The organism is Paenibacillus sp. FSL P2-0136, assembly GCF_037975325.1.
Lineage (GTDB): Bacteria > Bacillota > Bacilli > Paenibacillales > Paenibacillaceae > Paenibacillus_AQ > Paenibacillus_AQ silagei.
On the sequence record NZ_CP150244.1, the window covers coordinates 288,358 to 519,043 of the forward strand.

At 52.4% G+C, this 230,686-nt stretch carries 184 protein-coding genes, 3 rRNA genes, 1 pseudogene and 4 riboswitches (2 of these 192 running past the window's edge); of the genes and pseudogenes, 149 read left to right on the top strand and 39 right to left on the bottom strand.

Annotated elements, in window-relative coordinates:
- Both NYE26_RS01240 and NYE26_RS01245 read left to right on the top strand, forming a co-directional pair.
- Nucleotides 1-727, top strand: the final stretch of a protein-coding gene (locus NYE26_RS01240; RefSeq protein WP_339253318.1) for a glycosyltransferase family 39 protein. It extends 1,493 nt beyond the left edge of the window; the window shows 727 of its 2,220 coding nt (coding positions 1,494-2,220); the start codon falls outside the window, past its left edge; it ends in the stop codon at nt 725-727.
- Nucleotides 728-811: 84 nt separating this feature from the next.
- Complete coding sequence (locus NYE26_RS01245; protein WP_209877896.1) at nt 812-1,795, top strand: glycosyltransferase family 2 protein; 984 nt, start codon at nt 812-814, stop codon at nt 1,793-1,795.
- A 75-nt stretch (nt 1,796-1,870) separates the two neighbouring features.
- Here the strand turns inward: NYE26_RS01245 and NYE26_RS01250 are convergent, their stop codons facing one another.
- From NYE26_RS01250 to NYE26_RS01260, 3 genes are all read right to left on the bottom strand, one after another.
- Nucleotides 1,871-2,437, bottom strand: coding sequence for an FAD-dependent oxidoreductase (locus NYE26_RS01250; RefSeq protein ID WP_339253321.1), 567 nt, complete (start codon nt 2,435-2,437; stop codon nt 1,871-1,873).
- A gap of 119 nt (nt 2,438-2,556) precedes the next feature.
- Nucleotides 2,557-4,032 carry a HAMP domain-containing sensor histidine kinase gene (locus NYE26_RS01255; protein WP_339253323.1) on the bottom strand — a complete coding sequence of 492 codons (1,476 nt, stop codon included), beginning with the start codon at nt 4,030-4,032 and terminating at the stop codon, nt 2,557-2,559.
- Nucleotides 4,029-4,715 carry a response regulator transcription factor gene (locus NYE26_RS01260; RefSeq protein WP_339253325.1) on the bottom strand — a complete coding sequence of 229 codons (687 nt, stop codon included), beginning with the start codon at nt 4,713-4,715 and terminating at the stop codon, nt 4,029-4,031. The genes NYE26_RS01255 and NYE26_RS01260 overlap by 4 nt, the downstream gene beginning before the upstream one ends.
- A 481-nt stretch (nt 4,716-5,196) precedes the next feature.
- Between NYE26_RS01260 and NYE26_RS01265 the strand changes: the two genes are divergently transcribed.
- The 3 genes from NYE26_RS01265 to NYE26_RS01275 all read left to right on the top strand — a co-directional run bounded on the left by NYE26_RS01265 (nt 5,197) and on the right by NYE26_RS01275 (nt 10,027).
- Nucleotides 5,197-6,360 (top strand): glucose-1-phosphate adenylyltransferase, encoded by a 1,164-nt coding sequence (locus NYE26_RS01265; protein ID WP_036722262.1) that lies wholly within the window; start codon nt 5,197-5,199, stop codon nt 6,358-6,360.
- Nucleotides 6,361-6,383: 23 nt separating this feature from the next.
- Nucleotides 6,384-7,487, top strand: a complete 1,104-nt coding sequence (glgD, locus tag NYE26_RS01270) for a glucose-1-phosphate adenylyltransferase subunit GlgD (protein WP_036722265.1) — start codon at nt 6,384-6,386, stop codon at nt 7,485-7,487.
- 107 nt (nt 7,488-7,594) lie between these two features.
- Entirely contained in the window at nt 7,595-10,027 is a 2,433-nt protein-coding gene (locus NYE26_RS01275; RefSeq protein WP_339253327.1) for a glycogen/starch/alpha-glucan phosphorylase, read from the top strand.
- Between the two features lie 240 nt (nt 10,028-10,267).
- Here NYE26_RS01275 and NYE26_RS01280 read toward each other — a convergent pair whose 3' ends face one another.
- Nucleotides 10,268-10,747, bottom strand: coding sequence for a GAF domain-containing protein (locus tag NYE26_RS01280; protein WP_036722270.1), 480 nt, complete (start codon nt 10,745-10,747; stop codon nt 10,268-10,270).
- A gap of 231 nt (nt 10,748-10,978) precedes the next feature.
- Here NYE26_RS01280 and NYE26_RS01285 point away from each other — a divergent pair, with 231 nt between their 5' ends.
- From NYE26_RS01285 to NYE26_RS01295, 3 genes are all read left to right on the top strand, one after another.
- Entirely contained in the window at nt 10,979-11,278 is a 300-nt protein-coding gene (locus NYE26_RS01285) for a hypothetical protein (RefSeq protein ID WP_036700151.1), read from the top strand.
- Between the two features lie 179 nt (nt 11,279-11,457).
- On the top strand, nt 11,458-12,027 hold the full coding sequence (locus tag NYE26_RS01290; RefSeq protein WP_036722272.1) for a GNAT family protein: 570 nt from the start codon (nt 11,458-11,460) through the stop codon (nt 12,025-12,027).
- A gap of 9 nt (nt 12,028-12,036) precedes the next feature.
- Entirely contained in the window at nt 12,037-13,551 is a 1,515-nt protein-coding gene (locus NYE26_RS01295) for an MDR family MFS transporter (RefSeq protein WP_036722274.1), read from the top strand.
- Between the two features lie 648 nt (nt 13,552-14,199).
- Here the strand turns inward: NYE26_RS01295 and NYE26_RS01300 are convergent.
- Nucleotides 14,200-14,667: a MarR family transcriptional regulator gene (locus tag NYE26_RS01300; RefSeq protein WP_036722277.1), complete on the bottom strand. Its 468-nt coding sequence runs from the start codon at nt 14,665-14,667 to the stop codon at nt 14,200-14,202.
- A gap of 258 nt (nt 14,668-14,925) precedes the next feature.
- Here NYE26_RS01300 and NYE26_RS01305 point away from each other — a divergent pair, with 258 nt between their 5' ends.
- Complete coding sequence (locus NYE26_RS01305) at nt 14,926-15,723, top strand: ABC transporter ATP-binding protein (protein WP_209877884.1); 798 nt, start codon at nt 14,926-14,928, stop codon at nt 15,721-15,723.
- Nucleotides 15,720-16,970, top strand: a complete 1,251-nt coding sequence (locus NYE26_RS01310; protein WP_339253331.1) for an ABC transporter permease — start codon at nt 15,720-15,722, stop codon at nt 16,968-16,970. Before NYE26_RS01305 ends, NYE26_RS01310 begins: the two co-directional genes overlap by 4 nt.
- A 141-nt stretch (nt 16,971-17,111) precedes the next feature.
- Here the strand turns inward: NYE26_RS01310 and NYE26_RS01315 are convergent, their stop codons facing one another.
- Nucleotides 17,112-18,371: an NAD(P)/FAD-dependent oxidoreductase gene (locus tag NYE26_RS01315; protein ID WP_339253333.1), complete on the bottom strand. Its 1,260-nt coding sequence runs from the start codon at nt 18,369-18,371 to the stop codon at nt 17,112-17,114.
- Nucleotides 18,372-18,634: 263 nt separating this feature from the next.
- Here NYE26_RS01315 and NYE26_RS01320 point away from each other — a divergent pair, with 263 nt between their 5' ends.
- The 3 genes from NYE26_RS01320 (at nt 18,635) to nadE (ending at nt 21,812) form a co-directional block, all read left to right on the top strand.
- Nucleotides 18,635-20,254, top strand: coding sequence for an ATP-binding protein (locus NYE26_RS01320; protein WP_339253335.1), 1,620 nt, complete (start codon nt 18,635-18,637; stop codon nt 20,252-20,254).
- Between the two features lie 170 nt (nt 20,255-20,424).
- Nucleotides 20,425-20,859, top strand: coding sequence for a BrxA/BrxB family bacilliredoxin (locus NYE26_RS01325; RefSeq protein ID WP_036722287.1), 435 nt, complete (start codon nt 20,425-20,427; stop codon nt 20,857-20,859).
- Between the two features lie 143 nt (nt 20,860-21,002).
- The gene (nadE, locus tag NYE26_RS01330; protein ID WP_036722289.1) at nt 21,003-21,812 is read left to right on the top strand and encodes an ammonia-dependent NAD(+) synthetase; all 810 of its coding nucleotides are present in this window, start codon (nt 21,003-21,005) and stop codon (nt 21,810-21,812) included.
- A 417-nt stretch (nt 21,813-22,229) separates the two neighbouring features.
- On the opposite strand, the gene NYE26_RS01335 is transcribed toward nadE, so the two are convergent.
- A complete protein-coding gene (locus tag NYE26_RS01335) occupies nt 22,230-23,048 on the bottom strand; it encodes an alpha/beta fold hydrolase (RefSeq protein ID WP_339253338.1) in 819 nt (272 codons plus the stop codon).
- Between the two features lie 281 nt (nt 23,049-23,329).
- Between NYE26_RS01335 and acpS the strand changes: the two genes are divergently transcribed.
- Both acpS and mutY read left to right on the top strand, forming a co-directional pair.
- On the top strand, nt 23,330-23,734 hold the full coding sequence (acpS, locus tag NYE26_RS01340) for a holo-ACP synthase (protein WP_339253340.1): 405 nt from the start codon (nt 23,330-23,332) through the stop codon (nt 23,732-23,734).
- 32 nt (nt 23,735-23,766) lie between these two features.
- Nucleotides 23,767-25,209 carry an A/G-specific adenine glycosylase gene (mutY, locus tag NYE26_RS01345; protein ID WP_339253342.1) on the top strand — a complete coding sequence of 481 codons (1,443 nt, stop codon included), beginning with the start codon at nt 23,767-23,769 and terminating at the stop codon, nt 25,207-25,209.
- Between the two features lie 250 nt (nt 25,210-25,459).
- On the opposite strand, the gene NYE26_RS01350 is transcribed toward mutY, so the two are convergent.
- Nucleotides 25,460-26,203 carry a hypothetical protein gene (locus tag NYE26_RS01350; protein WP_339253344.1) on the bottom strand — a complete coding sequence of 248 codons (744 nt, stop codon included), beginning with the start codon at nt 26,201-26,203 and terminating at the stop codon, nt 25,460-25,462.
- Between the two features lie 222 nt (nt 26,204-26,425).
- Here NYE26_RS01350 and NYE26_RS01355 point away from each other — a divergent pair, with 222 nt between their 5' ends.
- The 11 genes from NYE26_RS01355 to NYE26_RS01405 all read left to right on the top strand — a co-directional run bounded on the left by NYE26_RS01355 (nt 26,426) and on the right by NYE26_RS01405 (nt 44,054).
- Complete coding sequence (locus NYE26_RS01355; protein ID WP_339253346.1) at nt 26,426-27,463, top strand: LacI family DNA-binding transcriptional regulator; 1,038 nt, start codon at nt 26,426-26,428, stop codon at nt 27,461-27,463.
- 920 nt (nt 27,464-28,383) lie between these two features.
- On the top strand, nt 28,384-29,799 hold the full coding sequence (locus tag NYE26_RS01360) for an extracellular solute-binding protein (RefSeq protein ID WP_339253348.1): 1,416 nt from the start codon (nt 28,384-28,386) through the stop codon (nt 29,797-29,799).
- A gap of 214 nt (nt 29,800-30,013) precedes the next feature.
- Nucleotides 30,014-32,923, top strand: coding sequence for an extracellular solute-binding protein (locus NYE26_RS01365; protein WP_339253350.1), 2,910 nt, complete (start codon nt 30,014-30,016; stop codon nt 32,921-32,923).
- 57 nt (nt 32,924-32,980) lie between these two features.
- Nucleotides 32,981-33,901, top strand: a complete 921-nt coding sequence (locus NYE26_RS01370) for a sugar ABC transporter permease (RefSeq protein ID WP_235191816.1) — start codon at nt 32,981-32,983, stop codon at nt 33,899-33,901.
- 5 nt (nt 33,902-33,906) lie between these two features.
- A complete protein-coding gene (locus NYE26_RS01375) occupies nt 33,907-34,770 on the top strand; it encodes a carbohydrate ABC transporter permease (protein WP_209877862.1) in 864 nt (287 codons plus the stop codon).
- Nucleotides 34,771-34,789: 19 nt separating this feature from the next.
- A complete protein-coding gene (locus tag NYE26_RS01380; RefSeq protein WP_339253353.1) occupies nt 34,790-36,232 on the top strand; it encodes a tetratricopeptide repeat protein in 1,443 nt (480 codons plus the stop codon).
- Nucleotides 36,219-36,842, top strand: coding sequence for a Yip1 family protein (locus NYE26_RS01385; RefSeq protein WP_339253354.1), 624 nt, complete (start codon nt 36,219-36,221; stop codon nt 36,840-36,842). The genes NYE26_RS01380 and NYE26_RS01385 overlap by 14 nt, the downstream gene beginning before the upstream one ends.
- Before the next feature lie 18 nt (nt 36,843-36,860).
- Nucleotides 36,861-39,437, top strand: a complete 2,577-nt coding sequence (locus NYE26_RS01390) for a DUF5696 domain-containing protein (RefSeq protein ID WP_339253356.1) — start codon at nt 36,861-36,863, stop codon at nt 39,435-39,437.
- On the top strand, nt 39,437-40,336 hold the full coding sequence (locus NYE26_RS01395) for a sugar ABC transporter permease (protein WP_209877854.1): 900 nt from the start codon (nt 39,437-39,439) through the stop codon (nt 40,334-40,336). The genes NYE26_RS01390 and NYE26_RS01395 overlap by 1 nt, the downstream gene beginning before the upstream one ends.
- 22 nt (nt 40,337-40,358) lie before the next feature.
- Nucleotides 40,359-41,372 carry a carbohydrate ABC transporter permease gene (locus tag NYE26_RS01400; protein ID WP_081751074.1) on the top strand — a complete coding sequence of 338 codons (1,014 nt, stop codon included), beginning with the start codon at nt 40,359-40,361 and terminating at the stop codon, nt 41,370-41,372.
- A 15-nt stretch (nt 41,373-41,387) separates the two neighbouring features.
- The gene (locus NYE26_RS01405) at nt 41,388-44,054 is read left to right on the top strand and encodes a glycoside hydrolase (protein WP_339253359.1); all 2,667 of its coding nucleotides are present in this window, start codon (nt 41,388-41,390) and stop codon (nt 44,052-44,054) included.
- Between the two features lie 199 nt (nt 44,055-44,253).
- Here NYE26_RS01405 and NYE26_RS01410 read toward each other — a convergent pair whose 3' ends face one another.
- Nucleotides 44,254-44,862 carry a superoxide dismutase gene (locus NYE26_RS01410; RefSeq protein WP_339253361.1) on the bottom strand — a complete coding sequence of 203 codons (609 nt, stop codon included), beginning with the start codon at nt 44,860-44,862 and terminating at the stop codon, nt 44,254-44,256.
- A 417-nt stretch (nt 44,863-45,279) separates the two neighbouring features.
- Between NYE26_RS01410 and NYE26_RS01415 the strand changes: the two genes are divergently transcribed.
- The 5 genes from NYE26_RS01415 to folE all read left to right on the top strand — a co-directional run bounded on the left by NYE26_RS01415 (nt 45,280) and on the right by folE (nt 48,766).
- On the top strand, nt 45,280-45,699 hold the full coding sequence (locus NYE26_RS01415; RefSeq protein ID WP_036723776.1) for a GNAT family N-acetyltransferase: 420 nt from the start codon (nt 45,280-45,282) through the stop codon (nt 45,697-45,699).
- A 204-nt stretch (nt 45,700-45,903) separates the two neighbouring features.
- Complete coding sequence (gene lepB / locus NYE26_RS01420) at nt 45,904-46,521, top strand: signal peptidase I (RefSeq protein ID WP_081751075.1); 618 nt, start codon at nt 45,904-45,906, stop codon at nt 46,519-46,521.
- A 35-nt stretch (nt 46,522-46,556) separates the two neighbouring features.
- The gene (queG, locus tag NYE26_RS01425; RefSeq protein ID WP_339253363.1) at nt 46,557-47,753 is read left to right on the top strand and encodes a tRNA epoxyqueuosine(34) reductase QueG; all 1,197 of its coding nucleotides are present in this window, start codon (nt 46,557-46,559) and stop codon (nt 47,751-47,753) included.
- A gap of 113 nt (nt 47,754-47,866) precedes the next feature.
- Nucleotides 47,867-48,112 (top strand): YneF family protein, encoded by a 246-nt coding sequence (locus NYE26_RS01430; RefSeq protein ID WP_036723780.1) that lies wholly within the window; start codon nt 47,867-47,869, stop codon nt 48,110-48,112.
- A gap of 60 nt (nt 48,113-48,172) precedes the next feature.
- On the top strand, nt 48,173-48,766 hold the full coding sequence (folE, locus tag NYE26_RS01435; RefSeq protein WP_036723782.1) for a GTP cyclohydrolase I FolE: 594 nt from the start codon (nt 48,173-48,175) through the stop codon (nt 48,764-48,766).
- 605 nt (nt 48,767-49,371) lie between these two features.
- On the opposite strand, the gene NYE26_RS01440 is transcribed toward folE, so the two are convergent.
- Both NYE26_RS01440 and NYE26_RS01445 read right to left on the bottom strand, forming a co-directional pair.
- Entirely contained in the window at nt 49,372-50,559 is a 1,188-nt protein-coding gene (locus tag NYE26_RS01440) for a Fe-Mn family superoxide dismutase (protein ID WP_339253365.1), read from the bottom strand.
- Between the two features lie 184 nt (nt 50,560-50,743).
- The gene (locus NYE26_RS01445; protein ID WP_245368518.1) at nt 50,744-51,742 is read right to left on the bottom strand and encodes an alpha/beta fold hydrolase; all 999 of its coding nucleotides are present in this window, start codon (nt 51,740-51,742) and stop codon (nt 50,744-50,746) included.
- Between the two features lie 285 nt (nt 51,743-52,027).
- Between NYE26_RS01445 and NYE26_RS01450 the strand changes: the two genes are divergently transcribed.
- Together NYE26_RS01450 and NYE26_RS01455 are read left to right on the top strand one after the other, a co-directional pair.
- A complete protein-coding gene (locus tag NYE26_RS01450) occupies nt 52,028-52,780 on the top strand; it encodes an IclR family transcriptional regulator (RefSeq protein WP_036723784.1) in 753 nt (250 codons plus the stop codon).
- Nucleotides 52,781-54,958: 2,178 nt separating this feature from the next.
- Nucleotides 54,959-55,165, top strand: a pseudogene (locus tag NYE26_RS01455) (helix-turn-helix transcriptional regulator); the annotation flags it as partial.
- 612 nt (nt 55,166-55,777) lie between these two features.
- Here the strand turns inward: NYE26_RS01455 and NYE26_RS01460 are convergent.
- Nucleotides 55,778-56,971, bottom strand: coding sequence for an IS256 family transposase (locus NYE26_RS01460; protein WP_339249823.1), 1,194 nt, complete (start codon nt 56,969-56,971; stop codon nt 55,778-55,780).
- Nucleotides 56,972-57,365: 394 nt separating this feature from the next.
- Between NYE26_RS01460 and NYE26_RS01465 the strand changes: the two genes are divergently transcribed.
- Nucleotides 57,366-58,385, top strand: a complete 1,020-nt coding sequence (locus tag NYE26_RS01465) for an ABC transporter substrate-binding protein (RefSeq protein ID WP_339253368.1) — start codon at nt 57,366-57,368, stop codon at nt 58,383-58,385.
- 94 nt (nt 58,386-58,479) lie between these two features.
- On the opposite strand, the gene acnA is transcribed toward NYE26_RS01465, so the two are convergent.
- Nucleotides 58,480-61,224: an aconitate hydratase AcnA gene (acnA, locus tag NYE26_RS01470; protein ID WP_036723790.1), complete on the bottom strand. Its 2,745-nt coding sequence runs from the start codon at nt 61,222-61,224 to the stop codon at nt 58,480-58,482.
- 309 nt (nt 61,225-61,533) lie between these two features.
- Here acnA and NYE26_RS01475 point away from each other — a divergent pair, with 309 nt between their 5' ends.
- From NYE26_RS01475 to NYE26_RS01520, 10 genes are all read left to right on the top strand, one after another.
- Nucleotides 61,534-62,562 (top strand): amidase domain-containing protein, encoded by a 1,029-nt coding sequence (locus NYE26_RS01475; protein ID WP_339253371.1) that lies wholly within the window; start codon nt 61,534-61,536, stop codon nt 62,560-62,562.
- Between the two features lie 19 nt (nt 62,563-62,581).
- Nucleotides 62,582-63,673: a D-alanine--D-alanine ligase gene (locus NYE26_RS01480; protein ID WP_036723792.1), complete on the top strand. Its 1,092-nt coding sequence runs from the start codon at nt 62,582-62,584 to the stop codon at nt 63,671-63,673.
- Between the two features lie 47 nt (nt 63,674-63,720).
- Nucleotides 63,721-64,038: a hypothetical protein gene (locus NYE26_RS01485; protein WP_036723794.1), complete on the top strand. Its 318-nt coding sequence runs from the start codon at nt 63,721-63,723 to the stop codon at nt 64,036-64,038.
- Nucleotides 64,035-65,042, top strand: a complete 1,008-nt coding sequence (uvsE, locus tag NYE26_RS01490) for a UV DNA damage repair endonuclease UvsE (RefSeq protein WP_036723795.1) — start codon at nt 64,035-64,037, stop codon at nt 65,040-65,042. The genes NYE26_RS01485 and uvsE overlap by 4 nt, the downstream gene beginning before the upstream one ends.
- A 180-nt stretch (nt 65,043-65,222) precedes the next feature.
- On the top strand, nt 65,223-66,110 hold the full coding sequence (locus NYE26_RS01495; protein WP_339253375.1) for an inositol monophosphatase family protein: 888 nt from the start codon (nt 65,223-65,225) through the stop codon (nt 66,108-66,110).
- Nucleotides 66,111-66,126: 16 nt separating this feature from the next.
- Nucleotides 66,127-66,417 carry a hypothetical protein gene (locus tag NYE26_RS01500; protein ID WP_076084769.1) on the top strand — a complete coding sequence of 97 codons (291 nt, stop codon included), beginning with the start codon at nt 66,127-66,129 and terminating at the stop codon, nt 66,415-66,417.
- 165 nt (nt 66,418-66,582) lie between these two features.
- The gene (locus tag NYE26_RS01505; RefSeq protein ID WP_339253378.1) at nt 66,583-67,875 is read left to right on the top strand and encodes a stalk domain-containing protein; all 1,293 of its coding nucleotides are present in this window, start codon (nt 66,583-66,585) and stop codon (nt 67,873-67,875) included.
- Between the two features lie 104 nt (nt 67,876-67,979).
- A complete protein-coding gene (gene def / locus NYE26_RS01510; protein ID WP_339257284.1) occupies nt 67,980-68,543 on the top strand; it encodes a peptide deformylase in 564 nt (187 codons plus the stop codon).
- The gene (locus NYE26_RS01515) at nt 68,524-68,706 is read left to right on the top strand and encodes a hypothetical protein (protein WP_339253380.1); all 183 of its coding nucleotides are present in this window, start codon (nt 68,524-68,526) and stop codon (nt 68,704-68,706) included. The genes def and NYE26_RS01515 overlap by 20 nt, the downstream gene beginning before the upstream one ends.
- 387 nt (nt 68,707-69,093) lie before the next feature.
- Nucleotides 69,094-69,795, top strand: coding sequence for a PBECR4 domain-containing protein (locus NYE26_RS01520; protein ID WP_339253382.1), 702 nt, complete (start codon nt 69,094-69,096; stop codon nt 69,793-69,795).
- A gap of 79 nt (nt 69,796-69,874) precedes the next feature.
- Here NYE26_RS01520 and NYE26_RS01525 read toward each other — a convergent pair whose 3' ends face one another.
- On the bottom strand, nt 69,875-71,191 hold the full coding sequence (locus tag NYE26_RS01525; RefSeq protein ID WP_339253384.1) for a glutamate-1-semialdehyde 2,1-aminomutase: 1,317 nt from the start codon (nt 71,189-71,191) through the stop codon (nt 69,875-69,877).
- 105 nt (nt 71,192-71,296) lie between these two features.
- Nucleotides 71,297-72,355, bottom strand: coding sequence for an LCP family protein (locus NYE26_RS01530; RefSeq protein ID WP_339253386.1), 1,059 nt, complete (start codon nt 72,353-72,355; stop codon nt 71,297-71,299).
- 102 nt (nt 72,356-72,457) lie between these two features.
- On the opposite strand from NYE26_RS01530, the gene bcp reads away from it, so the two are divergent.
- Nucleotides 72,458-72,922, top strand: a complete 465-nt coding sequence (gene bcp / locus NYE26_RS01535) for a thioredoxin-dependent thiol peroxidase (protein WP_339253388.1) — start codon at nt 72,458-72,460, stop codon at nt 72,920-72,922.
- 120 nt (nt 72,923-73,042) lie between these two features.
- A complete protein-coding gene (locus NYE26_RS01540) occupies nt 73,043-77,329 on the top strand; it encodes an acyl-CoA dehydratase activase-related protein (RefSeq protein ID WP_339253390.1) in 4,287 nt (1,428 codons plus the stop codon).
- 676 nt (nt 77,330-78,005) lie between these two features.
- Here the strand turns inward: NYE26_RS01540 and NYE26_RS01545 are convergent.
- Complete coding sequence (locus NYE26_RS01545) at nt 78,006-78,692, bottom strand: DinB family protein (RefSeq protein WP_339253392.1); 687 nt, start codon at nt 78,690-78,692, stop codon at nt 78,006-78,008.
- Between the two features lie 137 nt (nt 78,693-78,829).
- Between NYE26_RS01545 and NYE26_RS01550 the strand changes: the two genes are divergently transcribed.
- Together NYE26_RS01550 and NYE26_RS01555 are read left to right on the top strand one after the other, a co-directional pair.
- Nucleotides 78,830-79,282 carry a MarR family transcriptional regulator gene (locus tag NYE26_RS01550; RefSeq protein ID WP_036723807.1) on the top strand — a complete coding sequence of 151 codons (453 nt, stop codon included), beginning with the start codon at nt 78,830-78,832 and terminating at the stop codon, nt 79,280-79,282.
- Nucleotides 79,279-80,811 carry a DHA2 family efflux MFS transporter permease subunit gene (locus tag NYE26_RS01555; RefSeq protein ID WP_036723809.1) on the top strand — a complete coding sequence of 511 codons (1,533 nt, stop codon included), beginning with the start codon at nt 79,279-79,281 and terminating at the stop codon, nt 80,809-80,811. The genes NYE26_RS01550 and NYE26_RS01555 overlap by 4 nt, the downstream gene beginning before the upstream one ends.
- Nucleotides 80,812-81,082: 271 nt before the next feature.
- Here NYE26_RS01555 and NYE26_RS01560 read toward each other — a convergent pair whose 3' ends face one another.
- A complete protein-coding gene (locus NYE26_RS01560; RefSeq protein WP_339253395.1) occupies nt 81,083-82,036 on the bottom strand; it encodes a YafY family protein in 954 nt (317 codons plus the stop codon).
- A gap of 37 nt (nt 82,037-82,073) precedes the next feature.
- A complete protein-coding gene (locus tag NYE26_RS01565) occupies nt 82,074-82,754 on the bottom strand; it encodes a DedA family protein (protein WP_339253397.1) in 681 nt (226 codons plus the stop codon).
- Between the two features lie 108 nt (nt 82,755-82,862).
- Between NYE26_RS01565 and NYE26_RS01570 the strand changes: the two genes are divergently transcribed.
- The 4 genes from NYE26_RS01570 to guaA all read left to right on the top strand — a co-directional run bounded on the left by NYE26_RS01570 (nt 82,863) and on the right by guaA (nt 90,832).
- Nucleotides 82,863-84,290: a polysaccharide deacetylase gene (locus NYE26_RS01570; protein WP_339253399.1), complete on the top strand. Its 1,428-nt coding sequence runs from the start codon at nt 82,863-82,865 to the stop codon at nt 84,288-84,290.
- Nucleotides 84,291-84,535: 245 nt separating this feature from the next.
- Entirely contained in the window at nt 84,536-86,011 is a 1,476-nt protein-coding gene (locus tag NYE26_RS01575) for a DUF58 domain-containing protein (RefSeq protein ID WP_339253401.1), read from the top strand.
- Nucleotides 85,980-88,532 (top strand): transglutaminase-like domain-containing protein, encoded by a 2,553-nt coding sequence (locus tag NYE26_RS01580; RefSeq protein ID WP_339253403.1) that lies wholly within the window; start codon nt 85,980-85,982, stop codon nt 88,530-88,532. The genes NYE26_RS01575 and NYE26_RS01580 overlap by 32 nt, the downstream gene beginning before the upstream one ends.
- Before the next feature lie 761 nt (nt 88,533-89,293).
- A complete protein-coding gene (guaA, locus tag NYE26_RS01585; RefSeq protein ID WP_036723816.1) occupies nt 89,294-90,832 on the top strand; it encodes a glutamine-hydrolyzing GMP synthase in 1,539 nt (512 codons plus the stop codon).
- 26 nt (nt 90,833-90,858) lie between these two features.
- On the opposite strand, the gene NYE26_RS01590 is transcribed toward guaA, so the two are convergent.
- A complete protein-coding gene (locus NYE26_RS01590) occupies nt 90,859-91,953 on the bottom strand; it encodes a Gfo/Idh/MocA family oxidoreductase (protein ID WP_051477899.1) in 1,095 nt (364 codons plus the stop codon).
- Between the two features lie 116 nt (nt 91,954-92,069).
- Between NYE26_RS01590 and NYE26_RS01595 the strand changes: the two genes are divergently transcribed.
- Entirely contained in the window at nt 92,070-92,933 is an 864-nt protein-coding gene (locus NYE26_RS01595; RefSeq protein WP_339253406.1) for a LysR family transcriptional regulator, read from the top strand.
- A gap of 75 nt (nt 92,934-93,008) precedes the next feature.
- Here the strand turns inward: NYE26_RS01595 and NYE26_RS01600 are convergent, their stop codons facing one another.
- Both NYE26_RS01600 and rsgA read right to left on the bottom strand, forming a co-directional pair.
- On the bottom strand, nt 93,009-94,025 hold the full coding sequence (locus NYE26_RS01600; protein WP_339253408.1) for a phosphotransferase: 1,017 nt from the start codon (nt 94,023-94,025) through the stop codon (nt 93,009-93,011).
- On the bottom strand, nt 94,022-95,095 hold the full coding sequence (gene rsgA / locus NYE26_RS01605; protein ID WP_339253410.1) for a ribosome small subunit-dependent GTPase A: 1,074 nt from the start codon (nt 95,093-95,095) through the stop codon (nt 94,022-94,024). The genes NYE26_RS01600 and rsgA overlap by 4 nt, the downstream gene beginning before the upstream one ends.
- A gap of 537 nt (nt 95,096-95,632) precedes the next feature.
- Nucleotides 95,633-95,732: riboswitch (purine riboswitch) on the top strand.
- Between the two features lie 126 nt (nt 95,733-95,858).
- Between rsgA and NYE26_RS01610 the strand changes: the two genes are divergently transcribed.
- From NYE26_RS01610 to NYE26_RS01670, 13 genes are all read left to right on the top strand, one after another.
- The gene (locus NYE26_RS01610; protein ID WP_339253412.1) at nt 95,859-97,259 is read left to right on the top strand and encodes an NCS2 family permease; all 1,401 of its coding nucleotides are present in this window, start codon (nt 95,859-95,861) and stop codon (nt 97,257-97,259) included.
- Between the two features lie 157 nt (nt 97,260-97,416).
- A complete protein-coding gene (locus NYE26_RS01615) occupies nt 97,417-99,417 on the top strand; it encodes a hypothetical protein (RefSeq protein WP_339253414.1) in 2,001 nt (666 codons plus the stop codon).
- The gene (locus NYE26_RS01620; protein ID WP_339253416.1) at nt 99,414-103,253 is read left to right on the top strand and encodes a glycosyltransferase family 39 protein; all 3,840 of its coding nucleotides are present in this window, start codon (nt 99,414-99,416) and stop codon (nt 103,251-103,253) included. The genes NYE26_RS01615 and NYE26_RS01620 overlap by 4 nt, the downstream gene beginning before the upstream one ends.
- Nucleotides 103,254-103,349: 96 nt before the next feature.
- Entirely contained in the window at nt 103,350-104,327 is a 978-nt protein-coding gene (locus NYE26_RS01625) for a glycosyltransferase family 2 protein (RefSeq protein ID WP_036723823.1), read from the top strand.
- A complete protein-coding gene (locus tag NYE26_RS01630; protein ID WP_339253418.1) occupies nt 104,317-104,721 on the top strand; it encodes a GtrA family protein in 405 nt (134 codons plus the stop codon). The genes NYE26_RS01625 and NYE26_RS01630 overlap by 11 nt, the downstream gene beginning before the upstream one ends.
- A gap of 68 nt (nt 104,722-104,789) precedes the next feature.
- Nucleotides 104,790-105,443 carry a class D sortase gene (locus NYE26_RS01635; protein ID WP_036723825.1) on the top strand — a complete coding sequence of 218 codons (654 nt, stop codon included), beginning with the start codon at nt 104,790-104,792 and terminating at the stop codon, nt 105,441-105,443.
- A 125-nt stretch (nt 105,444-105,568) separates the two neighbouring features.
- Nucleotides 105,569-105,650, top strand: a riboswitch (cyclic di-GMP riboswitch).
- A gap of 73 nt (nt 105,651-105,723) precedes the next feature.
- A riboswitch (cyclic di-GMP riboswitch) is annotated at nt 105,724-105,804 on the top strand.
- Nucleotides 105,805-105,817: 13 nt separating this feature from the next.
- Nucleotides 105,818-106,627, top strand: coding sequence for a transglutaminase-like domain-containing protein (locus NYE26_RS01640; protein WP_209877807.1), 810 nt, complete (start codon nt 105,818-105,820; stop codon nt 106,625-106,627).
- 366 nt (nt 106,628-106,993) lie between these two features.
- Nucleotides 106,994-108,554: ribosomal RNA gene (locus tag NYE26_RS01645) — 16S ribosomal RNA — on the top strand.
- Nucleotides 108,555-108,895: 341 nt separating this feature from the next.
- Nucleotides 108,896-111,823 (top strand): 23S ribosomal RNA (locus tag NYE26_RS01650).
- A gap of 148 nt (nt 111,824-111,971) precedes the next feature.
- Nucleotides 111,972-112,088: ribosomal RNA gene (gene rrf, locus NYE26_RS01655) — 5S ribosomal RNA — on the top strand.
- Together the 16S, 23S and 5S rRNA genes form the textbook arrangement of a ribosomal RNA operon.
- Nucleotides 112,089-112,317: 229 nt before the next feature.
- Nucleotides 112,318-113,076 carry an acyl-ACP thioesterase domain-containing protein gene (locus tag NYE26_RS01660; RefSeq protein WP_339253421.1) on the top strand — a complete coding sequence of 253 codons (759 nt, stop codon included), beginning with the start codon at nt 112,318-112,320 and terminating at the stop codon, nt 113,074-113,076.
- A 172-nt stretch (nt 113,077-113,248) separates the two neighbouring features.
- Nucleotides 113,249-113,809, top strand: a complete 561-nt coding sequence (locus NYE26_RS01665) for an RNA polymerase sigma factor (protein WP_036731006.1) — start codon at nt 113,249-113,251, stop codon at nt 113,807-113,809.
- A complete protein-coding gene (locus NYE26_RS01670) occupies nt 113,784-114,917 on the top strand; it encodes a DUF4179 domain-containing protein (protein WP_339253424.1) in 1,134 nt (377 codons plus the stop codon). Before NYE26_RS01665 ends, NYE26_RS01670 begins: the two co-directional genes overlap by 26 nt.
- A gap of 139 nt (nt 114,918-115,056) precedes the next feature.
- Here NYE26_RS01670 and NYE26_RS01675 read toward each other — a convergent pair whose 3' ends face one another.
- Complete coding sequence (locus NYE26_RS01675; RefSeq protein WP_339253425.1) at nt 115,057-115,962, bottom strand: AraC family transcriptional regulator; 906 nt, start codon at nt 115,960-115,962, stop codon at nt 115,057-115,059.
- Nucleotides 115,963-115,982: 20 nt separating this feature from the next.
- Nucleotides 115,983-116,426, bottom strand: a complete 444-nt coding sequence (gene tsaA / locus NYE26_RS01680; protein ID WP_339253427.1) for a tRNA (N6-threonylcarbamoyladenosine(37)-N6)-methyltransferase TrmO — start codon at nt 116,424-116,426, stop codon at nt 115,983-115,985.
- A 130-nt stretch (nt 116,427-116,556) separates the two neighbouring features.
- Between tsaA and NYE26_RS01685 the strand changes: the two genes are divergently transcribed.
- The 23 genes from NYE26_RS01685 to NYE26_RS01795 all read left to right on the top strand — a co-directional run bounded on the left by NYE26_RS01685 (nt 116,557) and on the right by NYE26_RS01795 (nt 144,729).
- Complete coding sequence (locus NYE26_RS01685) at nt 116,557-118,695, top strand: DNA topoisomerase 3 (protein WP_339253429.1); 2,139 nt, start codon at nt 116,557-116,559, stop codon at nt 118,693-118,695.
- A gap of 140 nt (nt 118,696-118,835) precedes the next feature.
- Nucleotides 118,836-120,056 carry an MFS transporter gene (locus NYE26_RS01690; RefSeq protein ID WP_339253431.1) on the top strand — a complete coding sequence of 407 codons (1,221 nt, stop codon included), beginning with the start codon at nt 118,836-118,838 and terminating at the stop codon, nt 120,054-120,056.
- Between the two features lie 78 nt (nt 120,057-120,134).
- The gene (locus NYE26_RS01695) at nt 120,135-120,398 is read left to right on the top strand and encodes a DUF1294 domain-containing protein (RefSeq protein WP_036693313.1); all 264 of its coding nucleotides are present in this window, start codon (nt 120,135-120,137) and stop codon (nt 120,396-120,398) included.
- A gap of 50 nt (nt 120,399-120,448) precedes the next feature.
- Nucleotides 120,449-120,883, top strand: a complete 435-nt coding sequence (locus NYE26_RS01700) for a universal stress protein (protein ID WP_036730952.1) — start codon at nt 120,449-120,451, stop codon at nt 120,881-120,883.
- A 163-nt stretch (nt 120,884-121,046) separates the two neighbouring features.
- Nucleotides 121,047-121,148, top strand: a riboswitch (purine riboswitch).
- Nucleotides 121,149-121,391: 243 nt separating this feature from the next.
- Nucleotides 121,392-121,877, top strand: coding sequence for a 5-(carboxyamino)imidazole ribonucleotide mutase (purE, locus tag NYE26_RS01705; RefSeq protein WP_339253433.1), 486 nt, complete (start codon nt 121,392-121,394; stop codon nt 121,875-121,877).
- Nucleotides 121,874-123,238 carry a 5-(carboxyamino)imidazole ribonucleotide synthase gene (gene purK / locus NYE26_RS01710; protein WP_339253435.1) on the top strand — a complete coding sequence of 455 codons (1,365 nt, stop codon included), beginning with the start codon at nt 121,874-121,876 and terminating at the stop codon, nt 123,236-123,238. Before purE ends, purK begins: the two co-directional genes overlap by 4 nt.
- A gap of 6 nt (nt 123,239-123,244) precedes the next feature.
- Complete coding sequence (purB, locus tag NYE26_RS01715; protein ID WP_339253437.1) at nt 123,245-124,540, top strand: adenylosuccinate lyase; 1,296 nt, start codon at nt 123,245-123,247, stop codon at nt 124,538-124,540.
- Between the two features lie 259 nt (nt 124,541-124,799).
- On the top strand, nt 124,800-125,690 hold the full coding sequence (locus NYE26_RS01720; RefSeq protein ID WP_339253439.1) for a phosphoribosylaminoimidazolesuccinocarboxamide synthase: 891 nt from the start codon (nt 124,800-124,802) through the stop codon (nt 125,688-125,690).
- A 283-nt stretch (nt 125,691-125,973) separates the two neighbouring features.
- On the top strand, nt 125,974-126,219 hold the full coding sequence (purS, locus tag NYE26_RS01725) for a phosphoribosylformylglycinamidine synthase subunit PurS (protein WP_019913657.1): 246 nt from the start codon (nt 125,974-125,976) through the stop codon (nt 126,217-126,219).
- A gap of 5 nt (nt 126,220-126,224) precedes the next feature.
- Nucleotides 126,225-126,914 (top strand): phosphoribosylformylglycinamidine synthase subunit PurQ, encoded by a 690-nt coding sequence (purQ, locus tag NYE26_RS01730; protein ID WP_036730944.1) that lies wholly within the window; start codon nt 126,225-126,227, stop codon nt 126,912-126,914.
- On the top strand, nt 126,892-129,138 hold the full coding sequence (gene purL, locus NYE26_RS01735) for a phosphoribosylformylglycinamidine synthase subunit PurL (protein ID WP_076080176.1): 2,247 nt from the start codon (nt 126,892-126,894) through the stop codon (nt 129,136-129,138). The genes purQ and purL overlap by 23 nt, the downstream gene beginning before the upstream one ends.
- Entirely contained in the window at nt 129,123-130,619 is a 1,497-nt protein-coding gene (purF, locus tag NYE26_RS01740; protein WP_209875520.1) for an amidophosphoribosyltransferase, read from the top strand. Before purL ends, purF begins: the two co-directional genes overlap by 16 nt.
- A 928-nt stretch (nt 130,620-131,547) precedes the next feature.
- A complete protein-coding gene (purM, locus tag NYE26_RS01745) occupies nt 131,548-132,588 on the top strand; it encodes a phosphoribosylformylglycinamidine cyclo-ligase (protein ID WP_339253443.1) in 1,041 nt (346 codons plus the stop codon).
- Nucleotides 132,588-133,202, top strand: a complete 615-nt coding sequence (gene purN, locus NYE26_RS01750; protein WP_036730933.1) for a phosphoribosylglycinamide formyltransferase — start codon at nt 132,588-132,590, stop codon at nt 133,200-133,202. The genes purM and purN overlap by 1 nt, the downstream gene beginning before the upstream one ends.
- Before the next feature lie 601 nt (nt 133,203-133,803).
- On the top strand, nt 133,804-135,351 hold the full coding sequence (purH, locus tag NYE26_RS01755) for a bifunctional phosphoribosylaminoimidazolecarboxamide formyltransferase/IMP cyclohydrolase (protein ID WP_076080180.1): 1,548 nt from the start codon (nt 133,804-133,806) through the stop codon (nt 135,349-135,351).
- A gap of 23 nt (nt 135,352-135,374) precedes the next feature.
- Nucleotides 135,375-136,640: a phosphoribosylamine--glycine ligase gene (purD, locus tag NYE26_RS01760; RefSeq protein WP_339253446.1), complete on the top strand. Its 1,266-nt coding sequence runs from the start codon at nt 135,375-135,377 to the stop codon at nt 136,638-136,640.
- 228 nt (nt 136,641-136,868) lie between these two features.
- The gene (locus tag NYE26_RS01765) at nt 136,869-138,191 is read left to right on the top strand and encodes an SEC-C metal-binding domain-containing protein (RefSeq protein WP_339253448.1); all 1,323 of its coding nucleotides are present in this window, start codon (nt 136,869-136,871) and stop codon (nt 138,189-138,191) included.
- A gap of 9 nt (nt 138,192-138,200) precedes the next feature.
- Entirely contained in the window at nt 138,201-138,692 is a 492-nt protein-coding gene (locus NYE26_RS01770; RefSeq protein ID WP_339253450.1) for a hypothetical protein, read from the top strand.
- Between the two features lie 56 nt (nt 138,693-138,748).
- Nucleotides 138,749-139,591, top strand: a complete 843-nt coding sequence (locus NYE26_RS01775) for an NmrA family NAD(P)-binding protein (protein ID WP_339253452.1) — start codon at nt 138,749-138,751, stop codon at nt 139,589-139,591.
- A 45-nt stretch (nt 139,592-139,636) separates the two neighbouring features.
- Nucleotides 139,637-140,128 carry a PadR family transcriptional regulator gene (locus NYE26_RS01780; protein WP_339257286.1) on the top strand — a complete coding sequence of 164 codons (492 nt, stop codon included), beginning with the start codon at nt 139,637-139,639 and terminating at the stop codon, nt 140,126-140,128.
- Between the two features lie 311 nt (nt 140,129-140,439).
- Nucleotides 140,440-142,524, top strand: a complete 2,085-nt coding sequence (locus tag NYE26_RS01785; protein WP_339253454.1) for a methyl-accepting chemotaxis protein — start codon at nt 140,440-140,442, stop codon at nt 142,522-142,524.
- A 446-nt stretch (nt 142,525-142,970) separates the two neighbouring features.
- Nucleotides 142,971-144,233, top strand: coding sequence for a threonine ammonia-lyase IlvA (gene ilvA / locus NYE26_RS01790; RefSeq protein ID WP_036693275.1), 1,263 nt, complete (start codon nt 142,971-142,973; stop codon nt 144,231-144,233).
- Between the two features lie 73 nt (nt 144,234-144,306).
- Complete coding sequence (locus NYE26_RS01795; RefSeq protein ID WP_339253456.1) at nt 144,307-144,729, top strand: hypothetical protein; 423 nt, start codon at nt 144,307-144,309, stop codon at nt 144,727-144,729.
- A 9-nt stretch (nt 144,730-144,738) separates the two neighbouring features.
- On the opposite strand, the gene NYE26_RS01800 is transcribed toward NYE26_RS01795, so the two are convergent.
- Both NYE26_RS01800 and NYE26_RS01805 read right to left on the bottom strand, forming a co-directional pair.
- Nucleotides 144,739-145,677: a hypothetical protein gene (locus tag NYE26_RS01800; RefSeq protein ID WP_339253458.1), complete on the bottom strand. Its 939-nt coding sequence runs from the start codon at nt 145,675-145,677 to the stop codon at nt 144,739-144,741.
- A 41-nt stretch (nt 145,678-145,718) separates the two neighbouring features.
- Nucleotides 145,719-146,381 (bottom strand): DUF1129 family protein, encoded by a 663-nt coding sequence (locus NYE26_RS01805; RefSeq protein ID WP_339253459.1) that lies wholly within the window; start codon nt 146,379-146,381, stop codon nt 145,719-145,721.
- Between the two features lie 185 nt (nt 146,382-146,566).
- Here NYE26_RS01805 and NYE26_RS01810 point away from each other — a divergent pair, with 185 nt between their 5' ends.
- The 13 genes from NYE26_RS01810 to corA all read left to right on the top strand — a co-directional run bounded on the left by NYE26_RS01810 (nt 146,567) and on the right by corA (nt 158,690).
- Nucleotides 146,567-146,767 (top strand): hypothetical protein, encoded by a 201-nt coding sequence (locus tag NYE26_RS01810; protein WP_036730918.1) that lies wholly within the window; start codon nt 146,567-146,569, stop codon nt 146,765-146,767.
- Between the two features lie 204 nt (nt 146,768-146,971).
- Nucleotides 146,972-147,802, top strand: coding sequence for an alpha/beta fold hydrolase (locus NYE26_RS01815; protein WP_036730916.1), 831 nt, complete (start codon nt 146,972-146,974; stop codon nt 147,800-147,802).
- A gap of 83 nt (nt 147,803-147,885) precedes the next feature.
- On the top strand, nt 147,886-148,662 hold the full coding sequence (locus NYE26_RS01820; RefSeq protein ID WP_036730914.1) for a class III extradiol ring-cleavage dioxygenase: 777 nt from the start codon (nt 147,886-147,888) through the stop codon (nt 148,660-148,662).
- A 169-nt stretch (nt 148,663-148,831) separates the two neighbouring features.
- Nucleotides 148,832-149,941: a DUF3048 domain-containing protein gene (locus tag NYE26_RS01825; RefSeq protein WP_339253462.1), complete on the top strand. Its 1,110-nt coding sequence runs from the start codon at nt 148,832-148,834 to the stop codon at nt 149,939-149,941.
- A 204-nt stretch (nt 149,942-150,145) separates the two neighbouring features.
- Nucleotides 150,146-150,763 (top strand): DUF47 family protein, encoded by a 618-nt coding sequence (locus tag NYE26_RS01830; RefSeq protein WP_036730910.1) that lies wholly within the window; start codon nt 150,146-150,148, stop codon nt 150,761-150,763.
- 12 nt (nt 150,764-150,775) lie between these two features.
- A complete protein-coding gene (locus NYE26_RS01835) occupies nt 150,776-151,765 on the top strand; it encodes an inorganic phosphate transporter (RefSeq protein ID WP_036730908.1) in 990 nt (329 codons plus the stop codon).
- Between the two features lie 333 nt (nt 151,766-152,098).
- Nucleotides 152,099-152,827, top strand: coding sequence for an amino acid ABC transporter ATP-binding protein (locus tag NYE26_RS01840; protein WP_036693252.1), 729 nt, complete (start codon nt 152,099-152,101; stop codon nt 152,825-152,827).
- A gap of 33 nt (nt 152,828-152,860) precedes the next feature.
- Nucleotides 152,861-153,715 carry a glutamate ABC transporter substrate-binding protein gene (locus NYE26_RS01845; protein WP_036730906.1) on the top strand — a complete coding sequence of 285 codons (855 nt, stop codon included), beginning with the start codon at nt 152,861-152,863 and terminating at the stop codon, nt 153,713-153,715.
- Between the two features lie 185 nt (nt 153,716-153,900).
- Nucleotides 153,901-154,551 (top strand): amino acid ABC transporter permease, encoded by a 651-nt coding sequence (locus tag NYE26_RS01850; RefSeq protein WP_143803770.1) that lies wholly within the window; start codon nt 153,901-153,903, stop codon nt 154,549-154,551.
- Between the two features lie 42 nt (nt 154,552-154,593).
- Nucleotides 154,594-155,244, top strand: a complete 651-nt coding sequence (locus NYE26_RS01855) for an amino acid ABC transporter permease (RefSeq protein ID WP_339253465.1) — start codon at nt 154,594-154,596, stop codon at nt 155,242-155,244.
- An 87-nt stretch (nt 155,245-155,331) separates the two neighbouring features.
- Nucleotides 155,332-156,621 carry an ATP-binding protein gene (locus NYE26_RS01860; RefSeq protein ID WP_339253466.1) on the top strand — a complete coding sequence of 430 codons (1,290 nt, stop codon included), beginning with the start codon at nt 155,332-155,334 and terminating at the stop codon, nt 156,619-156,621.
- Between the two features lie 3 nt (nt 156,622-156,624).
- Complete coding sequence (locus NYE26_RS01865) at nt 156,625-157,527, top strand: response regulator (RefSeq protein ID WP_036730902.1); 903 nt, start codon at nt 156,625-156,627, stop codon at nt 157,525-157,527.
- Nucleotides 157,528-157,730: 203 nt separating this feature from the next.
- Nucleotides 157,731-158,690: a magnesium/cobalt transporter CorA gene (corA, locus tag NYE26_RS01870; RefSeq protein WP_036730901.1), complete on the top strand. Its 960-nt coding sequence runs from the start codon at nt 157,731-157,733 to the stop codon at nt 158,688-158,690.
- 26 nt (nt 158,691-158,716) lie between these two features.
- On the opposite strand, the gene NYE26_RS01875 is transcribed toward corA, so the two are convergent.
- On the bottom strand, nt 158,717-159,265 hold the full coding sequence (locus NYE26_RS01875; RefSeq protein ID WP_076080210.1) for a hypothetical protein: 549 nt from the start codon (nt 159,263-159,265) through the stop codon (nt 158,717-158,719).
- A gap of 374 nt (nt 159,266-159,639) precedes the next feature.
- Here NYE26_RS01875 and NYE26_RS01880 point away from each other — a divergent pair, with 374 nt between their 5' ends.
- The 20 genes from NYE26_RS01880 to NYE26_RS01975 all read left to right on the top strand — a co-directional run bounded on the left by NYE26_RS01880 (nt 159,640) and on the right by NYE26_RS01975 (nt 183,564).
- Nucleotides 159,640-159,930 (top strand): YerC/YecD family TrpR-related protein, encoded by a 291-nt coding sequence (locus tag NYE26_RS01880; RefSeq protein WP_019913624.1) that lies wholly within the window; start codon nt 159,640-159,642, stop codon nt 159,928-159,930.
- A 3-nt stretch (nt 159,931-159,933) separates the two neighbouring features.
- Nucleotides 159,934-160,704 (top strand): CbiX/SirB N-terminal domain-containing protein, encoded by a 771-nt coding sequence (locus NYE26_RS01885; protein WP_339253469.1) that lies wholly within the window; start codon nt 159,934-159,936, stop codon nt 160,702-160,704.
- 104 nt (nt 160,705-160,808) lie between these two features.
- Nucleotides 160,809-161,699: a diacylglycerol kinase gene (locus NYE26_RS01890; RefSeq protein WP_076080215.1), complete on the top strand. Its 891-nt coding sequence runs from the start codon at nt 160,809-160,811 to the stop codon at nt 161,697-161,699.
- A 34-nt stretch (nt 161,700-161,733) separates the two neighbouring features.
- Entirely contained in the window at nt 161,734-163,281 is a 1,548-nt protein-coding gene (gene rlmD / locus NYE26_RS01895; RefSeq protein ID WP_339253471.1) for a 23S rRNA (uracil(1939)-C(5))-methyltransferase RlmD, read from the top strand.
- A gap of 311 nt (nt 163,282-163,592) precedes the next feature.
- Nucleotides 163,593-165,509 carry a carbohydrate-binding protein gene (locus NYE26_RS01900; RefSeq protein WP_339253473.1) on the top strand — a complete coding sequence of 639 codons (1,917 nt, stop codon included), beginning with the start codon at nt 163,593-163,595 and terminating at the stop codon, nt 165,507-165,509.
- Between the two features lie 441 nt (nt 165,510-165,950).
- Nucleotides 165,951-166,190, top strand: a complete 240-nt coding sequence (locus tag NYE26_RS01905) for a phosphopantetheine-binding protein (RefSeq protein ID WP_339253475.1) — start codon at nt 165,951-165,953, stop codon at nt 166,188-166,190.
- A complete protein-coding gene (locus NYE26_RS01910) occupies nt 166,187-167,674 on the top strand; it encodes a class I adenylate-forming enzyme family protein (RefSeq protein WP_339253476.1) in 1,488 nt (495 codons plus the stop codon). Before NYE26_RS01905 ends, NYE26_RS01910 begins: the two co-directional genes overlap by 4 nt.
- A gap of 11 nt (nt 167,675-167,685) precedes the next feature.
- The gene (locus NYE26_RS01915; protein ID WP_339253478.1) at nt 167,686-168,744 is read left to right on the top strand and encodes a hypothetical protein; all 1,059 of its coding nucleotides are present in this window, start codon (nt 167,686-167,688) and stop codon (nt 168,742-168,744) included.
- Nucleotides 168,745-168,906: 162 nt separating this feature from the next.
- Nucleotides 168,907-169,836 carry an NAD-dependent epimerase/dehydratase family protein gene (locus NYE26_RS01920; protein ID WP_339257288.1) on the top strand — a complete coding sequence of 310 codons (930 nt, stop codon included), beginning with the start codon at nt 168,907-168,909 and terminating at the stop codon, nt 169,834-169,836.
- Nucleotides 169,837-169,849: 13 nt separating this feature from the next.
- Nucleotides 169,850-170,101 (top strand): acyl carrier protein, encoded by a 252-nt coding sequence (locus tag NYE26_RS01925; protein ID WP_036730883.1) that lies wholly within the window; start codon nt 169,850-169,852, stop codon nt 170,099-170,101.
- The gene (locus tag NYE26_RS01930) at nt 170,098-171,246 is read left to right on the top strand and encodes a UDP-glucuronosyltransferase (protein ID WP_339253479.1); all 1,149 of its coding nucleotides are present in this window, start codon (nt 170,098-170,100) and stop codon (nt 171,244-171,246) included. Before NYE26_RS01925 ends, NYE26_RS01930 begins: the two co-directional genes overlap by 4 nt.
- Before the next feature lie 27 nt (nt 171,247-171,273).
- Complete coding sequence (locus tag NYE26_RS01935; protein ID WP_339253481.1) at nt 171,274-172,362, top strand: radical SAM protein; 1,089 nt, start codon at nt 171,274-171,276, stop codon at nt 172,360-172,362.
- A 42-nt stretch (nt 172,363-172,404) separates the two neighbouring features.
- A complete protein-coding gene (locus NYE26_RS01940) occupies nt 172,405-173,583 on the top strand; it encodes a radical SAM protein (protein WP_339253482.1) in 1,179 nt (392 codons plus the stop codon).
- A gap of 31 nt (nt 173,584-173,614) precedes the next feature.
- The gene (locus NYE26_RS01945) at nt 173,615-174,619 is read left to right on the top strand and encodes an ATP-binding cassette domain-containing protein (RefSeq protein ID WP_339253484.1); all 1,005 of its coding nucleotides are present in this window, start codon (nt 173,615-173,617) and stop codon (nt 174,617-174,619) included.
- Nucleotides 174,606-175,406, top strand: coding sequence for an ABC-2 family transporter protein (locus NYE26_RS01950; protein ID WP_339253485.1), 801 nt, complete (start codon nt 174,606-174,608; stop codon nt 175,404-175,406). The genes NYE26_RS01945 and NYE26_RS01950 overlap by 14 nt, the downstream gene beginning before the upstream one ends.
- A gap of 4 nt (nt 175,407-175,410) precedes the next feature.
- Nucleotides 175,411-176,223, top strand: coding sequence for an ABC-2 family transporter protein (locus NYE26_RS01955; protein ID WP_339253487.1), 813 nt, complete (start codon nt 175,411-175,413; stop codon nt 176,221-176,223).
- A 38-nt stretch (nt 176,224-176,261) separates the two neighbouring features.
- Nucleotides 176,262-177,110 (top strand): FkbM family methyltransferase, encoded by an 849-nt coding sequence (locus NYE26_RS01960; RefSeq protein WP_339253488.1) that lies wholly within the window; start codon nt 176,262-176,264, stop codon nt 177,108-177,110.
- 5 nt (nt 177,111-177,115) lie between these two features.
- Nucleotides 177,116-178,069, top strand: coding sequence for a class I SAM-dependent methyltransferase (locus NYE26_RS01965; protein ID WP_339253490.1), 954 nt, complete (start codon nt 177,116-177,118; stop codon nt 178,067-178,069).
- A 44-nt stretch (nt 178,070-178,113) separates the two neighbouring features.
- Complete coding sequence (locus NYE26_RS01970) at nt 178,114-179,157, top strand: hypothetical protein (RefSeq protein ID WP_339253491.1); 1,044 nt, start codon at nt 178,114-178,116, stop codon at nt 179,155-179,157.
- A gap of 369 nt (nt 179,158-179,526) precedes the next feature.
- Nucleotides 179,527-183,564, top strand: coding sequence for an S-layer homology domain-containing protein (locus NYE26_RS01975; protein ID WP_339253492.1), 4,038 nt, complete (start codon nt 179,527-179,529; stop codon nt 183,562-183,564).
- Between the two features lie 96 nt (nt 183,565-183,660).
- On the opposite strand, the gene NYE26_RS01980 is transcribed toward NYE26_RS01975, so the two are convergent.
- On the bottom strand, nt 183,661-184,416 hold the full coding sequence (locus tag NYE26_RS01980; RefSeq protein WP_209875447.1) for an SDR family oxidoreductase: 756 nt from the start codon (nt 184,414-184,416) through the stop codon (nt 183,661-183,663).
- A 121-nt stretch (nt 184,417-184,537) separates the two neighbouring features.
- Here NYE26_RS01980 and NYE26_RS01985 point away from each other — a divergent pair, with 121 nt between their 5' ends.
- A complete protein-coding gene (locus NYE26_RS01985; protein WP_036730866.1) occupies nt 184,538-185,425 on the top strand; it encodes an AraC family transcriptional regulator in 888 nt (295 codons plus the stop codon).
- Nucleotides 185,426-185,996: 571 nt separating this feature from the next.
- On the opposite strand, the gene NYE26_RS01990 is transcribed toward NYE26_RS01985, so the two are convergent.
- The 4 genes from NYE26_RS01990 to NYE26_RS02005 all read right to left on the bottom strand — a co-directional run bounded on the left by NYE26_RS01990 (nt 185,997) and on the right by NYE26_RS02005 (nt 191,886).
- Nucleotides 185,997-187,055, bottom strand: a complete 1,059-nt coding sequence (locus tag NYE26_RS01990; RefSeq protein WP_339253494.1) for a hypothetical protein — start codon at nt 187,053-187,055, stop codon at nt 185,997-185,999.
- Nucleotides 187,056-188,894, bottom strand: a complete 1,839-nt coding sequence (locus NYE26_RS01995) for an HSP90 family protein (protein ID WP_339253496.1) — start codon at nt 188,892-188,894, stop codon at nt 187,056-187,058.
- A gap of 171 nt (nt 188,895-189,065) precedes the next feature.
- Nucleotides 189,066-189,842, bottom strand: a complete 777-nt coding sequence (locus NYE26_RS02000) for a methyltransferase domain-containing protein (RefSeq protein WP_339253497.1) — start codon at nt 189,840-189,842, stop codon at nt 189,066-189,068.
- Between the two features lie 166 nt (nt 189,843-190,008).
- The gene (locus NYE26_RS02005; protein ID WP_339253498.1) at nt 190,009-191,886 is read right to left on the bottom strand and encodes a leucine-rich repeat domain-containing protein; all 1,878 of its coding nucleotides are present in this window, start codon (nt 191,884-191,886) and stop codon (nt 190,009-190,011) included.
- Between the two features lie 191 nt (nt 191,887-192,077).
- Between NYE26_RS02005 and NYE26_RS02010 the strand changes: the two genes are divergently transcribed.
- Nucleotides 192,078-192,617, top strand: coding sequence for a TetR/AcrR family transcriptional regulator (locus tag NYE26_RS02010; protein ID WP_339253499.1), 540 nt, complete (start codon nt 192,078-192,080; stop codon nt 192,615-192,617).
- A 19-nt stretch (nt 192,618-192,636) separates the two neighbouring features.
- Nucleotides 192,637-193,464 carry a CPBP family intramembrane glutamic endopeptidase gene (locus NYE26_RS02015; protein ID WP_339253501.1) on the top strand — a complete coding sequence of 276 codons (828 nt, stop codon included), beginning with the start codon at nt 192,637-192,639 and terminating at the stop codon, nt 193,462-193,464.
- 94 nt (nt 193,465-193,558) lie between these two features.
- On the opposite strand, the gene NYE26_RS02020 is transcribed toward NYE26_RS02015, so the two are convergent.
- Complete coding sequence (locus NYE26_RS02020) at nt 193,559-194,779, bottom strand: MFS transporter (RefSeq protein ID WP_339253502.1); 1,221 nt, start codon at nt 194,777-194,779, stop codon at nt 193,559-193,561.
- A gap of 375 nt (nt 194,780-195,154) precedes the next feature.
- Here NYE26_RS02020 and NYE26_RS02025 point away from each other — a divergent pair, with 375 nt between their 5' ends.
- The 8 genes from NYE26_RS02025 to NYE26_RS02060 all read left to right on the top strand — a co-directional run bounded on the left by NYE26_RS02025 (nt 195,155) and on the right by NYE26_RS02060 (nt 203,456).
- A complete protein-coding gene (locus tag NYE26_RS02025; protein WP_339253504.1) occupies nt 195,155-197,101 on the top strand; it encodes an AarF/ABC1/UbiB kinase family protein in 1,947 nt (648 codons plus the stop codon).
- Between the two features lie 206 nt (nt 197,102-197,307).
- Complete coding sequence (locus NYE26_RS02030) at nt 197,308-198,312, top strand: tRNA-dihydrouridine synthase (RefSeq protein ID WP_339253505.1); 1,005 nt, start codon at nt 197,308-197,310, stop codon at nt 198,310-198,312.
- Entirely contained in the window at nt 198,309-199,028 is a 720-nt protein-coding gene (locus tag NYE26_RS02035; RefSeq protein WP_339253507.1) for an SDR family NAD(P)-dependent oxidoreductase, read from the top strand. The genes NYE26_RS02030 and NYE26_RS02035 overlap by 4 nt, the downstream gene beginning before the upstream one ends.
- Nucleotides 199,029-199,110: 82 nt before the next feature.
- Nucleotides 199,111-199,779 carry a hypothetical protein gene (locus NYE26_RS02040; protein ID WP_339253508.1) on the top strand — a complete coding sequence of 223 codons (669 nt, stop codon included), beginning with the start codon at nt 199,111-199,113 and terminating at the stop codon, nt 199,777-199,779.
- 154 nt (nt 199,780-199,933) lie between these two features.
- Nucleotides 199,934-200,650, top strand: coding sequence for a M24 family metallopeptidase (locus NYE26_RS02045; protein ID WP_339253509.1), 717 nt, complete (start codon nt 199,934-199,936; stop codon nt 200,648-200,650).
- Between the two features lie 128 nt (nt 200,651-200,778).
- Nucleotides 200,779-201,225, top strand: coding sequence for a copper amine oxidase N-terminal domain-containing protein (locus NYE26_RS02050; protein WP_339253510.1), 447 nt, complete (start codon nt 200,779-200,781; stop codon nt 201,223-201,225).
- A 221-nt stretch (nt 201,226-201,446) separates the two neighbouring features.
- Nucleotides 201,447-202,673 carry an RtcB family protein gene (locus NYE26_RS02055; protein WP_339253512.1) on the top strand — a complete coding sequence of 409 codons (1,227 nt, stop codon included), beginning with the start codon at nt 201,447-201,449 and terminating at the stop codon, nt 202,671-202,673.
- A 213-nt stretch (nt 202,674-202,886) separates the two neighbouring features.
- Nucleotides 202,887-203,456 carry a hypothetical protein gene (locus tag NYE26_RS02060; RefSeq protein ID WP_076080296.1) on the top strand — a complete coding sequence of 190 codons (570 nt, stop codon included), beginning with the start codon at nt 202,887-202,889 and terminating at the stop codon, nt 203,454-203,456.
- A gap of 37 nt (nt 203,457-203,493) precedes the next feature.
- On the opposite strand, the gene NYE26_RS02065 is transcribed toward NYE26_RS02060, so the two are convergent.
- From NYE26_RS02065 to NYE26_RS02075, 3 genes are all read right to left on the bottom strand, one after another.
- Nucleotides 203,494-204,183 carry a response regulator transcription factor gene (locus NYE26_RS02065; RefSeq protein WP_076080298.1) on the bottom strand — a complete coding sequence of 230 codons (690 nt, stop codon included), beginning with the start codon at nt 204,181-204,183 and terminating at the stop codon, nt 203,494-203,496.
- Nucleotides 204,184-204,190: 7 nt separating this feature from the next.
- Complete coding sequence (locus tag NYE26_RS02070; protein ID WP_339253514.1) at nt 204,191-206,347, bottom strand: ATP-binding protein; 2,157 nt, start codon at nt 206,345-206,347, stop codon at nt 204,191-204,193.
- A 287-nt stretch (nt 206,348-206,634) separates the two neighbouring features.
- A complete protein-coding gene (locus tag NYE26_RS02075; protein ID WP_339253516.1) occupies nt 206,635-207,201 on the bottom strand; it encodes a hypothetical protein in 567 nt (188 codons plus the stop codon).
- Between the two features lie 233 nt (nt 207,202-207,434).
- Between NYE26_RS02075 and NYE26_RS02080 the strand changes: the two genes are divergently transcribed.
- Nucleotides 207,435-208,460, top strand: a complete 1,026-nt coding sequence (locus NYE26_RS02080; RefSeq protein ID WP_339253518.1) for a carbohydrate-binding protein — start codon at nt 207,435-207,437, stop codon at nt 208,458-208,460.
- A 68-nt stretch (nt 208,461-208,528) separates the two neighbouring features.
- Here the strand turns inward: NYE26_RS02080 and NYE26_RS02085 are convergent, their stop codons facing one another.
- A complete protein-coding gene (locus NYE26_RS02085; protein ID WP_339253520.1) occupies nt 208,529-209,362 on the bottom strand; it encodes a hypothetical protein in 834 nt (277 codons plus the stop codon).
- 146 nt (nt 209,363-209,508) lie between these two features.
- Here NYE26_RS02085 and NYE26_RS02090 point away from each other — a divergent pair, with 146 nt between their 5' ends.
- On the top strand, nt 209,509-209,865 hold the full coding sequence (locus NYE26_RS02090; protein ID WP_339253522.1) for a hypothetical protein: 357 nt from the start codon (nt 209,509-209,511) through the stop codon (nt 209,863-209,865).
- A gap of 96 nt (nt 209,866-209,961) precedes the next feature.
- On the opposite strand, the gene NYE26_RS02095 is transcribed toward NYE26_RS02090, so the two are convergent.
- Together NYE26_RS02095 and NYE26_RS02100 are read right to left on the bottom strand one after the other, a co-directional pair.
- The gene (locus tag NYE26_RS02095; RefSeq protein ID WP_339253523.1) at nt 209,962-210,939 is read right to left on the bottom strand and encodes a phosphotransferase; all 978 of its coding nucleotides are present in this window, start codon (nt 210,937-210,939) and stop codon (nt 209,962-209,964) included.
- A 115-nt stretch (nt 210,940-211,054) separates the two neighbouring features.
- A complete protein-coding gene (locus NYE26_RS02100; protein ID WP_339253525.1) occupies nt 211,055-212,260 on the bottom strand; it encodes an MFS transporter in 1,206 nt (401 codons plus the stop codon).
- 308 nt (nt 212,261-212,568) lie between these two features.
- On the opposite strand from NYE26_RS02100, the gene NYE26_RS02105 reads away from it, so the two are divergent.
- Complete coding sequence (locus tag NYE26_RS02105; protein ID WP_339253526.1) at nt 212,569-212,715, top strand: hypothetical protein; 147 nt, start codon at nt 212,569-212,571, stop codon at nt 212,713-212,715.
- Between the two features lie 3 nt (nt 212,716-212,718).
- On the opposite strand, the gene NYE26_RS02110 is transcribed toward NYE26_RS02105, so the two are convergent.
- Complete coding sequence (locus tag NYE26_RS02110) at nt 212,719-213,459, bottom strand: methyltransferase domain-containing protein (RefSeq protein ID WP_339253528.1); 741 nt, start codon at nt 213,457-213,459, stop codon at nt 212,719-212,721.
- A 205-nt stretch (nt 213,460-213,664) separates the two neighbouring features.
- Between NYE26_RS02110 and NYE26_RS02115 the strand changes: the two genes are divergently transcribed.
- The 13 genes from NYE26_RS02115 to NYE26_RS02175 all read left to right on the top strand — a co-directional run.
- Nucleotides 213,665-214,282, top strand: coding sequence for a type 1 glutamine amidotransferase family protein (locus tag NYE26_RS02115; RefSeq protein ID WP_339253529.1), 618 nt, complete (start codon nt 213,665-213,667; stop codon nt 214,280-214,282).
- A gap of 582 nt (nt 214,283-214,864) precedes the next feature.
- Nucleotides 214,865-215,803: a trypsin-like serine protease gene (locus NYE26_RS02120; RefSeq protein ID WP_339253531.1), complete on the top strand. Its 939-nt coding sequence runs from the start codon at nt 214,865-214,867 to the stop codon at nt 215,801-215,803.
- Nucleotides 215,804-215,833: 30 nt separating this feature from the next.
- Nucleotides 215,834-216,610: a hypothetical protein gene (locus tag NYE26_RS02125; RefSeq protein ID WP_339253532.1), complete on the top strand. Its 777-nt coding sequence runs from the start codon at nt 215,834-215,836 to the stop codon at nt 216,608-216,610.
- Between the two features lie 210 nt (nt 216,611-216,820).
- Nucleotides 216,821-217,339, top strand: a complete 519-nt coding sequence (locus NYE26_RS02130) for a sigma-70 family RNA polymerase sigma factor (protein ID WP_339253534.1) — start codon at nt 216,821-216,823, stop codon at nt 217,337-217,339.
- Between the two features lie 84 nt (nt 217,340-217,423).
- Entirely contained in the window at nt 217,424-218,005 is a 582-nt protein-coding gene (locus NYE26_RS02135; RefSeq protein WP_339253535.1) for a DinB family protein, read from the top strand.
- Between the two features lie 986 nt (nt 218,006-218,991).
- Nucleotides 218,992-219,852, top strand: a complete 861-nt coding sequence (locus tag NYE26_RS02140; protein ID WP_339253537.1) for a hypothetical protein — start codon at nt 218,992-218,994, stop codon at nt 219,850-219,852.
- 186 nt (nt 219,853-220,038) lie between these two features.
- The gene (locus NYE26_RS02145) at nt 220,039-221,016 is read left to right on the top strand and encodes a DNA cytosine methyltransferase (RefSeq protein ID WP_339253538.1); all 978 of its coding nucleotides are present in this window, start codon (nt 220,039-220,041) and stop codon (nt 221,014-221,016) included.
- Nucleotides 221,016-221,900 carry an NgoMIV family type II restriction endonuclease gene (locus tag NYE26_RS02150; protein ID WP_339253540.1) on the top strand — a complete coding sequence of 295 codons (885 nt, stop codon included), beginning with the start codon at nt 221,016-221,018 and terminating at the stop codon, nt 221,898-221,900. Before NYE26_RS02145 ends, NYE26_RS02150 begins: the two co-directional genes overlap by 1 nt.
- A gap of 121 nt (nt 221,901-222,021) precedes the next feature.
- Nucleotides 222,022-222,903, top strand: a complete 882-nt coding sequence (locus tag NYE26_RS02155) for a DNA-processing protein DprA (protein ID WP_339253541.1) — start codon at nt 222,022-222,024, stop codon at nt 222,901-222,903.
- A 31-nt stretch (nt 222,904-222,934) separates the two neighbouring features.
- Nucleotides 222,935-224,134: a hypothetical protein gene (locus tag NYE26_RS02160; protein ID WP_339253543.1), complete on the top strand. Its 1,200-nt coding sequence runs from the start codon at nt 222,935-222,937 to the stop codon at nt 224,132-224,134.
- 172 nt (nt 224,135-224,306) lie between these two features.
- Nucleotides 224,307-225,182, top strand: coding sequence for a hypothetical protein (locus tag NYE26_RS02165; protein ID WP_339253544.1), 876 nt, complete (start codon nt 224,307-224,309; stop codon nt 225,180-225,182).
- Between the two features lie 890 nt (nt 225,183-226,072).
- Nucleotides 226,073-229,336, top strand: a complete 3,264-nt coding sequence (gene hsdR, locus NYE26_RS02170) for a type I restriction-modification system endonuclease (protein ID WP_339253546.1) — start codon at nt 226,073-226,075, stop codon at nt 229,334-229,336.
- Nucleotides 229,333-230,686, top strand: partial view of an N-6 DNA methylase gene (locus tag NYE26_RS02175; protein ID WP_339253547.1) — the 5' portion only. Its footprint extends 71 nt past the window's final position; only the first 1,354 of its 1,425 coding nucleotides appear in the window; the start codon lies at nt 229,333-229,335; the stop codon falls past the right edge of the window. Before hsdR ends, NYE26_RS02175 begins: the two co-directional genes overlap by 4 nt.

Genomic DNA, 230,686 nt, shown 5'->3' on the forward strand with positions numbered 1-230,686 from the left:
TGAGGTGTATATTATCCGTCCGTATAACGATACCATCGGCAGCGGCTGGTCCGTGGGCATACTGGCAGCAGGTATTGCAATGACAGTAGTGCTAATAATTCTGCGGCTGCTGAAGGCGGTACGGACTAAGCATTCCTGGTTACATGCCGCTGCGGTAACAGGGTTCCTGGTGCTGCTGATTGGCCCGCTCTACTGGGCATTTACACCGATTGTCTATGGAAATAATAGCATGACTCCAGCAGCAGGGCCGGATAGCGGCAGCCCCTTCGGGATGGGGGCAATGGGCAACATGCCCAACATAGCCAACATGCCCGACATAGCCAACATGGGCGGCATGGGGGGAAGGAATAACGCTGCCGGTATCAATGAGTCTCTGCTGACCTATCTCAAGGAGCATAATACCGGCGAGAAATATCTGTTCGCAGCGATGGATTATGGAACGGCAGGCCCGTATATCATCGACGAAGGGGAGCAGGTCGTCATCCTGAACGGCTTCAATGCGTCAGATACGCCCTACACCCCAGCCACTCTGAAGGAGCTTGTAGAGAGCGGGCAAGTGAAGTACTTCCTGGTCACCAGCGGCGGCATGGGCGGGATGCGGGGCGGCGGCAGCTCGGAGATTACGGAATGGATTACCGCGAACGGGACGGAGGTTCCGGCCGCAGACTGGCAGGGAACGCAGAACAGCGGCAATGCCGGAACCTTGTACGAGATCACCCTGAACTAACCTGCATGAGCAGGAGATCAGGAAGCGCGTATATCCGGTCGTGTGCCGGCGCGCTTCCTTACTACTTTTAAGGAGGAGCTGCCCATGAGTGTTCAAGTGCGCTATTCCATTATAATACCGATGTTCAATGAAGAGGCTGTTATTCAGGAGACCTACCGGCGCATCAAAAAAGTAATGGGCATAACAGGCGAGCCCTACGAGCTGATCTTCGTCAATGACGGCAGTACGGACAACTGCGCGCAGATGATCGAGGAATACAGCTATTGGGATGAAAGTGTGAAGCTGATCGATCTGTCCCGCAATTTCGGGCATCAGGTCGCTATTACCGCAGGTATGGATTATGCGCTGGGCGATGCGGTCGTGATCATTGACGCGGATCTCCAGGACCCGCCCGAGCTGATTCCGGAGATGATTGCGGAGTGGAAGCAAGGCTACCAGGTCGTGTATGCCAAACGGATCAAGCGAAATGGAGAGTCCCTATTCAAAAAGTGGACGGCCAGCTTATTTTACCGGGTGCTGCGTTATTCGACAGATATCTCCATTCCGGTGGACACCGGTGATTTCCGCCTGATGGACCGCAGAGTCTGCGATGAGCTGAAGCGTCTGCCGGAGAAGAACCGCTTCGTGCGCGGTCTGGTCAGCTGGGTCGGATTCCGCCAGAAGGCGATAGAATATGAGCGGGAGGAGCGGCTGGCCGGAGAGACCAAATATCCGTTAGGGCGGATGCTGAAGCTGTCGCTGGACGGCATTACCTCCTTCTCTTATAAGCCGCTGAAGCTGGCGGGTGTTCTTGGGGCACTGCTGTCCGTATCCGGGTTTCTGTACCTGATGTATGTGCTGTATCTGGCGCTCTTTACGGATGCGGCCGTGAAGGGCTGGGCATCGATGATCGGGATCACCTTGACCTTCAACGGGTTCGTGCTGCTCATGCTGGGTATTCTGGGGGAGTATGTCGGACGGATCTATGATGAATCGAAGGGCCGTCCCCTCTATATCGTTCAGGAATTCTACAGCGGCAGGCCGCAGCAGAGCGCGCAGGAGCAGAGAGTCGCCAGTCTCAACAAATAACCATATTCCTTCCACATCAAAAAACCGCCTCTCCTCCAAAAAGGAAAGGCGGTTCTTATGTAACAGCTGTATCTGCTAAGCCTTCAGCAAATCGTGATCGACATAACGTGCGCCGTTCAGCTCACTGATAATGTTAACGGCAACCTTGGCGCCGTCCCCGGCAGTGATTATTGCATGAACACTCATCCCGGCCACAGTTCCTGCGGCCCAGATTCCGTCGATGTTGGTTCTGCCTTCCGGTGTGGCGGCGATCACCGTCTTGATTCTTGGCTCCGTACCTTCTTTAGTCGTTACCCCGGCTGCGGCAGCCAGATCCGTCAGAACACCTGTCGCCAGCACGACATGCTTAGCTTCATAAGCAGCTCCGCTCTCTGTCCCGATGACGAAGCCCTCACCGCTGGCTTCCAGTGAGGTCGCCTGTCCGGCAACCAGCTCGGCCCCGAACTTCACGGCCTGCTTATGTCCGGTTTCTACCAGATCAGGTCCGCCGATCTCACTAATTCCGTAATAATTCTCATACCAGCCTCTGCGGGTCATACCTTTGTCGTTGTCAATCAGCAGTGTTTTTTTGCCGGCCTTGGCAGCAAACAGGGCTGCGCTTGCACCGGCAGGACCGGCTCCGATAATGGCGATTTCGTACATGAGATACCCTCCTAAAAGTTTTGATAGCATAAACCTCATGGAACCACTTCGCAAAACTCACTTCGGAAGCATACGCTTAAGTTTTGATAGCATAAACCTATTATATCGCTATTTACAGCTCATTGGCTAATCCCCAGGCATGGAAGGGAGACCTTGAAGGCAGCGCCCTCACCCGGAGCGCTGGATACCGTCACCTCTCCGTGATGCGCTTCGGCAATGGACCTCGTAATCGATAACCCAAGCCCGGAGCCGCCGTATTTGCGTGTGCGGGAGGAATCGCTGCGATAGAAGCGGTCGAAGACATGCGGGAGATGCTCCGCAGAGATGCCGGAACCGTTATCCTTCACGGTCAGCTCTGCCAGTTCTCCCGCGGCGTGCAGAGATATATGGATGATGCCCTTGACCGCATCGGTATGCTGAACCGCATTGTGGAATAGATTAAGAAGGACCTGTCTGATCTGGTCAGGATCAACCAGGCACCGGATGCCGCAGGCCAGGTCGAAGACAACCTGCCGCTCTCCGGCCAGTACCCGGAGCTGCGCCTGCATGTCGTCGATCAGCTCGCCCAGCAGTACCTGCTTGACCCGCAGCCGGGGTGCGCCGTCCATCCGGGCGAGCAGAAGCAGGTCCTCCACAAGCTTGTTGATCCGCTTGGCTTCACCGTGCATGCTGCTGAGCGCGCTGTAGAGCTGTTCCCGGTTATCGGCAGCTCCGCGCAGCAGCACCTCCAGGAAGCCGTAGATGGACGTCAGCGGCGTCCGCAGCTCATGGGAAGCATCGGCGGCGAACCGGCGCATCTGCTCTTTCGCCTCCCGCTCATTCTTGAACGAAATCTCCAGCCGCTCCAGCATGCCGTTGAAGGACTGGGAGAGCTGGTCGATCTCAAGCTGGCCCTGCTCCTCGGGGAACCGCACATTCAGATTACCGGCATCGATAATCTGGGCCGAACGCCCCATGTTGGATAAGGGGACCAGCGTCTTGCGCAGCGTAGGCAAATACAGCAGCAGCCCGGCCAGCAGAGCCGCTACCGACAATGCGCCGAAGATAAGCAGCTGCTGCAGGATGACATCCCTCAGCGGTCCGGTCTCCACCGTCATCTGCAGGAGCATCCGGGCAGCACCGGGCCTGCCCAAATTCATGAAGACAGCCAGATGTCCGCTGCCATCCCCGGCGGTAATCAACTGGTAATTCCCGCCCCTCTTGTCCTGGGGGAGCTTCAACAGCTGGTCATAAGCCTCATTACTCATTCTCGGTGCAGGCGAAGCGGACAGAGTCTCTTCCTTCAAATCCATGAAGCCGCCATCCTGATTGTAGATAGCGAGGGTAGTATGGGCGTCCAGCAGCAGGGGACGACGGTCTCCTCCGGGTCGTCTGTTACCTGCATTATTGAAGATTTCAAATGGCACAGAGCGTATCTGGGTCTCCATCGCCTCTGCCCGGTTGCTGTATATGAAATTTCGCATGAGTACATACTGGAGTGTGCCGATCAGTATAAGCAATCCTGAGAGAATGAGCAGCGAGGTGACGAGCAACTGCTTGCGCAGGGAACGCGGAGCATGGAATCTGCCCGTGAATCTACGGGTCCGGGCAGTCATACCAGATCCACCCGGTACCCCGCCCCGCGCAGGGTGCGGATGATCCGGTGCTCCTTGTCGCCGAGCTTCTCCCGGAGGGAGCGGATATAGACCTCCACGATATTCTCCTCTCCGCCGAAGTCATAGCCCCACACCTTGTCCAGAATCATCGGCTTGCTCAGGACCAGTCCGTGGTTGATCACCAGATACTGCAGCAGCTCATATTCGGTCGGAGACAGCTCCAGCACCTCCTCCTTATGGCGGATCTCCTTGCGGCGGCCGTCAATCCGGAAGGGGCCGCAGCGGACCTCGCCGAGCAGGCCGGGGAACTGGTTGCGCAGCCGGGCCTGAATCCGGGCCAGCAGCTCCTCGAAGCTGAACGGCTTCACCATGTAATCATCTGCGCCCAGGGACAGGCCCGTGACGCGGTCGTCCACCTCATCCCTCGCGGTCAGCATAATGATCGCCACCTCTGCTTCCTCAGCGCGGAGACACCGGCAGACCTCGAATCCGTCCATGCCGGGCATCATCACATCAAGGATGACGACATGCGGCTTGAAGTCGGCCGCTGCTGCCAGGGCCTCAGCGCCATCGGCGGCGGTCTGTACCTCAAAGCCTTCGTTAATTAGGCCCAGCTCCAGAAACTGAAGGATATGAGGCTCATCATCCACCAGGAGTAGCCGGACACCTTGGGCTGCTTTCATTAGCAATTCCTCCATATCCAGTAATTAAGTAAGTATAGTATGTCCATAGTTTGAAGCCACAGGTTGAAGGTTTGCTGAAAATAGGTCTTTGGAGCCAAACCTTCGATTCATTCGCGCTGATTGCGGTTAATCATATTAATCTAATTATAGTGATTTATCGCGCCATGAATATGAAATATAGTTAGAAATTACTCAGTTTAAGGCGGGCAATAAAGGGTTTTGACGGCGGGTATAGAACACTATTAGAATAAAGGATACAACCTGGTTTTTGCTTTTGATTCGGCTTAACCGGTAATATGTCCCGATCAGCTGTTTTCCTCCCCGTATCACCCGTATTCATCCTGTCTCTGCATTTCTTTTGGGCTACATCTTTTCACAACACTTCTTTTTAGGGTATTTACTTAGGTCTAACTTCACAGCATCACTCATTCAACCTAATTTATTACATGTTCCATTACCCATAAGTCAAGGAGGCTCTTCCATGAAGAAAAAAGAGATGGTAGCCATGCTATTGGCGGGAGGCCAAGGGAAAAGATTAAAAAGTTTGACCAAATCGATTGCCAAACCGGCTGTTTATTTCGGAGGAACCTACCGGATCATCGACTTCCCCCTAAGTAACTGCTCGAATTCGGGCATCGATACCGTGGGTGTGCTGACACAATATGAACCGCTGGTGCTGCATTCGTATATCGGAGTCGGCAGCGACTGGGATTTGAACCGTAAGGATGGCGGCGTATTCGTATTGCCTCCGCATGAACGGGAGAATGGAAGCAGCTGGTACCGGGGAACGGCGGATGCCATTTACCGCAATCTTAAGTTCGTGGATCAATTCGATCCGGAGCATGTGTTAATTCTGTCGGGAGACCATATATACAAGATGGATTATCATGCCATGCTGCAATATCACAAATCCAAGAACGCCGACTGCACCATCTCGGTCATTGACGTTCCATTGGAGGAAGCGAGCCGCTTCGGCATACTGAATACGGAAGATGATCTGAAGATTTACGAGTTCGAAGAGAAGCCGGCCCAGCCTAAGAGCACACTTGCTTCTATGGGGGTATATATTTTCAAATGGGATGTTCTGCGCAAGCATCTGCTTGAGGACGGGGAGAACGCCGGATCATCCCATGACTTCGGTAAGGACATTATTCCGATGATGCTGGGTGAAGGCCAATCCCTGTACGCTTATCCTTTTGAAGGCTACTGGAGAGATGTAGGTACGGTAGACAGTCTGTGGGAAGCGAATATGGATCTTCTGAGCGATACGCCTCCCCTGAATCTGAACGATACCGGCTGGAGAATCTTCACCCGTAATCCGAATCAGCCCGCACAATATGTGGCACCGGGAGCCAAGGTATCGAGCTGCATCATTAATGAGGGCTGCATCGTGCATGGCGAGGTGAAGCACTCTGTCCTCTTTTACGGGGTTGAAGTGGGCGAAGGCAGTGTCATCACCGACTCTGTCATTATGCCCAAGGTGAAGATCGGCAAGAACGTGAGAATTCATAAAGCCATCATCAGTCAGAACACGGTCATTGAGGATAATATGGAAATCGGCGTCGACCGGGAGAATGAGAATGAAATTCTGCTGATCGACAAACGAAGCAAGAAGCTCAAATCTGTAGCAGCCAAAACCATATAACCACAAGAGGGCGGGGGATTCCGATGAAAGAGCTTATGGGTGTAATTAATCTTGATCATGAATTGGATAATTTAAATGAACTGACCTATTTCCGCTGCGGGGCAGCGGTCCCCTTCGCCAGCCGGTACCGGCTGATTGATTTCGTTTTGTCCAACATGATGCGTGCAGAGCTGGAGAGCGTGGGACTGTTCGTCCGCCGCAAATACCGGTCGCTGATGGATCATCTCGGTGACGGCAAATCGTGGGATATGAACCGTAAGCACGGCGGACTGTTCATCCTGCCGCCAGACTGGAATGACCCTACGGACACCTCCCTGGGAGACCTGCAGCATTATCATAACAATCTGGATTTCTTCAAAAGGGCTTCGGCCAAATACATCGTCTTCTCCGGCAGCCAGCACATTAACACGGTGGATCTGCAGGACCTCTATCAGTATCACCTGGAGCAGGGCGCGGATGTAACGATGGTCTACAAGCAGATTGACGAGCTTCAGCCGGAGCATGATCCGTGTCTGCGGGTCGAGCTTAATGACGACAACCTCGTTACGAATATTCACCATGAGAAGCATCATCCGAATGTGTATCTGGACATCTTCATTATGGAGAAGAAGCTGTTCCTGGAGCAGGTGGAGCATTGCATTGCCCATGGCGAGAGCTATTTCTTCCGCGATGCCATTCAGAAGAACCGCCACAAATTCAAAATCTCCGCCTATGAATATAAGGGTTACCATGCCGTTATCAATTCGCTGGAGAGTTACTATAAGAACAGTCTGGAGCTGCTGAAGCAGGAGAATTACTTTGGCCTGTTCAAAGAGAATCCGGTGCAGACCAAGATTAAATACGAGGCGCCTACCCGTTATCTGGATAGTGCGTCGGTCAGCAACTCGCTGGTGGCCAACGGCTGTGTAATCGCCGGGACGGTGGAGAACAGCGTTATTTTCCGGGGCGTACAGATTCGTAAGGGTGCGAGAATTATTAATTCTGTGATTATGCAGAAATGCGTGATTGAAGAGAATGCCGTGATTGAGAATGTGATCATGGACAAAGATGTGCATCTCAGCAAAGACCGGATACTCGTTGGAGACAGCAGGCGTCCATTTGTCATTGCCAAGAGCAGCAAGATATAATATCTGGATCAGGGGGAATGTGCCACTTCGGGGCATTTCTTCTGATCCAGTGTTGTAATAGGCACTAATTTCAACCAATACATGCATCTGTAAGGAGGAACCTGCTGTTGTTCAACGATAAAGAGACTTTCAAACAAGTGTTCCGTGAGAAACTCATCGGGAAATTAGGCAAGCCGCTTGAAGAAGCTTCGAACGCCGACATCTATAATATTCTCGGCAACATGATCCGGGAGAGTGCCGGTAAGGACTGGGCGGACACCAATCAGAAGTTCAAGATCGATAAGGATAAGCAGGTATATTATTTCTCCATGGAATTCCTGATCGGCAGGCTGCTGGGCAATAACCTGCTGAATATGGGCGTGCTGGAGGTTGTCCGTGAGGGCCTCGCGGATCTGGGCTTCTGTCTGCATGATATCGAAGAGGTGGAAGCCGATGCCGGTCTGGGCAACGGTGGGCTGGGGCGCCTGGCCGCCTGCTTCCTGGACTCGCTCGCTTCCCTGCAATATGCGGGACACGGCTGCGGTATCCGTTATAAATACGGCTTGTTCGAGCAGAAGATTGTAGATGGCTATCAGGTGGAGCTGCCGGATTACTGGCTGCAGAATGACAACGTGTGGGAAGTACGCCGCGAGGACAAACAGGTCGAGGTGCATTTCTGGGGACATGTGGACACCCGATGGGAGAACGAAGAGCTTGTATTCGAGCATAGAGATTATGAAGCCGTACGGGCGGTTCCGTATGATATTCCGGTTATCGGTGCAGACCGCAGACATGTGAACACGCTGCGGAACTGGAGTGCCGAGTCCATCACCCAGCCATCGAGAGTCTTTGGCGCTCAGGGCGGTACGGATTATCACAAGTTCCTGGAATACAAGCGTTCGGTGGAATCTATCTCTGAATTCCTGTATCCCGATGATTCCCAGTACGAAGGCAAGCTGCTTCGTCTGAAGCAGCAGTACTTCATGTGCAGTGCCGGCCTGCAGAGTATTATCCGGACCTTCGCCAAGACGGGTCTGCCGATTGACAGCCTGCCTGACAAGGTAGCCCTGCATATCAATGACACTCATCCTACGCTGGTGATCCCTGAGCTGATGCGCATCCTGATGGATGTCTATCATCTGGGCTGGGATCAGGCCTGGAGCATGACTACCCGGATGGTGTCGTATACCAACCATACCATTCTGAGCGAAGCGCTGGAGAAGTGGCCGATCGGCATGGTCAGAGAGCTGCTTCCGCGCATCTTCCTGATTATTGAGGAGATTAACGCCCGCTTCTGCGGCGAGCTGATGAGTAAATATCCCGGAGACCAGGACCGGATCAATCAGATGGCGATCATCCATGACGATCAAGTACGGATGGCACATCTGGCGATTGTCGCCAGCCACAGTGTGAACGGTGTAGCGGCGCTGCATACGGAGATTCTGCAAAAGCGTGAGATGCGGCTGTTCAATGAGATGTATCCGCACCGCTTCAATAACAAGACCAACGGCATTACGCACCGCCGCTGGCTGCAGCATGCCAATCCCGAGCTTGCCGGACTGATCAGCGAGTCCATTGGCACCCGCTGGATGCATCAGCCCCAGGAGATGATCGGACTGATCAAATACAGTGAGGATGCCTCCTTCCAGGAGCAGGTGGCCGCCATCAAACGCCGCAACAAGCTGCATTTGGCTGAATATATCACGAAAAAGCATGGTATTGCGGTAGATCCCGACTCGATCTTCGATGTACAGGTCAAGCGCCTGCATGCCTATAAGCGCCAGCTGCTGAACGTGCTGCATATTATGCATTTGTATAATCAAATCAAGGATAATCCATCCATTAATATCGTGCCGCGGACCTTCATCTTCGGTGCCAAGGCTGCTCCAAGCTATCATCTGGCCAAGCGGATCATTAAGCTGATCAATACGGTGGCTGATGTTGTGAACCGAGATCCTGACATTAACGGGAAGATCCGTATCTTCTTCCTGGAGAATTATTCGGTATCGCTGGCGGAGAAGATTATTCCGGCCGCCGATGTTAGCGAGCAGATCTCCACGGCAAGTAAGGAAGCCTCTGGTACCGGCAATATGAAGTTCATGATGAACGGTGCGCTGACGATTGGAACCATGGACGGGGCTAACGTGGAGATGCATGAGATGGTAGGGGACAATAATATGTTCCTGTTCGGCCTCCGGGCAGAGCAGGTACTTGATTATTACCAGTACGGCGGATACCACGCCCGCGATATCTATAATGGCGACGGCCGGGTAAAAGAAGTCTTGGATCAGCTAATCGTCCCTGGCCCCTTCAGCTCCCATGCCCAGGAGTTCGATACACTCTTTCAGTCGCTGATTGATAACAATGACGAATTCTTCGTGCTTAAGGATTTCGCCAGCTATGTGGAGACCCATGTCAAGATTGACCTGGCTTACCGGAACCAGAAGGAATGGCTGAAGAAGTCCATCATCAATATCGGCCATTCCGGCAAATTCTCCAGCGACAATACGATTAGCCGCTACGCCGCCGAGATCTGGCATATCGATCCGGTCCGGCTGTAACGCCATCGGTACAGGCTGCAGCTTCATAGCCGCAGCTCCAGGCGGTATAATCAGAACAGCAAAGCAAAAGCCGCCCTATCCAGGAAAAAATCCTGCGTTGGGGCGGCTTCTTTGGTACATAAGAATTGATATGTTTTGGGGTCCCCGCAAAGTACCTGAGTCATCATCAAAGCTAAGCTCCACTTTGTGGGGGTATTTTGCGGTTCAGAACTTACTTGCTGCTGATGATGAAGGCTAGCCTTACAGCACCTCGGATACCATGGCTGCGAACCGTTCGAGGAAGCGGCGCTCCTCGTCGTCGAAGCGGTGCTTGAGCGGGCTGTCGATATCCAGTACGCCATAGAGGGTGTCCCCTTTGACCAGAGGAACAACTATTTCGCTGTTAGAGGCAGCATCGCAGGCAATATGCCCCGGGAAGGCATGAACATCGCCGACCACTAGCGTGCGGCGCTCGGCGGCTGCGGTTCCGCAGACACCGCGGCCCAGCGGAATCCGGATGCAGGCCGGAAGTCCCTGGAAGGGGCCGAGCACCAGCTCTGTGCCGTCGTACAAGTAGAAACCGGTCCAGTTGGTGTCCGGCAGAGAGAGCTTTAACAGCGCCGAGGCGTTGGCCAAGTTGGCAATGGCGTTCGGTTCACCCTCCATCAGTGCCCCGAGCTGGCTGAGAACGGCTTCGAACCGTTCGCTGCGAGTGCCATCATAAGGCATGGCTTGAAACATGAAGCATCACCTTCCTGTACCTTGAGTCAGTATGAATCCCATAACTGTTAACTATCAAGATAGTACAGTGAAGCGCTATACGTCAAGCATTAACGGGGGATTAACAGGTTTTACCGCTTAGTGGAAGAAGAGGAAGAAGCAAGGATTACTTAAGCGGGGATGTTTCCGGGAACTCAGGGCAGGGTAATGCTTTTATAAATACAGCAGGCTAGTAGCCAGAAGGAGTGAAACATGCGCGCCGACGTACAGAACTTGTTTATTGGAATCCATATGCTATATTGTGCACATGAGAAGGATCTGACACTAACGGAAATGCTGCCGGAGCTGGAGAACCTGGGGTATCGGGTGGCGGAGCGCGAAGTGAAACAGGAGCTGGAACGGCTGACCCAGGAGAATTTCCTCACCGCCCATGGCGACGCTTATAGTGTCACGGGAACAGGAATCGAAGAGTTCAAAGCCATTCAGGCCAAGCTTGGTGTACTGTGCACCGAAGTGCTTAAGCCGGTTAAGGCAGCGGGTGCTTCGGGTTAAGTCTGAACGTAGCTGCACCGAATGGAATATAACATTAGGGATAAGGTACAGCGTCTGACCGTGTGGCGGCAAGCCATGGGGGCAGACGCTATTTGTGATGGATAAGCGGGAGTGACAGGTAAATACGCCGTCCGGGCAGAATAAGATGTATACTGATAGGGTTGAAAGGGGACGGGAACATGTATGTGTGCGGAGGGGTTATTCCGGAATTAAGCGGACGGAGGGTACGTCTGCGGGCGATGCTGCCGGCGGACGCACAGGCGCTGTTCGCGATTTGGAGCCATCCGGAAGTAGCGCCCTGGCTGGATGGCCCGCCTCTGTCCTCTGTGGAGGATACGGAAGCACTGATTGCCCTGCTGGCGGAGTGGGCGGTGGAGGAAGAGAGCCTGCGCTGGAGCATCCTGGGGCCGGAAGGCCGTGTCATCGGCAGCTGCGGCTATAACCACTGGCAGCTTCAAGGCGCTTACCGGGGAGAGATCGGCTTCGAGCTGTCACCGGCAGCCATGCGCCAGGGGTACATGCAGGAAGCGCTTACGCTTGCGCTTGCGTTCGGCTTCCAGAGCATGGGGCTGAACCGGTTGGAAGCCTTGTGCCATCCGGGCAACCTTCGGGCAGAGCGTCTGCTCACGGGACTTGGCTTCCGGCAGGAAGGCCTGCTGCGGCAATACCGGCATACAGCATCGGGCTATCAGGATGTAGTGATGTATTCCCTGCTGCAAGGAGATACGGGCGCAGGAGAGAGAACATAGAGAGAAGGTATGGATTCATTGAGTTCACTGGGGGACAAGCAGCGGAAGTTAATATTGACAGGCGTACTGCTGGCTACATTTCTGGCAGCGATTGAAGGGACGGTAACGGGTCCGGCGGGGCCGGCCATCGTAGGGGATTTCCAGGGGATGCAGTGGCTGAGCTGGATCTTTACAGCTTATCTGCTGGCGATGGCAGTGACCACGCCGATTTTTGGCAAATTGAGCGATCTGATCGGAAGGAAGCCCGTGTTCATTGGCGGCGCCGTAGTCTTCCTCGCAGGCTCGCTGTTATGCGGAGTCTCGCAGAGTATGCAGCAGCTGATTATTTACCGGGGGATTCAGGGGATTGGTGCGGGGGCGCTGATTCCGATGACTTTTACCATTATTGGAGATATCTACAGTCTGAAGGAACGGGCGAAGACGCAGGGGCTGCTTAGCTCAGTGTGGGGGATTTCTTCGCTGGTCGGGCCGCTGCTTGGCGGTTATGTAGTGGATTACTTAAGCTGGCGCTGGGTATTCGTGTTCAATCTGCCGTTCGGCCTGCTGTCGATTATCTTCATCTCGCGTTATCTTAAGGAAGAGAAGGTCCGCCGCAAGACGAAGATCGATGTAGCCGGAGTGCTGCTGTTCGCTGCGGGAATGGGGGCGCTGCTGTTTGGCCTGACGACTGGGGGGCAGAGTCTGCCCTGGAATTCTCCGCTGCTGCTGGCTATTCTCCTGGCGGCTGTCTTGCTGCTCGTGGTGTTCCTGTTCGTGGAGCGCCGGGCCGCCGAGCCGATGCTGCCGCTGGAGCTGTTCTCCATCCGTAATATTGCAGTCTCTACAGGTGCGAATCTGCTGGTCAGCACGCTCATTATCGGGCTGTCTACGTATGTTCCGCTGTGGGTGCAGGGCGTTTTCGGCAAAAGCGCCGCTCTCTCGGGCCTGCTACTGGCACCGATGTCGGTCGGCTGGATGCTGGGCTCCATCGCGGGCGGGCGGATGATTCTGCGTGCAGGCACGCGCCGTACGGGAATGCTCGGCCTCTCGCTGATTGTTATCGCAGCCGTGGGGCTTACGCTGATGAATGCAGACTCCTCGCAGCTGCTGCTTCTGGTGCTGATGCTATTCTGCGGGGTGGGCTTCGGCTATGCCTCGACCGTCTTCACCATTATCGCCCAGTCCTCGGTGCAGCATGAGCAGCGCGGTGCGTCTACGGCACTGAACACCTTCACCCGCTCACTCGGGCAGACGGTGGGGGTGGCAATCTTCGGCTCTTGGCTGAACTTCAGTATTGACCGGAGCCTGGCGGAACAGCCGGGGGCAGCCGCCTCCGGCGCAGATATTAACCAGCTGCTTAACCCGCATAGCGGAAGCGTGCTGCCTAAGGAAGCCTGGAGCAGTCTGCAAGGTGCGCTGGAGGGCGGTCTGCACTCCCTGTTCATCGTGATGGCAGTGTTCGCTGTGATCTCCCTGGTAATCTCAGTGCGTCTTGACCAAGGGGTGCCTTCCATACAGGAAGTAAATACACCATCGAAGCGTTAAGCTTCAAGTCTTAGCACGGAAAAGAAATCGCTCGATTGGGGATGGACGGGGACCTTCCTTGTCTGTTGTGAATCATATATGTGCATAGCGCTGGGGAAAAGTCATCGGGCTGAACCTATGCGAAATTCCACTTACAATGTGTGGGCGTGAAGGCATATGTGCCAAATGTATGTGGAAAACCACATACATTGTGCGTGAACGAGGTAGATGTGCCAGAATGTATGTGGAAAACCACATACAATATGCGTGTACGAGGTAGATGTGCCAGAATGTATGCGAAAAACCACATACAATATGCGTGAACGAGGCATACGGTGCGTGTACGCAGCCGTTTCCGCTTGTATATTTTGAAATTAGGTATTCGCATCCCGCTTAAACAGCGGGGAGGACGGAACGAATGTGGAAAAGCGATAGCGTTCGCCTTGGTCTCGGGATTTTTACCGCAAAAGGGAATGAAAAAAATTCTCACGAGCACAGCGACCCAAACCTCGGTCCGTTCACGCAGCGTCCACTCGAGTGCTTATGTTGATTCTGCTCAAAATAAAGGGCTGTTCCAAGCAGCAGGTTCATGCTTTTTGGAACAACCCCTATTCTGATAATTGGCTCAATTAGTGAATAGATTCACAACCGCCGATTCCTCAACTACCCTTATTTGCGCGGGAGCGGGGAGAGCTTTTCGGCCTGCAGGCCCATCTTCTTCAGCAGCACAATCATCTGTTCCTTCTCTTCGTCGCTGAGTCCGCTGAAGGCCAGATGCAGGCGCTCCGAGTACTTCGGATACATCTCGTTCATCAGGCGTTCGCCCTCGGTAGTCAGCTCGGCAAAAATAACACGGCGGTCACTGGGACAAGGCTTGCGCTGCAGGTAGCCGCGTTCTTCCAGCTTGTCGATCACATAAGTAACGTTGCCGCTCTGCAGCAGCAGCTTGGCACCGATCTGCTGGATGGGCTGCGGACCTTTGTAATAGAGAACCTCCATGACTGCGAAGGCGGTCGGGTTGAAGCCTTCGATCTTGCTGCCGGTTACAGCATGCTCGTTAATGCTCTTGAAGGACTTGGCAAAAACTCTGTACAAATGCAGGGTCAACTGAGTATCGCGTTCATAGGATTGTATCATGCTTCTCCACCTCTATTGTTAATCGTACGGGCTTATCCGCACGGTTTGGAATACTTCCTTCCGGATATCTAGCCTTTACAATACGTCAAACAAAGATTGAAAAACATGTCATTTGTCACAATAAGCACACTTTTAATTATAAAAAATTGAACAATCTTTTGAAGGAGGGGTAAAGGGTGAAAATTATTGCAGCAAAGGTCCGTCTATGGTGCTATGATCGCATTATATTGAATGATGATACAGGAGATGGAGATAGATATGGAAGAGACAGAAGGCTCAGAGGAACAGAAGGCTCCGAAGCAGACGGAGGACCGGATCAACAAGTATTACGACGACGATGATGACTACGATGAAGAGGATACCGTGCTTGATGTGGTAATTGAGGAAGCAGGCTATGAGGCAGGGGATATCCGCATCTCAGGAATCTCCTTCCAGGTGAGAAAGGGCGAGCTGCTGGGACTGATCGGACCGAACGGGGCCGGCAAAAGCACTACGATCAAGACGCTGCTTGGTCTGCTGAAGCATGCCAAGGCCCGGGTGAAGCTGGGCGGCGAGAACCAGTCCTACGCCTACGTGCCGGAGCAGCCGGTATTCTACGAGGACCTTACCCTGTGGGAGCATCTTGATCTGGCTGCCGCTGCCTACGGCTTAAGCTATGAAGCCTTCGAGTCCACGGCGGAACAGCTGCTGGTACAGTTCAGCATGACCCATGTGCGGGATGATCTGCCGGCGGGCTTCTCCAAGGGGATGAAGCAGAAGATGATGCTCATGCTCGGCTTCCTGGTACAGCCGGATGTCTATATTGTGGACGAGCCGTTCATCGGCCTTGATCCCAGGGCCACCAAGGATTTCCTGCGCCTGCTGGAGGCGGAACGGGAACGCGGCGCCGGGGTGCTGATGTCCACGCATGTTCTGGATACAGCGGAGAAAATCTGCGACAGCTTCATTCTGATCTCCGGAGGCAAAATTGCCGCCGAGGGGACACTTGCGGCGATACGCGGGGAAGCGGGGCTGCCGGAGGGATCGCTGTTTGATTGCTTCGACGAATTAACATGAGCCGGAATTCATTTGCGTTCCCGGCTGCAAGGAATCTCTTAAGACGAAGACTGTTCTCCCATTTCCGGGAGCAGAGTGCTATTATCCGTACGGCTGTAGACTGGACGGTCCTGCTGTATATCCTCATCCCGGGGGGCCTCCTCGGTGGCCGCTTCTATTATGGCTACTGGAACGGCAATCTCCCGGGTTGGTTCAGCCATGTACCCTTTGTGGTCGTGCCTTCGCTGCTGGCCATTCTGCTGGCTACCGGAGGTATCGTACTGCTGCTCCAGGAAGGCGATCTGCTGTTCCTGCGGCAGCGGCAGAACTGGATCAGCACGATCCTCAAGGGGGGGATGGTCTATAGCCTAGCGGTAACTGCGCTGAAGATGGCGGCGGTGTACGTCATTCTGCTGCCGTTTCTGATCCGCGGCTACGATCTGAGCACGGCAAGCGCTTATGGCCTGCTGGCGCTGACCATAACCTGTAGCTGGGCCGTTAAGCTGCTGGGCCATATCGTCAAGGTGCAGCGGCAGGGCTTCCGCCGCCGGCTGTGGCTGATCCTGGCGGTGGCCGTACCCTGCGGGATCTACCTGCGTCTCGCGCTTTTCTGGAAGGACAGCCCGGCCCTTCTGTTCCTGGCGGCAGCCGCCTACGCGGTAGTGACCGTTCTGGCCTTCAGAGCCCGCCTGCGTCTGCGCGGCACGTTCATGAATGATGTGCGCGAAGATTACAAGCAGCGGATGAGAATTGCAGCGATTCTGCTGCGCCGTGTGCTGGATAAGCCGCGGCCGACACGCTATAAGCCCTGGATCTTCCGCAAGTCGCAGCCGCTGCTGGCCTCGAAGCTGCCCGAGAGCCGCTTCGCCGCCGCAGGGATGAAGGCACTGCTGCGCAATCCGGCCCATCTCAAGCTGTATTTGCAGTTCACCGGGGTGTCGCTGGTGGCCATCCTTATTGTGCCGGTAGTACTGAAATGGCTGCTGTACGCCATCTTGACTTGCCTGATGGCCTACTGGCTGACCTCCTTCTGGAATCTGTTCTCCGGGGATGATTATATCGGCATTCTGCCGTTCACGAAGGAGCAGAAGGCGGACGCCGGTTCCAAGGCGATGCCCATTCTGCTGACGCCCTTTGCCGTCCTGTGCTCCGCTATGCTCTGCATTCCGGCCTACGGCTGGTTGGGCTTGCTGATCTTTATCCCTGTCGGGGCTGCCGCCGGAATCTGGATCGGCCGTATCTTCAGTGTCATAAGGTTTGCAAGATAATAGCAAAGAGCCTTCCTCCACAAGCCGGGGGGAAGGCTCTTTGCTGTTACGGCTGTTCTGGCTGTCACTGGCAGCATCCGGGATGTTTCTCAGATCGCAGGCCAGACAGAAGAAGCTAACTATAGGCGCTGCTTATCCACCTTACTGCTCCGCCGCATGCTTACCGGCAGTATAGCCGGTGGAGAAGGCAGCGGTAATATTATAACCGCCGGTATACCCGTGAATATCGAGAATTTCACCGCAGAAATAGAGGCCTGCGGTCAGCTTGGACTGCATGGTCTTGGGGTCGATCTCCTTGAGCGCAACTCCCCCGCCGGTCACAAAGGCTTCCGCCAGCGAACGTGTCCCATGAACCTGAACGGGCATCCGCTTCACCAGGGCAGCCAGCGCCCCCAGGCCAAGCTTGGGCAGATGATAGCCTGTAATCTCCCCGTCCAGCCCGCTCTTCGCCAGCAGCAGCGGGATCAGGCGCTCGGGCAGCAGACCCTTCAGCGAGTTGCGGATCGCCTTCTTCGGCTCCAGATCGAGCTTATTCTGGAGCATAGACTCCGCCTCCTGAAGGGACAGGTCCGGGAACAGGTCGATGGACATCTCCACGGTATCGGTTCCCGACTTCTGCTGAACCTGGCGCAGGAACTGGCTGCAGCGCAGCGCAATCGGGCCGGATAAACCGAAATGGGTGAAGATCATATCCCCCCTGTGGGAGATCATCTTCTTGCCCTTCTGATTCCAGACGCTCAGCGTGACATCGCGGAGGGACAAGCCCTGCAGTTCCCCGGATTTAATCCACGCCTCCCGGGAGAGAATGGGGACCTCGGTCGGGAACAGCTCCGTGATCGTATGTCCGGCGGCGGCAGCCCAAGGGTACCCGTCACCGGTAGAGCCGGTCTGCGGCACGGACTTGCCTCCGGTGGCGATGATTACAGCCTTCGCGCCGAACGCTTGGCCTGACTCCAGGCGGATACCCCGGACGGCTCCTTCCTCGTAGAGAACCTCCCGGACCGGGCTGTCTGTCATGATCTGCACGCCAAGGCTCCGCACTTTGCCTATCAGAGCGGATACTACGCTTGCGGCCTTGTCCGATACAGGGAACATCCGCCCGTTATCCTCCTCCTTCAAGGCAATGCCCAGCCCCTCAAAGAAATCTATAATATCCCGGTTGTTGAAATGATCAAACGAGCTGTATAAAAAACGGCCGTTGCCCGGAATATGGGCGATCAGCTCCGAGGTCTCCTTTATATTGGTAACATTGCAGCGCCCGCCGCCCGAGATTCCCAGCTTGCGGCCCAGCTTCGCCCCTTTGTCGATCAGAAGTACGGACGCTCCGTGTCCGGCTGCGGCTACGCTGGCCATCAGCCCGGACGGGCCGCCTCCAATGACGATTACATCGTAGTTACTCATTCATTTGCTCCTTTTGCTTATTGCGACACTCTATTAACGGCATCATACCATTCCAGGCGGAGTGTAGCCAGGTCCAAGCGACCGAAACCTGATTATCGTTGTCAGGAATGCGCGGTTATGCTTTAATCTAAGTGGAAAAGGAATTTTAACCAATTTGAGGAGTGATTGCAATTATTTATGCGGTAAAGGATATTTTATTGCAAATATCGGCTGCCTGCATTTTTCTGTTTCTCTTTCAGTGGAGGCTGGACCGGGGCCATCCCTTGCGCAGGAACATCAGGTTTCCGGATGACCAGACCTTTCTGATGATCTGCTGCGCGCTGGGGATTACGCTGTGCATGGCACTGTCGGCCACGATGTTCGGGTTGGTCTATTTGAATCTGGCTATTCTCCCGGCGTATATTGGGATCTTATATGGTAATCTGCGCTCCAGCGTCTACCTCGCGCTATATTTCTTCTTCTGTACTGCATTGTTCTCGGTGCCCTCAGGTCTGGAGCATCTCTTCCTGAATACAGGGGTGCTGCTGTATCCGCTGCTCTTCGGTATGTCCGGGATGTTCAAGAAATCTGCGATACCCGGCAAAATCTTCATCCTGTGGGGCGCACTTTTCCCGAGCATGTTATTCATAGTCATTGTACCGAATATACAGGGCAGGAACGTCATGGATATACCTACCAGCGAAGCGGCCCTCGCCGGACTATACGGATTAACGGCCCTAATTCTGGGCGCCTTGTTCATCACCTATATCGATAAGGCGTGGGACAAGCTGCAGGTTAGGGTCCAAATGCAGGGAATCTCGGAGAAATTCCAGTGGGAATCGGAGAAGCTGCAGCAGATTACAAATGTAGTTCCGCTGAATATTATGGAGTTCGATGACAACGGGTATGTGACAGAGGTGAATGAATATATGCTGAGCCTGATGCAGCGTCATTGTCCCTTGTTGACCAGAGAGTTTATTTTGTCCAGGCCGGCTAGTGATATCTTCGGCAAAAGCATGGATCAGGCTACCCTGGACCGGTTACAGGCGGTTCTGAGGAGCAGACAGCGCTCCAATACCAAGATCAGGGTCGATTCGATGACCTATCATATTTTTACCGCGCCGCTCCAGCATGAATCGGGACTGCCGGGCGGCATCGTCATGATTATTCAGGATTTGACGGAAGAGGAGAAAATGCGCAGTGAGCTTGACAATGTCGAGCGCCTGTCGCTGGTCGGGCAGATGGCTGCGGGCATTACGCATGAGATCCGTAACCCGATGGCGGTAGTTCGCGGCTTCCTGCAACTGATGCGGGAGAAAAGCCCGGAGGAGCTCCACTCCTATTATCATATTGTCATGGAAGAGCTGGACCGGGCCAACAGCATCATCAATGACTTTCTGTCGCTGGCACAGACCCGTGTATCGGACAAGGAGCCGGCCGGGCTCCAGCATATTCTGGAGGAGCTTACGCCGCTGATCTGGGCGGATGCCAATCTCCGCGGCCAGAGTGTGGAGCTGAAAATCAGCCCGACGATGCCGCTGCTGCAGCTGAATATCCGGGAGATCAAGCAGCTGATTCTGAATCTGGCCCGCAACGCCATGGAGGCGATGGAGGCCAAGGGCGTACTGACGCTGGCTGCCTATGAGCATGAGGATAACGTGCTGCTGATTATTACGGATACCGGAGAAGGCATGCCCCAGAGCCAGCTGAATCAATTGTTCACTCCGTTCTTCACCACCAAGAGCCAGGGGACAGGTCTTGGCCTGCCTCTCTGTCTCAGTATTGCGGAGCGGCATAACGGAACGATCCGGGTAGAATCGGAGGTAGGGTCCGGGACCTCGGTCATCGTTACTTTTCCGGTGGAGTCCAGAGAGGGAGCGGTCCAGAGCCCTGTATATATGTAGCAGATTTCACGGGGACGGCACCGTTTCGGGGCTGTGCAGCGGCAGGCTGCGTCTCTTGCTTTCGCAGAGTATGTATGTATAATAAAGTTAGCAAGTAGTGCTGGAACGCGGTAACGTTATCCGGGTTCTGACCTTATCTCAATTCAAGTGATGAAGGAGAGTGCAGAGAAATGTCCATGTCTTTTAATCAATATATGAGAGATTCTATCCAACCTATGCGCGACGATCTGACAAGCATCGGATTTCAGGAGCTATTGACCCCGGAGGATGTGGAAGCAGCCCTTCCGGCAGCCAAGGGAACTTCGCTGGTTGTTGTGAACTCCGTATGCGGCTGTGCCGCCGGACAGTGCCGTCCAGGGGTAGCCCAGGCGCTGCAGAACGAGATTCTGCCGGATCACCTGTTCACCGTATTTGCCGGTCAGGAGAAGGAAGCTACCGCCAAGGCGCGTGAATTTTTCGCACCGTATCCGCCATCATCCCCTTCCATCGCGCTGATGAAGGACGGCGAGCTGGTTCACTTCATCGAACGTCACGGTGTGGAAGACCGTTCGGCCGCCGAGATTGCTGCGGAGCTGAAGGAAGTTTTTGACCGAGTGTGCCAGTAATAATGTCCTGCAGCCTGAGGACAGCAGCATGAATAAGTAATGATCCCGCATCAGCCAGCCGTCAGCCGGGGGCTTGGCTCATGCGGGATTTTTTTTCTAATGTTAAGGGTAGGGATTACAATTCTAAGAAACGGGGTGGTCCTGTGAGTCTGCAGGAAGAGATTATTGCTACGCTGGGAGTTAAGCCGGTGATTGATACGGATGCGGAGATCCGTAAGCGTGTAGATTTCCTGAAAGCGTATGCGCTCCAGGCGGGGGCCAGAGGTCTGTTGATTGCGATTAGCGGGGGTGTGGACAGCGCGGTGGCTGCGGGTCTGTGCAAGCTGGCTACGGACGAGCTGACGGCGGAGGAAGGCAAGGAGTATATGACACTCGGGGTGTTCCAGCCTTACGGGGAGCAGGAGGATATTGAGCACAGCTATGCGGTGGCCCGGGCTTTTGAGCTGACCCATACGGTGGAGACCAATATCGAAGAAGCGGTGAACGAGATCGCCCTGGAGGTCGAGCATAGCCTGAAGTCCCTGGGCCAGCACAAGCATATTACCCATCAGGGCAAGGGGAATGTAAAAGCGAGAACGCGGATGGTGATGCAGTATGCGCTTGCTTTTGAGAACAATCTGCTGGTGGTGGGTACCGATCATGCCTCTGAGGCCATTACCGGATTCTATACGAAGTGGGGCGATGGCGCCGTCGATATAACACCGCTGTCCTCCCTGAACAAACGGCAGGTACGGCAGCTGGCTGCTGCGCTTGGCGTGCCGGCGGATATCGTAACCAAAGCGCCGACGGCTGGACTCTGGCCGGGCCAGACGGATGAGACTGAGCTTGGAATCACCTATGAGGAGAACAGCGATTATCTGGAGGGGAAGACCGTCAGCCCTGAAGCGGCTGAGAAGCTGGAGCGCTTCTTCCGGAGAACGGCGCATAAGCGCGATAGTATTCCGGGGATCTAGACAGGTTATGCCGGAGCCGCCGGGGCGCTGCGCTTGATGCAGACGCTCCGGCGGTTTTTGTGTAAGAGTATGCTGGTGCGAAGGCGAACGAGCCAAATGTATGCGGAAAACCGAATACAATATGTGGCGCGAAGGTGCATCGGCCGAATGTGTGCGGAAAACCGAATACAATGTGTGGCGCGAAGGCGAACGAGCCGAATGTATGCGGAAAACCGAATACATTGTGCTGGTGCGAAGGCGAATCGGACAAATGTATGCGGAAAACCGAATACAATGTGTGGCGCGAAGGTGCATCGGCCGAATGTATGCGGAAAACCGAATACATTGTGCTGGTGCGAAGGCGAAAGGCCGAATGTATGTGAAAAACCGAATACAATTAGACAGCCAGGTATGTGAGGCTCATTATAAATGGATGGTCTACTCCGCCAGTACCCGGTTGATGAACCCTCTGGTAGCGGATATCGCCTGTTCTAACTGGGGGGTAGTTCCGGCAAAAGGATGAACGGTGCCAAAGGTATGATTGCCGCCGGGAATCTGCACCCATTCGATATCCGGCCGCAGCCGGATCAATTGCTCGGAGCCGCGCTGCAGATGCTCGCCGTCCTCACTGCCTTGAATCAGGACAACGGGGAAGTTGGCCTGCTTCATCCGCTCTAGAATCTGGTAACGCTCCGCCTGCTGCTCCAGATCCTCTATAATGATGGCGTCCAGCGGCATTTGCTGGCCGGTCCGTCCGTTGAGCACATGGGTCCGGCCCTTTTCCCGCATTTCACTCTTCTGCTGCTCTGTGAACAGATCCAGGTTAGTGATCCCGTTCCAGGAGATGACCCCGGCAATTTCTGCCGGATGATCCAGTGCGTAGAGGAGTGAGTCGCCCCCGCCGCGGCTATGGCCCAGCAGGAAAAGCGGGAGGCTGCCGAACCTGTGGTGCTGGCTCAGATAAGAGAGCAGGATCTCCATATCCTTGATCTCACGCTGGTAGGTGTTGCGGGCGAACTTGTCCAGCTCGGTGAAATTCTGCAGATCCTCGCCGATGCCGGCATGGGAGAAGTTGAAGCTGATCACTTCATGCTCGTCGCTGAGCGCCTGTGCCGTATACGGGAACATCCCCCAATCCTTGAAGCCTTTGTAGCCGTGAGCGATAACCACCACACTCCGGGCCTCTCCCTGAGCGGGAAAATGGGAGCAGCGAAGCACCGTATCCTCTCCTGCAGGTAATTCAAAATTACGGGACATAAGGTATTCTTCCTTTCCTTCATCTCTTGGAACTGGCGGTTGTACTTCTTTACCAGATATACCTGATTTGCGGGTGATAGACTTTCAGTTTTTTTTCTTTTAAGATAGCAGAAAGCTGACGCTAAGACTATTATTAATAATACTTGGTCAAGAAGCTGACAGGCTTCACTGTTACATGAGATCTGTGGAGTCCTAGCAAGATCATATCATTAGACGCAGGGTAAGGATAGAAGGTAATATAAGAGGGTTAAGGAATGCAGAGCCAGGAGAGGTGTGGGAGTGTGATTTACGGAATCGGGCATGATGTGCTGGAAATCGACAGGATTGCCGGGATTACGGAGGGCAGCCTGGGCAACCGGTTCTCCCGGAGAATTCTGACCGGGCCGGAGCGGGTGCTGGCCGCAGGCAAAGGCGCGAAGACAGCGGAATTCACCGCCGGGAGATTCTCGGCCAAGGAAGCGGTTGTGAAGGCGCTGGGCTGCGGAATCGGTCAGATGGTGGGTTTTCAGGACATTGAGATTCTGCCGGATGCGCTGGGCAAGCCAGTAGCCATACTGTCGGCGGAGGCCTGGGCCCGGCTGGGGCTGCCGGAGCAGGAGTATGTCATTCATCTCACCATTACGCACAGCCGCGGACTGGCCTCGGCCTTCGCGGTGGTGGAGCGGACGACCGGCCACAGCCTGTAACTATATAACTATGAACGGCAAGGAGAATAACGATGACCACAGATGAGAAGCACATAGACGCGCAGCAGGAAGCCAAGTTATTCTTCAGCCGGTTCCTGCTGGAATGGTACCACCTCCAGAAGCGGGACCTGCCGTGGCGGCGCCACCGTAACCCGTATTACATCTGGATCTCTGAGATTATGCTGCAGCAGACCCGGGTAGATACAGTAATTCCTTATTTCAACCGTTTCATTGAGCAGTTTCCAACCGTGGAGGCGCTCGCAGATGCCCCGGAGGAAGAGGTGCTGAAATGCTGGGAGGGCCTTGGCTACTACTCGCGTGCCCGGAATCTCCAGCATGCCGCGAAGCAGGTCAAGGAGCTGTACGGGGGGCAGGTGCCGGATGACCGTGATGCCGTATTCGGCCTCAAGGGCGTAGGCCCGTATACAGCCGGTGCTATTCTGAGCATCGCGTTCAACCGGCCGGAGCCGGCGGTGGATGGCAATGTGATGCGCGTCTTATCCCGGTATTTCCTGATTGAGGATGACATTGCCAAAGGCCCGACCCGTGTGAAAATGGAAAAGCTCGCCGCCGAACTCATCCCCGAAGGGGAGGCAGGCAGCTTCAATCAGGCGCTGATGGAGCTTGGCGCGCTCATCTGCACGCCGAAATCACCGCGCTGCCTTCCGTGCCCGGTGATGGAGCACTGCGCCGCACGGCTGGCGGGCTGCGAGGCTTCGCTGCCCGTCAAGACCAAGGCGAAGCCGCCGCGTCCGGAGGAGCGGCTGGCTGCCCTGGTGGAGGGCCGCGGCGAGCACGCGGGCCGGGTACTGATCCGGCAGCGGCCGGCTAGCGGGCTTTTGGCCCGCATGTGGGAGCTGCCGCACTGGCCTGCGCCGCCTGCTGAGGCTGGCGGCGCGCGCGGTGCGCTGCTGCCGGAAGCGGCAGCGCTGGACCGGCTGCGCCGGTCCATGAGCCAGGCCGGGATTCACGCCCGGCCTGAGGGGCACTGGATGGCTGCGGAGCATACATTCAGCCATATTGTGTGGACCCTGCAGGTGTACCGCTGCAGGGAAGAGGCGGCGCTGCCGCTGGCAGCGGAGAGCCGCGCCGTGTACGGGGCGGCGCAAGCGGAGCGCGCGGATGGCGCGGATGGCGCGGATGGCGCGCTGGGGGCGGATGCTGGGGCAGCGCATGCGGGACGCGCGGATGGCGCGCTGGGAGTGGATGCACATGCGGGGCGCGAGAATAGTCCGCTGGGAGTGGATGCGGGAGCGGCTCATGCGGAGCGTGAGAACAGCCTGCTGGCTGCGGCGCTGGGGGCACAGCCGGCGGAAGACGCACCGCTGGCGCTGTTCGACAGCGGGGATGCCGCAGCTGATGCAGCAGACAGCGGAGCGCAGCGCTGGATCAACCGTGAGGACATGAAAAATTACGCCTTTCCGAATGTGTTCCTCAAGCTGCTGAACAGCTATTTCGATGAGCAAGGGACGTAGGCTCTAAGCTGCTACCGCTATGCTAATCCCTGTTGAGCCATACAGATCACCAACGGACAAGCATCACTGCTGCCGATTGCAGTGTAAAGATTAGTATGTTTGGTGCTAGACGGGGGTGCTTCTCTCATCTTGTTGCCAACGCTGCAACGGCTGCCGTCCTTCTCAATAGAGTGCCACCGCTTCCGTATGCTGTTGAGCAAATGTAGGGGGCTTCGGTTGTGGACAAACTGGAATTAAGTACTACCTGACCTCAACGCCGAAAGTACAGTATATGTGCGCCATTGACCGCGCCGGAATCAGACTGCAAAAACCCATTAAAAGTGCCGGAAGTGAGCCGCACGGTGAAATCAGAGGGATAAATCCCATTAAAAGTGCCGGAAGTGAGCCGCACGGTGAAATCAGAGGGATAAATCCCATTAAAAGTGCCGGAAGTGAGCCGCACGGCCGAACCAAAGGGATATATCCCATTAAATGTGCTGGAAGTGGGCCGCACGGTGAAATCAAAGGGATAAATCCCATTAAATGTGCCGAAAATGAGCCGCACGGTGAAATCAGAGGGATAAATCCCATTAAATTTGCCGAAAGTGGGCCGCACGGTGAAATCAGAGGGATAAATCCCATTAAAAGTGCCGGAAGTGAGCCGCACGGCCGAACCAAAGGGATATATCCCATTAAATGTGCTGGAAGTGGGCCGCGCGGTGAAATCAAAGGGATAAATCCCATTAAATGTGCCGAAAGTGGGCGGGCCGAGCAAAATGAGGAGCACAAGTACCCCTGAATTGGCCGAAAGTGGGCGGGTCGAACGAAATGAGGAGCACAAATACCCCTGAATTGACCGAAAGTGGGCGGGGCGCACGAAATGAGGAGCACAAGTACCCCTGAATTGGCCGAAAGTGGGCGGGTCGAGCAAAATGAGGAGCACAAATACCCCTGAATTGCCAAAAGTGGGCGGGTCGAACGAAATGAGGAGCAGAAATGCCCCTGAATTGGCCAAAAGTGGGTGGTTGAGTGAAGTGAGGAGCAGTTGGCGGCTGGCACGAATAAAGGGCCACTAAGCACCCGCCCCATCTCCCGCGTCTGCCAACTCTAACTCGCCCTGCCCCCCTGCGACAACTCCCGCTCCACCCCAATCCCCACCCCACCCCAACCCCCCGCACCCATCCGCCCCGGATGTAAGTTGCTATAAGCCAGGAACGCGAGACCAAGGAGGTAAAGGATGAAGACGATTACCATATATGATATCGCCAAGGAGGCCCAGGTGTCCGTAGCCACAGTCTCCCGTGTCCTCAACAATACAGCTCCGGTCAAGGAGAGCACCCGGGAGATCATCATGGCTGTGATTGAGAAGCATCAGTTTCAGCCGAACGCGCTGGCCCGCAGTCTGCTCAAGAAGGAGACTGGCACCATCGCCATGATTCTGCCTGACATCACCAACCCCTTTTTCCCGGAGGTCTTCTGGGGAGCCGAGAATGTAGCCAGAGAGAAGCATTATACCTTCTTCCTCTGCGATACGGCGGGGGAGCATAGCCGCGAGTCGGAGTACCTTAGCATCCTTCGGGAGAAAAGAGTGGACGGGATTATTTTCCTGGGCGGCAGAATTAACCTGAACCAGTGCCCGCCAGCGTTGTCGCAGGAGGTCGTGGAGCTGTCGAAGCATGTGCCGATCGTGCTGGTCAACGGCAATCTGCCCCGGAGCGGCCTGCACCGCATTTACACCGATGAAGAAGAAGGGGCGGCGCTGGCTACCCAGCATCTGCTGGACCTGGGGCACCGGAGAATCGGATTCCTTGGGGGAATGGAGGAGACCTCCACGACCCAGGTGAAGCTGAAGTCCGTGAGGATGAAGCTGAAGGAGCGGGGGCTTACGCTGCGCAAGGATTGGGTCATGTTCCATGACTTCTCGATCGAGGGCGGGCGGACGCTGATGGACCGGATGCTGGAGCAAGAGGAACGGCCGACAGCGGTGCTGTGTGTGAATGATTTTACGGCCATCGGGGCGTTGAAGTCGGCTACCCAGCATGGGCTGAAGATACCGGAGGATCTGTCGATCGTCGGATTCGACGATTCGCCCTTATCCAGAGCGGTTATTCCGGAGCTGACCACCGTGTCGCAGAACACCAACCAGCTGGGGGAACTGTCTGTAGAGATGCTTCATGAGCTGATTAGCGGCGGAAATCCCAGGAAACGTACGGTGCTCCAGCCAAAGCTGGTGGTACGGGACAGCACGGCACGCCCGAAGAATTCCGCAGAATAATCTTAGAGTAGCCAGTAATATCACCCGCCGGAAGCTGCTTACCAGACAAGTCTGCTGTGCACGCATTCAAGTATGTTCATCCAGGGCCGGTCAAGAACTTTCCAGGCGTATGTGGAGTGCGTCAGCACGAGGGGGCCTGTATTCTGGAAAGTTTTTGGATTGAAGCATGAAATTTGTGTAAAGTAGGATTGACCAGGGGATAACCAGAAGTTATAATGAAATGGATTTCATGAAACCCATTTCATTATTTTTTAGAGTTTGAGTAAGCGGTTACTCTGGCTGTACATATGGGACAAGGGGATTTTTCGAATTTACTGATAATTTGAAAAGTATAAGAATTCGCAGCCATAACCCACCAGTCATCCTGATATTTCCCACGAGAGAGGTGCCGCCTCAGAGAGACGTTAGGGGCCGTACAACAATCCTGATCCTTCCCTCTGAAGCAGTATCGCTCTTAATGGGGCGGCAGGGGCCGTACAACAATCCTGATCCTTCCCTCTGAAGCAGTATCGTTCTTAATGGGACGGCATGGGCCGTACAACAATCCTGATCCTTCCCTCTGAAGCAGTATCGCTCTTAATGGGACGGCAGGGGCCGTACAATAATCCTAATCCTTCCCTCTGGAGCAGCACCGCCCTTAAAGGGACGATTCGGCCATGCAATGCTCCTTATCTTTCTCGCTTATACGGCACCGCCCGTATCCAGGTTCATTTATTTCCAAGTTTTCTTTTCATCATCTCAAGGGTAGTCTTAAGGGCTTATATGCTGGCATACGCCACTATATAAATATGACATCGGAAGGGAGCGGGGGACGGACGCAGACATGCTTGAATCAGTTTAATCTTGGATCAGTTTAATCTTGAATCAGTTCAATCTTGGATTAGCTTAACATCACTGAAATTAGGGGAGCGTGGCGAACAGTGAAACAGTTGAAGAAGAAAAGCTCGGCGTGGTTCATGCTGCTGACAGCCGTAGTTACACTTGTAACCGGTTGCAGCGGAGGGAATAACGCGTCTGCACCGGCAACAACACCGGCGGCGGAGGCGACTCAGGCTCCGGCAGCCAGTGAAACGCCAGCAGCGGCAACGGAAGCGCCGAAGGAGCCGGTTGCTAATCTGAACGGGCGGGAGATCCGCATATCCCACTGGTGGGATGCCACTCCTGTCGGGGATTCAGAGGCAGATGAGCTTGCCCGCGAACGGATCAAAGCGGTGGAAGAGAAATACAACGTCAAGATTAAATACCTGAATACAGAGTATTGGTCCACCGCCGAGAAGCTGTCCTCTTCCGTTATGGCGAGCGATCCGTTTGCCGAGATTGTCCGGCTGCCTGACGGCTTCATCTGGGGCCTGATGCATGGCGGCTTCCTGACACCGCTGGATGATTATCTGAAGGATTCACTCATCGATCAGAGTGTGATTGATTCCATGCGCTTCGGCGGCGACAAGGTCTATGGCCTGGAGAGCTGGTATAGCCCGAACGACAGCGGCGTGTTCTACAACAAGCGTATTTTCAAGGAAGCGGGCCTGAAGGACCCGCAGCAGCTGATGGATGAGGATAACTGGAACTGGAATAAGATGCTTGATGCGGCGAAGAAGCTGACGATTGACAAGAACGGGGACGGGAAGATGGACCAGTACGGTCTGGCCGGAGCCCATTATGTGATCTCGGAGCTGCTGATCGCCAGCAACGGCGGCAAAATCTACGATGAAGCTACTCAGAAGGCGGTCTTTGATTCACCGGCATCTATGGAAGCGCTTAACTTCCTTCATAAGCTGTACACGCAGGATAAGGTATTCAAGCCTAACGAGGGCAATGACTGGGAAGACCCGGCTAAGTATTTTGGAGAAGGCACCGTGGCTATGTATCCGGGCGGTCTCTGGGAAATCGAGGGGCGTATTCTTGGCAAGATGAAGGATGAATGGGGATATGTCTATATTCCAAAAGGCCCGCAGGCCGATAAGTACTACGATCCGCTGGGCCAGACAGCAGCCTATGCCATTCCCAAAGGGGTTAAGGATGCGGATACCATCGTAAAGATCTGGGAGGATCTGCAGCCGTTCGACAGCTGGCAGGAGAACCGCAGATTGTCGATGGAGAATATTTTGCCGGATGAAGCCTCTATCGCCAATGCGATGAATGATGAAGGGAAGGTGGAGCGGGTCTTCGGCGGACGTTACGGCGGTCTTGGCGTCAAGGATCAGCTGGATAAGGTGACTGAGAAATTCCTGAAGGGCGAGATTACACCGTCCACCGGGGTGGCCCAAGTCATTGGAACGGCGCAGGCCGCAGCCAAGAAAGTACTGAGCGGTGAGCAGGATAAAGAGAAGAAATAGGTAGCTGGACAGCTCATAACAAGGGTAATACCTGCTTGTCTTGCGCAATACCTGCTGTGTTTGTCTGCAAAATCGGCAGCCGCCCTTATAGGGCGGCGTAGCCGTGTGCGCTTGAATTATAAGGATTTATATGTTTCACACAATTATTTATCCTTCTATTCTGCACCACCTGTATCACTCTTAATATGCAAGTCTGCTAGAGGAGGGAACCCGAGTGAGAATATCATTATCCCGGCGGATGATGAACCGGACACTTGTAACCGTCATGCTGATCTCCATGATGGCGCTGCCTGCGGCAAGCGCAGAGCTGCCTGCTGCCCAGGCGCAAGGTGTGACGGGGAACGGGCAGGAGGTGCGGCAGCTGCCTGAGGGCAGCTATGAGCATTATCTGCAGCAATATGAGGGCGAGGAGCAGCCCCGCGAAGAAATTATGCTGAAGGGAGCTGATTATACCGGGGCCGAGGGGATGAGTCCGGAGGTGCTGACGGAGCTTGGCGGGGAGACGGGAAGATACGTCAGAACGGAGGAGAGCGGTTCGGTAGAGTGGCAGCTGGATGTGCCGAAGTCCGGACTGTATCACATCTCTGTCCGGTATTATCCGGTGAAGGGCAAAAGCTCGGCGATTGAACGTGAGCTGCTGATCGACGGAAAGCTGCCGTTCACCAGCGCCCGCAATCTGTCCTTCGGGCGGATCTGGGTCAATGAGAACCCGGAGATCCAGCAGGATAACCGGGACAATGATCTCCGGCCGCGCCAGATTGAGGCCCCGGCCTGGCAGGAGACGCTGCTGAGAGATACGGAAGGCTACTATGAGGAGCCGTATCAATTCTATCTGTCGGCCGGACGGCACACCTTGACGATGGTGTCCAGCAGAGAGCCGATGGTCATCGACTATATTAAGCTGCACAGCTACGATGCACCCGCTGCCTACGCAGAGGTGAAGCAGAGCTACGAAGCTAAGGGGTATAAGGCTACCAGCGGCCACGCGGTCAAGGTGCAGGGGGAAGCGGCGGCCTACAAATCCTCCCCGACCTTGTATCCGATCACAGACCGCTCAAGCCCTTCAACAGAGCCGTACGATGTGTCCAAGATCAGAATGAACACGATTGGCGGCAACAACTGGCGGGTACCGGGACAATGGATCGCCTGGGAGGTGGAAGCGCCGGAGGACGGTCTGTACAACATCACCATCAAAGGCCGGCAGGAGCTGCTAAGAGGGATCTATTCCACACGCTCTATGCGGATTGACGGAGAGATTCCGTTCCGGGAAATGCTGCAGATTCCGTTCTACTACGATTCGGATTGGCAGATGAACCGGCTGGGGAACGATGATGAGCCGTATTTGTTCTATTTAAGCAAAGGAAAACACGAATTACAGCTGGAGGTCAGCCTCGGGGCAATTGCACCGCTCTTGCGCCAGGTGGAGGCCAGTGTGCTGGACATTAATGCGATGTACCGGAAAATCCTGATGATTACAGGGAATGTGCCAGATCCGTACCGCGATTACAGGCTGGAGGAGCAAATCCCGGATATGACGGCGGTCTTCCGTGAGCAGAGCCAGATTCTATATGGCGTATCGGAAGAGCTGGTCCGGCTTACAGGGGAAAAGAGTGATAAAACCGCAACCTTGAATAAAACTGCCTATCAGCTGGCGGACATGGCCGACAAGCCGGAAACGGTGCAGAAGCGGCTGTCGCAGTTCAAAATCAATGTCGGCAGCGTAGGCTCCTGGATTCTGGAGGTACGGGAGCAGCCGCTGGAGATTGATTATCTGCTGCTGTCTTCGCCGGATGTGAAGCTGCCGAAGGCGAATGCTTCCGGATTCAGGAAGCTTGTGCATGAGGTGTCGTCCTTCACCCATTCGTTCTTCGAGGATTACAACACAATTGGCAATACCACGGAGAACGGCGAGACCATTGATGTATGGATCGGAACCGGCCGCGACCAGGCGCAGGTGCTGAAGGCAATGATCGATGATACATTTACCCCGCTTACCGGCATCGGTGTCAATCTGAAGCTGGTGAGTCCGAATGTGCTGCTGCGCGCCTCGCTGGCCGGGGAAGGCCCGGATGTGGCGATGCAGGTCGGCAATGATATGCCAGTGAACTTCGGGATGCGCAAAGCGGCGGAGGATCTGTCGAAGTATCCCGGCTATGAGGATGTGGTGAAGCAGTTCAGAGACAGCGCGCTCGTGCCGTACCGGTTCGAGAATCAGGTCTTTGCCCTGCCGGAGCAGCAGATCTTCAACATGCTGTTCTACCGGAAGGATATTCTGCAGGAGCTGAACCTTGCGCCGCCGCAGACCTGGGATGAGGTATACGCGATGATTCCCGTGCTGCAGAAGCACCGGATGGATATGGCGCTGCCGCTCGCGCAGACCACAGGCGTGCCGGTGCTGGAGGTCAACCGCGCCTATGCCATGCTGCTCTATCAGATGGGCGGATCATTTTATCTGAATAACGGAGCGAAGAGCGGACTCGATACAGAGACCGGGCTGGCTGCCTTCAAGAACTGGACCAATTTCTATACCAGCTACAAGCTGCCGCTGATCTTCGACTTCCCGATGCGGTTCCGCACCGGCGAGATGCCGGTCGGCATTCAGGATTATACCTTCTATAACTATCTGAGCGTATCTGCGCCGGAGATTAAGGGGCTATGGGAATTCATTCCGGTTCCGGGGACGAAGCAGCCGGACGGAAGTATCCGCAGGGACGTTGCCAGCGGGGGCACTGCCGCCCTGATGCTGAGGCAGGCGGGGAACAAGGATGCCGCCTGGGAATTCATGAAGTGGTGGGTCGACAAGGATTCGCAGGTCCGCTTCGGCCGGGAGATGGAGGGCCTCATGGGCGCGGCTGCGCGGTATCCGACCGCCAACGTTGAAGCGCTTAAGGAGCTGCCGTGGCCGACTAGCGATTACCGCCATCTGGAGGAGCAGTGGCAATGGGTGCAGGGTGTACCTGAGGTGCCTGGCGGTTACTTCACAGGCCGCCATCTGGACAATGCCCTGCGCGAGGTCATCAACAATGGAACGAACACCGCTGATGCCCTGTACGATTATGTGCAGGAGATCGACTATGAGATTGATCAGAAGAGAGCAGAGTTCGATTTGAAACGAAGGGAATAGGGAGGGACTCTTGTGCAGAAAGTGAAAAATACGGCCGAACCCTTGATTCAGCCCCGGCTGTCCCCTTCCGGGCTGCGTAATTACTGGGCTTTGTTCGGCAAGGATGTGCGGCGGGATAAGCACCTGTACGTCCTGCTGGCTCCATATATGGTGCTGTTTCTGTTGTTTACCGTACTGCCGGTGGCGATTTCGATCATCTTCAGCTTCACGCACTTCAATATGCTGGAGATGCCGCGCTGGATCGGCTGGGAGAATTATTCCAAGCTGCTCTGGAACGATGATGTGTTCCTGATCGGGGTCAAGAATACACTGATTTTCTCGGTCGTTACCGGACCGGTCAGCTATATCGCCTGTTTTCTGTTTGCCTGGTTGATCAATGAGCTGAATCCCAAGCTGCGGGCGTTTATGACCCTGATCTTTTTTGCGCCGTCGATCTCGGGGAATGTATTCTTCATCTGGCAGATCATCTTCTCCAGTGACTCCTACGGGATCATCAACGGACTTCTCATGCAGCTTGGCGTAATTTATGAGCCGATCCAATGGCTGCAGGACCCCAAGTATATGCTGGGGATCATCATGCTGGTACAGCTCTGGCTAAGCCTCGGGACCAGCTTCCTGGCCTTCATCGCCGGACTGCAGACCGTTGACAAGACGCTGTATGAAGCAGGGGCTGTGGACGGTGTCAAAAACCGCTGGCAGGAGCTGTGGTTCATTACGCTCCCTTCCATGCGCCCGCAGCTGATGTTCGGCGCGGTTATTCAGATCACTGCGTCGCTGGCAGTTGCCGATGTGGCTATGGCGCTGGCAGGCTTCCCGAGTGTGCAGTACGGGGCGCATACGATTGTAACCCATCTGGTGGACTACGGTACGATCCGCTTCGAGATGGGCTATGCCTCGGCGATTGCCACCGTGCTGTTCGTGATGATGCTGGGCAGCAATCTGATTGTTCAAAAGCTGCTGAAGAGGGTGGGTGAATAAGCGGGATGAAGCTGGCGATACGTCTGAACAAAAAAGTAAACCGTTCCTGGCAGGTCGACGCTCTGCTGTTCCTGGCCCTGGCCGGATTCGGATCATTCATGGCGGTTCCGTTAATTTATGTCATTAACAATGCATTCAAGCCGCTGGATGAGCTGTTTATTTTCCCGCCTACGCTGTTTGTACGCAATGCCACGCTTGAGAACTTCGCCAATCTGTTTCAGGTGATGAAGAATTCCTGGGTGCCGTTCTCCAGATATATATTCAACACGGTATTCATTACCGCTGCCGGTACAGCCGGGCATATTCTGCTGGCCTCGGCGGCGGCTTACCCGCTGGCGAAGCATAAATTCCGCGGCTCCAAAGTGCTGTTCACCGTGGTTGTCCTGTCGCTGATGTTCTCGCCGCATGTCACCGCGATACCGAACTATATGATTATGTCCGCTCTGGGCTGGATGGACTCCTACCAGGCGGTTATCGTTCCTGCCTTTGCCTATCCGCTGGGACTCTATCTCATGAAGCAGTTTATGGAGCAGATCCCGGATGCGCTGCTGGAGGCGGCGAAGATAGACGGGGCAAGTGAATACCGCATCTTCTGGCAGGTTGTCATGCCGCTGGTGAAGCCGGCCTGGCTGACGCTGCTCATTCTGATGATGCAGATGCTATGGGGCACGGACGGGGGCAGCTTCATCTACAGCGAGCAGCTCAAGACGCTGCATTACGCGATGGGCCAGATTATTCAGGGCGGGATCGCCCGTGCAGGAGTCGGAGCCGCGGTAGCGGTGATTATGATGACCGTGCCGATTGTGACGTTCATTCTGTCACAGAGCAATGTGATTCAGACGATGGCTTCGTCCGGCATGAAGGACTGAAGCGATGGAGGCGTTAGGGTTGAGAATAAAGTCATTGATACTGGTGCTTGTATCCGTGCTGCTGCTTGTGAGCCTGTGTCCAAGGCCGGCCGGGGCTGCGCCGTATGAAGGATATACCTACTCCTACTGGGGAGATGCGGTTCAGTCGCCGATTGCTTATCTTCCTTCGAGGGCCATCAGCGGGCTAGAGGCAGGGACGGGAGCCTGGAATGCTCCGGGGGACCTGTTCGTCTCGGCGGAGGGGCTGCTCTACGTGCTCGATTCCGGGAACGGGCGGATTGTGGTGCTGGATAAAGAGTGGAACACACTCCGTGTCATTGAAGGCTTCCAGAACGGGGAGAAGAAGGACAGCTTCAATAACCCGGAAGGTCTCTTCGTTACGGACGCCGGCCGGATCTACGTGGCGGATACGGAGAACAGACGGCTGGTCGAGCTGGACGGCACAGGGACCTTCGTGCGGGAGATCGGGGCGCCGAAGGCGGATGTGATAGGAGCGGGTTTTGAGTATTTTCCGCGGAAAGTGATTGTTGACAAGGCAGGCCGCATTTATGTGGTCGGCAGAGGGGTCTACGAAGGGCTGATCGAGTTCGACAGCGACGGGCAGTTCACAGGCTTCATGGGCACGAACAAGGTGCAGTTTGATCCTGTGGATCTGTTCTGGAAGTCGGTATCGACCAAGGAGCAGCGCGAGAAGATGGTGCAGTTCATTCCGCTGGAATTCAATAATGTCGATGTCGATGAGGATGGCTTCATCTATACCACTACGGTGGATAAGAAGACCTTCTCTCCGGTAAAAAGATTGAATCCCTCCGGCATCGATGTCCTGCGGGTTGGCGGGGAGATTCCACCGATCGGAGATCTGAGTAAGGACCGCTCCGCCTTCATTGACATTGATGTGACGGGAAACGGGGTCTACCGGGCACTGGACGCCACGCGCGGGCGGATCTTCACCTACAATGAGGACGGCAAGCTGCTATATGTAATCGGCCAATTGGGCAGCCAGCTCGGCACATTCAAGAACCCGGCGGCGGTGGAGAGCTATGAGAATGCGATTTATGTGCTGGACCGTGATCTGGGGAGAATTACCGAGTTCACGGTGACCCGGTTCGGCAGCATGGTGAATGAAGCCAACACCCTGTACAGCTCCGGCAAGCATGATGAAGCCGCGAAGCTGTGGCGGGAGGTGCTGAAGCTGGATGCCAACTATGAGATGGCGTATGTTGGCATCGGCAAATCTCTGCTCCGCCAAGGCGAATACAAGGAGGCTATGACCTATCTGAAGCTGGGCAATGACCGCGAATATTACTCTAAGGCACTGGGGAAATACCGCAGGGAGTATATGCGCGATCACTTCAGCATCTATATGACGGGAATGATAGCCGTGCTGCTGGGCGGCTACGTGATTGCCCGCCTGGTGAAGCGGCCGAGAAAGGGAGGGAGGGTCCAGGATGCTATTTCTTAAGGACATTAAATATTCACTGCATGTAGCTCTGCACCCCTTCGACGGATTCTGGGATCTGAAATACGAGAATAAGGGTAAGCTGCGAATGGCACTGGGCATTCTTATATTCCTTACCCTGACCATGATCGTGAAGCGCCAATATGTGGGCTATGTGGTCAATTATAATCACCCGCTTGAACTGAACAGCATCAATGAGCTCAAGTATATTATTTTCCCGTTCCTGCTCTGGTGCCTGGCGAACTGGTCGCTGACGACGCTGATGGACGGGGAAGGGAAGTTCGCGGAGATCGTCATTACGACAGGCTACGCCCTGCTTCCGCTGATTCTGATCAACATTCCTAATATCCTGCTCAGCAACGTGATTACGCTGCGGGAGGCTTCCTTCTATCATTTGCTGGATGCTCTGGCTACGCTGTGGTTCGTGTGGCTCCTGTTCATCGGGACCATGACGGTTCATCAGTACACGGTGCTCAAAACGATTACAACCATGCTGCTGACGCTGGCTGTGGTAGGCATTATCATCTTCCTGGGCCTGCTGTTCTTCAATCTGATCCAGCAAATTGTCAGTTTTGTCTACACCGTCTACCAGGAGCTTTCACTTCGCGGATAAGAAAGGAGGAGCCAGGCTTTGAAGAAGAAGCTAACCATCATTGCAATTGTGCTTATGCTCAGCGGCGCAGCTGTCCTGCCGTACGCGGACTTGGCCGAATCCGCACCTGAAGCTGAATCGGCGGTACAGTCTGAAGCAGCGAAACCATCCGAAGCAGCGATACAATCCTCAGCGCAGAGCGTGCAGGACACCCCGACCCCGAAATCGCCGGAGCTATCCGCAGACATGAAGGAGGCACTGGACAACGAATATCTGACCCTGTATCTGAATCAGATGACCACGGAGATCGCCGTTAAGGATAAGAAGAGCGGAGCGCTCTGGTATTCTAACCCGCAGGACCGCGAACAGGATGCTGTCGCCACCGGATATAACAAATCCAAGCTGAATGTGCAGGTGGAGCTGACCTATTATGACAGCAAGGGCAATCTGATGAACTACGACAACTACACCCACAGTGTGCAGAGCAGCCAGTTCACCATCGAGGAATCGGGCGACAGCCTGAATATCGTGTATACGCTGGGGGAGGTCAAGAGCAATATCGACGGCATTCCCAAATACATCAGTGAAGAACGCTTCCGTACCCTGATCATCGGGCGCCTTGAGAAGGACAGTGACAAGAAGGAGATTGAGAAGCGGTTCAGGTACGATGAGCCGAACAAGCGGTATGAAAGAAGGGATACCTCCTTCAAGGGAGTGGGGCTGAAGAAGGTAACCTCCCTGTTCGGGCAGATCGGCTATGATGAGGCGCAAATCGCCATCGATAAGGCGGCCTACGGTGAAGAGGAGGACGGAGCCGCTCTGGTGACGCTTCCCCTGGAATACCGGCTGGACGGGAAGCTGCTGCGGGTAAGCATCCCGGGCGATAAGGTCCGTTATCCGGATAATATGCATATTCAGAGTTTGTCGCTGCTTCCGTTTTTTGGGGCGAGCGGGACGAAGGATGAAGGCTACAGCCTGGTGCCTGACGGCTCCGGGTCGCTGATACACTTCAATAATAACAAGCTCTATGCAACCCCTTACCGTACCGCGATGTACGGGCCGGATGCTGCGCTGACCCAGCTGGGGCAAGTGCAAAAGGAGGAGACCGCACGGCTGCCTGTATTTGGTATGAAGGTTCAGGACCGCGGCTTCCTGGCGGTGATCGAGAGCGGAGATGCGGTTGCAGCCGTGGAGGCAGACGTCAGCGGGCGGCTGAATCAGTATAACTATGTCTTCTCCAGCTATACGCTGGGCAGTCTGGAGGAAGTGACGCTGACCAACGGCTGGCGCTCCAGTACGGTGAAGCAATTTCAGGCAGGTATCTTCCCCGGAGATATCACTGTAGCGTACAGCTTCCTTGATCAGGAGGAAGCCAGCTATTCAGGCATGGCTGCGAAATACCGGGAGTACTTAATCGAACATACCGGGATGGCAAGGCTGGAAGGGGCAGAGGACGTTCCCTTCTACCTGGAATTGATCGGCGGCATTCCGAAGAAGAAATTCTTCCTGGGCATTCCTTACAGCGCTTATGAGCCGCTTACTTCCTTCAAGGAGGCCGAGGTCATTCTGGAGCAGATGCAGGAGAAGGGGATCGGGGACATTCAACTGCGGTATACCGGATGGTTCAACGGCGGCATCAACCATAATTACCCGAAGGGCGTATCGGTGGACAGCAAGCTTGGCGGGGCAAAAGGGCTTCAGGAGCTGCAGTCTTACGCACAGGATAAGGGAATTACACTGTATCCCGATGCTTCGTTCCTGCAGACCTTCCCGGAAGCCAAGGGCTTACGTAAATCACAGGCCTCCCGGCTGATTACGGGCAAGCTGGCGCATACGTATCCCTTCGACTTCTCCATGCTGAAGCTGGATGTGAAGCAGCCCTCCGGTTATGTCGTCAGCCCCCGGGTACTGCCGGGTGTGGTAGACGGCTTCCTCGGGGATTATGCAGCGCTTGGAGTGGACGGCTTGTCCCTGCGGGATCTCGGCAGCGGGTTGAATTCCGATTTCAATGCGGAGGATCTGGTGGACCGCCAGCGGGCCGAGGGAATCGTCAAGGAGCAGCTGGAGCGCATGAGCAGCTCGGTGCCCCGCTTGATGGTGGAAGGCGGCAATGCGTACGCGGCGCCCTTCGCCCGTCATATAGTGGCTGCGCCCATGCAGAGCAGCGGGTTCAATATTACGGATGAGAGCATCCCCTTCTTCCAGATGGTGTACCACGGCTATCTGCAATATGCCGGAACCGCCTGGAATATGGCTGACGATCAGGATGCATCACTCAGCCTGCTGAAGGCGCTGGAGACCGGGAGCGCACCTTATTATACCTGGTTCTATGCAGATCCCTCTAATATCAAGATGACAGGCTTCGACCGGCTGTATTCAGCCGATTACCGCAGCTGGATTGACCAGGCAGCCGGGCAGTATCAGGCCTTGAGCCGTGTACTGAAGAGTGTCCAGTCCCAGACGATCAAGGAGCATAAGAAGCTTGCGGCCGGTGTCTATCAGACGACCTATGAAGCGGGTACCGCAATTATAGTGAATTATAACCGTGCACCGGTGACTGTGGGCGGAGTAACCATAGACGGACGGAATTACCGGGTAGGAGGTGAGCAGCCATAATGAAGCTTAAGAAGCTGTCCCTGGAGCAAAAAAACAGATATTACGGCCTGTACTTTATTCTTCCCTGGTTCGCGGGCTTCTGCTTCCTGTTCCTGACGCCGCTGCTGTCTTCCCTGCGGTTCAGCCTCAGTAACCTGCAGGTCAATGATGAGGGCTTCACGCTGAAGTATATCGGACTCGCGAACTTCCGGGAGGCGCTGTTCTCCCATGAATCCTATGTCCGGACATTAACGGAATCCGTGATGAATATCGTGCTGAACACCCCGCTTATTCTGATTTTCAGCCTGTTTTTCGCCGTGCTGCTCAATCAGAAGTTCCATGGCAGGGTGCTGGCCCGGGCCATCTTCTTCCTGCCGGTCATTCTGGCCTCGGGCATTATTGCCAGCATTGAGAACGGGGATCTGATGCAGTCCGTTGTGCGCAGCGCCAGTGATTCCACGGGCGGAGGCCTGTCGGTGATCAAGAATCTGGAGCTGACCACGCTGCTGATCGAATCCGGTCTGAGCCCCACCGTGGTGCAGTATCTGACTGGAGCGGTGAGCCGGATCTATGAGATTGTCAGCCAATCGGGCGTGCAGATTCTGATCTTTTTGGCGGGGCTGCAATCGATCTCCCCTTCCCTGTATGAGGCGGCGAAGATTGAAGGCTCCACAGGCTACGAGGCCTTCTGGAAAATTACGTTTCCGATGATCGGCCCGCTGATCCTGACGAATCTGGTCTATACCATCATCGACAGCTTCATCAGCGACCAGACCAGCCGGATGGTGGTGGATACAGCGTTCAAGAGCTTCAATTTCGGGCTGAGCGCAGCCATGTCCTGGATGTATTTTGCTATCATCGCGCTGCTGTTGTGGGTAACGACGGCGCTGATCTCACGTAAAGTCTTTTATCAAGACTAGCGGCTTGGAAGGAGGAGCATTCATGAAGACAGAGACCGCAGCAATGCCGCACCGCTCTAAGAAAGAGCAGCTGCACCGGCTGGCTTCGGCCGCCTATTGGGTGGAATTTTCAAAAAAATGGTTGTGGGTGATCGCCCGTTTTGTGCTGGTCTTCGGCATATCGTTCGTCATTCTGTACCCAATCCTGCTGAAGCTGTCGATTGCGTTCAAAAGTATGGACGATTTGTATGATTCCACCGTGATCTGGGTACCGCAGGCGTTCACCCTGGAGAACTTCAGGCTCGTATTCAAGGCGATGAACTATCCGGCAGTACTGCGGAATACCATGCTGTTGTCCTCAGCGGTCATGGTGCTTCAGACGATCATCTGTGTGCTGGCCGGTTACGGCTTTGCCCGGATTAAGTTTAAGGGGAGCGGGCTGCTGTTCGCGGCAGTGATCTTTACGATTCTTGTCCCCTCCCAGACAATCATGATCCCGCTGTACCTGCACTTCAAGAACTTTGACCTGTTCGGCCTGATTGAGCTGTTCACGGGGAAGCCGGCGAATCTCATTAACACGTATTGGCCGTTTATTATTTCTTCAATGCTCGGGATGGGCGTTAAGACAGGGCTGTATGTCTATATTTTCCGCCAGTTCTTCAAGGGCATTCCACGGGAGATTGAGGAAGCGGCCTATGTGGACGGAGCGGGCTATTTCACGACCTTCGCCCGGGTGATTCTGCCCAATGCCATTCCGTCTATGGTAACGGTGATGCTGTTCTCCTTCGTGTGGCAGTGGAATGACTCATTCTTCACCAACATGTATCTGAATGAACCGAAGGTCATGTCATCGATGATGTCATCGGCCGGCTACGGCATTGCTACCTACATGACAGGCGGCGGCCAGGCGGCGAATTCGCTCGTTCAGGACCCGTTCTTCATGTCCATGATGATGAATACCAGTGTGCTGATGGCGATTCTGCCGCTAATTATTCTCTATGTATTCGTTCAGCGGCATTTCGTAGAGAGTGTGGAGCGGTCCGGTCTGGTCGGTTAGGAGGAGGATAGGAGCATGAAGCGGCTGGCAGCTATGGCGGTTACCGGCGTTGTTCTAGCGTGTGTTGTTATGATTCTGTTCAGTAATAGGAAAGAGGAGGAAATCCCTGTGCAGCACCAGAAACCGCCGGATGCGGCAGTGACGATAGACGGCAATGTCCGCTATCAGACTATCGATAACTTTGGCGCGTCCGACGCCTGGTCCATGGACCCCCTGGGGAAGGAGTGGACCGAAGAGAATAAGAACAAGGTGGCAGATTTGCTGTTCTCACGCAGCAGAGGGATCGGGCTGTCGGCCTGGCGCTTCAATATAGGCGCAGGCTCGGCGGAGACCGATCAGGCAATCATTCCAGATCCGTGGCGTAGAACGGAAGCCTTCAAAATAACGGAGGAAGCGCCGTACGACTGGAGCAGGCAGGACGGCCAGCAGTGGTTCCTGCGGGCGGCTAAGGAGCGCGGAGTCGAATCCCTGATTGCCTTCGTCAACAGCCCGCCGGTCTGGATGACCGGCAACGGCCATGCCCAGCCTGATCCGGAGGTAGGGTCCAGTAATTTGAAGGAAGGCTATGAAGCGGCCTTCGCCTCCTTCCTGATTGAGGTGCTGGAGCATTTCAAGCAGGAAGGGCTGGAGTTCGATTATATCAGCCCCGTTAACGAGCCGACCTGGGACTGGAATCATGCGCAGCAGGAAGCCAGCCGGTACAACAATGACGATCTGAAGCGGGTGATTCTGGAGCTGCATGCCCAGCTCCGTGCCAGCGGGCTGGAAGCGCAGATCAGTGCCCCGGACGGGGTGGAGATTACCTCTCTGCTGGATGATGAACACTACCGGGAATTCACGGGCAGCGGCGTCTACTCCAGCGGGGCTAACAGCCTGGGGCTGGGAAAATACCGGGAATACATTAAGGACCTGCTGGGTGACCCTGTGCTGAAGGAAGCGGTAGGCAACAAGATCGCCTCGCATTCCTACTGGTCCGACTACAGTCATTCTGGCGACGACCGGCTGGTGAAGCTAAGAAGGCTGCTGGAGCGCAATCTGAAGCAATATGATCCGCAGGCCAAATATTGGGTCACCGAATACTGCATTATGGGCGACTATGGCCCTGGACGGGATCTGGGGATGGAGCCCGCGCTGCAGGTGGCGCGCACCATTCACTTCGATCTGACCGAGGCGGATGCAGCCGCATGGCAGTGGTGGACCGCAGTGTCCAAGGTAGATTACAAGGACGGCTTGCTGTACACCGACTACAATCAGCCTGGAGACGGGCAGAACATCCTGACCTCGAAGATCCTGTGGTCGCTAGGCAATTACAGCAAGTTCATCCGCCCCGGAGCGGTGCGGATTGCGCTCTCCGGTCTGAGCCAGGACGCCGGAAGCGAGCTGCTCGGCTCTGCTTATGTACACGAGGAGGAGCAGAGCATGACGGCGGTGCTGGTGAATGACAGCCTGGAGGAGAAGCGGGTGCAGCTCACCTTGAGCGGACTGGGACTGAAGGCATCTGCCTTGCGTTCCTATGTAACCAATATGCAGCTGGATCTGGCCCGCAGTGAGGATCTGGCCGTTGATGTAGCTGCTGATGGGACAGCAGATGGGGAGCAGGTATTCCAGGCCGTTATCCCGGCCAAGTCGGTGGTGACCCTGGTGGCAGGCGGGCCGGAGCTAGAGGAGCAGGCAGGCCAGCCGGGTGAGGTTGCCGGAACTCAGGTTACCGGAAATCAAGCTGCACAGGACATTCCGGCGGCGGCGGACTATGCGGGCTATCTGTTCACCTATTTCACAGGCGAAGGGACCGGGGACGGCGAGCAGGTATACTTCGCCCTCAGCGAAGGCAATGACCCGCTGCATTGGAAGGAGCTGAATAGCGGGAAGCCCGTGCTTAGGTCCAGCTTAGGCAACAAGGGGGTCAGAGATCCCTTCATCATCCGTTCACCTGAAGGTGGACAGTTCTATCTGATCGCCACCGATCTGAAGATCAACGGCAACTGGGATTGGGGCGCAGCCCAGACACAGGGCAGCCGGGCGATTATCGTGTGGGAATCGGATAATCTCGTGGACTGGTCGGAGCCTTGGGAAGCCAAGGTCTCACCTGAGGAAGCGGGGAATACCTGGGCACCTGAGGTGATCTATGACCAGGAGAGCGGAGAATATATCGTATTCTGGGCCTCGCGGATGTACACCGATTCTACTCACACCGGGGACGCCTACCAGACAATCCTGTACAGCAAGACACGCGATTTCCGCGCGTTCACAGAGCCGCAGGTCTATATGGACTACGGGTATTCGATCATTGATACCACTATGGCGGCATATAACGGGAAGATTTACCGATTCACCAAGGATGAGCGCGAGCAAGGCCCGGAATCGCCTTTTGGCAAAATGGTGTTCCAGGAGTCCCTGGATTCAATATTTGCGCCTGAGGTGAAGCTGCTAAGCGGGAGTGTCGGCGGACTAAAGGGCATTGAAGGGCCAACCCTGTTCAAATCCAATACAGAGAAGAAGTGGTATCTGTTTGTGGATGAATTCGGAGGGAGAGGGTACATCCCGCTGGAGACGGAAGATCTTGATTCGGGTAAGTGGACGGTATCCACTGATTATGAGCTGCCGGCCAGCCCCCGCCATGGAACGGTAATTCCGGTCACCCGGCGTGAGTACGACGCTCTGAACGCCAAGTTCAGGCAGTGAATTCAGCCTGGCTTAGCGTGGCAAGTGGAAACGGCATTGCCGTCCTTTTAAAGGACGGTACCGTTTCAGCGAGAAATAGAAGGATAAGTTATCGTGTGGAACATATAAATTCTTATATTTTAAATAAAAACAGGTTCACCCCCGCCATTACGGCAGAGGTGAACCTGTTTGCTTAGAGCATCATGCTGAAGGCAGATGCTTATTTCGCGCTTTCGTAACGCTTGCCGACTTCTTCCCAGTTCACTACGTTCCAGAACGCCTTGATGTAGTCAGGACGTTTGTTCTGGTAGTTCAGGTAGTAGGCATGCTCCCATACATCGAGGCCGAGGATTGGAGTTGCGCCTTCGCTGATCGGGTTGTCCTGGTTCGGTGTGCTGGTTACGGCAAGCTTGCCGTCCTTCACCACGAGCCAAGCCCAGCCGCTGCCGAAGCGTGTAGTAGCTGCAGCCGCGAAGTCTTCCTTGAATTTATCGAAGCCGCCCAGCTCGCTGTCAATGGCAGCAGCCAGTGCGCCGGCTGGTGCGCCGCCGCCATTCGGTCCAATCACTTCCCAGAACAGGGTGTGGTTGGCATGTCCACCGCCGTTGTTGCGGACCGCTGTGCGGATCGCTTCCGGTACAGCGTTCAGGTCGGTCAGAAGCTCATCGATGCTTTTGTTTTGCAGTTCGGGTGCCTTTTCCAGTGCGGCGTTCAGGTTCGTCACATAAGTGTTATGGTGCCTGTCATGATGAATCTCCATCGTCAATGCGTCGATGTGTGGTTCAAGTGCGTTGTTCGGATACGGAAGTGCCGGTAATTGAAAAGCCATGGAAAAATCCCTCCTGATTATATGTTGGTTTGGGTATATATCCGTTGAGATACTATTATTAAAACGCATCTGGAACAATAATGCAACATTAAATAAACAAAAATGTTTAAAAAGTATTTTCCCGCCCGCAGCTCACTGAAAGTGTTAAGGCTGTGTTAAACTAGTGAGGCTTCGTAACCGGGACGTTTTGACTACTGTAATCTCCTAATAGATGTTAAATATGAAACTATATTGAATGTAAACGCTTCATATCAAGCGCTTTCAAAAGAAAAATGATGATAACGCGAGAAAAGTGTGCTTTAATAGAGACAAAAGCAGGTATTCCTCGGTTTTTGATGCTTTTTTCCACTTTATGCTGTTATGGAAACTCCTTCTTTTTGTAAAATCATAAGCCATAGAAAAGGGAGACTTGAAAGTATGCACGTTCGTTCCTTTCAATTAAGCGATGTAACTCCAGTGACTGAATTGCTGCAGACCGCATTATCGGAAGAATGTTTCGAGAGCACGATCGAGCCTTTCTCCAGGCAATTGTCATGGGATTCTGATCTCATTGTAGTTGCTGAGGATGAAGGAGAAATCATCGGTGCGCTGATTGGTACGATTGAGAAGAATCACGGCTGTTATTTCCGCATTGCCGTCCATCCGGATTACCGCCGCAGAGGAGTCGGTAAGAGTCTTGTAACGGCTATGGAGAGCAGATTTCAGGCGCGGAAGGTCAGCGGCATTTATGTTGCCGTCGATGAACACAATTCTTTTGCAATGCCTCTATATGAAGCCATGGGTTATGACGAGAACCACATTTTCAAATCCGTGCGCAAGCTGAGCATTGTCGGGTAACTGTTGTTGAACCGCTGCTGTAAGCGGAATCAAAGGTCAGAGTAGAGAACTGTTGCAGGGCGGATACTTTGAATATGGGTATTCCTGCATAGTCTGTTTCATTATACTAAAGCATATCTTCCCTATGTCCATTGCAAATGGGCGGGAGATATGCTTTTCTATTGTTAAGGAACGGATAACCCAATCGAAGCAAGTAGGTGGCCTATGAACCGGGAGCTTGAAGAAGATTTCATGCGGAGCCGCAGACAAAGATACAGATCAGTGACGCATAACAAGTCCAGACAGAAGTCCCGAAGAACATGGATCAAGGATATGCGGGAGTGGATCATTACGGCGGGGATTGTGTTCGCTGTGATGTCGCTGCTTAATATCTATGTGTTCAACGTGTCAACTGTAATCGGCCAATCCATGGAGCCTACCCTCTATCAGGGGGAGAAGCTGATTATTAATAAAATCGCCCTCAGCTTCGGGAATCCGGGCCGCGGGGAGGTTGTCGTCCTTCATGATCCCAGTACGGGACCCAGCCGCAAGGAATATCTGGTCAAGCGGGTGATCGGCATTCCCGGCGACATTATTGAAGTACGGAACCAGCAGCTCTATCTCAACGGCAAGCTGCTGGATGAGCCATATATCGATACATCTATAGAAGATCCCGATTTCAGCAGTCTGACCGTGCAAGCGGGGACCTACTTCGTCATGGGGGACAACCGGCATGCCGGAGCCAGCAAGGACAGCCGTTATTTCGGCGCTGTCGCAGGGGAGAGTATTGTGGGTAAGGTCTCCCTGATCTGGTGGCCTCTCTCTAAGATGAAGGCCCTGTAGAGCAACCTTATTCAATCTATAAAGGAGAGGCGGATATGCATCTCAACATCCAGAAAGGCTACGCTCCGCCTCCTTCCAAATGGGAGGAACTTAAGGCTGAGATTAAGGCGGCTGCAGCTGCGCTCGGTATCGATGATATCGGGTTCACCACTGCGGAGCCGTTTTTATATTTGAAGAACATTCTTCAGGAGCATCGGGACAAGGGGTACGAATCCGGCTTCGAGGAGCCTGACCTGGACAAGCGGACGATTCCCGCCCTCCAGTCCGGGGAGCAGCCGCTCTCCATCATTGCGATTGCCGTGGCCTATCCCTCCAAGATGGAGAATCCGCCCAAATCCGAGCCGGGTGCACGCAGAGGCATTCTGGCCCGCGCCTCCTGGGGCCAGGATTACCATCATGTCCTTCGTGAAGCGCTGGCGAAGCTGGAGAGCTTCATCCGTGAGCGTGTCCCGGATGCTGTGCTGGAGAGCATGGTGGATACGGGAGCGCTGGTAGACCGGGCAGTAGCGGAGCGGGCAGGGATCGGCTTCAGTGCCAAGAACTGTGCGATTATCTCTCCCAAGTGGGGATCATGGATCTATCTGGGGGAGATGGTGACGAATCTCCCGCTCCCTCCGGACCAGCCGGTGCAGGAGGGCTGCGGTGACTGCACGAAATGCATCGATGCCTGCCCTACCGGCGCGCTGGTCGGACCGGGACAGCTCAATGCCCAGGCCTGCATCTCCTTCCTGACCCAGACCAAGGGCTTCCTGAGCGAGAACTATATGACCAAGATCGGGAACCGGCTCTACGGCTGCGATACCTGCCAGATTGTCTGTCCGCAGAACCGTGGCAAGAACTGGAATCACCGCCCGCAGCTCCAGCCTGACCCGGAGGTGGTCAAGCCGCTGCTGCTGCCGATTCTGGACCTCAGCAACCGGGGGTTCAAGGAGAAATTCGGCAGCAGCTCCGCCGCCTGGCGCGGCAAGAATCCGATCCAGCGCAATGCGGTCATCGCGCTGGGTAACTTCAAGGAGGCATCGGCCGTGCCGAAGCTGACTGAGATTGTGCTGAAGGAGACGCGGCCGGTGATGCGCGGGACGGCTGCCTGGGCGCTCAGCCGCATCGGCGGCGAAGAAGCGCTTGCGGCAGTCCAGCAGGCGCTGGAGAGCGAAGCGGACGCTACGGTGCGCGACATGCTGGAGCGGGCCGCAGGCAAGCTGCGCGAGCAGAGAGCAGCGGACGGGAAATGAACCGGCTGCCAGCGGGATTTGCCAATTGCTGTCCAGTTGTTGAAATGCTATGATAGATTCGCGTGCCTGAACAGGGTTATCGCCAGACAATAGAGTACAAAGGTGGATTACAGATGAATATTGCATTGCCTATTATTACGCTTGTGGTAGGTCTGATCGGCGGATTCTTCATCGGCGTATATTATCTGCGCAGACAGATGACAACGATGCAGAATGATCCTGAAATGCTGCAGAAGGTTGCCAAGCAAATGGGGTACAACCTGAACGGGAAGCAAATGCAGCGAGCCCAGCAGATGATGAAGAACGGCAATCCGCCGGGGCGTCCCGCTGCGGGCAAAGGACAGTCCCGCAAGAAGTAATAATGATGATCGTATGAAATAGATAAGAGTCAGCTGCAGGTGCGGAAGGGGGGAGTTTTCATGGGGGGCATCAAGGAGTACAAGAACGGGAAGGTTTCTGTAAACCGTGAGCAGATTGAGTATCATGTAGAGAAGATTCTGGAATTAATCGGTGAGGATACGAGCCGTGAAGGCCTGCTGGAAACACCGGCCAGAGTGACCCGGATGTATGAAGAGATCTTCGGCGGTTATTCCGTTGATCCGCGTGAAGCGCTGGGCGTCACCTTCGACGAGTCTCATGAAGAGCTGGTCATTGTGAAGGATATTGTCTACTATAGCCAATGCGAGCATCACATGGCTCCATTCTTCGGCAAGGTGCATATCGGTTATGTGCCCAGCGGCCGCATTGCTGGACTCAGCAAGCTGGCCCGGCTCGTGGAAGCGGTCAGCCGCCGGTTACAGGTGCAGGAGCGCATCACAGCCCAGATCGCCGACATCATGACCGAGGTGCTGAATCCGCACGGTGTCATGGTTGTAGTCGAAGGGGAGCATCTGTGCATGTGTGCCCGGGGTGTGAAGAAGCCGGGCAGCAAGACGGTTACGATGGCCACCCGCGGCACCTTCCGTGAGGACGCTGCGGCAAGGGCCGAATTCCTGGCCTTGATCAAGGAATAAAGCCGGAGCCGTGAAGGATAAGCTTGCCGGACCGGCCCTGCAAGCGCAAAAGCCCGCCTGCCACTTCAACAGTGGCGGCGGGCTTTTGCGCGCGAAGGTGCGTGGCTCAAATGTATGCGGAAAATAGCATACATTTGCTAGCGCGCAGGCATATGGCCCGAATGTATGCGGAAAACAGCATACATTGTGCTCGCAAGCAGGCACACGGACCGAATGTATGTGAAAAACAGTATACATTTGCTAGCGCGCAGGCATGTGGCCCGAATGTATGCGGAAAACAGCATACATTGTCTCGCAAGCAGGCACACGGCCTAAATGTGTGTGAAGAACAGCATACATTGTGCTCGCGCGAAGGTGTGTGACCCAATACTCCACAGCTTCTAATAAATTTAGAGAAATCCTGCAAGAAGTGCAACAATGCTACTCCATACAAGCAGCCGGTGAGAGTGAACAACCTCAGAATTGGCCAGAGATACGCAGAGATATGCAGAACGCCGCCATGAGAGGGAGAAGTTCATCAGAACGTATGCGAAAGACGAATACAATGTGCAGCGCTGAAGGTGCGCGGGCTTGTTGTATGCGGAAAACGAATACACCACAGAGCCTCAGAAAGGCTGCCAGACCAGCTTGCGGGCAGCCCCGTAGCGCTCGGCGACATAAGGCCAGTTCACGACTCTCCACCAGTCCTGGATGTAATCTGCACGGTTGTTCTGATGCTTGAGGTAATAGGCATGCTCCCACACATCGAGCGCCAGCAGCGGAACGACATCCCATTGGGACAGATTCTGATGCTTCTCAGCCGTCAGAATCTCCAGTCTGCGGCTGCGCGGGCTCCAGACCAGAATAGCCCATCCGCCGCCCTCGACTTTACCCGCGGCCTCAGTGAACTGGGTCTTGAAGGCATCATAGCTTCCGAAGCTGCGTTCTATAGCGTCCAGCAGGGCGCCGGAGGGGCGGCCGCCTCCTTGCGGGGACATGACATTCCAGAAGATCGTATGCAGATAGTGTCCGGCCCCATTGAAGGCAAGCTCCCGCTCCCAATGCTTAACCAGATCATAGTCGCCACTCAGGCGCGCTTCCGCCAGCTTGTTCTCGGCCTTGTTCAGCCCGTCTACATAGCTCTGGTGATGCTTGTCGTGATGAATGATCATCGTCTTCTCGTCAATATACGGCTCCAGAGCATTATAGGCATAAGGCAGAGGGGGAAGCGTATGCCCGCCGATGGGAACCGAGCCTGCCTCGTGGGATTCCCATAACGGAACTGCGAAGCTTCCTGTTCCCTGGAGACTGTCTCCGCCTGCAGCAGGAGCGGGTGAAGGAGCGGGTTCAGCCTGTTCCGGCGGATTCATCCGCAGCATCCCGGGTCCGTAGTCCGCAGGGGTCAGAGCGGCCAGTACAGCGAGGAAGTATTCGGACTCCCGGATGAAGTGCAGCAGCGTGGTTCCCGCCAGGGGGAAGGCATTGACGGCGGCGCTGGCCTCCTTCATGGTCTTCAGGTGCCGGATGAATTCGGAGGACTGGTCGCAGGCGGTGTGCAGCAGCCGCCCGGCTTCGGCAGATGGACTCCCCGGACCGCCTGCGTCCGGTGCCTGGGGACTAGCGAGCAGCTGCTGCGCCGTCTGTTCTGTAGCCAGGAAGACAATGGCCCAGTCCTCCAGCAGCTTTACATAAGGCTCCTCCAGGCGTGGGATGATCTGGATCAGGACCTCGGCATGCTCCTTCTCCTGGTTTTTCCAGAAGGCAATCTCCCCTAGAATCTGTACTGGCGGCGGTGCAACGAATACATATGGCATGACATGCAGTCCTCCCGTCCTAAAGTTTCATCGGTCCATTATATGCCGGAGAGGGACAGCTTATGAGACTGGCCTGCGAGGGGAATTGCGGCGGATTGGAGGTCCTGTACCCCGCACAGTAAAAAGGCATGCACAAAATGTATCACAGGATACATCTGCACATGCCGTAGGTAACGATAAGATGCTATTTGCTTGCGGTGGGGTTGCCTTGGCTCCCGCTGATCTGGGCCAGCTGCACATTCCCGAGAAAAGCGGATACCCGCCGCAGATACTCACGCGGGTGCTCGCGGAACAGCAGCTCATGATGGCTGTCCTCCACGATCCATGAATCCGAATACGGATTACTCTGGTTCGCCGCCAGCTCCTCGGCAATCGGATAAGGTGCCTTATCATCCTTGGTGCCGTGCATGAACAGTACGGGGAACGGATAATCCTCCGATTTGACCTTGGAGTAAGGAATCTGATTCAGTCCTGTGCCGTTCAGCACCGGGAAGAGCATCTCCATAATCTCCAGCGAAGGCTGGCGGGGAAGATTGATGTTCTGCTTGATGTTATGGTACAGGGTGTCCGGCTCCAGCAGGAAGGTGCTGTCCAGAATCATCGCGTCCACATCTTTGGTTACAAGTCCAGCCTGCAGGGCGGTGCCTGCGCCCATCGAGAAGCCCCAGACCACAATCTGGTCTGCCCCCTGCTCCTTGGCGAACTCAATGGCTCCGAGCAGCTGCTGGGATTCTTTTTTGCCGCCGGTTGCGATATCCCTGTCGGTCTTGGAGGCGAAGCCGTAGTCGAACATGACGACATTGAATCTCAGGCTGTGCGCGTAGTGGGCCAGATCATACATGGGAACCCAGCTCTCCTCGCGGTTCGCACCATAGCCGTGACTGAAAACAATAGTTTTGGTGGCTCCTTTGGAAGGAATATACCATCCCTCCATCATCCGGCTGCCGTCCTTGGCAGGGAAGCTGATATCCTCGTAGGCGAGCCCCTTGGCCTGATAAGGATTAGAGTAGAGCGGGGCTACGGTAGGATTCGAGAGTACCCAGGCGATATAGGCATGCAGGGCGATGAAGCAGAATACAAAGAAGAAGAATACGGATAACAGCAGGGCCACAATGATGTGCTTGACGCGTATCATCCGAAGTGGAATTAGTGGTGACGAAGCGGGCTTACCCTCGTTAGGCATACGGGAGACCGGCGCGCCGGGATGACTAGTTGCCAGATTCATAAGGTCCCCTCCTGGAAAGTTTCAAGATTCAGAGCATGAATAGTTCATATATTTAATCGTAAATTTATGCCCTTACAAAGTCAATGGAAATGGTTCTTTTGTAATGTAACTGTAAACTGCGGACGGCTGATTATGGATACGGAATCTGCTGGACTTTATTTAGGCTTTTGCACTAAGATAGGGATATCTTAATAATTATGTAACCGGGTTTCAATAGGTGAAACATGTGAAGGGGAGATCGGGGTGGAAGACCGGAAGCTGACTGTACGCGCCGTAGAACGTGCGCTGGATATATTACTGTGCTTCACTCAGGATAATGATGATTACGACCTTAGTCTGACGGAGATCTCTGCGAAAATCGGCCTGCATAAAAGCACAGTGCACCGCCTGCTGACCACACTGGAGGAGAAGGGCTTCCTGCAGCGGGATGAGGGGACGGACAAATACCGCCTGGGCATCCGCATCTGGGAGCTGTCCACACATCTCCCGACGCTGAACGAGCCGGCGGTGCTTCTGCTGCCCGCCATGGAGCGGCTGCGCGACCGCCTGGGAGAGACGGTCAGCCTGTATCTGCGCGACAATCTGGAGCGTGTGCGCATTCAGGCGGTGCAGAGCCGGCAGGCTATCCGCCGGGTAGCCCAGATCGGGGCAAGGCTGCCGCTCTCGGTAGGCGCATCAAGCAAGGTTCTGGCTGCTTACGCGCCGCCGGAAGTGCAGGTCCGGCTGCTGGCCGACCCCGCATGGCCGGACAGTGTAGACCGCAGCCAGTACCTGGAGCAGCTGAAGGAGATCACCCGCTGCGGCTATGCAACTAGCTTCGAGGAACGGGAGCCGGGAGCGGCAGCCGTGGCTGTGCCCATCGCCGGACGGGCCGGGGGCGTGGTAGCAGCGCTCTCGATGTCCGGCCCGGTCAGCCGTTTGTCGCGGGAGACTCTGGAGGAATATGCTGTCATTTTGGCTGAGGCTGCTGCTGAAATGGGCCTAATGATGGGCTGATCTGAGGCCTCCGGCAGCAGATTTATGAAGGAAAACTTTAGGACATACAGGCTATTCAGTCTTCGTCATTCATTGTATATCTAGTTAAAATGAACTATCATTAGTAATGATTAGCTAAATTAAGAGTGAAGAAATAATAGGAATCCAGGGGCACGAGGTGATGGGATGAAAGTGGCTATACCCGATTCACTGATGGGAGAAATTCAAGAGCTCCAGGATACGTTCGGCTCTGTTACGGGCCAGGCGCTTGTGCTTACGGATCAGGCTGGGAATGTGGTTACCCGCCCTACGCTTTCCGGAATATTCTATCAGAAGATGTTTAAATCTTTACAGGTCATAGAGCGTCCCTTCGAGCCTGCATTGCTCAGAATGGGCCCCTTATCATATCCTGCCGTACTTGAAGAGTGGGTCCCCGGACTGAAGTATGTGGTCAGTCCGCTGGTTCCAGACTATGGGCAGACGTACTATTTATGGTCCGGCTTATATATGGAAGAAGGTACCCGCGGGCTTGTGCTGCAGGCGTTCGAGGCCAAGATGCGGAAACACCCCGACTATGAGATGTTGAAGGATGTACTGGCCGTCATGCCTGAGCTTAGCCGGGAAGGCATCGTCAGCATCAGGGGGAAATTGAGTGTGCTCGGGAATGTGCTCTCCAAATTGCTGGCGGGGTGCGCAGTGAAGCCGCTGGAACAGAGACGCAGCCTGGTGATTACCCAGCTGTTATCCAATCTGGAGAGTGAGTTCCTGAAGATAGAGGTTGTGCTGCAACAGATGGCCGGTATGTTCTCTGATGCGGAGCTGTATGCCTTTGCCCAAGAGGAGGAGGCCGGACAGTTCAAGGTCAAATATTCTGCCGGCAAAGAAGCAGGACTTCTCATGAATGCCGGGTTCCAGCAGGGAGACGGCTTCCTGGGACAGGCAGTTCTGGGCAGGGAGCCCCGGCACTGGCAGGATATTGCCCAAGATCCGAGATCGTTATTCTTCACTCAGCGCGCAATGACGCAGCCGGAATATTTGTCATGCTATCCGCTGAGAATTCACAGCGGGAAGAGGGCATTGCTGCTTGCTGTAGGCTTTGGGAAGAGCCGTCCAATCCAGGATTATGCCCAGTATGAGCAGAATGTTGCTGCGCTCCTGGGCTTATCCGGACGGGGAGAGCAACTGGTGCAGCGCGAAGCCCTGCGCAGGGAAGCCACCCAGCGCTTGAAGGAGGCTGCCCGCCTGCTGCCGCAGGCCGCATCGACTCAGGAGCTGGGCACTGTGCTGCTGGATATGGTAATGGGCATGCCGTTCTTCCCGTCATCGGTGCTCGTATTCTTCGAGGAGCAGCCGGGGGATACCCATTACGCCAAGGGGTGGAGGCCGGAGGAGATTGCGCCGTATGTCCAGGACCTCCAGTCCCGTTACTCCTCGCAGGCCTTTCTCTCTTCTGCGATCATCAACGGGGAGGCCGAGGGGCAGGTCTTGCTCGAATGTCCGCTGATTGCCGAGAAGGTATTCAAGGGCATTCTGTCAGTGGGCTTCAGACGCCGCAGCGAAGCCGAGGAGTGGCTGTCCTTAACCGGCTGTCTCGCCAGTCTGGCGAGTACTTCGATCCGTCTGATCGAGAAGGAAGCCAGACATATGAAGCAGGCAGGGGTCTTCACCGGACAGACACTTCATTATCTCCGGCTCAGTAATCCCGAGCTGCACCGCTTATCGGCAGAGGCTTCTGCCATGGCGTATGAGCTTGCCCGTTATACAGGACTGCCGGAGCGGGAGTCAGAGCAGATGAGAACGGCTGCTCTGCTGGCTCCGTTCAGGCTGGATTTCCTGCAGGGATACGGGTTCTACCCGGAGGAGCTTTCTTTGCTGAAGCAGGTGGACCAGTTTGCTTCGTTCTATTTTCAGATCAATAAGCCTTCGGTCTCTGTCACTGCCCAACTGCTCGCACTGGTGCTTCATCATGCAGGCAAGGGCGCGGATAAGGAGCTGCTGGCGGACACGGATCTGGAGTGGCTGGACCCCTCCCGCTTCAACCTGGATGATCATGTGGTCGGGGAGCTGTACAGTGAGCCGCGCACTACCTTCCAATCCTTCTTGCGCAGCCGCTCGGAAGCGATGTCCGCCAAAAGAGGCGTGTCGGCTGGGAAGCTGCTGAACAGTACGGCACTGAAGACGCCCAAGGAGGAATGGGGAATCTCGCCGCGCGAGGAGGAAGTGCTGGAGCTGATTATTCTGGGCAAGACGAACAAGGATATTGCCAGCGCCTTGTTTATCAGCGAGCATACCGTCAAGAATCATCTGAGCCGTATTTTTAATAAAATGGACGTAACAGACCGCTCACAGATCATAGCACTGGTCTACAAAAGAATATTCGATTCCGAGCGTATCGAGATGTCCTGAAAGCCCTCCTGGAGTCACGATTATTCATTTGCTTATGCCCATAACCTATCTTGCTACTTCTCGCTGAAACGAAGCCGTCCTTACTAAGGACGGTTTTTTTGGATATTACATTTTTATACTTTTATTTATTTACCATATTTCTACAGAAAACCAAACGCAATTGGACTGGACGCGCTGCGTAGGCCAGATGTATTCGAAAAACCGAACACAATTGGACTGGGAGTGCCGTGTAGGCCAGATGTAATCGAAAAACCGAACACAATTGGACTGGACGCGCCGCGTAGGCCGTGTGTTTATCGCAGTGCCAGACGTATTTTCACAGAAAAACCGAATACAATGGGTGCCGCTGCGCGGAGGGAATGGCCCCATGCATCACAGGCAGTAACATTTTAAGAGGAATCCTGCAAAAAGTGCAACAATACTGCCCCAAAGAAGCGTTCTATGCTGAAATCCTGCACGAAATGCAACAAATCCAGCGCTAACTAACTCTAAATACGGTAGCGTCAAGAAGTTTGTGTAAAAGAGTAGAAGTGCCTCCCCCGGGTTACGGGTTGGGATGTAGTGTTTCTGGGGGGAGGGGGAACCCCGACTCCCAGAAACTGGATTTCTCTGTTACGCCTCTTCCGGTGTGGGCAAAGAGGGGTAGCGTGTTTCGAATAGCTCTTTTAGCTTCTTTTTAACGGCATCCACTCCAAAGCCTTGGGCGACCCGCCCTGCATGACGTTCATTGTATTCCAGCATCTCCAGGTACACGATTTTCTCTGCGGCATCCATGTTTGTCAGACTGTTCATCGGTTTCAGACGCTTGCGGATTTCCTTGTTCATCCGCTCGATGGGGTTCGACGTGTAGATCGCTTTACGGATCGACAGCGGATAGTTGTAGAACGTCAGGAGTGTGGATAACTGTTCCTCCCAGGACCTCATTTCCTTCGGATACAGCTTGTTCCACTTCGCTTTGACCGTATCAAAGTTAGCCCGGGCGACCACTTCATCCGGTGCCGTATATACGGTTTTCAACGCCTCCATGACATCGGTTTTGTGCTCCACCCGAATTTTATGAAACGTGGCCCGCACTTTGTGCACTACGCAATGCTGTACATCCGCCTGAGGATAGGTCTCTTTAAACGCCGCATCCAGTCCCGGTAGCCCGTCAAACACACCCAGCAGGACTTCCTGCGCTCCGCGGTCGTACAGGTCTTTGAGTACCTCCCGCCAGCCATTCGAACTCTCTTGGCCACCCACGTAGAACCCGAGAATTTGACGCTGGCCCTCCTCGTCAATTCCCATCGCAAAGTAGACCACTTCACCACGAACCGTGCCCCGTTTCAGCTTCACGTACAGCCCATCTAAATAGATGACGGAGTACCGTTTGCTCAGTGGCCGTTTCTGCCACTGGTGGATATCGTCTAGCACCGTAGCCGTAATATTGCTGACCGTGGTGGGGGAGTAGTGGCTGCCAAACATACTTTCAATGAACCGGGCCACATCCCGCGTACCCATGCCCGATTTATACATTTGGATGACGGCCTCTTCTAACCATCCGTCCCGCCGCTGGTACGGCTCAAACAACTGCGTCTGGAAAAGGCTTTGGCGGTCCCGGGGCACCTGAAGATCCTCGATATGGCCGTATTTCGTGTGTAAGTCTCGCGTATAGTAGCCATTGCGACTATTGCTGGCGCCGGCTTCTTCACTCTCCATAAACCCCTGGATTTCGGCGCGCAACAGGCGTTCCATGTTGTCTTTCACAAAATCTTTAACAAGTTTTTCAAATAGATTATTCAGCGAACTTTCGGGTAAAATATTCATTGGTAGGGTTCCTCCTTGGTGGTTTCGCAATCCCGAGGATACCCTACTTTTTTGGTGCCTGACTAGGCTCCAAATCTTGGTACACAACTTACTTTACGCCATCCTAAATACCGAAAATTCTGCAAAAGATGCAACAATGTATCACAGCCAGTAACATTTTTAGAGAAATCCTGCAAGATGTGCAACAATGCGGATCCAAGCAAGTGGTCGGTGAGAGAGAAAGCCCGGAATTGGCAAGGGATAGGCGGAGCACCGCCCGGATGGAAGAAACACTTCAAAACGTATGCGAAAACCGGCTACAAAAAAGTTCCCGGAGAGTTGTCAGCCTGCCTACTCTGTGATATATTACTAATGATAATGATTATCAATATCATATATACATAGGGGGATTATCTTGCGATACTCTAAACAAAGTCTTGTCCTGATTGTCTTTACTCTCGTCATGGCTGTCCTGCTGGCAGCCTGCGGTTCATCGGGTAATTCCGGCTCTGGCTCCGGGGCAGCAGCGAATGCTCCTGCACCTGCAGCTTCTGAAGCACCCTCTGCTGCTCCGGCTACTGATAAACCCTCCGCTGAAGCAGAGATGGTTACTTTCCAGGATAGCGCCGGTGAGGTTCAAGTGCCTAAGAATCCGCAGAGAATCGTGGATACTACAGCCTTTTATACAGGATATCTTCTGGCGCTGGGTGTGAAGCCGGTAGGAGTCATGCAAGGAGCCAAGGATAGTCCCTATCTTGCAGAAATGCTTGAAGGTGCAGAAGGGCTTGGTGATGATGTCACCCCGGAGAATATCCTGTCCCTGGACCCTGACCTGATTATTGTGTATACCGGCACAGAAGGCATCGATAAGCTGAAGGAAATTGCGCCTGTGGTACAGATTCAGTATGGCGCCAAGAATTATAAGGATCAGATGCTCGACTACGGCAAGCTGGTGAACAAGAATGATGAAGCTAAGGCCTGGATCGCCCAGTGGGAGGCCCGCATTGCTGAGCTGAAGCCGCAGGTACAGGCTGCTGTTGGCAATAAGACGGTATCTATCCTGAATCCATATGCCAAGGGGTTGTATGTCTTTGGGCATAACTATGGCCGGGGCGGTGAGATTCTGTATGGGGAGTTCGGGCTGAAGGCTCCCGCAGAAGCGCAGAAGGAGGCCATCGACAGCGGAACTGGCTGGGCTTCCATCTCCCTGGAGAAGCTGCCGGACTTTGCCGGAGACATTATCTTTACCTGCCCGTGGTCAGGGGATACTACAGACCCGAAGATTGTCTATGACAATCCGCTGTGGAAGGGGCTTCCGGCGGTCAAGGCAGGGAATGTATTCCAGTTGAACCCTGCTGCCGATACGTACAATGACCCGATCTCTCTGGAGAAACAGCTGGATTTCATTACGACCAGCCTGCTGTCAGTCAAATAGGGCATTCCTGAAAAAGACAAAAAGCTGCGCCGGTATCAGACTGAAATCTGATACCGGCGCAGCTTGTATAATGATCTATCCTTATGAAGCCGAATTATTCTACCGGCTGAGCCGCTTCCGAAGCTGTAGCATCTGCCAGCATCTGGCGGAGGACTGTCTGCAGAATACCGCCATTGCGGTAGTAGTCGATGTCTACGGTACTATCGAGACGGGCAATGACCGGGAAGTCGAACTGGGTGCCATCTTCACGGGTAGCAGTGACTGTCAGCTCCTGTCCGGGAAGGACATGGTTGTCAAGACCGGTAATGTCGAAGGTCTCGCGTCCGGTCAGCCCCATGCTGCTCCAGCCATGGCCTTCCTGGAACTGCAGCGGCAACACGCCCATGCCGACGAGATTGCTGCGGTGAATCCGCTCGAAGCTCTCAGCGATGACGGCTTTGACTCCGAGGAGGAGTGTTCCCTTAGCAGCCCAGTCGCGGGAGCTGCCTGTGCCGTATTCTTTACCGGCGATAACGATCAGGTTCTGTCCGGCCGACTGGTACAGCATGGAGGCGTCATAGATCGACATGACCTCATCGCTCGGGAGGAAGGTGGTTACGCCGCCTTCTGTTCCAGGAGCCACTGCGTTGCGGATACGGATGTTAGCGAAGGTACCGCGCATCATCACCTCATGATTCCCGCGGCGCGAGCCGTAGGAGTTGAAGTCAGCGCGTTCCACGCCATGGCCGCGCAGATATTCTCCGGCTGGACCGGAAGTGGAGATATTCCCGGCTGGCGAGATATGGTCGGTAGTGACGGAATCGCCAAGCAGGGCAAGCACACGGGAGCTCTTGATGTCCTTAATGTCAGAGACACCGTCTGCCAGATGCTCGAAGAATGGCGGATTCTGAATGTAGGTAGAGTTGTTATCCCACTCATACAGCTCGCCTTCCGGTACCGGAATGTTATTCCAGCGTTCATTGGCTGTGAATACATTCTCGTATTTGCTACGGAACATTTCCGGACTGAGTGAGAGCGCTACGGCTTCGCGGATCTCGGCTGTAGTCGGCCAGATATCGGCCAGGAAGACAGGCTCACCCTGCGGGTCATAGCCCAGCGGCTCGGTCTTCAGGTCAATATTCACCGTGCCGGCCAGTGCGTAGGCGACAACCAGCGGCGGTGAAGCCAGATAGTTGGCTTTGACCTGGGCATGCACGCGGCCCTCGAAGTTACGGTTCCCGGATATTACGGCGGCAACCGTCATATCATGCTCTGTAATGGCTTCGCTGACTTCATCCGGCAACGGACCGGAGTTGCCGATACAGGTAGCGCAGCCGTAGCCGGCCAGGTAGAAGCCGAGCGCTTCTAGCGGCTTCAGCAGATCTGCCTTCTGCAGGTATTCCGTAACGACCAGCGATCCGGGAGTCAGGCTGCTTTTGACATAGCCCGGTTTGGTCAGCCCGCGTTCTACAGCCTTCTTGGCAAGCAGTCCTGCGCCCAGCATTACGCTCGGGTTAGAGGTGTTCGTACAGCTCGTGATGGCTGCAATGACTACCGCTCCTGTAGAGAGCTTGCTAGTGCTTCCGTTCTTGTGCTGAATCTCAACTTCTTCCGCAATCTTCTCGTCGCTGAGGCCATAGCCGCCCTTGTCGACAGGTGTACGGATAATGCCTTCGAAATTCTCCTTCATATGGGTAAGCTCTACCCGGTCCTGCGGACGCTTCGGTCCGGCCAGGCTGGGAACCACAGAAGCCAGATCCAGCTCAATGACATCGCTGAATGTCGGGTCCGGTGTCTCTGCGGTGCGGAACATACCCTGCGCCTTATAATAATCCCCTACCAGCTCTACCAGCTCATCCGGGCGTCCGGTGCTGCGCAGATAGGCCAGTGTCTCCTCATCTACAGGGAAGAAGCCGACGGTTGCACCGTATTCAGGAGCCATGTTGGCTACTGTCGCCCGGTCTGCCAGACTGATGTTCGCCAGACCCGGACCGTAGAATTCGACGAACTTGCCGACTACGCCTTTTTTGCGCAGCATTTGGGTAACGGTAAGGGCCAGATCGGTAGCTGTAGCGCCTTCCATCAGACTGCCGGTCAGCTTGAAGCCAACGACATCCGGGGTAACGAAATACAGCGGCTGTCCAAGCATTCCTGCTTCAGCCTCAATTCCGCCGACGCCCCAGCCTACTACGCCAAGGCCGTTAATCATTGTAGTATGGGAGTCCGTGCCGACCAGGGAATCCGGGTAGACAACTGTCTCTCCGTCAATGGTCTTGGTGGCCGCAACAGAAGCCAGATACTCCAGGTTCACCTGATGCACAATTCCGGTTGCCGGGGGAACCGCACGGAAATTATTGAAGGCGGTCTGTGCCCAGCGCAGGAAGCGGTAGCGCTCCTCATTACGCTCAAATTCTACGTTCATATTATATTCAAGGGCATCGGCCGTTCCGAACGCATCCACCATAACCGAATGGTCAATAACAAGGTCAACCGGTACAAGCGGGTTGATCTTCTTCGGGTCTCCGCCCGCCTTCTTAACGGTATCGCGCATAGCGGCGAGATCCACAACTACAGGTACGCCGGTGAAATCCTGCAGGACAATCCGGGCAGGAATGAACGGGATTTCCTTATTGCGGTCAATGCCGCCGGACCAGTTGGCCAGCTGCTTGACATGTTCTTCAGTAATTGCCCGTCCGTCATATTGGCGGACAGCCGCTTCGAGTAAGACCTTAATGGAGAATGGCAGGGAGGAAATGTCGCCTGCACCTTGCTCCTCCAGAGCATTCAAATGATAGTAGCGATAAGTTTTGCCACCTGATTTCAGGTTCTTGGCCAATGAAAAATGGTCCTTGCTTGGCATATATGCGCCTCCTCGTTTCATCTGGTGAAACTACATTTCATAATTCCTATACTTTAAGTATAACGTTTACAATGGGGGGAGTAAAGTTTTTTTTGCTCCTTGATGTAAGGTATATTCAGGGTTTCCACGGATGCATAGAACCGCCGGCTCCCTGACTTCCTTGCAGTTAAATCGCTCCCGCTTCCGTATAGGTGCGAGCAATCCTTCATATACATAGGACAGCAGCCATTGTGGCGGTGAAACCGTGAAGGAATATTCTTAGCTTACATCATATACATTCTTATCTGTGAACGAAAGGGCGGAGGATGAATGGAGCAGCAGTGGAAGAAAAGTCTCTATGTCTATGTGGACCAGCTGAACAAGGGGCGGGTTGCACCTGGCGCCGAACCGCGCCATACCACAATTAGGGACCCCCGGTTCCTGGACGAACAGCGCACGCGTTCCCGCCGGATCGCCCAGTGGTACACCCGCCGGGGCATTACTCCGCTGCGCGGGGAGACAGGGGTGCGGACGCTGCGAACCGTGCGGCAGAATCCTGCCGAGGTGGTCGCCGATGTGGCGCTGCACAGCGCCTTCTATTATGAGAAGGGCGGGATGACGCATCGTGAGGATGTAGTGGAGTCGGAGCGACTGACCTTTGTACGTGAAAAAGACGGCTGGGAGATTGTGAACGTGGAGCGCCGTGTGCCTGAGCGGAATGGAGTGCGCAAGGTGGTGGAGAAAGATCCGGCACTGCGGCTCTCGGAATGGGGGGAGGCTCTGCCCGATCCGCGTCCTTCCCAGCCGCTGCTGAACCGCCGTGTCCTGAAGGGCGCAAGCGGCGCAAGGGAGGTGCGGTACCGCAGGGAGGAGGCTGCAGCCTATGCCGACCTCTGGTGGAAGGAGGGGAATCCGGAGTTCGAGATTTTTGAGGTGGACTGCACGAATTATGTCTCCCAATGTCTCTTTGCAGGGGGAGCGCCTATCAACTATACTGGTAAAAGAGAAACGGGCTGGTGGTACAAGGGCTATAATGGAGCCCAGGAATGGTGGAGCTTCAGCTGGGCGGTCTCCGACAGCCTGCAGCGTTATCTGAGCGGGAGCCGTAGCAGCGGGCTGCGGGCGGAGATTGTCGAGCGGCCGGAGCAGCTTCAGCTGGGCGACATTATTCAGTATGACTGGGACGGCAACGGGCATTATCAGCACAGCACGATCGTTACCGCTTTTGATGCTGGCGGGCAGCCGCTGGTGAATGCGCGGACGGTTAGCAGCCGTCATCGCTTCTGGGATTACAAGGATTCCTACGCCTGGACGGACCGGACGGCATATCGTTTTTTTCATATCAATGACTATTTATAGATCAGAAAGAGGTTAGGGCATGGGGAACGCTAAAACTACCGTAGGACTGGTGTACGGCGGCAAATCCGGAGAGCATGAGGTATCGCTGCAGACGGCTTATGCGGTTATGAACGCTTTTGACTACGATAAATATGAGATTATTCCGTTCTATATCTCCAAGCAGGGGGTATGGAAGGTAGGTGCAGTGCTGGAGGCTCCCTTCCCCGCGATTGAGCAGCTTAAGCTCTCCGGGGTGGCTGGTGACATGGGTACAGCCCTGAATGCCTTGTTCAGCGGGCTCAGCGGAGGCGAGCAGGTAATAGACGTCATGTTCCCGCTGCTGCATGGTACGAACGGCGAGGATGGCACCATTCAGGGACTGTTCGAGATGGCGAATATCCCGTATATCGGTGCAGGGGTGCTGGCTTCATCGGCGGGTATGGATAAGGTAGTTATGAAGAAGCTGTTCGGCGAGGCGGGGCTGGAGCAATGTGATTACTGCTACTTCAATGCTGCGAACTGGAGACAGCGCAAGCATGAGCTGATTGTAGGTCTGGAGGATAAGCTGGGATATCCGGTATTCGTCAAGCCTGCCAACCTGGGCTCCAGCGTAGGAATCTCCAAGGCCACGGACAAGGAAAGTCTGATCAAGGCTGTGGATTATGCCTTCCGTTATGACACGAAGGTGATTATTGAGGAGTTCGTGGATGCGCGGGAAGTAGAGGTGGCGGTACTCGGCAATGAGGAGCCGGAGGCCTCGGTTCCGGGTGAAATCGTCTCTTCCGGTGAATATTATGATTATGCGGCCAAGTACACCGACGGCAAATCGCAAATGCTGATCCCGGCACCTGTCGATCCCGAGGTAGCGGACCACTTGCGCGAGTCGGCGATATTGGCCTTCAAGGCTATTGAGGGCAGCGGAATTACCCGGGCCGACTTTTTCCTGCGGAAGTCTGACGGCAAGATTCTTATTAATGAAGTGAATACCATGCCAGGCTTCACCCCGTTCAGCATGTATCCTCTGCTGTGGCGTGAGACCGGTGTGTCCTATAAAGCGCTGCTGGACCGTATGATCGGGCTGGCGCTGGAGCGTTACCGGTTCAGACAGGGCCTGAAGTACGATAATGAATAAACCACGTTGATCGGCGGGAGCATTCCGGCCGGGAAGGAGAGAGAAGCATGGGGTTTCAATCAGAATTCAATTCGGTGTGCAAGTTCAAGAATGAGCAGGAGCTGTACGAGCTGCTGGAGTACGGACGTACCAAGATGGTGAAGCAGGGCTTCCGTGTCTATCCGACCGGCCAGAAGGTGATCGCCTATACCCCGGAGAATGTAGCGGTGGCCATTGTCAAAATTTCTGCGTCGATTGCTGAAATCAATTTTCAGGGCAATGAGGTTACGGCGGTGGAAATGGATCTGGTCCGGAAGCTGAATGAGGAAGAGTCGCGCGTTCAGACGGCTCTTGCCTACGAGATGTTCTTCGGGGAAGAGGGATGATTGTCCGCTTCGGCTATGTTGCCATGTCTACGGTGATTCCTGACTGTTCTCCCTCCAAAACGATGACGATGGCAAGCTTCAACAAGCTGGGCGACCGGGAGGCGGGCCTTCGTAAGCTGGAATCCATCGCCCGGATGAATCTGCATAATACGCTCCGTCTGCTGAAGCATAATGTCGGATCGGATATTAAGGTCTACAGGCTCACCTCCAAGCTGGTTCCGCTGGCCACCCACCCTGATCTGGCGGACTGGAATCCGCTGGCTGCTCTTGCGGAGGAATTCGCTGAGGTGGGCAGCTATGTGAAGAAGCACGGGCTGCGCGTCAGCTTCCACCCGGATCACTTCACGGTGCTGAGTACGCCGCGGCCGGAGGTGCTTGCAAGCTCGATCCGTGATCTGCAGCATCATACGGACATGCTGGACGCGATGGGGCTGCCGGCGACGGCTAAGAGCAATATCCACATCGGCGGCGCTTACGGGGACAAGCCTCTGTCTGCGGAACGCTTCTGCGTACAATGCTCCGCGTTGCCGCTTGCGCTTAGAGAGCGGATGACGCTGGAGAACGACGACAAGACGTTCAACGCGGTAGAGACGCTGGAGGTTTGCCGCAGAATGGAGCTGCCGATGGTGCTGGATATCCATCACCAATGGGTCAACAATGAAGGTGAGCTTCCCTGGGAGCTGTGGCCGGAGATCCTGAAGACATGGACAAGCCCTCTGGCACTGAAGGATGTACCGCCCGGAGGGCAGCTGCCGCCGAAGATCCATGTGTCCAGCCCGCGCAGCCCGTCTGATCCGCGCAGCCATGCCGATGGGGTGGAGCCGGCACCGCTGGTTGCTTTTCTGAAGCGGATTGCTGCGGATACTCCCGCCGTAGATGTGATGATTGAGGCGAAGCTCAAGGATGGGGCCCTGTTCGGTCTGATGGAGGAGATGAAGGGACTGTCGGAAGGCGGGAATGGAATTATGGTACTAAACGGAGCGAGTGTGAATATAGAACCATAACTGGCAAAAAACTTGCCGGCCAGGCCCGTGAGCGGCACTAGTCATGACTTGATAAACCGGCCGAAATGAGGTACGTTGAAAGAAAGTTGAGCAGTCATGTTCTAAGGCAGAGAAAGGGTATCCTGCGGAAACAGCGGTCCCCGGGAGAACAATCATGCGCAAAGAAAGCGGAGTGAAGAGATGAGTCCTGTAAGTCCTGATAACCGAAATGAACGGCAGCCCTATGTAGTTACAAGCAAGGGACATACGGCGGCAGCCATCAATGCTGCGGCCAAAGCGGGGGAATGGATCAAGAGCAGACAAGGCCAGGTGAAGGAGCTGGGCAGTAAGACATCGGCCCAGGATCTGGTCACGGAGGTCGATAAGGGTGTGGAGCAGATGATCCGCCGGCTGATCCTGACCCATTATCCCGACCATGCCATCCTTGGTGAGGAGGGTGTTGAGCCTGGTGCGGAGGCACTGACGGCCGCGCTGGATGAAGCACGGGAGCATGAGTATCTGTGGATCGTCGATCCGATAGACGGCACGACTAATTTCGTGCACGGCTTCCCGTTCTATTGTGTATCGATTGCTCTGGTTGTTAAGGGAGAGCTTACGGTAGGCGTGATCTATGATCCGATCCGGGACGAGATGTTCGTGGCCGAGAAGGGGAAGGGCGCATACATGCACGGGATTCCTACGAAGGTATCGGCTGAGACTCTGCCGGGCAACAGCCTGATCGCCATGGGCTTCCCGCCGGACCGCGTGATGGCCCAGCCGGCGAATATGGCCGGGCTGCAGCAGATTATGCCGCAGGTCCGCGGCATTCGTGCCGGAGGATCGGCGGCACTGCATCTGGCTTATGTTGCTGCCGGACGAGTGGACGGGTATTGGGAGGTTGGACTGAGCCCTTGGGACTGCGCAGCGGGGGTGCTGCTGGTGCTGGAATCCGGCGGCAAGGTCACGAATACGCTGGGTGATCCCTACGATATCGGCACACGCCATGTAGTCGCAAGCAATGGACGAATTCATGATTATCTGGTTACGTCCCTGCAGGCCGCAGATGCTACAGGCTTCAAGAAGCAGTAGGAGGGCTTACACCGTTATGAATGAGAATGAAGATCTGGAGCGGAGGCTAAGCGAGCTTCTGGAGGACGGCGAGATGGAGCAGGCGGACCGGCAGGCCAAGGAGATCCGTCAGATTTCGCCCAAGTATGAGATCCGCATACAGACTACACTTGACCCCATAGTCGAAGAGACGCTTCGTTACCGCAAAATCGCCTATGAGCTGGATGACCGGTATGATAAATATGTGAAGCGCTCAGACCAGGCAAGCGGTCCGCCCAGTATTGGCGAACCGAAAAAATCTTCAGAATCCGGCAGCGGAGAGCGATAAGCTGCTGTTATCCACAGGAGCGGTTTTCCGAATTATCGGGAGACCGCTCTTTTGCGCAAAGATCAGCTGTTGAAACGTTATCTGCTATAAAAAGACGGCAAAGCTGTTTCCACAGGAGCTGGGCGGGATGTTAGAATAGAATTATACTAATTTAGGAGGAATACGATGCTGAAGACATGGAGAAGGTTAATGTCAGCTTTTGCTAGCGGACTGCTGTTGTTCACCGTATTAATCAATGTGCATGCAGGTCCGGCGGTTGCCGCTGCAGCAGCCGTGGCGCAAGGAACAGAGCAGGATGTCTTTCGCATCGTGGCACTTGGAGATTCTATTACTGCCGGGTATGAGCCGGGGATGACTGATCCCTCCGTGAAGCCGTACGGATACGCTGAGCGATTACTGGAGCAGGGCTGGTACCACGGCAGAAGTGAGCTTAAGAATTATGGCATTTTGGGCCTTAAGACAGCGGGACTCCTTCAATATACCGGAGCGATTAAGGACAGCGCGGTAATTACGCCGGAGGCCATTCAGCCGGGGCTGTCTGATCCGCGTACCTTGCAATTTGCTGCGCTGGCCCCGCAGATTAGAACGGAGCTCGCTGCGGCAGATCTGATTACCATTACCATCGGCGGTAATGATGTCAGCAGTCTGTTCTTGAATTACAAGACGCTGACCGATGCCGATTTCGCTTCCCAGCTTGCGGAGCGTCTGACGGAATACAGCAGTAATGTAACAGCGCTGCTGAAGAATATCCGGGAAGTGAATCCGCAGGCAACCATTCTGCTGGCCGACCAGTATCAGCCTGCTCCGAAAATCGCCCTGGGGGCTTCGTATGACAAGCTGATGAATGCGGCTGCACAGTTCACCATCGCGGCTGAGAATATCGCGGCTACCCTGAACCAGGCAGGCGCTCCGCTTAAGGTAGCTCATGTAGCCGCAAAGTTCGCCGGGGTAGAGGGATCGCTAACTCATATCATCGGAGCAGGGGCGGCAGACTTCCATCCTACGCAGCTTGGATATGAACGGATTGCCACTGTATTCGCTGAAATGCAATGGGGTGAATACCGTACGCCGGCAGTAACGGCGATGGCTTCGGAGACAGCGCCGATGTCCATCGTGGTGAAGGGGAAGGAACTGAATACGCCCAACAAGCCCATTTTGAAGAACGGGCAGAACTTTCTGGCGCTGAAGGATATTCTGAATGCAGTGGGTGCGGATGGCAAATGGGATAACAAAACCTCTAGTGCGACTGTAATTTACGGAGGAAGAACGGTGGTTATTACGATCGGCTCGAAGACCATTAAGGTGAACGGTGCGGATGTAGCGATTGATACTCCAGCTTTTCTGCATAAGGTTGGCAAAGAGGATAAAACCTATCTTCCGCTCGCCGCACTCGCTACCGGACTGGGCTTCGATGTGAATTACAGCAGCAAGCTGCGGACAGCTTTCATTAATCCTTAATCGCGCATAATCTAACCATAGCATCATCAAATCAGTCCCGTAGTGGAAAAGGTGGATGAACCCAGTTGTCTAGTACAAAGTATAATGCTGATTACATCATCACGATGGAGGATATAGTGCGGGAAGGCGACCCTGTCCTGCGTACGGTAGCGGAACCCGTACAGCTGCCGCTGCAGGCAGAAGACCGTGGTGTACTGCAGAGCATGATGCAGTTCCTGAAGAACAGTCAGGATGCCGAAATGTCTGCCAAGTATAAGCTGCGTTCAGGGGTAGGCTTATCCGCTAACCAGATCGGAATAACGAAGCGGATGTTTGTCATGTTTTTGAAGGACGATAATGGCAAGAATGTGGAATATACCTGGGTGAATCCCAAGATTATCAGCCATTCATTGGCGATGGTCTATCTGCCGGAGAGCGAGGGCTGCCTGTCTGTGGACCGGCCGGTGCACGGCTTCGTACCGCGTTATGAATCTGTGAAGGTCAGGGGCTTCGATCTGAACGGCGAGGTGGTAACCCAGAAATTCAAAGGCTATCAGGCGATCATCATCCAGCATGAGATGGATCACCTGGACGGAACGATGTTCTATGACCGGATCAATCCGCAGAACCCGTTCAAGCTTCCGCAGGATGTGGAGATCCGCAGCCTGTATGAGCAGAAGAGCAAGTAGACAAGGGACTTTTCACAAGCACCTGATGTCCGAAGTAGCTATTGTGATAAGCTATGTAGTTGTCGCCTTCACGGGCGGGAGCATGCCGCTTGCCGTACGGCTGGTGACCCCGCTTGCGGTGGCAGCGTTGTTTGTGTATGGACGGCGGAAGAATGATAAGTAGTGATTTTATCTGGGGTATTTTTACAAATTATTTCATTGAAATCCGTGCTAATATCATGTAAACTGGGTATAGTAATATTAAGTTGTATCTCATTCTTAGATACATGCTGGACACGGTAGCGTCCGGTACCCTGCGGGAGGGTCTCACAAAATCCTGGAATATCACCAATCGGCTACCACGTAATCATCATTCTTGGTTTCACGGAATATCATATAAGTATGTCGCTTGAAGCGAGCTGGACATGGTAGCGTCCGGTACCCTGCGGGAGGGTCTTATAAAATCCTGGAATACCACCAATCGGCTACCTTTAATAATAATGTATTGCTCTGATGTCTTTCTCATCAGGGCATTTTTGTTATTAAGAAAATAGTTCTAGGGGGAACATCATTGCTAACTGCCGCAGCTCTTATCGCACTTCAATCGAAACCATCATTTACGGATGTCGAATTACTGCCGCTAAGCGATTTATATTACCAATATCTATATCCAAATGTCTTTGAATTTGGTCTAGCAAGCGGTGAAATAATAATATTGAAGTTCAATTTAGAGGCATTCTGCCATTTACTTGGCCTTAAAAAAACTGTTGAACAGGCGCGAAGGCTCAGCCGGGAAGTGAAGAATGAATACAAGGGAATGGCCGGTTGGAATGCGATTCGTGAAGGGCGGTCAAGCAAAGCAATTATACGTGCGTATGGAGTTTCGTTGGACCCGATGAAAGACAAGATGTTGTTTTTTTATTACTTGCCTGAACTTCTCCGAGTTGGCTCATTAGCAATCAAGTTTGTTCCTTCAGGTTCAACCCGAATTCCTTCTGAAATTATTATTTATAATTTGCATGTTGCAGACAATACATACATCCAAATTGGAATCAGCAAATGTGACCACGGAAGATGGTACTATCCTGAGACCTTTTTAATTGAACGTGTCAAAGTTTCTCGGCCTACTAATAAATTTGCCGACCCGCCAAGCACTGTTGTTTCTATCACCAGTCGGAACATTTATCCGCGATATTCTTCTCCAATCCGACCAAAAGTCAGAAGAGCAGCTTGTCAGCTACCAAAGCGTTCAAATCGATTAAGGAAGCACTAGAGTTGAGGCTATTATTCATATATTAAAAACAAACCCCTGCCGCTTAAAGGCAGGGGTTCTCCTATAGGGTCAAAATCGATTACTTCTCCGTAGCCATAGCCGCGAATGAAGCCTCTGCCGCCTCCAAGGTGAGGTCGATGTCGGCATCCGTGTGGGCTGTGGTCAGGAACCACGCCTCATATTTGGACGGGGCCAGGTTGATGCCCCGGCTCAGCATATGCCGGAAGAAGCTGGCGAACAGTTCACCATCGGTATCCTGCGCTTCTTCATAATTCGTAATCGGATGGCTGCAAAAATGTGTGGAGAATGCACCACGAATTCGGTTGATGGTTAGTGGAATACCGTGACGGTCAGCGGACGCCTGAAGTCCTTCGGTCAGGCGGATGGCCAGCCGCTCCATCTCGTCATAGACGCCTTCCGCGCTAAGCACCTCCAGGCAGGCGATCCCTGCCGAGATGGAGGCGGGGTTACCGGCCATCGTGCCGGCCTGATAAGCAGGACCGAGCGGAGCGACCTGCTCCATAACATGCTTGCGGCCGCCGTAAGCGCCAATAGGCAGCCCGCCGCCGATGATTTTGCCAAGGGCAGTCAGATCGGGAATGATGTCCTCATGATTAGCAAGACCGGCATAGGTCTGTGTGGAGCCATAGTGGAAACGGAAGGCCGTAATGACTTCATCATAGATAACCAGGGAGCCGTTCTCGTGCGTCAGCTTGCATAAGCCTTCCAGGAAGCCTGGCTCCGGCATAACCATACCGAAGTTGCCGACAATCGGCTCGACCATCACGGCAGCCACATCCTGGCCCCATTGCTCCAGCGCTTCACGCAGGGCATCCAGATCATTGAAGGGAACGGTGATGACCTCCTGGGCGATACTGGCCGGAACGCCTGCGCTGTCAGGGATGCCCAGCGTCGATGGACCTGAACCTGCGGCTACAAGCACAAGATCAGAGTGGCCGTGATAACAGCCGGCGAATTTGATGATTTTGCTGCGCTTCGTGTAGGCGCGGGCGACGCGGATGGTCGTCATGACGGCTTCTGTACCGGAGTTGACGAAGCGGACCTTGTCCATCGAGGGAATAGCTTCCTTCAGCATCTTAGCCAGCTTGATCTCAAGCCGGGTTGGCGTTCCGTAGAGCAGTCCGTTCTGCGCGGCCTCAGTAATAGCGGCGGTGATATGAGGGTGGGCATGTCCGGTAATAATCGGGCCATAAGCGGCCAGATAATCAATATATTCATTGCCGTCCTCATCCCAAAAGCGTGAGCCTCCGGCGCGTTTCATGAAGACAGGGGCGCCTCCGCCCACGGCCTTGAAGGAGCGGGAGGGGCTGTTCACGCCTCCGACAATATGCTGGAGAGCTTCCTCGTATAACTGTTCTGATGTGCTGCGGTTCATAGCTAATGTTCCTTTCTTCTTGGCTTGCGCTCATGGGAAAGGGCGAACCGCGGCTGATTCCCGCTGTCCGCCCGCCCCGTGTGCCAAGCATGGTTATATTGGATGTTACTTTGTTCCCGGTGAAGCGGAAGGGCTGCTGCCCGGTGAAGCCTCTGCTCCAGGAGTTGGCGATGGTTCGGGTGCAGTGAGCGTATCCTCTACGAACTGCTTCAGTGCCTTCTCGCCGCTGAACCCGATCACCTGGGAGCCGTCCTTGAGGGTCTTCTCCCGGATCAGGTGCATCGGCGGGATCTGCGCACTGCCGCCCATAGAGCTGTCATAGCCTACAGCGCCGAGCTTCCACATGTCGCTAATATCAAGATTCGTGTCAATATAAGGTGTAACCTCACCAAGAATGGTCGGCAGCTTGATAATGGAGGTGGTGCTGATCACCTTATCTGCTACAGCCTTAAGGAAGCCGCGCTGGCGCTCTGTCCGGGTGAAATCGGAGGTCGCGTCATGACGGAAGCGCACATACTGCAGAGCCATTTTGCCATCCAGGTGCTGGAAGCCCTTCTTGAGATCGATATCGAACTCAGGCCCGTCCGCCTTGGTGGTATAACGCATATCCTTCTCGACCTCATAATCTACACCGCCTACAGCATCCACCAGCTTCATGAAGCCCTGGAAATCGGTATAGACATAATATTGAATCGGGATACCGAGCAGGTCGCTGACCGTCTGCATCGCCGTGTTGGGTCCATAGGTAATGGCGGCATTGATCCGCTGTGTACCGTGGTCAGGGATGTCAACATAAGTGTCGCGAAGAATGGAAAAGACATAGAACTTCTTCTTCACCGGATCAAGTGAGGCTACCAGCATAGTGTCGGAACGAGGAACCTCGCCCTTCTTCACCCCGCGCGCATCCACGCCCATGAGCAGGATATTGACCGGCTCTGTGCCTTCCCATACAGGGGGCTTAACCGCCTCAGCCGAAGCTGTGGGAACATTGGCGAACGGAGAATCTTCACCTGTCTTGTGGAGGTTATCGAGCTGATTGTAAATTGCAGTGAAATAGTAAACCAGACCTCCGATGATTAAAAGGAGTATGATTGCCAGAGTCCAGAGCAGCGTTTTCTTCTTTGACTTGCCGGCTTTGGCGTGCCGGTTCTTTCTTGGTGGCATTTCGTTCGTCCTTTCCAGTTCACATTCTCTACATTATAATTTCTTTTGGGAAGACACGCAATTTCAGAAATCAACAACCACATTAAGAGGAGTGAATAATAAATGAGTATCACAGTAGGTGACAAGGTTCCAGACTTCACAATCCCTGCCTCAACAGGGGGTAACATCAGCTTGAGCGATTACCGCGGCAGGAAGGTGCTGCTCTACTTCTATCCTAAGGACAGTACCCCGGCCTGCACCCAGGAGGCCTGCGATTTCCGTGATGCCCACGATACGATTGCCGCGAATGGGGCGGTTGTTCTTGGAATCAGTGCCGATCCGCTGGCCTCACACAGCAAATTTATTGCGAAGAATAGCCTGCCCTTTCCGTTATTATCCGATGAGGAGCATACGGTGAGCGAATTGTTCGGGGTGTGGCAGCTTAAGAAGCTCTACGGTAAGGAATTCATGGGGATTGTGCGCTCTACTTTTCTGATTGATGAGGAAGGAGGAATTCTGAGAGCGGAGTGGCGAAAAGTCAGAGTGAAGGGCCATGTGGAGGCCGCATTAGAACAAATCGTGAAATAATTAAGTATGCTGGGAATTAATTGTATTTGTCTGTTACTTTTCTAACAGCTATAGTCAGGCTCACTCGTGATATAGTTGCCTCATATTACTTCAAATTTGGAGCAAGGTATGGGGGATGGCATGAAGAGACTGCGTATTGGGCTTGACGTCGGATCAACTACAGCCAAATTGGTGGTTATGGAACGGGATATCATTATATATCAGGATTATGTGCGTCATTTCAGTGATATAAAAAAAGCGGCGGTTGCCCTGCTCTCAGAGGTGCAGCATAGGTTCCCCGGCAGTGAAGCGGCGCTCACCGTAAGCGGCTCCTCCGGGTTGTCCCTGTCCAAGCTCGGGGAGATTCCGTTTGTCCAGGAGGTCATTGCCTGCACGAGGGCGATCAACGGACGGATTCCGGAATGTGATACCGCGATTGAGCTGGGCGGAGAGGATGCCAAAATCATCTACCTCAGCGGCGGCATTGAGCAGCGGATGAACACAGCCTGTGCAGGCGGTACAGGGGCATTCATCGATCAGATGGCCTCTCTGCTGCAGACGGACCCTGCGGGTCTGAATGCGCTTGCGGTGAAGCATGAGCGGATCTATCCCATCGCTTCCCGCTGCGGGGTATTTGCCAAGAGCGATGTGCAGCCGCTGCTGAATGAAGGGGCGCGGCGTGAGGATGTGGCGGCCTCGATCTTCCAGAGCATCGTGAACCAGACGATCAGCGGCTTGGCCTGCGGACGGCCGATCCGTGGGCGTGTTGCTTTTCTCGGAGGACCGTTGACCTTCCTGTCCGCTCTGCGGGACCGGTTCACGGAGACGCTTGGACTGAAGGAGGAGGAGGTGCTGTTCCCGGAGCACTCGCAATACTTCGTCGCCATCGGTTCGGCGCTTGCCGGGTCAGATCCCGTATTCCTGCCGCTCAGCGGCTGGATCGCCCGGATCATGGCTGTAGACTTCTCGCAGGACCGCGCGGAGGATGCAGAGCTGGCGCCGCTGTTCAGAGCGCCGGATGATCTGGCACAGTTCAGACTTCGTCACAGTCAGGCTACAGCACCGCGTTCCGCGCTGGCTGCCTACCGGGGGCCGGTCTATCTGGGCATTGATGCCGGCTCTACCACGACCAAGCTAGTGGTTACCGGAGCGGCGGATGAGATTCTGCATACCTTTTACGGGAGCAATGGAGGCAATCCTCTGCAGTCGGTTACGGACGCGCTGAAGGAGCTCTACCGGATTCTGCCCTCAGGCTGCTACATTGCGGGAGCTTACGCAACCGGTTATGGAGAGGGTCTGGTCAAGGCGGCGCTGCGGATGGATGGCGGAGAAGTAGAGACGGTGGCCCATTACAAGGCAGCCTCCCGGTTCATGCCGGAGGTCGACTTCATCCTCGATATCGGCGGACAGGACATGAAGTGCATCAAGATTCGCGGGGGAGCCATCGACAGCCTGATGCTTAATGAAGCCTGCTCGGCGGGCTGCGGCTCCTTCCTGGAGAGCTTCGCTTCCGCACTGGAGCTTGGCATAGAGGAGTTCGCCGCTGCGGCACTCGAATCGAAGGGACCGGTGAATCTCGGCTCGCGCTGTACTGTATTCATGAATTCCAAGGTGAAGCAGGTCCAGAAGGAGGGGGCGACACTTGCCGATCTCTCGGCGGGGCTTGCCTATTCCGTGGTGAAGAATGCGCTGCAAAAGGTGATCAAGATCCGTAATCCCGAGGATTTGGGCCGGAATATTATTGTCCAGGGCGGCACCTTCTACAATGAAGCCGTCCTGCGGGCTTTTGAGCTGCTGACCGGAAGAACGGTAGTCAGACCTGATATCGCCGGCGTGATGGGCGCTTACGGATGTGCGCTGATGGCCAGAGAACAGGCTGTCCCGGAAGGAATCAGCACGATTCTCGGACCGGAGGAGCTGGAGAGCTTCCAGTATTCAGTCGCTCCAGGCCGCTGCAGCCGCTGTGCCAACAACTGTGCGCTGACCATCAGCCGGTTCCCGGACAAGAGCTTCCATGTGACGGGGAACCGCTGTGAACGCGGCGCAGGCGGCAAGAAAGAGAAGAACACGCTGCCGAACCTGATGCAATATAAATATGAGCGGTTCTTCGCGTATGAGGGCCTGCCTGAAGTGGCAGCGCTCCGGGGAACGGTTGGACTTCCTCGCACAATGAATATGTTCGAGAATTACCCGTTCTGGCATACCTTTTTCACCTCGCTGCGCTACCGGACCGTGCTGTCTCCGAAGTCTAGTAAGAAGCTGTATGAGAGCGGAATGGATACCATTCCTTCGGAATCCATCTGCTATCCGGCCAAAATGGCCCATGGGCATGTACAGCAGCTGATCGGCCAGGGCGTGGACTTCATCTTTTACCCGGCGGTGGTGTATGAGAAGAAGGAGGATGATGCGGCGCAGAATCACTTCAACTGCCCGGTGGTTGCCTCCTACCCCGAGGTGATCCGCAATAATATGGACGGACTGAAGGAGCAGGGGGTTCCGCTGGTCAGCCCGTTCCTGACCTTCGACGATATTCCGGCGCTGACCCGGGTGCTGGCGCGAACCTTCGCCGAGGTGCCTAAGGAGGAGATTGCGTCTGCTGTCCAGGCAGGACTGGCGGAAGCGGAGCAGGCGAAGAACGATGTGCGCACCAAGGGCGAGGAGACGCTGGTCTTCCTCACGGAGACAGGTACGAAGGGGATTCTGCTCTGCGGACATCCGTATCATGCCGACCCTGAGATCAACCACGGGATTGCCGATATGATTACCGGTATGGGGCTTGCGGTGCTGACCGAGGATTCGATCTGCCATCTGGACCGCAGCGAAGGGGATGTTGGCGTAGTGAACCAGTGGACCTACCATGCGCGGATGTACCGTGCGGCCCGGCTGGCAGCGGGAAGAAGTGATCTGGAGCTGGTCCAGCTCACCTCCTTCGGCTGCGGGATCGATGCGATTACCTGCGATGCGGTTCAGGAGATTATGGAGCGTCACAACAAGGTCTATACGCTCATCAAAATCGATGAAATCAGTAATCTCGGAGCCGCGCGGATTCGCCTGCGTTCGCTCCAGGCCGCAATGCGTGAGCGCGAGAGAGGTGAGGTTAAGCCGCAGCTGCTCTACAAGCCGCAAGCTAATGTGCCGTTCACCAAAGAAATGAAGGATACCTATACCATCCTTGCCCCGCAGATGTCGCCGATTCATTTCGAGCTGTTCGAACGGGTCTTCCAGGATGCGGGCTACCGGCTGAAAATTCTGGAATCGACCGGTCCGCAGGAGACGGAGGAAGGCCTCCGGTACGTCAACAATGATGCCTGTTATCCGGCGATTGTAACGATCGGGCAGATGCTGTCGGCACTGAAGAGCGGCGATTATGACCCGGACCGGACGGCTGTAATCATGTCGCAGACCGGCGGCGGCTGCCGGGCGACGAACTACATCTCTCTGCTGCGCAAGGCGCTGAAGGATGCCGATCTGGGGCAGATCCCGGTGATCTCCCTGAATGCCTCCGGGATGGAGAACCAGCCGGGCTTCCGCATCAGCCTGAAGCTGGCGAACCGCCTGATCGCCGCAGCCTGCTACGGAGATCTGATGATGCGCCTGCTGCACCGCTTCAGACCGTATGAAGCGGTGCCGGGAAGCACAGAGGCCTTATTCCGCCAAGGAATGGGACGCTGCAAGGGCAGCCTGTCGAACTTCTCGTTCCGCGAATACAAGCGGTTGACCCGTGAGATTGTTGCCGGGTTCTCGCGGCTGCCAGTTATCTCAGCGGATAAGCCCAAGGTGGGCATTGTCGGGGAGATTCTAATCAAATTCCATCCGGATGCCAACAATCATATCATTGACATGATTGAGGCGGAGGGCGGAGAGGCCGTGATGCCTGATTTCCTGGACTTTATTTTCTATTGTGTCTACAATCCGATCTACAAGGCCGAGCAATTCGGCAAAAGCAAGCGGCTGGGCTATATCAATCCCATGCTGATCTCCTATCTCGAAATCTACCGCAAGCCGGTCAAGGTAGCGCTGGAGCAGGCTGGACTATCCAAAGGCCGGGAGAATATCTACGGTCTGGCTGAGAAGGCAAGCCGCCTCGTGTCGGTTGGCAACCAGATGGGCGAAGGCTGGTTCCTGACGGCGGAGATGATGGATCTGCTGGATAACGGTGTGAACAATATTGCCTGCATTCAGCCGTTTGCCTGCCTGCCGAACCATATTACCGGGCGCGGGATGATTAAAGGGCTTAAGGATCTATATCCTGGTGCGAACATCGTCGCTATTGATTATGATGCCGGAGTCAGCGTGGTCAATCAGGCCAACCGGATCAAGCTGATGATGTCGATTGCCAGCGGCCTCGCCGCCGGTACCCAGCCGTCAGCGGACGATCTGGCACAGCTGGTGCCAGTCATGGCCGGTAGTGTGGGATGTCAGGGGTAGAGCAAGCCGCCTGCGGATAAGCAGCGGTTGAATAGATGAAGAGCGGACCGGAGGAAACTCCGGTCCGCTTGTTTGCCTTCCAGGGTTCAACCCCCATGTGTGCGGAGAACCGAACACATGGGGCCCGCAGGAGGCAAGTGGAGAGAAAGTAGTCGAAAAACCGACTACATGGAGCAGGCGTGAAGCACGTGGGCCAAATGTAGTCGAAAAACCGACTACATGGAGCAGGCGCGGAGCACGTGGGCCAAATGTAGTCGGAAAACCGACTACATGAAGCAGGCGCGGAGCACGTGGGCCAAATGTAGTCGGAAAACCGACTACATGAAGCAGGCGCGGAGCACGTGGGCCAAATGTAGTCGGAAAACCGACTACATGGAGCAGGCGCGGAGCACGTGGGTCAAATGTAGTCGGAAAACCGACTACATGAAGCAGGCGCGGAGCACATGGGCCAAATGTAGTCGAAAAACCGACTACATGAAGCAGGCGCGGAGCACGTGGGCCAAATGTAGTCGGAAAACCGACTACATGAAGCAGGCGCGGAGCACGTGGGCCAAATGTAGTCGGAAAACCGACTACATGGAGCAGGCGCGGAGCACGTGGGCCAAATGTAGTCGGAAAACCGACTACATGAAGCAGGCGCGGAGCACGTGGGTCAAATCCTCCGGATACCCCGGAGTCACTTCTGCAGCTTCTGCTTCACCCGCATCGCTTTGTTCAGATGGACGAAGTTATGCCGGGTGGCCGGCATCAGTACCTGACCGGCAAAGGTCTTGCCGCCCCAATAATCCATTAGCCACTGCTCGCTGTCGAGTACCGCTTTCTCCTCCCGGACTCTCTCGAACTGCGCCGGAGTTGCCTTCATCCCGAGCTGTCCCGGCTCCAGAGCGGATAGGATGGAACGTGTTCTGCGGGCGACATCGCGCCGGTACTCGGATAGCGCTCCGAGGTTCACCTCTCTACTGAGTGTAGCAACATCCTGTTCACTCATTCCGTTGCCGGAATGAACGTAAGGAACCCCCAGCCTCCGGGCATACTGACCGGAGTATAGCACCTGCTCACGGTCTGCCCCCAGGATGTTCATGGTGATATCCTCTATTCGTGCACTGTGCCACAGATGCCAGATTATAGAATTACGGCTGCCGGGTGTCTGCACCGGGTAGCTGCGCGCGGTGGACTCCAGCAGCTGGTCCCATAAGGCATCCTCATAGGTTGCCTGTTCCCCGTTGCCTTCTTCAGAGGCGTAGAGGGAGGTATGCAGCTCCAGAATGATAGCGACTGCTTCAGTATGCGCCTCCGGCTTGGTGATGATCCTGGACAACATTTTATGCTGCCTGTTCCAGTGATTTCGTTGTTCTGTATTCATGTTTAATCCTCGCTTTCCGTAATTTTCAGAAAATTTCTGCAAGAAAACCATTGACGGATAAATAGGTAAATAGTAAAATAGTTCGCATGCGAAGTATTATTGTGCATTTGTGCATTATGCTTGTGGAGGGATAAGGCTTGGAAGAAAAGGAAAAGCAACTGGACGATATTCTGTCCTCTTTCCGCTGCATCACCCATAATTTCCAGCAGCTTCTGTGGAAGGATGCAGAGGAGCTTAACATCACATCTACCCAACTGATGGTATTGCGTAAGTTATCCTTGCATCCCGATATCGGGATCACGGAGCTGGCCGATCTTCTGCATCTGGGCAACAGCGCAGCCAGCGGTGTAGTGGACCGGATGGTGAAGGCCGGACTGATTACCAGAGAACGCTCGCAGAGCGACAGACGAATATTTAAGCTGGCGATGACTGAGAAAGGCAAGGAGATCCGTCTGCTCAGCAGGCAGTCACTCCGAAGACATTTGCAGCCCTTGGCAGACATTCCTGCGGAGGATGTACAGGAGCTGCTGCGGCTGCATGGTGAAATTATCCGAATTCTAGAACAAGGGAGAGACAACAAGAAGCTATGAGTACAATTACAGCCGGTAATGCACCGTCCAAGACGGTCCGCAGAGGCCCGATTATCGCAGCGCTCCTGATCGGCGCCTTCGTGGCGCTACTCAATCAGACGCTGATGAATGTGGCGCTGCCCAAAATGATGGAGGACCTGAATATCCTCGCCAATACGGCCCAGTGGCTGACGACAGGGTTCATGCTGGTTAATGGTGTGCTCGTGCCGATCAGCGCCTATCTGGTGGAGAAATTTACGACCCGCCAGCTCTTTACGACGGCAATGATGTTATTTTCGATAGGTACACTGGTCTGTGCAATAGGAACAGGCTTTGAGATGATTATGGTCGGCAGAGTCATTCAGGCCGTAGGTGCCGGAATTCTGATGCCGCTGATGAACATTGTGTTCCTGCGTATCTTCCCGATTGAAGAACGGGGCAAGGCGATGGGACTGATGGCGGTTGCGATGATTTTTGCTCCGGCTGTCGGACCTACCTTGTCCGGCTGGGTTGTGCAGAACTATTCCTGGCGCGTGCTGTTCTACATCGTGCTTCCGCTGGCCATTTTCTCAATGCTGCTCGGCATGAAGACTATGCAGAATGTCGGTAAGCTGACTTCTCCGAAGCTGGATAAACCGGGTGTGATTCTGTCTACACTGGGCTTCGGCGGGCTGCTCTACGGCTTCAGTGATGCCGGAACAGACGGCTGGGGAAGCACGACCGTTATTCTCTGCCTGATCCTGGGTATCGTGTCCCTGGGGCTGTTCGTATGGCGTGAGCTGACCACGGATAAGCCGCTGCTTGAGTTCCGCATTTTCCGCTACAACATGTTCTCCCTGACTACCGTGATCAACATTATCGTCACTATGGCCATGTATGCAGGGATGATCCTGCTGCCGATCTATCTGCAGACCATCCGCGGCTTTACACCGATGGAATCCGGACTGATGCTGCTCCCGGGTGCGGTTCTGATGGGCGTGATGTCACCGATCACCGGAATTATATTTGATAAAATCGGAGCCAGATGGCTGGCGGTTATCGGCCTTGCCATCACCACTGTAACGACCTGGGAATTCAGCCAGATCAGCACCACTACCACTTATACTCATCTGATCCTGACGTATACGGCCCGCATGTTCGGGATGTCGATGCTGATGATGCCTATCGTCACCGCCGGTCTGAACCAACTGCCGCAGCGTCTGGCTTCTCATGGTACAGCCATGTCCAACACCCTGCGTACCGTGGGCGGTGCACTGGGGATGGCCCTGTTCGTCAGCCTGATGACCAACCGTACGAAGAGCAACATTACCGATGCACTGGTAAGCGGTGCGGTGTCGAAGACCGATAAGGCTGCGATGCTGAAGCTTACACAGGAAGCAACGATTAACGGGATTACCCATGCTTTCGCTGTAGCAACCTGGGTGACTGTTGTTGCCCTGGTGCTGGCGCTGTTCATCCGCAAGACCTCTCCGCAGCCCGACTTCCTCAAGACGGAAGAAGCGGAAGGCGGACAGCCGCAGCCGAACCTGACGAAATCACAGAGAGCATAATCCTGAATAAAAAAGACGATCCGCTATAACCGTTAACGGTTGCCGGGTCGTCTTTTTGCGTCTGCGAACTAGGGTGGAATTGCCACACTGTCCTTCATCCTCCCCAGTCTCCCAGTCAAAAACCGGCTTCTCCCTTAGAGTATAAACCGGCAAACCTGACAACATGGATTCAGGTTCGGAAGCGGATGAAAAAAGATTGTACATGCTTGAATGCGGGTGGGGTGGAAAGATGGTCATGCGATGGCGAATTGAAAATGCTTAGGTTCGGGTTTTATTGCCGCTCCGGCAAGTCTGATGAATATACCGCCGCGACGCCGCGGGCCACCTCGCCTAATCTGCGGCGGATGTGCTCCGGTCCCAGCACCTCCAGGACGGTTCCGAAGCTTAGCAGGAAGCCGTATAGCCAGTCATTCTCAGGGTACTGGAGCGTTAGGGTGTATCCGCCGGTATCATCCCGCTGGAGCGTCTCACAGTCGAAGTATTCCTCGGCGAGATGCTTGCCTTCCGGCGTGAAACGCAGCTTGACCGGTGTGAGATTCTGCGGTTCCTTCCAGCTACTACTCCACGGCAGCTCTGTAAGCGGAATATCCTGGCGGATATAGTGCCTGTTCTTCTTCACTAGCGCTTTCATCCGCAGCAGCTTGAAGAGGCGGAAATCCTGACGCTCCTCGCAGAACCCGTATAAGTACCAGAATTGTCCCTTGAGGACCAGCGTATAGGGCTCGACCGTACGCTGGCTTACCCTGCCTTCGGCAGTTATGTATTCAAAAGTGACCATGACCTCCTCCTCTAAGGCTTCTTTAAGGAGGTCCAGCCGCTCCTCCAGCGGAGCTGTCAGCTCCCAGGGGGAGAAATCGACGATCATTTGCGTGGTTTTGCTGCGGAAGGCGGAGATCTGGGAGGGAGGGACAACACTGCTGATCTTCTCCATCAATAGATGATGGCCCTCTCCGCCGATGGAGGAGGCGCTTTGCAGCGCACTGAAAATGTCGGCCAGCTCGCGTTGCGATAATACGTTGCGGTCCAGCCGGTAGCCCTGCATGAGGCCGATGCCGCCCCCTGCCCCCTGATAGGTAACTACAGGGATGCCAGCGCTGTTAATGCTGTCTATATCGCGGTAAATCGTACGCACGGAGACCTCGAACATATCGGCCAGCTCCTTGGCCTGAATCAGCGGCCGGTTAAGCAGCAATATGACAATGGAGAGCAGACGGTCTATTTTCACAGGGATACCTTCTTTCAGACGTTAGGTGAGGCTATAGTCAGCGGGTCTTGGAGGTCTCTTTGACCTTCACTTGGACCTTGGCATCAAGCGTAGCCACTGGCTTGCGCCGGCGCAGCCGGAGAGAAATGGCAGCCCGGTAACGGTAAATGACAATCAGCGCGGCAATAGCCAGCACGCTTACTGCGATCCAGAGGGCATAGGATTCGATCAGGTGGAAGATGCCCATCCACTGCGGGCCGAAGATTTTGCCGATTCCGAGGAATAACACTACCCAGAATATTGCTCCCCCATAGGCATACATAGCGAATTTACGGAAGGGCAGGGCAATAATCCCGGCAAAATAGCCGGTGAAGTGGCGGACGCCGGGGATGAAATAGCCGATGGAGATCAGCACACTGCCGTATTTCTCGAACCAGCGCTGCGTCTTTTCCAGCTTGGCCGGAGAGAACATGAACCATTTGCCGTACCGCTGGATAAAGGGCAGACCGGCCTTGAGCCCGATGAAATATGTAATGGTCATCCCGATTGTAGTCCCTAAGAAGGCTACGATCACCAGGGTGAAGAAATCCAGCCTCCCCGTGAAAGAGAGAAATCCTGCGAAGGCCATCGTGGTCTCCCCGGGAAAAGGCAGGGCGATAAATTCGAGCAAAAGCCCGAAAAACAATACGCTATAACCATAGCTCGCAAACAATTCTTGTATCCATTTGAGCATATCCATAGATTCTTCACTCTCCAAAGGCTGCGCGCCTATTCTATTCTGAAGCTTGTCTTCATACAATCTACCAAATGGTGCGGGTGCGCCAATAGAATGCTGGAGGTAGAGAAGATGAAGAACAACCTGGAAAATCCTATCCGCCGCATCATGATCTGCGGGTTGCTTGTTATTGCTGTTGTGCTGAGTCTGGGTGTGTCAGCCTATGGAGGGCAGGGGAATTCATCCGGTTCGCGGATTACGTACTCCCTGCAGGCTGAAGCAGGCAGTGCGTTACCTCTACTCTCTAAGAATAATGCTCCGGCTGTCCCGGTGCAAGATTTGCCTCAGGCAGCGGCCAGAATGACAACCGCAGAATCACGGCAGCCGCATATTTCGGGCGGTTCAACCCCTAAGGCAGATGCAGAGCGTCCTGCTCCAGCTATAAAACAAGTAGCTGCTGCTGCTGCGGGGAAAGCTGCTCCAGCAGCCGGTCACCGCAAGGAGAAGGTGGTCTATCTGACTTTTGACGACGGGCCAAGCGCAGTTACTCCCAAGGTGCTTAGCATATTGCAGGAGCAGGGGGTTAAGGCGACCTTCTTCGTGCTGGGGGATCAGGCCGCAGGGCGTCCCGAGCTGATCCATGCCATCTGGGAGCAGGGGCATGCTATCGGCAACCATACCTATAATCATAACTATCATGATTTATATAGCGGCTTCACGGAATTCTGGCGCCAAATCAAGCAGACGGAGGAAACGGTACGTGAGATCACAGGCGTCCGTCCGCAACTGGTCCGTGCGCCGGGCGGCACGTTCGGCCATTTCGACAGTACATACTTCAATCTGCTGAAGCAGGCAGGCTACCGGGTGATGGACTGGACTGTGGACAGCGGAGATTCCCGCCGCCGGGGAGTGCCCGCTGCGGAGATTGTGCAGGCATCTGTCGCTGACTTGAACTCCGCCAGTGTGGTGCTGCTGCTGCATGACGGATCAGGCCATGAACAGAGTGCCAAGGCGCTGCCTGCCATTATTGAACGCTACAGAGCGGCCGGTTATGAGTTCGGCGTTCTGGATACGCAGAGTGATCCCGTACAGTTCAGGGTGTCCTCCAAGGCAGCCTCGCTTCAGCGGAGCAAGCCGTCACAGGATTGGATATCGGCCAATATTGCTCCGAATGCGGAGCTGTTTGCACCAGGCAAGGCGCTTGCGCTTGAGATTGGGCGGATGCAGATCAAGCTGAAGCCCGGAGAGTACCGTCTCCAGCACGGGCAGTACTATGTTCCGCTACGCGCCACCGTGGAACGGCTGGGCGGGCGGGTCGGCTGGGATGCGGATACCCGCAGCGCAGCTGTAAGCTGGAACGGCCGCAGCATGACGTTGGACTCACAGAAGCAGGAGGTTGGCATTCACTGGCCGGACGGTACAGTAGAGTACAGGGCGGCACAGGTGCAGCTCCAAGGCTCCTCCCTCTGGGTACCCCTGCGTATGCTGCTTGAGGCGGCAGGTCATCCGGGTGCGGAAGCCTTTGTTAATGCAGAGGAGCGCAGGGTTACCGCAGCTTAAGGCGGATATCCGTTTTGGAGGAAGGCTGGACGGAGGGGACGGCAGGATACGACAGGGACGGCAGGGGGGCTGGCGGGAAAAGCGGCTACTGGCGGGAAAAGCGGCTGCTGAATGTCTGGGCATCCTTTTTCGTGGAAAGAATAGATAGCAACAGGCCTCAGCAGGTAGTATAGCCAGAGAAAGTACAGGCTGTCAGGGGGCTAGTCTATGACCATGGAAGGGTGTCCTCCTTGTCCTCATCATCATTGACAGATCCGAAATCACAGGTGTATTCACAGCAGAACAGGTACGGGAATGCAGAGATAGCCGGGTTCCCCCGGAAGCGCGTCCGCCGCGCAGCGAAGGAGTGGGGGCGAATGCTGCTCCTGATGGCAGTTACCGGAGGACTGTATATGTGGCGTGGCGGAGAATCGCTCCTGCTGCTGCTGACAGCGGGCGGAGTGGTCATGTCCGGCGGCCTGCTGATGCAGCTCTGCGGTCCCCGGAGAGTTAGTGTCCAGCGCACGATTGTTCCTGCGCGTCTGTCTGCGGGGGATGACGCCATTGTGGAAGTTCAAATTTCTTTTGCCGCCAGAATCCCGTTGCCCTGGATGATTGTGACCGATTACTGGAGCGGGGGCAGCCATCAGGAGCTGCTGTTTCCCGGCTTCCGGCGTTCCTTCAAATATTCTTATGAGCTGCTGTCCGTTCCCAGGGGTGTACATCAGCTTCATGGGTGCAGTATAACTTGGGGGGATCTGCCGGGGCTGTTCACCGGCGGCTGCCAGCCGGGCGGCAAGGCGGACTTCAAAGTGCTGCCAAGGGCGTTATATATGGGCACAGTTGTGCCGGATACCGGCTTGCTGCCCGGGGACCGTGCGTCCGGGCGGGGGAACCATAGCAGCCCGCAAGCAGCGGATATCCGTGATTATGCGCCGGGTGATCCGTTCAGCCGGATTCACTGGAAGAGCAGCGCCCGTAAAGGCAATCTGCAGAGCAGAGTGCCGGAACGTGAAGCGGGGCAGATGACCTGCATCGTGCTTGCGAGCAGTCCGGCGGATTACGAGATTCCCGGCGGTGCGCACCCTCCCCGCAGCCAGCGGAGGTCGGTGATCCCGGCCTTTGAACAGGCGGTATCGGCTACGATGGGGCTGCTGCTCTCTGCCGAGCGTACCGGCAGCTACATCCAGCTCTTCAGCGGCGGCTGGCCAGAAGGGATGGCCAGACATGAGGGACTGGGCCAGATCCCCGGGAGGGTCCGGGATCTGCTTACAGAGATTGCCCCATCCGGTTCACAGAGTCTCAGCAGACTGCTGGAGGATGCGTCACAGAGCTGGATTCCCGGGATGACGGTATCGGTCGTTACCGGCAGGCTGGAGGAGGAGTCAGCGAGAACGCTGGCCCGCTTCCTGGTTCAAGGAATCAGGGTGGAGCTGTATTATGTCTGGGACCAGCCTTCTCCGAGCCGGACTCCGGGTAGTCCTGTGCGGAGCCCGGCCGGAGCAGCGGGGACGCTGCCGGAGCTATCCCGCAGCAGCAGGCTGGCACCGGAGGGGTGGGAAACAACCGGGCAGCATGATCCCGCAGCTTACGGGAACAGCAGACCGCCTGCCTCGGATACGATTGCGGGAAGTCTGATGCGGCTTGGCGCGAGGATTCACTGTCTGGGCTATGCTGCTCCTGCACAAGGGTACAAGGGGGCGGAGCCTGATGGATTCCCGGATAACTCCACCTATTGCTAGTGCGGGTACAGATGGCGCCAGTCCGAAGGGCTCAACCCACTGTGGGCAGCGCTGCTACGGAAGCATCATTTTTACAGCGGCAGGGATGGAGGAATCAGACCTTGCAGAGAATAGCTCCGCTGGTAAAAGAGAGAACAGTCCTCTGTATTATCGCGGTCTGTTCTCTTTGGCGATTATGGGCGTCTTTGGGCTGTGGCTGCTGCCGCTCTACAGATTGCCTGCGGCAGCGGACCATACACAGCTCCTGAGGCTCCTGATGCTCTCGGCAGCAGCCCTTCTCGCATGGGGCTGTCTGCTGTTGCCCCGTCTTGTTCAGGCAAGCGGGCAGCTTCTGCTAATCTTCATGACCTGGTATGGTCTCTGTGCTGCAGCGGAAGGTGGGGGCGGGTGGCTGAAGGTCTATGCCATGGAGAAAAGTGGACAGGATGCCCTGCTGCTGCTCTCTGGCCGGATCTCCGCATTAAGCGAGGACAGCAGGCTGCTGATTCTGGTGCTGGGCTGGGGGCTGCTGGTGTCCTCCGTCCAGCAGCTTGCGCTGTACAGGGGAAGTATTGCGCTGTTCACCGGTGTGACGCTGGTGTATCTGCTGGTGCTGGATATGGGCTATGCTGTTAATACTTCCGGGGATGTCCTGGTCACTGCGGGGCTGATCCTCTGGCTGCGGGCTTTAAGCGGACTGCTCCACCTGCAAGAGAGAACAGAAAGGCCTGTTCTTCCATACGCCCGCTGGGGAGCCAGGGCATTCTCGGCAGCTGTACTGGTAACGCTGGCCGCCTGGATGGCCGGGCAAGGGCTGGGCGCGCGCCCGGCTGCCCCGGTTACACTGCAGCCGGTGCTGGACAAGCTGGAGCACTGGGCAGCGGCGCAAAGACCGGAGGAGGCAGGCGTGCCCGGCACCGGCAGCACCGGCTACAGTATGGAGGACAGAGAGCTTGGCATGCCCCTGACTCCCAGCCGGGAGGCGGCCTTCACGGTCACTGCTTCCCGTCCCTACTACTCGCGGGGGGAAAGCATGGCGTATTATGACGGCCGCCGCTGGGTCAGGAGCGGAGCCGCGTATTCAGCGCTGAATCTGCCCCGGCTGTCCGGGGCGCTGCCCGCTCTGGCGGATACTGCATCAGCCGGGGGCCAGACGTTTATTCAGCGGATTCAGCTGGCCTCGCCTTCCGCTGGAGGTATGCCGCTGTTCAGTGCAGGCGCTATAACAGACGTACAGAACATACGGCTTGCGGACGGAAGCCAGCTGGGTTACGTACTGGCCAGCCCGGACAGGCTCAGCTTCCGCCTGCCGGAAGTCTACAGCTCCGCAGGGGTTACGGAATATACCGTCAAGTCTGTTCTGCCGCCAAGCGATCCGGTAGCGCTGCGGAAGCTGAAGGGGAGTGATCCCGAAGGGGTACGCAGCCAATATTTGCAGCTCCCCGCTGCTCTGTCGTCCAGGGTGCGTGCCCTGGCCGGCGATCTTACCGCATCTGCGGCGAGCCGTTACGATGCCGCCGTAGCCGTAGCCGGTTATCTTCAGGAAGGCTATACCTATTCGCTGAAGACCCGCGTGCCGCCGTCCGGTGCCGATTTCACCGATGATTTCCTGTTCGGGACCCGTCAGGGCTATTGTGTGCATTTTGCCACTGCGATGACGGTCCTGCTGCGCAGCAGCGGCATTCCGGCGCGGTACGTCCAGGGCTACGGCCCGGGAACCGCCGTGCCCGGCTCTGTGCCGCAGCGCTACAGCGTGACCGGCGGCGATGCCCACGCCTGGGTCGAGGTCTATTTCCCCGGCGCGGGCTGGGTCCCCTTCGACCCCACGCCCTCCGCCGCTGCCGCCGCTGCCCTCGGCGCGGCGGCTACGGACCCCGCGGCGGCCTCCGCGCCGCCGGACACCCGCCGCTCCGCTGCGCTGCACGCGGACGCGCTCACCGCCGCCCTGCCGCAGGCGGGCGGCCCGGACACTGCGCCGCTCGCGCTGGCGGCGCTGGTGCTGGCTGCCGCCATCCGCTGGCGGCGCAGCCTGGCCCTGCTGCCGGCGGTGCGACGCGCCGGCAGGCTTGGCCGTGAGCGGCAGCTGCGCGCCGCCGCTGCGGCCTGGCACGGGCTGGCGGCGCGCTATGGGCCGCCGCTGCCCGGGGTTACCGCCAGGGAGTACGCAGACTCCCTGGCTATCGAGGACGGGCGGCTGCGCGCCGCCGTCCGGGGGTTTGTACGCCAGTGGGAGACCCTGGCGTATGGCGGCGCCGGAGGCGGCGTGCCTTTAGCGGCCGCGCGCTCCGCTGGAGACGCCGTGCCTTTGCCGGCGTCGGGCTCTGGTGGCGGTGCTGCGCCCTTGGCGGCGTCGGGCTCCGCTGGAGACGCCATGCCTTCAGCGGCGTCGGTCCCCACCGGAGGCGCCTTACCTTTGTCGCACTCTGCGCGGATGTCGCCCGCCTTGCCCTCGTCAACCCCCGAGCCCCCCAGCGCTGCCGATACCATGGACGCAGAGGCTTTTATGGCCCGGTGTCTGATGATCACCTTCCATCTAACCTGATCAAGAATCGGCGTCCCTGCATTTGCAGCGGACGTCTTTTCATATAGGGAATCATGACTTCCGTCTGCCCCGGATAGAGGTACATATAATGGACCAAATGTAGGCGAAAACATACATGTCAATCAAGGCACAACTCCAGCATGAAAATGAGCAGCTTGCTATCGTCCATTCATCTGTTTAGCGTAATTTCACAGAAAACCGAATACAATTTGTTGGGGGGGCGGCGAGTGGGGCAAATGTAATCGAAAAACGAAATTCGGCGCTGCGTGGGCACGAGGACCAAATGTAATCGAAAAACCGACTATATTTAGCGCTGCGTGGACACGTGGCCCAAATGTAATCGAAAGACCGACTATATTCGGCGCTGCGTGGGCACGAGGACCAAATGTAATCGAAAAACCGACTACATTCGGCGCTGCGTGGGCACCTGGGCCAAATGTAATCGAAAAACCGCCTACATTTAAATCCACGCTCCCCATGCCAGATACTATCCACCCCCAGCCAGGGCTATAATTTTTGACTGTATTTCCATAACATAGATACCGGCTCCCGGCACCAGTGAATCGGCGGACATTTGCTCATCTGCAGGTATTCCTTACTGTCATGGCCACGAGCCTGTTTCAGCTACCTTTGCCCTATGCAGGTATTCTCTCCACCCCTACCACAGCCAGCCCAAAACCTTGAAACAGAGGGACCCCATTTCCTTGACGCTGAGAATTAACCATGAGTATAATGAATCCAATAATCAAGGGAGGCAAGTAATGAACAAGCCAAATGAAATAATCGTTGTTCTGGATTTCGGGGGACAGTATAACCAGCTAATCGCGCGCAGAATTCGTGACCTGGGGGTATACAGCGAGCTTCTGCCGTACAATACACCGATGGAGAAGATTAAGGCCTTATCACCCAAAGGTATTGTATTCTCAGGCGGGCCAAGCAGTGTCTATGCGGAGAATGCACCACATGTCGACCCGGCGATTTACGAGCTCGGGCTGCCGATCTTCGGAATCTGCTATGGGATGCAACTGATGGCACAGCAGCAGGGAGGCAAGGTGGAACGCTCCGCCAAGCGCGAGTACGGCAAAGCCGATGTGGAATTCGCACCCAGCTCCGTGCTTGCAGCGGGCCTTGAGAGCAAACAGACCGTATGGATGAGCCACGGGGACCATGTAGTGGAGCTTCCGGAGGGCTTTAAGCTGGATGCCGGTACAGAGAGCGCGCCGATTGCAGCCATGAGTAATGATGAACGCAAATTCTTCGCCGTTCAGTTCCATCCTGAGGTACGCCACTCCGTGAAGGGGAATGAGATGATCTCGAACTTCCTGTACGAGGTCTGCGGCTGCGAGGGCAAATGGACGATGGAGTCGTTCATCGAGGATGCCGTTAAGGATATCCGTGACAAGGTCGGCGACCGGAAAGTGCTCTGCGCACTCAGCGGCGGCGTGGATTCCTCTGTTGTGGCGATGCTGATTCACCGTGCGATCGGCGATCAGCTGACCTGTATGTTCATCGACCACGGCCTTCTGCGTAAAGGTGAAGCGGAGAGCGTCATGGAGACTTTTGTCGGCAAGTTCGATATCCATGTGGTCAAAATCGACGCCCGTGACCGCTTCCTCGGCAAGCTGGCCGGTGTCTCCGATCCCGAACAGAAACGTAAAATCATCGGCAACGAGTTCATCTATTGCTTCGACGAAGAATCGGCCAAGCTGGGTGACTTCGCGTTCCTGGCTCAAGGTACACTGTATACCGATATCGTAGAGAGCGGAACAGCAACGGCGCAGACGATCAAGTCGCACCACAATGTGGGCGGGCTGCCGGAAGATATGAAATTCAGCCTGATCGAGCCGCTGAACACCCTCTTCAAGGATGAAGTCCGCAAGCTGGGCGAAGAGCTGGGCATGCCGCATGCGATCGTGTGGCGTCAGCCTTTCCCGGGTCCGGGTCTGGCGATTCGTGTGCTGGGTGAAGTGACCGAAGAGAAGCTGCAGATCGTTCGCGATTCCGACTATATCTTGCGTGAAGAGATTGCCAAGGCGGGTCTCGACCGCGAGATCTGGCAGTATTTCACTGCACTCCCTAACATGAAGAGTGTTGGCGTAATGGGTGACGAGCGCACCTATTCCTACACCGTAGGCATTCGTGCGGTAACCTCCATCGACGGCATGACCGCTGACTGGGCACGTATCCCATGGGATGTGCTGGAGAAAATTTCAGTCCGCATCGTCAACGAAGTGGATAACGTGAACCGCATCGTGTACGATATTACTTCTAAGCCGCCTGCCACGATCGAGTGGGAATAAAATAATAAGAGCTGAGCATCCGGTAGCTACCGGACACTCAGCTCTTTTATTTTGTTAATCAACAATTGTATGCTGTATCCGGCTTCAAAATCAGGAAGTGAATCCAAGCCATTGTGAATATCTCCCGCCAGAGTATGGTATATGGACTCGAAATAGCTTTGCATAGAGGCTGCCCCGGTGTCCCTGCCAATGATTTGAAAGGAATAGCCGCTGCTTGACTTGATGAGCTGAAGATCTGAGTGGAGGCATTCTTCCAGCACTAAGTTTCCAAATTGAGGATGACCCATGGAGGCATCCTGTGTTAACCGCAGGGAACCGGCTTCTCCGCGAATCAATAGCGTAAATCCGGGCAGAGCGCCCCCGTGTATTGAAACGTTGCTGCTGATGCTGTTGTTTATTAGCCCGATCACTTCCCAGCTACTGGGTGCGCCTTGCCTAATATTCTGGTGAGTCTCGATATTGCGAATCTGCCCGAAGCTGCTTTGAGCAACGGCCGCAAGTGGGGTGAATTCCCCTAATAGCGAGGCCATAAGGTCTAAAGAATGGCCACCGTTAATGTCCAGCAGCGTTGCCCCGCTTTCCCGATTGAACTGATATTCTGTCCGGTTTGTTGCTGTGTTTCCTTTTCCCTGTGTGGTGACTTGCATATGCGCAGATAGAATTTTTCCTAATCTCCCCTGATTAATTATGCTCTTAGCCTGCTTCAGCACGCTGGACTGTCTGGCCTGTAGTCCAATGATATTATGAACCTTGGCATTTTGCGCTAACATCGTGAGTTCTTGTGACTGACGGATATGGTTGGTTAACGGCCATTCTGAATATACATGCTTGTGATGCTTAATCGCTTCTTTAAGTATTTCATAGTGCAATGGAGCCTTGACACTCACAACTACGAGATCAATCTCCGGGTTCTGGACAAGCTCCTGATAATGATCATAGGCATACTTGATATCAAGGACTTCTTTAGCCTGCTTCGCTGAGGCCGGATTTGAAGTGCTGACTGCCATTAAATCATATTGCTCATTGTTCATCAGCACAGGAATATGTGATTTGATCGCCCAGCTTTCAGGATTAACGGACCCGCCCACAATGCCGACTTTAATTTTTTTTGAATGGTTCATTGTATTTCGCTCCTTGTCTTCTATGGTGAACCTAAGTATAATCTGGCTCAAGTATCATTTGAAATGCATGAAATGAATGGGGATATTACTTTTTTTGATACCCGAAGGAGAAGGCTATGCATATCGAGAACATGAGAGCTTTTATGAAAGTTGCAGAATTGCGAAGTATGACTGCTGCGGCGAACGAACTCAATCATCTGCAATCGAATATTACGAATAAGATCAAGAATATCGAGAAGCACTTTGAGGCTAAGCTGTTCTACCGGCATTCTTATGGGGTAGAGCTAACCACGGATGGGGAAAGGCTATATGCACAATTCAAAAAAATAATCCTGCTATGGGAAGAAACAGAAGAGCTCCTCGCCCATAAGGAAGAGCATATTCTGATTGGAATTATGCAGTCTTCCTTTCCGCTGCACCTCAATAATATTGCTAAAGAATTTCATCAGGCATTCCCGAACAAAAGGTTGTCCTTAATGAGCGGAAGCACAGATGAATTAATATCCAAGATCCTCAAGGGAGAATTGAATATTGCTTACATTACCGAGCTTGAGAATACAATTTATAACCAGAGTAAATCCATACTGGCGGAAATGCTGACGAGAGACCGATTGGTGTTTACGGGGAATACGAAGGGTAAGTCTCTCTACAGATTATTAAGTGAAGAGCCTATTTATGTGTTCAGTAAACAGTGCTCCTCGTATCAAGCACTTATGTCACTGATGGCTGATTTCGATGTGCATAACACATCCATTTCAGAGGTAAATATTGTCGAAACACTGTTGGAGATTTGCAGCAACGGATTCGGTATAGGAATCATTCCTGAAAGTCTGGCGCTCAAATACCATTATCTGAACTATCAAGCTTTGCCGGATGGATATTCTGCACTTCGCAGAACCCTGATTTATCATCCGGAACATACACTATCCAGTGCAGAGAAGTGGTTTATTGAGAAAAGCAAGTCGCTCCTCCAGCAGTAGCTTCGCTGCCCCTGTATCATAGAACAAGGGCATAGGTCTACACCATGTCGTGTATCCTATGCCCTGGATCTTAGCTTATTGTAGGGTCAAGCTCTTCAATTCATACACCTTCTCCAGCGTATCCAGACACTCTTTCTTCTTATCATCATCCTCCGCATGAAGATATCCCTCCACCAGCCGGTATCCGAAGACGAGCAGAATGAATTCGTAGACGCAGTGGCCGGCAAGCGGGGCAATCTCTCCCGCATATTCCGTGAAGCCCCGGTAATAAGCAGGGACACACCGCTGATAGTATTCAATCATATGATCAAGATCCACCTCATCTGCAATCAGGCTGGCGATGTCCTCACCGAGGTAGCCCCAGCCGCTGGTATCCCAGTCGATCAGCGCGATGGTCCCGCCAGTATAGATGATGTTGGTTACCCAGAAGTCCCGGTGGCATAACACCAGAGGCAGGCTTTCAATCCGGGCAAAAATATCGTCCGAATGCTCATCGATGTCAATGAGCATTTGCCGCACATGCTGCGGGAATCCGCATTCCTCTGAACGGATATAGTCGTAGACAACCGGCCAAGACCGGTAGTGCAGATACGTATTCTTCATGAGGTCTGCATGGCTCAGGTTGGTCAGACTTTGCAGCACCTCAGGCTGCTCCGCGTACAACTTCCCTTGATACCGTCCCAACTCCAATGCGGCCTGTTCATACATGTCACCGGTCAGCTCCAGGCCGGAGATGCCGTTGATATATTCCAGCCATAGCTGGTACTCATTCTCTTCATCATTCATCTTCGCGTGATAACACACCGGCCAGCGGAAGGTATCATTGAAGGTCGCTCCCAGCTCAGAAGCGTAGAGATCATATTCCCGCCGCCATGAATCCAGGTCATTGTAACGTTCCCATTTCTTTTGAATTTTCAGCACGATGCGGAACGGCAGGCTCTCCCCGGCAGCACTTGCAGCGGTTCCGGTGACCAATTGCACATCCCCCACAGTTCCGCCGTGTAACTGTAGCGTTTCGTAATCTGCAGAGGTAATCGTTGTATTAAAAAGCTGAGATAGAGCAATATATAAAGCATCTTGGTTTATCTTCATTTGTATCGTCCTCCGTTTTTCTTCATTTGCTTGCGCTGCATTGCAGCTGACTGATTGCGGGCATCCTTGTCCCTGAGATAGTGTGTTTTGTCCTGGACGAACCGGTTCTCCTGCTGCTGTGAGTTGTAACGCTCCCAGCGTTCACGCGGCAAGGAACCGTCCGCCAGGGCGGCGAGTACCGCACAGCCCGGCTCGGACTCATGGCGGCAGTCATGGAACCGGCACCCTGCGAACCATTCCTCCACATCGTTGAAGCCTGCAGAGATGCCTTCGTCAGCATCGAATAATCCAAGCTCACGCATCCCGGGAGTATCGATTACCATTGCTCCCGAGGGGAGCATGAACAACTGGCGGTGGGTCGTCGTATGCCGTCCCCGGCTGTCTTCCTCCCGGATGGCACTGACCTTCATAACATCCCGTTCCATCAGGGCGTTAAGCAGCGATGATTTGCCGACTCCGGACATGCCAAGGAAGACGACAGTTGAACCTGGCTCAAGGTAGACATCGAGCTCATTCAGCCCGAGACCGTTATGACTGCACACTGCGTGCACGGGAACATCCGGCATGCTCTGCCGGACTTCTGCCAGCGGGAGGCTGTAGTCTTCTGTGAGATCCGCCTTCGTCAGAATGATGACCGGCTGGCCGCCGCCCTGCCTGGCCTGGGTCAAATAACGCATCATGCGCGTGACATTGAAATCCTTGTTCAGGGAAGACAAAATAAATACATAGTCGAAATTGGCGGCTACGACCTGTTCCAGAACGGTTCTGGTATATTCTGCGGCATGGCCGGAATAATTCGCACGCGAGAACTTGGAGCGGCGGGGGAGAAGCGCTGTAATGAGCGATTCCCCGCTTTCGTTCGGACGCAGCAGGACGAAGTCGCCGACGCACGGGAAGTCCCCGCGCGATTCCGCACTGTGATAGAACGTGCCTTTGAGTACAGCGGTCAGCTCGCCCCGCTCTGTGATTACCGTGAAGCGCTCCCGCCGGAGCTCTGTAATTCTGCCAGGCAATAATCCGGATGGGATTTCCTCTATTTCTGTGTATCCATAGGTTTTTAGATCCATCATGGTTTTGGGTTAGCTCCTTATCTGTTGTTTGGTGGACGCAAAAATGCCGCGGAACAGCAGCCTCAATAAGAAGCTGCTGTTCTACGGCATCAAGATGCAAAGAAGATACGACCTTCATCGTATCCCGCAAACAGCAATATTCACGAAAGGTTACTTGGGATGGCATACCAAATAATCCAGGCGTTCGCCTGATTTTTAAGATGTATGCCTGCTATGCAGTTTTAAACGGAAACCACCATATAAGTAGTAGCCAATCGAAACATCCCCTTTCGGATAAGGAACTTGATTAGAAATTTAATGCTTATCGCTAAGCTCATTCAGATTAACATACATTTTGTATGCAAATCCATGTAGAGTTTGATTATAATTAATTTAGTGCGGAACTATCCGCATTTATGCTGCAATGTTTGGCGGATTCTCCCTGAACCAAGCAGTATTTGTCATAGAAATGTTCAATTTACGAACATTTGTGTAAACCTGACGGCCAATGTTCGTATTTACCATTGACAAGAGCTGTCATCTCCCCCTAAAATGATAAAGCGCTACAGCAAATATATTCGTATAATTCCGGGGATCGGCCCGGAAGTCTCTACGAGGTCACCGTAATGACCTGGCTACGATTAAGAAGAGCAACTTGTTCTGGGAATTCCGGCGATTGTCCGGAATTCCCGGCAGCCATCTCTTTTTCGGGCCGGTGTCTTCCCAGATGCCGGCTTTTGTGTTGCTGTATTGGCACAACATACAACCTTAGGGGGAGAACGATTTGAACCGCTTTTTCAAATTGAAAGAGAACGGCACCACAGTACGTACAGAGATCATGGCCGGTATAACCACGTTTATGGCAATGGCTTATATTCTGTCGGTTAATCCAAGCACTCTGACTGCCTTCGGCCGCATTGATATGGGCTGGTATTCCGTATTCCTTGCGACGGCGCTGGCAGCCGGTATTTTCACCATTGCCATGGGGGTATTCATTAATTTCCCGGTCGCTCTGGCACCTGGTATGGGCCTTAACGCATATTTCGCTTCCGTCGTCTTATCCTCCGCTACCACGGAGCATCAGTTCACCTGGCAGATGGGGCTGACCGCCGTCTTCATCTCCGGGATCGTATTTATCCTGCTCACGATCACCAGGGTCCGGCAGATTCTCCTCACTGCTATTCCTGATAGCCTGAAGCATGCGATTACTGTCGGGATCGGGATGTTCATCACCATTATCGGCCTGAAGAACAGCGGACTGATGACCATCGGCGTTGAAGCCGGAAGTGATATCGCCGCTAACAAATTTACAGATGTTCTTTCTTTTGAAACTGTAATTCACATGGGCAGCCTGGAGAACACCAATGTTCAGCTCGTGATTATCGGCCTGCTGCTGATCTCCATCTTAATGGTACTGCGCGTTCGCGGCGCCATCCTGTTCGGAATTCTCGGGACTACCGTGGCTGCAATCCTAATGGGGGCTGTGGATTTCAGTTCATTGAGCAATCCGCAGACACCATGGATTCCTGACTTCACCCAGCTTAACTTCTGGGAATTCGACTGGGAAGGCATTATGCACACTGGTATCGTATCGGCGATTGCCACCTTTACCTTCGTAGAACTGTTTGATACCTTCGGTACGCTGGTGGGTACTGCTGAACGTGCCGGAATCATGAAGAACCCTGAAGAAGGCAAGAAACGTGTCGGCAATGCCATGTTCGTAGATGCAGTAGCTGTTGCGGGCGGCGCGATGCTGGGGACTTCCACTACTACCGCTTATGTCGAGAGTGCTGCTGGTGTAGCTGAAGGCGGACGTACGGGTCTGACTGCAGTAACTACAGGGATATGCTTCCTGCTTGCCTTGTTCCTGGCTCCGGTAGTCGCTCTGATCCCTGGTCCGGCCACAGCGGCAGCGCTGATTATTGTCGGTGTTCTGATGGCTCAATCGATCCGTGAGATCGACTTCCAGGACATGGTGCTGGCGATTCCGGCCTTCCTGACCTTCGTGATCATGCCGTTTACGTATAACATTGCTAACGGGATCTCGTTCGGGATTGTTACTTATGTTATTCTGGCTTGTATAGCGAATATCGCCGGCAAGAAGAAATATGATATCCACTGGATGATGTGGGTGCTGGCGGTTCTGATCATTCTGCGTTATGTACTGATCGGCAGCCAAGGCTAATATGCTCCACGGATTCTGACTTCCATTCTGCGGTCTCTTCATTATATGAAGGGGCCGTTTTCTTTTTATTCTTTTAAGGGGGGAGCCGCGCGGGACAAGCTGGGTTTTACCCTTTTCATCAACCAATATTTAGATTATATTGTTGAAGAGGTGATAAATGGTGTCCGGTGTATTCAATCGAGTGTACAAGTTCTTCCGTAGCCAGCCCTGGCCGGTGCTGCTGTTCCTGCTTGGGGCAATAGTCCGTATTCTATACATAACTTCTATTCCACCGGGACTGAACCAGGACGAAGCCTCTATCGGCTATGATGCCTACGCCATTCTGCACTACGGGATGGACCGGAATGGTGTTCATCTGCCAATTCACCTGATCGCCTGGGGGAGCGGACAGAATGCGCTATATGCCTACTTGTCCATGCCGTTCATTCTGTTGTTCGGTCTAACGCCGTTGTCTGTAAGGGCGCTTAGCCTGATCATGGGACTACTGGGCATGCTGTTTTTCTATCTCATTATGAAAAGACTTTCGGCCTCGTCTGGAGCCGGGACCGCTGCCATGTTCTTTATCGCCATTAACCCGTGGCATATTATGATGTCCAGGTGGGCATTGGAATCGAATCTGTTTCCTACAATGATTTTGATATCCGTATACTTTCTGCTGCGCGCCTTTGCGAATCCAAGGTGGCTGTACGCCTTTACCGGCATGCTGGCCCTCTCGCTGTATGCTTATGGAACAGCCTACTTCTTCGTCCCGCTATTTGCGCTCGGTACGGCAATTCTTCTATTATATAGCAAGGTCCTGAGACCTCGTGCCCTGGTCTGGAATTTCGTATGGTTTGCGGTACTGGCGCTGCCTATATTACTATTTATTATCATTAACCGTTACGCTATGCAGGATATAGCCACTCCGCTGTTCACAATTCCGAAGCTCACGACCCCGCGCGTGGAGGAGATTTCATCCGTATTCGGCGGCAGGCTGTGGCAGGCGGCTGCGGATAACCTCACTGCGTTCAGCAAGCTGATGTGGAGCGGAAGTGACGGCTTGGCCTGGAACTCCATCTCTCCTTACGGGTATGCGTACCCGCTGGCGCTGCCTTTTGCACTGCTCGGCCTGATCGTTCTCCTGCATGCCTGGTGGACAAGCCGGCGGGAGAGGGAGAGCGCTGGTAGGGGAGCCGTGCTGCTATGGTTCCTGGTGGCGGTGCTAATGGCGCTGATTACAACTGTGAATATTAACCGGATTAATATTATTTTTTATCCGTTCATTATGCTGGTAAGCACCGGATTCGTCTGGCTGGCAGGCAGAGTCAAAGGGATAGCCATCCTGGCCGCGGCCGGGTTCGCCATGATGTTTATTTTATTCTCCAATACGTATTTCCGCGAGTTCCCTGAACGAATCGGTCCAGTCTTCTATGAATCCTTAGGGGAGGCTGTGCAGTATGCTTCGGAACACAGCTCCGGAGAAGTCTATCTTACGAACCAGGTGAATATGCCTTATATTTATGTGCTGTTCTATGAACAGATCAGCCCGCATGATTTCTTGAAGTCCGTTCAGTATGCCAATCCGGGAGAGGCCTTTCAGCGCGTCTCTTCCTTTGGAAGATACAGGTTTGATGATCTGAACAGGGTGCCTGCGAATGCCGCATATATCTATGCGAATACTGCTGCGCCGCCTGCGGCAAGCGCCGGATCCAGAGTGAAGCGTTTTGCCAACTACAGCGTACTGCTCACCAGTGAACAGAATGGCGGGTCTCAAGATACACCCAAGACTGCTGCAGGTGAATTTGTGAATGGCGGATTTGAGGAAGGGACAACGGGCTGGTCCTTTTCTGCGCGAACGGGAGTGGCCGGCAACAACCCCTTCGCCGGGAGTAAGCTGGCATATCTTGATCCCGGAGCAGAGACCATCGTATCGCAGACTTTTACCGCCACAGCCGGTGAGTACAGACTAACAGTTATGGCTAGTAGCGGCGGCAGCGGCGGGAAGATCGGCATTCGGGCAGCCGGTAAGGTGCTTGCAGAGACAGAGCTGCCTGCGGCGGAAGCCTATCAACAGGTCACACTTCCTGCGGTCACTCTGGAGCAGGGGATACAGGCAGAAGTATACATAACCGGCGGTAATGGCTGGATTAACATTGACGAGGTGAGGGTAGAACGATGACCAAGAAGGTACGTGCAGCGGCAACCGTTATACTAATGCTCTTATTATTTATTCTTTCTGTAACAAGCATTTATGCCGAAGGGAATTTGTTGCAGAACCCGGGCTTTGAAGAAGGCGAAGAGGGGGCACCGGCAGGCTGGACCAAGGACATGTGGATTGCCGGAGATGCGGCGGGCTCCATATCCGTTCAGTCAGAAGAGGTTCATTCCGGCAGCAAAGCGGCGGTTATTGAGAATCTGGAGCCCAATCACCTGAAGTGGGTGCAGACCGTTACCGTCTTGCCGGATAGCTATTACAGAATCTCTGGATACGTCAAAATAGCCAGCACCGCAGGCGGGGGAATCGGGGCCAATATTTTCCCGGTAGGCATTGGGGGCGGTTATCCCGCTACCAGCGATACCGGCGGTGAATGGCAGCGTCTGGAGTTCATCGGCCAGACCGGCAAGGAGCAGGCCGAGATCGGAATCGGCGCTGCGCTGGGCGGCTATGCCAATCTGATTCAGGGTAAGGCCTATTTCGATGATCTGTCCGTAGAGAAGCTGGATACAGTGCCGGAGGGATCGAATATCATCTCACTGGACAGCGGCGCCCAGGCTCCCCCGGCAGATGCGGACGGCGGAAGCAAGCCGGAGGAAGTGCCGCATAAGGTGTCTCCGGCCAAGCTGCTGCTGCTTTCTGGAGTATTCTGCCTGTTCTTTGCTTTTCTGTACACAAGAGCCTTCCGCAGTGAGCGTCTGCTGAGACAGGAGGATGTAATCTACACCCGCTGGCTGTACGTTTTGTTTGGAGCGGCATTCATCCTGCGGATCTGGATCGGCCTTACGGCACAGGGCTATAAGAATGATATGAACACCTTCATGGCCTGGGGCCAGCGTCTGACCGACCTTGGACCGGGCAAATTCTATGAGGAAGGTTATTTCGCCGATTACCCGCCGGGGTACTTATATGTGCTATACCTGCTTAGCCTGCTGCGCGGATTATTTAACTTTGCGGGCGGCTCAGGTGCCGAGACGGTTCTCTTCAAGCTGCCCGCGATGCTCTCGGATCTGGTGCTTGGCTGGATTATCTATAAGAGCGCGCGAACCAGGCTCGGCTCCGGGCTGGCTATGGGGCTGATGATGCTGTTCCTGTTCAATCCGGCTGTGCTGATGGATTCGGCAGCCTGGGGGCAGGCGGATTCCTTTTTCCTCATCTTTCTGCTGCTCAGTATGATCGGGGTTGTCGATAAGCGCTTCGTACGTGCAGCGATCTTCTTTGCCGTCGCTACATTAATCAAGCCGCAGGCGCTGATTTTCACACCTGTGCTGCTGCTTGCCTTCTACCATCACCGGGCCTGGAAGCAGCTTGCGCTGGGCGCCCTGTACGGACTGGGGATTTTCCTTGTCCTCGCAGCCCCGTTCTTCTGGAACAACGGCGGTTTTGCAGGCTTGATTAACCTTTACAAAAGCACACTGTCCTCTTATCCGTATTCCACAGTGAATGCATTCAATCTGTATGCCTTGACTGACCCGATGTGGTCGGCGCTGGATGTGACCTGGCTCGGCATACCGTATCGTATATGGGGCTTTATTTTCATCCTGGTGGCAGTAGCACTTGCTGCTTATTATTCCTTCAATACCAAGGACCGCAAGGATCTCTCCAAGTCCTACTTCATCGCTATGGTGCTGATCACGATTGTCTTCGTATTCGGTACCAAAATGCATGAGCGTTACTTGTATCCGGTACTGATTCTGTCCTTATTCGCTTTCATGGAGAGCCGGGACCGGCGGTTCCTGACCCTGTTCCTCGGGTTCTCCCTGACCCAGTACATCAATGTTGGTTATACACTGGCGTATCTGAATACCGGCGGAAATCCGCCGGCTGACGGCATTGTTCTGGTTACAGCTATTACCACTATCATTCTTGCGATATATCTGCTCTATATTGGATACGATGTATATATCCGCCGAACTGCGAAGCTTTTGCCTGAGCCGGTTACCCCCAAGGAGGCGTACGCAGCAGATCTGCTGCTTGCAGAAGGCATCAAGCCGCTTGCTCCTGCTGAGCGCCGTTCTCCGCTGAAGCTGAAGCGCAGAGACTGGATCTGGATGCTCGGTATCACCGTGCTATACGGGGCGCTTGCCCTCTATCATCTGGGAGATAACAAGGCACCTGAGACTCTGTGGGAGCCAGCAGCCAGCGGCGAGAGCTTCTATGTGGATCTGGGGCAGGCCCATCAACTGGAGCGGGTTAATGTGTTCGGGGGTGTCGGAACAGGGAAGTTTCAGCTGGAATTCAGCCAGACCCCTGATAATTGGAGCAGCCCGCTTGAGGTAAGCGAGGATGTGGGCAATGTCTTCATCTGGAAAAGCCAGCCGCTTAACGTATCCGCAAGATATGTCAAGCTCTCGGTTACGTCTCCAGGCTTCACTCTCAATGAGATGGCCTTCTATGAGCAGGGGGCACCGGAGGTTCCTCTGACGATAGCAAGCGTGACACCCGATTCGGGAGCAGAAGCTAAAAGAGGAACGCCGGCCAATCTGTTTGACGAGCAGTCCGTCATTCCCAAGAACTCTAATTTCATGAACAGTACGTATTTTGATGAGATCTATCATGCCCGTACAGCTTATGAGCATTATCATAATATTGTTCCTTATGAGAACACGCATCCGCCGCTTGGCAAGCTGCTGATCGGGGTAGGGATGGAGCTGTTCGGCGTCAATCCGTTCGGTTGGCGGATCATCGGCACCTTGTTCGGGATTGCGATGCTGCCGCTGATCTATATCATGGCGATTCGGTTGTTCCGTAAGACCACCTATGCTGCACTGGCAGCGGGATTATTCGCTCTGGACTTCATGCATTTCACCCAGACGCGGATATCGACCATCGATGTGTACGGTGTATTCTTCATTATGCTGATGTTCTATTTCATGCAGCGGTATTTCACGATGAATTTCTACCGGGTGCCGCTGCGGACCACACTGGCTCCGCTGTTCTGGTCCGGCCTGTTCTTCGGCATCGGGGTTGCTTCGAAGTGGATCGTGATCTACGGAGGCGCAGGACTTGCTATTATGCTTGCGCTGGTACTCATTGAACGCTACAGAGAATACAAGGCTGCCGGACGCCTGCTGGCTGAAGGCAAGCTGAGCGGTCAGGAGCTCAAAGCCGCCTGCCGGACTGCAGATCAGTCCTTCTGGAAGAACACGATCATCACGCTGGCCAGCTGCATTGGATTCTTCGTCATTATTCCGGGAATCATATACAGCCTGTCCTTCATTCCTTCACTATCTGCGTCGGCAGAGGGCTTCACCGTTAAGGGGCTGATTGATGCCCAGAAGAATATGTACAACTATCACAGTCAGCTTGTAGCTACACATCCGTTCGCCTCCTCCTGGTGGGAGTGGCCGTTCATGAAGCGTCCGGTGTGGTTCTTCAGCGGCGGCGAAGGCTTGCCTGCAGGCAAGGCGAGCAGCATAGTAACGATGGGCAATCCGCTGATCTGGTGGACAGGAATCTTCACGATGCTGGCTGCTGTATGGTTCACCCTGAAGCGCCGGGACAAGAGCCTGTATATGATTTGGATCGGCTTTTTCTCACAATATGTTCCATGGATGCTTGTGCCGCGTGAGACCTTCCTGTACCATTACTTTGCGATGGTGCCGTTTATGATTCTATCCATTGTGTACATCCTGAAGCTGCTTGACGGCAGGTTCCAGGGTGCCAAATATCTGCGGTACGCCTATGTTGCGGCCGCCGCCATCCTGTTTGTAATGTTCTATCCGGTATTGTCCGGCATGCAGGTGAACAGCAGTTATATCATTCATGTACTTCGCTGGTTCCCTTCCTGGGTATTCTAGGAGGGGAGCTGTAAGAGCCGTATAGTTGCTCAAAGCTGATGTTGATGAAGCGCATCAAGGAAGCTGTGGCTTACAATAAATTGAGGAGGAACCCTTGTGAAGGCCAGATATAGTGTAATTGTGCCCATGTATAATGAGGAGGAAGTCATTCAGATAACTTACGAACGGCTCAAAAAAGTAATGGATGAGTGCGGGGATTCCTATGAGCTCGTGTTCGTCAATGACGGCAGCCGGGACCGTACGGCTGAGATTATGCGCGAAATCAGTAATAGGGATGAGCATGTCAAGCTGATTGACTTCTCCCGTAACTTCGGCCATCAGGTGGCGATTACGGCGGGTATGGATTATGCTGAAGGCCAGGCTGTTGTGGTGATTGACGCAGATCTCCAGGACCCGCCGGAGGTCATCCTGCAGATGATCGCCAAGTGGAAGGAAGGCTATGAGGTAGTCTATGCCAAGCGGCTGAAGCGCCACGGAGAGACCTTCTTTAAGAAGGTGACAGCCAAAATCTTTTACCGTCTGCTCAGCAGCATGACCAGTGTGGAGATTCCCACAGATACCGGGGACTTCCGGCTCATCGACCGTAAGGTCTGCGATGTGCTGCGCGGTCTGAAGGAGAAGAACCGTTATGTACGGGGGCTGGTAAGCTGGGTCGGCTTCCGGCAGACCATGGTGGAATATGTGCGGGAGGAACGCTTCGCCGGGGAGACGAAATATCCGCTCAAAAAAATGATCCGCTTTGCGCTCGACGGAATCACCTCCTTCTCGCACAAGCCGCTCAAAATCGCCTCTTATGTCGGCTTCTTCCTGTCCTTCTCCAGCTTCATCTACCTGTTCCTGGTCTTATTCCAGAAAGTCTTCACCTCTTGGACTGTGCCGGGCTGGGCATCTATTGTCGGGGTGAACCTGCTGTTTAACGGCATTGTGCTGATGCTGCTGGGCGTGATCGGGGAATACATCGGACGGATCTATGATGAATCTAAGGATAGACCGCTTTATATCGTACGCGAGACCCGAGGCTACCCGGAGGCAGAGGCCGAAGACACGCGGAAGGCAAGCGATTATGCAAGATAAGGCTTGGCGGGCAGGGATGATCCAGTTTCTGAAATTCAATGCGGTGGGCCTGCTTAACACGTTCATAGATTTTGCGGTATTTACCCTGCTTCATTCCCTGGGGATGCTTAACACCCCTGCACAGATTATTTCCTACAGTGCCGGGACGGCCAACAGCTTTTTCTGGAATAAGAAGGTGACCTTCAAGGGAAGGGACAGAGGCGGGGATGGCCGCTTTGACCGGATGCAGCTGGTGAGATTTATTGTGCTGAATCTGATGGTGCTGGGCATTTCGGTGCTGCTGATTCATCTGCTGACTGACCGGCTGGGCGTCCAGGTGCTGATGGCCAAGGTGCTGGTTACCTTTGTTACAGTAATCATTAATTTCTTTGGAAGCCGGAAGTGGGTATTCTAAAGAGAGCGTATATCTTCCCCGTATTCTGCGGAGGAAAGCACTTATTCTATGTTGCGGAGGCGATTGTCATGCGGAAGTTATCCTATTTGATTATACTTGCCGGGGTCCTGATTATGCTCTACCCCAAAGGAAGCGAATGGTACGAGGACCGTCAGCAGCAGAAGCTGCTGGAAGAGGCTGAACAGGCCTATAGTGAAATCGTTCCTTCGGCTACGGCTCCTGCCAGCCAGGATCTGAGCAAGCCTTATGCAGAAGTCACCCAGCTGCTGGCGGAAGAGTCTGGTGCGGAAGAGCCGGTGCCCACTACAGCGCCCGAGATTGAAGTGGGAGGCAAAATCACCGCTATTATTGAAATCGATAAAATCGATCTGAAGCTGCCTGTACTGGAGGGCGCCACTAAGACCAATATGAAGCATGCGGCGGCGCATATGAAGGAGACAGCTCCGATTGGCGCGGTAGGCAATGCAGCGATTGCGGCACATCGGTCAAGAACGGCAGGGCGGCTGTTCAACAGACTGGATGAGGTCGGTAAAGGGGATGCCATTACTGTTATTACAAGCGGACAGGAATACAAATATGTTGTATATGATGTATCTATTGTAGAGCCTACCGATATTTCAGTACTGAAGGGTAAGGATGATGATAAGATTCTGACCCTCATTACCTGTGATCCGCTTGTCAACCCTACCCACAGACTCATTATTCATGCAAAGTTGACCTGATTGTCATAGGACAATGCTGAGAAAGGTCAAAAAACATAAAATTTTAGTCTATTTTTGCGGGAATCTAGTGATTTGGGTCTTGCTAATAGATTGAGATATGGTAAGCTATAACTATGAAAGCTAATACACGATAACGGCAAACCTATCGAAAGGTAGGGACGCAAAGCTACAGGGCCTTCCCGTCATGGATGGCAGCCAGTTACCGAATGAAGAGGCTTTTTTTGTTTGTTTTCATTCTGAATCTGTCATTATGTGGCAGTAGATTGGACAGATAAAGCTTATACGATAACGGCAAACCTATCGAAAGGTAGGGACGCAAAGCTAAAGGGCCTTCCCGTAAGAATGGCAGCCAGCTACCGAAAGGGGTTTTATCCATGAAGAAGTTTTATTTAATGCTGATTACACTTTTTGTGATCGTCACTTCCGTGCAGACAGGCACTGCTCAAGCAGCAAATGCAGATTCAAGCTGGTTAAATGTTGGACAACTTGATCAAGGAGTTATCGGGGTTTCGTACGATGTTCCTAAGGACAAGAAGATGAAGCTCATGATTACCAAGGACAATAACAGCTATACTTACAACTTATACACTTCCAAACCGACCGAGACGTTCCCGCTGCAACAAGGTAATGGCTCTTACAAGGTCTCCGTTCTTGAGAATACTACCGGTAACAAATACAAAGTACTATCTTCCGAGACTGTATCTCTCTCAATGAGCAATGTGAATGCCGTATATTTGAGCTCTGTACAGAATGTAAAGTGGAGTTCTTCCGATAAATCCGTTCAAAAGGCAGCACAGCTTACAAAGGGTCTGACCACAGATGCAGACAAAGTTAAGGCTATCTATAATTACATCGTAGCTAACGTGAAATATGACTACTCTCTGGCCAACAGCGTAAGCACAGATTATATTCCGAACAACGACAACACACTGGCTACCAACAAAGGTATCTGCTACGATTACGCTTCCTTGTTCGCTACTATGCTCCGCAGTGAAGGGATTCCAACCAAGTTGGTTATGGGGAATACAAGCTATGTAACTTCATACCATGCCTGGAACGAAGTGTTCCTGAACGGCAAATGGGTGACGATTGATACTACAGTGGATGCAGGTCTGGGTAAGAAAACAGCATCAACAGAACTGATCAAATCAGCAAGCAAATATACTGCAGCGAAATTCTACTAAGAATAGCTGTAACTATAGCATTATCTGAGAATAGCCCGCTTAGTCATTAAGCGGGTTATTTTTATTTATATAAAGGTTGCTTTTTAATAGAAGGATAGGTTATTATAAATAAGCGTTGTTGGAGCGGCAAAGGAAATGAGAGATTACTTAAATAAGTGATTTCAAAAATAAAGCTTGCATTGCTCAGATGAACGTGATATATTATAAGAGTTGCTGGTGACGACAACATCGACACTAACAACGAGCTTGATCTTTGAAAACTGAACAACGAGTGAGTATCTGGAGATCGCTTCGGTGAGATCCAAAAATGAGAATGTAAATTCTCGTCAGATGTTTCAAAATGAGCAATCGCTCTTTCTAAATACCAATTTGGAGAGTTTGATCCTGGCTCAGGACGAACGCTGGCGGCATGCCTAATACATGCAAGTCGAGCGGAGTTTGAGAGGAAGCTTGCTTCCTTTCAGACTTAGCGGCGGACGGGTGAGTAACACGTAGGCAACCTGCCCTCAAGCCTGGGATAACTACCGGAAACGGTAGCTAATACCGGATAATTTCTTTTTTCTCCTGAGAGAAGAATGAAAGGCGGAGCAATCTGCTGCTTGGGGATGGGCCTGCGGCGCATTAGCTAGTTGGTGGGGTAACGGCCCACCAAGGCGACGATGCGTAGCCGACCTGAGAGGGTGAACGGCCACACTGGGACTGAGACACGGCCCAGACTCCTACGGGAGGCAGCAGTAGGGAATCTTCCGCAATGGGCGCAAGCCTGACGGAGCAATGCCGCGTGAGTGATGAAGGTTTTCGGATCGTAAAGCTCTGTTGCCAGGGAAGAACGTCCGGTAGAGTAACTGCTACCGGAGTGACGGTACCTGAGAAGAAAGCCCCGGCTAACTACGTGCCAGCAGCCGCGGTAATACGTAGGGGGCAAGCGTTGTCCGGAATTATTGGGCGTAAAGCGCGCGCAGGCGGTTATTTAAGTCTGGTGTTTAAACCTTGGGCTCAACCTGAGGTCGCACTGGAAACTGGGTGACTTGAGTACAGAAGAGGAAAGTGGAATTCCACGTGTAGCGGTGAAATGCGTAGATATGTGGAGGAACACCAGTGGCGAAGGCGACTTTCTGGGCTGTAACTGACGCTGAGGCGCGAAAGCGTGGGGAGCAAACAGGATTAGATACCCTGGTAGTCCACGCCGTAAACGATGAGTGCTAGGTGTTAGGGGTTTCGATACCCTTGGTGCCGAAGTTAACACAGTAAGCACTCCGCCTGGGGAGTACGGTCGCAAGACTGAAACTCAAAGGAATTGACGGGGACCCGCACAAGCAGTGGAGTATGTGGTTTAATTCGAAGCAACGCGAAGAACCTTACCAGGTCTTGACATCCAACTAACGAAGCAGAGATGCATCAGGTGCCCTTCGGGGAAAGTTGAGACAGGTGGTGCATGGTTGTCGTCAGCTCGTGTCGTGAGATGTTGGGTTAAGTCCCGCAACGAGCGCAACCCTTGACTTTAGTTGCCAGCAGGTTGAGCTGGGCACTCTAGAGTGACTGCCGGTGACAAACCGGAGGAAGGTGGGGATGACGTCAAATCATCATGCCCCTTATGACCTGGGCTACACACGTACTACAATGGCCGGTACAACGGGAAGCGAAGCCGCGAGGTGGAGCCAATCCCAGCAAAGCCGGTCTCAGTTCGGATTGCAGGCTGCAACTCGCCTGCATGAAGTCGGAATTGCTAGTAATCGCGGATCAGCATGCCGCGGTGAATACGTTCCCGGGTCTTGTACACACCGCCCGTCACACCACGAGAGTTTACAACACCCGAAGTCGGTGGGGTAACCCGCAAGGGAGCCAGCCGCCGAAGGTGGGGTAGATGATTGGGGTGAAGTCGTAACAAGGTAGCCGTATCGGAAGGTGCGGCTGGATCACCTCCTTTCTATGGAGAATCGTCTTCTGCAATGAAGACATTCAAATCGGAAGCTTTGCTTCCACCAATCAGGTTTAGGCCTGTTACTCACTCGTTGGTCAGTTTTGAGAGCTCAAACTCTCAAGTAACACTGTCTGTTATTCCGAACATCACAGCCGTGATTGTCCCGTAATAACAGCAACTTGATCCTTGAAAACTGGATACCGAAACGAATTTGCGTTTTAGAACATTCCTTTAAGCTGAACTTGTGTAAACAAGTTTTGAATTAATGGCGATGCTACGATGATCTGGATGGAAATAAAGGCGTTGAAGTGATTCAATGTCCGATATTTTCCTGACGGAAAAATCGAGGTTAAGCTACTAAGAGCACACGGAGGATGCCTAGGCGCCAGGAGCCGACGAAGGACGTGGCGAACAACGAAACTGCCTCGGGGAGCTGTAAGCAAGCTTTGATCCGGGGGTGTCCGAATGGGGAAACCCAGCTGTGGTAATTCGCAGTTACTCGTATCTGAATACATAGGATACGCAGAGGCAGACCAGGGGAACTGAAACATCTAAGTACCCTGAGGAAGAGAAAACAATAGTGATTCCGTCAGTAGCGGCGAGCGAACGCGGAACAGCCTAAACCAAGGGGCTTGCCTCTTGGGGTTGTGGGACGTCTCACATGGAGTTACAAAGGAATATGGTAGGCGAAGAGGTCTGGAAAGGCCCGCGATAGAGGTAAAAGCCCTGTAGCCTAAACTGTGTTCTCTCCGAGACGGATCCCGAGTAGTGCGGGGCACGTGAAACCCCGTATGAATCCAGCAGGACCATCTGCTAAGGCTAAATACTACCTGGCGACCGATAGTGAAACAGTACCGTGAGGGAAAGGTGAAAAGCACCCCGGAAGGGGAGTGAAATAGAACCTGAAACCGTGTGCTTACAAAAAGTCAGAGCCCTCTTTATGGGTGATGGCGTGCCTTTTGTAGAATGAACCGGCGAGTTACGTTTAACATGCAAGGTTAAGGTGAGAAGCCGGAGCCGCAGCGAAAGCGAGTCTGAATAGGGCGACTAAGTATGTGGACGTAGACCCGAAACCGTGTGATCTACCCCTGTCCAGGGTGAAGGTGCGGTAACACGCACTGGAGGCCCGAACCCACGCATGTTGAAAAATGCGGGGATGAGGTGGGGGTAGCGGAGAAATTCCAATCGAACTCGGAGATAGCTGGTTCTCCCCGAAATAGCTTTAGGGCTAGCCTCGGTGAATGGAGTGGTGGAGGTAGAGCACTGATTGGGTGCGGGGCCCGCAAGGGTTACCAAGCTCAGTCAAACTCCGAATGCCATTTACTTCTTGCCGGGAGTCAGACAGTGAGTGCTAAGATCCATTGTCAAAAGGGAAACAGCCCAGACCATCAGCTAAGGTCCCCAAGTGTGTGTTAAGTGGGAAAGGATGTGGAGTTGCACAGACAACCAGGATGTTGGCTTAGAAGCAGCCACCATTGAAAGAGTGCGTAATAGCTCACTGGTCGAGTGACTCTGCGCCGAAAATGTAACGGGGCTAAACACACCACCGAAGCTATGGCTAGATGCACTAGCATCTGGGGTAGGGGAGCGTTGTGTAGGGGTTGAAGGTGTACCGTAAGGAGCGCTGGACACTACACAAGTGAGAATGCCGGTATGAGTAACGAAAAGATCAGTGAGAATCTGATCCGCCGAAAGCCCAAGGTTTCCTGAGGAAGGCTCGTCCGCTCAGGGTAAGTCGGGACCTAAGGCGAGGCCGACAGGCGTAGTCGAAGGACAACAGTTTGAAATTACTGTACCACCGTAATCCGCTATGAGCGATGGGGTGACGCAGGAGGGTAGTGACGCGGACTGATGGATGTCCGTCTAAGCAGTGAGGCTGGTGTGCAGGCAAATCCGCACATCATTAAGGCTGGGCTGTGATGGGGAGCGAAAATTATAGTAGCGAAGGTCATGATCTCACACTGCCAAGAAAAGCCTCTAGTCAGGAGAAGGTGCCCGTACCGCAAACCGACACAGGTAGGCGAGAAGAGAATTCTAAGGCGCGCGGAAGAACTCTCGTTAAGGAACTCGGCAAAATGACCCCGTAACTTCGGGAGAAGGGGTGCCTCGGTAGGGTGAATAGCCCGAGGGGGCCGCAGTGAAAAGGCCCAAGCGACTGTTTAGCAAAAACACAGGTCTGTGCGAAGCCGTAAGGCGAAGTATACGGGCTGACGCCTGCCCGGTGCTGGAAGGTTAAGGGGAGCGGTTAGGAGCAATCCGAAGCTGTGAACCGAAGCCCCAGTAAACGGCGGCCGTAACTATAACGGTCCTAAGGTAGCGAAATTCCTTGTCAGGTAAATTCTGACCCGCACGAATGGCGTAACGACTTGGGCGCTGTCTCAACGAGAGATCCGGTGAAATTTTAATACCTGTGAAGATGCAGGTTACCCGCGACAAGACGGAAAGACCCCATGGAGCTTTACTGCAGCTTGATATTGAATTTGGGTACGATCTGTACAGGATAGGTGGGAGCCGTGGAGGCAGGAGCGCAAGCTTCTGCGGAGGCGCCGTTGGGATACCACCCTGATCGTATCTAGGTTCTAACCTAGTGCCCTTATCGGGTACGGGGACCGTGTCAGGCGGGCAGTTTGACTGGGGCGGTCGCCTCCTAAAGAGTAACGGAGGCGTTCAAAGGTTCCCTCAGAATGGTTGGAAATCATTCGCAGAGTGCAAAGGCATAAGGGAGCTTGACTGCGAGACCTACAAGTCGAGCAGGGACGAAAGTCGGACTTAGTGATCCGGTGGTACCGCATGGAAGGGCCATCGCTCAACGGATAAAAGCTACCCTGGGGATAACAGGCTTATCTCCCCCAAGAGTCCACATCGACGGGGAGGTTTGGCACCTCGATGTCGGCTCATCGCATCCTGGGGCTGAAGTAGGTCCCAAGGGTTGGGCTGTTCGCCCATTAAAGCGGTACGCGAGCTGGGTTCAGAACGTCGTGAGACAGTTCGGTCCCTATCTGTCGTGGGCGCAGGAAATTTGAGAGGAGCTGTCCTTAGTACGAGAGGACCGGGATGGACGTACCGCTGGTGCATCAGTTGTTCCGCCAGGAGCATGGCTGAGTAGCTACGTACGGACGGGATAAGCGCTGAAAGCATCTAAGCGTGAAGCCCCCCTCAAGATGAGATTTCCCAATTAGTAAGACCCCTTGAAGACGACGAGGTAGATAGGTTGGAGGTGGAAGTGCAGCAATGCATGGAGCTGACCAATACTAATCGGTCGAGGGCTTATCCAAAATTTCTAATACGCAGATTCGTTTCGGATTCAGTTTTCAGGAATCAAATTGTAATTTATGGAGCTCAAGTAGCTCTGTAAAGAAGATTTGTTTTCAGCATTTGGCGATGCTGAGACCTGAATAATAGCATTTGATATTCAAATGCCCGTTTGGTGGCGATAGCGGAGGGGTTCCACACGTACCCATCCCGAACACGACCGTTAAGCCCTCCAGCGCCGATGGTACTTGGACCGAAGGGTCCTGGGAGAGTAGGACGTTGCCAAGCACACAAGGCCACTGTTGAGAAATCAACAGTGGTCTTTTTGTATTGTCGGGGAAGCCTTGTGGACAGCTTGTGAGTAGATTCCAGGTCTTCTTACAAGTGGCGCATAGTTATACACATGTGGATAGATTTAGTTTTTTTGATACTTCTCCCCAAATGATGTGGATATCCGGTACAATAATGTGGATAGGTACCGAAAATTGGGGATAGACAGGTGAAGGAGCCGAAAGTTATGGACAAGCATAGCAGCTTTTTGTGGACAGAGCAGTTCAGGGTTCAGGCAAGTGACACGGATTACCGGTCAAGGGGCAAGCTCTCCTTCCTGCTGGATATTATGCAGCGTGCTGCGGATTCGGCTGTAAGCAGCCTGGGGCTAAGTATGGAAAGTATGCTGAAGGCGGGCATGGGGTGGATGGTCATCACCCTGGATCTGAATCTGCAGCGTCTGCCGTCCCCGGGTGAGCTTCTTGAGGTATATACCTGGAGTAAAGGAAACAAAGGACCGCTCTGGCAGCGGGATTACCGGATCTATGACGCCCAAGGTGTAGAGCTTGCTTCGGCGCGATCGATCTGGGCCCTTGTGGATATCGGAAAGCGGAAAATTCTGCGTCCATCGGCTTTACCTATTGTTGTCGAGCCGTATTTAGAAGATTCCGTAGGGAGTCTGCCTGATAAAGTAATCCTTCCACCCGAACTTCTCTTGCAGGAGACTTACAGTTATCAGGTAAGATATAGCGGGCTGGATAACAACAAACATCTTAACAACGCGCGATATGCAGATTTATGTTGTGATGCCCTGGCGCTGGTGGAGTGGGAGGAGTTAGAGCTTACGGGGCTTCATATCACCTATGCCCAGGAAGCCAAATATGGTGAAGAGATCAGTGTTATGCGTTCTTCTCTGACTGAAGAAGGGGTATATGTGCGCGGGCAAGGCGGGGAGCGGATCTTTTTTGAAGCTTGCCTGAAGCTTGGAAGAAAGGTTGATGTCTGAGAGAGACTTACATAGCGTTAAATCTAGACAGTTGCTCGAATTTCAGGGGAACTGTCTTTTGTCATATTTTCTATTTCCTTATATGTCACAAATACACAATTGGCATTCGTTATACAGGTGTAAAAGGAAAGTGGAGGTGATTCCTTTGGAGCAAGGCAACCCCGGGGGCCCAATGAATCCAAATAAGATTGAAGAAGCCATTCATCAGGTACACGCAGGAGACAGGCAAGCGTTCTCAACAATAATTAAGGAGTATGAAAGAAAGATTTACACGTATTGCTACTATCTCCTAAGGAGCCGTGAAGAAGCGGAGGATGCTGTGCAGGATATATTCGTTAAGGTGTATCAGCAGCTTGGGCGTTATGAACGGCGGGTTTCTTTTTCGGCCTGGCTATATAAGGTGGCTTATCATCATTGCCTGGACCAGCTTCGCAGGCGTAAGCGCCGCAGCCGGTTACTGTCCCTTTATAAGCTGCAACTGATGACGAATCAACAAGCGTTGCCGGAGGAGTCGCCGGTAGACCGGATTTTTGAAAATCTCACTTCGGAAGAGCGGGGGCTATTAATCCTTCGTGTCATTGAACAATACAGCTTCGAAGAGATCTCAATGATTACCGGAAGCAGTTCGGCGGCGCTGCGCAAAAAATATGAACGGCTCCGTAAAAAACTGATTCAGCAAAAAGCGGATGAAAAGGGAGGGTGTGCTCATGGAGAAGTGGCAGAATCAAACTGAGAAGCAAATGCTGGAACGTATTCGCAGCAGCGTCGAAAGAGTAGAGCTTCCTGTAGATAGCTATAATGAGCAGATTATGAACCGGATCGAACATTTGGAGACCAGAGGAGGAAATAAATTGCTTAAAAAGACGCTGGCAGCCGCAAGCATAGCTGTAGTAATAGGGTTAGGTACGATAACCGCAGGGTTCATCTCTCCTGCTTGGGCCGATACCTTGAGTCAAATTCCTGTCTTCAGCAGTATATTCAAGCACACGGAGAACCCGGGACTGAAATTAGCGGCGGAACAGGGCCTGACTACTTCACCTAATATGAGCGTTACCAAGGATGGAGTGACTTTAAGTGTTACGGAGGTATTTTATGACGGAATCCAGTTGGCCATCGGCTTCGAAAGAACCGGAGTAGCAGATGAGCGGGTGCTTGCGGAGATTACTGATTTTAAAACCCATGAATTCGATCAATCAACTAAAGGACTGCTGGGTCTGCCAGAGGTTACTCTGGCGACAGGAGAGCCTATCGGCTTCGGTTCTTCTATCACAGGTGACGTAAAAGGACAACCGAACACCCTCTTATTGGAGCTTAGAGAACTGCACAATGCTTCGGCTCTCGGAGACGAATTCAAGGTGAATATCCGCGTACCGGTTGCCCAGATCGCCGAGCCGTTTGAGTTCGAGGTAACAGCGAAGAAGCTTGCGGAGGGAATCATCAACCTTACCCCGGGCCAGGGAGCGAGCAAAGACTCCTTCCATTATAAAGTAAAGAGTCTGGACATCACGCCTGCTGCGATGAGGCTGGTCGTCACCAGCGAAGGAGAGGTGCCTGCATCGCCGGAGCAGACAGGGGAATATGGTCCAACGGCGGTATTCTATGAGCTTGTGGATGATGTCGGTAATGTGGCTACTTCTGGCCAGGGATATGCCATGATGAAGGCTGTTCAGCATCCTATTGTGGATAGCCTGTACAATATCTTCCCGCAAACCCCTAAGACGATTACGGTCAGACCGTATACAATGACTTTGGATAATGATCTGAAGCTCTTGTTGGATGACAATGGGAAACCGGTGAGAACTTATCATAAGGATCTTGAGAGCACTATAGTGATTCCATGAACCCGCGAACCGTGAAAACGGGAATGGGTAAGATAGGCTGAGCCCTTGTCCGCGTCTGCTGTGCAGATGCGGGCTTTTTTGAAAAAGGCCTGAGTCATCATCGAAGCGAAAGCCTCACTTTGTGGGGTTATTTTGCTGATTAGAGCAGTGTTAACGGAATGTAGATTTCACTTATAGAGTTAGGATGGTGGGGGCCCAGATAGTCCTGGCCGTAGTATTCAAATTCATAAGGGAGGTTCAGGCGGTAATCGGTTCTCGGCAGAAAAACGCCATAGATATATTTGTAGGTGGCAGAAACTTCTGCGGATGGCCCTGTATGCTTAAATCTAAGATAACGTGCTGGCGGCAGAGTGTGGATAGGGAGGTGGTTGACTGCTTGTCCACAGCTTGCCTGAACGCTAGTGCCGGTATGTACAGATGATATGGAGTTTAGCTCACAGGCGATGTGAAAGGAGATTCCGTTATCCTCATAGTTATCCGGCCAATAGCCTAGCTGGTAATACTGCTCTGGAAGCTTGCGGTCCGGGATAGCCGGAAGACTGCTGAATAGCTGCTCCCAAGCTGCTCCGATGACCGACTGATCTTGCGTAACGGTAATGAATGGCCCCTGAAGCCTGATTGCACCAAGCTCAATCAGGTCAGGAGAGGCGCCCTTCTGCTCTGACCAATGCGGTAAATCAGCCGGCTGTAAGGGATGGAGAAACATAGGAATAACCTGGTTAGACTTGTGGCGGATATGGGTGGGAGTAGTGTGCAGCAGTCTTTTGAAGGCCCGGGTGAAGGTCTCGTAATCATTATAAGCATAGTCCAGTGAGATCTCGTGAAAGGTCCGCTCGGGTCTGCTTAGAATATCACGGGCTGCCTCGGAAATCCTCCGTCTTGCTATATAGTCGCCCGGTGTGAGTCCGGTAACTCCCTGAAACAGTCGGATGAAGTGGAACAGGGAATAGCCGCTCGCTCTGGAGAGGGTCAGAACAGACAGCGGCTGCTTCAGATTCGCTTCGATATATTGGGTCGCCTGCAGAATAAGCTGGCTGTTCTTCATAAAGTCCTCTCCTCTACGGTCTACTCTACAGTCCATTCTCCCCATGATGCGGCCCATGCGGGCACTCTAACCTGACGAACACGGTCGGTGGAAGGGAAATAAGCTTTGATATCAAGTACGGGTGTTCCCGGATAGGCATCCAGTCCGCTGACCTCCACAATTCCCTGATCAAGATCGACGGATATAATACGGGCAACCGTGAGTCCAAGCGGATTAGGGCGGACCGGAGACCGGGTCGCAAAAACACCGCTTACCGGCGCATTATAGGGAGGCTCAATCTGAGTAGTCCCCCGGAAGCTATCATCTGCAAACTCATGAATCCACCACAGGATCTGGCAGTGGCTGAAAGCATCTAACCCCTTCAAGGCAGGTCTGTATTCGGGTCTAATCTCAAGTCGCAGGTTCTGCTGTGTTCCCGTTACTACTCCTACTGGTATAATATTATACAATTCTGAGGCGGGCATTGGCTGTGACTCCTTTCGGCTGGGGGATGATTCTAGTCTAGCTGAAGTGAAGGGAATTCGGCCTGATGAAAATTGCGGACTTGTATGTCATGGTATAATAGGTTGTTGATGACAGGGAGGGGTTTGGACGATGAAGGTATTGGTATTGGCAGAGAAGCCGTCGGTGGCCCGTGAGATTGCGCGGGTGCTGGGCTGTGGGAATAAACAGAAGAGTTATATGGAAGGTCCAAAATATGTGGTGACCTGGGCGCTGGGGCATCTGGTTGGCCTGGCTGAGCCTGAGGACTATAACAATAAATATGCAACTTGGGCGCTGGAGGATCTGCCGATTCTCCCAGAGAAGGCCAAGCTGAAGGTGCTGCGTGAGACCAGCCAGCAATATAAGGCTGTGCAGCAGCTGATGAAACGGCAGGATATTGAGGAGCTGATCGTAGCAACGGATGCGGCGCGTGAGGGTGAGCTGCTGGCCCGCTGGATTATGAATATGGCTGGCTGGAAAAAGCCGTTCCGGCGGCTGTGGATCTCTTCGCAGACGGATAAGGCCATTAAGGAGGGCTTCGCTTCGCTGCGGCCTGGACGGGATTTCGACCGGCTGTATGAATCTGCCCGCTGCCGTGCTGAGGCGGATTGGATGATCGGGCTGAATGTGACGCGGGCCTTAACCTGCAAGTTCGGCGCGCCGCTCTCTGCGGGGCGTGTGCAGACACCTACCCTGGGAATGATTATGGACCGGGAGAATGAGATTACCGGCTTCCGTTCCCAGGAATATGACCTGCTGACTGGGGATTTCGGGAATTTCCAGGCGGGGTGGCGTGCGCAGGGCGGGGATGGCCGGATTTTTGACAGGGAGAAGACGGGGGTCCTCAAGGAGAAGCTCACGGGCCGCAGCGGACGGATTACTAAGGTGCAGAAGAGTGAGAAAAGCGAGCCGCATCCGCTGGCTTATGATCTGACAGAACTGCAGCGGGATGCCAACCGCAAATTCGGCTTCTCGGCCAAACAGACCTCAAGTGTGCTCCAGAAGCTGTATGAACAGCATAAGCTGGTCACCTATCCGCGTACAGACAGCCGTTATCTGACCGCTGATATGACGGGCACGCTAAAAGAAAGGCTCGACAGCGTGGTTGTCGGGCCGTATGCAGCCCTCGCCAGACCGCTGCTGCGGAAGCCGCTGCCGATCACAAAGCGGATTGTCGATGACAGCAAGGTCAGCGATCACCACGCGATTATTCCGACAGAGCAGACGGTGCTGCTCAATCTGCTGAGTGCGGAAGAGCGGAAGCTCTACGATCTGATCGTACGGCGGTTCATCAGCCTGTTCTATCCTCAGGCCCGTTATGACGCCGTAGCTGTGACGGTAACTGTAGATGGGGAAAACTTCTATGTCAAGGGAACTACCATCAAGGATGCAGGCTGGCGTGAGGTATACGGCGGAGATATGAGCTCGGATGACGACGAGGAGGATGCGGGGGATGAACCCGCAGCAGGCAGTTTGAAGCTGCCGGAGCTGCGCGAAGGCGACCCTGTGAAGGTGGAGCGCTGCATCATCAAGCCGGGACGGACACAGCCGCCTAAGCGTTATAATGAAGCCACGCTGCTGACGCAGATGGAGAAGCATGGGCTGGGGACACCAGCCACCCGTGCGGATATTATTGAGAAGCTGGTCAGCTCAGATACGATTGAACGGCAGGGCAATCTGCTGCATCCGACCGGCAAGGGCAAGCAGTTGATTGAGCTGGTCTCGGGACAACTGCGTACACCGGAGCTGACGGCACGCTGGGAAGCGGAGCTGGAGAGAATTGCGCGCGGGCAGGGGCGCCCGGAGCCTTTCCTGCAGGGTATCCGGAGTATGGCCCAGGAGCTGGTGTCCGGGGTGAAGAACAGCGGAGCGGAATACAAGCCGCATAATGTCTCTAACAGCCATTGTCCGGAGTGTGGAACAAGGATGTTAGAAAAGAAGACTAAACGCGGCAAGCTGCTGGTCTGTCCGAAGGAGGACTGCGGCTACACCCGGGCGGGCGAGAAGCAGTTGTCGAACCGCCGCTGCCCGCAGTGCCATAAGAAGATGGAGATGAAGGAAGGCAAGGCCGGGAAGTATGTGCAGTGCCTCGGCTGCGGAATTACAGAGACGATGGATAAGGACCACAAGCATATCAACAAACGCGAGCAGCAGAAGCTGGTGCAGCAGTACAGCAAGACGGAAAGTGCCGGCAACAATCTTGGTGACCTGCTGAAGGCTGCGATGGAAGCGAAACAGAAGGGCAAGTAGCCGCAAGAAGCCAAAGTAAGGCTGTCCAAGGGACGGCAGATATGCTTTACTGTAGAAGATTGATACGGGGTCAGCGTTGGGGCTCCGGTAAATAGAGTGGGGCAGGTGGAGAAGTGGCGGCGGCTGAAGGTTTAGCGGGTGTGGCGAAAGCGGCAGAGGCTCCGGGTACGAAGGGGAGCAGCCGGTTGTATTTTCTGGTGATCGTCTTTATGTTCTGGTTCTCTTCTTATATCTATGTTCCGGTGCTCTCGCCGTATGTGGAGCATCTGGGAGCTTCTTATGTCATGGTGGGAGCGGTGCTGGGGATTTACGGCCTGATGCAGATTCTGTTCCGGCTGCCGATAGGGATGGGTTCAGATGTGCTTAACCGGCGGCGGCCGTTCATTTATCTGGGGCTTATCGCAAGCGGAGCGAGCTGTCTGCTGTTCCTGGCAGGGGCACATCCGGGCTGGGCGCTGGCAGCGCGGGCAGTCTCCGGGATAGCGGCATCGGCGTGGGTAGTATATTCGGTGATGTTCGCGGGGTATTTTCCGAAAGAAGAAGCGGGCAGGGCTATGGGTATGCTCCAGTTCACCACGGTGATTGCCCAGTTAACCAGCATGATGATCAGCGGCTATATCGTAGACCACTTCGGCTGGAATACCCCGTTCATCATCGGTGGGATTGTGGCGGTGGCTGCGATGCTGCTGGTCGTCCGTCTTCCGGAGCAACAGCTGGAGAAGCGCACGGCGATTAAGCTCAAGGATCTGGCCGGTGTCGTGAAGGAGCCGCTGCTGGTAAAAGTATCATTGTTATCGGTGCTGGCCCATTGTGTGCTGTTCATTACAATGTTCGGCTACACGCCGAACCAGGCGCTCTATATTGGCGCGAGCAAGGGAAGTCTCGGCTGGCTGACGCTGGCGTTTATGCTGCCTCATGCGGTAGCGACCCTCTATGGTGCGCGGTTATTCGGCCGGTGGCTGGGGGACCGGGGGACGCTGATGCTCGGTTTTGCCGGAAGTGCGGTGTTCACGCTGCTCATTCCCTCAATGCCAACGCTTGCCGCCTTATGTGCCACACAGATCGGAAACGGGTTCATGCAAGGCCTGATCTTCCCGCTGCTGCTCGGTAAATCCGTCTCCGGGGTAGCTCCGTTCAAGCGGGCGACAGCGATGGGGTTCTATCAGGCGGTGTATGCGATCGGCATGTCCGGCGGTCCTTTTGTAGCGGGATGGATGAGTGCGGCGTACGGTCTGCGCGGAGGCTTCTGGCTGGGCGCTATTGCAGCGGTGCTTGCGGCGGTGCTGTCCTGGTTCTGGATCAGGGAAGCCGGAGCCGCAGGCGGGCGGAGCAAGAAAGAGCGGCGGTTGCAGGGCCGGTGATGTGAGGTTATTGGTTTTTTGCCGGAAAGGGTAATATAATAGAGAGCAGATAGGATGCTAGGAGGAGGGGCCGGAGGGATGGTCAAGGTGGTATTGCTGTGGTTCGCGCTGATCAACATTATCGGGTATGTAGTGATGTCGGAAGACAAGAACAAGGCCCGGAAAAGACGGGATCGGGTGCCGGAGAAAACATTGTTTCTGCTGGCGTTCATGGGCGGTGCGCTGGGTGTGCTGATTGCCATGTACCGCAAACGCCACAAGACAAGGCATACTTCCTTCAGACTCGGAATTCCGCTGCTGCTGCTGCTGAATATGGTGCTGTATGGATATTTTTTGAGGTAAGACCTTTGCAGGCTTGGTAATGATGTAAATAATAGAAAGAGGTGGCGTATATGTTATTCTCTAAAATTCTGCTTGCCTATGACGGTTCAAAGGCTTCGAATCAGGCTCTGGAACGGGCGATTGAGCTGGCTAAGGTAACTCCGGGGTCCTCCCTGTACGTCGTACACGCATTTGAATTCCCGCGGTTCTTCATCGGGGAAGCGCTCGCGCCTCTGCCGGCATCGGTGAACAAGGATTATTATGACCTCGCGGTCCAGACTACGGATGAAGTGAAAAGCCGGCTGGAAGCCGAAGGTCTGAATGCTACGGTAGAATTGCTGCAGGGATCGCCTGCGGAAATTATTCTGAATTATGCCAAGGAGCAGGGTGCAGATGTAATCGTCATCGGCAGCCGGGGGCTGGGCGGTATCCGGGAATTCGTTCTGGGCAGCGTCAGCCATAATGTGGTGCAAAGTGCGCGCATTCCGGTGCTGGTTGTTAAATAATAGTAACTTTAGTAGAGGAACGCTGCGGCGTTCCCCTTTTTTTAATGCGTAGTTGGACAGATTAATGGGGAAAAGATTTTCATTATTGCCCAAAAGCGAACATTTTACAGACATGATATGACAATGTTCGTGTTTAAGTTGACATGATGTGTAGGGCGTTGTTAAACTGAATCTATGAAGAGCTCGTATAAAACCGGGGATAAGGCCCGGAAGTTTCTACCCGGTAACCGTAAATTGCCGGACTACGAGGAAATAGGATAACTGGAACGACAGCAGATAGCCTCCCCGCAGCCCGGGGCGGTGTTCCTGCATTCTCCTGCCTGTAGAGACGGGGAGTATGCAGCTGCCGGGCGGTTATCACCTGATTCCTTAGTAGTCCGGGTCCACCCGCAGCAGAATGCGTCTGGAGTCCGGGCTATTTTTCACGGTTCATGCGGGAATTGGCAGGAAACGGGACACACTGAAATCAGAGAAATCTCTATAACGGAAATGGAAGGCTGGGTGAACGATGTCTGTGCAAGTAGGTGTCATTATGGGCAGCAAATCGGACTATGAAACGATGGAGCATACCTGTGCGGTGTTGGAGGAGCTAGGCATAGCTTATGAGAAAAAGGTTGTCTCCGCACACCGCACACCGGATCTGATGTTCCGTTATGCCGAGGAGGCGGCGGAGCGCGGCCTGCGGGTCATTATCGCCGGAGCGGGCGGCGCGGCGCATCTGCCGGGCATGGTGGCTGCTAAGACCACGCTGCCTGTTATCGGGGTTCCCGTACAGTCGAAGGCCTTGAACGGCATGGATTCGCTGCTGTCTATTGTGCAGATGCCTGCGGGCATCCCGGTAGCGACGGTAGCGATCGGACGCGCCGGAGCTATCAATGCGGGACTGCTGGCGGCGCAGATCATCGGCGCCTTCGAGCCGGAGGTAGCGCAGCGGGTGCAGCTGCGGCGCGAGGCGACTCAGCAAGAGGTGCTGGAAAGCAGCGAGAGTCTATGAGCCTGGAGGAGCTGAAGGCCGGACGGCTGGAGGGTGGCGCGGAGCGGGCTGAGGTTGAAGGCGAAGCGGGCGGTGCTGAGGTGGAACGGGCGGTAAAGGCTGCAGGCGAAGCTGAAGGTGCCGGGGCGGAGCGGGCGATAAAGGCTGAAGGCAGAACGATAGATGCCGGGGCTGGGGCAGAGCGGGAAGAGACCGGGGCGCAGCCGCCGCGGACGCTGCTGCCCGGCGCAACGATCGGCGTGCTCGGCGGCGGGCAGCTCGGGCGCATGATGGCGTTGTCCGGCAGCGCCATGGGCTACCGCTTCGTGGCGCTGGACCCGGCAAAGGATGCGCCGTGCGGGCAGGTGACGCCGCAGATCACTGCGGCGTACAATGACCGGGACGCCGCGCGCGAGCTGGCGCGGCGCTCCGACGTCATCACGTACGAGTTCGAGAACGTGGACGCGGGCGTAGCCGCGCTGCTGACGGAGGAATCGTACGTGCCGCAGGGCAGCGCGCTGCTGTATACGACGCAGCACCGGCTGCGCGAGAAGGCGGCGATCGAGGCGGCCGGCGTGCCCGTTGCCCCGTACCGCAAGGTTGGCAGCCTGGCGGAGCTGGAAGCGGCGGCTGCCGACCTGGGCCTGCCCTGTGTGCTGAAGACAGCCACAGGGGGGTATGACGGCAAGGGACAAGCCGTCATCCGCAGACCGGAAGAGCTGGCCGCAGCGTTCCGGCAGGTCGCGCCCGGGGCGCAAGTGCCGGAGCTGGTGCTGGAGAAATTCATCGCCTTCCAGTGCGAGATTTCGGTCATCGCCGCCCGGAGCGCCTCGGGGGAGGTTAAGAGCTTCCCGCCTGCCGAGAACATTCATGTGGATAATATCCTGCATCTCTCCATTGTCCCTGCGCGGGTGCCGGAGGAGATTCAGCGGCGGGCCTGCGAGCTGGCCGAGCGGATTGTCTCCGGTATGAAGGCGGTCGGGCTGCTGGCGGTTGAGATGTTCGTGACGGAGGATGGAGAGCTGTTCGTCAATGAGCTGGCCCCGCGTCCGCATAACTCCGGCCATTACACGATGGATGCCTGCGTGACCTCGCAGTTCGAGCAGCATGTGCGGGCGATCTGCAATCTGCCCCTGGGCGATACGAAGCTGCTGACTCCTGTGGTGATGGTGAATGTACTCGGCCAACATCTGGACGGAGCCGTTCAGGCAGCCTGCTGTGCGAATGAAGAGGCAACCCGGCTTGGGATATCGCCCAAGCTTCATATATATGGTAAGACCGAGAGCAAAACCGGCCGTAAAATGGGCCATATCAACCTGCTCTGCAAGGATACCGGCGACGGATTGTCCTGGGTAGAGCAAACTAACCTTTGGAGGAACTGACAAGCTATGATTGAACGTTACAGCAGACCTGAGATGCGGGCCATTTGGACCGAAGAGAATAAATTCAACGCGTGGCTGGAGGTTGAGATTTGCGCCTGTGAGGCGTGGGCCGAGCTGGGAGTGATCCCGCATGAGGATGCCGCGAAGCTGCGCAAGGATGCCAAATTCGACATCGCGCGGATTGATGAGATTGAACTGGAGACGCGCCATGATGTGATTGCTTTTACCCGTGCAGTATCCGAGAGTCTTGGCGCAGAGCGCAAATGGGTGCATTACGGACTAACCTCGACAGATGTGGTCGATACGGCGCTGGGTTACCTGCTGCGTCAGGCCAACGAGATTCTGGAGCAGGATATTATCCGGTTCATTGAGATTCTAAAAGACAAGGCCATCGCCTACAAGGATACCCCAATGATGGGCCGTACCCATGGCGTACATGCAGAGCCAACAACATTCGGCCTGAAGATGGCGCTGTGGTATGAGGAAATGAAGCGGAACCTGGAGCGCTTCCGTCATGCCGCTAGCGGCGTACAATTCGGCAAAATCTCCGGGGCGGTCGGCACCTATGCCAACATCGACCCGTTCGTGGAAGAATTCGTTTGCCGCAAGCTGGGCACCAGCCCGGCACCAATCTCCACCCAGACTTTACAGCGTGACCGTCATGCAGAGTATATGGCGGCGCTGGCACTGGTTGCCACTTCCCTCGACAAGTTCGCTACCGAGATCCGCGCTTTGCAGAAGAGTGAGATCCGCGAGGTAGAGGAGGCTTTTGCCAAGGGTCAAAAGGGTTCGTCCGCCATGCCGCATAAGCGTAATCCGATCGGCTGCGAGAATATCTCCGGCCTGTCGCGCGTCATCCGCGGCCATATGATGACAGCTTACGAGAACGTGCCGCTGTGGCACGAACGGGATATCTCGCATTCCTCCGTGGAACGGATTATCCTGCCGGATGCGACCATGCTGCTCAACTATATGCTGAACCGCTTCGGCAATATCGTGAAGAACCTGACCGTATTCCCTGAGAATATGAAGCGCAACATGAACCGTACCTTCGGCGTTCCGTTCTCCGGCCGTATTCTGACGAAGCTGATCGACAAGGGCTTCAGCCGCGAGCAGGCGTACGACACTGTGCAGCCGCGTGCGATGCAGGCCTGGGAGGAGCAGACCCAGTTCCGTGACATCGTGGAAGCCACCCCGGAAATCACGGCCGTGCTTAGCGCAGAAGAGATCGAGGATGCGTTCAATCCTTCCTGGCATCTGAAGCATGTGGACACCATCTTCCGCAAGCTGGAGCTGATCTAATTTATAAAAAAAGGTAAGTCAGTGGTGAACTGATGAGCTTGAGAGAATTTAGATATTGGGGTTAAAGGAGGAGCGGAGGGGATTTTGGAACTGGAGAAGCGTCAGCGTTCGCCTTTATCCTCGGATTTCAACCGCAAATAGCGGTTCAAATCAGGAAATCTGAGGATAACAGCGATCGGAAGTCCAAAATTTCTGAAGTGACCCTATTAACCCGAAGGAGAAATTATAGCAAGATCATTTGTTCAAGGGAGGAAAGGTCATGACATCATCGGCCGTATCCACTGCCGTGGAATTAATAAATGCGCCGCTGCTCTACAAAGGCAAGGTTCGTGAGCTGTACGATTTGGGGGATGAGGTGCTGATCGTTGTGACAGACCGGATCTCCGCATTCGATTACGTGCTGGACCCGGCGGTGCCGGACAAAGGCAATGTGCTGAACCGGCTCAGCGCCTTCTGGTTCGGAGAGACCAAGGAGCTGATCGAGAACCATGTGGTGCATATCGAGGTGGACAAGCTAGGGGATATTGTCAAGGACCGTGAAGCGTTGAAGAACCGCATCATGGTCGTCCGCAAAGCCCAGCGGATTGATATCGAATGTGTCGTGCGCGGCTGCATTACAGGCGGCGGCTGGCGGCAGTATCAGGAGACCGGCAAGGTGAACGGAATCGGGCTTCCTAAGGGACTGCACAAGAATGCAGTGCTGGCCGAACCGATTTTCACACCGGCAGCCAAGAATGATGTCGGCCATGACGAGGATATCCCTTTTGAACAGATGCAGGAGCTGATTGGTGCAGAGCTTGCACTTGAGCTGAAGGAGAAGAGCCTGAAGCTGTTCGCTTTTGCCAGAGAATATTGTAACGATCGCGGCATCATCCTGGCAGATTGCAAGTTCGAGTTCGGGCTGCTGGACGGCAAGGTGATTCTGATCGACGAGATTTTTACACCGGATGCTTCCCGCTTCTGGGCCAAGGACAAGTACGCACTGGATATTGAGATCGACAGCATGGATAAGGAGCCGGTTCGCACGTACCTGTCAGCCTCCTCCTGGGACAAAAACAGTAAGCCGGACCCGTTGCCGCCTGAGGTGGTTGAAGAGACGTCGCGCCGGTACCTGGATATCTATCACCGCCTGACCGGGAAGGCATTATAGATTATCGTATTATCCTATTCTGAACAGCTGCAGCCAACTTTAATTGCATTCTCTACAGTTATTTTGCCCGAAAAAGAGGCCATTTGCTGTTTAATTGTATCCGGTACAACTAAAAATTAGCGGGATGACCTGAAACGCAGATGTCCGTAGAAATAGCTGTATGAAATGCAACTAAAGCTAATTTTGCCGGGAATATTGAGAATATAGTTGTACATTATGCAGTTAAGCAAGCTGCCATTAAGCCTAATTCAGTTCATTAAACTCTAGGAGGAACTACAAGCGTATGTTAAAAGCGACAGTCTACGTCACCATCAAGAAAAGCGTGCTCGATCCCCAAGGTGTAGCCGTGCAAGGAGCCTTGCACTCCGTTGGTTTCCAGGAAGTTGAAAGTCTGCGTATCGGCAAATATATGGAGCTGACCCTCGATACCGATAACCGCGCAGAAGCGGAAGGACGCCTGAAGGAAATGTGCGAGAAGCTGCTGGCCAACACGGTGATCGAGGATTACCGCTACGAATTGGAGGACTAAACGTCATGAAATTTGCGGTACTTGTCTTTCCAGGCTCCAATTGTGACATTGACTGCTACAAGGCAGTAGAAGACAGCCTCGGCGAACCAGTAGATTATGTATGGCATACAGCGACAGACCTGTCGGCGTATGACTGCATTCTCGTGCCTGGCGGCTTCTCTTATGGTGACTATCTGCGCTGCGGCGCAATCTCCCGGTTCGCTCCGGTAATGGCTGAAGTGGCTAAGGCGGCAGAGCAGGGCAAATTCGTGCTTGGCATCTGCAACGGGTTCCAGATTCTGACCGAAGCGGGTCTCCTGCCGGGCGCGCTGCGCCGCAACATGTCGATGAAGTTCCGTTGTCATGACACGGTGCTTAAGGTCGTTAATAACACAACCCCGTTTACTATTGACTATGCGAAGGATGAAGAGATCGTCATTCCGATCGCGCATGGCGAAGGCAATTATTATTGTGATGAAGAGACGCTCGCAGAGCTGCACGCGAATAATCAGATCGTATTCACCTACAGTGACAACCCGAACGGTTCGGTGGCCGATATTGCCGGAGTCAGTAATAGGGCGGGCAATGTAGTCGGCATGATGCCTCACCCGGAGCGTGCAGCGAATAGCCTGCTGGGCTCGGAAGACGGCAAACGGATGTTCACATCCATTCTCAAGACATGGAGGGATCGTTATGACGCAGCAAGTATCCGCTAAGGAGCCGACCGCAGAGCAGATCGCGGAGCAGAAAATCTACAGTCAGTTCGGTGTATCAGACAGCGAATATGAGCTCATTACCTCCTTCATGGGACGTAAACCCAACTATACAGAAATCGGTGTGTTCAGCGTCATGTGGTCTGAGCACTGTGCATATAAAAACTCCAAGCCGCTGCTGAGCCGCTTCCCGACAAGCGGGCCTAAGGTGCTGATGGGACCGGGCGAAGGCGCGGGCATCGTGGACATCGGGGATAACCAGGCCGTTGTCTTCAAAATTGAAAGCCACAACCATCCGTCGGCGGTAGAGCCTTATCAGGGCGCGGCGACCGGGGTGGGCGGGATTATCCGCGATATTTTCTCCATGGGCGCAAGACCGGTGGCGCTGCTGAACTCCCTGCGGTTCGGGAAGCTTGAGAGCGACCGGGTCAAATATCTGTTCGAGCATGTTGTGTCCGGGATCGCAGGCTACGGCAACTGTATCGGCATCCCTACTGTCGGCGGGGAGATTATGTTCGACAACAGCTATGACGGCAATCCGCTGGTGAACGCGATGTGTGTCGGACTAATCGATCATGACAAAATCCAGCGCGGCGTCGCCAAAGGGGTAGGTAACCCCGTGTTCTACGTAGGTCCGCCTACAGGGCGTGACGGTATTCACGGTGCAACCTTCGCCTCTGTGGAGCTGAGTGAAGAATCTGAAGCCAAGAAGACAGCGGTTCAGGTCGGCGATCCGTTCATGGAGAAGCTGGTCATGGAATCTTGCCTGGAGCTGATCGACAGCGGCATTGTCCTCGGTATTCAGGATATGGGCGCAGCCGGACTGACCTGCTCCAGCGCGGAAATGGCGAGCAAGGCGGGGAATGGTCTGGAGCTGTATCTGGATCAGGTGCCGCAGCGTGAAGACGGGATGACCCCGTATGAAATGATGCTCTCGGAATCCCAGGAGCGGATGCTGTTCGTGGTGGAGCCTAAGGATGAGGCGCAGGCGCAGGAGATTTTTGACCGCTGGGGCGTGATCTGCCGCAAGGTGGGGAAGGTGACCGATGATGGCCGCCTGAAGCTGTTCCATCACGGCGAAGTGGTCGGCGATATGCCGGTCAAGGCGTTGGTGGATGAATGCCCAATCTATAACAAACCGTCTGCGGTTCCTGCTTACTACGAGGAGAATGCAGCGATTGATACACTGCGTTATGAGGAAGTGACTGATCTGGGCGGCGCGCTGCGCACCGTACTGGGATCGCCTACCGTAGCAAGCAAAGCATGGGTATACAATCAATACGATTATATGGTCCGCACCAGCACGGCGGTTCGTCCCGGTTCCGATGCGGCTGTAGTAACTATCCACGGTACACGTAAGGGGCTGGCGATGACTACGGACTGTAATGGCCGTTACGTCTATCTCGACCCAGAAGTGGGCGGACGCATTGCTGTTAGCGAAGCTGCCCGCAACATCGTCTGCTCCGGTGCCCAGCCGCTGGCGATAACGGACAACCTGAACTTCGGCAGCCCGGAGAAGCCGGAGATCTTCTGGCAGATGGAGCGTGCGGTAGACGGTATGGCGGAAGCCTGCCGGGTGCTGGATACGCCGGTCATCGGCGGAAATGTCAGCTTGTACAATGAGAATGCTTCGGGAGCTATCTACCCGACACCGGTTGTCGGTATGGTAGGTCTCATTGAAGATACCGATCATATTACAACCCAGGCCTTCAAGCAGGAAGGCGATGCTGTACTACTGCTGGGCGTTACGAAGGCAGAGCTGGGCGGCAGTGAATTCCAGTATGCCGTTCACGGCTTGACTGAAGGCCGTCCGCCGGAGCTTGATCTGGCGACAGAGCGCAAGCTGCTGGATGCTGTGCTTGCTGTGATCCGCAGCGGTCTGGTCCGTTCGGCGCATGACTTGTCGGAAGGCGGCCTTGCCGGAGCACTTGCTGAGAGCTGCATCAGCGGAAGCATTGGAGCGAATATTGAGCTGTCTGCCGGCGGACTTCGCCAGGATGTAGCACTGTTCAGCGAGAGCCAGTCCCGTATCCTCCTGACTTCGGCACCTGATCGTGCAGAAGAGCTGAAGGCTGCAGTTGCCGCCTACGGCGTACCTGTTGAGATTATTGGAACCGTTGGCGGGGACCGCCTGCGTGTGGCGCTGGACGGCGCGGCTGCACTGGATGAAGTCGTTACTGAACTCAAGACCATTTGGGAGGATGCTATTCCATGTCTTATGAAATAAAGACCGGGAACAAGCAGGAAGCCCCTATCCTGTGGACCGGCGACTTTTACAACGAAGGAACGGGCTCGGGAGATATTTTTGACACATTAAAAGAGGAATGCGGCGTCTTCGGGGTCTTCGGACACCCGGAAGCCGCTTCAATGTCCTACTACGGCCTGCATGCTCTGCAGCATCGCGGGGAAGAGAGCGCGGGCATCTGCGTGGCGGATGGACGCGACTTCAACTATCACCGCGGCATGGGCCTGGTGAAGGAAGTCTTCGACAAAGACAAGATCGCATCGCTGGTGGGAGACATGTCCATCGGCCATGTGCGTTACTCCACCAGCGGAGACAGCCGGCTGACCAATGCGCAGCCGCTGGTCTTCAAATACCGTGACGGCGATCTGGCGATTGCCACGAACGGCAATATCGTTAACGAACCGCTGATCCGCAAGCAGCTGGAGCAGGGCGGCTCGATCTTCCAGACGACCAGTGATACCGAGGTGCTGGCGCATCTGATTGCACGTTCGCAGAAGGATTTTGTCGAAGCGACGAAGGATGCCTTGTCGCAGCTGGTCGGCGGCTTCGCCTTCCTCTTGATGACCAATGATAAGCTGATTGTCGCATCAGACACCCACGGACTCCGTCCGCTTGTGATGGGCCGTCTGGGCGAAGCCTATGTCTTCGCTTCCGAGTCGTGTGCGCTTGAAGTCATCGGTGCCCAGCTGGTGCGTGATATTGAACCGGGTGAACTGTTGGTGCTGGACCAGAACGGCTTCCGTGAAGAACGCTTCGCCGAGCCTAAGCGCAAAGCGCTATGCGCGATGGAGTACATCTACTTCGCCCGCCCGGACAGTGATCTGAACGGCTCCAACCTGCACTCCGCGCGCAAGCGCATGGGTAGCCGCATGGCGCTCGAAGCCTTCGTGGATGCGGATATTGTCACCGGCGTGCCGGATTCCAGTATCTCCGCCGCCATCGGCTATGCCGAGCAGACGGGCATCCCGTACGAGCTGGGGCTGATCAAGAACAAGTATACCGGCCGCACGTTCATCCAGCCCAGCCAGGAGCTGCGTGAGCAGGGCGTGAAGATGAAGCTCAGCGCGGTACGCCGCGTCGTGGAAGGCCAGCGCGTAGTGATGATCGACGATTCCATCGTGCGCGGCACGACCTCGCGCCGGATCGTCAACCTGCTGCGCGAAGCCGGAGCCGTAGAGGTCCACGTGCGGATTACCTCGCCGCCGTTCAAGAATCCATGCTTCTATGGCATCGATACCCCGGACCGCCGCGAGCTGATTGCCTCGTATAAGACCATCGCCGAGATGTGCGAGGAGATCAACGCCGATTCCCTGGCGTTCCTCTCCCCTGACGGACTGATCCAGTCCATCGGCGGCTATAATAGTGACGACTACAAGGGCGGCTTATGCCTGTCCTGCTTCGACAATGATTACCCGACGCAGGTGGATTTCGGCGGGGAAGAGAAGGACGGATGCTCGTGTTAACATCCCCCTAAGTCTGTGGGTCTCATCCCCCTAAGTCCCCCTTGCGAAGGGGGATTCCGGAGGGCGCTGCCCTCCGGCCACCCGAAAGTTTGGTGGTAGGAGTTTGCTCTAAACTTGCTAAGAAGGCGTGGGTGCGCATCCCCGCTTTGTCCCTGTGTGCTGCGCACGGCCGGGACACGCTCTGCGGCCCTGCACCCCCGGCGGCCTGCGGTCCGCCGGGCCCTCTGGCTCCAGAATCTGTCCTGTTTGCTGCGCAAATCCGGAGATTCTGTCGCCCCAGAGACCGCACGGCTTCGCCCGTGCGGGGAAGTGCCCCAGAACCAGCCCTGTTTGCTGTCGCAAAATCGGAGGTTCTGTCGCTCCAGAGACCGCACGGCTTCGCTCCGTGCGGTAAGGCCTGCAGAACCCGTCCTGTTTGCTGTCGCAAAATCGGAGGTTCTGTCGCCTTAAGGATCGCACGGCTTCGCTCCGTGCGGTAAGGCCTGCAGAACCCGTCCTGTTTGCTGCGCAAATCCGGAGGTTCTGTCGCTCCAGAGACCGCACGGCTTCGCCCGTGCGGGGAGAGCTCCCGCCCTCGTCCTGTTTGCTATCGCAAAGTCGGGGGAGCGGTTGCCTAAGGAGGCGCTGGGCTTCGCCCGCAGCGCCGACCCCTTGCTGCTGTGCAAGGCGCGAAATTTCGGCTTGCGGTACGGGTTTGAAAACCAGGTGGTGGGAGTCATGGAGAGGAAATTTGGAACTGTAGGAGCGATAGCGTTCGCCTTTATATTTGGATTTCTACTGCGGTCAGCGGTTCAAATCAAGGAAATCCAAATATAACAGCGACCGGAAGTCCAAATGTTCCTCGCAATGACGAATATAACCACCAACCGAACCAAATCCCTGCCGCCCCGAACCGCGCTCTAAACTAACTTAAATGAGGTGTCCAAAAGTGTCAGAAGCGTACAAAAAAGCCGGAGTGGATATTGCGGCTGGCAATGAAGCAGTAGAACGCATGAAGAAGCATGTGAAGCGCACATACCGTCCGGAAGTGATGACGGAGCTGGGCGGCTTCGGCGCCCTGTTCGGCCTGAATAAGGACAAGTACGAAGAGCCGGTTCTCGTATCGGGAACAGACGGTGTGGGCACGAAGCTGAAGATCGCGTTCGCGGCTGACCGCCACGACACGATTGGCATCGATGCGGTCGCCATGTGCGTGAATGACATCGTGGTACAGGGCGCTGAGCCGCTGTTCTTCCTCGATTATCTGGCCTGCGATAAGGTCGTGCCGGAGAAGATTGAAGCCATTGTCTCCGGGATCGCCGAAGGCTGCCATCAGGCGGGCTGCGCGCTGATCGGCGGCGAGACCGCCGAGATGCCGGGCATGTATGCGGCAGGCGAGTATGATATCGCCGGATTCACCGTCGGTGTGGCCGATAAGGCGAAGCTGGTAACCGGAGCAGACATTGCTCCAGGAGACACAGTGATCGGTCTGGCTTCGAGCGGGATTCACAGCAACGGCTTCTCGCTGGTGCGCAAGCTGCTGCTGGAGGAAGACGGTTACGGCCTGGATGAGGTTGTGCCGGAGCTGGGAGCGCCGCTGGCGGATGTTCTGCTGGCCCCAACCCGGATCTACGTGAAGCCGCTGCTCGCTCTGCTCGAACAGCTTCCGGTCAAGGGTATGGCCCATATTACCGGCGGCGGGTTCATCGAGAACATTCCGCGCGTATTGCCGGAGCATGTGAATGTAGAAATCAACTACGGCTCCTGGCCGATTCAGCCGGTCTTCAGCCTGATGCAGAGCAAGGGGCAGGTAAGCAACCGCGACATGTTCACAACGTTCAATATGGGCGTGGGGCTGGTGCTGGTCGTGGCGAAAGCGGACGGAGAGCGTGCGCTGGAGCTGCTTAAGGCGAGCGGGGAAGAGGCTTACCGGATCGGCACGGTTACTGAAGGAGAGCGCATCGTTACCTTTACGGGAGCTGAAGTCTGATGGAGTGGAGCCGAATCGCTGTCTTTGCCTCCGGAACAGGCAGCAATTTCGCTGCACTGGTCCAGGCACAGCGGGAGGGCAGGCTGGGCGGCGGCAGCATAGAGCTGCTGGTCTCGGACAAGCCGGAAGCGCCTGTAGCACAGCGGGCAGAGGAGGCAGGCATACCTGCTCTGCTGCTGCGGCCGAAGGACTTCGCGGGCCGGGAGCAGTATGAGGCCGCGATTGTGGCTGAATTGCAGCGCCGGAACATCGGACTGGTGGTGCTGGCCGGCTACATGCGGCTGATCTCCCCTGTTCTGCTCGCACCGTATGCCGGACGGATCATCAACATTCATCCTTCGCTGCTGCCGGCGTTTGCCGGGAAGGACGCGATCGGGCAGGCGCTGGAGTATGGCGTGAAGCTGACGGGTGTGACCGTGCATTTTGTCGATGGAGGCATGGATACCGGACCGGTGATCGCCCAGCGCAGCGTGGAGGTCCAGTCTGGAGATACCGCTGAATCGCTGGCTGCACGCATCCATCAGGTGGAATACGCGCTGTATCCTGAGGTAGTGAGTGCTTTTGCCGCCGGAAAAGTAGAATTGAACGGAAGAATGACGACCATTGGCGATTAAGCGAAGTTGCTGCATAGCTGCCTGTGCCGGCTGTAGAACTGAGTAATTCCGACATTTCTGGCAAACCCGGCCGATTCTGATATTTCTCGGGAAATACTTCACAAGTGGCAGTAATTGACGGAAGATCTGGCGGCTTGGCCTGAAATTGCGAAAATACAGGTTTGCTGGCATAAACACAAAAGGATATATAGCAGGACAGAAACACCAGAAACAACCAGAACACCTGATTACCTGAATTACCACCCTATTCTACAAGATTCGTGTCTGTAATCATCCAGTGTTCATCCGGGCAATCATCCACAGTTACAAGGTAATTCTAATTTAAAGGTTATAGTATTCCCAACCCAATAAGCTAAGCTACAGTAACAGGTGGATTTTCTCCAACTAATCTGGCTGATAGATGCGGTGAGCGGAGCGTAAGTGGAAAAAGTACAGCTAATCTGACTCCAATCGAGTGATTTAGCTTATCTGGCGTTATTTAAGTGTATATTTTCCAACTACTGCCCCGCTACGTGCTTACCGGCCGAAATTAGATGACAAAAATCCAACTAAAACCTACACCCCAACAATCTAGCGTGAATCCAGAGGAGGACTATTCAAAGTGAGTATCAAGAGAGCGCTGGTCAGCGTATCGGACAAACAGGGCATCGTGGATTTTTGCCGCGAGTTGTCTGCATTAGGCGTAGAAATTATCTCCACAGGCGGCACCAGCACACTTTTGGCGAAGGAAGGCGTTCCGGTCATTGGCATCTCTGATGTTACCGGCTTCCCTGAGATCATGGATGGACGCGTCAAAACCCTGCATCCAGCTGTACACAGCGGCCTCCTGGCCGTTCGTGACAACGAAGAGCATACCCGTCAGATGAATGAGCTTGGCCTTGATTACATCGACCTCGTCGTGGTGAATCTCTATCCGTTCGCGGAGACGATTGCCAAGCCGGATGTGTCTTATGAAGAGGCTATCGAGAACATCGATATCGGCGGACCGACCATGCTGCGTTCTGCGGCGAAGAACCATGCGTTTGTCAGTGTGGTGGTGGATGCGGCCGACTATGCGAATGTGCTTGAAGAAGTACGCGCCGGTGGAGATACAACCCTTGCAACCCGCAAACGTCTTGCGGCCAAAGTCTTCCGCCATACGGCGGCTTACGATGCCCTGATTGCCGATTATCTGGCGAATGTCACCGGTGAACCGCTGCCGGAGCGCTACACGGTCACTTATGAGAAAATCCAGGATCTGCGCTACGGCGAGAACCCGCATCAGAAGGCTGCGTTCTACCGCAAGCCGCTGGCGGCGCAGGATACCCTGACGGCTGCTGAGCAGCTGCACGGCAAAGAGCTGTCCTACAACAATATCAATGACGCGAACGCAGCGCTCCAGATTGTCAAAGAATTCGAAGAGCCTGCGGTTGTAGCCGTGAAGCATATGAATCCTTGCGGTGTGGGCGTGGGCACAAGCGTCTATGAAGCGTATCAAAAAGCGTACAATGCGGACCCTACCTCCATTTTCGGCGGAATTGTGGCAGCCAACCGGATTATTGATGCGGACACGGCTAATCTGCTGAAGGATATTTTCCTCGAAATCGTCTTGGCCCCAGGCTTCACAGACGAAGCGCTGGAGATCCTGACGAAGAAAAAGAATATCCGCCTGCTTAAGCTGGGCAACCTCAGCACCGCTGCATCCCGCAAGAGCAGCTTTGTGGTCACCTCCGTTGAAGGGGGAATGGTGGTGCAGGAGAGCGATGTACACTCTGTGAATCCTGAGGAATTGCAAGTGGTAACCGACCGCAAGCCTACCGAAGAAGAGCTGAAGCAGCTGTTGTTCGGCTGGAAGGTTGTGAAGCATGTGAAGTCCAACGCCATCGTGCTGGCGGCTGACGATATGACAGTCGGTGTAGGTGCAGGACAGATGAACCGTGTCGGTGCGGCCAAGATTGCCATTGAACAAGCAGGCGAGAAAGCGAAGGGTGCTGTGCTGGCATCAGATGCCTTCTTCCCGATGGGCGATACACTGGAAATGGCTGCGAAGGCGGGCATTACGGCGGTTATTCAGCCGGGAGGCTCGATCAAGGACGAGGAATCGATTAAGGTTGCCAACGAATACGGCATTGCCATGGTCTTCACCGGCGTACGCCATTTCAAACACTAGCACGCTGGGAGGATCAGAGCCTTATGGATATTTTAGTAGTCGGCGGCGGCGGACGTGAGCATGCGATCATCTGGAGCTTGTCCCGCAGTCCCCGTGCCGGTAAAATCTACTGCGCCCCCGGCAATGCCGGGATTGCGCAGCTTGCGGAATGTGTGCCGATCGGCGTCTTCGAGTTCGATAAGCTGACCGCTTTTGCCAAGGAGAAGAAGGTAGGACTGGTGGTCATCGGACCGGATGATCCGCTCGCTGCAGGCATTGTGGACGCCTTCGAAGCCCAGGATATCCCTGTATTCGGCCCGCGGAAGAATGCCGCAGAGATTGAGGGCAGCAAGACCTTCATGAAGGATCTGCTGCATAAATACAGCATTCCGACAGCCGCTTACGAGAAATTCAGCGATTATGAGACAGCCTTGTCTTATCTGCGGAGCCAAGAACTGCCGATTGTCATCAAGGCGGACGGCCTGGCCGCAGGCAAAGGGGTAACCGTGGCGTATTCCCGTGAGGAAGCGGAGCAGGCCCTTCAGGAGATCATGGTCGACAAGGTTTTCGGGGAAGCAGGGGCACAGGTCGTCATTGAAGAGTTCCTTGCCGGGCAGGAAATGTCGATTCTGGCGTTCGTGGATGGCGAAACGGTACGGCCGATGGCTGCGGCCCAGGACCATAAGCCTGTATTCGACGGCGATAAAGGACCTAATACGGGAGGCATGGGGACGTATTCCCCGCTGCCGCATATCGATGAAGCGATCATCCGTGAAGCGGTCGAGACGATTATTGAGCCGACAGCCAGAGCGATGGTGGCTGAGGGCCGTCCCTTCAGCGGAGTGCTGTTCGCAGGACTGATGATCTCGCCGGACGGCAGACCGAAGACGATTGAGTTCAATGCCCGCTTTGGGGACCCTGAGACACAGGTGGTTCTTCCCCGGCTGCGAAGCGATCTGCTGGAGATCTTCCTGGCTGTGACCGAAGGCAGACTCGCCGATATTCCGATCGAGTGGAGCGAAGAGGCGGCAGTCTGCGTGGTGCTGGCCTCGGAGGGATATCCCGGGCCTTACCCGAAGGGTGTGCCGATCAGCGGGCTGGAAGACAGCGGCTCTGCGCTGGTCTTCCATGCCGGAACCGCACGCAGCGGGGACGGCGGCTGGGTGACTACCGGCGGCCGCGTGCTTGGGGTGGTAGGCCTGGGGGCAACCATTGCCGAAGCACGTACATCGGCCTATGCCAGTGCGGAGAATATTACGTTTGCGGGCAAACAGAACCGCAGTGATATCGCAATGAAGGCACTGGTCTGAGGAGAAAGTCCCAAAAAAAGGACTGACAAGTTGTAGGAGAAGTGCTATAATACAACTCGTACGGGGGAAAATGTGCGGATATATACAGATAAAGGGTCTTTCCTTTCTAAGGAAAGGCCTTTTTTAAAATAGAAGAATTCATATGTTCCACACTATGAATGCTATAATAGTACAATAACAGCGATGCTTATGCGGATGTACAGTTACTGATTTAAGGGGGAATTAGTTTTGAGTAAGGTAGGAAGAAATGACTTATGCCCGTGTGGAAGCGGGAACAAATATAAGAAATGCTGCATGGAGAAAGACAGAGCGGCGGCACAGTCGATGCTGCGGCTGGTTAACGCAGGGGATGCAGCGGCGCAAGCGCCTGTAACCATACCCGGCGTAATCGTGCACGAGGAACAGCCGGCTACGGTAAGTGCCGCCCCTGCTGCGGGCAAGCTTACGCTGCCCAAGCTGAAGAAGATGGTGGCGAAGGAGCTGAACTGGGAGCATCCGGCCCATGAACAGCTGGCGCTGGAGCTGATCGAGCACATGAGAGACCAGTATGACCGTGAGCTGATCCTGGAAGCACTGCTGCTGTGGAACGGCTTCTCCCGCCAGACCAAGCCGGCCGTGAAGAAGACAGGCTCATTCTGTGCGGCGATCGAATACCTGCTGTCCGAGGAGTACGGCTTCATGCTGTCGCAGGCGGAGCTGGCGGACAAATACGCGATTACCACGGCCACGATCTCCCGCAAGGTTAAAGAAATATATAACTATGTCGAGGAATACGGCATGACCGGGGAAGCAGACGATCTGATGGCGCTGAACGGAGCGGAAACTCCGCAGGAGAAGGCGCAGACCCTTCTGGCCCAAGCCATGGAGGCAACCTCTGCGAAGCGCCGGGTCCAGCTCGCGGAGAAGGCGCTGGAGCTCTATCCTGACAGCCCGGAAGCCTACCTTATTCTGGCCGAGGAAACGGAGAATGAGGAAGACGCCCGTGAGCTGCTGAAGGCGGGAATCGCCGCAGGCAGACGGGAGCTGGGCGAGTCTTATTTTACGAAGCATAAAGGGTTCTTCTGGGGGCTCTATGAGACCCGCCCTTATATCCGGATCTGCCAGAGCTACGCGGAATCCTGCTGGTTCGGCGGTAAGGCGGAGGAAGCAACAGAGATGCTGGAGCATATTCTGGAGCTTAATAAGGATGATAATACGGGTGCCCGCTATCTCCTGACTGCTGTATATCTGTATAGCAACCAGCTTGAAGAAGCAGAGCGGATCATTAAGAACTACGGTGAAGAGGATGCGGCGGCGGCTTTTGCCTATGACCGGATTGTACTGGAGTTCAAGAAGAACGGCATTACCTCGCAGCTCAAAATGCTCTACCGCATAGCCCGCGGAGTGAACAAGCATGTGCCGGATTACCTGCTGGGTATGAAGCGGCTGCCGCATAATCTTCCGGATTATGTCGGTATGGGTGATCCCAATGAAGCGATTGAATATGTAATTATGCATTCGCGCTTGTGGGCGAGCCTGCCGGATCTGCTGAAGTGGATGCTGAAGCAATAGACGCTATAGATGAATACCAGACACAGTCCTTCGGGGCTGTGTTTTTTTATGGAGATTAGGAGTGACCTCGCTGATATCACCGAACACAGGCCGAATGTAATAGAAAAACCGACCACAATGGGCAGTGGTGCAGGTGAACGGGCGAATGTAGTCGGAAAACCGACCACAATGGGCAGTGGCGCAGGTGGATGGAAGAATGTAATCGAAAAACCGACCACAATGGGCAGTGGCGCAGGTGGATGGGCGAATGCAGTCGGAAAACCGACCACAATGGGCAGTGGTGCAGGTGAACGGGCGAATGTAGTCGGAAAACCGACCACAATGGGCGATGGCGCAGGTGGATGGGCGAATGTAGTCGGAAAACCGACCACAATGGGCGATGGCGCAGGTGGATGGGCGAATGTAGTCGGAAAACCGACCACAATGGGCAGTGGCGCAGATGGATGGGCGAATGTAGTCGGAAAACCGACCACATTGGCGGTGGAATTGGGCTACGTATAAATCCCCTTGCCATTCTAGTCTAATTAGACTAAACTATCTGAAAAGAGGTCCTCCTAATGTTATTTATTACTGGAGCAACTGGAACCGTTGGAAGCCGGGTTGTACATTACCTCAAGTCTAAGGAAGTCAACTTCAAAGCCCTCACCCGCACACCTGAGAAGCTGATGCACGATCAGAGTGATCACATGACGATCGTCACCGGGGATATTAAGGATTGCAGCGCCTGGTCAGACAGCCTGCGCGGCGTGGAGACCTTATTCCTGATTCTGCTGGATGATGCTGAGGAGATTCTGCAGGCTGCCCGGGCCAAGGGTGTCCGCAACATCGTGTTCTTATCCTCAGCGTCCATCAACCGCTCGGATGCCGCTTACAACGAGAACGCTATGAAACATAAGAAGGTTGAGGAGCAGATTCAGGCGTATGGCTTTCAGTATGTGTTTATCCGGGCCGAGGCCTTCATGCACAATACCATTTACTGGAGAGACCTTTTTAGATACAATAAGGGGACGATCCGGTTACCGGCCTTGGAGGCTAAGCTGGCGAGCGTACATGAAGAAGATATTGCCGGGGTTATCAGTGTGGTTGTAACGGATTTTGACCGATTCTCCGGGCAGGTCTTGACGCTCACAGGTGCGAATATCCTTAGCCAGCGGAACATTTTGACAGAGATCTCTAAGCAACTGGGACAATCGCTTAAACTGGAAGAACAGACCATCGCGGACTTCCGTTCCTATATGAGCAAGTACATCGCTGAAGAATACATTACCCTTAGAGTACAGGACTGGGAGTATACCCTGAAGCATAAGCTCGCCGTGACGGACACGGTGCTGACGATTCTTGGCCGGGAGCCTTATACGTTCCGAGAATGGATCGCGGAGCATCTCGGTGATTTTCAATAAATACAGAAAGAGGAATTCGCTATTATACCCTTACTTATACTGGGTCTGCTTAAGGATTGCGGACAATCCAGCGCTTATGAATTGCTCAGTGTCTTCAAGGAGCGGGATTACAGGTATCTTGTTCATATGACGAAGGGATCGCTGTATTACAACCTCCAGAAGTTATCGGGCGAAGGCTTGGTCCGGCTGGTAGAGGTCGTTAGCGTGAACAACTATCCCGAGCAATACATCTATGAAATTACACCGCAGGGCGACGAGCATTTCAAAGCGCTGATGGCCAAGTACTCGCTGCAGACAGACGATATTACGTTAGCTTTTTATATGACGACGCTGTTCGCCCACCAGTATGATCCAGAGGAATTCAAGGCGGCTGTAGCCATACAGATGGAGCAGACACGGCGTAAGATTGCTGAGATCGACCATGCGCTGGAGGCCAAGCAAGACAAGATCTACGATACGGCAAAATCGATGATGAATAATGTCAGAGCGCACCATGAATTGAACCTGAAGTGGTTTCAAGAGCTGCTGGAACAGTAGTGCAGCAGATTGCCGGATAAGATGAATTGGAAAATTGGTTATAGAGATCCTGCTCCCTTTTGTTTGCTGAATACAGCAGATACAAGGGAGTATTTTTTTGTGTAAATAACCTGACATGAATAAGCGGTGATAGGGGTAAATAAGAGGCTTAACTCGATAATTATGAGAAAATACCTTACATGGTCACACTTATTTCACAGCCTATGGGAAAACGGTACAGGGATAAAGGGATTTTTTGCAGAAATAAGTCGAAAAGACAGAGAAGATCCGGGATAGCCCCGGGTCTTTATACATGGAAGGTGGGAGGGTCTATGGCACTGGGAAAGAGTAAGAAGGTTAGGGAGAGGGGGCTTATCGGCTCACTCCGTAATATGGGGATTCGCGGCAAGCTGTTTTTGTCAGTGATTCTGTCTGTGGTGGTTATTTTCATGACGGTGTCTGTAGTGATCTACAGCAATGCCAAGCAGCTTATCGTGGACGGGCTGAAGAGCTCGCTGACGTATGAGAAAGGGGCGATCGGGGTGCAGGTCAATGACCTGCTGCAGCCTGCTGTAGACAGTGTGGCACTGCTCAATGCCAACGCCTACCTCCGTGACTTCATTCTGAGGGTGAAGGATGCTCAGACGCTGAAGACTACGGACGGGTACACGGAGCTGATCCAGACGCTGAACCTGATCAAGAACAACAATAAGAATTTGCTCAATGTATACATAGGTATGGATGCGGTGAACAAGGTGATTACCCAGGATGAATTCGAGCCTCCGGCAGACTACGTGCTGAAGGAGCGAAGCTGGTATTCCGCTGCGGCTGCGAACAAGCGTGTAACGATTACCAATCCTTATATTGATGCCGGGTCAGGCAAAATGGTCGTCAGTGTCAGCACACCGCTGCTTGATGATTCAGGCAAGCTGATCGGCGTGGCGAGTGCAGATATTTCGATTGAGCAGATTACAGCTGCGCTGGGCGCTTTTAATTATAAAGGCAGCGGCTATGCCGTGCTGATTGATGAGACGGGAACCTTCATCTACCATCCCAATCCGGATCATATTCTGCTGAAGAAGATGGCTGATCTGGGCGAATCGTGGAAGACTGTCGGCGATAAAATGCTGCAGTGGGGCTCAAATGTCATCCGGGCGGACATAGACGGCGAGCCCAGCTATGTATCCTATTCACCGGCTGTGGCTAACCAGTGGTCAGTCGCGCTGATCGTACCACAGAAGCATGCGGAGCTTGAGCTGAAGCGCTTCGAGCTGATTTTCTTCCTCTCCATTATGGTTTCGATTGCGGTGCTGTCTGTCCTGCTGTATCTGGTCTCGGGCAGTATCCTGAAGCAGTTTCCGCTCCTCACGGCTGCGTTCGGGCAGGCGAAGGCGGGGGACCTGTCGGTAAGGGCAAGGGTAACCGCAGGAGGCGAGATCGGGGTGCTGGCTGAGGGCTTCAACGATATGATCGCGTCGCAGCAGCTACTGATTCAAGAGATCCTGCACAGCTCGCAGAGTATCTCGGGCGCGGTAGGGAATACAGAGCAGAACGTATTCGTGCTGGACGGCAGCATCACCGATATCTCGGGGGTTACGGAGGAGCTGTCGGCAGGCTTGCAGCAGACCGCCGCCTCGATGGAGGAGATGAATGCCAGCACGACCCAGATCGAGGCGGCGATCCACGGGATTGCCCGCAAAGCTCAGGAGGGGGCGGAAGCCGCCGGAGAAATTAACGTACGGGCGGAGCGGCTGAAGGAGAGAGCCTGGGAATCCCGCACACAGGCGGATACCGTGTACGGGCTTAGCGAAGAGAAGCTGCGCACGGCCATCGAACAGTCGGGATCAATCTCGCAGATCAGCGCGCTTACGGGCGCCATTCTAGAGATCGCTGCCCAGACCAACCTGTTATCGCTGAATGCTTCCATTGAGGCGGCAAGGGTCGGGGAAGCGGGCCGGGGGTTCGCTGTAGTGGCAGAGGAGATCCGTAAGCTGGCCGACAACTCGCGTGAGACGGTGACTGAGATCCAGGGAGTGACAGGGGCGGTAGTCCAGGCGGTGTCCAATCTGGTGGAGGCTGCGGAGAGTATGCTTGGCTTCATGGACAGCCAGGTGAAGACGGACTACGATGCCATGCAGGAGACCGGAGAGCGGTACAGTGAGGATGCCAGGTATATCGAGGAGCTGGTGACGGACTTCAGCGCCACCTCGGAAGAGCTGCTGGCTTCCATCCAGAGCATGCTTACTGCAATCAGCGAGACGGGTAGTGCGACGAATGAGGGGGCAGAAGGAGCGGGAGCCATTGCTGCCGGAGCGGAGCAGATCATCGAGCGGTCCCGCAGCATCGTAGCGGAGATGGAGGAGATCAAGCTCAGCTCGGCGCAGCTGCTGAGTGCGGTGTCGAGGTTTAAGGTATAGAAGTAGTGTAGGCGGTCCTGCCGATGGATGACAGGGCCGTTTTGTGTTTGTGGGATGAATGGGGGGGGAAGGGAAGGGAAGGGAAGGGAAGGGAAGGGAAAAATCCCATTGATTGCGCCAGAAGTGGGCTGTGTGAGCAACTTAAGGGAAAAAATCCCATTGAATGCGCAGTAACTAGGCTGTGCAGCCGCAGGCTTACACCGCAAGTCTACTCAACTCCAGCGTGACTCCTTCGGCTAGGTAATCTGTCTATTGTGCAGCTTGATGTAGTTAATGAGATAGAGTGGGTGTGCGGATGGAGGCGCTGACATGCATCATATAGAGTGTGATTCCACTCTCAGTGGATGCTATATTGTGTGGAGAGGACAAGGGTTGAAAAAAAGTCCTTGGAAGAGTATGTTACAAGAAGCGAAACGATAAGAAAGAGACAGTGAGGCGGGGAAAACATGAGAGAAGGCGAAAACCGGATCGTAGGAATGGAAGATATTGTACGCGCACACCATGTGCTGCGGGAGGTTATCGTCCGTACGCCGCTCCAGCTGGATGCGGTATTGTCGGCCAAATACGGCTGTAATGTGTATTTGAAACGTGAGGATCTGCAGATTGTACGCTCCTTCAAAATCCGGGGAGCCTATAATATGATCCGCAGTCTGTCTGACGAAGACAGAGCCAAGGGCATCGTCTGCGCCAGCGCGGGAAATCATGCCCAGGGCGTGGCTTATTCCTGCAAGGCACTAGGCATCAAAGGCAAGATATTCATGCCGAGCACTACTCCTAATCAGAAGATTAAGCAGGTCCGGCGCTTCGGCGGCGAATTCGTTGAGGTGATTCTGAAGGGGGATACCTTCGATGATGCTTATGATGAAGCGCTGCAGGCTTGCATTGACTATAGCATGACCCTGATTCACCCGTTCGATGAGCCGCGTATTATTGCCGGCAACGGAACCATTGCCATGGAGGTGATGGAGAATCTGGACAAGCCAGCGGACTTCGTGTTCGTCACCATCGGCGGCGGCGGGCTGGCAGCCGGTGTAGCCACCTATATCAAGACGGTGAGTCCGGCAACCAAGGTTATTGGTGTGGAGCCCAGCGGCGCGGCTTCGATGAGTGAGGCCATGCAGAGCGGTGAGGTAATCACCCTGAAGGAGATCAACAAGTTCGTGGACGGCGCGGCGGTGAAGCGTGTCGGCGGTCTGACCTTCGATATCTGCTCGAAGCTTCTGGATGATGTGGTGAAGGTGCCGGAGGGCAAGGCGTGTACCACTATTCTGGAGCTGTATAATGAGAATGCCATTGTGGTGGAGCCTGCCGGTTCCCTCCCCATTGCTGCACTGGACATGTACCGTGATCAGATCCGCGGCAAAAGCGTGGTCTGCATCGTCAGCGGCGGCAACAACGATATTGACCGGATGCAGGAGATCAAGGAGCGTTCCCTGATCTATGAGGGTCTTAAGCATTACTTCATGGTCAACTTCCCGCAGCGTGCGGGTGCCCTGCGCGAGTTCCTGACCGAGGTGGTCGGACCGGATGATGATATTACCCGGTTCGAGTACACGAAGAAGAATGAGAAGGAGAACGGCCCGGCCCTGGTAGGCATTGAACTGATGTCTACCGATGCCTACGCCCCGCTGATTGAGCGGATGAAGCAGAAGGGCGTCGATTATGTGGAGATTAACAAGGATGTTAATCTGTTCAGTATGCTGATTTGATTTGATCCAATAAGAAGCAGCCCCGTCCGGCGTGATTGCGGACGGGGCTGCTTTCTTGTTGTTTAGGAAAGTTGTGGATAAGTGGCGCGCAGGCGTGTGGCCCGAATGTATGCGAAAAACAGCATACATTGTGCTCACATGCAGACGTGTGACCCCAATGTATGCGGAAAACAGCATACATTTGCTGGCGCGCAGGCGCATGGCTCGAATGTATGCGGAAAACAGCATACATTTGCTGGCGCGCAGGCGCATGGCTCGAATGTATGCGGAAAACAGCATACACTTGCTGGTGCGCAGGCGCATGGCTCGAATGTATGCGGAAAACAGCATACAATTTGCTGGCACGCAGGTAATCTCATTTACCCGCAGGGTGATTTTGTTCAAATATAAGAAATTATATGTTTCACACGATAACCTATCCTTCTATTTCTCGCTGAAACGGGTGCCGTCCCTGAACAGACGGCAAAGCCGTTTCCACTTGTTGTATGGTATTTAATTGAACCGCCTACGGCTGAGGCACCTCAGTCTTCAGATACTGCTCCGCCGCATCGTCCAGCAGGTAGCCGTTACTCTTCATCAGCTTCATGAAGCCGTCAAGCTTCTGCAGGAAAGCACTGGTACTGCTGTTCTTGGCCAGGATGCTGGTGTAGGCCTTCTGCGCCTCCAGATCCATCTCCAGATTATCGTAATGGAAGAGCGGGGTGTTATTCTGGCCGTAGAAGGTGTTCACAGCATACTGGTTATACAGCTTCTTGACGGCCTGTACCCGGTTGGATGTGGGATAGGCCTGGATGAATTGCTCCTGGGTCAGCGCACGGTCGGCTACCTCGCCCCAAGCAATGATCAGCCCGTTATCCTTGGAAGAAGGCAGATCTGATTCAGCCGCCATAATGGAAATATAACTGCTGATATCCTCCGTTACATAAGGCTTATATTTGCGGTAAGCCGCATAATCAATCACCGGGTAAAAACTGCCCTCGGCGGTATCCAGCTTGTATCCGCTCTCTCCCGCATTTTGTAGCAGGGCGCGCAAGGCGGCGTTATCCGTACTCTCAGCCAGCTTCTCCATGCTGACTCCCCCTCTGTAGACGGTGAGGAGGTTCCGCTGGACCTCGCTGCTGCTGAATTTCTTCTCCCAGGAGGGGAGCAGCGCCTTATGCAGGTTCTCCAGCTTCAGCGTCAGTACAGTCGCCTGATAAGGAGTGACTGCATACAGCTTCGTCTTCATATAGGCAATGGTACCCGGCAGGTTACCGCTGGACAGCAGCGGCAGCGCGCCCTTATAGACCGCTTCTGCATGGCTGGCAGTCTTAGCGCTTGCAGCTGCACCGGAAGTGCCTGTCCGGCTGCTTCCGCTGCCTTCGGCACCGGCCGGGACGGCTGCGCCTGCCTGAAGCCCTATGAGCAGGGCGATTGCGGCGGATAGAACGGCATGCTTTTTCATTCGAGTCTCCTCCTGTGTGGAATGGATGTGGGTTACAGCCTCTAAGATGGGAAGAATATGAATTTCAGCCCCAGCCCTCCGGCAGCGGCCAGCGCCAGACTGACCCAGGGCGAGACCGGAATCACCGGGAACAGATTATCGAGGAATATGCCGGCGAATACCGCAATCACAGCAATTCCGATGTAGATGCCCAGGGCCTTAATGTCGAAGGTCTTGGGCTTCGGACTGTCATCCTCCGACAGGGAGGTCATCCATTTCATAATCAGCTCAACCAGCAGGATGGAGCCTGCGCCGACGACGATCAGCGTGAACAGGCTGAGCTGGCCGAAGAGTTCGTGCGGACCGCCGCTCCACTGTGTAATCAGGCCGGCAATGCCCATCGTCCCGAACAGCAGGGTCAGAGCGGACCAGGAGATCATCATAGAGTTCTTCAGCCGGCTGCGCGGTGTGCGCGGCGGGACACTGTCCATCACGTCCTTGAAATAATCACCGGGCTTCTCGCCAAAAATCTGCTTGGCATTCTTGCCCTTGGCTTGTCCCTTCAGCAGCAGCTCAGCCGCCTCCAGCAGCAGCTCCTCTGCACGTACAGCATCTACTGAACTGGCGCGCATCGCCAGAATCATATCTTCGTAATAAGAGCGGTTAGACGGCGTCATCTGCTCCCGCAGCAGATTGTTCTGCTTAATCATAGCTTTGACTTTCATAGTGTGGACCTATACCTCCAGCATTGAGTGATCAGGATACCTTCAACCTAGAGTATACGTTTGTGCACCAGCCGTGTGCAAGGACAACGTTCGTTCACGAAGGTCTGAATAATCCTTTTGGAAGAGTAAACACTGAAGAGGTGGTGGCTTCACCAACTATAGCTAGAGGGAAGGCAGGGAGCGTTATGGAACAGGAAAACAAGCAGGAACCCGGCAAGGCTGTGAACGACGGCACCGCGCCTGTACCGACTAATGATGTGGGGGACTGGGGCAATTCTGACGGCTTCAGCCTATGGGATGCTGCGGGGCAGGGCCAGGAGAACGGGCTCGGGGATTGGGAAGGCCGGCAGGAGACACACGACATGTTTCACGACAGCTATGACTGAGTGATGCCTAAGCGGGTATGGGCCTCTTTTGCTCCTGCGGGAGTGGAAGGGGCCTTTTCTCCGGTAGGGCTGACGTAAGCTGCGGGCTTCATGCGTATTGACAACAAATTAGCACAGATATTATAATAGAGATATTAATCATACTAAGTTAATCGGAATTATTATAATTTAAAATAAATCAGCCATTTAGGGGAGGACGCCGCAATGGAACGGAATATCATCATCCGGCATAACGGAGAGGAACTGACAGCGAGCATACATTATCCGGCCGCAGACCGGGCAGGGACAGGACGGTGCAAGAACCGGGTGCCGCTTGCAGTGATCTGCCATGGCTTCGTAGGCAGCCGGATCGGTGTCGACCGGATCTTCGTCAAGGCAGCCCGTGAGCTGGCGCAGGATGGCTATATGGTAATCCGCTTCGATTATGCGGGCTGCGGGGAGAGCAGCGGTGATTACGGCAGTGAGGATATGGAGTCGATGATCGGGCAGACCCGGGCGGTACTGGATTACGGCATCAGCTCGGCAGATGTGGACCCGCAGCGTGTAACACTGATCGGACACAGTCTGGGCGGTGCGGTGGCGCTGCTGACAGGTGTCCGTGACCGGCGGGTGAAGAACCTTGTACTGTGGTCAGCTGTCGGTTATCCCTTCAATGATATCGTCAAGATTGTCGGCAGGGATGCCTTCGACCGGTCGGTGAAGAGCGGTTCAGCAGATTACGCCGGCTATTCGTTCACTCCGGTATACTTCAATTCCCTGGCTGCCTTCCAGCCGTTCCAGGAAGCCGGGAAGTTCAGCGGCGATGTGCTGGTCATCCACGGAACCTCCGATGATGTGATTCCTGTAGATTATGCGTTCCTCTACCAGAAGCTGTTCTGGACCCGGCCGGAAGGACGGTGCGACAAGGAGATTATTTTCCAGGGCGATCATACCTTCTCTTCGGGTCCGGCGCAGGAGCAGGTGCTGAAGCGTACCCGGGATTGGATGAACCAGCAGGAGCATCTGCAGGAGGAATGGCAGAACTGGATGATATAGGAGCGGTAACGGCACTCGCAATGGCTGGGAATTAGCTGTAAAATAAAGGGGAAGACCATACCGGAAATGGAGGCTCTTACCCTATGAAATTACCGGCCTTTTTCATTGCGCATGGCTCCCCGCTGCTGGTACTTGAGGATAACGACTATACGCGTTTCTTGCAGCGGCTGGGTTCGGATCTGGGGAAGCCCCGGGGCATTGTGATCTTCTCAGCTCATTGGGACAGTCCCGAGCAGCTGATCACAGTGGACGCACAGCATGAAACGCAGCATGATTTCTACGGGTTCCCGGAAGAGATGTATCAGCTGAGTTATCCTGCTCCAGGTGATCCCGCACTCAGCCGCCGTATTTCGGAACTGTTCAAGGATAGTAATCTGCCCCATCAGCCCGTGCTGGGCCGTGGGCTGGATCATGGTGCCTGGGTCATCCTGAGGACCATGTTCCCGCAGGCGGATATTCCGGTCGTGGCCTTATCCGTGGATTCGCTCCGCTCGCCTGAGGAGCAGTACAACATCGGACGGATGCTTGCTCCGCTGCGTGAGGAAGGTGTCCTCCTGATCGGCAGCGGCGGTCTGGTGCATAACCTCAGGCTGCTGAAGCAGAAGGATCAACCGGAGCAATGGGCGCTTGACTTCGACGGGTGGATTGCAGAGCGGCTTGCGGCCTGGGATCTTCCCTCCCTGTATGCGTATGAGAAGCAAGCTCCGCATGTGAGGGAGGCCGTACCAACCTACGGCAAGGAACATTTCATCCCGCTCTTCTACGTAATGGGTGCAGCCGATGAAGGCAGAGCGGCACAGTTAATGATTCAGGCCTACCAATACGGTACGCTCAGCCTGAACTGCTGGATGTTTGATTAATATAGGAATGAATAGAGGGTACAGCTGCTATAAGGGCTGTACTCTTTTTGTGCTGCCGTTTCCACTTGACTCAAGACAAACTCTGCCAGCTATGATTAAATAAAGGAAGCGAGTTTCATAGAAGAGAATCGAGAGAAGCAAGCTGTAACTTACGATTAGGAGGAACAACGTGTCTATATCGATGAACCGTTATGTATCCCGTCCTGTATCTGCTCTGGTCCTTGCCGCCGTGCTGCTCTCTGCCTGTGGGGAAGAGCAGGCAACGCCTGAGCCCGTGCGGGTGGTAGCGCCTACGGCGCAGCCGCAGCCGACCGAAGTTCCGCAGCCTTCGCCGACAGCAACGCCAGCCCCGGCAATAGCGGTCTCCGGCTTAACAGGCCTGCCGGTTGAGGAGGAGAGCCTGCCCCGGCCGCTCGCGGTCATGATCAATAATGCCCCGGCGGCCCGCCCGCAGTCCGGGATCAGCGAGGCGGATATTCTGTACGAGGTGCTGGCCGAAGGCGGAATTACCCGGCTGATCGGTATCTTTCAGAGTCATGCCGGGGTGGTGAAGATTGGGCCGATCCGCAGTATCCGCCCTTACCTGCTGGATATCGGCGAGAGCTATGGCGGCATAACGGTGCATGCCGGAGGCAGTCCGGATGCCTATGCCATTCTGCAACGGCAGAAGAAGGCGGATATGGACGAAATCGGCCGCGCGGGGGCCTACTTCTGGCGGGACAAGGAACGCAAGGCCCCGCATAACCTGTACAGCAATGCCGCCAAGCTGCGGGAGGGGGCAGTGAAGCTGGGCTATGCGGAGAGCGTGAAGGTACCGGGTTTTCTTTTCCATGATCCGGAGTACATTCCTGTGGAGGGCACCCCGGCGCTTGCGCTGGGTGTGAACTTCCTGCTGAAGAGCTACAATGTCGGGTACCATTATAACGCAGAGCAGCGCACATACGCCCGCTGGGTGAACGGCAAGCCGCATCTCGATCTGAATAATAACCGTCCGGTGGAAGCGGCAAACATCATCGTGATGGGTTCGGACCATAAGGTGCTGGACGATGTCGGCCGGCTGCAGGTGGATACGGAGCTGGGGGGAGAAGCGGTGTTGTTACAGCGCGGCGTAGCGATGAACGGCAAGTGGTCGCGCAGCCCCGGAGACGTCATCCGGTTCGTGAAGAAGGACGGCAAGGAGGCGCTGATGTTCCCGGGGATTACCCATATTCTGATCGTTCCGAACAGTCCTTCGTTCAGCAGTCATCTCGAATACGCGCAGGCGCCTGCATCCCCCTAATTCCGGCTGGAGATTGAATGTTCGGATGATTATTTTCGTAAGTTGCAGGGAATTGTTATTATAGTGTAAAAAAGTTCGTTTTTTTGTCTTCTATCCCTTCTGTCGATATGATAAGATAACAAGGGTTGTCATTCATTTTCATGCATTTACATTTGGATGGCTGCATTTTTTTACGGCAATTTCATGTAAAGGGGTATAAAGCTAATGAGGCTCAGAAAAAAGGATATATTCTTTGAGACGCTGGAAAACATGGCTGACACCATTGTTCAGGCGGCGGATTATTTCGCTCAGAATATCTCGACTCTCCAGGGCAATGTGGAGAACTTCGCCGGGGAGATGAAGAAATACGAATCCCAGTGCGATACCTACACACACACTGTCATCAAGGAATTGAACAAGACGTTCATTACGCCGCTGGAGCGGGACGACATCATGGATCTGATTACAAGCATGGACGATGTCATTGATGGTCTGGAGGCTTCTGCCTCGCGTTTCTATATGTATAACCTGCTGGATGCGGATGAGTATATTGTCCAGTTCGCAGAGATTCTCCGCCAGAGTGCATACGAGATCCAGAAGGCGGTTCATTTGCTCTCCCAGAAGAAGCTGCTGGCGATCCGCGAATACACCATCCGTCTGAATGATCTGGAGAACCAGGGCGACGAAGTCCTGCGTATCTGCACCAAGGCCCTGTTCGAGACTGTGAAGGACCCGATTGAGCTGATTAAGCGCAAAGAATTGTATGAGCGGCTCGAGACCACCACGGATAAATGTGAAGACGTAGCCAACATGCTGGAATCGATCATCATGCGTAACTCATAAGGGGCCTCAAATATGGATACATCTATATATGTACTAGCTTTTGTTATCTTTCTTGCGCTGGCGTTCGACTTCATCAACGGCTTCCATGATACCGCCAATGCGATTGCTACCTCTGTCTCAACCCGTGCGCTGAAGCCGCGTACAGCCATCATGCTGGCCGCTTCGATGAACTTTATCGGCGCCTTGATGTTCACCGGCGTGGCGAAGAAGATCGGGGGCAGCATTACCGATCCGACCCTGCTGGACAACGGGATAGACATTGTCACAGCGACGCTCATTGCGGCAATTATCTGGAATCTTGTGACCTGGTGGCTGGGTATTCCTTCGTCCTCCTCCCATGCGCTTATCGGTGCGTTAGCCGGGGCGGTCTATGTCGGGGCAGGTACAGAGCATATCAAATGGAGCGGGTTCATTGAGATCGTAGAAGGGCTGATTTTCTCCCCGCTGATCGCTTTTGTAATCGGGTATATTGTGATGACGATTCTGAAGTGGATCTTCGCGAAGAAGAGTCCGCATACGGTCAACAAGGGCTTCCGTTCGATGCAGATCGTGACGGCCGCACTGCAATCCTTCACCCATGGTACGAATGACGCGCAGAAGGCGATGGGGATCATTACCTTTGCCCTCGTCACCTCGGGACGGCTGGATACGATGGAGGTTCCGCTCTGGGTTAAGATTGCAGCGGCTACATCCATGGCACTCGGAACGTCGATCGGCGGCTGGAAGATTATTAAGACGATGGGCACGAAGATTTTCAAAATCGAGCCGATCAACGGCTTCGCAGCGGATATTTCGGCGGCCTCTGTTATTTTCACGGCTACGCTGCTGCATCTGCCGGTAAGTACAACCCACGCGATTACCTCATCGATTCTGGGTGTAGGTTCAGCCAAGCGCTTCTCCGCTGTCAAATGGGGAGTGGCCGGACGGATCGTGGTTACCTGGTTCATTACGATTCCGATCAGCGCCTTGCTGGCGGGAGTGATCTTCAAGCTCTTCTTCTAGGGCTGGAACAGAATAGATTGCCTGGACAAGATGTCACAGAAGCCATGGATGGCTTTAGGACATCTTTTTTTGCGTTCAGCGCTAAACCTCGGCCTAAGCGGAGGTTATTTGATTTTTCAAGAGAGGAATGTCACAAAAGGCTACACGAAACTGATAAAAAATGTTAATAGGCATAAAAAGAAAATGAAATACATCACATGAATAAAAGAAAATAACATATGAGAAATGAATTTTGCGTAGTATTATGTAGGATTTGGTAGTCTCTGAAGTAAGGTTTGTTTTAAGTGTTACCATTGCTGACAAACACCCGATTAGACAAAGGAGGCCTAGCCATTGATCGACTTTCATCAGGTAGACAAACATTACGGACAATTCCATGTACTGAAGGGCATTGATCTGCATGTTCAGGAAGGGGAAGTCGTTGTTGTAGTCGGTCCTTCCGGCTCCGGCAAGAGCACGATGCTGCGTTGCATTAACCGTCTGGAGACGATCACGAGCGGCGGATTAACCGTGGACGGTATAACTGTAAACGAACGCAAGACAGATATCAATACCCTGCGCAAAGAGATCGGAATGGTCTTCCAGCACTTCAACCTGTACCCGCACAAAAAAGTCATAGATAATATCACGCTGGCCCCGGTCAAGGTGCTGGGCTTAAGCAAAGCGGAAGCGGAGAAGACCGCAATGTATTATCTGGAGAAGGTCGGCATTGCCGACAAGGCAGAGTCCTATCCTTCCCAGCTATCCGGCGGACAGCAGCAGCGGGTGGCGATTGCCCGGGGGCTGGCGATGAAGCCGAAGATTATGCTGTTCGACGAGCCGACCTCGGCGTTGGACCCGGAGATGGTCGGAGAGGTGCTGGATGTCATGCGCGCCCTGGCCCGCGAGGGCATGACGATGGTCGTTGTGACCCATGAGATGGGCTTCGCCCGCGAGGTGGCGGACCGGGTCATCTTCATGGATCAGGGGCAGATCGTGGAAGAGGCGGAGCCGGAAGCCTTCTTCGCCAGCCCGAAGGAAGAGCGGACGCGTACTTTTCTCAGCCGTGTATTAAGCCACTAAACTAAATATATAGGAATCCGGGGAGGAAACGAAATGAAAATGTCCAAGAGCTTCAAGGTGTTAAGTGTGCTGATGATTGCGGCCATGCTGGTCATTGCCGGGTGCGGCAACAACAAGGGCAAGAACGACAATGCGGCAGGCGGTAACGCTGCCGGAGGAGCAGCCGCTGACTCTGCGGCCATTGCCAAGATCAAGGAGCGCGGCAAGCTGCTCGTCGGCGTGAAGTTCGATACCCGCCTGTTCGGCCTGAAGGACCCAGCCTCCGGCAATGTGGAAGGCTTCGACATCGATATCTCCAAGGCCATCGCTAAGAAAATTCTCGGTGACGAGAATGCCATCGAGCTGAAGGAGGTCACCTCCAAGACACGAATCCCGATGCTGAATAACGGCGAGATCGATATGGTGGTGGCTACCATGACCATTACGGAGGACCGCAAGAAGGAAGTCGATTTCTCTGACGTCTATTTCCAGGCCGGCCAGTCCCTGCTGGTGAAGAAGGGCAGCCCGATTACAGGCCTTGAGAGCGTTACGAAGGATACGAAGATCCTCGGCTCCAAGGGGGCAACCTCGATCAAGAATATCAAAGAGAAGGTGCCGGGCGTAACTGTGCTTGAATTCGATAACTACCAGGATGCCTTCAGTGCGCTTAAGGCGGGACAGGGTGATGCGCTCACTACCGATGATGCAATTCTGTACGGAATGGCCTCCCAGGACCCCGGCTTCGAGGTGGTAGGGAAGCCGTTTACCGATGAGCCTTACGGCATTGCGGTCCAGAAAGGCAACGCGGATTTAGTTAAGGCGATTAATAATACACTGGCTGAACTGAAGGCGAATGGGGAGTATGATGCCATCTATACGAAGTGGATTGGTAAAGCTCCGGCTAAATAAGCCTGTTCCAAGCAAGAGCTTTCTTCCCTCAAGGTAAGAACGCATAAACGGGTTTCACACGAAATTCTCGTAGAAACGGTACCGCCTTTTCCAAGGAGGGCAACGCCGTTTCTACTTGTTTGTAGAAACGGCGGTCATGCCGGGCAGGAACGAACTCATCTACAGGTAAAGGCAGGTGAACATTGATGGATTTCTCAATATTAACGAGGTACTTCGGACTGTATATGGAAGGCTTCTATGGTACGCTGCTATCCAGTGTGCTGGCCCTGATCGGCAGCTTCCTGATCGGTGCGGTCGTTGCCGTCTTCCGCATGACTTCAGTCAAGGGTCTGCGCTGGTTCGGCGCGGTGTATGTGGAGTTCATCCGCAACATCCCGCTGCTGCTGGTTGTGTATATTTTCTATTACGGGCCTTCCGCTCTGGGCTTCACACTGGATGGCTTCAAGGCAGGAACCATTGGACTCGCCGTATATACCTCGGCCTTCATCGCCGAAGCGATTCGTGCCGGAATTATGGCCGTGCCCAAGGGACAGATGGAGGCGGCACGTTCCTCCGGTCTCAGCTACATACAGACGATGCTGCATATCATTCTGCCGCAGGCGATCAAGCTGGTCATTCCACCGCTCGGTAACCAGTTCATTAACCTGATTAAGAACTCCTCAGTATTAACCCTGGTGGCCGGTCTTGATCTGATGTACTTCGCCGACGGAATCTCTACTGAGACTTACCGTACCTTCGACACCTACATTTTCGTAGCGGTATTCTATCTGGTGCTTACGCTTCCGCTCAGCTACGGCGTGCGGATCTGGGAGCGCCGGCTGCAACGCAAATATTAAGAAGCATCATAAAAGGACATTTGAAGCTAAAGGAGGGATATTATGGATTTCATAGGGGCATACTCTGCCGATAATCTGAAGTTTCTGCTGGACGGATTGTATGTGACGCTGATCGTTGCTTTTGTATCGATCTTCCTGAGCTTTATCATCGGCTGTATTATTGGCGTCATCCGCTATTCGGAGGTACCGGTGCTGTCTCCGGTCATGTTCTACCTGGTGGAGCTGATCCGTAATCTGCCGCTGCTGCTGATCATCTTCTTCATCCGCTTCGCCTTGCCGGAGGTCGGAATCAAGCTCGGACTGATTACTGCGGCCATTGCAGCATTAACCATCTTCGAGGCGGCGATGATTGCCGAGATTGTCCGCGGCGGCTTAATGTCGATTGACAAGGGGCAGATTGAGGCGGCGCGTTCCTCCGGTCTCAGCAGTGTACAGACCTTGTGGCATATCGTGCTTCCCCAGGGGCTGCGGCGGATGGTTCCGCCACTGGTCAGCCAGTTCATCTCCCTGCTGAAGGATACCTCGCTCGCTGTTGTGATTTCCCTGCCGGAGCTGATGCATAATGCCAACATTGTCATCGGCCACAGCTACAGCTATGCCATCCCTACGCTGGCGCTGGTTGCCCTGATTTATTTTGTCGTCAATTACCTGCTGTCGCTGCTGTCCAGAAGGCTTGAGCACAGAGCGGTATAACCGGAGTGGAATGAGGATTAAGCCATATTCAATCCAGTTCGGCTATGATACTATAGTTGTCAACCTCTCTAGGCAGGAGCAGTGGCGATGGGACAATCGATTCTGAGAATGAAGGCGGTACAGATTCTGCTGGTGGCCGCCGTTACTGCGGTAGCCGGGGAATTCAAGATCAACCCGTTTGACGGAGATATCTTCCGGATTGCCATGGGCAGCAGCGCCTTTCTCCTCTTCCTGCTGTTAATGAGGCAGCTGCCGTATATCCGCACAGGCTGTGCTGCCGGGGTGGTTGTGCTGCTGTTCCGGACTGCGATGGATATGGTGGAGGGAAGCGGACTGACGGTAGAGCAGAGCCTTAGCAGCCACTTCTCGGCAATGATCTATTACATGGTGTTCGGCGCACTGATGCGTGTCATCAAGAGCCGGATCGATACGTTTCATCCGCTGGTGCTGGGCGCGGTTGCCGCGCTGATCGATCTCCTGTCGAATGAAATGGAGCTGCTGACCCGGCTGATCGTACTGGATTCGGCTACCTTCCGGCTGAACGAGTGGACGTACCTAATGGCAATTGCCGTCCTGCGTACGTATTTCACCACCGGGGTATATAGCAGTATCTCTGTCAGCCAGCTGCGTATCCGGGAGCGGGAGCAGCAGGAGCGGACCCAGCAGATGCTCGGATTCGGCTCCGGCCTGTACGGGGAAGTGTTCTATCTGAAGAAATCTATAGGCACCCTGGAGCAGGTAACGCTGAACAGCTTCGAGCTGTACAGCAAGCTGAAGGACGGGGAAGGCACAGGGCGTTACAGCCGGCAGGTGCTGGATATCACCCAGCAGCTCCATGAGGTGAAGAAGGATTCGCAGCGGATTCTGGCAGGGCTGGTGAAGCTGGTGGAGCGTGAGGTGAACGGGGACATGCCGTTATCGGACATTCTGAGGTTCGCGGTTAAGAGCAATGCCAAATATGCAGAAATGCTAGGTAAAGAGATCAAATTCCATATTCACATCACCTCCGATTACACAACCGACAGCTACATTCCTCTATTGACCCTGCTTAACAATCTTACCGCCAATGCGGTGGAAGTCATCCAAGGGACAGGCAGCATCCATCTGAACGCTTATGAGCAGGACGGCATGACGATTCTGACAGTGAACGATAGCGGGACAGGCATCGGGAAACGTGACCTCGATCTGCTGTTCGAGCCGGGCTTCACCACGAAATTCGATGAAGAGGGCATCGCTGCCACAGGGATCGGGCTCTCTCATGTACGGGATATTGTGAATATGTTCGAGGGAAGCATTACGGTTCAGCCGGTATCGCATATCGGTGGGGCCATGTTCCAGATTACAGTGCCGAGCATTAAGCTGCGGAAGGAGGAATAGAGGATGCCGCTATCATTCTGTATTGTAGATGACGACGCGTCGGCGAGAAGAATGCTGCAGCATATTATTGAGGACAGCGGGCTTGGTGAGGTGACGGGTACTGCTGAGAGCGGACAGGAGGGGATAGCCCTGATCCTGAGCGAGACCCCGGACATTGTGCTGATGGATCTGCTGATGCCGGACCAGGACGGGATTGAGACCATCCTCTCTCTTCAGGCACAGGGCTGCCGCTCCAAATTCGTAATGATCTCGCAGATTGAGAACGGGGACATGGTGAGCCGCGCCTACAAGAGCGGAATTGAATTCTTCATCCGCAAACCGATCAACAAGATTGAAGTGGAATCTGTACTATATAAAGTGAATGAACGTTACGCCATGGGCCGTTATCTGGATGAGATCAAGCTGACGCTGGGTAAGCTGGAGGGTCTGCAGTTCGGACTGCCGCAGCTGCCGCCTGGCAAGCGTACCGTCAAGGAGATTGTCCAGCCAATTCTGATGAATATGGGGATGATCTCGGAGAATGGCAGCCGTGATATTATCACGATCATGGAGCTGGCGGTAGCCGAAGGGAACAGCGGAAGTCTTCCGTCCCTTAAGGAGCTGTACGAGCGGACCGCTGCCAAGTACAGACCGGTGCCTGCGGAAGCAGCCAAAGAGGTCAAGGCCATCGAACAGCGTCTGCGCCGCGCACTGGCGGCAGGTCTGACAAGTCTCGCGTCCATTGGTCTGACGGATTACGGGAATCCGAAGTTCGAGCATTATGCGCCGCTGTATTTCGACTTCGAAGAGGTGCGCCTGAAGATGAAGGAGATTGAACAGGGCAGAGATAGCGGCAAGGTGAAGGTGAATATTAAGAAATTCCTGCAGGTGCTGCATCTGGAGGTGCTGGAGGGCTTGGGCCGATAAGCTATATATATTGGAAAATCGGACCGGTCCGTTCGCCGTAAATGGCGCCGTCAACTATAAAGACAAGACCAAGAAACCTCCGGAGCGCTGGTCAGCGGGCTGGCGGTTATTTTTTTGCGCAGACATGCTGTACAATAGGAGGAAGCAACTAGAACAGCGCGGCTCTGCTGCGGATTGCCTACATAGGGCGGAGGACTTATATTATGATACGAACACTTGCCGTTACGCATGCGGGCGAGATACTGACCGATCTGCTGCTTCAGGATATTGTCCTGGATGATTATGCCTGGATCTGGGCGGATTTCGCTATGCCGACGGAGGAAGAAACCTTGAGGCTGGACACGTATTTTCATTTTCACCCGCTGGCGATTGAAGACTGTATGCATGTTTTGCAGCGGCCGAAGCTGGATTATTACGAGGATGTGCAGTTCTTCGTGCTGCATTCGCTGAATGAGCGGACACTGGAGGCCGAAGAGATCGACCTGTTCCTCAGCCCGAAATTTCTCGTCTCCTACCATCATCAGGACAAGCCGGAGATGGAGGAAGCGTGGCAGATGGTCAAAGCTGAGATTCATAGCCGCAAGGGCTGGTCGGGCGGGCCGATGGCTGCTGCTTACACAGTGATGGACAAGCTGGTCGACAGGTATTTCCCGTCCCTGTATACGCTGGAGGATGAACTCGCGGATCTGGAGAGCCAGGGAGGTAACGAATCAGTGGAAGAACTGATGAGCCAGGTCTTCAATGTGCGTGGAAGGCTGCTGAAGCTGCGGCGGACGATTGTGCCGATGCGTGATCTGATGTACCGGATCGTCAATTCGCAGCATGTGCAGAGTAACGGCGAGGAGCGGGTCTACTTCGGCGATATCTACGATCATCTGCTGAAGCTGACCGACATGATTGAAGTTGACCGGGAAATGACCGCCGACCTGCGTGACAGCTATATCTCGCTCAACTCCAACCGGATGAACTCCATTATGAAGACACTCACGGTGATTACCACGGTATTCATGCCGCTGACGCTGATCGCCGGAATCTATGGAATGAACTTCAGGGTGATGCCGGAGCTGGAATGGAAATACAGCTATTTCGCAGTGCTGCTGCTTATGCTGGTGCTGGGGATCGGGATGTTCGGCTGGTTCCGGCGGAGCGGCTGGTTTAAGTAGAAGAAAAGCGCGTTAAACGCCGCCGCTTAGGAACGGCGGCGCTTAACGGAGGAAGGCCCACCGGATTTACGCTTCTTGGACGTGGTATTGCGGCGCTTCGCGGCGGGGCGTCTTTTTTTGCGCCGTTTGGGGCTATAGAGGGCTGCATCCTCTTCGGCGGCGAGCTCTCCCGCTCCGCTTCCCTTGCCTTTGCCGAACCCGCCCATCATAAGCTTCACCATCGGAGCCATCTGTGAGAAGCCCTGCATCACCTTCTGCACCTTACCCATGGTGTTGACGATTCCGTCAATACCGCCCATCCGGTCAACGATGCCCTTGATCTGTTCCATATTCGCCAGACTTCCGAGATTGCCGAGTCCGCCAAGCAGGCCTCCGGCCTTCGCGGTAGAGGCTTCTGCAGCAGGGAGCGCGAGTGCCGTATCGGTGACTTCAGCGCCGTAAGCAGGCAGCAGCTCAGGTTCTCCGGGAAGCGGTGCAGGTGTATAAGCAGATAGTCCCGGGTAAGGTGACGGATTGTAAGGTTCAGCCAGTGAACGGCCTTGCTGGCGGGAATGATTATAGTAATGCTGAGGCATAGGATCACATTCCTTCGTTAGTGGTTTGCTATACTGTATGTCATGGGCGAACAGACGGTATAGACGAATGCCCGGGTAACCGGGATACTAGCGGAAAAGGGCGGATGCCTATAGAGCGGCAGGCGGAAGTGAAGAAACCGTGTCCATGCTTGATTTCGCACGGTTTTGTAGTACTATGAGTAAGGCGGTCTAACCTGGGAGCCGGAAGTAGAGACGGGTTAACCCTGGTTATGGTGTGCGCCTGGGATGGACGTTTGTCCATCGATTTCACTCTTTACAGCGTGAAACCGTTAATGCTTGAAAAATGTGCTCCAGTACAATATAGTAGAGGCAAGATAGTCACATTAAGTTAATGTTTAGGGGATGATAGGGCGATGCAGCTAAAGAAGCTAAACGATAAAAGTATCGATCAATTATTTGAGGCTATTTTAACATTGAAAAATATGGAAGAATGTTATGTGTTCTTTGATGATCTGTGCACAGTGAACGAAATTCAATCGCTCTCACAGCGCCTTGAGGTTGCGCGGATGCTGGGCAAGGGGTCTACATATAATCAGATCGAAGCCGAGACGGGGGCCAGTACGGCCACAATTTCCCGTGTGAAGCGCTGCCTGAACTACGGCAATGACGGTTATAAGCTTACGCTGGAACGTCTGGGCCGATAATTTATGGTTCCGGGTGTATTGTTAATCAGTCACGGCTCCCGTGATCAGGCCTGGGTGTCGATGGTAGATGAGGCAGTGAGCCATCTCACGCTCCGGGAGGAGCTGCCGGTGGCAGTGGCTTTCCTTGAGCTGGTAGAAGGACGATTGATACAAGATGGAATTGATAAGCTGGAACATGCAGGGGTCACAGATATTATTGTGATCCCCTTGTTTGTGTCTTCCGGCAGTACGCATGTCGATGAGATAGAGTATGCGCTGGGCGCTAAGCCGGTTCCTGAGCGGGAGACCGACCTTGCGCCGTTCAGGGTTACCGCGAAGGTTCATTACGGATATCCGGTCGATGACGATCCCGATATTGCACAGATGCTGTGGGATAAGCTCCGGGAACTGTCGCAGCATCCCGGGCGGGAGATGGTGCTGCTGGTCGGACACGGCAGCAGGCATGACGGCTTCCGGCAGCGCTGGGAGCAGGGCATCTCTTCACTTGCCGCGCGGGTACGGGAGATAAGCGGGCTGGCTGCAGCTGATTACGGGCTGTTGAACCCGGACAGTGTAAGAAGCCGGGTGGAGCATTGGCAGGAGCAGGGCTATGATGTGCTGGTGGCTCCGCTTTTTTTGAGTGAGGGGTATTTCACCAAGGTAGTTATTCCGCAGCGGCTGGAGGGGCTGCAGTATGCCTACTCCGGCCAGACGCTGCTGCCGCATCCGCTGCTGCCGCGCTGGATTCAGCGGCAGGTGGAAGCAGCGCTCCAGCGTCTTGAGGGTCAGCGTTAATTCGTAAGCGGGTAATGTAGCTGGCCCCTGACATTGCTTGTGGGGTACAGAATTGGGTATAATCAGTAAAGTTATCCATTATATAAACAGGTGGCGTTCCGGTAATGAAAACTGCGAGATTGATTTATAATCCCACTTCTGGTCGGGAAGAAATGAAAAGACGACTCGCCGATATTCTAGACCGGCTGGATATGGGCGGTATCGAAGCTACCTGCCATGCAACAACGGGAGAGGGCGATGCTACTGCGGCTGCAGCCCAAGCTGTGGAACGCGGCACTTATGATCTGATCATAGCTGCCGGAGGCGACGGTACGCTTAATGAAGTGATTAACGGGATGGCGGAGAAGCCGAACCTTCCCCCGCTCGGCATATTGCCGCTGGGAACGACGAATGATTTCGCGCGGGCCATGGGCATTCCGAAGAATTGGGAGGAAGCCTGCGACCTGATTCTGCGTCAGGAAGCGCGCCTGATCGATCTCGGCAAAGCCAATGACCGTTACTTCATTAATATAGCAGGCGGCGGACAACTGACGGAGCTGACCTATGAGGTCCCCAGCAAGCTGAAGACCATGATGGGTCAGCTTGCCTATTACCTGAAGGGGATCGAGAAGATGGCCAGCCTTGCTCCGCAAGAGCTGTACATCCGCGCGAACGGCCAGGAGATGATCCATGACGAGTTCATGCTCTTCCTGATCGCCAATACGAATTCGGTCGGCGGCTTCGAGAAGCTGGCTCCGGGTGCGCGCATCGATGACGGCTTGCTCGATGTTATTGCCGTTAAGAAATGCAACCTGGCCGAGTTCATCCGGCTGGTGCGTCTAACCATTCGCGGAGATCACCTGAATGACAAGAAGGTTATCCATTTCCGCACCGATGCCATGGAGGTAACCTCTCCCGGCTACGTACAGCTGAACCTGGACGGCGAGCTGGGCGGCACCTTGCCGGGCAACTTCAGCATCCTGCCGCAGCATCTGCGGATTTTTGCGCAGAATTAATCGTGAAGAACATGAAAGAAGTGAACCTATACACATGAATAAACACCGCAGCGGACGCAGCGCAAGCCGCCGGGAACAAAGGCCGGCCGCTGTGGCCGGATTGCCAGTGAACAAGAATGAGGAGGTCCTGCTCGATATCATCGGCATGACCCATGAAGGGGAAGGGGTAGGCCGCGTCGAAGGCTTTACCCTTTTTGTGCAGGGCGCACTCCCCGGTGAGAAGGTCCGGGCCAGAGTGCTGAAGACCAAGAAGCAGTATGGCTACGCCAAGCTGCTGGAGCTGGTGCAGGCCAGCCCCGACCGCATCGCGCCACCCTGCCCTATCTATGATCAATGCGGCGGCTGCCAGCTGCAGCATATGGACTACACCGCGCAGCTCGCATGGAAGCGGCAACTGGTGGTGGACAACCTGCAGCGGATCGGAAAGCTGGAAGTGGCTGGTGTGCCAAGTAGAGGAGTAGTGGGCGGTAGCGTTGATACGGATGTTGCAAATGCAGGGGCAGAGCTTGCGGCGGTTGAAGGTGGTAGTGCGGGCGATGCAAGTTACCTGGCTGAAGGCATCCGCGTGCTGCCTACGCTCGGCATGGACGAGCCCTGGCGCTACCGCAACAAGGCACAGGTGCCTATCGGGGTAACCGACGGCGGTCTGGTCGGCGGCTTCTACGCACGCGGCAGTCACCGGATCATCGACATGGAGACTTGTCTGATCCAGCATGAGGACAACGACAAGGTCGTTGCCACCGTCAAGAGCCTCGGCCGTGAGCTGGGCATCACCGCCTATGACGAAGAGACCGGCCGCGGCCTGCTCCGCCATGTAGTGGTGAAGAAGGCGTTCCGCACCGGCCAGATGATGCTGGTGCTGGTCACGAACGGCCGGGATATCCCGCACCTGGACGCCTGGCTCGGCAGTATCCGCGAGCAGCTTCCGGCAGTGGTCAGCATCTGCCAGAACATCAACACCCAGCGCACCAATGTCATCTTCGGCAACGATACCCGCGTATTGTGGGGCAGCGAGGTCATTTACGACTACATTGGCGAGGTGCAGTTCGCGATCTCGGCACGGTCCTTCTACCAGGTGAACCCGGCGCAGACCGAGGTGCTGTATGGCAGAACTCTGGAATACGCTGCCCTCACCGGCAAAGAGACTGTGATTGATGCGTATTGCGGCATCGGCACCATCTCGTTATTCCTGGCCCAGCATGCGGATCAGGTGTATGGTGTAGAAATCGTGCCCGAAGCCATCGAGGACGCCCGCGCCAACGCGAAGCTGAACGGCATGAACAACGTGAAGTTCGAAGTGGGCGCTTCGGAGGATGTCATCCCGGCCTGGAAAGAGCAGGGCATCACCCCGGACGTCATCGTCGTCGATCCCCCGCGCAAGGGCTGCGACCCGCGCCTGCTGGAGACCATCCTGCTGATGCAGCCGGAGCGTGTCGTGTACGTGTCGTGCAACCCATCCACCCTGGCCCGCGACCTGCGGGTGCTGGAGGATGGGGGCTACCGGACGGTGGAGGTTACGCCGGTGGACATGTTCCCGCATACGGTGCATGTGGAAAGTGTGGCTTGGCTCGAGCTGAAGTAGGTGATAATTCGACATAAAAGAAAGCAAGAAGGCGCTCGGGAATTACTCTCCCCGAAGCGTCTTTATTTTTGCGCTTTTGCTTGCTATTCTGTGATGATGTTGTTCAGCAGCCTCTCTTTTCTGTATAAAGCTGCTGCAGAAATCTGCCCTTAATGTGGGATTACCCGCCTTATCCGGATGCGCCTATCAAACTATAATCAGGTTGTAAGCGAATACAAAAGAGATGGCAGAGTCTTTTCTAAAAAATATGAAAGAGGTGTTTATTTATGTTAAGGAAGTTAAAGTTATTAAGTGCATTATTAATTTTTTGTATGGCCAATCTGTTACCTGTCTTTCCTTTGACAGCAAGCGCGGCGGGTACAATTGTAAGCTATCCATTACCGTCAATCTATACCACGACCAGTCAATACACGGTAACAGCAGACTCTACCAATATACCGGTCATCGACACTTCGGCGGTATTTGTAAACTATAATTATTGTAATTTCTCTTTTTCAGGTACAACTACAATCACAATAACAGCAAGCGAGCCCATCAATACCTATAATATTTCACCCAAAGCTTTGGGAATCACTGCAACCAAGAGCGGAAATACCCTTACCTTTACCCTTTCATCACCAACCTATCTTATCGTTAAAATCAATAACCTGAAGGATCTGGTTATCGCGGCAGATGCGCTTGAAACCAATGTTCCGGCGTCATCCGGTACAGGGATATACAATGTTAAAACCGGGTACGGTGCTGACAGTACCGGTGCTACTTTGGCTACACCTGCCATACAGAATGCCATCAATGCGGCTAACGCAGCAGGCGGCGGTATCGTATACGTTCCAGCCGGAGTGTATAAGAGCGGTAACATTGTTCTAAAAAGCAATGTCTCGGTTTATCTGGAGGGTGGTTCTGTTATAAGGGGGTCAGGAAATCCAAGCGATTACACTACCCATTTCCATAAGAATTCCCTGAATAAGGATGGGACATGGTTTATTTATACCGAAACCAATGCCAACAATATTAAGATATACGGCAGGGGAACGATTGACGGTAATGGCCATTATATGAGAAATACAAACAATTATCTGAACAATATTCTTGTACCCTTGCAGTGCAGCAACTTCACGGTTGACGGCATAACCATCAGAGACAGCGGCGGCTGGGCTACAATCGTTACAAGATCCAATAACGTAACCTTCCAGAATACCAAGCACTTCAACAACAATGAACTTGATTATGAGAATGATGCAATAGACATCCAAGAGAGCCAGAATGTACTCATCAAGCACACTGTTGCAGTATCGGAGGATGACACCTACTCCTTTAAGACCTGGGATGTAGCCACTACGGATATCGCTGCCAACTGGCCGGGAACTCCTGAGAACCAGTCCAATGTAGTTGTCGATGATGCTTTGGCCTGGAGCAGATGTGGAGCATTCAAGGTTGGAGATGGAGTGAAACAGCTTCAGGATGGCATCGTGGTTAAAAACTCTTTTGTATACAGATGCTGGCGCGCTTTAGCGGTAGGTCATCTGTATGGAACTCCGGCAGCACAGAACATTGTATTTGACAATATCGATGTAGAAGGCTTCTGGCCAAGATCCGGTGTTCACTCCAGATGGTTTGATCTTTCGGCCAAAACCGGCCCGATCAAAAATGTGGTCTATAATAATATCAATTTACGCGCTTTGGGTGAAGTTTCCATCATGAAGGGCTGGAGTGACACTGCTACTGTCTCGGGAGTTACTTTAAACAATGTCCGCGTCGGTGGAGTTGCGGTGAATAATTTGACAGATTTGAAAATAACAGATACGAACAGCTATGCTGCAGATCCCAAATTCAACACATTGAAATTTGAAGCGGAAGGCTATAACCTTAGTTCAGGTGTTATTTCCTATGAGGCAAGCACGGATGGCGGGCTGGATGTTGGCGGAGGAAGTAATGGCGACTATATCGCATTTAAAAACGTAGACTTTGGCACTACCGCTAAAACAAGTATTGATCTGAAGGTTGCATCTGCTAACTCCGGCGGAAGAATCGAATTCCACTTGGACAGCCCTACAGGCACGATGCTGGGTTATTGGACAGCAGAAAGCACCGGCGGATGGCAGTCATGGTCCCTCAAGAATATCCCGATTAATGCCGGGACAGCGGTAGGAACCCATACGGTATATGTTACTTTTGTGAAGTCAGATTCAACCACAGTTGCAAATTTAACCTGGTTCCAGTTCAAATAAAATGCAAACGGTTTGATGTAATTGCAATAAGATGGATCAAGGGGTATATCAAATGATATACCTCTTTATTCAGCTAAAGGACGTCCTCACTAGTGTTGCCTAAAATTTAAAATTGTTGACAATTGGTATATTTGCAATTTATACTAAACATATCCATTTACGGGTGTCATTCACCGTAGTGAAGTAGAGCATTTTCAGCAGGGCTTTATCGCTTGGGAAAATGCTTTTTTCTGCTTTTCATTCCTGCACCGAGTCATATTCCGCCTCCAGCATTCATTGCAGCATCTCTGCAAACAACTCTTTTAGTGCGTATGCACATTGTCCATCGTTTTGAGATTATTCTCCTTCACACTCACTTTCACCTGCTCATTACTGAATATCACCATGTATGCTGTCCTCTCTAATCAGCCTTTCTAAAGATTATCTAACGGAGGAAACAGGATGTCTAAATCAATAGAATCTATCTTGAGAGATGAAGTTTTTGCTGAGCTGGACATCGAGTATCCGGAAGACCACAATACCCCTTTGTTGGATCAAGGGATCGATTCGGTGGGCTTCATCAAGCTTATTGTTTCAATAGAATCGAAGTTTAACATCTCGATCCCTGATGAGGATCTGTTGTTTGAGAAGTTCTCCACGGCTGGATTAATCCTTAATTATTTGACCGGGAAAACGATATGATGACTATCATTCAGCGTTTATTCATGGAGGCTTGTGATCGCAAGGATCAAATTATCCTTCAAGATCTAAAGCAGCAGTGGACTTATGCGGAAGTGATGACAGAAGCATACTTAATTGCTTTATATATCAAAAAGAACTTTGAGCTTGAGGCCGGCAGCCATCTTGCAGTCTACACAAATAATGAGCCCTTGTTCATTACTGCGGCGCTTGGCATTCAGTTCAGCGGTCATGTGCTGGTACCGGTTCCGTACTCGGCTTCCATCATGGAGATTGAACATATCCTACATGCCAGTGATACCAAGCTGGTTATCAGCAAATATGCACAGCCTGCGCGTTTAAATCGCCATATTTATTGGGTTACCGCTCAGGATTTCTCGCAAGAACCGGTGCCTTCGTTTGAATCGATCTCGCTCACGAATCCGTCCGATCCCAATTCATGTTCTATTCTCCTTCCTACATCGGGCACAACCGGACCATCTAAAATCGTTATGTTATCCCATGAGAATGTATTAACGAATGCGTTGGCACATGGAAGAGAGGTGGGTTATACGGATCAAGATTCGTTTCTTGTAACGATGCCCGTTCATTTCAGTTCTACAATTGTCACGCAATTGATTTCTTGTATGCTATTTGGAACCCGAATTAGGCTTATCAGCTTGCCCTTGCTGCCGCGCACAGCGTTTAGACTGTTTCAGAATAAGGCGGTCACGGCATTCTCAGCGGTGCCTACGCAATTGATGCACTTTATTTCCGATTATCATCAGACAACCAACTGGAGTGCCTTTGATTCCATTGAATTTATTGTTATAAGCGGTGCGCCGATTCCCGCGAAATTAGTAGACAATCTTCAGACTGTATTTCCCCAAGCGGACATTATTCAAACCTACGGATTGACAGAAGCTTCTCCTAGGGTGAGTATGATGGACCGTGGAGAGCGCTGCTTATCCTGTGGATCACCCATCAGTGACGTTTCTATTCGGCTTGTTGACGAAGAAGAGAATGAGGTTGAAGGAGCCGCTATCGGAGAAGTTTGGGTCAAGGGCCCAAATGTGATGCTCGGTTATTACAACAACCCGGAGTTAACGAACGCTACCATTGTTGAGGGTTGGTTAAAGACAGGAGACTTGGGATATTGGAATGAATCAGGGTGTCTCATCATTACAGGCAGAAAGAAAAATATCATTATATCCGGCGGTATCAATATTTATCCGGAAGAAATCGAAGAGTTTTTATATGGTTTGAAAGAAGTGGAGGAAGTCATGATTGTTGGTGTGCACGATGATCTATTAGGCGAAGTACCCATCGCATTTCTGAAAGTTTGTGAAGAATGTCTGGTTGATCTAGATGCGCTGACACAACATTGCAACTTGCATTTGTCTTCGTATAAGGTACCTAGACAATGGAGGATTGTAGATGAAATTCCAAAAACAAAAACAGGAAAACTGGACAGGGCAAGTACGAAGTGCTTATTGCTAAATGAGTAGGGGTGAACGAAATGTTGAAGAATACAACTCAAACATTGCGCAGCGAAATATTGCCGGTCAGTTATCCGATGATTACAACCTATACGCAGCATGCCCATCTCTTGTCCATACTTACCCACTACGAGTGCGCGCACCCATGGATATTCAGCAATTATATTCAATTATTTATTAACAAAGATTATAAACATCATTGGGGAGATTTCTATTTCCCTCTGGCGTATGAGCTGCGGCCTTCGGATGGTTGCAAATGGATTTCGACTCAGAAGATACATAGAGATACTGTAACGACTAAATGGGACTCTGTTATTCATTTTATTATAGAAAATATTAATGCCAATAACTATATCCACACCATGATCAATTATTTCTATGTGCCCTTAAGCGACCGATATCATAGACTCCAATTGCATCATGACATATTGGTGTACGGCTATGATTTAGATCGTGAGATATTGTATGTTTCCGATTTCTTTAAGAACGGCGTGTACAGTCAGGCTGAGATCTCATTTGCCGATTTCAATCTTGCGTTCAACACTAATCATCTGACAACCAATCATGATTATCTTAGAGAAATGGTGTATCTGTATACATTCAATGGCCAACATCAGGATAAATTCAGTGCAGATACCCTAATAAATTCTATAAGAAATTATTTCACTATGAAAACGCCCGAGTATTGGGAGATGTTCAACTATGAGGGCGACAGGGATCATCTTGACTTCGGCATGCAAATATACACCACTCTAGTTAATTATGTGAGAGAGACAGCGGAACATAAGGCTATGCTTGATATAAGACCCTTTCATTTACTTTATGATCATAAGAAGATAATGACGCTAAGATTCAAGTATTTGTACGATCATCGGCATCTAAATCAATTAAATCAAGAGCATATAGATGAATTCACAGCCATTGAGCTTAAGGCAAAGATCCTTGTGAATGTAGCAATGAAATATAATTTGACAAGGGACACGAGGATGTCCAAAAGCTTACAAACGCTGATTACGAATATAGAAAATGAAGAATCCATATTCCTTGAACGATGGCTGAATCAGGTAGGCATTCAGTAACATCGAGGGCGCAGTGGATGTCAGCCAGGTATATCTATGGAGGGAGTGATGCCGGGATTATAATCGTTTCGGTACAGCGTATGGAATAAGCACAACCACCACGTATCCACTCACCTCAAGCACCGTTCACCAACCTTAGGCAATGGGGGGATCTTTATTTTCATTGTATTAACAGGAGTCGCAGGCTTCATCGGTTCCAACCTTGCCGAGAGGCTGCTGCGGGAAGGACATACCGTTATCGGGGTCGATAATTTTCTGACCGGGTCCCCTGTCAACATGGACAATCTCTTGCGGTCGCCAAATTTCAGGTTTATCGAGCATGACGTCATTTATCCGCTCGCAGTTGAAGGCCCGGTCGATTGGGTGATGCATTTCGCAAGTCCTGCCAGCCCGCCCAAATATTTGTCCTATCCGATCGAAACGATGAGGGTCAACAGCGAAGGAACGATGCATCTGCTGCAACTGGCCAAAGAAAAGCAGGCTGCCTTCTTCTTGGCTTCAACAAGCGAGATCTACGGCAACCCAACCGTTCACCCTCAGCCGGAGAGCTACTATGGCAACGTGAATTCGATTGGATCAAGAAGCTGCTACAACGAAGCGAAGCGGTATGCAGAGGCGATCACCTACTGGATGAACAGGAAATACGGCATACCGGTAAGGGTCATTCGAATCTTCAATACATTCGGCCCGAAGATGGATTTATATGACGGACGTGTCATTACCAATTTCATTAATCAAATCATGTCCAAGCGCAACCTTACGATTTATGGCGACGGCAGACAGACGAGAAGCTTTCAGTATATCGACGATTTGCTGGAAGGGATTATAAGACTGCTGGGCACCACGTATGAACAGCCAGTCAATTTGGGGAATCCGCAGGAAGTCACCATACTTGAAGTCGCCCAAGTATTGAAGGAGCTCATGAAGTCCAACGCGCAGATCGAGTTTCTCCCGCTGCCGGAAGACGATCCCAGGAGAAGGAAGCCGGATATTACCGTATCAAGGACGATTATGGACTGGGAACCGGCGATCGGTTTGCAGGATGCACTCGCTAGAACGATCCATTATTACCAAGGTCAATATATCCATTAAACAGGAGGTACCTATGCAAGAACAGATCATAGCGATGATAAGCGAAATCAAGGACGACGCCCAGCTGGCAAACCGCTTGAACGAGCATTCCAGCATCATGGAAGACGGGGGACTCGACTCGTTACAGCTAATTACTTTCTTATTAAAGGTGGAAGAGCGTTTCGATATTGAAATCGATTTTGAACAATTCGACTTCGATTTTTTGGAGTCGGTTACAACCTTCTGCAATTATATCTCGGAGCTGCAGAAGACGGCATCTGTATGAACGATAGACGTAAGGATGTCTGGGAGTTTATGGGTAAGCGGAAAGTAACGATTCTATGCTCGGGTTTCGGTCTGGGGTTCTATATTCCCGGCCTATTAGCTGCAAGCGGTTTCAAAAAGAGGGATATCGCGACGGAAGTGCTCGTGTTCGAAAGCTATCTGGAGCAAGACAAAAGGGATCATATTGCAGACAGCAGGAAGGCTTACCACAATGATTTCGCGCTTGCCAATTTTTCGGCCCGAATGCCGATGGATATCCGGGGCAGCATTGATTATGCCCAGGTAGAGCTATTGCTGGAGGCGTGGAAAGCGGAAGAACGGTACGAGTTCATATCACTATCCGGACACTGGGGCTATATTCTGGATTTGTACAGGGAGAAGATGCTGCCGAATCCAATTCATGTAGACCTGCTCTACGTCGATTCAGATCTGGCCCCGTCTTGGAAGAGCCTGAAGAAGTATCATCCCCGGTATGACGAGCATTATTACAATGCTTGTCTCTATGACACCGATAAGATGGCGATTCGATACGAAATCCCGGTTCCTCTTGGTACGCCAATACCCTTCGAATCAAGGAAGCGGCGGCTTGTTGTTCATGGCGGCGGCTGGGGGATGGGCACTTATCAGAGTAAAGTTCCAGAGCTTGTCGGCCATAACTACGGGCTTGATATCGTAGCTTATGATTGGAATGAAGCGAAGCCTGATCCCGATCACCGGTATTGGATGAACGATCCGGAATGGTGTGCATGGGTGAAGAGTGCGAACGGCCTGCACGAGTTTCCGCCATACATTGAAATAGCGGGAGAAGATACGAATTCATACGCCGCTAAGGCTGATCATCATTGGTTATTTGACGTCGCTTCGGAGGCGATGGCTATCGTGGCTAAGCCGGGAGCGGGCACATTGATCGACTCGCTTGCCTCCGAAACCCCTCTTATTCTGCTGGAGCCGTTCGGCAGTCATGAGCTTAGCAATCTGGAATTGTGGGAGTCGCTTGGGTTCGGAATACGTTATGAGAAGTGGCGGGAGATGGATTTTTCCGTAGATGTCCTTAAGGAGATGCATCAAGCGATCAAGAACAGACCCGGAGAACGGATGGATTATGTGGATCATTATTGTTCGAGAGTCGCGTTAATGAAGAGGTAAGATTTCAATGGCAGAAGGGGTTATGCGATGAGTGTTAATAAATTGAGTGTCGCCCAAGATACGACAAGCTATCCGAGATGGATCGTCTTGCAGCTGCTCGAGGAGTGCAATTTGCGATGCAAGATGTGCTATGAGTGGGGACTAGAAGGGCCCTACAAAAGCAAAAAAACATTAGCGCAGCTGGACCCGGATCTGATCAAAAAGATCATCGCCCAGTGCAGCCCCGGCAAGCCGTATTACGATTTCTTCGGCGGCGAGCCGCTGATGTACCCTTGGCTGAGCGACATTCTCGCCATGATCAATCATTATGGAAGCGTAGCGGACTTCCCCACGAACGGCACATTGCTCGAGCAGCATGCCGAGATGCTTGTCGAGACTGCGCCCAATAAGATCTGGGTGTCGCTCGACGGCCCTGAGGCAATCAACGACAGGCAGAGGGGCAAAGGCGTATTTAAGAAAGTAATCAAGGGGATCGAGAAGCTCTATGAGCTCCGGCAAAGCAAAGGCAAGCATTTTCCGAAGATGGGTGTATCCTTTATCATTACGCCCTTGAACTATATGTATGTCGAGGAATTTTTCTTCAAGCATATCGACTTGTCGATGTTGGACCATATCAGCATGGAAGTGCAGCTCTATGCCACGGAAGAGCAGTATGCCCAATATGTGGAGGTTCTTAGTGGGGAATTCGGCGTGTATGAAGCTCCTTATGCCAAGGGGATGGTGTGGCGGGACATCAGTTCGTTCAGCGAGATCGATATTCCGGAATTGACGAGACAGCTCAATAAGGTTAAAGAGTATTGCTTGAAAAACCGCATCCATGTGATCACCTATCCGAAGACGATAGATGAACTGAATTTGCGTAACTATTTCTCGGGGCAATTCCATCAGATGGCGGATAAACGAAATCAGTGCTCCCTTCCATGGGTGTATGCGGAGATTACGGCAAGGGGCGACGTTTCGCCCTGCCATGCCTTCTATGATTTGACCTTCGGCAACGTGAACGAAGAGAGCTTGCTGGATATCTGGCGCAGTGACAATTACAAAGAGTATCGCGCGTATATGAAAAAAAATATGCTTCCGATTTGTACGGCTTGTTCAAGGTATTATATCTACTGATTCATGTGAATAACCTATTACGTGTAAGAAGGGTGTGTTGATATGAATCCGAAATCTGAGATTAAGCATTCCGCTAAGGATCTGCAAATATTGAAACGTACGATCAAGAATACGGTGGAAACCAAGCGGAACATGGAGAAAATAGCGGGTTACGCGACACCGTTGCCAGAGTCGGTCGGGATTAAACTGACGAACCAATGCAACTTGCGCTGCAAGCATTGCTATCAATGGAACGACACCGGCTACCATCACTTCATGACACCGGAGCAGCAGCGCGAACAGCTCGACTACGGGCTGCTGGAGAAGCTAATCCTTGAGACGGAACCAGCCAAGTCGAGACTCTATATCTGGGGCGGCGAGCCGCTCGTATACAGCCATTTCGACCGTTTAGCCGATTTGCTTGAAGCCCATCCTCGTGAGACGACGATCTGTACGAACGCGGTGCTGATCGAGCGAAAGCTGGACGCCTTGCTGAGAATCTCCGACAACCTGGAGCTGCTCATTGCGCTTGATGGATTCGAAGAAGAGAATGATGCGCTTCGCGGCAAAGGGGTATTCAGCAAGGCGATAGATGCGATCCGGAAGCTGGTCGAGCTGCGCAAGGAAAACCGGTTCAAGGGCAAAATTACGATCCATACCGTCGTTAACGATGGTATGACTGACAAGCTTTACGATCTACTGGACTTTCTGGAGGGCGTCGGTGTAGATATGGTCATGGTCTGCTTCCCGTGGTACATCTCGGACGAATGCACGCAGGGAATGGACAATTACTTTGACGAGAAGTTCGACTTCCTTCCGGCGAGCGAGCACAGGGGCGAACGAAGCTGGCACGCCTTTAACTACAAGCTCGATCCGGAGCGTATCCCTGCTTTGATGAGCGAGTTGGACCGGGTGAATAATCGGGTCTGGAAAATGCGTTTGCGCTACCAGCCGAATCTGGATCATGACCAAATCGAAGATTTCGTGCTCGGCAAAGAGGTGGAGGGCAAAGGCACGATGAACAAGAAGTGCCTGGCGCTCTCGAACCGGATGGACATTACGCCCGATGGAACAATTATCGCGTGTAAATTCTTCAAGGAGTTCGAGATCGGCAAATTACATGAAGCGTCTGTACAGGAATTATGGCATAGCATGAACTACAGAAGAATAAGGGAAATGATGGACGAACGACTGACACCGGCATGTTCCAAGTGCAGTGTTTTGCATTTGCACGGTGTATAACTCTTCTAAATCACATAAATGAGGTGCGCGAGTGAGCATTATCCAGATGGAAGGATTGTCCAAAAGCTTCAAGTATTACGAAAAAGAATTGGGCCTCAAAAAATCGCTCAAAAATTTAGTGAAACGGAAATCATTGATCAAAGAAGCGGTTAGCGAAATATCACTTGTAATCGAGCAAGGGGAGATGGTCGGATTCTTAGGCCCGAACGGTTCCGGCAAAACGACGACGCTTAAGATGCTGTCCGGCATCTTGTATCCGACAAGCGGGCAGGCGAAGGTATTAGGCTATGTCCCTTGGGAGCGAAAAAAAGAATTCAAGATGCAGTTCTCGATCGTGATGGGGCAGAAATCGCAGTTGTGGTGGGATTTACCGGCGAATGAATCGTTGTACCTGAACAAATGCATCTATGAGGTCGAGGATGAGCCCTACAACCTTGTCCTGGATGAGCTTACGGAGATGCTTGACGTTAAAGACCTGCTCAACATTCAGGTGCGGAGGCTTTCGCTGGGGGAACGGATGAAGATGGAGCTTATTGCGTCGCTCATCCACCGGCCCAAGGTGATATTCCTGGATGAGCCTACAATCGGACTTGATCTGATTTCGCAGAAGCGCATTCGGGAGTTCCTGAAGTATTATAACCAGCAGACGAAGGCCACGGTCATTCTGACAAGCCACTATATGGCGGATATTGAGGATCTGTGCAAACGAACGATCATCATCAATCAAGGGAAGATCGTATACGACGGCGATCTCCGGCGGGTGAACGAGCTGTTCCATGCCAAAAAGATTATCAAGCTGCAATTTACGGACGAAGTACCGAGACAAGCGCTAAGCGACTATGGCGTTATTACTCAACATGACGGCCTGAATGCCGTTATGGAGATCGATAAGCATGACCTTCAGCGACTCTCCAAGATGATGCTGGACCGGTTCCCGATCCTTGATTTCACAGTTGAAGATATACCTGTCGAGCGAGGCATCGAAAGCCTATATCAGAAAGATGGGGTCAGACATGAAAGCCTTGCAAAAGTATAAAAGGACGTACATCCTTGCGCTTCAGAATGAGATGGAATACCGGACCGATTTCCTGATGAGTATTATCAGCGGCGGCTTCATCATACTCGTCCAATGCTTCCTCTGGACAGCCGTGTTTCGCAGTTCGCCGCAGGAGATTATTAACGGCTATTCGTATTCGCAGATCATCATTTATTCCGTGTTGTCCGGCGTCGTCTCCAAGCTGGTTTCTGCCGGCTTCGAAGGGGAGGTCGCGAACGATATCAAGATGGGTGGACTGAGCAAATTTATCGCTCAGCCTATTCATTATTTCAGCTATCGGATATGCAATTTTTTCGGCGGGAAAACGGTTCAGACCGCGGTCGTCCTTGTCTTATTCGTCATCCTGATGATCGTGTTCACTCAGATTTGGGAGTTTCAGCTTAGAGTGGGGCAAATCGTTTTGTTCCTGGTCAGCATTCTGTTCGGGCTGCTCATCAACTTCCTGCTTTTTTATTCGATTAGTGCGCTCGCGTTCATCATTACTGAGGTTTGGGGTGTTTATATCGCGTTCAACCAAGGCGTCTATCTGCTCAGCGGCGCCATCTTTCCGCTTAATATTTTCGGAGATACGTTTGCTAGAATTTCCAGCTATTTACCGTTTCAATATGTCGTATACTTCCCGGTTAAGATCATCAATGGGAGCTTGACGATTCATGAAATCGTGCCCGGGCTCCTCTTACAGGCGGTTTGGGTCATTGTGCTTATGATCATTTCCAAGTTGTCTTGGGATTCCGGGATGAAGAAATATGTAGCCGTTGGAGGTTAGATCTGTGAGTATCAGCTTGTCTGAGATTCGGAAGCATGTACGTATGTATTTTATTTTCGCAAAGAACAGCTTGGTCGGTTACATGGAATACAAAGCGAATTTCTACTCCGGTTTGATCATGGAGACCGTATTTCTGTTTTCCAAGCTGATCTATATCGTCTTCGTTTACCAGCTCGGAATCGAAATCAATGGAATTTCTCCTGACCAGATGATGATCTTCACCGGGACTTATACGATTATGATCGCAATCTATACAGGACTGTTTATGGATAACTTTTATAGATTCGCCGGCCATATCCGCAACGGGACGCTGGACTTGTATATGACGAAGCCGCTATCGCTGCAGTTCATGATTTCATTACGGCACGTGAACTTCGCGTTTCCAATCCCGAACCTGGTCGCTGGGATCACGATGATCGTATTGGCCTGGCGGCGTCTTGGCATCGAGCCAAGCTTTATCCACTTGGCCGGATATATTGGCGTGATCTTGAGCAGCACGATCGTGACCTACTCGGTGCTTCTGCTTCCGCAGATTCTTGCCTTCTGGACGGTAAAGTCCGGTTCGATCTTCGACATACTGGACAAATGCTGGGATTTGAACAATATGCCGATGTACATATACCCCAAATGGCTGCGGAGAATAGGACTGTATGTCGTGCCTATCTTGTTTATCACCAACATGCCGTCGGTTTATTTGATCGACCGGTTGGACTTGTTCCTTGGGATATGGATTTTTGCAGCTCCTGTGATATCGCTTCTAGTGGTCAGGCTGTTCTGGAAGCTGGCCGTCAAACACTATGAGAGCGCCAGCAGTTAGAGATATGCCCCAAAAAAATTGTTGAGAAGGTGAATCGGATGAGCAGGATGGAGCACAAGAGCTTTTCACCGCAGACAGAAGCCACTGCCAAGAAGCGGCTGCACAACGGGATCGAAATCTATCAAAACAACGAAGGAGAAACCGAGTTCCTCTACAACGAGATTTTCCAGAAGGAGATGTATTTCAAGCATGGGATTACGCTCCCGGATCATGGCACGGTCATGGATGTCGGGGCTAATATCGGCATGTTCACCCTATATGTCAGCAGCAAGAGTAACTGCAGGGTATATGCCTTTGAGCCACTGCCTCCGACGTTTAAGCTTTTGAAGATGAATACGAGCTCGCTCTCTCGCGTAACAACGGTTAACGTTGGGCTTTCCAATGAGATCAAGGAAGCGGAGTTTGCCTATTTTCCTACGATGTCCACGGATTCTGTCCAGATCAAATACCGGGAGAACCACGATCAGGATCTCCGGTACGGGTTAATCAACCATTACCGGGATGACTTCGCCGACCCGCGCATGCTAAACCGGTTTGTCGATCAGCTGATGTCGCCGAGGCTTCTGAATGAACAGATCTATCGATGCAAGCTAACTACGATCTCTGAAATGATCCGCTATTACGATCTGAACCCCATTGATCTGCTCAAAATCGACGTGGAAAAAAGTGAGTTCGAGGTGCTGGAAGGTATCCATCCGGAGGATTGGAGCAAAATCAGGCAAATTGTAATGGAGGTACACGGACTGGACGGAGAGCAGATCAGCAGGCTCGAGAACATCTTCCGAACCAACGGCTTCAATGTCTCGATTGATTACTACGAAGATTTGAATATCCCAAATTACTATAATGTGTACGCGTTGAATCTAATGCATATACCGGCCGGGTGACAGTCATGCGACAGCATCTGCATGCAAGGTTGGTATGCTCCAGCTGCAAGGGCGAGCTGGTCCAGTCGGAGGCGTCACTGCAATGCTGCAACTGCGATGCGGTATATACGATCAATGATCGTTATGTATCGATGCTCGACCGGCGTGAGCAGGCTGGCCACCCTTCCGACTGGGATCGTAAAGAGGCAGAAATCAGGGATTATAGCGAGATTTCGAACTCCCTTACGCTATCCGGAATAGGCCGATTCGCTACCTTCTTAAATTATGGTTACGTCCCGCACGGGAGTGAGCAACATACAGTGATCGAGCCCGCCGATGCATGGAACAGAAATTCAATCAAGCTGCTGCTTGAGACGGTGGGCAAGACGGCGATCCGGGAGCGGGAGGTGATCGACATCGGATGCGGCAGGGGAGGAAACATAGCAGCGCTGTCTAAATATTTCAAGCCGCTGTCTATTGTCGGTCTCGATATCTGCCCGGCGAATATTGCCTATTGCAATGCCAAATCCCGAGGGAGTGGAGCTTTGTATCTCGTCGGCGATGCCGAGAATATACCGTTTGCAGACGAGAGCTTCGATGTGGTATTAAATATAGAATCCGCGCATGCCTATCCGAACCGGTCACGCTTCTATGAAGAGGTGTACCGGATCATGAGAGCTGGCGGCGTATTTCTGTATACGGAGCTGATGCCGGGAGATCAGGTAGCGCAGAATGTGAGGCTGTTAGAGGAAGCAGGCCTGTCTGTAATCCGCAATCAGGATGTGACTGCGAATGTTCTTTTATCGTGTGATGAGAATGCGAAGCAGCGTACTGGTGCACAAGGGATTGCAGGCAACGTAGGCGCGGGTACGAATATTGGAGATATTAATGATTTCATCGCCTTGCCCGGCTCGAAGAAATATGAAGAGATGAAGGCTGGAACGCGGCAATACCGTATGATGAACCTTGTTAAGAGGTAATATAGCCGTAATATCCAATAATTTCAGGTTAGGAGAAATATGGTATGGAAGAAATCATTTCCGTGGGCACCTTTCACCCCTTCGACGGCATGACCAAAATGTTTCCTCATCATAATTTTCCTTATTTTAGCTGCGACTACAATTTGTTTTTAACGCTTGCCAGATATTTCGATAAAGATGAGCTGCCGATTCTGAATAATGTGATTAGCATTTACAGATTCAATGAACAAAAAATACAAACAAGAGGATATTTCAAGTTAGAGGTGTTGGAGCTTAAGGAGGGAGATCAGATTCTTGAGGAGATGGGAATCTCCATCCGCAAAATATCCCCTTCGCTAGATACATTACAAGAGGAGATCATCAACTCTATTTCTCGTGGTTATCCCATTTCAATTTTTATTGATTTATTTTATCAACGCGGGAGAGACTTTTACTATAACAAAAAACATGGACTGCACCCTGTTTTTGTCTATGGCTTCAATCTTACGAACGGGGAAATATATACGGTTGATGATATTACAGAATACAGACAATATTCTCTGCCATTTTCAGAATTTAAAATATCATGCCTGACATCGGAACACGTTAAGATGCCAAATTACTTTTGGGAATATGCACTAGTATCCCCCGGTGATCATGAGCTCTTGAACCATAAGAAGTCAGCACACACCAGCATCAATACATTTGTAGAAAATATGTTCAGGTATCAAAATGAAATCACGGAAGGTTTGAATAATATATTGTTGTTGGCAGAAAATTACAAGCTCATTCTAACCAATGAAACGATTATAGAAACACTAAGCAGTACTATTTATAGAAAATGTTCTGAGAAATACAGGTTAGATACGCTCTATAAGTATAACCTTGATCATATCAATGCCAAGGATACGCTTGACCCGTTACTGGACCAAATTATTAATGACTGGAAGACGGTAAGGTTCTATTCGAATAAAGCCATCATGTCCCAAACGTTCACTGGGGAAACCATAGATAAGTGCATGGGTTTATTTACAAAAATATATACGAATGAAGTGCATTTTCATCATCAATTTTATTTAATGTTAGAGGCTGCAAGATTGAAAAGCTGAATCAACAATGTGAGTCAGGTAACCGGGTAGAGTATCAGATAGACCGCATACCTTTGCGAGAGGGGGCGGTCTTTTTGTTTTTGCACTATATTCCATTCCCACCCCATATTCTCCTTTTTTCTGGAAGGTTGAGCCGAGAAGTGTGTCTATTTTCGTAATATATTAAAATCATTCGTGCATTTCCCGTATTTAGACTTTCCCTTCCAGTTGCTAATATGAAAGCTGTTACAGCCTAATCATCCGCTTTCGTGAATGCGTTTACAAACATTGTCTGCTATTAGGTTCAGAGGGAGGTGCAGGATTGACTGTCAAGCCAGACTTGGCGTAACCAAGGGTAAGAATCTCCATAAGAAAAGGAGTCAAACTTAGATGAACAGTAGAAAATATGTAGTCAGCATCTCCCGCCTTCTCGTTATCATCATGTTGTTCTCCATCTTCACGTATACTCCCGTCCCGGCTGCTGCGGCTGGAGAGGAACCGTCCGTTGAACTGAGCGACCTCATTGCGCAAGCCGAAGCTCTTAAAACTGGAAATACGGAGTTCCCGCTCCAGGTCAGCCAGTCTGTCTATGGTTCCGTCTACGGTTCTGATGTGAACCGGGCTTTGCCCTGGGTGCATGTAGACGAACTCCAAGCTCTTAATGATGCGCTTGAGCTTGCGCGTAATGCGAACACGCCGGCCGACGAAGCCATTGCAACGCTGAAAGAAGCCATAATGAATTTCACTGCAAATATCAAATCAGACGGCTCCGATCCCTATTTCCGGCTTGATCCGGGTCCGGGTAAGGTTCCTGTAAAAGTTACCGCGCCTACGAATGCCTGGAAGGCAAGAACTCCGCTGGATAACCGTGTCCCGGCCGACTTTGCCGGCGGGACATTCAAGACGATCGCATATCCTTTTGCAGATGCCCAAGGGAAAGCGGAAGTGCTCCAGATTAATTACGCCCATAACGGCAAAAGCACCTTCGGCGGCATCAGTCTGGAATCCCCGTTGTCCCCGGCCGTCAATGTCACAGCGGGTTCAACGATTGAATTCGATGTCTACTATCCGAAGAGCGCGCAAGGCAAATTCATGAGATGGAGAGTCAGAAATGCCAGCGATAACCTCGACAGCTACCTCAGGGAATACCAGTACAACAACTTGAATCCTGACTGGGTGGGCAGCTACAACGGCGAATCCTGGCTGAAGGCGCATCACAGTATTACCGCCTCAACGGGCAATTCCTCGAACTTCATTCTTGAGCTTCATGGGGAGAATGCCCGTCCTGAAGAAACCGGTATGCTGCTAGTCTCTAACATTGAGATTACCGCACCTGATCCGAAGGGTGTTGCGCTTCCGAGCGTAGTCAATAAGGAACACCAGAGTGCCGTAGCGCCTCTAAAGAGTCTGTACAATAAGGAGAATGGCCTGTTCATGGTCGGCGCGATCGGCACCGGACCTGTAAACGGAACGAGAGCCAATCACTATGAGATCTTCGTTGACGGCAACAATCTGAAGGCCGATGGCACGCATCCCCGTGGTCCGGAATGGCTGAAGAATGTGAACGGCGAGGCCATGAACGGCGCAACCACTGCCCCTGGCTTAGCGGAGTATAGCTTCCCTACCAACTCTTATCAGGCGATCAGAGATTCTGGAACTCCCGGGCAGTACAAGTCTCACGGCCATGTTCTGGCATGGTACAACCAGGCTCCGGGATGGATGACACAGATTATTCCTGCGAACCTGTCCTCCGGGTATACCGGGGGGGCCGATTTCTACGGACTTGGCAATGGTGTCACAACCACGGTTAAGGTAGACAAAGAGATGGCGAGAAGAGTGCAGTTCAACCATACGATGTATGTGATGCGGCATTTTCTGACCACAGATACGAAGTACGGCTCCAGCGAAGCCCGTGGTATCATTCCCTTCAATTCCTGGGATGTACTTAACGAAGAGGTACACGAGAGCCGCCACAGCGAGCTTATCCTTGAGGATCCGAACAGCTGGAGAACGAGCCTGAAGCATACCAACTGGCTTGTTGCCATGTCAGATGATGAGATTGGCGGCGATATCACCAGCCATTACATCTATCTGCTGTTCAAGAATGCGCACATCGCGGCTCCCAACGCCAAGATGGCGGCAGCTTACAAAGCCAACTACGCTAACCTTCCAGAGTACATGAAGCTGGATGGACACGATACTAAAGGCAGCATTGACAGTTACATCGTTGACAATCCTCCGAAGTTGACCTACAACGATTACGGGGTTGCCACCCGCAGTAAAGCTAGAACCGTATATAACATGGTTCTTGAATTAAATACCGCATGGCGCTCCGATCCGCTGTATGACGGAAGACCCCTGATCGAAGACATCGGAATCCAGGGACATGACGCGGTGGGTAAGACCCTTGCCAGCGACAACCAATATGCGATGGCCCTTTATGCCTCTCTCGTTGACCGGGGGCTGCTGTCGGGTATTACCTATTCTGAGCTTGACCTTAAGGTGCCGACCGATGCTCCAGGAGGAGGCGCAACTGCTCCAGCAGCGCTCAATGTGAGACAGTCGGACGCCCTTGGATATCAGTACGCGCTGCTGTACAAAATGTTTAACAAGTTCGCCCCGTATATCGATCACATCATCAGCTGGGGCGTAACCGGTTCCGGATGGCAGGGAAGCTATGTCCTGTTTGACGGTCAGAGTAATGCAAATGCCGGTTACTATGGTGCTATGAAGCCGGACCGGTTCATTCTGGGACATTCGTATCTGGATGATTACTTTGCAGGCGAATATCAGACTATTCAGAATAATAAAATCGACCTTGGCGACCTTGGAGTCTATACACCTAATAGTGTGAATGCAGACCTCAGCAGCCTGACACTAAGTGCGGGAACACTCGAGCCTGTATTCAACGCAGCAACCACAGAATACGAGGTGTCCCTGAAGGATGCCGGCAGCATTACTGTGACAGCAGCAGCGGCAGACAGCAGGTCAACCCTTAAAGTGAACGATAAGGTGGTTGCCAGCGGTACAGCTTCCGAAGCTATAGCGCTGACACCTGGCACCCAAACAGATATAAAGATTGAGGTCACAGGGGCAGACGGCAGGGTCAAGACGTATACCCTGAAAGTAACCAACAGCAAGACGGAGACTCCGTCCACTCCGGAACCAGGAACACCATCTGCAACACCTGAACCAGCAACACCAGCACCAGCAACGCCTGCACCTGGTGGAACCTATTCAACGTCTGCACCTGTTGCATCTGCGACACCTGCACCAGCAGCACCTGTTGTAGAAGGACAGAAAGTAACCATGCAGGCAACAGTGAACAATGGAACCGCAATGGTTAAGGTAGCAGATCTGGCAAAAGCAAAGGAACTCATCGAGAAAAATGTGACGCTGGACATCCCTGCCGTGCAAGGAGTGAAATCATACTCGGTAGGCTTGCCTGCTGCAGCACTGACCGGCGGAACCAAGGATAACAAACTGACCATTTCGACCGAATTCGGTCAGGTCGTAATTTCCGGTAATATGTTGACAGGCACACCTGAAAGCAGCGGCAAGGAAGTATCGCTGGAGATTGGAAAAGGTGACAAGTCGGGGCTTCCGGCGGAAGTAAAGGCGGCTCTAGGCGATAGACCGATCATTCAGCTTAGCCTTAAGACGGACGGAAAAGAAACGGCCTGGAGCAATCCTGGTGCACCTGTTACCGTATCCGTACCTTACCAGCCGTCTGCGGATGAATTGAAGAATCCTGAACGGATTGTTATCCGGTATATTGACGGAAATGGAAATGTTCTAACCGTACCGAGCGGACGTTATGATTCCAAGACCGGTATGGTAACCTTTACAACTACTCATCTCGGCGATTTCGCAGTAGCTTATGTATCCAAGACATTCACAGATCTCGGAAAGGCAGCATGGGCGAAGAACGCGGTCGAAGTCCTTGCATCCAAGGATATTCTCAAGACTGAGGGCGGTGAATTCCATCCGTCAACCGAGATCACCAGAGCAGATTTCCTGTACTCCCTCGTCAGGGCACTTGGCTTGACTGCGAAGGTAAATGGAAACTTCAGCGATGTACAGGAGAATGCTTACTACTATAATGAGATTGGAATGGCCAAAGCGCTTGGGATTACGAATGGCCTGGACAACGGCAGCTTCGGCAGCGCGCTTAAGATCACCAGACAAGACATGATGGTGTTGACCGAGAGAGCCCTGAAGCTCGAGAAGAAGCTGAATAGCCAGGGGACGGCTGCGGATCTGGAGAGATTCTCCGACAAGTCCAAAGTGGCCTCCTATGCGGTGAACAGCGTAGCCGCCATGGTGAAGGAAGGGCTCATCGAAGGCAGCGGCAACAAGGTCAATCCGGCTGGCAACACCACCAAAGCTGAAGCTGCGGTATTCCTTTACAGACTGTATAATAAGTAAGAGATTTGCATAAAAACAGGATATGCCCAATAGACCGCACTCCTTTTGCCAGGAGGACGGTCTATTGGCGTTTAGGGGACAGTAAGCTTTTCTTAATTAAAGCAAATGTCCGCCAGACACTTCAATGTCCTGGGCTGTAACCCACCCGAACTCATCCGACAGCAAGCTCACAATAACCTTTGCAATATCTTCGGGGTGGCCAATTCTGCCAAATACAGATTGCTCAGCCAGCGGCTTAATGAATTCGGGATGTTTATCAAATACTCCATCGCCGAAATTGCTGTGCGTAGGACCAGGCGACACGGCGTTGACCCGGATTTGGCGAGGTGCAAGCTCTTTGGCAATGTAGCGGGTCCAGGTTGAGAATGCTGCTTTTAACGAGCCATAGACGGAGTAGCCCGGAAAGGATTGATTTTTGGATGAACTCGTGGTATTGACAATAGCTCCGGCGTCCTCCATGAATCCGGCAAGCTGTTGTGTTAGAAAAACCGGTCCTTTGAAGTTCGTATTCAGAATCTTGTCGAAATATTCTTCACTCATCTCAGTGAACAGCATGGGTCCGCCGATGCCGCCATTATTCACCAAGTAATCAAAAGTTGTCCGGTTCCAAATGTCTTGGAGACTCTGTTTCACTTCTTGAATAAAGCCCGCAAAGGTTGATATCTGAGTCAGATCCAGCTTTAATGCGACTGCCCGGACACCTGCATTTTTCTCGATTTCCTTTACGACATCTTCTGCCCGGTCCTTATAGGAATTGTATGTGAGAATGACGCTAATTCCGCGCTTGCCAAGCTCCAGCGCTGCCGCTTTTCCAATGCCATTACTTCCACCCGTTATTATCGCAATTGTCATAAGATCCTCCTTGGTTTGTGTTCGGCTTGGTTCTAATTGTAGCCGCAGCTGCGTCACCAAAATAGACCTGAAAATGCCTATTGATTGCCTAAAAGCACCATTCGTGTGATAAACTATGTGCATGAAAAATGTCCTTGAAGAAATAATGGATCTGATGAAGGATGCGGGCACCAGGCAGATTGAAACCGGAGTACCGGGGCTAAGTATGATTAAGGGAGCGATCCCTCATCATCAACTTGCAGCGCTTTACGAGCCGATGATTGGTTTCACGGTTCAAGGAAGAAAGATTCTATCGATCGGGGGGCGCAGCACGGAACTGGCAGGACCATCTTATTACGTACTACCAGTGCATGTTCCTGCAACGGCGGTTGTACATCCGGACCGCTGTGGCCAGCCTTACATGTCCCTTGGTCTCAAGTTGAATCAGAATATTCTTCAGAGTCTGCTAAGAGATCTCCAGGAGAATCTATTACCGGCTGCTTCCGGGCAATTCGCAGCTTGCGACATGGATATTGAATTGATGGAGGCCTGGCTGCGTTTATTGCGATTATCGAAAGCGCCAAGAGATATTCCGGCTCTTGCACCAGCTTATGAGCGCGAAATCCTGTATCGCGTACTGATGGGACCACAGGGAGGGTATCTGAGGCAATTTGGTCAGCGGGAAAGTGATTTATCCCGGATATCCCAAATTGTAAAATGGTTTCGGAGTAATTTTATGAGGCCCATAGACATTGGTGAGCTGGCATCGAAATCGGGTATGGCTATAAATACTTTTCACCGTCAGTTTAAAAGGGCCACGGGGTTAAGTCCTATTCAATTTCAAAAGCAATTAAGGCTCCTGGAGGCCAGAAACCTCATTGCCTTCGAGGGCTATCCGGTAGCAAGTGCTGCATATCATGTTGGCTATCAAAGTCCCTCACAGTTCAACCGGGAGTATTCACGCTTCTTCGGTGCATCTCCAGCCCGTGACACGGAGAGCCTAAGACGAATTGAAAGCATGAGAGATTAGAAGGTCATGCCAAGGGCCGCGGGAAATGCACTGTGGCGTGAGCCAACTGCTGGAAGTACTTCGCCAGCGCAACTACGTCTTCGAACTGGTGCTCACAAATCTGTTAACCACTGTTAACATGCGTTAACACCTGTGGTATAGTATAAGCAGAACGGGCGTACAATGCTAAGAGAGCCGTGCGCTAACACGACTCTCTAGAGCAATAGCCGCTTTTAAGGGCGGTAGGCCTCAACAAAAGGATACGACAAATAGACCGCACACCTTTGGTGGGAGGGCGGTCTATTTGCGTTTATCGGACAGTAAAGCTACGATAAGCAAACCAAAGGTTAGCATCAGCATCATTGCTTCAAACACTGTCACAAGGCATCCCTCCCTTCTGAGAGAGGTAGCCGACCGACCCTTTAAGCCTATTCTATTGCTCAATCAGTATAGCATATCAAATGCCGTAGTATTACCTATGTTTGGAAAAATTTTGACGTAAATGCGTATTTAGTATGTGTAAAGAGCAGCCCCCAATACGGGAGCTGCTCTTATTTGCGTTTGTTCTTACAAACCGCCGTCGGAACACAACCTATAACTTCTCCAGCAGCTCAGTATAATAACCGTTACCGTTCCGCTTATCCAGCTTCTCCGCTGTGGCGAGAGCCAACTGCTGGAAGTACTTCGCAAGCGCAGCGACGTCTTCGGACTGACGCTCACACGGGTGGCCGGCCGGAAGCTTAACCTGGAAGCGGATGGATTCTTCCGCCAGACGGCGGAACATTTTGGCGGAATAGGCGTTGAAGATCATCTGATCGGCCGGGTTCTCATGATCGAGCGAGGAGGCGATATACTCTTCGAAGACCTCCAGCGCCTTGACTGGATCGGTCAGGGTCAGGTAACCAATATGCTCTCCCTGATGATACAAGAAGTCGCGGTTGCCTTTGACCAGCTTGTAGCCCTTCTTCTGAAGCTTATCCGCTTCCGCTTGGCGGCCCAGCCGCAGGAGAGGGAACAGCACCTTCGTAATGGTCACATGCGGGACCTCACCGCAGGTCATCCGGCCCTTGAGAATAGGCTCGGCTGCCTTAACGGTTGCTTCGTCGTCTCCCTGCTTCGCCAGGAACTCGACCAGGCCATGCTGCTCACAAGCCTCACAATCGCTCATCTCGTCCCGGTCCATGGTCTGGACAATCGCCCATTCGGCCTCTGAAGCTTCCAGCTCCCCGAAATCTTCGAGGATATTCGCCCGGTAATAGTGATAGGTCCGGCTGCTGTAGCCTTCCGCTGCGAAGCGGGTCTTCATATCTTCCAGCAGGTTCTCAATCTGAGTGCGGCTAATATCTGCAAAAGCGGTAATGCGGTCCAGCACCCACTTGTACGACCACATTAGGCTATAATCATCGAACCGGCCCGGGTTCTTGTCATACTGCCCCAGCTGCCAGGAAAAGGCGACTAGCGCCTTCATCGGATACCCGTGGAAGCTGCCCAGCTCTACGATTTCGCTGCGGGCCTCATAGCCCTGGTCGATATCTCCTGCGGCATCGGCCACCCGTACCGCCTGCTCCAGCAGCTCCAGCTTAGCCTTGCCGCCCGGCAGGTCATAGGCTTCCTCCATCAGATCGTCAAAATCCATCTCGGTAAGATTCATCTATTCGTCTCCTCCTGTGGCTTGATTAGCCGTCAATCCCCAATCAATGAATTGAATAATGCCCTGGTTCAGCAGCGCGATCTCCTGGCGGTTCATCGGATAATGTCCCATCATCAGCGCATTGCAGTACAGCATCTCGACAATGGAGGGCAGCATCTTCTGGTTCGCCTGGTGAAATGCCCGCCCGATGACAGGATTATTCAGGTTGAAGTAGAGTGTGGCGTATGCCGTCTCCTTAAGCGAAGCACCCAAGCTGCCCAGCACGGAGGCTAGGGCATCGGTGCTCACTTCTTTGGTTGCTTCCATTACACGCCACTGGGCGGACTCCTCAGACAGCGTGTAGAGGACAGGAATCTCCTCTGGCTTGAAGCGGCGCAGCTGCACCTGGCAGCGGAACTTCTGAAGTACACTGTCTGCGAGTCTTACGGACTCATAGTAGTCCAGCCGCTCTTGAGGGGTGATATCGGTGAAGGATAACGACACCTCCTCTGGCAGCAGCCGTTCCGTCTGCACATCCGGGTCAATGAGCGGCAGCCGGGCCAGCAGCTCGGCATCATAGATATACCCGCCGTTCACCACCAGCATGGATTGGGCCGAAGCCACGTGGGTAATCTGGCGGTATTCGTCAAGCGTCGCCGTGAAGTACAGGGGAGGCTGCTGCTTCAGCTCGCCAAGCGTCTTTCTGCCATACGTGCTCTCAAACGGCAACCACTCGTGAATGATAGAATAGAACGATGAATCTTCCACTGCGAGAGCCTTCATGGATAAGGCATGTAGTGAAATGATCGATTGCAGGCGATCCGGGTCGTACTCGGCCATCCGCATCAATTCCTGACGAATGGAGCTCCCGAGCTCTTCCCGCACCTGCTCCAGCTGGGCATTCTCGTAGAAATGCTCCCGCGAAGCGGTGGGCTGCAGCTCATTGGTCCAGATCAGGCATTTCACGAAGAACGCCCAGTCCGGCAGGATATTGCTGGCAGCTTCGGAGACCAGCATGTGCTTCAGGTATACCCGGTGATTGCGTTTGGCGTTCAGGTTCACCGCGTGCGGCAGAATGAAGGCGATGCCTCCCGTCCGGCCTGAGGCGGTGTGCAGGGGAATGAAATCGCGGAACGTCTCTCCCAGCACCTGCTTACCGAAGGACAGCACCTCGTCACGATGCTTACGGGCCAACTGCGGATCTTTGACCCACGGCGGGGTCAGCGGATTAATCAGGCGGGTGTTACGGTCCGACACCAGCTGGATCGGATAAGGCAGCAGAGCGCCGTAATGGAACAGCCCTTCCTGCAGATTGCTCTCCTCGAAGTAAGCTTCGGACCCTTCTTTACAACGCAAAAAAACCTTGGTGCCCGGAGCGTGCTCCCCTTCGAGCTTGCGGATCGTATAGGTGCCGTCCGGCTTCCCGCGCCATTCCAGTGCAGGGCCGCCCTTGGCGGATTGGGTAACCATAACGATATCGTCACTCACCATGAAGCAGGACAAGAGCCCGATGCCGAACCGCCCGATGAAAGAGGTATTGGTGGAGAGAAAGTCTTCGCCCCGTTTGGAGGATTGTCCGATCATGGCCAGGAACTCATGAATCTCTGCCTCGTTTAACCCGATTCCGTTATCTTCTACCAGTAAGGTCGCCCCGGTAGAGGTCCCGCTGACCTCGACATGAATCTTGCCTTCGTATCCAGCGGGGGAATAGGCCTGCCGTGCAGTAATCGCGTCTATGCCATTCTGGAGCAGTTCTCTTAAGAATACCTTCGGGCTGCTATACAAATGGTTAGACAAAATGTTGATCATACCGCTTAAGTTCACCTGAAAACGGTACGTATCCTGGTTTTGGTTCTCCATGTTTGTTCTCCTATTCTGTAATCAATTGATATGTAGACAGATGCAACCCTATGTATTACCCAGAAGCTGCATTATAAGAAACAGATATTCCCAATCCTCCTAATTTCCCTGCCTTGAAAATACAAAGAAACCCAAGGTCTTGATTCACCTGGGCTTCCCGCCAATCTATTCTTAGTCCGCCATCTTCACCGCACAGACCCGCAGCCGCCGGTAGTCGGCGATCCATTGGCCCTGCCGGTAATGCTCCGGACGCAGCTGATCTTCCACTTCGCGATAGATCGCAGTCTTGTCTTCTGCACTGACATCGTAGAAGAAGTCATCGGCCATCATGTCGAGCCAATCCCGGATTCCGCTCTCGCCCTGCAAGGGAGTCGGCCGTTCGAAATGCTGGGCCAGCGTGACGAGGAAGCCATGCGCCTCCAGCACGGCCGTATATTCTCCGATGGTGGGGAAGTACCATGGATTGCGTCCCTGCGGATCATAGCCATGCGCGGACAGTGCGGCCTCGGTCGCATTCACCAGCGCGGCAACGTTGCGGTAGCCGCCGAATTCGGCGACGAACCGTCCGCCGGTCCGCAGTGCGCTTGCTACCGTCACGGCAACTGCGTGTGCGTCCTTCATCCAGTGCAGTGCAGCGTTGGAGAACACCGCATCGAAGGTCCCGGAGGTTCGGTATGTGTAAGCATTCTGGGTGCTCAGATTCAGATGCGGGTACTTGGCACGGCCGCGTGCAATCATCTCGGGCGACAGATCAATGCCAACAGTCTCCGCTCCGGCGGATGCAATCTTAGCCGTCAGGTCGGCCGTCCCGCAGCCGATATCCAGCACGCGTTCACCGGGCTGAGGCTGGAGCAGAGAGAGGACATCGCCGCCCAGCTTGGAGACGAAATCCAGTTTGTGATCATACGTGTCTGCCTGCCATTGGTTATTGGAAGCCGGCTCATTCATGTACTTCCCCTCCTTATGAAATTCAGTATAGTACTGCATAGCTTATAAATGAAATATATAGTTGCTATACAGTTGATAAGCATTGCCTATAAGTGTGCTGCCGACAAAATAGACCGCTAGCCTCTGTAAGGAGGGCAGTCTATTCTCTCATATCATAATAGGGGAATTAATACACCAGCACGCCTGCATCAAGCGCGGACTTGTTTGCCACGGAATTGCCAGTCAGGAATACCTGTTGCAGCTTGGGCAGCTTGCTCAGAAGCTCTATATTGGAAATCGCATTGTTCTCCAGATGAAGCTCCTCGATGGCCTGCCACTTGCTCATGAACGCAAGAGAAGCCAGGTTGTTGTCCTGCAGGGTGAAGGAACGCAGGGCAGTTAGGCCCGCGAAGTAAGGCATCACCTGGTCAACCTCACTAACGGAGTTGTTATTCATGGAGAAGTATGGCCGGTCCAAGGTCAGATGCTCAAGCACACTATTCGTTGCTGCTGTCTGCTTGAAATTCAGGCGGCATTCCGAGCACACCAGCGTGTTCACCTGCTTCAGACGGAATAAGGCGTCGCTCTCTGAATACAGCGACGAATCATAGATACTTAGTGTCTTCAGACGGGGCAAGCTGTCCAGCGAACGAAGCTGGATGATGTCGTCGCTCCCCCAGAGGGACAGCTCCCCAAGCTCAGGGAATTTCTTCAGCTCAGCCATATTAAGCTCCCCGCTTCCGCCCCGGAGTGTCAGATCCGTTACCGCAGGGGCCTTCAGCCCGGAGAGGAAGGAAGCTGGGATTTCCACCCGTTTGACGCCCGGCAAAGTAAGGCTGTCTGGTTGCTCGTAATAACCGTCCAAGGTGAATTCCCGCAGCGAGGACAAGCTATTCACGGCCTTTACCGAGCCAAGCTGGCTTAAGGAAGCCAGGCGGAGCGAGGTAATAGAGGTTTTGCCGGCCAGACGCTCCAGGCTGGAGAAATTCACATTTTCGAGATCAAGCGTCTGCAGTGCAGGCATGTTCTGCAGGAAGTCGATCGACTTCACATTGGATAAATAGGAAAGCTTAAGCTCCTGGAGCCCGGTTAAGGCGTATAACGGCTGCAGATCTGTGGTTTCACTGTGATAGATAGCCAGAGAAGACAGCCCGGTCATGGACGATAACCACCCCAGGTCATTGACGAAGGTAAGGGACAGGGACTTCAGCGGCAGCTTATTAAGCAGATGCAAATCCGTTATAGACTCATCCACATAGGTAATGGATAGTGAGCTTAGATTGGGAAATTCCAGCAGCAGGGCCACTTCCTGATTACTGCGCAGCTGAGTGGACAGCTCCGTAATTTTAGATTTATCGCCGAAGTAGCCGGAGAAGGCGCTGAAGGATTCGTTGAAGGCGCCGCCATAGCTTTTTAATCCGGGCATATGGGCAAGCGTTGTCTGGTCCGCCTGGTTGATCTCGTAGGTATTCGTCAGGTTCAGTGCCGTCAGTCCCTTGAAGGCTTCGAAATCCCGTTGATCAATCCGCTGGGTATTCAGCCGCTTGTCCTGGGTCACATAAGTAAGCTTCTCGGCCTGCGCATCGCTGAAGGGATCGGAGAAGCTGTAAGTGAACTGCCACTGGTCATTCTTCGAACGCTCCACAGTTAAATAACGCAGTGAGGCCAATTCCTCCTCTGTCGGCATGGCAGAGCCTTTACCCAGGGTCTCCCGCAGGAAGGTGAGCAGGACCTCGCTTTCGGGCATCGTCCGTACGGACAGATTAGCCTTGGTTGCCAGCTGCGGAGAGCTGAGGCCGTAATAGAAATAAGTACCGATGGCCCCGCCCAGCACCAGCAGCAGAATTAGCACCAGCCTAATGGGGATAGAGACGGAGACGGGTGGCTTCGGCGCGGCCTTGGGAGGGGGTGCCCCGTGATAATGATTAATGGTCTGATCCACATAGTAGACATTATTTTGCTTGAGCAGAAGCTCAGTCTGGCAATAAGGGCACTTGAGAATCGCGCCTTCCTTATATTCAATTCTTCCGCTGCAATTGGGACAATTTAACGGGATAAATGCCACGGGCTGCTGCCTCCTTCATGATGTGATGATGAAATTGCGCCGGTATCACTTGAATACTTATCGGAATTTACGTGAGTTACGCTGATTTGTTCCATTATTCTCTGGAGAGAAGCTGATAATTTGATTCTATATGAACAAATGCTCAGAACACAACAATTGTTAAAAAGGAGAATCAAGCCGTTAAGATTAGGTTGACATCTGCGGCGTTCGAGATTGCGAGGACCGAAGGAGTGGATGCCGTGACCATCCGTAAGGTGGCCGAGAAGCTGGGAGGCTCTATCGCCCCCATCTATGTCAATTTCAAAGAGGCTGGCGAGCTGGTGGAGGAGGTTTTCCAGATAACGCTTACGGTGAGCAGACAAATTCTGCTGGAGCAGAACTCCGGGCATCCGTTCCATGATATCGGGGCGGCCAGCATCCGTTTTGCCAGAGAGTATCCGGTGCTGTTCCGGGATCTGGTGATGAAGAAGAATGATCAGGCGAAGTACAATGAGGCAGAGACGCAAGGGTTCATTCAGATGATGCGAACGGACCCGGATCTGAATGGATTAACCGATGATGAACTGGGGATGATTTTGCTCAAGATGAAGATGTTCCAGGTCGGGATGAGTGTAATGGTTGCGAACGAATTGCTGCCGGACCATTATACGGAGGAGCAGATGATTCAGCTATTGAACAGCGCGGCAGAGGATGTCATCAGCACAGCGAAGCGTAGCTCGGAGAAATCTTGAACCCGGAGGGGATGATCATATGACAGCAGGCAGAACAAAGCTTAGTCTTCTATTGTTCATCGTTATTGTGCTGGCGTGCGGCTGGATTGGGGTATGGGTGGATACGAAGCTGCCGGATCAGCCGGAAGGGAATTCGCCGGGAATGGGCTTGTGGCTGATTTTGCCCGTGATCGCAATGCTCGTGCTGCGGCTGGTGAATCGGGATTGGAAGGATGTTGGCGTAAGGTTCAATTTTAGAAAAAATAGGAAGTGGTACGGCGCAGCCATTGCAGTCTATCCGGTGATGATGGTTATTGTGGTGGGGCTTGCTCTGCTGTTCAATAGCGCCAGCGCTTCAGAGGTCGAACTACATACGATTCTGTCACTGGTTCTGGTATCGCTCGCAGGCAGCTTTATTAAGAACATCTTCGAGGAATTCGCCTGGCGCGGCTATCTGACTCCGAAGCTGATCGCATTGAAGCTGAATGACTGGATGATCTATCTTGTGTCCGGTCTGGTCTGGGCGCTGTGGCATACGGCTTATTATCTGGTTTTCCTGCCGGATACTTATTTCGGGACTACGTCAAGATGGGGCTATGTCGTCATAGGCTGTGTGCTGATGGTTGCTTGGTCCATCATGTACGTTGAAATCTATCGTCTTACACAATCGGTGTGGCCGTGTGTACTCATGCACGCAGTGGAGGATGGAGTGCCTACTTTGCTGGTATCGGTTGCAGGGATCATTACATTCACGCCGGCAGGCGAACTGTGGTTTAGCCCGACCACCGGCGTGATGACAACGATTCTGTTCATCGGATTCGGCTTATGGCTCAGATCTAGACGATTGAAGCGCTTTGCAGATAGATAAACTTGGTGAAGTCTTGCGGCAGTTCGGGCGAATAGCGCTGATGTAAGGCAAATAGACCGCCTTCCCTAACGGGAGGACGGTCTATTTGATTCATTTACTCACTGGCAGATGGCTTCTCTGCCCCAGTCCTCGCAAACCTGATAAATATGAATACTCCAATCAGGACCACAACGATCCCCGACCAGAAGAACCAGAACGGAACGCCGAACCGGTCGGCCACAGGTCCCGCCAGTGCAAGCCCGATCGGAGAAGACAAGAGTCCGATACTCGTCACGAAGGAGAGTACGCGCCCTAGAAGTTCAGGCTCATAAGACTTCTGGATCATCGCCATGTAAGGGCCGTTGAACAAGGGTGCTGCGGCACCCATCAGGAAGGAGAGGACGGTAAAAGCAAGGAACGCCTCGCGCCCGACTATCCCGCTCAGGACACAGGTGAGCCCGATTACAACCAGACTCACACTCATGTAGGTGGTGTCCTTCCACCTGGAAGCAAGCACCGACAGCAGCGCACCGCCAAGGATCATCCCGATCCCGAATACGGCCTCAATCAGGCTGGCGCTGTAACCGCCGCGTCCGAAATGGGACAGCGTCATCAAGGGAAACAGCATCGCCAGCGGCATGAATACCACGCTGAAGACCGCCATGGCAACCGTTACCGTGACAATGGGCTTTTGCGACAGGAAGGCCCGCCAGCCGAGCATAAACTCTTTACGGAATGAGGGTATCTCCACGCTCTCCGGCTTCGGTTGACGGATCTGGACGAACAGAAGCATGACATTAGCGATTAAGGCACCTGCCACATCTAAAAGCAATACGGTTCCTAGTGAAGTAGCCGAGTATACCGCTATTCCAAGCGCAGGCCCGAGTACGCTGGAAGCGGAGAAGATGAGCTGGTTCCAGCCTGCTACCCGGGTGAGCTGGTCTTCCGGCGCAATCAGAGGAATCGCAGCCTGGAATGAAGGGGCATGGAAGGACGAGGCTGCCGAACGAATCAGCAGAATGGCATACACGATCCATAAACTCGGCTCCCCCCATAGATAGTAGGCACCCAGAATCAGACTGGTTAGTGCAATGGCGCTGTCCGCGGCGATCATGGTGAGCTTACGGTTCCAGCGGTCGAGCCAGACGCCAATGAACGGGCCCAAGACCGCCTGCGGCAGGAACCCGGCCAGACCGGCCAGCATCAGCACGGTAGCCGATCCTGTTGTCTCGGTCAGATGCCAGACGATGGAGAACTGAACCATCGCCGATGTTAATATCGAGAAGATTTGCCCGCTGAAGATGAAGGCGAACGTCTTTTTCCATTGAATATTCATAAGTTTCTTACCTCCCTAATAAAGACAGACCCAAATCCGGAAGTGGACTTGGGTCTGCAACAATTACATGATGGGACAGTGCGAAACCGGGCATAGTGAAATAAGCCGTAGCGGATCGCAATCGATGTCCTTAACGTAAATAGCAGCAGCTCAAAAAAGCCCACACTTGGTGGAAAATCAGCTTTTGTTGAACGTGCTTACCATATACGTGGAATCATCGGCTGCCATCCTCCTCAAATTTTTATAGCTGGAGCTTAACATTGAAGTTCTCCAGATGTCAATAATATCGGAGCATTCCGCATCTTCAGCCTAGTATGCTATATTGGGAATAATGAAGCGGATACAGGGGGCTGGAGGATGTTCTTTTTCATAGTAATGCTTATATGTTTCGGTGTGTTCGTAGCGCTTGCCTATATATTCAATGCGAAGCATAAGATCGTGATGCCGCTTATCAGCGCGGTGGCGGTCAGTATGCTGGTGCAAGTGCTGGAGCAATTCTATATGAGCAGCATTATTGTCGTGGCGTTCATTCTGTATTTCATTATAAGCAGCATCAGGACCTTCAAGCATGAACAGTTCCAGTTGATGGTGGCGATTCTTTTCAGCACGTCCGTTGTTACTCTCATCATAACCTCAACCTACTTCAAGCAGCCTGTGGTTCCCTCCGAAGCGGAGATGGTCAGGGTGATGTTCATCTATTACCCGCTGCTGATTCTATTTATCTCCTGCTATACCTACATGCTGCTTAGCGTATTCAATTTCAAGCTGCTTCAGTCCGGGAACCCGCTTGGGTATGTGATGGGTAAGGTGCGGGGCTTCAGGCGTATGATCCGTCTGCTCTGGATCGCTTCACGCAAAGGGCTGAACCATCTGCTCCAGCAGGATCATGCGAAGCTGCCGCAGGTGATTGCTGCCATTCTGGATAACATGGGCGGAGTCTTCGTGAAGTTCGGGCAGGTCTTATCGACCAAGAAGGATCTGCTGCCTGCGCAATACATCGAAGCGTTCTCCAGCCTGCATGACCAGGTTAAGCCGCTCAGCCGGAAGGAGCTGAAGGAGATCATCGACAGCAGAATCGGCGATCTGGAGGAGACGTATGAAGACTTCGGAATGGAGCCCATTGCAGCCGCTTCGATCGGTCAGGTGCATCTGGCACGGCTGAAGTCCACGGGAGAGAAGGTAGTTGTCAAAATCCTGCGGCCGGATGTGAAGCAGAAGATGAGCGTAGATCTGGATCTGTTAATCCAATTCGTGACCCGGCTCTCCGAACGCTCCTCCAAAATCCAAAGACTCGGCTTAATCCAGCTCGCCCAAGGCTTCAAAACGAATCTGATTGAAGAGACGGACTTCGACATCGAAGCGCTGAATACCAACCTGCTGCGCCAAGCATTCCAGGAACACGATATTCCGATACAAGTGCCGAAGATCTACGCCGAGTACTCGACCAAGCAGATTCTGACCATGGAATATATTGAAGGGCACCGGTTCACCCGAAAGGTGAGCAGCGATGTGTCCGAAATGATCATGCACGCATTCCTGCAGCAGATTCTGATGATCGGCATCTTCCACGCCGACCCGCATCCCGGCAATCTGATGCTGACCCAAGACGGGAAGGTCGCGCTGATTGACTTCGGCTCCGTGGGTTATCTGACAGAGGAAGAGCGGGCCGGGATGTTGAACTTCCTGATGGGCTACAGCCGGAAGGATACGAAGCAGATGGCCCAGGGTCTGGCCGGAGTCTGTGAAGAAGGGGAGCTGTTGGATGTGCGAATGATTGAGCGGCGCCTCGGCAGACTTTTGTCCGAAGCCTCTTTCTCGCCTGATCCTACCAGTGTCATGATGAGACGGCTGATGTCGATGATTACCGAGCTGGGAATGTCTTTGAAGCCGACGGTGGCCGGTGCCTTCCGGGCGATTATTACCCTGGACGGGACCTTGTCCTCTGTAGATGAGTCGTACTCTCTATCCGCAGCAAGCCAGTCCTTCGCAGAGCAGATGGATCAGGGGCAGATCGTCAAGGAGCAGCTAAGCAAGGTGAAGGGGCGGCTGGAGGACTATATCCCCAAGCTGCTGGAGCTTCCGCTGCTGAAGGACAATCGGATCACCCTTGCGCGTGAGGACAATCATAGTCTGACGGATTTCGTGGGGACGCTGACGGTCGGGATGTTCACGGTAATCTGTATGGTGATCATGCTGGCCAGCTTCTGGGTGCAGGGGGAGATCATGCGGTTCGTCCTGGCTCCCTTATCGATGTCAGGCTTCGGCACGGGGATGATTATTCTGATGATGTCCGTGATTAAGCAGTTGAAACCCAAGGGCTAGAGGAGGACAGAAGAGATTATGGCAGGTATGGTTAGGCAGAATTTAATAGCAGTGAATACACACACGGCCTCAGAGACTCCTCTGGGGTTTATTGTCTGTAGAGGGGGCCTTGGCTGGCGGCTACAAATCCCAAGGAGTTATGATATAATTTAGCTTTATTACGGCCGGATAAGGATTATCCTGGCACGCATAGAGAGGTACTTCATATGATAAATAATTTCTGGCGTGAATTGCCACGCCCTTTTTTTATACTGGCTCCGATGGAGGATGTGACGGATGTAGTGTTTCGTCATGTGGTGAGTGCGGCGGGCCGGCCGGATGTGTTTTTTACGGAGTTCGTCAATACAGAGAGCTATGCTCACCCGGAGGGGAAGCAGGCGGTGCGGGGGCGATTAACCTTCACCGAGGATGAACAGCCGATGGTTGCGCACATCTGGGGGGACAAGCCGGAGTATTTCCGGAAGATGAGCATCAGCATGGCTGAAGAGGGCTTCAAGGGCATCGATCTGAACATGGGTTGTCCTGTAGCGAATGTAGCCGAGAATGGGAAGGGCAGCGGCCTAATCTGCCGGCCGGACACTGCTGCGGAGATTATCCAGGCGGCGAAGGCCGGGGGATTGCCCGTCAGCGTCAAGACCCGGCTTGGATTCAGCAGCGTGGACGAATGGCGGGGCTGGTTGACTCATATTTTGCAGCAGGACATTGTGAATCTGTCCATCCATCTGCGTACGCGGGAGGAGATGAGCAAGGTCCCGGCCCACTGGGAGCTGATTCCTGAGATTAAAAAGCTGCGGGATGAGATCGCGCCGGACACCCTGCTGACGATTAACGGGGACATAGCGGACCGGGAGACGGGCCTGAAGCTGGCCGCAGAGTATGGGGTGGACGGGATTATGATCGGGCGCGGGATTTTTCATAATCCGTTTGCGTTCGAACATGAGCCAAGGGAGCATAGCAGCAAGGAGCTTCTGGATCTGCTTAGGTTGCACCTGGATCTGCACGATCACTATTCGGCGCTGGAACCCCGTTCCTTCAAGCCGCTGCCCCGCTTCTTCAAAATCTACGTCCGCGGCTTCCGCGGCGCCAGTGAACTCAGAAATAATCTAATGAACACCAAGTCCACCCGTGAGGTGCGTGCACTGCTGGATGAATTCGCAGGCAAGGAGCAAGACGGGGCGGAGGATCTTGGGGACTCGAGGGAGGGCGTATGAGAAACTTTATTATTTTCGGAGCAAGCAAAGGCTTGGGAGAGGCCTTCGTCAAGGCGCTGCCGGTGGCAGGCGATCAGGTCTGGGTGGTCTCCAGAACGTATCCGGACAGCATGAAGCTGGAGGATGGGGTTCAGCGGACCTGGATTGAGGCTGACTTGGCGAAGCCGGATGCTGCGGGGCGGATTGCAGAATCATTGAACGGCGTTACCCTGGACGTATTCATCTATAATGTTGGCGTATGGGAGAGCAAGGGGTTCAGCGATGACTATGATTTTGAGCAGGATGATCCGGGTGAGATTGCCAGCATTATTAACATCAATGTGACTTCGGCGATTACGTGCATCCAGAAGCTTTTGCCCAATCTTATAAAGTCAGAGAACGCCAAAATCTTCTTGATTGGTTCTACGGCAGGTCTTGACCATAATGATTACACCCAGGTATCGTTCGCCGCTTCCAAGTTCGGTCTGCGCGGGATTGCCAATGCGGTGAGGGAGCATGTGAAGAAATACGGCATCGGTGTGACTATCATTAATCCCGGGGAGATTGCTACCCAGATTCCGCTGGAGGCCGGGGTGGAGCCCGTCTTGTCCGCCTATAACGGTGCGCAGATTCCGCTTCAGGATATCGTATCCCTGGTGCAATGCGTCATGAACCTGTCCAAGGCTTCCTGTGTGAAGGAAATCAATATTCCGGCGATGCTGGACTCGAATGCGTAGGGATGAAGGATGTTGCGCGGTTAGAAGAGCTTCGGGGGCATTACGCAGTGGCTCAGACAAACGGCAGGTAAGGGGGAGGAGCATGAGCTATAAAAGCTTAATGTGCGGGTTGCTGGTCTTGTGTATATCCCTATTAGCAGCATGCAGTTCTGGTTCTTCAATAAGCGATTCCGAGAAGCGGAAGATGGTGGAGCAGGTGAGGATCGTTGAACAGAGTGAGTATAATCTCCTTAACCTTCATAAATCATATAGACAATATCATAAAGCTGTAAATGAACTGGTAAGTGAAGAATATTGGGCATCGATCAGCGGCGAGATTGTATTCGGATATGATGCTGCCACATACACCCGGGATGATCTGGCGAATATGCCGCAAGAGGAGTACGACATACTCAAAGAGCGTATGCTTCACATCCTTCGTGGAGCGGAAATGGATAAGCTTATTGCAACGGTTCGCATATCGGATGTGTATGCAGGGAGTAACTCCAATCAAGCCAACATATACACGTTCGAACATAAAGAATTGAAGGATCAGCCGTTCACCGCAACTGCTAAGAAATATACCTTGGAGAAACGTAGCGGAGAATGGCTTATTACCAAAGTAGAGCAAGATAAATTCACTTATGGAAGCGGGCAGACCGCAGAGTTAAGAGAAGATGGGATCAAGGGTCTCAATTATCAAGCCCATGATGGCAAGGATATCGGTTATCCGACAGTGATCGTGTTGCCTGGAACCTCAGATTCATCCTAATAAGTCCAACCCGAAGAAAGCACTCGTTTTGGGTGCTTTTTGGGGCCGTCACTCTTTCATCAGTCGTACGGCTTGCCTTAGGGTTGCGGAGAATCAGACTTAATAGAATGCCAGCAGCCGCGATCCGCGCGGTCAAGGGGAGAGAGGTTTTAGTGTGGAGCATCTGTCACAGTATACTTACGTTCAATCGATCGCAAAAGCTACTATAAGTCAATTACAGGGGATAATTAAAGAAGGCATCACAGAAAAGGAAATCGTCTATAGAGCCGAAGAGATTATGAGAGAAAAGGGGATTCATAGTTTTTGGTATCACGGTGTAGGGGCATTTGTTCACGTTGGAAAGAGAACAATTAGGTCCGAGTCGGGTAAGGAGTATAAGCCTTCGGATACATTGGTCCGCAGAAATGATATCGTGACCATAGATCTTAGTCCAGAGATTAACGCCTATTGGGGAGACTATGCACGAACACTAATAGTGATTGATGGAAAAGTAATTGCCGAAGACGCACTTGCACACCCCGATAATGAATCTGCACTAGAATTTTCACATGGAATTAACGCCGAAAAGGAGCTCCATAACAAATTTATTGATTATGTAAGACCGGGCATGACTTTTGAACAAGTCTACTTATATATGAACGAGGTTATCCAACAACTTGGTTACATTAATCTTGATTTTTTCGGAAATTTGGGGCATACCATCGAATTCGATAAAGATCACAGAAAATACTTTGAGTCCGGGAATAAGATGAAGCTTAGTGAAGAATCACTATTTACATTTGAGCCGCATATTAAGCACAGAAATGGATTGTACGGTTTTAAACGGGAGAATATTTATTATTTTCGTGATGGAGAATTACTTATTTTATAAGAACGTACGGATATATGCATAAGAGGATACGTACACAATGTCCAAGGCTTCCTGTGTGAAGGAAATCAATATTCCGGCGATGCTGGACTCGAATGCGTAGGGATGAAGGAGTAATGGAGGTGAGCCTTATGAAACTGAAATTTATAATACCGTTTCTTGTTTTCATCATGGCCTCAGTGGGCTGTATTTCAGTCTCCAGTGTGAGTGCAGCGACACCAACCACGTATGGCTCTGTTATTTTAGACGGGAAGCCCCTTGGCTTCGATGCTAAGCCCATCATCATAAATGGGAACACGATGGTGCCTTTTCGTAAAATATTTGAAGCATTAAATATGAATGTCCAATGGGATTCCAAAACCGGAAATGTTACGGCCCAAACCACAGGGATAACGATTAAAATGACAGTGGATAGCCTTAAGGCCAATGTCAATGGCAAAGAATTTACTTTAACTCAAACGCCATTTAATACACCTGAAGACACGGTTTATGTGAACCTCCGTTTTATTAGCCAAGCCATAGGGGCGACTATAAGCTGGGATAATGTGAAGAAGATTGCAACCATAAATACTAAATAAACTTCGTATAATCGTACAGAAAGAATATAATCTTGTGTGATAGTAAATAGGCCGTTTCCTTCACCGGGGCGGTCTATTTATGTTCCTGAGTTCCGACAACTTATGCTACATTGTTATATACCCCCAGTTCGTAATACTTCCGCCATGTACCTGGGACCCGATATAAGCGAATATAGACACAGAAGCGTCGGGTGATCCCGAACATAGGAGGTTGAAAAGATATGGCTTATCAGAATATTGACGGTGTGCGCGTGTGGGGGAAGCCGGATGAAGGAGCCCTGATGCAGGCCCGGATGTGTGAGGAGAATGGAAATGTGGTGCAGACCCTGCTCATGGCAGATCATCATAAAGGCTACAGCCAGCCAATCGGCGGCGTGGTCGTATACGATGGACAGATTTCCCCGTCTGGCGTAGGCTACGATATCGGATGCGGGAATAAGGCGGTGCGGACCGGCTTGAAGATAGAGGAGCTGCGGCCGCGGCTCTCAGGGATTATGGATGAGATTGCCCGCAGAATCTCCTTCGGCATAGGCCGGGTTAATAACGAGCGTGTGGAACACGAGCTGTTCGACGACCCGGATTGGGCGGTGTTCAAGGCAGTGGGCAGCGGAGTACATGATAAGCTGAAGGCCCTGGCGCAGAATCAGCTCGGTACAGTCGGCAGCGGCAACCACTTCGTAGATATACTTGAAGAAGACGCAACGGGCCGGGTATGGATTGCCAATCATTTCGGCAGCAGAGGATTCGGGCATAAGACAGCGAGCGGGTTCCTTAACCTGGCAGCAGGCAGAGATTTTCTGGCGAATGCCCCCGGGGAAAAGATGGATCAGCCACCTGTATTGCTCGACCTGAACAGTGAGCTGGGCGATATGTATTACAGAGCCATGAAGCTGGCCGGGCGCTATGCTTATGCGGGAAGAGACTATGTCATCCAGCAGGTCTTGGCGATTCTGGGAACGGAAGCGGATCTCGCGGTGCACAACCATCATAACTATGCCTGGAAAGAGACGCATGACGGCAAGGAAGTCATCGTCGTCCGCAAAGGGGCCACTCCGTCCGCACCCGGCCAGATGGGCTTCATCGGGGGCAGCATGGGAGACATCTCCGTAATCGTCCGGGGTAAGGACAGCGAGGAGAACCGGGATGCTTATTACAGCACCGTTCATGGAGCGGGCCGAATCATGAGCCGGACCCAGGCTGCGGGCCGTATGAACTATAAAACCCGTACCCGCAGCGGCGGTCAAATTACGACAGCGCAAATGCTGGAGGCGGTCCGGCAGTTCGGCGTAGTGCTACGCGGCGCGGGGACGGACGAGAGTCCTTTTGTCTACCGGAAGTTGCAAGAGGTGTTGAACGCGCACGCTGGGACTGTTGAGGTTATGCATGTGCTAAAGCCAGTGGGCGTATGTATGGCGGGCGCGGATGAGTTCGATCCGTATAAGGATTGAGGGGGGGATTCAAGTGCGTCATGATAAGGAAGAAGGACATCTTATCATCAACCCTAAGTCGGTTACACTGGATGAAATCCTATCTTGTATCACCCCAGATAATATCCCTCACGAAGTCTCCACAGGCGGGCAACAAGGACGGGAAGTATGGTAACATAGAACTTCAAGAAGAGGCCGACAGGCCTTTTCCCATTTTCAATAGGGAGGGATTACATGTCCTGGAGCAAACTGAAGCAACAACTGGAGGGCTTCCTCAGTCCATCCTTAGAAGGACGGGTAGAGTACCGGGCGCCCGCTTACCGCTATTCGCCGGATAAATCAGGCACCTGTTATATTACGGTGGACAAGAAGAACATTCTCAGCATGACCGATAAGTCTAGCCCCATCCGCTGGTATTCGTCCGAGCTGGAGGTCAAGAATGACCCGGAGCTGCATATCTCCGTCACCCATGAAGACATTGAAGCAGTCAGACTGACGGCCAAGGGGCCCATCCCTGAGGACCGCCTAATCATCATGGCCCGAAGCCGCTTAACCACCGAACACGCCAAGGCATTAATGTTGGCCCAGAGTGCCCTGACGAAATCAAATTTCATTGTGGTGGCGAATAAGTTCCTGGTTACTCCTATCGAGGAGAGCCTTGAGAGCAGTGATATGGTACTGAATATTCTGGCTCTGATGGACCGGAGAGTCGGGCGGAAGCGGATCGAGGGGATGGCCGGGAAGATGCAGCGGAAGCATCCGGCGGTGGAGTATTTCTATGATCTGCGGCGCGGGGCATTATGACTGTTACAGCTGCTCCCGTTGGAGCGATTCGCTACGCTTAGCGTTTCCCCGCAACCAGCATATATCCGGCCCCCCGGACTGTAATGATCCGCTCGGGATGGATAGGGTCTTCCTCGATTTTTTTGCGCAGATTACTGATGTGGACCGCCACCGTCCGCGTATCCTCCAGACTCTTCATCCCCCAGATGAGGTGAAACAGCGTATCGACAGAGACCACTTGATTCACGTTCTGTGCCATGTAGGAGAGCAGGCTGAATTCTTTTTTCGACAGAAAAATCGTTCTGCTGCCCATATGGACCGACTGTGCATAGAAATCCAGCGTCAGTCCCGGCAGCTCCAGCAGCTGTTCCCTTCTGCCTGTGGATACCCTGCGGAGGTGAGCCTTGATCTTGGCCATGAGTACGCCCGGACTGAACGGCTTGGTCACATAATCATCCCCGCCATACGATAAGGCGCTGATCTTCACCTCATCCTCCTCCTGACTGCTTAGGAACACAATCGGGGCATTCGTGTAATTGCGTGCGTTCTTGCACCAGTCAATGCCGTTCTCATTCGCCAGCAGCACATCCAGCACAATCAGGTCCGGGTTAAATGACCCAAGCTGCATCATAGCATCGGCTCCGCTGTGGCAATACGAGGACTCGAAGCCTTCCCGCTGGCAGTATAGCTGAACAATCTCACAGATATGGGGATCGTCGTCGACGATCATAATTCGGTATGTGTCCATTCTATTGTCACTCTCCTGCTTCCTGAATCAATGGCAATATGACCTGGAAAATCGACCCCGTCTTCCCGTCGCTCTCCGCCCGGACACTCCCGCCATGCGCTTGTACAATTTCCCTGCATATCGCCAGCCCGAGCCCGCTACCTTCTACGCCCATGTCCAGCCCCGGCCGGTCCACCCGGTAATTGCGGTCGAAGATCTGCTCCAACTGCTCTGGAGGAATACCCATGCCGGAGTCTTGTACGCTGATGACCACACACCGCGTATCGTTCACTTCGTCCACATCTAAAACAAGACGCACCAACCCGCCGCCAGGAGTGAACTTCATCGCATTTGACACCAGATTGAATAGTGCCTGTTCTAAGCGTTGCGTATCGATCCTGGCAACGGGCAGGTCAGAGCTTGGGTCTGCTGTATCCCCGATGTCCAGATCAAAATCCAGCCCCGCGTCCCGCACTACCAGCTCATATTGTTCATAGAAGCCGCGCAGGAACTGAGTCACCTGAACAGGCTCCATCCGGTACTCCACTTGCCCTGTCTCCAGATGGGACAAGAAGCTCAGCTCCCCGATCATGCGGTTGATCCTTATCGTGTTATCGCGGATATACTGCAGATACTGTTCATTGCTCTCCGGCTTGACCCTATCCATCACTGCCTCGACATAACCCAGCATACTGGACAGCGGCATGCGCAGATCATGCGTAATGTAGGCCAGCAGCTTCTTCCTGCCTTCCTCGGAGTGCAGTAACCGCTCATACGATAGGCGGAGATCCTCGTGGGCTGCGGATAAGGCATGGGTGCGCTCCAGCACGATCTGCTCCAGATTGGCATTCATCCCGGTCAGCTTGAGATTGGCTTCCTGCAGCTCCCGCGCAATCCGTTCTTCATTCGTTGCCGCCCGCGTGAATCTTGAAGAGAGCAGCAGCATCTGGGCGACCGTGAAGATGAGCAGCCCGAACGGCGAGCTGTTCCCGATGGGCGACCATTCGTTGTAATACAGGAAATCGTTGATCACCGTAGCGAGAGCCACCACCGACACCAGCATGAAGATCAGCGCTCCCTCCATCCGCCGCACCGCCGCATGAGCCAGCCCCACCATCAGATACACCATATGGAGAACCACGACCACACCTATCAGCAGCAGCATCCGGGAATAGACGAGGGCAGGGGTCACCACAACCACCAGACAGAGTGCGCCGGTGACGATCCGGGAGCCATAGCGGAACCAACGCGACACGTAATCCGGGAAAATGCACTCAAAATACATCGTGATTATCCACCCGCCAAGGCATAGAATCAGATACTCAAGCTTGAACTGCAATTCCCACGGAAAATGAGGCAGCCACTGGGTAAGCATAAGCTCGCCGTTCAGCAGGGAGCGGATCGCGAACATCACAGTGAACAGACCGAAGTATAGCGGTGCCCGGTCCTTACGCCGCAGCATGAACAGCAGCAGATGATACACGCCGATCACCAGCAGGCTGGCAGTGATGAACATATCCGCAGAAATCCTCAGATGGGTCCGGACCGTTAACACATTACTGCCACCCATTTCAATATTCTTAGTGATGCCGCCCCGCTTATGATGGAAGTTCGCTACCTGCATCACCAGCTCCACCGTGTCGCCTTCAGGCTGGAAGAACACCAGCTTCGTCGCCAGACGCGGCGTCATGCCCTCTTTGTCCTGATCCACCACACCGACTTCAGCTAGCAGCTCTCCATTCACCCACAATTTATACGCATGAAAAATAGTAGGCAGCCTCAGAGCCAGCCGCTCCTTGCTATCCTGCTCACTAAGCCGGATCACCAGCCGGAAGGTGGCATAACCTTCTCCCTTCAGCGTTTGCCCATCCAGCGGGTAGCCCAGCCAGGAGCTGGGAATGTTGATATACCGGTTCCGCTCAGCTGATTCCCCGCCTGCCATCCGGCTTCGTATATCCCCGGGTGAGAGCAGCTCGTGCCAATAGAAGGCCCATTCTCCCTGTAACTTCAGCGGATTCGTACGGATAGAGGTATGTGTTAGATCCAGAAGGCCTTCCTTGCTTCGGGGCTTGGAGGCACCCGGCGTTGCAGACAGGATGGCATAGCTTGCGATCAGCCCGATAACCACGACCACAGCGATATGTAACCAGATATTACGAGAACCGGACCTTAGTATACCCCTCATGATGAAGCCGACCCCAATCTACAAGATTCGTCATTCTTAAGCTCATTGCCTTAATGATAGCATCATTGCCGAAAATTGTGTGAAATTGCACTATTTAAGTTCTCTTTTCTTTCATTAAGAGGCTAAATTCCCGTGTAGAATGCTAGATAAGGAAAAGGATATGTCGAAAATTGTAAGTTTCTCGAGGTGATTAAGTGAGGAGTTATCCATCGTGCAGGGGTGCAAGGGGAGCTTTTCCGTGATGCCATTCTGATGAATAATTAAAAGGAACAAGGGCTTCTCAGTGATCAATCACTGTGAAGCCCCTTGTTCCATTTGCGCTTGAAATCTTCTAATATATTGGAGATTCTTAGAACCATGTTGATATCTTTATCTGCTTCTGTAGGGTTGTCTGGTAGATACAAGCCCCACTCCAAATGCTTACCCTCCGACAGAACAAATCCGGATACGTTAGCGCCGAAGCCGTCTATTCTTGCTGCATCAAGGGTTAAACGGTCATCCAGAAATACCTTCGCTAGCAAATTCTCCGTCCCCATGAAAAATACCGGATACGTTAGGTTGCTAAAGAAATCTCTATATTCTTGCTTGGCTGCTTCAGCCAGATAATCCTTAGTAATAATTAATCCGTCATAATGAATAGTAGGGTCTTCGACAATATCCTTGAGGTTCTTAGAGATGTAGTTAACATTTCTGACGGAATCAAAAGGGACTTTACCCACAATTGCAATCTCTAAGAGGGAAGAAGGCGGGTGATAAATTTCTGCTTGAGGGAGAGGATCATTTACAACATTAATGTCACAGCCCACAAACAAGAAAGCGAATATTGAAAGAAGTAACATTATTTTGATTTTCATAAAAGAGCATCCTCGTTTCTTTTGGATAAGGAATATCTAACTTTTAATATATGGTAATAAAATCCTTTCGACAAGCTATATAAAAACTACATGATTTATGGAATGAATTAGAAATTCGGTAATAAAATATAGTACCCTGATGAATAGCCCCCTGGAGGGCTCTTTTTAGTGTTATGTTTTGGGGCTTTGTGGGGTTATTTTATGAGGGGAAATGATCTAAGGAGGCTTGGCTATTGTATAAGAAAGTATCAGTCAGAGCTGTATCCCTAATGTCCGCGTTCGTATTACTGCTCTCCGTGTTCTTCACCGCCTTACCGAATGCAGATGCAGCCGCGAGAGGAGCGTGGTCGCCGAACACGGCCTATGCGGTGAATGACACCGTAACCTATGGCGGAGGTACATATACCTGTCTTCAGGCGCATACGTCCCTGACTGGCTGGGAGCCGCCGAATGTTCCTGCACTGTGGAAGAGCGGGAACAGCACAACACCGACACCGACACCCACGCCCAGCACACCCCCAGCCACGAACGGAGCCATCTTCTATGCAGATAGGGACTATGGCGGCAAGGCCGTCACCCTGGGAACAGGCAATTATGTGCTGTCCCAGCTGAACAATGCGGGAATTCCGAATGACTGGATGTCCTCGCTCAAGGTACCGAACGGCTGGACGGTGGAGGTGTATGCGGACGATAATTTCGGCGGCACGAAGTGGACCTATACAGCAAGCTCCTCCTGGGTCGGCGAGAGTGTGAATGACAAGATGTCTTCGGTCAAAATCTACACCGGTTCACCGCCCGCAACCGGCGTCACCCGCCCCTCCGAGGTGCCCAGCCAGATCTGGACGTATGCCATGAATGTGGATAATAAATTCGGAAAAGGCGGAGATTTCGCACTACTACTGAGCGCGGTGATCAAGAAGGAAAGCAGCTTCGGAGCAGGTCTGCCGGGCAGTCCATCCGCCGGTGACGGCTTGATGCAGGTCGAGCCGAATACACGTGCCGCGTATGCCTCCCAATTCAGCGCCAAATTCGGCCGCACGTATAATCACAGCAGCGAACAGGATCAGGTAGCCTTAGGCGGACTGATTCTCGATGAGAAGATCGCAAGATTCGGCAATATCTACAACGGACTCTTACATTACAACGGGGGCGACAACTGGTATCCAGGCGCCACCGATTCCTACGGCCGCCCGATCCTGGCGGATCAGTATGCGAATGCCGTGTACGGGACGTATAAGGGGTATGGGGGGAAGAACTAAGGGAGCACCTTTCTTTCCATAAAAGAAAAAGACGCTCGGGAATTACCCCGCAGCGTCTTTTTTTCGAGTTAGTATTTAATAATATACCATCCGCTGAATGTAGAATAATTGAGACCATTACCATAATTGCGATCAGCGGTCTGCGGGTTGCGAACGGAGTTGCCGCTTGCATCTCTGAAATCAATGGCGGTCAGGCCGCGTTTATGTGACCAGCCTCCGTCAGCATCTTGTCTATACCAGTGATAATCATAATTGGGAGCAATGACTAATGCCACTTTGTATTCCCTATAACCTGGAACCTCGCTATAAGAAGAACTACGAAGAGATTTACTCATGTATGGCATGTCAGCTTTTGCTGCAGTAATGATACTGTTTGTTGTTAAACTTGAAAAAATACTTCCTGCCTTTTCACCTGGTTGTAACTTGTGGCCTGAATAGGTAGAGGTATTTAACATATAAGCGTAGCAATTCGCTTTATCTGTCAATGGTGCCCAAACACTGGTACTATAAGGATGTTCGTATCCTCCAGTTACCATGGTTTCAAGTCGTTGGACTTCTGCAGATTTATTGGAATCCGGCTTAGGTTCAGAAGAACTTTGAGGGTACTGTGTTTCATTAATTGGTATTTCACTGGCTGGTAAGGCTGTTTTACTGAATGTGGAGGTATATCCAGCAGGTCTGTAATTTACTTGCAATTGTACTTCCTCAGGTAAGCTATTAAACCATTCTAACCATTCTTTTGGATCCGGATTAAAAGAAGCTAAAGGGTCAACAGATGATTCCAGTTGATTTATTGAAACATTTTGTGAATTGATTTCGTTAGTATTTGTGCTTGCTAATACTGGGGTAGTAAGCAGAAATACCATTACAACAGCTGTGAGCAAGGAAAGTAGTTTTTTCATTCAGAAACCTCCTGATATTTTAACACACTTGACTTGCAGTTGTTTACCACGCCTCCTTTGTTCTATTATTAGTGTGTTTTACATAAATATGGTATAATAATTTCCAGTATATATCCAGTAAAAATATGGAAGAAAGAAGGGGCTATATGACATTATCCAAATGCTTTAAGCTTTCAATGACATTGTTGTTCGTATTAATGCTCTGTGCAGCCTGTCAAAATAAAGAGAAAGAAGATGAAAGGGAATATATTTCATTGCACGAATTAAAGAGCTTATCTGAAAAGGGAGCCTCACTAAGCTGGGATGATTTCGACAAGTATCCGTTCGAAGATATCGGCTCAGGATTGTATATTAGAAAGTACAAAATCGAAGGGGAACGGCAGTTGCTAGTCAGGGGAAAGAGCCTTGATAACCCGCCTGAGCAAATTTCCATTATTGAAGCAAATGGTACAGAACGGGATTTCACACCAGAGATTGTGAGCGAAATGGAAGATGTGAAGTGAAATTCTATAAGGAGTATAAGAGGTAGAAGGACAAAGACGCTCGGGAATTCCCGCAGCGTCTTTATTTTTACGTTTGTGCCAAGCCCAGGTGAAGGTTCATTCCCAATACGGCACGCCGCTGAAGAGGAACGATTCATTGTTTAAGTAGGCCTTAATCTCTCTACTGGCTAATTTACCGATATGCCCGGGCAGCCATTCCTGCCAGTCCGGCAGGCCCAGCCAGAAATTCATCGTCTCCAGCTGTGCTGCAATGAAGAAGCCCTCTAACCTTTTAATATAGTTATCCGGCAACGGATGGTGCTTGGAATAAGACTGAAGCAACTGTTCTCTGAATGAAGGATGGATGTAGGAGAACGTCCAGCCCAAATCCACTAAGTAATAACCGAACCCGCAAGCACCAAAATCAATGGGCCGTACTTCTTCTCCATCAAACACCAAATTACTTGGAATCAGATCGGCATGAATCATGCCCCAATTGCTGGCTGTCCGCTCCATAGAGTCCATCATGTGAATCACCCGCTCACCGGCATGCAGCAGAAGCTCCGTATCTCCTGCATCAAACAGTCCGGCATTAGCACGTTCCTTCAGCGTATTAAGGGCTTGTAAGATCCGGGAGCCATCAAAGGCCGGGCGTTCAAAAGCATTGGGGATGCTCCAGTTCGAGGCTTGCTTATGTAACTTGCCGATCAATTCACCTATGGCCCCGGCATCTTCTATAGTAGGAATGAAAGGCTTCTGTTCACCCTCCACCCATCGTAATAAAGTGCAGTGGGTATGGTTCACGTCCGTAATGAATTCTCCGCGAATATTCTTACAAGGTGAAGGCAGGGTCACATCGGTATCCAAGGTTAAGGCTTCCAGCCAGACCATCTCGGATTGAAGCACTTCCCGCTTACTCCAGATTTGCTCAAGGGCATCACCTTTGGAGATATGCAGCCGGAGGCTGTAACTATTGTTGTCCAGATCAGTGACTTTGTAGATCGTATTGCCGCTCTGTGCAATGAAATCAACCGATTTGCAGCCTATAGAGTACTGCTCCAGTGCTTCCATTGCGGTATTTAAGTGTGCATCCAATCGCAGCTCGCTCCCTTATTTATCAAAGTATAATAGGTACGATATCATAGTTGTTCATGGGCGGGAATGGAACCGTTGACTATATTTGTTTTTTATTGATAGGGGGAGCCGGAGCTTATTCCGGAGCTGTAGATGTTATTATTTCTGCACTTTGACTCTCTTGACGCGACCGATAGCTTATCCTGCCGAACAACGCAGCAGAAATCATAGCCGCTACAGCAACGGAGGCAGCAGCGACCCACGTAATGGCTTGCAGCGATAAATAGTTAATGACAATGCCTCCGAGTCCAGCCCCCGCCGCTATCGCTAGCTGCAGCACAGATGTATTGAGGGCAAGCATGACACCAGATGTCTTGGGAGACAAGGTAAGAAGATCATATTGCTGGCTTGGAGAAGCTGCCCAGGAGAAGAGCGACCAAAGCACCAGCACCGGGAAAACAAGGAATATGGAAGTGCCAGAGACTACCGATAACAATATCAGCATCACCATATTTAACAACGTTGCTCCAGTTAACGTTCTGCCTACACCCCATCGATCGGTGCCGCTTCCCCCTGCCTTTGACCCGATCAGACTGGCGATGCCGTATGCGAACAGGGCGCCGCTTACCCATCGATCGCTCATTCCGGCAACTTCCAGCAGATAAGGCGACAAATACGTGAAGGCAATGCCATAACCCATCGTCATAAAAAAGTTAATGGCGAGAGAGAGTGCGATTCGCGGTCTCTTCACCATAGCCAGTTGTTTGGCAAAGGAGATCGGCTCATCACCTTCCATCCGCGGTATTGCGCTTGCCAGGACGGGCAGACTGACCATGGCAAGAAGGCTAATACCGCCGAAAATCAGCCTCCAATCGTACGCGGCGGCAATCACCCGGCCAATGGGCACGCCCAAGATAAGTGAAGCGGTGACACCCATTAACACCGTTGCAATCGCACTCCCCTTCCTGTTCGAAGGCGCTAACTTAGCGGCTAAGGCAAGCGATGTCACGACAAATACACCAGTTCCGAGCGCCATGACTACCCGTGCAAGCAGCATAAATCCATAACCCGGAAAAATCATGATTAGCGCATTACTCACGATAATTAAGCCAAGCGAGTACAACAACAACTTTCGACGGTCAAACCGGGCCGTGACCCCCATTAGGACCGGGGTACCTATGGCGTAGGCTAGTGCGTAGACGGTCATTAACTGTCCAGCCTGAGATAATGTCACTCCGGTATCTGCGGCGACTTTATCTAAAATGCCCGTGATCATGTATTCGGATGTCCCGACAATAAAGCAGACCACAGCAAGTATGAAGATTTTCCAGTTTTGTCCCAAATTAATCATTCCCCCTCGTTAATCAATGGCTGATGTTAGTGTAAACAGTAAATAAGAAATGTAGAAGTACGCACTTTTAAGTCCTATAGGAAGATGCGGGTGCTATAGGAACATGGAAGTTCCCTAGAAAAGAGGACAGAACTAAATAGAGGGAACACGAGACGCCCAGATTCGCCTGCGGCGTCTTTGGTGTGCGAAGGGGAGGGGATAACCAGCATATGATATACTTGGGGATGAATGTTAGGATGATATCAAGAGGAATGAGGAACAATCACTACATTGAACTTCATTCCTGGAAATGACGCAGAGTGATTCTGAATGTCTCCGAAGATAGGACGGAACTGCTTCTGGCGAAGATTAGCAAGGATAACACAACCACCCGCTGGTATTCCGTCCTGAACCAAGAGGAGATGAAGCAGATCGTCAGCTTAATTATGGCAAAAAGAACAGATTGAAGATTACGATTTCTTACATACGCTGATAAGAAGAGGGGAGGAGGGGGTGAACGGTGTACGATCCCAGTCCGCATACTGATGCTCAATACGAAATCCGTAACGGGTCAATAACTCCGTCAGCGCAGCGTATGTTGTAAAACGGCAGTCGATTCGGGACTCTGTCCGCTTATCGCCCCAATCGCGAAAAGTTACCCAGTGCATGATGGAACGTTCCGCATCGTAGGTCTGTGTGCCCGATACCTTGACTACGTTGCCATCTGAATCGGTGAATTGGCCCCAACCCGTCTCCCCTTCATCGGACAGGTCAGTCCCTGCGGGATTACGCATCTCGAAGATCAGTCGTCCTCCTGGCTCCAGATGATGGTAGACGGTACGGAGTAAGGCGGCCTGATCCTCATCGCTCACAAAAGCCTGAAATGCATTCCCCGTTAAATAGATCATGGCAAACTTCTTATTGGAGCGGAAGGTTCGCGCATCAGCTTCGATAAACTCTACAGGCAAGTTTCCGGCCTTCACCCGCGCATAAGCCAGCATAGAGGAAGCAATATCAACGCCAGTCATGGCGATTCCCGCCTGAGCCAGCGGCAGAGTCGTCAATCCGGTTCCGCAAGCCAGTTCCAAGACCTCGCCGGCAGCCGCTTGAGCCCATTCCAAATAGAACTGATATTTTCGGGTCTCCCCGCCGAACTCCAGATCATAGTTGACCGGATCACGGTACTCTTCCAGATTGTTATGCGCAGTCAATGCTAGTTCCTCCTTGGCAATACAATATAAATGCATAAAGGTAAGATAGCATAGCTGTTCATAGGCGGGAATGGAACTGTTGATTATACTCGTTTTTTATTGATAGGAGGGAAAGGAAATATGTTCAGCTTACATAGCTTTACTGACAGCAGTTGTCAGTGAAGCTGTTTTATTATAGAGATAGTCATAGAGAGAGGAGCTACACATGAAGCATACAGTATATCTATATGTGTTAGACACCATGGCAGACTGGGAGATAGGGTATCTAACGGCTGAACTGAACTCGGGAAGGTGTTACAAGGAGGGACAAGCTCCATCTACAATAGTTACCGTAGCCAATGAGAAGACACTGATCACTACCATGGGCGGACTGAAAATCATGCCTGACATCACGGTGGATGAGTGCAGCATGGCAAGTGGAGATGCCTTGATTCTGCCCGGTGGTGAGACATGGACCGAAGCCATCCACAAGCCGATCCTTGGACTCGCTGAGAGATGTATACAGGAGGATATATTAGTGGCAGCCATCTGCGGAGCCACCATGGGACTGGCCCAGGCCGGACTGCTGAATGCACGCCCGCATACAAGCAATGACCTGGAGTACCTCAAAATGATCTGTCCAACGTACACCGGCGAAGAGTTCTACCAGAACCAGCCTGCTGTAACGGACAGCAAGCTGATCACAGCAACCGGCATCGCCCCGCTGGAATTCACCATGCATGTATTGAAAGCCCTGGATGTAATGACTCCACAAAAATTAGAGGCTTGGTATGGTCTGTATAAGACACAGGAAGCGAAGTATTTCTATGAGTTGATGGGATAAGAGCAGTTAATAAGGTTACCCTCTCTTCACGGAGAGGGTATTTCTGTTGGTCTGGGGGATTCCAAAGATACTAATGTCTAAAAAGTTAAATTATTCAAAAAAGTGTTACATTTAGTCAAGTTATGCGTCTTATATTGATAGACAGCATGAGTCATTTCGACTATTAACGCTATTTCTATATCGAAGGGAGGAATTATAGGACTTTACTTGTAGACAAAGATGACGTATAGGAGCTTTAGGTGAGACCTGCTGGATACTTATTAAGAGAGGATGAGTTTGTTGAAAAAGAACATTCGTTATTTTTTATGCCTCATGCTCGTATTTCTAATGATTCCGCTGAGTGTAGCTGCTTCTAATCCTGACCGAAATGCAGACTTAACACATACTGTACCGAAGGCCATTATACAAGCGATGGAATTGCAAGAACCAGCCCTTCAAGCCTATCAGAATCTCTGGGACAGTTTCAATAAAGATGAGCTAGGCACCCCCATTTATCCTGATAATTATGCAGGAGAATATGTCAGCGGCGACAAACTGGTTATTATGTTAGTAGATCCTTCTGAAGAATTGAAAGAGGATTATATGAAACGTGCACAAGATAGTGAGCATGTTATATTTGAAAGCGCTTCATATTCACTGAATTATTTGAATAGTCTAGATCAAGTCGTTTCACAGCTGGAGGAGCAGAATTATAGCATCGGTAGCTACGGTGTGGACCGGAAGGCTAACCAGTTCTACGTTTCAGTGATCGAAGAGGATTACAATAAGCTTATGAACGAGCAGCCCCAGACCCTCCAGAAGACAACGGAGAGCTTGCCTGTCCGGATCGAGCCGGGAACACCTAATACGAGTACAGCCCAATTATGGGGCGGGGATCGAATTACCAATGAAGATAACGGTGCCGGGTTAAGTGTCGGGATTGGCGGTACCTATGGCGGCAGTAGTGCCATTCTGACGGCTGGACACAGCAATGAGAAGGTAGGCTTCTTATCTACAAGATATCCTTATATTCAGTATTCGGGAACACGGACAGGACAGGTGAGTTATCAGCGTGCGAATAGAACTAATGGTGCGACTGGCGTAGATTCACTGGGCGATTTTGCGATGGTGAAGTTAACCGGAAGCGATACGGCGACGAACAAAGTGTATGGAAGTGTGTCCATTACCGGCACCTATTCGTCGGTCCCTGTGGGAACCACGATCTATAAATACGGAGCAACGACCGGATATTCTTGGGGGACTGTGACACAAGCGAGCATAAACGTTATCTACTCCGATGGCCTGTTTAATACCTATTACGTGAATGGCCTGTATCAGTCTCTGATGCAGAACTCATCCGGTACCGATGCCGTTGCCGGGGGAGACAGCGGCGGACCGGTATATATGAAGGATGGAAGTGCGAACAAGCTGCATGGCATTGTAACGGCCAGAAGCAATCCGACGAGCGGGCCTGCTAAGATTATGTATTCCACCCCGATTTATTATGCGGAGCATGCCGGCTTCACCGTCAAGGTGAATTAGGTAAACTGTACCCATAAGGAGGATAATGACATGTCTGTTCCCTCAGTCTCTAGACCATTCCTGTGGTGGTGCGCCGTGTTGACGGTCATTATCCTCATTTGCGTTGTTGTCTACCGGACAGGGTCTGCGTGGGTTCACAATCACCAGTTACGCAAAGACTTCTCAGCTGCGGCAACGGCCAGCCCCTATGTACAAGGCATTCCGCTGGAGCAAATGGATCTGAGTGCGTATAGCTCCTATTTTCCCGGCATATCTGGCGAGCCTGAATATTCATTAGTTCATCGTATAGAAGCGCCTGTGTCTCTGCAGTATTATACTCAGATTCCAGGCGGGGCAACGGCGGTTGCCTTAGAAATTCCCAAGGGTACGATGATTGAGGCCATTCCGTCAAAATCCCAGGGATCTTCATTCTATGAGTTAGGGTATGGGTATACCAGCTATCCTACCTATGAGAAGGGTTGGCGGTATGTCCGGCCGTTCAAGACTGCAGAGGATGCAAATCCTGCATTGAGCGAGAAGTATTACTATGTGCAAATGGACAGCTTAGAGGCTGTATTGGATTCAGCGATTAGAGCAAACAAGCCATTTCGTGCTGCTGTACGTCAGCAACATTGGACCCTGGACCAGGGGAAGCATGCCTTTGCACGGTATATTGACGACGTACTGTATCAGAATGGAGCGTACCTCTCACCGGATTTGTTCTACCGGACCTTTGACCGCTGGAACATCATGTTACTTGGGGTAGTGATGATTATCGCCGTTGCCCTGTTAAGTCCAAGCTCATGGTTTGCCCGAAAACGAAGATAGAGAGACATTAGATGCTACGTGATACTGAATGATTAAGAGAACGCCGTGGCGTTCTTTTTTTCTGCGCCAGCCTATTATTCACGAGCCCGAATCACCAGGAAAAAGGGTATAATTAATTAAAAATGGAATTAATATGTATTATATGGGGAGGGGTTACAAATTTCACTTCGCGTTCTAAAGGCTTGTGAACCCGATGATGATAGAACATTCATGAAGAATTTATATGAGAACCACTATCCATTAATGAGAAAGAAAGCATTTAATATTATTAAGGATCAAGAAGTCATTGATGATCTAATTCAGGAAGCTTTTATTAAGCTGATCCCCAAAACATCTCTATTGCGCTCCTTAAGCGGCTGCAAAGTTACCTCTTATGTCGTCAACACCATTAAGCATTATTGTTATGACCATATCCGAAGGCGCACCCGCCGTTCCAGGAAGGTCTATACCGGCTTGAAGAACGATGTAGCGGAGCAAATCCCTGATCCCGCAGCCGCGACAGAAGAGAACTACATCCAAGCTGAAGCCATAGGAGCACTTACGGAAGCAATGCTGCAGCTATCTGAACGCGACCGGAATCTGCTCTACTTCAAATACAAGCTGGAGCTGCGGGATCAACAAATCGGGGAGCTTTTAAATATTCCCACGCAGCATGTGCGGCAATATATTTCCAGAGCTAGGGGGCGGGTGCTGCGGGTTTTGAGGGAAGAGGGGGTTGGTTATGAATGAGTTGTACAATTCACGAGCCCAACCTCCAATTCGCAGATAGATGTATATTATAATATACATAGATAACTGAAGGCTGGTGGAAACATGAATGTAAATCAAGTGATAAGCTTCATTGATCAGGAATTATCTCAGACGTTAAGTGATTATCAAGACTGGTTCGATATTAAGTCCGACGTACTATCCTATAAACCGCAGGTTGGATGGAGTATTGAACAAATATTGGAGCATGTAACCTTAACCAATCACTTTTTGTTGATTCTCATTCGAAAAGGGACGCGGAAAGCCATTGAACTCTCCAAAAAGAAAGATCTACAGGCAGTGATTGAATCCCGTCCAATTAATCTGCAGGAGCTTGATGCAATAGCTAAGCATAAGTCTTTTGAATGGATCAGGCCAGAGCACATGGAGCCTACAGGAGATAAAGAATTAGGGCAGATTAGAGCCTTATTGGAAGAGCAGATTAGCGAATGCAGACAGATTCTGAAAGAGCTTGAGAACGGAGAGGGATTACTCTATACAACCACAATGACCGTAAACAATCTGGGGAAGCTTGATGTGTATCAATACATCTATTTCCTGTGCCAGCACGCCAAGCGGCACATTGTGCAGTGCAAAGGGTTATGGATGAGTATACCAAGTCCATCTGGCCGCACTAATCATGAATGAGAAAATCGCCAAATTCCCAACATCTACAACAGACTCTACATATACTGATAAGGAGGGTGTGAACGGGTGTGCGATCCCAGTCCCCATATTGATGCTCGATACGAATTCCGTAACGGGGCAATAACTCCGTCAGCGCAGCGTATGTTGTAAACCGGCAGTTCATCCGGGGCTCTGTCTGCTTATAGCCCCAATCGCGAAAAATTACCCAATGCATGATGGAACGTTCCGCATCGTAGGTCTGTGTGCCCGATACAGTGACTACGTTGCCGTCTGAATCATGAATTGGCCCCAAACCGTCCCCCCTTCAACGTACAGGTCAGTTCCTGCGGGATTGCGCATCTCGAAGATCAGACGTTCTCCGGTCTCCAGATATGCAGGGCAATAGGTAGTTTATGTCGAATAACAGAATGTTATCTGTGTGATCTGGCGCTTGTTCAAAACGGGGGGATTTAGAATGAGGATTGGAAGTTGGAACCTGTACCACTGCATGATATTTGGAGACATGAGGAAAAAGATTTCTCGATTTGTCTGAAGGAAATATTAAATTACTGAGTGAAATGTTAAATATCACTTTTTTGGATTGTGAGTCTTCCGCGACCTGAACATACTTGGTTGAATGAGTCTACTCCAGCAGATATCTCATTATATTTGGCGAAACTTTCAGCATATAAGATTGGAAACTCTGAGCCAGCGCCTCTGTTTACAATTGTTGTTGGGCCGAATGCCCAAGTGAAAGAAATAGGAAAAAATTTGATAAAATGTACAGTCAAAAGCAGTTGATTAAAGATAAGTTCGGTGAGTTGCTAATCTGGGATAGGCTCGACATCAAGAGGGCATCACGCATTCAATACTTATTAAGCATAGGTGGTTTAAAAAGCGAAGAATCCAACTGGCCGCAAATTCAGTTGACTATGATTGCGAAAATGAAGAAATTCCATTCCGCATTCCATACGCTGATAAAGGACATCCAAGAATAAAGGAGTGGTATGATGGCATCATTGGATACTGCAAGTGAAGGTGCATTATATAATTCGTTAGCTGAGATATTCTCAGCTCCGAGACATCTAATTGAATATGCAATTATTAGAAATAATCTTTCATTACAAAGTGCAGGTTCGGCAGAAGAAGTTAACTTGAAGAGTATAAAAAAGATTATCGATGATAAAATAGATACTGAATCCACAATCGGTGATTTCGATAATGTTACAATATCCCATTTAACTACGCGCAGTGAATCCTCGATTGAAAATCCTAAACCTATTTATAATCTTCATGATTCACTTCTACATGATACTGAACTATCATTTAAACTTAAGGAATCAGGTATTATGTTCAGAAAATCCAAGAAGGGAATCGATACATATCTTGATGGGAGCCTCATAGATTGGGAGAGCATGATTCCAAAAAGTAATGAGGAACCATGCATCAGGATGATTATGCGTAGATTGCAGCCAAACCGTTATTTTCCTGAAGCAGATAAGTGCATCAATGGGTTTTTGTTCGGTGGGGATATTTGGGAGAATAGCGATGTACGGCATATAATAGAAATGCCTGAGTTTGCAGAAAATATCTTAAGAGTACTAGGGAAAAGGAAGGCTATCAATGAATGGAGGTCTAAAGTTAAAGCATATGTAATTACCTTCCAGGTTCCAGTTAGTAGGATTATCTTCGATGGCTCGAATAAACTGAATAGACGCCAAACTCAGTATTGCTTGTTGCGTCACGCATTCTATTATCTTAGTAAAATAAGACAAGGTGACTGGGATCAGTGGGATAATCCCATCATTCGGCTTGAGGATAATCTTAATGTTGAGGCCTATCAGATAGTTTCTATAAGGGCTGTATAATAAGGTGGAATTATTGTAAATGTGAAATAGAAAAGACCCCCAGGTGCTTCCTATTGGGAGTCTTTTGTTCCGATGCTTTCGGAATATTCTTAAATTACCATTAATAGTTAACGGAGTCAACTATTAATTGATGGACTCTGTTCTCATGATTCATTATAATGGAAACATATGTTTGGAGGTGAGCTTATGGCAAGGATACTTACTTCTTTAGAAATTTGTGCAGGTGCTGGCGGTCAAGCCATAGGCCTAGAACAAGCGGGATTTGAACATCTTGCATTAGTCGAAATAGATGAAAATGCGTGTACTACTCTGAGAACTAATCGGCCTACATGGAATGTTGTTCCTGGTGATCTAAGGGATTTCAATGCAAAGCTTTTTAAAGGCAACGTCGACTTATTAGCTGGAGGCCCCCCCTGTCAACCGTTCTCAACTGGTGGAAACCAACTTGGGGAGCTAGATGAGAGAAACCTGATGCCTGAAGTTCCTCGTTTAGTGAAAGAATGCTCTCCTAAAGCGATTATGATTGAGAATGTTGCAGGATTAATGTCGTCTGCATTCGAGGAATATAGAAACACGCTCACAACCATCATTGAAAAAATGGGCTATAAGGGAGAATGGAGGTTGTTCAATTCTTCCGACTTTGGCGTCCCTCAATTAAGGCCTAGAGTTGTATTTGTGGCTTTAAAGAAAAAGTATTGGAAGCATTTTGCATGGCCTACTCCGATTACTGAAAAAGCTCCTGTAGTAGGAGATGTTCTTTATGAAGAAATGGCTAGTAATGGATGGCTTGGTGTTGATGCTTGGAGAGAAAAGGCTAACGTTATTGCACCTACTCTCGTAGGAGGGTCTAAAAAGCATGGTGGCCCTGATCTTGGCCCGACAAGAGCAAAAAAAGCATGGCTTAATCTCGGAGTAGATGGTGGTGGTGTAGCGAATGAGGCTCCTTCAGCTGATTTTGTAGGGACACCTAAACTGACCGTAAAGATGACTGCATTACTACAGGGGTTTCCAGAGGATTGGATTATCACTGGTCGAAAGACTGCTGCTTACAGACAGGTAGGGAATGCATTTCCTCCGCCAGTTGCTAGAGCAGTAGGAGTACAAATTTATAAAGCAATATCCGATGCAGAAACGAAAATATCTAGTTCAAAGGAGTTGACTTGATGAGCGACAAGCTAGGGATAACAAATAGTGTAGCTCTAATAGCAAAGGCAAGAAAAACATATCATGCAGCCTTACTAGCTGGACCCTTATCCATAAATGAAAAAGGAGTTCCTAGTAATGCAGACGGTGCAAATGGTAATTCCGTACTCTTTGCTAAGAGTATCATTGATGATCTTAAATATGAAACAACTCGTGAAAGGGCGGCGGGGCAAACGAGCGGTAATCAATTTGAGGAGATCAACGTAAACTTCTTGAAAGAAACATTCCTTTCACTGGGTCATATTAGACCTGGTGGATGGAGTATCCGTAAGGTTGGAAGTAGGTCGCAACTTGCGATAGCTGAGTATGAACAGTATCAACATCTAGTTTCCTTACGAAATGCATCTAAGTTAAATCCAGCGCTTGCTGCAGCATTAGGAAACGATTATGTAATTGCTCCAGATGTAGTGATTGAACAAGCTTTATGGTGCGATGAGGAAATTAACAGTAACAAACTAATCGTTGATTCAACAATTAGTAACTATACAGATGTTAGGAAGGTTAACGGTGGTAAACCACTACTTCACGCAAGTATCTCTTCCAAATGGACAATCAGATCAGACAGAAGTCAGAATAGTCGATCGGAAGCTCTAAACTTAATTCGTAATCGCAAGGGGCACCTTCCACATATCGTGGTGGTAACTGCAGAACCACTACCTAGTAGATTATCGTCTATTGCACTGGGAACTGGTGATATTGATTGTGTCTATCATTTTGCACTACATGAATTAATTAAGGCAGTAGGGTTGTATGGTTCAGATGACTCCAAGGAGATGTTGAGTATCATGGTTGATGGGAAGAGATTGAAAGACATATCTGATCTTCCCTTAGATCTTGCGCAATAACAAAGATTAATTTATATGATTGTGTAGTGCATCCACATTACACGGAAAGGAGTAGCACATGCCTACATTCCTTAATGATGACTCAAGAAGAGCTGCTGAATGTTACTTTACACTGCTCGCCTTGAATAAATCTTCACCCAAACAGGCTGCTATTGCTTACAAGCACATCCCTTCATTTGTTGATTGGGAGGTAACACTTGAGAATCAAGGTTACGATTTTAAGTCTATTAGTGATACGAAAAAGAAAATCAAGCAAGGCATAGAAAAGCTGAGTGAGTATGTGCTTATAGCATGTAAAGATGATGCTATTTACCCTAAAAGACTACTTAAAGTGGAGGATTCTCCCGAGGTTCTCTTCTTTAAAGGGGAATTGGACCTTCTAGATAAAATAGTGATCTCCGTTGTAGGGTCGCGTAAGGCTTCAGAAGAAGGCCAGAACAGGGCAAGAAGATTAGCCAGACTATTGTCAGAAAGAGGAATTGTTGTCGCTTCGGGTTTAGCGGCTGGTATCGATAGGTCAGCACATCAAGGTACACATGATGCAAGCAAACCAACCATAGCTGTAATTGGAACACCAATAGATAAGTTTTATCCAAGAGAGCATGAATCTTTACAAAATTTTATTTCTGAGACTGGGCTAGTAGTAAGTCAGTTTGCACCAAGTTTCCCTGTCCAACGCTGGAACTTTCCTATGAGAAATGCTACCATGAGTGGTATTTCAGTGGCTACCATAGTCGTTGAAGCCAGTGAAACGAGTGGAGCATTAATCCAAGCTAGAGAGGCTCTCAAGCAGAAGCGTGAAGTGTTCATCCCTTATAGTGCAGTAGAGAATAAGAATCTTAAATGGCCAAAAAGATTTATTAATGAACTAGGTGCAAATATGTTTACAACCATTGATGATTTAATGGATCAACTTCAAATTAAGGGTCTTCTTAACTCAACTGAAGATCAGCCGACAATCAAGGGGACTGCACATATATGGGGGGCGGACAATGCTACTTGAGTGCAACGAGATAAAGCTGCTGATCGTTAACTTGGATAATGTATCCTGTGATCTTGATGTGGACCTATCTGATTTGATTGATTATAAAGATTGTATATTCATCGTATCTGATAACTCAAGAGCAGAGCAATTAAAGAAAGATAATGATGAATTCTCGTATGTTTCTCCTACAGGATGGCTAGGCTTTATTAACACGTTAACCATATCAAGAATTTTACGTGATAATAGTATTGAACCTTTTGAGGCTGTCTACATTACTGGCGATTCACAGGAAGAATATAACGATTTAGGGATCTCTACAATTTTGATTATGAATGATGAGACACCCTTAAATAAGAATAATCTTTCTGATCATTGTGTTAAAGACATTCCTTCGTTGATAAAGGGCTTAAAAGGGAAGAACTATGGCTACTTTGGAGAATTGTGGGCTCATGGTGTAGGTGGTAAAGGTGGTTACTACCTGAACACTTTGAGTCATGAACTCATTCCATCTGTAGTAACTGATTTAGTGGTGTTTGGCCGATATTTTGTCTCGAATGATAGCAGGGCATATATTCATCCTTTTTCCCAGTTAATTCTGCAAATGAAAAATGGGTATGCAAAACAAATGAAATCAATATCAGAATTATTTGCATCATCTATCAATCACTTGTACAAGTTAGGACTTGATGTCGACACTATAACTGTAGTTCCTCCAAAACTTAATAAAAAAAATGTTCTACTTGAAGTTATTAATAATTCCAAAAACCTTGGGGATGAAAGTTTGAACAATGGAATTGAGGTAGCGGAGTTACTCTTCTTAAAAGAAAACTATAAGCCACAAAAAGAAGTAGGCAATCATACTAACCGATTTGTTAATGTAAAAGATAAATTTAAAACTAAAAAATCTGTTGATGGTCACATTTTATTGGTTGATGACATAATAACGAGTGGTGCTACTGCCCTGGAATGCGCCAAGGTCTTATATGAGGCTGGCGCGGATAAGGTAACAGTTCTAGCGTTTGGAGCTTCGCAGAGTAAAAGTGGCGCACAGTCGCTTGATCATATACCTTGTAAAAGTTGTGAAGATGGAGAATACAAGATGAGGTTTGGTAAAACTGCCTTCTATGGTTGTAACAAGTGGCCTAATTGTGACTCTACATTGAATTATGAGGATGGAAGAAGACAATACAATGCCAGTAGAAAATTGCAAAGTGATCCGTTTGGGTCTGAAGATGAGGATTTGTTCTAGCTTTAATATCATTGTATGAAGACTTAAATAAAAGGGCGAAGGTTGTATTACATATACATAATGCATGCGTACTTAATAGATGTAAACTACCTAAGCGCTAGGAGCAGATCGTAAAGGTCGGGTTATTACCTGACCTTTCTTAATATCTGTAATAACTAAGTTAGGAGCAGTTATGAATATAACATCATCGTTAAGCCACGACCTTGCACTAGCGGCGCAGCACTACTTTCAAAGAGAACTGAGAATAAATTTTTCAACTCTTAAAACTGAAATGGATTATATTGATCGAATGCATAGAAGAATAGAAAAGCTGGAGTTTTTGTGGAACAATATCATGGATATGTATTTAGGTAATAGTAGACCTATTATTACGATGCAATCATATTTCATCCACAAGACACCCCAAGTTACATTTGATGTAATAAGTAAAAAAAAATCGATCGAGTTTGGTGATTTATTGTATGTTTATAATGAGAATCAAAGTAACGGGTATCAAAAACAGAATGCACTGCTTCTACAGGCAAAGATGAGAGATAATCATCAGCTTGACCCAGACCAATTATATTTATATTCATGTTGGCCAGACTTCTCATTTACGAATAGCTCAATGGTAAATCGTAAATTTACCATTGATACTCAACCTAATTCTCATTTGGGAGCTCGGTACTTGTATCTTGAGAAAACAGTATCAAGCTTTGTACCGTTTCGTTGGGCAAAGACGGCAAGACCTCGTCCTAAATTGTGTGAACATAACTGTGACTTTCATTATTTGTGGGAGTTATTGGGATTAATGGATTTTTCAAGAGGGAAAGAGCTGGATGGAGACTGGGGGCAAGCGATAAATGAAGTGGTCAATTGGGTGAAATACAACAATGTTCCTTATACAAACCGTACTCAAGGGAACAGGGCAGCTGCTATGCTGAGTATGTTGGCTACAAACTCAAGTAATGGGAAAAATATAAATGTTCAATCCTTTGAAAGTAAAGAAGCAAAAAAAGGATTTTGGCTTGTAGTTGTTAACGCTGATAACATTATAACTAATGGATGATAAAAGGATGAGAACTTGAGTTCCTTTTCTTGCTTTAGTATAGCTATTGTAAAAACACAGTATCAGATTCTATTCTTATTAAAATGCCCCTATAAGTTCTAGAAGTTGATATCCCTAAACGCTGCAAAGTCAGTAATCATAAGGGTTTTGGCCCTTTGGATTCATTTCCTCAAACCAGAAAAATAGTGAATCTTGTGTGCTTTAAACGGGCTGCAATAGCCACACAGAATTCCCTGCTAGAGGTCCTCTTTTGAGCTATCTGTTCTTCACAAAACAGGTAGTGGCAAAGGAGGATTTTTTTATGGCGTCACGCATAAACAAGATCAAGAAAACCCCCGGTGCCAGTGTCATACAAAAATATTAGGAATGATGTCGGCTACTGCAATAACAACTTTAGTGAAGACTAAGTATGGATGGAAAATCGACATTTACGATTAATAAAAAGTGAGGAGAATAAATCGTCTTCTTTGAGCTCTCTGCGGATAAACGTTCTGGGGGTTATTTACTTAACTGCGCTTTCTGGAGGGTGCTGCTGTGTTGAAGAGATTCTAGGGTTCCCACTTCCTGCTTGGACTCGTCAACTTCGTCCTTGGTGCGAATGCATGGCTCTCAGCAGGGTTAGGTAACTTAAATAGATATGCTTCAAGTGTAGTGTTTTCTAGAGTAAGTAGATAATCAAAGAGCTTTTAATAAAAGGGGGCGGAAGGATTTGTAATATAAATGTCGAATAAAGGAAAGTAGATAGTAAGAAAGTACCGAAAATCCCCGAAGTGCTTTCTCAAGGGCTTGGTTACCGATGTTTTCGGTCAACCTAAATTTATCCATAAATTCCGATTGGAGTCGACAAAGCTAAGTAATTGTTACATCACATTGTGAGGCAGGTGACCCAAATGAAATCAAACTTTGACTTTCTGGAGAGTAACTTTCCTGTATTAAAGCAGATAGGAAATGCTGCTGAAGGGTATCTTTATTCTGACCCCAACTCATGCTTATATAAGCTCGGTCAATTAGCTGAAATGATGGTCAATTCGATGTTGGAACTTGATAATATAAATCCACCATCCACTGATAATACTAATGCCAATCGCATCAAACTTCTTAAACGGAATGGATTGATCCCTAGAGAAATTGATGATATGCTGTTTTCTTTACGGACTACTCGTAACAAAGCGGTCCATTTACATCATGACTCCTTCGAAGACTGCAAGATACTGCTTGAGATAGCTTATAGGTTATCAGTCTGGTTCTATCAGACATATGGTGACTGGGGTTATGAGGCAACGGGATTTGTAATGCCAGAAGACAACAGGATAACGGTTGATTACGAAGCGCTCTTGAAGGAAAAAGAAGAGCAAATCAGGGAGCTAACCGAACAAATGAAATTAACGGTGGCGACTGGTAAAGCTCTGCCTTTTGCCGAGCGTGCAATTAAAGCCAACAGAGCTGCCGAGCAGATTAATCTCTCCGAGAAAGAGACCCGTTATCTCATTGACGAACAGTTGTGCAAAGTTGGCTGGGAAGCAGACACGGTAAATATCCGTTATTCTAAAGGTACAAGACCTCAGAAGGGTCGTAATTTAGCCATAGCTGAGTGGCCGACCAATTCCACTGTTGGCGATAAAGGCTATGCTGACTATTTCTTGTTCGTTGGTGAGCAGCTTGTGGCAGTTATCGAGGCCAAGCGGGCTTTCACAGACATTCCTTCGGTAATTGACTACCAGTGCAAAGATTATGCCAAGAAGGTTAGAGCAGAAGATGCAAAGTATCTGATAAGCTCCTGGGGTGAGTATAAAATCCCTTTTCTGTTTGCTACAAACGGGCGGAAATACCTGAAACAACTAGAGACAAAGTCAGGAATCTGGTTCTTGGATGCACGGGAAAATTCTAATATTCCTAGAGCCCTTCAGGGATGGATGAGCCCATCAGGAATAATGGAGCTCCTTGAGAAGGATATCGAGGTAGCTAATAATAAGTTAGAGCAGATGAGTTATGACTTGCTAAGAGATCCCGACGGCCTTAACCTTCGCGACTACCAGATTGAAGCAATCGAGGCAGCAGAACATGCGGTAATGGACGGGAAAAAGACTGTGCTTCTTTCAATGGCTACTGGAACAGGTAAGACCAGAACCATATTAGGCATGATATATCGCTTTGTGACAACTGGACGATTTATGCGTGTTTTGTTCCTTGTGGATCGTACCTCGCTTGGTGTACAAGCAGAGGATGTCTTTAAAGAGGTGAAGATTGAGGACCTTATGACGTTGGACGAAATCTACAATATTAAGGGACTTGATGATAAACAGATCGATAAAGAGACGCGGATACATGTAGCTACCGTCCAAAGTCTTGTTAAACGTATTATGTACAATGAAGGTGACTCGATGCCCTCGGTTACGGACTATGACTTAGTTATAGTAGACGAAGCTCATCGTGGCTACATCCTTGATAAAGAAATGGGAGACGATGAGCTGCTTTATCGTGATGAGCAGGATTACGTAAGTAAGTATCGCACGGTGATTGAATATTTCGATGCAGTGAAAATTGGTTTGACAGCAACTCCAGCTCTACATACTTCTGAGATATTCGGGAAGCCAGTAACTAACTATGCTTACCGAAGAGCAGTGATTGAGGGTCATTTAGTGGATCATGATGCGCCGCATGCTATTGTCACGAAACTTAGCAAGGAAGGGATTAACTACGACAAAGGCGAGACAGTGGCTATTTATGACCCTATCACTGGAGAGATTACGAACAGTAGCGAGTTGGAAGATGAGTTGAAGTTTGATTTAGAAAAGTTTAATCGACAAGTCATCACGGAAAACTTTAACCGTACTGTACTTGAAGAGATTGCTAGGGACATTAATCCTGAAGGTGATGGCAAGACCTTGATATACGCGGTGAGTGACACACATGCAGACTTAATTGTGAAGCTGCTCAAGGAGATATATCAGCCATACGGCGTTGACAATGATGCCATTATGAAAATTACAGGCAGCGTTGGAGGCGGTAATAAGAAAAAGGTACTTGAAGCCATCAAGCGTTTCAAGAATGAAAAATACCCGAATATAGTGGTTACCGTTGATCTTCTAACCACAGGCATAGATGTCCCTCGGATCGATACGTTGGTATTTATGCGCCGTGTAAAATCACGTATCCTGTTTGAACAGATGCTTGGAAGAGCTACTCGTCTTTGCCCTGAGATTGGTAAAACGCACTTTGAGATATATGATCCTGTAGGTGTTTATGAGAGCCTGGTTGATGTCAACACAATGAAGCCTGTGGTTGTTAATCCACAGACGACCTTTACTGACCTCCTACAAGGGCTTGATGAATTATCCACCGAGGCTCAGATTCAAAATCAAATTGACCTTATTTTAGCTAAGCTTCAGCGTAAGAAGCGCAACCTGAGCGAAGGACAGATGACACAATTTGTTGATTTGGCAGGTGGGGATGATCCAACTAGATTTGCCGATAAAATTAAGCAGATGTCTGTTGACAACGCCAAGGAATTGCTTTTGACCAATCGAAATCTCTTTGAAATGCTTAATGAAGGAGGCATAAAGCCTAGGAGGGCAGTTGTAATCTCTGAAAAAGAAGATGAACTTTTTAGCCATACAAGAGGTTATGGTAAGGGAATGAAGCCCGAGGATTACCTTGATGAATTCAGAAACTTCGTAACAAATAATATAAATAATATAGCTGCATTGAATATCGTGTGTACCCGTCCCAAGGAATTGACTCGGGAAAGTCTAAAGAGTTTGCTTTTGGAACTGGACCGTGAAGGATTCACCGAGAAACAGTTGAACTCAGCATGGAAGCAGATTAAGGACCAGGAAGTAGCAGCTGATATCATCAGCTTCATTAGGCAACAAGCCATTGGGTCATCTCTGATCAGTCATGAACAGCGCATTAAGAATGCAGTCTCTAAGCTGAAGAAGAATCATAGCTTCAGCAAGATGGAGACTGACTGGCTCAACCGCATCGAGGGTTATCTGATCCATGAAACGGTATTGGATAGAGATGCTTTCGATAGTGGCGCATTTAAGAACTTCGGTGGATTTACGCGTATCAACAAGGTATTTAGAAATCAACTGGATAGTATCATTACCGAACTTAACGAGTATCTTTATGATGATGGAGGCCAAACAGCATGACAAACCACGAGATCGTAGCGAAGCTTTGGAGATTATGTGATGTGCTTCGTGACGATGGTATCACCTACCACCAGTACGTAACGGAATTAACCTATATTCTATTTCTCAAGATGGCCAAGGAAACAGGTACTGAGGGGCAAATCCCCGTAGAGTATCGTTGGGACCAACTTATAAAGCTTCAAGGAGTAGAATTGAAGCGGTTCTATAAAGAGTTGCTTAATCACCTCGGAGAGAACACTGTCGGACGTGTTCGTAACATATACGCAGGTGCTGCATCCAACATTGATGAGCCAAAGAATTTGGAGAAAATCATTACCTCTATCGATGCTCTAGACTGGTATTCTGCTAAGGAGGAGGGACTTGGGAATCTCTATGAAGGTTTGCTGGAGAAGAACGCTAACGAGAAAAAGTCAGGGGCGGGGCAATATTTCACTCCCCGTGTTCTTATCGATGTCATGACAAAGCTAATTGCTCCTCAACCAGGAGAGCTTTGTAATGACCCTGCCTGTGGAACATTTGGCTTCCTGATTGCTGCTGATCGTTACGTAAAAGATCACACTAATGACCTGTTTGCTTTATCTGCAGATCTACAAGAGTTCCAGCAAAAAAAGGCGTTCTCTGGGTGTGAATTGGTACATGAGACACATCGGCTCGCTCTCATGAATGCAATGTTGCATGATATTGAAGGCCCTATCTTGCTCGCTGATACCCTTTCCAATCAAGGTAAAAAAATGAGGGATTTTGATGTAGTCCTGACCAATCCGCCATTCGGAACTAAAAAGGGCGGGGAACGTACTACTCGTGATGACCTTACTTATCCGTCATCCAACAAGCAATTAAATTTTTTACAGCACATTTATCGCAGCTTAAATACGAAAGGCACGGCACGTGCTGCAGTCGTATTGCCTGACAATGTGTTGTTTGCTGATGGGGATGGAGCATCTATCCGTAATGACTTAATGGATAAGTGTAACCTACACACGATACTGCGGCTCCCGACAGGTATCTTCTACGCCCAGGGAGTAAAGACAAACGTGTTGTTCTTCACTCGTGGGAAAACAGAGAAGGACAATACCTCAGAAGTTTGGGTATACGATCTTAGAACCAATATGCAATCGTTTGGTAAGACCAAGACATTAAAAGAAGAGCACTTCGATGGATTTGTTGCGGCTTATACAGCTATGAATAGAAGTGAAGTTCTGGATGAGCGGTGGAATGTCTTTACACGTCAACAGATAACAGCGAAGAATAACAGCTTAGATATAGGTCTTATTAGAGACGACAGTTTCTTAGATTATGAAGAGCTCCTAGATCCGATTGAGAGTGGAGAAGAGATAGCAGCGCAGTTAG

Coding starts and splice junctions, on each gene's coding strand:
- NYE26_RS01430 (WP_036723780.1), top strand. CDS start 47,867: ATGAATATTGCATTGCCTATTATTACGCTTGTGGTAGGTCTGATCGGC.
- rsgA (WP_339253410.1), bottom strand. CDS start 95,095: ATGATGGATCTAAAAACCTATGGATACACAGAAATAGAGGAAATCCCA.
- NYE26_RS01385 (WP_339253354.1), top strand. CDS start 36,219: ATGCTATTTCTTAAGGACATTAAATATTCACTGCATGTAGCTCTGCAC.
- NYE26_RS01855 (WP_339253465.1), top strand. CDS start 154,594: ATGGATTTCATAGGGGCATACTCTGCCGATAATCTGAAGTTTCTGCTG.
- NYE26_RS01685 (WP_339253429.1), top strand. CDS start 116,557: ATGAAGGTATTGGTATTGGCAGAGAAGCCGTCGGTGGCCCGTGAGATT.
- NYE26_RS01935 (WP_339253481.1), top strand. CDS start 171,274: ATGAGTGTTAATAAATTGAGTGTCGCCCAAGATACGACAAGCTATCCG.
- guaA (WP_036723816.1), top strand. CDS start 89,294: ATGAACAAGCCAAATGAAATAATCGTTGTTCTGGATTTCGGGGGACAG.
- purF (WP_209875520.1), top strand. CDS start 129,123: ATGTCTTATGAAATAAAGACCGGGAACAAGCAGGAAGCCCCTATCCTG.
- NYE26_RS01310 (WP_339253331.1), top strand. CDS start 15,720: ATGAGCCGGAATTCATTTGCGTTCCCGGCTGCAAGGAATCTCTTAAGA.
- NYE26_RS01355 (WP_339253346.1), top strand. CDS start 26,426: ATGAAGACGATTACCATATATGATATCGCCAAGGAGGCCCAGGTGTCC.
- NYE26_RS01570 (WP_339253399.1), top strand. CDS start 82,863: ATGAAGAACAACCTGGAAAATCCTATCCGCCGCATCATGATCTGCGGG.
- NYE26_RS01980 (WP_209875447.1), bottom strand. CDS start 184,416: ATGACAATTGCGATAATAACGGGTGGAAGTAATGGCATTGGAAAAGCG.
- NYE26_RS02000 (WP_339253497.1), bottom strand. CDS start 189,842: ATGAATGAGCCGGCTTCCAATAACCAATGGCAGGCAGACACGTATGAT.
- NYE26_RS01985 (WP_036730866.1), top strand. CDS start 184,538: ATGAAAAATGTCCTTGAAGAAATAATGGATCTGATGAAGGATGCGGGC.
- NYE26_RS01375 (WP_209877862.1), top strand. CDS start 33,907: ATGAAGCTGGCGATACGTCTGAACAAAAAAGTAAACCGTTCCTGGCAG.
- glgD (WP_036722265.1), top strand. CDS start 6,384: ATGAAAGAGCTTATGGGTGTAATTAATCTTGATCATGAATTGGATAAT.
- NYE26_RS01910 (WP_339253476.1), top strand. CDS start 166,187: ATGATGACTATCATTCAGCGTTTATTCATGGAGGCTTGTGATCGCAAG.
- purL (WP_076080176.1), top strand. CDS start 126,892: ATGACGCAGCAAGTATCCGCTAAGGAGCCGACCGCAGAGCAGATCGCG.
- NYE26_RS01885 (WP_339253469.1), top strand. CDS start 159,934: ATGGTTCCGGGTGTATTGTTAATCAGTCACGGCTCCCGTGATCAGGCC.
- NYE26_RS02055 (WP_339253512.1), top strand. CDS start 201,447: ATGGCTTATCAGAATATTGACGGTGTGCGCGTGTGGGGGAAGCCGGAT.
- NYE26_RS02150 (WP_339253540.1), top strand. CDS start 221,016: ATGAGCGACAAGCTAGGGATAACAAATAGTGTAGCTCTAATAGCAAAG.
- NYE26_RS02120 (WP_339253531.1), top strand. CDS start 214,865: ATGAAACGTGCACAAGATAGTGAGCATGTTATATTTGAAAGCGCTTCA.
- NYE26_RS01545 (WP_339253392.1), bottom strand. CDS start 78,692: ATGAATACAGAACAACGAAATCACTGGAACAGGCAGCATAAAATGTTG.
- NYE26_RS01580 (WP_339253403.1), top strand. CDS start 85,980: ATGGATTCCCGGATAACTCCACCTATTGCTAGTGCGGGTACAGATGGC.
- NYE26_RS02165 (WP_339253544.1), top strand. CDS start 224,307: ATGAATATAACATCATCGTTAAGCCACGACCTTGCACTAGCGGCGCAG.
- NYE26_RS02085 (WP_339253520.1), bottom strand. CDS start 209,362: ATGAAAAAACTACTTTCCTTGCTCACAGCTGTTGTAATGGTATTTCTG.
- purN (WP_036730933.1), top strand. CDS start 132,588: ATGGAGTGGAGCCGAATCGCTGTCTTTGCCTCCGGAACAGGCAGCAAT.
- NYE26_RS01245 (WP_209877896.1), top strand. CDS start 812: ATGAGTGTTCAAGTGCGCTATTCCATTATAATACCGATGTTCAATGAA.
- NYE26_RS01595 (WP_339253406.1), top strand. CDS start 92,070: ATGCATATCGAGAACATGAGAGCTTTTATGAAAGTTGCAGAATTGCGA.
- NYE26_RS02125 (WP_339253532.1), top strand. CDS start 215,834: ATGTCTGTTCCCTCAGTCTCTAGACCATTCCTGTGGTGGTGCGCCGTG.
- purE (WP_339253433.1), top strand. CDS start 121,392: ATGTCTGTGCAAGTAGGTGTCATTATGGGCAGCAAATCGGACTATGAA.
- NYE26_RS01770 (WP_339253450.1), top strand. CDS start 138,201: ATGAATACCAGACACAGTCCTTCGGGGCTGTGTTTTTTTATGGAGATT.
- NYE26_RS01720 (WP_339253439.1), top strand. CDS start 124,800: ATGACATCATCGGCCGTATCCACTGCCGTGGAATTAATAAATGCGCCG.
- NYE26_RS01640 (WP_209877807.1), top strand. CDS start 105,818: ATGAAGAAGTTTTATTTAATGCTGATTACACTTTTTGTGATCGTCACT.
- NYE26_RS01965 (WP_339253490.1), top strand. CDS start 177,116: ATGCGACAGCATCTGCATGCAAGGTTGGTATGCTCCAGCTGCAAGGGC.
- acnA (WP_036723790.1), bottom strand. CDS start 61,224: ATGCCAAGCAAGGACCATTTTTCATTGGCCAAGAACCTGAAATCAGGT.
- NYE26_RS01805 (WP_339253459.1), bottom strand. CDS start 146,381: ATGAAAGTCAAAGCTATGATTAAGCAGAACAATCTGCTGCGGGAGCAG.
- NYE26_RS01975 (WP_339253492.1), top strand. CDS start 179,527: ATGAACAGTAGAAAATATGTAGTCAGCATCTCCCGCCTTCTCGTTATC.
- NYE26_RS01925 (WP_036730883.1), top strand. CDS start 169,850: ATGCAAGAACAGATCATAGCGATGATAAGCGAAATCAAGGACGACGCC.
- NYE26_RS01325 (WP_036722287.1), top strand. CDS start 20,425: ATGTCCATGTCTTTTAATCAATATATGAGAGATTCTATCCAACCTATG.
- hsdR (WP_339253546.1), top strand. CDS start 226,073: ATGAAATCAAACTTTGACTTTCTGGAGAGTAACTTTCCTGTATTAAAG.
- NYE26_RS01835 (WP_036730908.1), top strand. CDS start 150,776: ATGGATACATCTATATATGTACTAGCTTTTGTTATCTTTCTTGCGCTG.
- NYE26_RS01590 (WP_051477899.1), bottom strand. CDS start 91,953: ATGAACCATTCAAAAAAAATTAAAGTCGGCATTGTGGGCGGGTCCGTT.
- NYE26_RS01930 (WP_339253479.1), top strand. CDS start 170,098: ATGAACGATAGACGTAAGGATGTCTGGGAGTTTATGGGTAAGCGGAAA.
- NYE26_RS01405 (WP_339253359.1), top strand. CDS start 41,388: ATGAAGCGGCTGGCAGCTATGGCGGTTACCGGCGTTGTTCTAGCGTGT.
- NYE26_RS01990 (WP_339253494.1), bottom strand. CDS start 187,055: ATGAATCTTACCGAGATGGATTTTGACGATCTGATGGAGGAAGCCTAT.
- NYE26_RS01505 (WP_339253378.1), top strand. CDS start 66,583: ATGCTGAAGACATGGAGAAGGTTAATGTCAGCTTTTGCTAGCGGACTG.
- NYE26_RS01880 (WP_019913624.1), top strand. CDS start 159,640: ATGCAGCTAAAGAAGCTAAACGATAAAAGTATCGATCAATTATTTGAG.
- NYE26_RS01700 (WP_036730952.1), top strand. CDS start 120,449: ATGTTATTCTCTAAAATTCTGCTTGCCTATGACGGTTCAAAGGCTTCG.
- NYE26_RS01305 (WP_209877884.1), top strand. CDS start 14,926: ATGGAAGAGACAGAAGGCTCAGAGGAACAGAAGGCTCCGAAGCAGACG.
- NYE26_RS01280 (WP_036722270.1), bottom strand. CDS start 10,747: ATGTTTCAAGCCATGCCTTATGATGGCACTCGCAGCGAACGGTTCGAA.
- queG (WP_339253363.1), top strand. CDS start 46,557: ATGCATCTCAACATCCAGAAAGGCTACGCTCCGCCTCCTTCCAAATGG.
- bcp (WP_339253388.1), top strand. CDS start 72,458: ATGAGTATCACAGTAGGTGACAAGGTTCCAGACTTCACAATCCCTGCC.
- NYE26_RS01660 (WP_339253421.1), top strand. CDS start 112,318: ATGGACAAGCATAGCAGCTTTTTGTGGACAGAGCAGTTCAGGGTTCAG.
- purS (WP_019913657.1), top strand. CDS start 125,974: ATGTTAAAAGCGACAGTCTACGTCACCATCAAGAAAAGCGTGCTCGAT.
- ilvA (WP_036693275.1), top strand. CDS start 142,971: ATGAGAGAAGGCGAAAACCGGATCGTAGGAATGGAAGATATTGTACGC.
- NYE26_RS01415 (WP_036723776.1), top strand. CDS start 45,280: ATGCACGTTCGTTCCTTTCAATTAAGCGATGTAACTCCAGTGACTGAA.
- rlmD (WP_339253471.1), top strand. CDS start 161,734: ATGAATAAACACCGCAGCGGACGCAGCGCAAGCCGCCGGGAACAAAGG.
- NYE26_RS01810 (WP_036730918.1), top strand. CDS start 146,567: ATGGAACAGGAAAACAAGCAGGAACCCGGCAAGGCTGTGAACGACGGC.
- NYE26_RS01295 (WP_036722274.1), top strand. CDS start 12,037: ATGGATTCATTGAGTTCACTGGGGGACAAGCAGCGGAAGTTAATATTG.
- NYE26_RS01290 (WP_036722272.1), top strand. CDS start 11,458: ATGTATGTGTGCGGAGGGGTTATTCCGGAATTAAGCGGACGGAGGGTA.
- purB (WP_339253437.1), top strand. CDS start 123,245: ATGATTGAACGTTACAGCAGACCTGAGATGCGGGCCATTTGGACCGAA.
- folE (WP_036723782.1), top strand. CDS start 48,173: ATGGGGGGCATCAAGGAGTACAAGAACGGGAAGGTTTCTGTAAACCGT.
- NYE26_RS02135 (WP_339253535.1), top strand. CDS start 217,424: ATGAATGTAAATCAAGTGATAAGCTTCATTGATCAGGAATTATCTCAG.
- NYE26_RS01540 (WP_339253390.1), top strand. CDS start 73,043: ATGAAGAGACTGCGTATTGGGCTTGACGTCGGATCAACTACAGCCAAA.
- NYE26_RS01485 (WP_036723794.1), top strand. CDS start 63,721: ATGGGGTTTCAATCAGAATTCAATTCGGTGTGCAAGTTCAAGAATGAG.
- NYE26_RS01900 (WP_339253473.1), top strand. CDS start 163,593: ATGGCCAATCTGTTACCTGTCTTTCCTTTGACAGCAAGCGCGGCGGGT.
- NYE26_RS02060 (WP_076080296.1), top strand. CDS start 202,887: ATGTCCTGGAGCAAACTGAAGCAACAACTGGAGGGCTTCCTCAGTCCA.
- NYE26_RS01265 (WP_036722262.1), top strand. CDS start 5,197: ATGAAGAAAAAAGAGATGGTAGCCATGCTATTGGCGGGAGGCCAAGGG.
- NYE26_RS02145 (WP_339253538.1), top strand. CDS start 220,039: ATGGCAAGGATACTTACTTCTTTAGAAATTTGTGCAGGTGCTGGCGGT.
- NYE26_RS01335 (WP_339253338.1), bottom strand. CDS start 23,048: ATGTCCCGTAATTTTGAATTACCTGCAGGAGAGGATACGGTGCTTCGC.
- NYE26_RS01670 (WP_339253424.1), top strand. CDS start 113,784: ATGGAGAAGTGGCAGAATCAAACTGAGAAGCAAATGCTGGAACGTATT.
- NYE26_RS01850 (WP_143803770.1), top strand. CDS start 153,901: ATGGATTTCTCAATATTAACGAGGTACTTCGGACTGTATATGGAAGGC.
- NYE26_RS01400 (WP_081751074.1), top strand. CDS start 40,359: ATGAAGACAGAGACCGCAGCAATGCCGCACCGCTCTAAGAAAGAGCAG.
- NYE26_RS02130 (WP_339253534.1), top strand. CDS start 216,821: ATGAAGAATTTATATGAGAACCACTATCCATTAATGAGAAAGAAAGCA.
- NYE26_RS01800 (WP_339253458.1), bottom strand. CDS start 145,677: ATGAAAAAGCATGCCGTTCTATCCGCCGCAATCGCCCTGCTCATAGGG.
- NYE26_RS01785 (WP_339253454.1), top strand. CDS start 140,440: ATGGCACTGGGAAAGAGTAAGAAGGTTAGGGAGAGGGGGCTTATCGGC.
- NYE26_RS01260 (WP_339253325.1), bottom strand. CDS start 4,715: ATGAAAGCAGCCCAAGGTGTCCGGCTACTCCTGGTGGATGATGAGCCT.
- NYE26_RS01300 (WP_036722277.1), bottom strand. CDS start 14,667: ATGATACAATCCTATGAACGCGATACTCAGTTGACCCTGCATTTGTAC.
- NYE26_RS01940 (WP_339253482.1), top strand. CDS start 172,405: ATGAATCCGAAATCTGAGATTAAGCATTCCGCTAAGGATCTGCAAATA.
- NYE26_RS01995 (WP_339253496.1), bottom strand. CDS start 188,894: ATGGAGAACCAAAACCAGGATACGTACCGTTTTCAGGTGAACTTAAGC.
- NYE26_RS02070 (WP_339253514.1), bottom strand. CDS start 206,347: ATGAGGGGTATACTAAGGTCCGGTTCTCGTAATATCTGGTTACATATC.
- NYE26_RS02030 (WP_339253505.1), top strand. CDS start 197,308: ATGATAAATAATTTCTGGCGTGAATTGCCACGCCCTTTTTTTATACTG.
- NYE26_RS01255 (WP_339253323.1), bottom strand. CDS start 4,032: ATGACTGCCCGGACCCGTAGATTCACGGGCAGATTCCATGCTCCGCGT.
- tsaA (WP_339253427.1), bottom strand. CDS start 116,426: ATGCCCGCCTCAGAATTGTATAATATTATACCAGTAGGAGTAGTAACG.
- purD (WP_339253446.1), top strand. CDS start 135,375: ATGGATATTTTAGTAGTCGGCGGCGGCGGACGTGAGCATGCGATCATC.
- NYE26_RS01410 (WP_339253361.1), bottom strand. CDS start 44,862: ATGGCTTTTCAATTACCGGCACTTCCGTATCCGAACAACGCACTTGAA.
- purK (WP_339253435.1), top strand. CDS start 121,874: ATGAGCCTGGAGGAGCTGAAGGCCGGACGGCTGGAGGGTGGCGCGGAG.
- NYE26_RS01860 (WP_339253466.1), top strand. CDS start 155,332: ATGGGACAATCGATTCTGAGAATGAAGGCGGTACAGATTCTGCTGGTG.
- NYE26_RS02140 (WP_339253537.1), top strand. CDS start 218,992: ATGATGGCATCATTGGATACTGCAAGTGAAGGTGCATTATATAATTCG.
- lepB (WP_081751075.1), top strand. CDS start 45,904: ATGAACCGGGAGCTTGAAGAAGATTTCATGCGGAGCCGCAGACAAAGA.
- NYE26_RS01250 (WP_339253321.1), bottom strand. CDS start 2,437: ATGTACGAAATCGCCATTATCGGAGCCGGTCCTGCCGGTGCAAGCGCA.
- def (WP_339257284.1), top strand. CDS start 67,980: ATGGAGGATATAGTGCGGGAAGGCGACCCTGTCCTGCGTACGGTAGCG.
- NYE26_RS01630 (WP_339253418.1), top strand. CDS start 104,317: ATGCAAGATAAGGCTTGGCGGGCAGGGATGATCCAGTTTCTGAAATTC.
- NYE26_RS01635 (WP_036723825.1), top strand. CDS start 104,790: ATGCGGAAGTTATCCTATTTGATTATACTTGCCGGGGTCCTGATTATG.
- NYE26_RS01445 (WP_245368518.1), bottom strand. CDS start 51,742: ATGCCTAACGAGGGTAAGCCCGCTTCGTCACCACTAATTCCACTTCGG.
- NYE26_RS01620 (WP_339253416.1), top strand. CDS start 99,414: ATGACCAAGAAGGTACGTGCAGCGGCAACCGTTATACTAATGCTCTTA.
- purQ (WP_036730944.1), top strand. CDS start 126,225: ATGAAATTTGCGGTACTTGTCTTTCCAGGCTCCAATTGTGACATTGAC.
- NYE26_RS02025 (WP_339253504.1), top strand. CDS start 195,155: ATGCTTATATGTTTCGGTGTGTTCGTAGCGCTTGCCTATATATTCAAT.
- NYE26_RS01555 (WP_036723809.1), top strand. CDS start 79,279: ATGAGTACAATTACAGCCGGTAATGCACCGTCCAAGACGGTCCGCAGA.
- NYE26_RS01530 (WP_339253386.1), bottom strand. CDS start 72,355: ATGCCACCAAGAAAGAACCGGCACGCCAAAGCCGGCAAGTCAAAGAAG.
- NYE26_RS02020 (WP_339253502.1), bottom strand. CDS start 194,779: ATGAATATTCAATGGAAAAAGACGTTCGCCTTCATCTTCAGCGGGCAA.
- NYE26_RS01815 (WP_036730916.1), top strand. CDS start 146,972: ATGGAACGGAATATCATCATCCGGCATAACGGAGAGGAACTGACAGCG.
- NYE26_RS01845 (WP_036730906.1), top strand. CDS start 152,861: ATGAAAATGTCCAAGAGCTTCAAGGTGTTAAGTGTGCTGATGATTGCG.
- NYE26_RS01500 (WP_076084769.1), top strand. CDS start 66,127: ATGAATGAGAATGAAGATCTGGAGCGGAGGCTAAGCGAGCTTCTGGAG.
- NYE26_RS02115 (WP_339253529.1), top strand. CDS start 213,665: ATGAAGCATACAGTATATCTATATGTGTTAGACACCATGGCAGACTGG.
- NYE26_RS01515 (WP_339253380.1), top strand. CDS start 68,524: ATGAGCAGAAGAGCAAGTAGACAAGGGACTTTTCACAAGCACCTGATG.
- NYE26_RS01675 (WP_339253425.1), bottom strand. CDS start 115,962: ATGAAGAACAGCCAGCTTATTCTGCAGGCGACCCAATATATCGAAGCG.
- NYE26_RS01460 (WP_339249823.1), bottom strand. CDS start 56,971: ATGAATATTTTACCCGAAAGTTCGCTGAATAATCTATTTGAAAAACTT.
- mutY (WP_339253342.1), top strand. CDS start 23,767: ATGACCACAGATGAGAAGCACATAGACGCGCAGCAGGAAGCCAAGTTA.
- NYE26_RS01480 (WP_036723792.1), top strand. CDS start 62,582: ATGGGGAACGCTAAAACTACCGTAGGACTGGTGTACGGCGGCAAATCC.
- NYE26_RS01820 (WP_036730914.1), top strand. CDS start 147,886: ATGAAATTACCGGCCTTTTTCATTGCGCATGGCTCCCCGCTGCTGGTA.
- corA (WP_036730901.1), top strand. CDS start 157,731: ATGATACGAACACTTGCCGTTACGCATGCGGGCGAGATACTGACCGAT.
- NYE26_RS01475 (WP_339253371.1), top strand. CDS start 61,534: ATGGAGCAGCAGTGGAAGAAAAGTCTCTATGTCTATGTGGACCAGCTG.
- uvsE (WP_036723795.1), top strand. CDS start 64,035: ATGATTGTCCGCTTCGGCTATGTTGCCATGTCTACGGTGATTCCTGAC.
- NYE26_RS02035 (WP_339253507.1), top strand. CDS start 198,309: ATGAGAAACTTTATTATTTTCGGAGCAAGCAAAGGCTTGGGAGAGGCC.
- NYE26_RS02075 (WP_339253516.1), bottom strand. CDS start 207,201: ATGAAAATCAAAATAATGTTACTTCTTTCAATATTCGCTTTCTTGTTT.
- NYE26_RS01495 (WP_339253375.1), top strand. CDS start 65,223: ATGAGTCCTGTAAGTCCTGATAACCGAAATGAACGGCAGCCCTATGTA.
- NYE26_RS01665 (WP_036731006.1), top strand. CDS start 113,249: ATGAATCCAAATAAGATTGAAGAAGCCATTCATCAGGTACACGCAGGA.
- NYE26_RS01970 (WP_339253491.1), top strand. CDS start 178,114: ATGGAAGAAATCATTTCCGTGGGCACCTTTCACCCCTTCGACGGCATG.
- NYE26_RS01600 (WP_339253408.1), bottom strand. CDS start 94,025: ATGAAGATAAACCAAGATGCTTTATATATTGCTCTATCTCAGCTTTTT.
- NYE26_RS01395 (WP_209877854.1), top strand. CDS start 39,437: ATGAAGCTTAAGAAGCTGTCCCTGGAGCAAAAAAACAGATATTACGGC.
- NYE26_RS02015 (WP_339253501.1), top strand. CDS start 192,637: ATGACAGCAGGCAGAACAAAGCTTAGTCTTCTATTGTTCATCGTTATT.
- NYE26_RS01960 (WP_339253488.1), top strand. CDS start 176,262: ATGAGCAGGATGGAGCACAAGAGCTTTTCACCGCAGACAGAAGCCACT.
- NYE26_RS01830 (WP_036730910.1), top strand. CDS start 150,146: ATGAGGCTCAGAAAAAAGGATATATTCTTTGAGACGCTGGAAAACATG.
- NYE26_RS01440 (WP_339253365.1), bottom strand. CDS start 50,559: ATGCCATATGTATTCGTTGCACCGCCGCCAGTACAGATTCTAGGGGAG.
- NYE26_RS02040 (WP_339253508.1), top strand. CDS start 199,111: ATGAGCTATAAAAGCTTAATGTGCGGGTTGCTGGTCTTGTGTATATCC.
- NYE26_RS01695 (WP_036693313.1), top strand. CDS start 120,135: ATGGTCAAGGTGGTATTGCTGTGGTTCGCGCTGATCAACATTATCGGG.
- NYE26_RS02065 (WP_076080298.1), bottom strand. CDS start 204,183: ATGGACACATACCGAATTATGATCGTCGACGACGATCCCCATATCTGT.
- NYE26_RS02050 (WP_339253510.1), top strand. CDS start 200,779: ATGAAACTGAAATTTATAATACCGTTTCTTGTTTTCATCATGGCCTCA.
- NYE26_RS01285 (WP_036700151.1), top strand. CDS start 10,979: ATGCGCGCCGACGTACAGAACTTGTTTATTGGAATCCATATGCTATAT.
- NYE26_RS01315 (WP_339253333.1), bottom strand. CDS start 18,371: ATGAGTAACTACGATGTAATCGTCATTGGAGGCGGCCCGTCCGGGCTG.
- NYE26_RS01890 (WP_076080215.1), top strand. CDS start 160,809: ATGAAAACTGCGAGATTGATTTATAATCCCACTTCTGGTCGGGAAGAA.
- NYE26_RS01865 (WP_036730902.1), top strand. CDS start 156,625: ATGCCGCTATCATTCTGTATTGTAGATGACGACGCGTCGGCGAGAAGA.
- NYE26_RS01905 (WP_339253475.1), top strand. CDS start 165,951: ATGTCTAAATCAATAGAATCTATCTTGAGAGATGAAGTTTTTGCTGAG.
- NYE26_RS01525 (WP_339253384.1), bottom strand. CDS start 71,191: ATGAACCGCAGCACATCAGAACAGTTATACGAGGAAGCTCTCCAGCAT.
- NYE26_RS02090 (WP_339253522.1), top strand. CDS start 209,509: ATGACATTATCCAAATGCTTTAAGCTTTCAATGACATTGTTGTTCGTA.
- NYE26_RS01875 (WP_076080210.1), bottom strand. CDS start 159,265: ATGCCTCAGCATTACTATAATCATTCCCGCCAGCAAGGCCGTTCACTG.
- NYE26_RS01565 (WP_339253397.1), bottom strand. CDS start 82,754: ATGGATATGCTCAAATGGATACAAGAATTGTTTGCGAGCTATGGTTAT.
- NYE26_RS01915 (WP_339253478.1), top strand. CDS start 167,686: ATGTTGAAGAATACAACTCAAACATTGCGCAGCGAAATATTGCCGGTC.
- NYE26_RS01775 (WP_339253452.1), top strand. CDS start 138,749: ATGTTATTTATTACTGGAGCAACTGGAACCGTTGGAAGCCGGGTTGTA.
- NYE26_RS01615 (WP_339253414.1), top strand. CDS start 97,417: ATGGTGTCCGGTGTATTCAATCGAGTGTACAAGTTCTTCCGTAGCCAG.